The organism is Flavobacterium potami (genome assembly GCF_020026915.1).
Taxonomy (GTDB): domain Bacteria; phylum Bacteroidota; class Bacteroidia; order Flavobacteriales; family Flavobacteriaceae; genus Flavobacterium; species Flavobacterium potami.
Window position 1 is genome coordinate 172,252 of record NZ_JAINUY010000006.1, and the last position, 230,686, is coordinate 402,937.

General features: G+C 35.6%; 205 protein-coding genes, 3 tRNA genes and 1 pseudogene (2 of these 209 running past the window's edge). 108 read left to right on the top strand and 101 right to left on the bottom strand.

The genetic code is table 11. From position 1 onward, the window contains the following. The 10 genes from K6T82_RS17605 to K6T82_RS17650 form a co-directional block, all read left to right on the top strand. Nucleotides 1-327, top strand: partial view of a glycosyltransferase family 4 protein gene (locus K6T82_RS17605; RefSeq protein WP_223708374.1) — the final stretch only. It extends 828 nt beyond the left edge of the window; 327 of the gene's 1,155 nt are visible here — the last part of the coding sequence; its start codon lies off the left edge, out of view; the stop codon is at nucleotides 325-327. Beyond that, nucleotides 327-1,856: a glycosyltransferase family 2 protein gene (locus K6T82_RS17610; RefSeq protein ID WP_223708376.1), complete on the top strand. Its 1,530-nt coding sequence runs from the start codon at nucleotides 327-329 to the stop codon at nucleotides 1,854-1,856. The genes K6T82_RS17605 and K6T82_RS17610 overlap by 1 nt, the downstream gene beginning before the upstream one ends. 21 nt (nucleotides 1,857-1,877) lie before the next feature. Then, nucleotides 1,878-2,888, top strand: coding sequence for an exostosin domain-containing protein (locus K6T82_RS17615; RefSeq protein ID WP_223708379.1), 1,011 nt, complete (start codon nucleotides 1,878-1,880; stop codon nucleotides 2,886-2,888). After that, nucleotides 2,885-3,871, top strand: a complete 987-nt coding sequence (locus K6T82_RS17620; RefSeq protein WP_223708381.1) for a glycosyltransferase family 2 protein — start codon at nucleotides 2,885-2,887, stop codon at nucleotides 3,869-3,871. Before K6T82_RS17615 ends, K6T82_RS17620 begins: the two co-directional genes overlap by 4 nt. A gap of 11 nt (nucleotides 3,872-3,882) precedes the next feature. Further along, nucleotides 3,883-4,812: a methyltransferase domain-containing protein gene (locus K6T82_RS17625; RefSeq protein WP_223708384.1), complete on the top strand. Its 930-nt coding sequence runs from the start codon at nucleotides 3,883-3,885 to the stop codon at nucleotides 4,810-4,812. 38 nt (nucleotides 4,813-4,850) lie between these two features. Beyond that, on the top strand, nucleotides 4,851-5,972 hold the full coding sequence (locus K6T82_RS17630) for a glycosyltransferase (RefSeq protein WP_223708386.1): 1,122 nt from the start codon (nucleotides 4,851-4,853) through the stop codon (nucleotides 5,970-5,972). Nucleotides 5,973-5,979: 7 nt separating this feature from the next. Next, complete coding sequence (locus K6T82_RS17635; protein WP_223708397.1) at nucleotides 5,980-6,972, top strand: glucosamine inositolphosphorylceramide transferase family protein; 993 nt, start codon at nucleotides 5,980-5,982, stop codon at nucleotides 6,970-6,972. After that, nucleotides 6,969-8,042 (top strand): glycosyltransferase family 4 protein, encoded by a 1,074-nt coding sequence (locus K6T82_RS17640; protein WP_223708399.1) that lies wholly within the window; start codon nucleotides 6,969-6,971, stop codon nucleotides 8,040-8,042. Before K6T82_RS17635 ends, K6T82_RS17640 begins: the two co-directional genes overlap by 4 nt. A gap of 1 nt (nucleotide 8,043) precedes the next feature. Continuing rightward, complete coding sequence (locus tag K6T82_RS17645) at nucleotides 8,044-9,384, top strand: O-antigen ligase family protein (protein ID WP_223708402.1); 1,341 nt, start codon at nucleotides 8,044-8,046, stop codon at nucleotides 9,382-9,384. An 80-nt stretch (nucleotides 9,385-9,464) separates the two neighbouring features. Then, nucleotides 9,465-10,859: a sugar transferase gene (locus K6T82_RS17650; protein WP_223708404.1), complete on the top strand. Its 1,395-nt coding sequence runs from the start codon at nucleotides 9,465-9,467 to the stop codon at nucleotides 10,857-10,859. A 3-nt stretch (nucleotides 10,860-10,862) separates the two neighbouring features. On the opposite strand, the gene K6T82_RS17655 is transcribed toward K6T82_RS17650, so the two are convergent. Then, a complete protein-coding gene (locus K6T82_RS17655) occupies nucleotides 10,863-11,996 on the bottom strand; it encodes a lipoprotein N-acyltransferase Lnb domain-containing protein (protein ID WP_223708407.1) in 1,134 nt (377 codons plus the stop codon). Between the two features lie 36 nt (nucleotides 11,997-12,032). After that, nucleotides 12,033-13,100, bottom strand: a complete 1,068-nt coding sequence (locus tag K6T82_RS17660) for a putative type IX sorting system protein PorV2 (RefSeq protein WP_476702584.1) — start codon at nucleotides 13,098-13,100, stop codon at nucleotides 12,033-12,035. Nucleotides 13,101-13,290: 190 nt separating this feature from the next. Between K6T82_RS17660 and K6T82_RS17665 the strand changes: the two genes are divergently transcribed. Together K6T82_RS17665 and K6T82_RS17670 are read left to right on the top strand one after the other, a co-directional pair. Then, nucleotides 13,291-14,004 (top strand): CDP-alcohol phosphatidyltransferase family protein, encoded by a 714-nt coding sequence (locus tag K6T82_RS17665; protein ID WP_223708409.1) that lies wholly within the window; start codon nucleotides 13,291-13,293, stop codon nucleotides 14,002-14,004. Between the two features lie 9 nt (nucleotides 14,005-14,013). Then, nucleotides 14,014-14,868 carry a glycoside hydrolase family 25 protein gene (locus K6T82_RS17670; RefSeq protein ID WP_223708411.1) on the top strand — a complete coding sequence of 285 codons (855 nt, stop codon included), beginning with the start codon at nucleotides 14,014-14,016 and terminating at the stop codon, nucleotides 14,866-14,868. 59 nt (nucleotides 14,869-14,927) lie between these two features. On the opposite strand, the gene lptB is transcribed toward K6T82_RS17670, so the two are convergent. From lptB to K6T82_RS17690, 4 genes are all read right to left on the bottom strand, one after another. Continuing rightward, nucleotides 14,928-15,668, bottom strand: coding sequence for an LPS export ABC transporter ATP-binding protein (gene lptB / locus K6T82_RS17675; protein WP_012022391.1), 741 nt, complete (start codon nucleotides 15,666-15,668; stop codon nucleotides 14,928-14,930). A 204-nt stretch (nucleotides 15,669-15,872) separates the two neighbouring features. Further along, the gene (locus tag K6T82_RS17680) at nucleotides 15,873-16,223 is read right to left on the bottom strand and encodes a carboxymuconolactone decarboxylase family protein (protein ID WP_223708414.1); all 351 of its coding nucleotides are present in this window, start codon (nucleotides 16,221-16,223) and stop codon (nucleotides 15,873-15,875) included. Next, nucleotides 16,216-17,031: a twin-arginine translocase subunit TatC gene (gene tatC, locus K6T82_RS17685; RefSeq protein ID WP_223708427.1), complete on the bottom strand. Its 816-nt coding sequence runs from the start codon at nucleotides 17,029-17,031 to the stop codon at nucleotides 16,216-16,218. Before tatC ends, K6T82_RS17680 begins: the two co-directional genes overlap by 8 nt. Beyond that, nucleotides 17,031-17,996 (bottom strand): KpsF/GutQ family sugar-phosphate isomerase, encoded by a 966-nt coding sequence (locus K6T82_RS17690; RefSeq protein WP_223708429.1) that lies wholly within the window; start codon nucleotides 17,994-17,996, stop codon nucleotides 17,031-17,033. The genes tatC and K6T82_RS17690 overlap by 1 nt, the downstream gene beginning before the upstream one ends. Nucleotides 17,997-18,082: 86 nt before the next feature. On the opposite strand from K6T82_RS17690, the gene recQ reads away from it, so the two are divergent. Continuing rightward, nucleotides 18,083-20,278 carry a DNA helicase RecQ gene (gene recQ / locus K6T82_RS17695; protein ID WP_223708431.1) on the top strand — a complete coding sequence of 732 codons (2,196 nt, stop codon included), beginning with the start codon at nucleotides 18,083-18,085 and terminating at the stop codon, nucleotides 20,276-20,278. 119 nt (nucleotides 20,279-20,397) lie between these two features. Here the strand turns inward: recQ and K6T82_RS17700 are convergent, their stop codons facing one another. Continuing rightward, nucleotides 20,398-20,637, bottom strand: a complete 240-nt coding sequence (locus tag K6T82_RS17700) for a hypothetical protein (RefSeq protein ID WP_223708440.1) — start codon at nucleotides 20,635-20,637, stop codon at nucleotides 20,398-20,400. Nucleotides 20,638-20,958: 321 nt separating this feature from the next. Between K6T82_RS17700 and K6T82_RS17705 the strand changes: the two genes are divergently transcribed. From K6T82_RS17705 to K6T82_RS17715, 3 genes are all read left to right on the top strand, one after another. Then, nucleotides 20,959-22,518, top strand: coding sequence for an NAD(P)/FAD-dependent oxidoreductase (locus K6T82_RS17705; protein WP_223708442.1), 1,560 nt, complete (start codon nucleotides 20,959-20,961; stop codon nucleotides 22,516-22,518). Nucleotides 22,519-22,593: 75 nt separating this feature from the next. Next, the gene (locus tag K6T82_RS17710; RefSeq protein ID WP_223708444.1) at nucleotides 22,594-23,295 is read left to right on the top strand and encodes an SMI1/KNR4 family protein; all 702 of its coding nucleotides are present in this window, start codon (nucleotides 22,594-22,596) and stop codon (nucleotides 23,293-23,295) included. A gap of 19 nt (nucleotides 23,296-23,314) precedes the next feature. Next, complete coding sequence (locus tag K6T82_RS17715; RefSeq protein ID WP_223708447.1) at nucleotides 23,315-24,400, top strand: DUF6630 family protein; 1,086 nt, start codon at nucleotides 23,315-23,317, stop codon at nucleotides 24,398-24,400. 66 nt (nucleotides 24,401-24,466) lie between these two features. On the opposite strand, the gene K6T82_RS17720 is transcribed toward K6T82_RS17715, so the two are convergent. Then, a complete protein-coding gene (locus K6T82_RS17720) occupies nucleotides 24,467-25,882 on the bottom strand; it encodes an aminopeptidase P N-terminal domain-containing protein (protein ID WP_223708461.1) in 1,416 nt (471 codons plus the stop codon). Between the two features lie 262 nt (nucleotides 25,883-26,144). On the opposite strand from K6T82_RS17720, the gene K6T82_RS17725 reads away from it, so the two are divergent. After that, nucleotides 26,145-26,582 (top strand): META domain-containing protein, encoded by a 438-nt coding sequence (locus K6T82_RS17725; protein WP_223708463.1) that lies wholly within the window; start codon nucleotides 26,145-26,147, stop codon nucleotides 26,580-26,582. A 91-nt stretch (nucleotides 26,583-26,673) separates the two neighbouring features. Here the strand turns inward: K6T82_RS17725 and msrA are convergent, their stop codons facing one another. Together msrA and msrB are read right to left on the bottom strand one after the other, a co-directional pair. After that, complete coding sequence (gene msrA / locus K6T82_RS17730; RefSeq protein ID WP_223708465.1) at nucleotides 26,674-27,282, bottom strand: peptide-methionine (S)-S-oxide reductase MsrA; 609 nt, start codon at nucleotides 27,280-27,282, stop codon at nucleotides 26,674-26,676. Nucleotides 27,283-27,288: 6 nt separating this feature from the next. Further along, nucleotides 27,289-27,840, bottom strand: coding sequence for a peptide-methionine (R)-S-oxide reductase MsrB (gene msrB / locus K6T82_RS17735; protein ID WP_223708467.1), 552 nt, complete (start codon nucleotides 27,838-27,840; stop codon nucleotides 27,289-27,291). A 331-nt stretch (nucleotides 27,841-28,171) separates the two neighbouring features. On the opposite strand from msrB, the gene idi reads away from it, so the two are divergent. The 9 genes from idi (at nucleotide 28,172) to K6T82_RS17780 (ending at nucleotide 32,958) form a co-directional block, all read left to right on the top strand. Beyond that, entirely contained in the window at nucleotides 28,172-28,699 is a 528-nt protein-coding gene (idi, locus tag K6T82_RS17740; protein ID WP_223708469.1) for an isopentenyl-diphosphate Delta-isomerase, read from the top strand. A 23-nt stretch (nucleotides 28,700-28,722) separates the two neighbouring features. Continuing rightward, nucleotides 28,723-29,133, top strand: a complete 411-nt coding sequence (locus tag K6T82_RS17745; RefSeq protein ID WP_066033610.1) for a 6-carboxytetrahydropterin synthase — start codon at nucleotides 28,723-28,725, stop codon at nucleotides 29,131-29,133. A gap of 2 nt (nucleotides 29,134-29,135) precedes the next feature. Beyond that, on the top strand, nucleotides 29,136-29,594 hold the full coding sequence (locus K6T82_RS17750; RefSeq protein ID WP_223708471.1) for a peroxiredoxin: 459 nt from the start codon (nucleotides 29,136-29,138) through the stop codon (nucleotides 29,592-29,594). A 55-nt stretch (nucleotides 29,595-29,649) separates the two neighbouring features. After that, nucleotides 29,650-30,618, top strand: a complete 969-nt coding sequence (locus K6T82_RS17755; RefSeq protein WP_223708473.1) for a type I phosphomannose isomerase catalytic subunit — start codon at nucleotides 29,650-29,652, stop codon at nucleotides 30,616-30,618. 57 nt (nucleotides 30,619-30,675) lie between these two features. Continuing rightward, nucleotides 30,676-30,942 carry a hypothetical protein gene (locus tag K6T82_RS17760; RefSeq protein ID WP_012022371.1) on the top strand — a complete coding sequence of 89 codons (267 nt, stop codon included), beginning with the start codon at nucleotides 30,676-30,678 and terminating at the stop codon, nucleotides 30,940-30,942. Nucleotides 30,943-31,018: 76 nt separating this feature from the next. Beyond that, nucleotides 31,019-31,092 (top strand) — tRNA-Thr (locus K6T82_RS17765). Between the two features lie 104 nt (nucleotides 31,093-31,196). Next, nucleotides 31,197-31,270, top strand: a tRNA-Thr gene (locus K6T82_RS17770). Nucleotides 31,271-31,345: 75 nt separating this feature from the next. Continuing rightward, nucleotides 31,346-32,422, top strand: coding sequence for an acyltransferase family protein (locus K6T82_RS17775; RefSeq protein ID WP_223708475.1), 1,077 nt, complete (start codon nucleotides 31,346-31,348; stop codon nucleotides 32,420-32,422). A gap of 77 nt (nucleotides 32,423-32,499) precedes the next feature. Continuing rightward, nucleotides 32,500-32,958, top strand: a complete 459-nt coding sequence (locus K6T82_RS17780) for a DUF5362 family protein (RefSeq protein WP_223708477.1) — start codon at nucleotides 32,500-32,502, stop codon at nucleotides 32,956-32,958. Between the two features lie 68 nt (nucleotides 32,959-33,026). Here the strand turns inward: K6T82_RS17780 and K6T82_RS17785 are convergent, their stop codons facing one another. The 4 genes from K6T82_RS17785 to htpG all read right to left on the bottom strand — a co-directional run bounded on the left by K6T82_RS17785 (nucleotide 33,027) and on the right by htpG (nucleotide 38,179). Continuing rightward, nucleotides 33,027-33,758: a DUF4369 domain-containing protein gene (locus tag K6T82_RS17785; protein ID WP_223708479.1), complete on the bottom strand. Its 732-nt coding sequence runs from the start codon at nucleotides 33,756-33,758 to the stop codon at nucleotides 33,027-33,029. 132 nt (nucleotides 33,759-33,890) lie between these two features. Further along, the gene (locus K6T82_RS17790; RefSeq protein ID WP_223708481.1) at nucleotides 33,891-34,721 is read right to left on the bottom strand and encodes a hypothetical protein; all 831 of its coding nucleotides are present in this window, start codon (nucleotides 34,719-34,721) and stop codon (nucleotides 33,891-33,893) included. Nucleotides 34,722-34,864: 143 nt separating this feature from the next. Then, nucleotides 34,865-36,130 (bottom strand): patatin-like phospholipase family protein, encoded by a 1,266-nt coding sequence (locus K6T82_RS17795; protein ID WP_223708501.1) that lies wholly within the window; start codon nucleotides 36,128-36,130, stop codon nucleotides 34,865-34,867. 165 nt (nucleotides 36,131-36,295) lie between these two features. Further along, nucleotides 36,296-38,179 carry a molecular chaperone HtpG gene (gene htpG / locus K6T82_RS17800; protein WP_223708509.1) on the bottom strand — a complete coding sequence of 628 codons (1,884 nt, stop codon included), beginning with the start codon at nucleotides 38,177-38,179 and terminating at the stop codon, nucleotides 36,296-36,298. 203 nt (nucleotides 38,180-38,382) lie between these two features. On the opposite strand from htpG, the gene K6T82_RS17805 reads away from it, so the two are divergent. The 3 genes from K6T82_RS17805 to K6T82_RS17815 all read left to right on the top strand — a co-directional run bounded on the left by K6T82_RS17805 (nucleotide 38,383) and on the right by K6T82_RS17815 (nucleotide 40,652). Then, complete coding sequence (locus K6T82_RS17805) at nucleotides 38,383-38,880, top strand: lipocalin family protein (RefSeq protein ID WP_223708511.1); 498 nt, start codon at nucleotides 38,383-38,385, stop codon at nucleotides 38,878-38,880. An 18-nt stretch (nucleotides 38,881-38,898) separates the two neighbouring features. After that, nucleotides 38,899-39,594: a YiaD family glycine zipper/OmpA-like lipoprotein gene (locus K6T82_RS17810; RefSeq protein WP_223708513.1), complete on the top strand. Its 696-nt coding sequence runs from the start codon at nucleotides 38,899-38,901 to the stop codon at nucleotides 39,592-39,594. Between the two features lie 107 nt (nucleotides 39,595-39,701). Continuing rightward, nucleotides 39,702-40,652, top strand: coding sequence for an ABC transporter ATP-binding protein (locus K6T82_RS17815; RefSeq protein WP_223708515.1), 951 nt, complete (start codon nucleotides 39,702-39,704; stop codon nucleotides 40,650-40,652). Nucleotides 40,653-40,754: 102 nt separating this feature from the next. Here the strand turns inward: K6T82_RS17815 and K6T82_RS17820 are convergent, their stop codons facing one another. Continuing rightward, nucleotides 40,755-43,166, bottom strand: coding sequence for an alpha/beta hydrolase family protein (locus K6T82_RS17820; protein WP_223708518.1), 2,412 nt, complete (start codon nucleotides 43,164-43,166; stop codon nucleotides 40,755-40,757). A 263-nt stretch (nucleotides 43,167-43,429) separates the two neighbouring features. On the opposite strand from K6T82_RS17820, the gene K6T82_RS17825 reads away from it, so the two are divergent. The 3 genes from K6T82_RS17825 (at nucleotide 43,430) to K6T82_RS17835 (ending at nucleotide 46,029) form a co-directional block, all read left to right on the top strand. Then, complete coding sequence (locus K6T82_RS17825; protein WP_223708520.1) at nucleotides 43,430-44,437, top strand: 3-oxoacyl-ACP synthase III family protein; 1,008 nt, start codon at nucleotides 43,430-43,432, stop codon at nucleotides 44,435-44,437. A 490-nt stretch (nucleotides 44,438-44,927) separates the two neighbouring features. Continuing rightward, nucleotides 44,928-45,251, top strand: coding sequence for a GIY-YIG nuclease family protein (locus K6T82_RS17830; protein WP_223708523.1), 324 nt, complete (start codon nucleotides 44,928-44,930; stop codon nucleotides 45,249-45,251). A 106-nt stretch (nucleotides 45,252-45,357) separates the two neighbouring features. After that, complete coding sequence (locus K6T82_RS17835; protein ID WP_223708525.1) at nucleotides 45,358-46,029, top strand: copper homeostasis protein CutC; 672 nt, start codon at nucleotides 45,358-45,360, stop codon at nucleotides 46,027-46,029. A gap of 100 nt (nucleotides 46,030-46,129) precedes the next feature. Here K6T82_RS17835 and K6T82_RS17840 read toward each other — a convergent pair whose 3' ends face one another. Continuing rightward, entirely contained in the window at nucleotides 46,130-48,550 is a 2,421-nt protein-coding gene (locus tag K6T82_RS17840) for a TonB-dependent receptor (protein WP_223708527.1), read from the bottom strand. 334 nt (nucleotides 48,551-48,884) lie between these two features. Here K6T82_RS17840 and argS point away from each other — a divergent pair, with 334 nt between their 5' ends. The 3 genes from argS (at nucleotide 48,885) to K6T82_RS17855 (ending at nucleotide 55,695) form a co-directional block, all read left to right on the top strand. Next, nucleotides 48,885-50,663, top strand: coding sequence for an arginine--tRNA ligase (gene argS, locus K6T82_RS17845; RefSeq protein WP_223708529.1), 1,779 nt, complete (start codon nucleotides 48,885-48,887; stop codon nucleotides 50,661-50,663). A 391-nt stretch (nucleotides 50,664-51,054) separates the two neighbouring features. Continuing rightward, complete coding sequence (locus tag K6T82_RS17850; RefSeq protein ID WP_223708546.1) at nucleotides 51,055-54,219, top strand: SusC/RagA family TonB-linked outer membrane protein; 3,165 nt, start codon at nucleotides 51,055-51,057, stop codon at nucleotides 54,217-54,219. A gap of 18 nt (nucleotides 54,220-54,237) precedes the next feature. Then, complete coding sequence (locus K6T82_RS17855) at nucleotides 54,238-55,695, top strand: SusD/RagB family nutrient-binding outer membrane lipoprotein (RefSeq protein WP_223708548.1); 1,458 nt, start codon at nucleotides 54,238-54,240, stop codon at nucleotides 55,693-55,695. A gap of 80 nt (nucleotides 55,696-55,775) precedes the next feature. Here K6T82_RS17855 and K6T82_RS17860 read toward each other — a convergent pair whose 3' ends face one another. Then, complete coding sequence (locus tag K6T82_RS17860) at nucleotides 55,776-56,678, bottom strand: DUF6607 family protein (protein ID WP_223708550.1); 903 nt, start codon at nucleotides 56,676-56,678, stop codon at nucleotides 55,776-55,778. Nucleotides 56,679-56,783: 105 nt separating this feature from the next. Between K6T82_RS17860 and K6T82_RS17865 the strand changes: the two genes are divergently transcribed. The 11 genes from K6T82_RS17865 (at nucleotide 56,784) to K6T82_RS17915 (ending at nucleotide 72,070) form a co-directional block, all read left to right on the top strand. Next, complete coding sequence (locus K6T82_RS17865; protein WP_223708552.1) at nucleotides 56,784-58,937, top strand: TonB-dependent receptor plug domain-containing protein; 2,154 nt, start codon at nucleotides 56,784-56,786, stop codon at nucleotides 58,935-58,937. A gap of 12 nt (nucleotides 58,938-58,949) precedes the next feature. Further along, nucleotides 58,950-60,365, top strand: coding sequence for an HmuY family protein (locus tag K6T82_RS17870; RefSeq protein ID WP_223708554.1), 1,416 nt, complete (start codon nucleotides 58,950-58,952; stop codon nucleotides 60,363-60,365). A gap of 278 nt (nucleotides 60,366-60,643) precedes the next feature. Then, entirely contained in the window at nucleotides 60,644-62,122 is a 1,479-nt protein-coding gene (locus K6T82_RS17875; RefSeq protein WP_223708556.1) for an SGNH/GDSL hydrolase family protein, read from the top strand. Then, nucleotides 62,119-63,540 (top strand): GDSL-type esterase/lipase family protein, encoded by a 1,422-nt coding sequence (locus K6T82_RS17880; RefSeq protein WP_223708558.1) that lies wholly within the window; start codon nucleotides 62,119-62,121, stop codon nucleotides 63,538-63,540. The genes K6T82_RS17875 and K6T82_RS17880 overlap by 4 nt, the downstream gene beginning before the upstream one ends. 1 nt (nucleotide 63,541) lies before the next feature. Then, entirely contained in the window at nucleotides 63,542-65,224 is a 1,683-nt protein-coding gene (locus tag K6T82_RS17885) for an MBOAT family O-acyltransferase (RefSeq protein ID WP_223708560.1), read from the top strand. A 367-nt stretch (nucleotides 65,225-65,591) separates the two neighbouring features. Then, nucleotides 65,592-66,944 (top strand): signal recognition particle protein, encoded by a 1,353-nt coding sequence (gene ffh, locus K6T82_RS17890; RefSeq protein WP_223708562.1) that lies wholly within the window; start codon nucleotides 65,592-65,594, stop codon nucleotides 66,942-66,944. Nucleotides 66,945-67,084: 140 nt separating this feature from the next. After that, complete coding sequence (locus K6T82_RS17895; protein ID WP_223708571.1) at nucleotides 67,085-67,972, top strand: bifunctional 5,10-methylenetetrahydrofolate dehydrogenase/5,10-methenyltetrahydrofolate cyclohydrolase; 888 nt, start codon at nucleotides 67,085-67,087, stop codon at nucleotides 67,970-67,972. Nucleotides 67,973-68,385: 413 nt separating this feature from the next. Then, nucleotides 68,386-69,312: a magnesium transporter CorA family protein gene (locus tag K6T82_RS17900; protein ID WP_223708574.1), complete on the top strand. Its 927-nt coding sequence runs from the start codon at nucleotides 68,386-68,388 to the stop codon at nucleotides 69,310-69,312. A gap of 396 nt (nucleotides 69,313-69,708) precedes the next feature. Next, nucleotides 69,709-70,323: a hypothetical protein gene (locus K6T82_RS17905; RefSeq protein WP_223708577.1), complete on the top strand. Its 615-nt coding sequence runs from the start codon at nucleotides 69,709-69,711 to the stop codon at nucleotides 70,321-70,323. A gap of 4 nt (nucleotides 70,324-70,327) precedes the next feature. After that, entirely contained in the window at nucleotides 70,328-70,618 is a 291-nt protein-coding gene (locus K6T82_RS17910) for a winged helix-turn-helix domain-containing protein (RefSeq protein ID WP_223708580.1), read from the top strand. A gap of 60 nt (nucleotides 70,619-70,678) precedes the next feature. Continuing rightward, on the top strand, nucleotides 70,679-72,070 hold the full coding sequence (locus K6T82_RS17915; RefSeq protein ID WP_223708589.1) for a DUF4153 domain-containing protein: 1,392 nt from the start codon (nucleotides 70,679-70,681) through the stop codon (nucleotides 72,068-72,070). Between the two features lie 46 nt (nucleotides 72,071-72,116). Here the strand turns inward: K6T82_RS17915 and rluF are convergent, their stop codons facing one another. The 5 genes from rluF to K6T82_RS17940 form a co-directional block, all read right to left on the bottom strand. Beyond that, nucleotides 72,117-72,950 carry a 23S rRNA pseudouridine(2604) synthase RluF gene (rluF, locus tag K6T82_RS17920; protein WP_223708599.1) on the bottom strand — a complete coding sequence of 278 codons (834 nt, stop codon included), beginning with the start codon at nucleotides 72,948-72,950 and terminating at the stop codon, nucleotides 72,117-72,119. 96 nt (nucleotides 72,951-73,046) lie between these two features. Continuing rightward, complete coding sequence (locus tag K6T82_RS17925; protein WP_223708601.1) at nucleotides 73,047-73,394, bottom strand: antibiotic biosynthesis monooxygenase family protein; 348 nt, start codon at nucleotides 73,392-73,394, stop codon at nucleotides 73,047-73,049. 67 nt (nucleotides 73,395-73,461) lie between these two features. Continuing rightward, nucleotides 73,462-74,325 (bottom strand): alpha/beta fold hydrolase, encoded by an 864-nt coding sequence (locus tag K6T82_RS17930; RefSeq protein ID WP_223708604.1) that lies wholly within the window; start codon nucleotides 74,323-74,325, stop codon nucleotides 73,462-73,464. Between the two features lie 174 nt (nucleotides 74,326-74,499). Next, on the bottom strand, nucleotides 74,500-75,279 hold the full coding sequence (locus tag K6T82_RS17935) for a zinc ribbon domain-containing protein (RefSeq protein WP_223708607.1): 780 nt from the start codon (nucleotides 75,277-75,279) through the stop codon (nucleotides 74,500-74,502). A 3-nt stretch (nucleotides 75,280-75,282) separates the two neighbouring features. Beyond that, nucleotides 75,283-76,377, bottom strand: coding sequence for a Nif3-like dinuclear metal center hexameric protein (locus tag K6T82_RS17940; RefSeq protein ID WP_223708622.1), 1,095 nt, complete (start codon nucleotides 76,375-76,377; stop codon nucleotides 75,283-75,285). Nucleotides 76,378-76,580: 203 nt separating this feature from the next. Between K6T82_RS17940 and K6T82_RS17945 the strand changes: the two genes are divergently transcribed. From K6T82_RS17945 to lpxK, 3 genes are read left to right on the top strand one after another with little or no spacing between them, the layout of a single operon-like run. After that, nucleotides 76,581-76,823 carry a DUF2683 family protein gene (locus tag K6T82_RS17945; protein ID WP_223708625.1) on the top strand — a complete coding sequence of 81 codons (243 nt, stop codon included), beginning with the start codon at nucleotides 76,581-76,583 and terminating at the stop codon, nucleotides 76,821-76,823. Continuing rightward, entirely contained in the window at nucleotides 76,799-77,080 is a 282-nt protein-coding gene (locus tag K6T82_RS17950; protein WP_223708627.1) for a Txe/YoeB family addiction module toxin, read from the top strand. The genes K6T82_RS17945 and K6T82_RS17950 overlap by 25 nt, the downstream gene beginning before the upstream one ends. A gap of 5 nt (nucleotides 77,081-77,085) precedes the next feature. Further along, entirely contained in the window at nucleotides 77,086-78,108 is a 1,023-nt protein-coding gene (gene lpxK / locus K6T82_RS17955; RefSeq protein ID WP_223708629.1) for a tetraacyldisaccharide 4'-kinase, read from the top strand. Between the two features lie 11 nt (nucleotides 78,109-78,119). Here the strand turns inward: lpxK and K6T82_RS17960 are convergent, their stop codons facing one another. The 3 genes from K6T82_RS17960 to lipA all read right to left on the bottom strand — a co-directional run bounded on the left by K6T82_RS17960 (nucleotide 78,120) and on the right by lipA (nucleotide 82,258). Next, the gene (locus tag K6T82_RS17960; RefSeq protein WP_223708631.1) at nucleotides 78,120-80,291 is read right to left on the bottom strand and encodes a tetratricopeptide repeat-containing hybrid sensor histidine kinase/response regulator; all 2,172 of its coding nucleotides are present in this window, start codon (nucleotides 80,289-80,291) and stop codon (nucleotides 78,120-78,122) included. Nucleotides 80,292-80,318: 27 nt separating this feature from the next. Further along, nucleotides 80,319-81,317 carry a type I glyceraldehyde-3-phosphate dehydrogenase gene (gene gap / locus K6T82_RS17965; protein WP_223708633.1) on the bottom strand — a complete coding sequence of 333 codons (999 nt, stop codon included), beginning with the start codon at nucleotides 81,315-81,317 and terminating at the stop codon, nucleotides 80,319-80,321. Between the two features lie 74 nt (nucleotides 81,318-81,391). Continuing rightward, complete coding sequence (lipA, locus tag K6T82_RS17970) at nucleotides 81,392-82,258, bottom strand: lipoyl synthase (RefSeq protein ID WP_223708643.1); 867 nt, start codon at nucleotides 82,256-82,258, stop codon at nucleotides 81,392-81,394. A gap of 325 nt (nucleotides 82,259-82,583) precedes the next feature. Here lipA and K6T82_RS17975 point away from each other — a divergent pair, with 325 nt between their 5' ends. Continuing rightward, complete coding sequence (locus K6T82_RS17975; RefSeq protein WP_223708645.1) at nucleotides 82,584-83,456, top strand: M48 family metalloprotease; 873 nt, start codon at nucleotides 82,584-82,586, stop codon at nucleotides 83,454-83,456. A 58-nt stretch (nucleotides 83,457-83,514) separates the two neighbouring features. Here the strand turns inward: K6T82_RS17975 and K6T82_RS17980 are convergent, their stop codons facing one another. From K6T82_RS17980 to murB, 9 genes are all read right to left on the bottom strand, one after another. Continuing rightward, nucleotides 83,515-83,895, bottom strand: a complete 381-nt coding sequence (locus K6T82_RS17980) for a PH domain-containing protein (protein ID WP_179007952.1) — start codon at nucleotides 83,893-83,895, stop codon at nucleotides 83,515-83,517. 61 nt (nucleotides 83,896-83,956) lie between these two features. Then, nucleotides 83,957-84,694: a DUF4184 family protein gene (locus K6T82_RS17985; protein ID WP_223708647.1), complete on the bottom strand. Its 738-nt coding sequence runs from the start codon at nucleotides 84,692-84,694 to the stop codon at nucleotides 83,957-83,959. 98 nt (nucleotides 84,695-84,792) lie between these two features. Continuing rightward, nucleotides 84,793-85,620 carry an energy transducer TonB gene (locus K6T82_RS17990; protein WP_223708649.1) on the bottom strand — a complete coding sequence of 276 codons (828 nt, stop codon included), beginning with the start codon at nucleotides 85,618-85,620 and terminating at the stop codon, nucleotides 84,793-84,795. A gap of 157 nt (nucleotides 85,621-85,777) precedes the next feature. Next, on the bottom strand, nucleotides 85,778-86,329 hold the full coding sequence (locus K6T82_RS17995) for an RNA polymerase sigma factor (protein ID WP_223708651.1): 552 nt from the start codon (nucleotides 86,327-86,329) through the stop codon (nucleotides 85,778-85,780). Further along, nucleotides 86,320-87,426 carry a glycosyltransferase gene (locus K6T82_RS18000; protein ID WP_223708653.1) on the bottom strand — a complete coding sequence of 369 codons (1,107 nt, stop codon included), beginning with the start codon at nucleotides 87,424-87,426 and terminating at the stop codon, nucleotides 86,320-86,322. Before K6T82_RS18000 ends, K6T82_RS17995 begins: the two co-directional genes overlap by 10 nt. 85 nt (nucleotides 87,427-87,511) lie before the next feature. Next, nucleotides 87,512-88,126 carry an FMN-binding negative transcriptional regulator gene (locus K6T82_RS18005; protein ID WP_223708655.1) on the bottom strand — a complete coding sequence of 205 codons (615 nt, stop codon included), beginning with the start codon at nucleotides 88,124-88,126 and terminating at the stop codon, nucleotides 87,512-87,514. Between the two features lie 11 nt (nucleotides 88,127-88,137). Further along, nucleotides 88,138-88,596 carry a GNAT family N-acetyltransferase gene (locus tag K6T82_RS18010; protein WP_223708657.1) on the bottom strand — a complete coding sequence of 153 codons (459 nt, stop codon included), beginning with the start codon at nucleotides 88,594-88,596 and terminating at the stop codon, nucleotides 88,138-88,140. 6 nt (nucleotides 88,597-88,602) lie between these two features. Further along, complete coding sequence (locus tag K6T82_RS18015) at nucleotides 88,603-89,106, bottom strand: hypothetical protein (protein ID WP_223708659.1); 504 nt, start codon at nucleotides 89,104-89,106, stop codon at nucleotides 88,603-88,605. A gap of 27 nt (nucleotides 89,107-89,133) precedes the next feature. Continuing rightward, entirely contained in the window at nucleotides 89,134-90,147 is a 1,014-nt protein-coding gene (gene murB, locus K6T82_RS18020; protein ID WP_223708661.1) for a UDP-N-acetylmuramate dehydrogenase, read from the bottom strand. Between the two features lie 191 nt (nucleotides 90,148-90,338). Here murB and K6T82_RS18025 point away from each other — a divergent pair, with 191 nt between their 5' ends. Then, a complete protein-coding gene (locus K6T82_RS18025) occupies nucleotides 90,339-91,166 on the top strand; it encodes a hypothetical protein (RefSeq protein ID WP_223708663.1) in 828 nt (275 codons plus the stop codon). Between the two features lie 3 nt (nucleotides 91,167-91,169). Here the strand turns inward: K6T82_RS18025 and K6T82_RS18030 are convergent, their stop codons facing one another. The 3 genes from K6T82_RS18030 to recF all read right to left on the bottom strand — a co-directional run bounded on the left by K6T82_RS18030 (nucleotide 91,170) and on the right by recF (nucleotide 94,235). Next, complete coding sequence (locus K6T82_RS18030) at nucleotides 91,170-92,213, bottom strand: glycosyltransferase (protein WP_223708665.1); 1,044 nt, start codon at nucleotides 92,211-92,213, stop codon at nucleotides 91,170-91,172. Nucleotides 92,214-92,299: 86 nt separating this feature from the next. Next, on the bottom strand, nucleotides 92,300-92,977 hold the full coding sequence (locus K6T82_RS18035) for a DUF2461 domain-containing protein (protein WP_223708667.1): 678 nt from the start codon (nucleotides 92,975-92,977) through the stop codon (nucleotides 92,300-92,302). Nucleotides 92,978-93,155: 178 nt separating this feature from the next. After that, complete coding sequence (gene recF / locus K6T82_RS18040; RefSeq protein ID WP_223708669.1) at nucleotides 93,156-94,235, bottom strand: DNA replication/repair protein RecF; 1,080 nt, start codon at nucleotides 94,233-94,235, stop codon at nucleotides 93,156-93,158. A 242-nt stretch (nucleotides 94,236-94,477) separates the two neighbouring features. Here recF and K6T82_RS18045 point away from each other — a divergent pair, with 242 nt between their 5' ends. From K6T82_RS18045 to K6T82_RS18070, 6 genes are all read left to right on the top strand, one after another. Then, nucleotides 94,478-95,257, top strand: coding sequence for a tetratricopeptide repeat protein (locus K6T82_RS18045; RefSeq protein ID WP_223708678.1), 780 nt, complete (start codon nucleotides 94,478-94,480; stop codon nucleotides 95,255-95,257). Nucleotides 95,258-95,342: 85 nt separating this feature from the next. Beyond that, nucleotides 95,343-95,915: a 6,7-dimethyl-8-ribityllumazine synthase gene (gene ribH / locus K6T82_RS18050; RefSeq protein WP_223708686.1), complete on the top strand. Its 573-nt coding sequence runs from the start codon at nucleotides 95,343-95,345 to the stop codon at nucleotides 95,913-95,915. 165 nt (nucleotides 95,916-96,080) lie between these two features. Further along, a complete protein-coding gene (mutL, locus tag K6T82_RS18055) occupies nucleotides 96,081-98,021 on the top strand; it encodes a DNA mismatch repair endonuclease MutL (protein ID WP_223708695.1) in 1,941 nt (646 codons plus the stop codon). Next, nucleotides 98,018-98,767, top strand: a complete 750-nt coding sequence (locus tag K6T82_RS18060; RefSeq protein WP_223708697.1) for a rhomboid family intramembrane serine protease — start codon at nucleotides 98,018-98,020, stop codon at nucleotides 98,765-98,767. Before mutL ends, K6T82_RS18060 begins: the two co-directional genes overlap by 4 nt. Before the next feature lie 43 nt (nucleotides 98,768-98,810). Further along, nucleotides 98,811-99,674, top strand: a complete 864-nt coding sequence (locus K6T82_RS18065) for a rhomboid family protein (RefSeq protein ID WP_223708700.1) — start codon at nucleotides 98,811-98,813, stop codon at nucleotides 99,672-99,674. A 16-nt stretch (nucleotides 99,675-99,690) separates the two neighbouring features. After that, nucleotides 99,691-100,737, top strand: a complete 1,047-nt coding sequence (locus tag K6T82_RS18070; protein WP_223708703.1) for an endonuclease/exonuclease/phosphatase family protein — start codon at nucleotides 99,691-99,693, stop codon at nucleotides 100,735-100,737. A 69-nt stretch (nucleotides 100,738-100,806) separates the two neighbouring features. Here K6T82_RS18070 and K6T82_RS18075 read toward each other — a convergent pair whose 3' ends face one another. The 7 genes from K6T82_RS18075 to K6T82_RS18105 all read right to left on the bottom strand — a co-directional run bounded on the left by K6T82_RS18075 (nucleotide 100,807) and on the right by K6T82_RS18105 (nucleotide 106,750). Then, nucleotides 100,807-101,421 carry a WbqC family protein gene (locus tag K6T82_RS18075; RefSeq protein ID WP_223708705.1) on the bottom strand — a complete coding sequence of 205 codons (615 nt, stop codon included), beginning with the start codon at nucleotides 101,419-101,421 and terminating at the stop codon, nucleotides 100,807-100,809. Between the two features lie 119 nt (nucleotides 101,422-101,540). After that, nucleotides 101,541-103,091: a signal peptidase I gene (lepB, locus tag K6T82_RS18080; protein WP_223708707.1), complete on the bottom strand. Its 1,551-nt coding sequence runs from the start codon at nucleotides 103,089-103,091 to the stop codon at nucleotides 101,541-101,543. Between the two features lie 58 nt (nucleotides 103,092-103,149). Then, complete coding sequence (dapB, locus tag K6T82_RS18085) at nucleotides 103,150-103,851, bottom strand: 4-hydroxy-tetrahydrodipicolinate reductase (RefSeq protein WP_223708715.1); 702 nt, start codon at nucleotides 103,849-103,851, stop codon at nucleotides 103,150-103,152. Between the two features lie 41 nt (nucleotides 103,852-103,892). Beyond that, nucleotides 103,893-104,453 (bottom strand): DUF5683 domain-containing protein, encoded by a 561-nt coding sequence (locus tag K6T82_RS18090; RefSeq protein WP_223708718.1) that lies wholly within the window; start codon nucleotides 104,451-104,453, stop codon nucleotides 103,893-103,895. Next, complete coding sequence (locus K6T82_RS18095; protein ID WP_223708719.1) at nucleotides 104,453-105,355, bottom strand: ParB/RepB/Spo0J family partition protein; 903 nt, start codon at nucleotides 105,353-105,355, stop codon at nucleotides 104,453-104,455. Before K6T82_RS18095 ends, K6T82_RS18090 begins: the two co-directional genes overlap by 1 nt. A gap of 5 nt (nucleotides 105,356-105,360) precedes the next feature. Further along, nucleotides 105,361-106,128 carry a ParA family protein gene (locus K6T82_RS18100; protein WP_223708721.1) on the bottom strand — a complete coding sequence of 256 codons (768 nt, stop codon included), beginning with the start codon at nucleotides 106,126-106,128 and terminating at the stop codon, nucleotides 105,361-105,363. Between the two features lie 217 nt (nucleotides 106,129-106,345). Next, nucleotides 106,346-106,750: a septal ring lytic transglycosylase RlpA family protein gene (locus K6T82_RS18105; RefSeq protein WP_223708724.1), complete on the bottom strand. Its 405-nt coding sequence runs from the start codon at nucleotides 106,748-106,750 to the stop codon at nucleotides 106,346-106,348. A 217-nt stretch (nucleotides 106,751-106,967) separates the two neighbouring features. Here K6T82_RS18105 and K6T82_RS18110 point away from each other — a divergent pair, with 217 nt between their 5' ends. Next, complete coding sequence (locus K6T82_RS18110) at nucleotides 106,968-109,136, top strand: glycoside hydrolase family 55 protein (protein WP_223708726.1); 2,169 nt, start codon at nucleotides 106,968-106,970, stop codon at nucleotides 109,134-109,136. Nucleotides 109,137-109,943: 807 nt separating this feature from the next. On the opposite strand, the gene K6T82_RS18115 is transcribed toward K6T82_RS18110, so the two are convergent. The 9 genes from K6T82_RS18115 to K6T82_RS18155 all read right to left on the bottom strand — a co-directional run bounded on the left by K6T82_RS18115 (nucleotide 109,944) and on the right by K6T82_RS18155 (nucleotide 117,997). Continuing rightward, nucleotides 109,944-111,455, bottom strand: a complete 1,512-nt coding sequence (locus K6T82_RS18115; protein WP_223708736.1) for a hypothetical protein — start codon at nucleotides 111,453-111,455, stop codon at nucleotides 109,944-109,946. A 15-nt stretch (nucleotides 111,456-111,470) separates the two neighbouring features. Further along, entirely contained in the window at nucleotides 111,471-111,947 is a 477-nt protein-coding gene (locus tag K6T82_RS18120; RefSeq protein WP_223708738.1) for a hypothetical protein, read from the bottom strand. 740 nt (nucleotides 111,948-112,687) lie between these two features. Then, a complete protein-coding gene (locus tag K6T82_RS18125) occupies nucleotides 112,688-113,116 on the bottom strand; it encodes a hypothetical protein (protein ID WP_223708740.1) in 429 nt (142 codons plus the stop codon). Between the two features lie 26 nt (nucleotides 113,117-113,142). After that, nucleotides 113,143-113,544 carry a hypothetical protein gene (locus tag K6T82_RS18130; protein ID WP_223708742.1) on the bottom strand — a complete coding sequence of 134 codons (402 nt, stop codon included), beginning with the start codon at nucleotides 113,542-113,544 and terminating at the stop codon, nucleotides 113,143-113,145. A gap of 46 nt (nucleotides 113,545-113,590) precedes the next feature. Next, nucleotides 113,591-114,010 carry a hypothetical protein gene (locus K6T82_RS18135; RefSeq protein WP_223708744.1) on the bottom strand — a complete coding sequence of 140 codons (420 nt, stop codon included), beginning with the start codon at nucleotides 114,008-114,010 and terminating at the stop codon, nucleotides 113,591-113,593. 52 nt (nucleotides 114,011-114,062) lie between these two features. Continuing rightward, a complete protein-coding gene (locus tag K6T82_RS18140) occupies nucleotides 114,063-114,551 on the bottom strand; it encodes a hypothetical protein (RefSeq protein WP_223708752.1) in 489 nt (162 codons plus the stop codon). 4 nt (nucleotides 114,552-114,555) lie between these two features. Beyond that, a complete protein-coding gene (locus tag K6T82_RS18145) occupies nucleotides 114,556-115,548 on the bottom strand; it encodes an RHS repeat-associated core domain-containing protein (protein ID WP_223708761.1) in 993 nt (330 codons plus the stop codon). A gap of 5 nt (nucleotides 115,549-115,553) precedes the next feature. After that, entirely contained in the window at nucleotides 115,554-116,597 is a 1,044-nt protein-coding gene (locus tag K6T82_RS18150) for a hypothetical protein (protein ID WP_223708764.1), read from the bottom strand. Continuing rightward, nucleotides 116,597-117,997 carry a hypothetical protein gene (locus K6T82_RS18155; protein WP_223708767.1) on the bottom strand — a complete coding sequence of 467 codons (1,401 nt, stop codon included), beginning with the start codon at nucleotides 117,995-117,997 and terminating at the stop codon, nucleotides 116,597-116,599. Before K6T82_RS18155 ends, K6T82_RS18150 begins: the two co-directional genes overlap by 1 nt. Nucleotides 117,998-118,059: 62 nt before the next feature. On the opposite strand from K6T82_RS18155, the gene K6T82_RS18160 reads away from it, so the two are divergent. Continuing rightward, the gene (locus K6T82_RS18160) at nucleotides 118,060-118,287 is read left to right on the top strand and encodes a helix-turn-helix domain-containing protein (protein ID WP_223708769.1); all 228 of its coding nucleotides are present in this window, start codon (nucleotides 118,060-118,062) and stop codon (nucleotides 118,285-118,287) included. A 131-nt stretch (nucleotides 118,288-118,418) separates the two neighbouring features. Here the strand turns inward: K6T82_RS18160 and K6T82_RS18165 are convergent, their stop codons facing one another. Both K6T82_RS18165 and dinB read right to left on the bottom strand, forming a co-directional pair. Then, the gene (locus K6T82_RS18165) at nucleotides 118,419-121,472 is read right to left on the bottom strand and encodes a DNA polymerase III subunit alpha (RefSeq protein WP_223708771.1); all 3,054 of its coding nucleotides are present in this window, start codon (nucleotides 121,470-121,472) and stop codon (nucleotides 118,419-118,421) included. A gap of 3 nt (nucleotides 121,473-121,475) precedes the next feature. Beyond that, the gene (gene dinB / locus K6T82_RS18170) at nucleotides 121,476-122,657 is read right to left on the bottom strand and encodes a DNA polymerase IV (RefSeq protein WP_223708780.1); all 1,182 of its coding nucleotides are present in this window, start codon (nucleotides 122,655-122,657) and stop codon (nucleotides 121,476-121,478) included. Between the two features lie 86 nt (nucleotides 122,658-122,743). Here dinB and K6T82_RS18175 point away from each other — a divergent pair, with 86 nt between their 5' ends. The 3 genes from K6T82_RS18175 (at nucleotide 122,744) to K6T82_RS18185 (ending at nucleotide 125,642) form a co-directional block, all read left to right on the top strand. Beyond that, nucleotides 122,744-123,505 carry an XRE family transcriptional regulator gene (locus tag K6T82_RS18175; protein ID WP_223708789.1) on the top strand — a complete coding sequence of 254 codons (762 nt, stop codon included), beginning with the start codon at nucleotides 122,744-122,746 and terminating at the stop codon, nucleotides 123,503-123,505. A gap of 220 nt (nucleotides 123,506-123,725) precedes the next feature. After that, nucleotides 123,726-125,297 (top strand): MauE/DoxX family redox-associated membrane protein, encoded by a 1,572-nt coding sequence (locus K6T82_RS18180; protein WP_223708791.1) that lies wholly within the window; start codon nucleotides 123,726-123,728, stop codon nucleotides 125,295-125,297. A gap of 87 nt (nucleotides 125,298-125,384) precedes the next feature. After that, nucleotides 125,385-125,642 (top strand): hypothetical protein, encoded by a 258-nt coding sequence (locus K6T82_RS18185; RefSeq protein ID WP_338083352.1) that lies wholly within the window; start codon nucleotides 125,385-125,387, stop codon nucleotides 125,640-125,642. Between the two features lie 52 nt (nucleotides 125,643-125,694). Here the strand turns inward: K6T82_RS18185 and K6T82_RS18190 are convergent, their stop codons facing one another. Genes K6T82_RS18190 through K6T82_RS18200 form a run of 3 tightly spaced genes read right to left on the bottom strand, consistent with a single transcriptional unit; the run spans nucleotide 125,695 to nucleotide 132,723 of the window. Beyond that, nucleotides 125,695-128,277, bottom strand: a complete 2,583-nt coding sequence (locus K6T82_RS18190) for a prolyl oligopeptidase family serine peptidase (RefSeq protein WP_223708795.1) — start codon at nucleotides 128,275-128,277, stop codon at nucleotides 125,695-125,697. Nucleotides 128,278-128,327: 50 nt separating this feature from the next. Continuing rightward, nucleotides 128,328-129,692 (bottom strand): RagB/SusD family nutrient uptake outer membrane protein, encoded by a 1,365-nt coding sequence (locus tag K6T82_RS18195; protein WP_223708797.1) that lies wholly within the window; start codon nucleotides 129,690-129,692, stop codon nucleotides 128,328-128,330. A 10-nt stretch (nucleotides 129,693-129,702) separates the two neighbouring features. Next, entirely contained in the window at nucleotides 129,703-132,723 is a 3,021-nt protein-coding gene (locus K6T82_RS18200; RefSeq protein ID WP_223708820.1) for a SusC/RagA family TonB-linked outer membrane protein, read from the bottom strand. A gap of 668 nt (nucleotides 132,724-133,391) precedes the next feature. Here K6T82_RS18200 and K6T82_RS18205 point away from each other — a divergent pair. The 7 genes from K6T82_RS18205 to K6T82_RS18235 all read left to right on the top strand — a co-directional run bounded on the left by K6T82_RS18205 (nucleotide 133,392) and on the right by K6T82_RS18235 (nucleotide 138,837). After that, the gene (locus K6T82_RS18205; RefSeq protein WP_223708822.1) at nucleotides 133,392-133,871 is read left to right on the top strand and encodes a helix-turn-helix domain-containing protein; all 480 of its coding nucleotides are present in this window, start codon (nucleotides 133,392-133,394) and stop codon (nucleotides 133,869-133,871) included. A 328-nt stretch (nucleotides 133,872-134,199) separates the two neighbouring features. Next, entirely contained in the window at nucleotides 134,200-134,616 is a 417-nt protein-coding gene (locus tag K6T82_RS18210; RefSeq protein ID WP_223708824.1) for an SHOCT domain-containing protein, read from the top strand. 10 nt (nucleotides 134,617-134,626) lie between these two features. After that, nucleotides 134,627-135,649: a hypothetical protein gene (locus K6T82_RS18215; protein ID WP_223708827.1), complete on the top strand. Its 1,023-nt coding sequence runs from the start codon at nucleotides 134,627-134,629 to the stop codon at nucleotides 135,647-135,649. An 87-nt stretch (nucleotides 135,650-135,736) separates the two neighbouring features. Further along, on the top strand, nucleotides 135,737-136,153 hold the full coding sequence (locus K6T82_RS18220) for a hypothetical protein (RefSeq protein WP_223708829.1): 417 nt from the start codon (nucleotides 135,737-135,739) through the stop codon (nucleotides 136,151-136,153). Between the two features lie 38 nt (nucleotides 136,154-136,191). Then, nucleotides 136,192-136,707: a hypothetical protein gene (locus K6T82_RS18225; protein WP_223708831.1), complete on the top strand. Its 516-nt coding sequence runs from the start codon at nucleotides 136,192-136,194 to the stop codon at nucleotides 136,705-136,707. A gap of 41 nt (nucleotides 136,708-136,748) precedes the next feature. Next, the gene (locus K6T82_RS18230; RefSeq protein ID WP_223708833.1) at nucleotides 136,749-137,948 is read left to right on the top strand and encodes a hypothetical protein; all 1,200 of its coding nucleotides are present in this window, start codon (nucleotides 136,749-136,751) and stop codon (nucleotides 137,946-137,948) included. 25 nt (nucleotides 137,949-137,973) lie between these two features. Continuing rightward, nucleotides 137,974-138,837, top strand: a complete 864-nt coding sequence (locus tag K6T82_RS18235; protein WP_223708835.1) for a DUF4238 domain-containing protein — start codon at nucleotides 137,974-137,976, stop codon at nucleotides 138,835-138,837. Nucleotides 138,838-138,878: 41 nt separating this feature from the next. Here the strand turns inward: K6T82_RS18235 and K6T82_RS18240 are convergent, their stop codons facing one another. Further along, nucleotides 138,879-140,555, bottom strand: coding sequence for an AraC family transcriptional regulator (locus tag K6T82_RS18240; RefSeq protein ID WP_223708837.1), 1,677 nt, complete (start codon nucleotides 140,553-140,555; stop codon nucleotides 138,879-138,881). A 350-nt stretch (nucleotides 140,556-140,905) separates the two neighbouring features. Between K6T82_RS18240 and K6T82_RS18245 the strand changes: the two genes are divergently transcribed. The 7 genes from K6T82_RS18245 to K6T82_RS18275 all read left to right on the top strand — a co-directional run bounded on the left by K6T82_RS18245 (nucleotide 140,906) and on the right by K6T82_RS18275 (nucleotide 147,948). Next, nucleotides 140,906-141,616 (top strand): hypothetical protein, encoded by a 711-nt coding sequence (locus K6T82_RS18245; protein ID WP_223708839.1) that lies wholly within the window; start codon nucleotides 140,906-140,908, stop codon nucleotides 141,614-141,616. Continuing rightward, entirely contained in the window at nucleotides 141,613-141,876 is a 264-nt protein-coding gene (locus K6T82_RS18250; RefSeq protein WP_223708842.1) for a hypothetical protein, read from the top strand. Before K6T82_RS18245 ends, K6T82_RS18250 begins: the two co-directional genes overlap by 4 nt. A 62-nt stretch (nucleotides 141,877-141,938) precedes the next feature. Continuing rightward, nucleotides 141,939-142,787 carry an AraC family transcriptional regulator gene (locus tag K6T82_RS18255; RefSeq protein WP_223708844.1) on the top strand — a complete coding sequence of 283 codons (849 nt, stop codon included), beginning with the start codon at nucleotides 141,939-141,941 and terminating at the stop codon, nucleotides 142,785-142,787. Nucleotides 142,788-142,959: 172 nt separating this feature from the next. After that, nucleotides 142,960-143,802 (top strand): RteC domain-containing protein, encoded by an 843-nt coding sequence (locus K6T82_RS18260; protein ID WP_223708846.1) that lies wholly within the window; start codon nucleotides 142,960-142,962, stop codon nucleotides 143,800-143,802. A 243-nt stretch (nucleotides 143,803-144,045) separates the two neighbouring features. Then, nucleotides 144,046-144,342, top strand: a complete 297-nt coding sequence (locus tag K6T82_RS18265; protein WP_223708848.1) for a helix-turn-helix domain-containing protein — start codon at nucleotides 144,046-144,048, stop codon at nucleotides 144,340-144,342. 81 nt (nucleotides 144,343-144,423) lie between these two features. Beyond that, the gene (locus tag K6T82_RS18270; protein ID WP_223708850.1) at nucleotides 144,424-145,860 is read left to right on the top strand and encodes a DUF3945 domain-containing protein; all 1,437 of its coding nucleotides are present in this window, start codon (nucleotides 144,424-144,426) and stop codon (nucleotides 145,858-145,860) included. Nucleotides 145,861-145,863: 3 nt separating this feature from the next. Beyond that, nucleotides 145,864-147,948: a type IA DNA topoisomerase gene (locus K6T82_RS18275; RefSeq protein ID WP_223708852.1), complete on the top strand. Its 2,085-nt coding sequence runs from the start codon at nucleotides 145,864-145,866 to the stop codon at nucleotides 147,946-147,948. A 146-nt stretch (nucleotides 147,949-148,094) separates the two neighbouring features. Here K6T82_RS18275 and K6T82_RS18280 read toward each other — a convergent pair whose 3' ends face one another. The 5 genes from K6T82_RS18280 to K6T82_RS18300 are packed head-to-tail and all read right to left on the bottom strand — an operon-like array spanning nucleotide 148,095 to nucleotide 155,421. Beyond that, on the bottom strand, nucleotides 148,095-149,723 hold the full coding sequence (locus K6T82_RS18280) for a type I restriction-modification system subunit M (protein ID WP_223708854.1): 1,629 nt from the start codon (nucleotides 149,721-149,723) through the stop codon (nucleotides 148,095-148,097). Between the two features lies 1 nt (nucleotide 149,724). After that, entirely contained in the window at nucleotides 149,725-150,942 is a 1,218-nt protein-coding gene (locus K6T82_RS18285) for an AAA family ATPase (RefSeq protein ID WP_223708856.1), read from the bottom strand. Nucleotides 150,943-150,945: 3 nt separating this feature from the next. Then, entirely contained in the window at nucleotides 150,946-152,241 is a 1,296-nt protein-coding gene (locus K6T82_RS18290; RefSeq protein ID WP_223708858.1) for a restriction endonuclease subunit S, read from the bottom strand. Then, on the bottom strand, nucleotides 152,234-155,236 hold the full coding sequence (locus tag K6T82_RS18295; protein WP_223708866.1) for a type I restriction endonuclease subunit R: 3,003 nt from the start codon (nucleotides 155,234-155,236) through the stop codon (nucleotides 152,234-152,236). Before K6T82_RS18295 ends, K6T82_RS18290 begins: the two co-directional genes overlap by 8 nt. After that, entirely contained in the window at nucleotides 155,233-155,421 is a 189-nt protein-coding gene (locus K6T82_RS18300; protein WP_032131829.1) for a helix-turn-helix transcriptional regulator, read from the bottom strand. The genes K6T82_RS18295 and K6T82_RS18300 overlap by 4 nt, the downstream gene beginning before the upstream one ends. A gap of 218 nt (nucleotides 155,422-155,639) precedes the next feature. On the opposite strand from K6T82_RS18300, the gene K6T82_RS18305 reads away from it, so the two are divergent. The 4 genes from K6T82_RS18305 to K6T82_RS18320 all read left to right on the top strand — a co-directional run bounded on the left by K6T82_RS18305 (nucleotide 155,640) and on the right by K6T82_RS18320 (nucleotide 163,301). Continuing rightward, nucleotides 155,640-156,074 (top strand): DUF1896 domain-containing protein, encoded by a 435-nt coding sequence (locus K6T82_RS18305; RefSeq protein ID WP_223708868.1) that lies wholly within the window; start codon nucleotides 155,640-155,642, stop codon nucleotides 156,072-156,074. Further along, nucleotides 156,064-161,475, top strand: coding sequence for an N-6 DNA methylase (locus K6T82_RS18310; protein ID WP_223708883.1), 5,412 nt, complete (start codon nucleotides 156,064-156,066; stop codon nucleotides 161,473-161,475). The genes K6T82_RS18305 and K6T82_RS18310 overlap by 11 nt, the downstream gene beginning before the upstream one ends. A 201-nt stretch (nucleotides 161,476-161,676) precedes the next feature. After that, nucleotides 161,677-162,021 carry a helix-turn-helix domain-containing protein gene (locus K6T82_RS18315; protein WP_223708886.1) on the top strand — a complete coding sequence of 115 codons (345 nt, stop codon included), beginning with the start codon at nucleotides 161,677-161,679 and terminating at the stop codon, nucleotides 162,019-162,021. After that, nucleotides 162,015-163,301, top strand: a complete 1,287-nt coding sequence (locus tag K6T82_RS18320) for a type II toxin-antitoxin system HipA family toxin (RefSeq protein WP_223708889.1) — start codon at nucleotides 162,015-162,017, stop codon at nucleotides 163,299-163,301. Before K6T82_RS18315 ends, K6T82_RS18320 begins: the two co-directional genes overlap by 7 nt. A gap of 16 nt (nucleotides 163,302-163,317) precedes the next feature. Here the strand turns inward: K6T82_RS18320 and mobC are convergent, their stop codons facing one another. From mobC to mobA, 3 genes are all read right to left on the bottom strand, one after another. Then, nucleotides 163,318-165,318 (bottom strand): conjugal transfer protein MobC, encoded by a 2,001-nt coding sequence (gene mobC / locus K6T82_RS18325; protein ID WP_223708892.1) that lies wholly within the window; start codon nucleotides 165,316-165,318, stop codon nucleotides 163,318-163,320. A gap of 102 nt (nucleotides 165,319-165,420) precedes the next feature. Further along, the gene (gene mobB, locus K6T82_RS18330; RefSeq protein ID WP_223708894.1) at nucleotides 165,421-166,707 is read right to left on the bottom strand and encodes a conjugal transfer protein MobB; all 1,287 of its coding nucleotides are present in this window, start codon (nucleotides 166,705-166,707) and stop codon (nucleotides 165,421-165,423) included. Nucleotides 166,708-166,715: 8 nt separating this feature from the next. Beyond that, nucleotides 166,716-167,147 carry a conjugal transfer protein MobA gene (gene mobA, locus K6T82_RS18335; RefSeq protein WP_223708904.1) on the bottom strand — a complete coding sequence of 144 codons (432 nt, stop codon included), beginning with the start codon at nucleotides 167,145-167,147 and terminating at the stop codon, nucleotides 166,716-166,718. A 699-nt stretch (nucleotides 167,148-167,846) separates the two neighbouring features. On the opposite strand from mobA, the gene K6T82_RS18340 reads away from it, so the two are divergent. The 19 genes from K6T82_RS18340 to K6T82_RS18430 all read left to right on the top strand — a co-directional run bounded on the left by K6T82_RS18340 (nucleotide 167,847) and on the right by K6T82_RS18430 (nucleotide 182,594). Further along, complete coding sequence (locus K6T82_RS18340; RefSeq protein WP_223708908.1) at nucleotides 167,847-168,614, top strand: ParA family protein; 768 nt, start codon at nucleotides 167,847-167,849, stop codon at nucleotides 168,612-168,614. A gap of 10 nt (nucleotides 168,615-168,624) precedes the next feature. After that, entirely contained in the window at nucleotides 168,625-169,029 is a 405-nt protein-coding gene (locus K6T82_RS18345) for a DUF3408 domain-containing protein (protein WP_223708910.1), read from the top strand. After that, nucleotides 169,004-169,333 (top strand): DUF3408 domain-containing protein, encoded by a 330-nt coding sequence (locus K6T82_RS18350; protein ID WP_223708913.1) that lies wholly within the window; start codon nucleotides 169,004-169,006, stop codon nucleotides 169,331-169,333. The genes K6T82_RS18345 and K6T82_RS18350 overlap by 26 nt, the downstream gene beginning before the upstream one ends. Before the next feature lie 11 nt (nucleotides 169,334-169,344). Further along, nucleotides 169,345-169,980, top strand: coding sequence for a conjugal transfer protein TraD (locus K6T82_RS18355; protein ID WP_223708915.1), 636 nt, complete (start codon nucleotides 169,345-169,347; stop codon nucleotides 169,978-169,980). Nucleotides 169,981-170,011: 31 nt separating this feature from the next. Continuing rightward, on the top strand, nucleotides 170,012-171,340 hold the full coding sequence (locus tag K6T82_RS18360; protein ID WP_223708917.1) for a hypothetical protein: 1,329 nt from the start codon (nucleotides 170,012-170,014) through the stop codon (nucleotides 171,338-171,340). A gap of 198 nt (nucleotides 171,341-171,538) precedes the next feature. Then, nucleotides 171,539-171,844 (top strand): DUF4134 domain-containing protein, encoded by a 306-nt coding sequence (locus K6T82_RS18365; protein WP_223708927.1) that lies wholly within the window; start codon nucleotides 171,539-171,541, stop codon nucleotides 171,842-171,844. Nucleotides 171,845-171,855: 11 nt separating this feature from the next. Next, nucleotides 171,856-172,185: a DUF4133 domain-containing protein gene (locus K6T82_RS18370; protein WP_223708929.1), complete on the top strand. Its 330-nt coding sequence runs from the start codon at nucleotides 171,856-171,858 to the stop codon at nucleotides 172,183-172,185. Further along, on the top strand, nucleotides 172,182-174,686 hold the full coding sequence (locus tag K6T82_RS18375) for a TraG family conjugative transposon ATPase (protein WP_223708931.1): 2,505 nt from the start codon (nucleotides 172,182-172,184) through the stop codon (nucleotides 174,684-174,686). Before K6T82_RS18370 ends, K6T82_RS18375 begins: the two co-directional genes overlap by 4 nt. A 27-nt stretch (nucleotides 174,687-174,713) precedes the next feature. Continuing rightward, nucleotides 174,714-175,346 (top strand): DUF4141 domain-containing protein, encoded by a 633-nt coding sequence (locus K6T82_RS18380; RefSeq protein WP_199001447.1) that lies wholly within the window; start codon nucleotides 174,714-174,716, stop codon nucleotides 175,344-175,346. Nucleotides 175,347-175,348: 2 nt separating this feature from the next. Further along, nucleotides 175,349-176,344 carry a conjugative transposon protein TraJ gene (gene traJ, locus K6T82_RS18385; protein WP_223708934.1) on the top strand — a complete coding sequence of 332 codons (996 nt, stop codon included), beginning with the start codon at nucleotides 175,349-175,351 and terminating at the stop codon, nucleotides 176,342-176,344. Between the two features lie 18 nt (nucleotides 176,345-176,362). Beyond that, complete coding sequence (traK, locus tag K6T82_RS18390) at nucleotides 176,363-176,986, top strand: conjugative transposon protein TraK (RefSeq protein WP_223708936.1); 624 nt, start codon at nucleotides 176,363-176,365, stop codon at nucleotides 176,984-176,986. Between the two features lie 12 nt (nucleotides 176,987-176,998). After that, nucleotides 176,999-177,430: a hypothetical protein gene (locus tag K6T82_RS18395; protein ID WP_223708939.1), complete on the top strand. Its 432-nt coding sequence runs from the start codon at nucleotides 176,999-177,001 to the stop codon at nucleotides 177,428-177,430. Nucleotides 177,431-177,452: 22 nt separating this feature from the next. Continuing rightward, nucleotides 177,453-177,740, top strand: coding sequence for a nitrogen regulatory IIA protein (locus K6T82_RS18400; protein ID WP_223708941.1), 288 nt, complete (start codon nucleotides 177,453-177,455; stop codon nucleotides 177,738-177,740). Further along, nucleotides 177,727-179,067, top strand: coding sequence for a conjugative transposon protein TraM (gene traM, locus K6T82_RS18405; RefSeq protein ID WP_223708943.1), 1,341 nt, complete (start codon nucleotides 177,727-177,729; stop codon nucleotides 179,065-179,067). The genes K6T82_RS18400 and traM overlap by 14 nt, the downstream gene beginning before the upstream one ends. 25 nt (nucleotides 179,068-179,092) lie before the next feature. Next, nucleotides 179,093-179,986: a conjugative transposon protein TraN gene (traN, locus tag K6T82_RS18410; RefSeq protein WP_223708945.1), complete on the top strand. Its 894-nt coding sequence runs from the start codon at nucleotides 179,093-179,095 to the stop codon at nucleotides 179,984-179,986. 20 nt (nucleotides 179,987-180,006) lie between these two features. Then, entirely contained in the window at nucleotides 180,007-180,567 is a 561-nt protein-coding gene (locus tag K6T82_RS18415) for a conjugal transfer protein TraO (RefSeq protein ID WP_223708947.1), read from the top strand. 12 nt (nucleotides 180,568-180,579) lie between these two features. Next, nucleotides 180,580-181,029, top strand: a complete 450-nt coding sequence (locus tag K6T82_RS18420) for a DUF3872 domain-containing protein (RefSeq protein WP_223708949.1) — start codon at nucleotides 180,580-180,582, stop codon at nucleotides 181,027-181,029. 522 nt (nucleotides 181,030-181,551) lie between these two features. Further along, complete coding sequence (locus K6T82_RS18425; protein WP_223708951.1) at nucleotides 181,552-182,004, top strand: response regulator; 453 nt, start codon at nucleotides 181,552-181,554, stop codon at nucleotides 182,002-182,004. 35 nt (nucleotides 182,005-182,039) lie between these two features. Further along, on the top strand, nucleotides 182,040-182,594 hold the full coding sequence (locus K6T82_RS18430) for a sigma factor-like helix-turn-helix DNA-binding protein (RefSeq protein ID WP_223708953.1): 555 nt from the start codon (nucleotides 182,040-182,042) through the stop codon (nucleotides 182,592-182,594). A gap of 229 nt (nucleotides 182,595-182,823) precedes the next feature. Here the strand turns inward: K6T82_RS18430 and K6T82_RS18435 are convergent, their stop codons facing one another. From K6T82_RS18435 to K6T82_RS18475, 9 genes are read right to left on the bottom strand one after another with little or no spacing between them, the layout of a single operon-like run. Next, nucleotides 182,824-183,630 carry a PRTRC system ThiF family protein gene (locus K6T82_RS18435; RefSeq protein WP_223708956.1) on the bottom strand — a complete coding sequence of 269 codons (807 nt, stop codon included), beginning with the start codon at nucleotides 183,628-183,630 and terminating at the stop codon, nucleotides 182,824-182,826. After that, nucleotides 183,630-184,352, bottom strand: coding sequence for a PRTRC system protein B (locus K6T82_RS18440; protein ID WP_223708958.1), 723 nt, complete (start codon nucleotides 184,350-184,352; stop codon nucleotides 183,630-183,632). The genes K6T82_RS18435 and K6T82_RS18440 overlap by 1 nt, the downstream gene beginning before the upstream one ends. A gap of 12 nt (nucleotides 184,353-184,364) precedes the next feature. Beyond that, nucleotides 184,365-185,516 carry a hypothetical protein gene (locus K6T82_RS18445; protein ID WP_223708961.1) on the bottom strand — a complete coding sequence of 384 codons (1,152 nt, stop codon included), beginning with the start codon at nucleotides 185,514-185,516 and terminating at the stop codon, nucleotides 184,365-184,367. Nucleotides 185,517-185,533: 17 nt separating this feature from the next. Then, entirely contained in the window at nucleotides 185,534-185,752 is a 219-nt protein-coding gene (locus tag K6T82_RS18450; protein WP_223708963.1) for a PRTRC system protein C, read from the bottom strand. A gap of 27 nt (nucleotides 185,753-185,779) precedes the next feature. Continuing rightward, nucleotides 185,780-186,391: a PRTRC system protein E gene (locus K6T82_RS18455; RefSeq protein WP_223708965.1), complete on the bottom strand. Its 612-nt coding sequence runs from the start codon at nucleotides 186,389-186,391 to the stop codon at nucleotides 185,780-185,782. An 11-nt stretch (nucleotides 186,392-186,402) separates the two neighbouring features. Continuing rightward, nucleotides 186,403-186,597 carry a hypothetical protein gene (locus tag K6T82_RS18460; protein WP_223708967.1) on the bottom strand — a complete coding sequence of 65 codons (195 nt, stop codon included), beginning with the start codon at nucleotides 186,595-186,597 and terminating at the stop codon, nucleotides 186,403-186,405. Nucleotides 186,598-186,621: 24 nt separating this feature from the next. Continuing rightward, nucleotides 186,622-186,813, bottom strand: coding sequence for a DNA-binding protein (locus K6T82_RS18465; RefSeq protein WP_223708969.1), 192 nt, complete (start codon nucleotides 186,811-186,813; stop codon nucleotides 186,622-186,624). Nucleotides 186,814-186,867: 54 nt separating this feature from the next. Beyond that, nucleotides 186,868-187,941 (bottom strand): DUF932 domain-containing protein, encoded by a 1,074-nt coding sequence (locus tag K6T82_RS18470; RefSeq protein ID WP_223708971.1) that lies wholly within the window; start codon nucleotides 187,939-187,941, stop codon nucleotides 186,868-186,870. Nucleotides 187,942-187,971: 30 nt separating this feature from the next. Continuing rightward, nucleotides 187,972-188,373: a single-stranded DNA-binding protein gene (locus K6T82_RS18475; protein ID WP_223708979.1), complete on the bottom strand. Its 402-nt coding sequence runs from the start codon at nucleotides 188,371-188,373 to the stop codon at nucleotides 187,972-187,974. A 672-nt stretch (nucleotides 188,374-189,045) separates the two neighbouring features. On the opposite strand from K6T82_RS18475, the gene K6T82_RS18480 reads away from it, so the two are divergent. Continuing rightward, the gene (locus K6T82_RS18480; RefSeq protein WP_223708982.1) at nucleotides 189,046-189,825 is read left to right on the top strand and encodes a hypothetical protein; all 780 of its coding nucleotides are present in this window, start codon (nucleotides 189,046-189,048) and stop codon (nucleotides 189,823-189,825) included. 173 nt (nucleotides 189,826-189,998) lie between these two features. Here K6T82_RS18480 and K6T82_RS18485 read toward each other — a convergent pair whose 3' ends face one another. The 7 genes from K6T82_RS18485 to K6T82_RS18515 all read right to left on the bottom strand — a co-directional run bounded on the left by K6T82_RS18485 (nucleotide 189,999) and on the right by K6T82_RS18515 (nucleotide 199,077). Then, complete coding sequence (locus K6T82_RS18485) at nucleotides 189,999-190,802, bottom strand: TIGR02391 family protein (protein ID WP_223708984.1); 804 nt, start codon at nucleotides 190,800-190,802, stop codon at nucleotides 189,999-190,001. A gap of 48 nt (nucleotides 190,803-190,850) precedes the next feature. Further along, nucleotides 190,851-191,975 (bottom strand): hypothetical protein, encoded by a 1,125-nt coding sequence (locus tag K6T82_RS18490; protein ID WP_223708986.1) that lies wholly within the window; start codon nucleotides 191,973-191,975, stop codon nucleotides 190,851-190,853. Between the two features lie 19 nt (nucleotides 191,976-191,994). After that, the gene (locus K6T82_RS18495; RefSeq protein ID WP_223708996.1) at nucleotides 191,995-195,378 is read right to left on the bottom strand and encodes a DEAD/DEAH box helicase; all 3,384 of its coding nucleotides are present in this window, start codon (nucleotides 195,376-195,378) and stop codon (nucleotides 191,995-191,997) included. Next, entirely contained in the window at nucleotides 195,375-196,214 is an 840-nt protein-coding gene (locus tag K6T82_RS18500) for a Hachiman antiphage defense system protein HamA (protein WP_223709000.1), read from the bottom strand. Before K6T82_RS18500 ends, K6T82_RS18495 begins: the two co-directional genes overlap by 4 nt. Nucleotides 196,215-196,921: 707 nt before the next feature. Further along, a complete protein-coding gene (locus K6T82_RS18505) occupies nucleotides 196,922-197,191 on the bottom strand; it encodes a helix-turn-helix domain-containing protein (protein ID WP_223709008.1) in 270 nt (89 codons plus the stop codon). A gap of 266 nt (nucleotides 197,192-197,457) precedes the next feature. Continuing rightward, entirely contained in the window at nucleotides 197,458-198,702 is a 1,245-nt protein-coding gene (locus K6T82_RS18510; protein WP_223709010.1) for a site-specific integrase, read from the bottom strand. Between the two features lie 300 nt (nucleotides 198,703-199,002). Then, nucleotides 199,003-199,077, bottom strand: a tRNA-Pro gene (locus K6T82_RS18515). A gap of 176 nt (nucleotides 199,078-199,253) precedes the next feature. On the opposite strand from K6T82_RS18515, the gene trxB reads away from it, so the two are divergent. Next, nucleotides 199,254-200,201: a thioredoxin-disulfide reductase gene (gene trxB / locus K6T82_RS18520; protein ID WP_223709013.1), complete on the top strand. Its 948-nt coding sequence runs from the start codon at nucleotides 199,254-199,256 to the stop codon at nucleotides 200,199-200,201. Between the two features lie 142 nt (nucleotides 200,202-200,343). On the opposite strand, the gene K6T82_RS18525 is transcribed toward trxB, so the two are convergent. The 5 genes from K6T82_RS18525 to K6T82_RS18545 form a co-directional block, all read right to left on the bottom strand. Then, a complete protein-coding gene (locus K6T82_RS18525) occupies nucleotides 200,344-201,177 on the bottom strand; it encodes a GIN domain-containing protein (protein ID WP_223709015.1) in 834 nt (277 codons plus the stop codon). An 83-nt stretch (nucleotides 201,178-201,260) separates the two neighbouring features. Next, entirely contained in the window at nucleotides 201,261-201,995 is a 735-nt protein-coding gene (locus K6T82_RS18530) for a head GIN domain-containing protein (protein ID WP_223709018.1), read from the bottom strand. A gap of 3 nt (nucleotides 201,996-201,998) precedes the next feature. Beyond that, nucleotides 201,999-203,762 carry a PspC domain-containing protein gene (locus tag K6T82_RS18535; RefSeq protein WP_223709021.1) on the bottom strand — a complete coding sequence of 588 codons (1,764 nt, stop codon included), beginning with the start codon at nucleotides 203,760-203,762 and terminating at the stop codon, nucleotides 201,999-202,001. Between the two features lie 3 nt (nucleotides 203,763-203,765). After that, the gene (locus tag K6T82_RS18540; RefSeq protein WP_017498072.1) at nucleotides 203,766-204,098 is read right to left on the bottom strand and encodes a PadR family transcriptional regulator; all 333 of its coding nucleotides are present in this window, start codon (nucleotides 204,096-204,098) and stop codon (nucleotides 203,766-203,768) included. Between the two features lie 153 nt (nucleotides 204,099-204,251). Next, entirely contained in the window at nucleotides 204,252-204,707 is a 456-nt protein-coding gene (locus tag K6T82_RS18545; RefSeq protein WP_223709024.1) for a DUF4870 domain-containing protein, read from the bottom strand. A gap of 255 nt (nucleotides 204,708-204,962) precedes the next feature. On the opposite strand from K6T82_RS18545, the gene K6T82_RS18550 reads away from it, so the two are divergent. Next, nucleotides 204,963-205,415 carry a DUF4442 domain-containing protein gene (locus K6T82_RS18550; RefSeq protein ID WP_223709027.1) on the top strand — a complete coding sequence of 151 codons (453 nt, stop codon included), beginning with the start codon at nucleotides 204,963-204,965 and terminating at the stop codon, nucleotides 205,413-205,415. Nucleotides 205,416-205,466: 51 nt separating this feature from the next. Here K6T82_RS18550 and K6T82_RS18555 read toward each other — a convergent pair whose 3' ends face one another. From K6T82_RS18555 to K6T82_RS18595, 9 genes and pseudogenes are all read right to left on the bottom strand, one after another. Next, nucleotides 205,467-207,284: a family 10 glycosylhydrolase gene (locus tag K6T82_RS18555; protein ID WP_223709029.1), complete on the bottom strand. Its 1,818-nt coding sequence runs from the start codon at nucleotides 207,282-207,284 to the stop codon at nucleotides 205,467-205,469. Between the two features lie 210 nt (nucleotides 207,285-207,494). Beyond that, nucleotides 207,495-207,653 (bottom strand): hypothetical protein, encoded by a 159-nt coding sequence (locus tag K6T82_RS18560; protein WP_223709032.1) that lies wholly within the window; start codon nucleotides 207,651-207,653, stop codon nucleotides 207,495-207,497. Between the two features lie 104 nt (nucleotides 207,654-207,757). After that, nucleotides 207,758-208,321, bottom strand: coding sequence for an SMI1/KNR4 family protein (locus tag K6T82_RS18565; RefSeq protein ID WP_223709035.1), 564 nt, complete (start codon nucleotides 208,319-208,321; stop codon nucleotides 207,758-207,760). A 621-nt stretch (nucleotides 208,322-208,942) separates the two neighbouring features. Further along, nucleotides 208,943-211,182, bottom strand: a pseudogene (locus K6T82_RS18570) (multicopper oxidase family protein). 201 nt (nucleotides 211,183-211,383) lie between these two features. Further along, nucleotides 211,384-213,915 carry a heavy metal translocating P-type ATPase gene (locus K6T82_RS18575; RefSeq protein ID WP_223709038.1) on the bottom strand — a complete coding sequence of 844 codons (2,532 nt, stop codon included), beginning with the start codon at nucleotides 213,913-213,915 and terminating at the stop codon, nucleotides 211,384-211,386. A 455-nt stretch (nucleotides 213,916-214,370) separates the two neighbouring features. Beyond that, nucleotides 214,371-214,931 (bottom strand): AraC family transcriptional regulator, encoded by a 561-nt coding sequence (locus tag K6T82_RS18580; RefSeq protein ID WP_223709040.1) that lies wholly within the window; start codon nucleotides 214,929-214,931, stop codon nucleotides 214,371-214,373. Between the two features lie 2 nt (nucleotides 214,932-214,933). Continuing rightward, the gene (locus K6T82_RS18585) at nucleotides 214,934-215,464 is read right to left on the bottom strand and encodes a DUF3347 domain-containing protein (protein WP_223709042.1); all 531 of its coding nucleotides are present in this window, start codon (nucleotides 215,462-215,464) and stop codon (nucleotides 214,934-214,936) included. Between the two features lie 100 nt (nucleotides 215,465-215,564). Next, nucleotides 215,565-215,924: a hypothetical protein gene (locus K6T82_RS18590; RefSeq protein WP_223709044.1), complete on the bottom strand. Its 360-nt coding sequence runs from the start codon at nucleotides 215,922-215,924 to the stop codon at nucleotides 215,565-215,567. A 69-nt stretch (nucleotides 215,925-215,993) separates the two neighbouring features. After that, nucleotides 215,994-216,827, bottom strand: a complete 834-nt coding sequence (locus K6T82_RS18595; RefSeq protein ID WP_223709046.1) for an AraC family transcriptional regulator — start codon at nucleotides 216,825-216,827, stop codon at nucleotides 215,994-215,996. Between the two features lie 103 nt (nucleotides 216,828-216,930). Between K6T82_RS18595 and K6T82_RS18600 the strand changes: the two genes are divergently transcribed. From K6T82_RS18600 to K6T82_RS18615, 4 genes are all read left to right on the top strand, one after another. After that, nucleotides 216,931-218,097, top strand: coding sequence for an MFS transporter (locus K6T82_RS18600; protein WP_223709048.1), 1,167 nt, complete (start codon nucleotides 216,931-216,933; stop codon nucleotides 218,095-218,097). A gap of 618 nt (nucleotides 218,098-218,715) precedes the next feature. After that, nucleotides 218,716-221,961, top strand: coding sequence for a SusC/RagA family TonB-linked outer membrane protein (locus K6T82_RS18605; RefSeq protein WP_223709050.1), 3,246 nt, complete (start codon nucleotides 218,716-218,718; stop codon nucleotides 221,959-221,961). Between the two features lie 17 nt (nucleotides 221,962-221,978). Continuing rightward, nucleotides 221,979-223,793, top strand: a complete 1,815-nt coding sequence (locus tag K6T82_RS18610; protein ID WP_223709061.1) for a RagB/SusD family nutrient uptake outer membrane protein — start codon at nucleotides 221,979-221,981, stop codon at nucleotides 223,791-223,793. Between the two features lie 29 nt (nucleotides 223,794-223,822). Further along, nucleotides 223,823-225,394, top strand: coding sequence for a DUF5123 domain-containing protein (locus K6T82_RS18615; RefSeq protein ID WP_223709063.1), 1,572 nt, complete (start codon nucleotides 223,823-223,825; stop codon nucleotides 225,392-225,394). Between the two features lie 174 nt (nucleotides 225,395-225,568). On the opposite strand, the gene K6T82_RS18620 is transcribed toward K6T82_RS18615, so the two are convergent. The 4 genes from K6T82_RS18620 to K6T82_RS18635 all read right to left on the bottom strand — a co-directional run bounded on the left by K6T82_RS18620 (nucleotide 225,569) and on the right by K6T82_RS18635 (nucleotide 227,926). Further along, the gene (locus K6T82_RS18620) at nucleotides 225,569-226,141 is read right to left on the bottom strand and encodes a pentapeptide repeat-containing protein (RefSeq protein ID WP_223709066.1); all 573 of its coding nucleotides are present in this window, start codon (nucleotides 226,139-226,141) and stop codon (nucleotides 225,569-225,571) included. A gap of 27 nt (nucleotides 226,142-226,168) precedes the next feature. Then, the gene (locus K6T82_RS18625) at nucleotides 226,169-226,369 is read right to left on the bottom strand and encodes a hypothetical protein (protein ID WP_223709068.1); all 201 of its coding nucleotides are present in this window, start codon (nucleotides 226,367-226,369) and stop codon (nucleotides 226,169-226,171) included. A gap of 70 nt (nucleotides 226,370-226,439) precedes the next feature. Further along, nucleotides 226,440-227,360 (bottom strand): helix-turn-helix domain-containing protein, encoded by a 921-nt coding sequence (locus tag K6T82_RS18630; RefSeq protein ID WP_223709071.1) that lies wholly within the window; start codon nucleotides 227,358-227,360, stop codon nucleotides 226,440-226,442. A 2-nt stretch (nucleotides 227,361-227,362) separates the two neighbouring features. Then, the gene (locus tag K6T82_RS18635; RefSeq protein ID WP_223709074.1) at nucleotides 227,363-227,926 is read right to left on the bottom strand and encodes a DUF6642 family protein; all 564 of its coding nucleotides are present in this window, start codon (nucleotides 227,924-227,926) and stop codon (nucleotides 227,363-227,365) included. 174 nt (nucleotides 227,927-228,100) lie between these two features. Between K6T82_RS18635 and K6T82_RS18640 the strand changes: the two genes are divergently transcribed. Together K6T82_RS18640 and K6T82_RS18645 are read left to right on the top strand one after the other, a co-directional pair. Further along, nucleotides 228,101-228,706 (top strand): 5'-methylthioadenosine/S-adenosylhomocysteine nucleosidase family protein, encoded by a 606-nt coding sequence (locus K6T82_RS18640; RefSeq protein WP_223709075.1) that lies wholly within the window; start codon nucleotides 228,101-228,103, stop codon nucleotides 228,704-228,706. 297 nt (nucleotides 228,707-229,003) lie between these two features. After that, nucleotides 229,004-230,686 carry the beginning of a hybrid sensor histidine kinase/response regulator transcription factor gene (locus tag K6T82_RS18645; RefSeq protein WP_223709077.1) on the top strand. Its footprint extends 2,442 nt past the window's final position, so 1,683 of the gene's 4,125 nt are visible here — the first part of the coding sequence; its start codon is at nucleotides 229,004-229,006; its stop codon lies off the right edge, out of view.

Sequence of the window (230,686 nt, forward strand, 5' to 3'; positions counted from 1 at the left end):
AGAAAAGCAAATGTTTGTGTGTTTCCAACTTTTGCAGAAACATTAGGAATGGTAACTATTGAATCGATGGCATTGCAAAAAGCAGTTGTAAATAGTAATATCGGATGGTCTAAAGAACTAATCATAGACGGAGAAAGTGGTTTTTTGGTACATCCGTCAAATCATGATTTGTATGCAGATCGAATTATGGAGTTGTTCGAAGATCAATCACTTTGTATTGAAATAGGAAAAAAAGCCAGAATTAGAACAGAATCTAATTTTGATATCCATAAACTGGTAAAAGAAAATATAGCATTTTATAAAAAAATAATTCATCAGAAAAGCTAATGATAACTGTTTATCATCAAAATAATAAAGTTGTAAAAGTATGCAACGATGAAAAGGTGATTTCATTGGAAAACTCTTTTAGCATTGCCATAACTTTAATGGCATTTGCAAAAGAATTTCCTTTAGAGAGAATAATCTGGTGCCATGCTGATCTGGAAAAGAATGTAAATTGGAATGCTTTTGATAGCATTTTTCATCATAATAAAATTATGGCATCTTTTAACTGTACAACAGATGATTATCTTCTAGATGGTATAGGTTATATTGATGATTCTATTTTTATAAACGTAAATAAAAATGTTAGTTACCCAACCTGGTTGGCAAGTAGTGCTATAGGAGGAATTAGTTCTGAAGTGCTTTTGCAGTTTGAAAATAAAATTAAATTAGATAAGAATTTTGATTATTTCCTGCACAGTTTATCCAAATTAGGACGTTCAAAAGGTTTGTTTTGCTATTCTGAACCTAAACTTTTGGTTGATAGAACAAAATCAGTTCCAACTCAAAAAGCTACGATTTATAAAGTATTTCAGTTTACAAAACAACATTACCGAAAACGTTGGGTATTTCTCTTGTTTCTGAATCTGGCAATTTATGAAAAGCGTTTTCCTTTAATACCTTTTTTACTTTCTCTTCGATTTAAAAATAGAAACAAAATTGATTTCGACTTCACTGATATGCCGATTCAGTCAAATTTGAAAATTATAGGAGAGAAGACTATCGATGTTATTATTCCGACCATAGGAAGAAAAACATATTTATACGATGTTTTAAAAGATTTAGCGCAGCAAACCCATTTACCAGAGAATGTAATAATTATTGAGCAAAATCCGCTGCTGGATAGTAAAAGCGAATTAGATTACCTAACCACAGAAAAATGGCCTTTTCAGATTAAACATATTTTTACCCATCAGTCGGGTGCCTGCAATGCTAGAAATCTAGCCTTACAACAAGTTACGAGAGAGTGGGTTTTTTTAAACGATGACGATAATAGATTTGATCAAAATTTGATTAATGATGTTTTTAATAAAATTGAACAGTTAGGTAATCCGGTTATAACGACATCTTATTTACAAAAAAATGAAAAGTTGGTTTTCAAAACAACACATCAAACCGATATTTTTGGTTCTGGAAATAGTTTTGTTAAAAAAGGTTGCTTAGACGAGATTACTTTTTCTAAAGCTTTAGAATTTGGTTACGGAGAAGATTTCGATTTTGGTATGCAATTAAGAAATAAAGGTTTTGACGTAATTTATGTGGCCAATCCGTCTATTTTGCATCTAAAAGCACCATCTGGAGGTTTCAGAATAAAACATCAATTTGAATGGGAAAAGGAGAAAATACAGCCCAAGCCATCGCCTACAATAATGTATATTAAACAGAAATATTTGAATGAAAAGCAGATTTTAGGTTATAAATTGGTCTTGTTTTTCAAAATATTAAAAAAAGAATCGCCTTTTAAATTGTTTACGGCATACAAATCTCTTGAAGAAAAATGGAATGCGAGTTTAAAATGGAGTAAGAACTTATAAATTCTTAAAACATAAAGTTTAATGTTGAAAGTTTACACGGATCATAATTTTTTAAATAAAGACAATAGAAGGGAAATTTTTCCTTTATTGTTTGATATTGTCTATCTTCCAAATGACAAGACGAAACAAAATTTTGACTTAACCAATTCGCTTTTAGAAGCTGATGTTGCTATTTTTCCCGTAGATATTATTTCATTTTTAAAAAAAGACAAAACTGATTTTTTAAATAAATGGATAGAAAAAGTTTCAAAATTTGATATTCCGATCTGGGTGTATGCTGGTGGCGATTTTGGATTTACTTTTGAACATACAAAGGTGACCACTTTTAGATTAGGAGGTTTTGATTCAAAATTGAGTGTAAGGTCCGAGATAATGCCTTCTTTTGTGAGTGATCCCTATAAGGAGGTTTTAAAAAGTGATTTTTTTACTATTTCAAAAGAAACGAAACCGCATATTGGTTTTGTAGGCAATGCAAACGGAACTTTTACTAAATGGGTAAAAGAGTTTCTTTTATATTTTAAAAGGAACATAATTGATATAAAAAATCCGGAAGATTATCATCCTTTTTATCCTGCAAGTAAAAAGAGATTCAGCTTGCTTAGAAAAATTCAAAAAGACGAAAAAATTCAAGATAATTTCATTTTTAGAAATAAGTACAGAGCAAGAGATTTGAATATTGAAAAAACAACAATGGAGTTTTTTAAAAATATTCAGGAAAGTCTATATGTTTTCTGCCTGCGAGGAAATGGTAATTTTTCTGTTCGATTTTATGAAGCTTTAATAATGGGAAGAATTCCAGTTTTGATTGATACCAATGCGAGACTTCCGCTAGAAGATTTGATTGATTGGAAAAAACACTGTTTAATCGTTTCTGAAAATTCTATAATTGAAGATTTGTTGCGATTTCATTCTTCCAAAACCGAAGCAGAACTAAAAGAAATGCAGGAAAATAATCGAAATTTAGTATTCGAAAAATTAAATAGAATTGATTATTTCATTCAAATGGCTAATATTCATTTAAAAAAGAAATGAAATTCTCTTTAATTATTTGCACTTACATGCGCCCGGATGCATTGCTGAAATTGCTGATTTCTGTTCAGGATCAAATTTTATATCCAAATGAAATTTTGATCATTGATGGATCTTTGGATGAAAGAACGAAAAAGGTTTTAAAAGAGAATAATTTCGAAAATCTGAAATACTTCATGGTTTCAGAACAAGACAGAGGATTAACAAAACAACGAAATGTTGGAATTTCTAAGGTCAATCCTACTAATGATTTTGTTTGTTTTCTGGATGATGATATTGTTTTGGAGCCTTCCTATTTTGAAAATCTATTACATACATACCATTTATTTCCCGAAGCTTTAGGTGTAGGAGGTTATATTGACAATGAAATTAAATGGGAAAAGACGTCGGAAAATTATACCCCAAAAATTAATGAGTTTTATTTTGACGGTTGGAAACGTAAGGATGGAAGCCGTTTTGTTTTAAGAAAAAAGTTGAATTTAGATAGTGACTGTGCACCAGCTTTTTCACCTTTATTTTCTCATGCTAGAAGCGCTGCATTTTTGCCACCTAGTAATAAAATTTATGAGGTTGAACTATTAATGGGAGGTGTTTCATCATTCAGAAAATCAGTTTTTAATGACTTTACCTTTTCAGATTATTTTGAAGGATATGGACTTTATGAAGATGCAGATTTTTCATTAAGGTTGGCTAAAAAAGGTCCATTATATATAAATACATCAGCAAGATTAAATCATTTTCATGTCGCTTCAGGAAGACCCAATCTATATAAATATGGTAAGATGGTAGTAGTAAATGGCTGGTATGTTTGGCGTGTAAAAAATCCGAAGCCAATAATAAAAGACTCACTAAAGTGGCACTGCATAACTTTGCTTTTGATTATCCTTAGATTTAGCAATATCTTTACAACTAGAAAACGAAAGGAAGCTTTTAGCGAATCAGTTGGAAGAATAATCGGATGGTTACAGGTTTTAATAAGAAAATAATAAATTAAGTAATGTTGCAAAATATAATACATCCTGATTCTCACGCAAAATTAAAAGAGATTTCTAAGGACTTTTATGTTTTTGAAGATAATTCGGAACTCCCAATTCACAATGGAATTCCGATATTATTAGGTTCACAATCTATTTTTAATCAAAACGATATTATTAATTCCAAAACAACAACACAAGATCGTTCTCATTTAGACACTTCGAATGTTAAGAATTATATTAGAAGAAAATTACTTCCTTCACTTTGTACAGATTTTAATTTAGATAAAAGATACGAAACGTTCAACAAATTAATTTCTAGAGGTGGTAAAATTTTAATATTAGGGGCTGGAGAAAAAATCGATTATTATAAAAATATCTTTTCTGGTTGTGAAGTGATTACTTCTGATGTACACAATCAATTTAGTCCTGATTTTATTTTCGATGGCCATTTTATACCTTTTGCGGATGAAACTTTTGATGGAGTTTTAGCGGCGCAAGTTATTGAGCATACCATAAATCCTTGGAAATTTTGTACAGAATTACAAAGGGTTGTAAAAGTGGGTGGATTTCTTCAAATTGAGGCTCCTCAAAGTTTTCCATATCATGCGCAACCATACGATTTTTTCAGATTTACTTTCACCGGAATGAGAAGTTTGTTTCCGGAATGTGAAGTTGTAAAAGCAGAATTAACAGAAGGGAATGCTTCAAATGTTGCTGTTACTTTATCCAATTATTTTGTAAATCTTAGTTCACAAAAAATAATTAGAAGCGCTTGGTTATTTGTAACAAGGATACTTTTTGGCTGGATCAAATATTTAGATTCCAGAAATGGAGTGCCAAATAAAAGGAATGTTTCGATGCCAAAAGGATATGCTTTTACATTTAAAAAAGACAACATCAAAAGAAGCTCAAAAGATTTACTAAAAGAGTTTTACCATTTGAAAAAATAAAGGAAAATCTTCTTAAGTAAAGATTTAATACGCAATTAATGAAGTTCGCGATTATAACCCATGTTGTTCACATACAAAAAGATAACCAGTATTTTGGATATTCTCCTTACGTTCGTGAAATGAATATTTGGCTGAAATATGTCGATGAGGTGATTATTGTCGCTCCTTTGTCTTTCAAAGAAAAGGTATCTGAAATTGATAGTTGCTACGATTTTAAAGGTATTGATTTTAGAGCAATTCCGAATTTTAATTTAACCAGTTTAGCGAATGTTTTAAGTTCGATATTCAAGTTGCCTTTAATTTTCTGGAAAATATTTTGGACTATCAAAGCAGCGGATCATGTTCATTTGCGTTGCCCTGGAAATGTGGGGTTAATTGGGTGTTTAGTTCAGATGTTTTTTCCAAAAAAAATAAAAATAGCAAAATATGCAGGAAATTGGGATCCTAAAAGTAAACAGCCATTTACTTATCGTCTTCAAAAATGGATTCTGAACAATACATTTTTAACACGAAATATGCAGGTTTTGGTCTACGGAGAATGGGAAAATACAACGAAAAATATTAAACCATTTTTTACTGCTTCTTATGCGGAAAAGGATAAATTGCCTATCCAAAAATTAGACATAAGAGAGAAAATCAATTTTGTTTTTGTCGGAACTTTATCGCCTGGAAAAAATTCGTTGTATGCCATTCAATTAGTTGAAGATATTCGAAAGCAAGGATATGACAGTTTTTTGGAATTATACGGAGAAGGACCGGAACGTAAAACTTTAGAGGATTACATCATTGCAAATCAACTTGAAAAATACATTTCGCTAATGGGAAATCAAAATCAGCAAAAAGTTACTCAAGCCTATCAAAATAGTCATTTTGTAATTCTGCCATCAAAGAGTGAAGGCTGGCCAAAGGCATTGGCAGAAGGAATGTTTTGGGGATGTATTCCAATTGCAACGGCTATTTCCTGCGTGCCTTTTATGTTGGATTATGGAGAAAGAGGCCTTTTATTGAATAAAGAATTAAAATCTGATAGCCAACAGCTGAAAGATATTTTAAATAGCACAGAACATTTTAATCTCAAAAGAGAAAAAGCATCAGAGTGGTCAAGAAAATATACTTTAGATACTTTTGAAACAGAAATAAAAAAGATGATAAAAGAATAGTATTGGTATGAAGAAATATATAATTGGAGCTTTATTTCTAGGAATTTTAACCTTGATTATAATAAATTACAGAACACCTTTTTTTGATAGAGATGCAGGTGGTTGGTCAGTAGGTTACGGTGAATCGAATGCATATCCTGAAAATATTAATGTAAAAGAAAATCAAATTTATTCTCTTGAGAAATTAAAAACTCAGAATGATAGTACAGGTTTTCTCGCGGATCCTTTTTTTGTAAAAGAGAAAGACACATTTTACTTATTTTTTGAGCAGCAAAAAGCAAAACCAAATGCCGATGTGGGCTTGTTGACTTCTGTAGACGGAAAAAATTATCAATATAGAGGTACAGTATTAACTCAGAAATTCCATTTGTCTTATCCACAGGTTTTCAAATATAAAAATGACTTTTATATGATTCCAGAATCAAAACAGGCCAATGCTGTTTTGCTGTACAAAGCGAATCATTTTCCTTTTGACTGGAAAATCTGCGATACTTTAATAAAAAATGTAAGACTTAAAGATCCGTCGATTTATTTGTCAGATTCCTTAAATGTGATGGTGGCATCAGATGATAAATTGAATATGTATGTCTATCAGGCAGATTCTCTTTTTGGTAAATGGAAATTGCATAAAAAACCAATTGCCTTATTAGGAACCGAGGCAAGAGCAGGTGGACGTTTTTTTGCAGACAAAAAGGGTTTGATACTGCCTGTACAAAACTGTTCTCACGGATATGGTTATGGCTTGTCTTTGTATCGTTTTCGTTTTAAGGCTGGATCGTATACTACCGAAAGGATAGCGCCTTTTTTCTTAAAAGCAGAAACAGGAATTAAAGAATTTAACGCTGGAATGCATCAATTCGATATTCAGAAAATAGATGACAATCGCTATTATTATGTTTATGATGGTAATAGATTAAATAGCGATGCGAAAAAAGTAAATATCTTTGGACCTTTAAAATGGACTTTTCTTGATTTAAAAAATTGGATACTAAACCAATGAGAATTATTCAGATTATAGATTCTTTAGATGCCGGCGGTGCAGAACGAATGGCTGTAAATTATGCCAACGCCTTGGTAGGCGAAATTGATTTTTCAGGATTGGTTGCTACACGTAAAGAAGGCCTTTTGTTGGATCAGATTCATCCATCGGTATCATATTTGTTTTTAAAAAAGAAAAAAAGAATAGATATTAATGCCATTTTAAGATTAAGAACATATGTTCTGAAAAATAAAGTAACCCATATCCATTCGCATAGTACATCATTTTTTCTGGCATTTCTATTGAAATTAACCTTGCCTTCGTTAAAAATCATAAGACATGACCATTATGGAAATAATGAATTTTTAGAAAACAGACCACATACTGTTTTAAGGTTTACAGCATTTTTCTTTGATGGCGTTATCACCGTAAATCAGAAGCTAAAAAACTGGTCTGAAAAAGTATTGAAATCAAAAAACGTAGTTTATTTCCCGAACTTTGCAGCTTTGGACTTAGACGTACAAGAAAATACAATTTTAAAAGGTTCTCAGGAAAGAAGAATTGTTTTATTAGCTAATTTAAGACCTCAAAAAGATCATTTTTTATTGTTGGAAGTGGCCAGGAAATTAAAGCAATCTCACAGAGAATGGAGTTTTCATCTGGTAGGAAAAGATTTTGACGACGATTATTCCAAAGAGATTCAAGCGAATATAAAAAAATACGAATTAGAAAAACAAGTGTTTCTTTATGGTTCTAAGAAAGACGTATCTAATATATTACATCAGGCAGAAATTGCGATTTTAACATCTAAATCAGAAGGATTGCCAGTTGCTCTTTTAGAATATGGACAAAATAAAAAAGCAGTAATTGTTACAAATGTTGGAGAAGTGCCGTTTATTATTCAAAATGGAATTAATGGCTTTATTGTAGAAAGTTCAAATGTAGAAGCGTTTTATCATGCTGTTGTAACATTTATTGAAAACGCAGAACTTCGAATAACCTTGGGAAATAATCTGTTTCAGACCGTTACAGCAAAATTGTCTGAAAAAGCAGTTATTAAAAAATATCTAAATTGGCTGCAAACAAATTAAAATGAAAAAAGAAGAAGTATCCTATATTTATCTAATCCTCATTCATGCTTTTTTTGCATTACTGATGTATGCGTTGCCATTTACTGCAAAGCTATATACTTTGGGTACATTTATTTTTGGTCTTTATTATATAATTAAAACCAAAAATAAAAACAATGAGGTGCTGATTATGTCGGCATATGTTGTCAGTATGGAAGTTTTGGTGAGAATGACCAACGGAATGATTATCAATGAAATTGGTAAATATTCGGTTTTGATCTATTTGTTCATAGGAATGATATATACTGGGTTTTCAAAAAAGGCATTTTTATACTGGATCTTTTTACTTTTGCTTGTTCCCAGTATAGTGCTGTCTACTTTTTCTTTAGATTTTGATACAAATATCAGAAAAGCAATTGCTTTCAATATCTCTGGACCTGTATGTTTGGGAATTTCAGCAGTTTATTGTTACCAGAGAAAAATATCATTTGACAGGATGAAAGATATTATTACTGCATTTTCTTTGCCTCTGGTTACAATGGTTATTTATCTTTTCTTGTATACGCCAAGTGTAAAAGATGTTATTACAGGAACGCAATCCAGTTTCGAAACTTCTGGAGGTTTTGGACCCAATCAGGTTTCAACTTTATTAGGCCTTGGAATCTTTGTTTTCTTTGTAAAACTGCTTTTTGATTCTAAAAGCAGAATCATGCAATTAATAAATTTCGGTTTTGTTTTAACCTTTGCTTTTAGAGGAATCGTAACTTTTTCGAGAGGGGGAGTTATTACGGCCGTAGTAATGGTAATTGTCCTCTTGGCGGTAATGTTTTTTCAAGCTAATTCAAGACTTAGACCGAAAATTGGATTAATTATATTGTTGTCTCTATTGTCTGGTCTGGGAGTTTGGGGTTATAGTTCTCTACAGACCCGTGGTCTTATCAATAAACGTTATGCAAATGAAGATGCTTTGGGGCGAAAGAAAAAAAGTCAGTTGAGTGGAAGGGAAATACTGATAGAAACAGAATTAATGATGTTTGTAGATAATCCAGTTTTTGGAATTGGAGTTGGTAAAAATAAAGAGTTGCGAAGACATGAAACCGGAATTGATTTGCCTACGCATAACGAAATAACTCGAATGTTGGCAGAACACGGTTCTTTAGGAGCTATTGGTTTGCTAATTCTTTTTTTTACACCAATGTTTTTATTTTTAAATAATCGTCAAAATATATTGGGACTTTCTTTCTTGGTATTTTGGCTCTTGACAATTAATCATGCGGCCATGCGAACCGCTGCGCCGGCATTTGTCTACGCATTATCTTTGCTTTATGTGCAGATTAAAATTCCGGATGAAACGGAAGTTTAATAGCCTATTTTATTTTTTTTACAATACATTTGTCCAGAATATGATTTAGCCCCAACAAATCAATTTTAAAAATAGAGTAGATGCCTACAAAGAGAAAAATGCATTTTGAGATTTCAGAGAGGAAAGTTCTTCTTTACCTTTTTGATGCATTATTTGTTTTTGCAGCCTTGCTTTCTCTAAGCCTTATATTTGACTATCATTATTATGTTTTAGATGATGGAAAATATTTAAAATCTTTTTTATTGATTGCTTACGTGTATATTTTTGGAAACATCTTCGAAATATACAATCTACAGACGGCAAGCAGTCAGTTCCAGATTCTACGTGGGGTTGTTTTAACATCGATAACCGCTATTACAGTATATTTACTGACGCCAATTTTATCGCCCGAACTTCCTAAGCAGCGATTAATTATCATCATTTTCTACTTTTCAATTTTAAGTTCGCTGTTATTATGGCGTTTTTTCTATGTTTATTTTTTGGCTTCTTATCGATTTGTGCAAAATGTAGTTTTAATTTGCGATCAGAATCAAGTAGAAGAATTGGTTTTAGGACTTGAAAATGTAGATCCGCATTATAAAATTGTTGGTTTTGTAAACTCCGATTCTGTAACCGATGAAAATTTGGATTTTCATTATGTGAAAGAAATAAAAAAAGAAGATTTAGAGCATTTTGTAATAACACACAATATCTCTGAAATTGTTATTGCATCGCAAAAAACAGACGGAATTACAGCTGATCTGTATCAGCAACTGCTTCATTTATTAGAAAACGGAAATATAATTCGGGAGTATACACAAGTATACGAAAGTAAAACACAACGAATTCCAGTACAGTATATTGGAAGAGATTTTTATAGATTTTTCCCGTTTAGCCGAAGTAATAATAATAGGTTGTATTTGTTGTTAATCCGTATAATGGAGCTTCTGTTTTCGTTATTCGGACTAATCATTTGCTTCATTTTTATTCCGATAATTTCAATCGCAAATACATTTGCTAATAAAGGAAGTCTTTTTTATACGCAGGAAAGAGTAGGTAAAAACGGAGTGGTATTTAAAATTTATAAGTTTAGAACCATGACGGCGAATTCAGAAACAGATGGTGCTGTTTTTGCAAAGCACGATGATAAAAGAGTTACTCCGTTTGGTAAATTTATGCGAAAATCAAGAATTGATGAGCTTCCTCAATTTATCAATGTTTTAAAAGGTGATATGGCTGTTATTGGCCCAAGACCTGAGCGTCCTTTTTTTGTTGAAGAAATCGCTAGTGTTATGCCTTTTTATGAAACTCGTCACGTTATTAAGCCCGGACTAACAGGCTGGGCACAGGTAAATTATTCTTATGGAGAATCGATAGAAGAAAGTTTGATCAAACTACAATACGATCTTTATTACATTAAACACAGAAGCGTATTTCTGGATTTAAGCATTACTTTTAAAACCATTACGACGGTTTTATTTTATCGTGGACAATAATTTTTAGATTATTGGAATTGGTCTTTTATTACGGATTCCGGTTCTTACTAAAAGTACACCAGTGGTAACAATTAATGGAAGCGTAATAAAGAAATGTGCTTTGTTAATCAAAAACAAAAAGTAAATCACTAAAAGAACAAAATTGATTAGTGATAATCTGTACGTCCATAATTTGTTTTTGAAAATCGAGAATAGGACTAAAACCAATAAAAGCGGATTGAAAAGTAATACATTATAATTCATCGCCAATTCATGGTGAAAAGAATAGAATCCCATGATCACGAAAAATATTCCAATTAAGGATAGAATTAAAAAGTAGATTTTATCAACCTTTTTGTCTCTTGCAAATATCACAAAAAGCAAAATGAACAAATAAGTATAAATATTATTCCACCACGATTTTGGAGTTTCTTTGGTGAATTCTAACAGAGTTTTGCTTTTACCCGCTAAAGGCTGGTTTTTAAATGTAGTTTTTTCTAAACTGTTTTTTAATTCAAAAGGAAGGAAAATCCTTGTTCCCATTTGATCGACTTTAGTTCCAAAGATAATGCTGGTTCCCAATTGATCATAAAAATGACCATCAAAATAAGGAAACAAAATAGATCGATACGTCTTATCTGTATCTTCTTTTTTTGTGATAACATTTTGACCTAACGATTTATTGATCACATCTACAACCATCGAAGTACAGTTTTTATCAATAAATTTATAAGTATAATAGCGATCTTCAGATGCTAGAACTGCATTTAGTTCGTCAAAAAGTTTCTGTTTCAAATCTAGAGGAATCAGTAATTCTTGTTCGAAAATACTTCTTTTCTCATACGTGTATTCATTATAAAAATCGGAGTAAGAATGTACAGTAGCAAAATATTGTAAATCTCCCTTAGCAAATTTCATTACGAAATTAGGCGTTCTAAAATCAAAAGTTCCGTAATTGTAAACAACGTCAAAATTGTTTCCCGGATCAGAAACTCTAATTCCGGTATGACCAAAGTAAGAATAGGTTTCATTGCCAAGTCCGCAAGTAAGAACACTTATTTTAGCATCTTTTGATAAAGGTAAACTTTGGCTAAAACCAATAAAACTAAATAAGAAGAATACAGTAAAAAGTGCTTTTTTGAACATGACAGTTTTCATGATTTAATTTTTTTAAAGATTTTATGGTTTTATAATTTACCTAAAGATTCCTAAATCGACTTTTAATGAGAAAATATTAGAATACAATGCTGTACTTTGATTTCCTAAATCGGTCAAGGCATAATCAATCTGAATTCCTTTGTATTTAAAACCCAAACCAATGTTAGGTTGAAAATTTACTTTTTCGGTATTATCTAATTGCATTACATTTTGAAAGTTTCCTGCTCCAGCTCGTACGAAAACCAAATCGGTATAACCAAACTCAAACCCTAGAGCTGGGTCTATACTTACTACTTTTGATGAAATAATATCGTTTGTTTGCTCGAATCGCATGTTTAAATTTGCAGAAGTTACAAGACTACATTCGTTGTGAAAATCAAATCTTTTTGAAACTCCTAATTGTGCTTTAGGTAAAGTAATTTCGGTACTTTCTGGTAATTCATTGTTCTCTCCTGGAATGGCGTTTGCAATTTTTGCATATTCCTCCTCATCAATATTCCAGACATTATAAGTTGTCGTAATGTCTCTAAGCATTAATCCGAACTTCCAGCCGTTTCTTTCAAACTGAAGTCCGACATCAAATCCAAATCCCCAGGAGTTAGCAAATTTTCCAATTACTCTTCGGATCACTTTGGCGTTTACACCATATTGAAATCCGTCAACAGGAAGTTTTCTCGCATAAGAAAATGTAAAACCATAATCGGCTGTAGAGAATAATCGAATTCTGTTATAGTCGATATTTCCTTGGCTGTCGATTAACTGTGTCGTATCCATGATATCATCCACACCAAAACGAATCATTGAGATTCCCCAAGCACTTCTGTCATCAATCGGACTAGCATAACCGATATAATCATATTGTGCAATATTCGCAAAATAACTGGCATGCATCAACGAAATTTGGTGGTCTTCAAGATGCGTTAAACCTGCCGGATTCCAGTAACCAGCATTCACATCACTGGTAGAAGCCGTAACAGCGCTGGACATTCCAAGTGCTGCGGCGTCAACTCCAATATTCATAAATTCATTCGAATATTTTCGAACGCTTTGTGCATACTGAAGTGTACAATTCCAGAATAATATAAACACTAAAAATTTCTTCAACGTATATGTTTTAGCAGATCAAGACCTGTTTTAATTTTTATCAAAAATATAATATTTTAGTCATCTTATAAGTTCCTTTCTTTAAATATTCTAAAAGTAAAGCCTAGAAATAAAAAACTCTTGAAAAAACTCGTTTTGCATCGAGTTATTATGCTAAATTTGTTCTCTGCCATTATCAAAATTTCAAACTATGAATATCAAAAAGCACATTCCAAATCTAATCACATTAATCAATCTTTTTTGTGGTTGTGTCGCAATTGTTTATGTTTCTCAGAATAACTATTTAATGGCGTTTTACATGGTTTGCTTAGGAATCTTCTTTGATTTCTTCGATGGTTTTTTTGCAAGACTATTCAAAGTTTCAAGTCCTTTAGGTTTACAGTTGGATTCTTTGGCAGATATGGTAACAAGTGGCGTAACACCAGGTTACGTAATGTACAGTATGTTTAACAACAGTGCACACGAATTCGGAACACATCCAGCAATTCCTTTCTTAGGTTTTATTATTACTTTGGGATCATGCTATCGTTTGGCTAATTTTAATATTGATACACGTCAGACAGATTATTTCATTGGATTGCCAACTCCGGCAAATGCATTGTTTATTTTGAGTCTTCCCTTGGTTATTTCATTTTCAGATTCTTTAATGATTTTGGAAATTTTGACCAATCAGTGGGTTTTATTGGTAATAACATTATGCAGTGCTTATATTTTGAATGCTGAAATTCCGTTGTTTTCTTTAAAAGTTAAAAAATTCAACTTGAAAGAAAATGCACTTCAAATTGTGTTTTTAACCATTTCAGTAGTAATGGTTTTATTGCTTCATTACATTGCGATTCCTCTAATTATTGCTTTTTATGTCTTATTGTCAATTGTGAATAATCTGTTTTTGAAAAAAAAGTAGTCCTGTTTAATGGCAAAAAAAACAACGTACCGCAAAACATATGCAAGAAAACCAGCTGGGAGATCTTTTCTCGGCAAGCTTTTTCGTGCTTTTATTTTGATTTTTTTTGCACTTCTTTTCATTGGAATAATTTATCATTACAGAAAAGGTTTAGCTTATTATTTAGGATTTAAATCTGAAAAAGTTCTAGATGAAGATGAGGTAGATAAACACCTTTCGGATGTTCGGAATATTCGTGTTCTTGAAAACCATAAAGGAAAAGTAATCGGAATTGACGTTTCTGAATTTCAAGGAAAAGTAGATTGGGAAGAAGTAGAAATTCTGGATGAAAAATATCCAGTTCAGTTTGTTTTTATTCGTGCGACCGCAGGAAATGATCGTGTAGACAGGCAATTTAAAAGAAACTGGGAAGGTGCCAAAGAGAATAAAATCATGCGTGGCGCTTATCATTATTATCGTCCAAATGAAAATTCGATAGAACAAGCCGATCTTTTTATCAAAACAGTAAAATTGAGGAAAGGAGATCTTCCGCCGGTTTTGGATATCGAAAAATTACCCAAAAACCAGCCTTTAGACAGTTTGAAAAAAGGATTGAAACGTTGGTTGAATAAAGTTGAAAAGCATTATCAAGTTCGCCCTATAATTTATTCTGGAGAAAGATATTATTCAGATTTCTTGAAGGAAGAATTCAGCGAATATCTTTTCTGGATTGCCAATTATAATTTCTACAGAGAAAAAATTGAAGATGATTGGTTGTTCTGGCAGTTTACAGAAAAGGCATCTTTACCAGGAATTAAACATCGAGTTGATGTTAATATTTACAACGGAGATATTGAACAGTTGCAGTTTATTACTGTTGAGTAGTTTTCAGTCGCAGTCGCAGTTTTCAGCATTCACTGTGACTGAAAACTGCGACTGAATACTTAAAACTCTAGTTTCTTTTTACGAAGCTCGAAGTTTTGTCCAAGATAAACACGACGAACCATTTCATCTTCTACCAATTCTTCTGGAACTCCTGCTTTTAGGATTCCTCCTTCGAACATTAAGTATGTTTTGTCAGTAATCGCTAATGTTTCCTGAACGTTGTGATCGGTAATTAGGATTCCGATGTTTTTATTTTTTAATTGTGCTACAATTCGCTGAATATCTTCAACCGCAACAGGGTCAACTCCCGCGAAAGGCTCATCCAATAAAATGAATTTAGGATCAGTTGCCAATGCACGTGCAATCTCCGTACGTCGACGCTCACCCCCAGAAAGTAAGTCACCTCGGTTGGTACGAATATGTTCTAAGCTGAATTCTTCAATTAAACTTTCCATTTTTGCGATCTGAGCTTCTTTAGAAAGTTTGGTTAATTGTAAAACACTCAGAATATTATCTTCAATGCTTAATTTTCTAAAAACAGAAGCTTCCTGTGCCAAATAACCAATTCCTTGTTGTGCACGTTTGTACATCGGATAATCAGTAATATTCAAATCATCTAGATAAATATTACCCTGATTTGGTTTTACCAATCCCACGATCATATAAAAAGACGTTGTTTTTCCTGCTCCATTTGGTCCCAAAAGGCCCACGATTTCTCCTTGATTTACTTCAACAGAAATTCCTTTTACAACACTACGTCCCTTATAGGTTTTGATTAAATTATCGGCTCTTAGCTTCATTTTTTTAATTAGATAATTAGATAATTTGAAAATGAGATAATTTACAAACTAGCTCAATTTTTAATTTTAAAATTTATTAGAAGAGGCAAATTAAAAGTAAAATAATCAATCAGATAAATGAATTAACAAATTATTGCATTTTCAAAATCAGATATTTGCGTTTGTGGAGCAATTATCTAATTATCTAATTGGCACATTTTCTAATTACTTTCCCTGTTCTTCTAGGGCTTCCCAGAATTCGTAAGCTCTTCTTAAATGAGGAATTACGATTGTTCCTCCAACAAGAGTTGCAATTCCCATTGCTTCCATCATTTCTTCTTTAGAAACACCTTCTTTGTAGCTCGTTTCTAAATGATATTTTACACAGTCGTCGCATCTTAAAACTGTAGAGGCAACTAAACCTAAAAGTTCTTTTGTTTTTACATCGAGAGCACCTTCCGCATAAGCGTTAGTATCTAGATTAAAAATTCGCTTTACAATTTTGTTATTGTCAGCTAATAATTTTTCGTTCATTTTAGAACGATAGTCATTAAATTCTTGAATGATATCAGACATTTTCTTTTAATTTATTTCTATAAACAACTTTTGAAATTAAAATACTTACTTCGTAAATAATTAACATCGGAATTGCTACAATGGTTTGACTTACTACGTCTGGTGGTGTTACAATAGCTGCAATAACCAAGATTAATACTACGGCATATTTCCAGTACTTTCTAAGAAATTCTGGAGTTACTAATCCTAATTTGGTCAAGAAATAAATTGCAATTGGTAATTCGAAAAAGATGGCACTCCCCAAAATACTTGTTTTTACCATTCCCATATAAGATTCCAGTGTAAACTGGTTTTTTACCACATCACTCACAGAGAAAGTGGCAACGAAATTTACCGACATCGGGATTACTACAAAATAACCGAACAATACTCCTAAAAAGAAAAGCAAAGAAGAAACAAAGATGAATAATTTTGCATTTTTTCTCTCTTTCTCATAAAGCGCCGGACTGATAAATTTCCAGATTTCCCATAAAATATAAGGAAAACTTAGAATGAAACCTGCCAAAAGACACATCCAGACAAAAATATTAACCTGTCCTTCCATTTCCGTATTTTGGATAATGAAATTCAGTTCTGTAATGCAAATGCTGTCTGCAAATCCTAATGAATGTGATAAGTCGCAAAACCAAACATACGTAAAGAATGTTGGTCTAATCGGACCTAAAATAATTTGATCAAATAAATAATCACTGATAAAATAAGTAACAAATGCCATTATGCATGTTGCAATTGTACTTCTAACTAATAACCATCTTAGTTCTTCAAGATGATCCAAAAATGACATCTCGCCAAGGTTTTTCTTTGCCATTATACGATTCCTTCTTTTAAAATGTCATGTAAGTGTAAAACTCCTTTGTATTCTCCTTCGTCGGCAACAATAAGTTGCGTAATAGAGAAATCTTCCAAAATATTCAATGCATCAACCGCCATAGTTTCTGAAGAAACCATTTTAGGATTTTTAGACATAATATCCCTTGCAGTCAAGTCCGCAATAGTATCTACGTCGTTTAGCATTCTTCGGATGTCTCCATCCGTAATAATTCCGATAATTTTATTGTCTTCTATTACTGCAGTTACACCCAATCTTTTTTCAGAAATTTCGAAAATTGCTTTTTTGATAGAGGTTTCTGGAGTAACAGCTGGTTTTAATGAATGCTCGATCATGTCTTTTACACGAAGCAATAATTTTTTGCCTAAAGCACCTCCTGGATGATAAATCGCAAAATCTTCAGGTTTAAAATCACGCATCTCCATTAAGCAAACTGCAAGAGCATCGCCCATAACTAGTTGCGCAGTTGTACTGTTAGTAGGCGCTAGATTAATTGGACAAGCTTCAGTGTTAACGGTTGTGTTCAATATATAATCTGAACCTTTTGCTAAAAAAGAAGTCACATTTCCAGTTATTGCAATCAGGGTGTTGCCAAATCGTTTTAATAACGGAACCAAAACTTTGATTTCTGGACTGTTGCCACTTTTAGAAATGCAAATAATAACATCGTCGTTTTGAATCATTCCTAAATCTCCATGAATCGCTTCTGCTGCGTGTAAAAACATAGAAGGTGTTCCTGTAGAGTTAAAAGTGGCAACCATTTTTTGTGCAATAATGGCACTTTTTCCTATTCCTGTAACGATTAAACGGCCTTTAGATTCGTAGATACGCTGAACTGCTTCGTAGAAATTTTCATCCAGAAAATCAATTAGTTTGGTAATTGCTTCACTTTCAGAGAGTATTGTTTTTTTGGCAATCGCCAATATATTTTCTTTTGAGATCAAATCAGAATATTTAAAATTTGTATGTAAAAAAGAAAGTTGTATCTTTATGTGTTGCAAATTTATACAAAATACCATTAATATAGAGAATGAATTCAAACGAAATTGAAATACATAAAGAATTAAAGAAGTATTTCGGCTTTAGCCAATTTAAGGGCTTGCAGGAGCAAGTCATTACGAGTATCTTGAGTGAAAAGAATACTTTCGTAATTATGCCGACAGGTGGTGGAAAGTCTCTTTGTTATCAGTTACCCGCTTTAATTCAGGACGGAACAGCAATTGTTGTTTCTCCATTGATTGCTTTGATGAAAAATCAAGTTGATGCAATTCGAAGTCTTTCGTCAGAAAACGGAATTGCTCATGTATTAAATTCCTCTCTCACCAAAACAGAAATTGCTCAGGTTAAAAAAGATATTACTTCTGGTTTAACCAAACTATTATATGTTGCTCCCGAATCTTTAACCAAAGAAGAATATGTGACCTTTTTACAAAGCGTTAAAATTTCTTTTGTAGCTATTGACGAAGCGCACTGTATATCTGAATGGGGACATGATTTTAGACCTGAATACAGGAATTTGCGACACATCATAAAGCAATTAGGAAAAGTGCCTATTATTGGACTTACCGCAACTGCAACGCCAAAGGTTCAGGAAGATATTCTGAAGAATCTGGATATGTCTGATGCAAATACTTTTAAAGCGTCATTCAACAGACCGAACTTATATTATGAAGTTCGTACGAAAACTAAAAATATTGAATCGGATATTATTCGATTTATCAAACAGCATAAAGGTAAATCTGGAATTATTTACTGCTTAAGTCGTAAAAAAGTAGAATCTATTGCCGAAGTTCTGCAGGTAAACGGAATTAGTGCGGTTCCTTATCATGCAGGGTTGGATGCCAAAACTCGTGCTAAACATCAGGACATGTTTTTGATGGAAGACGTTGATGTGGTTGTAGCAACAATTGCTTTCGGAATGGGAATTGATAAACCAGACGTTCGTTTTGTAATTCACCATGATATTCCAAAATCTCTTGAAAGTTATTATCAGGAAACGGGTCGTGCAGGACGTGATGGAGGAGAAGGGCATTGTTTAGCTTATTACTCTTATAAAGATGTAGAAAAGCTGGAGAAATTCATGTCGGGAAAACCAGTTGCCGAACAAGAAATTGGTTTTGCACTTTTGCAGGAAGTTGTGGCTTATGCCGAAACTTCGATGTCGCGACGAAAATTTCTTCTACATTATTTTGGTGAAGAATTTGACAGCGAAAACGGAGAAGGTGCCGATATGGACGACAACGTTCGTAATCCTAAAAATAAAATCGAAGCCAAAGATCAGGTCGTTAAGTTGCTTGAAATCGTTCGCGATACCAAACATATTTACAAGTCAAAAGAAATTGTGTTTACATTAATTGGTCGTATCAATGCGGTTATTAAAGCACATAAAACAGATACTCAGCCATTTTTCGGTTCCGGCTCAGACCACGACGAGAAATACTGGATGGCATTATTGAGACAAGTATTGGTTTCTAGTTATTTGTCAAAAGATATTGAGACATACGGAATAATTAAAATTACCGAAAAGGGATTGGATTATATTAAAAATCCAGTTTCGTTTATGATGTCTGAAGATCATGAATATACAGAAGCTGATGACGAAACTGTGGTGACTGGAGGAAAATCTTCTGGAACTGCAGACGAAGTTTTAACCGGAATGCTTCGTGAACTTCGTAAAAAAGTGGCTAAAAAATTGGGAGTTCCACCATTCGTAGTTTTCCAGGATCCTTCTTTAGAAGACATGGCGCTTAAATATCCTGTTTCAATTACCGAATTATACAATATTCATGGTGTTGGTGAAGGAAAAGCAAAAAAATATGGAAGCGAATTCGTAGCTTTAATCAGTCGTTATGTAGAAGATAACGATATTATTCGTCCGGATGATTTAGTTGTAAAATCGACGGGAGTGAATTCTGCGAACAAACTTTACATCATTCAGAATATTGATAGAAAACTGCCATTAAGTGATATCGCTTCCGCGAAAGGACTTTCGATGGATGCACTGATTAAAGAAATGGAGCAGATTGTTTATTCTGGGACAAAACTAAACATCAAATATTGGTTGGATGATATTTTGGATGATGACCAACAAGAAGAAATTCACGATTACTTCATGGAATCAGAATCAGATAAAATTGAAGACGCCTTAAAAGAATTTGACGGCGACTACGATATTGACGAATTGCGTTTAATGCGTATTAAGTTTATTAGCGAAGTAGCAAATTAAAAAGTTTACAGTCTCAGTTTACAGTCTCAGTTAGTAAAGAGGCTGTAAACTGTGACCGAAAACTGTGACTTAAAATTGTCTCATTCAAAACTGTAAACTGAGACTGAAAACTGCGACTATTACCCTTCGTACAATTCCCCTCGATGCGGTTTCAAAGCATCTCTTACTTGAATCATATTTTCATCTGTTACAACCATAAAAGCGGTTGCGTGCATATCGTTTACAATTGAAAAACCTGTAATATTTAAAGGAAGTTTTTCAATTGCAATATATTCTTTTAAATGAATTTCGTGATGTTCGGCAGTTTTTGCTGAAGCAGGTCCGCGGAAATCCCAAATCAGTTTTATTTTTCTAGACATTTTTTTTTAAAGGTGCAAAGTTACAGAGTGACAAAGGTACAAAGTCTTTTTTAAAGGTTCTAAGATTCTTAGTTGCTAAGGTTTTAAGGTTTTTTCTGTAGAGACGCACTGCAGTGCGTCTACACGCTTTAAAAGAAATCATTTTAATCCAATTAATCTGTGGCTGAAAATTAATCACAAAGATTTTAGCATCAAAATTAAATTCTAAATCTTCAGGAATCTGCGTTCAAATTTTACACTAAATATAAAATCTCATTTCAAAATAGTACTTTTGCATGTTCTTTTCATAGAAAGAAAAGCTAATAGAATAAAAAACACAAAATGCCTAAAGAACTTTTACTTCAAGTTACACCGGAAATTGCTGCAAACGAATCATTGCTAAAAGAACATTTGTCTAAGCAGATTAAAGTTTCTGCTCAAGAAATTCAGCATGTTTCTATTTTAAAACGCTCGATTGATGCACGTCAGAAAGCGATTAAAATCAATTTGAAAGTTCTTATTTATTTAAAAGGCGAACCATTTCAAGAAACTAAATTGGAACTTCCTATATATAAAGATGTTTCGAATGCACAAGAAGTTATTGTGGTTGGAGCAGGTCCAGCTGGACTTTTTGCGGCTTTGCAATTAATTGAATTAGGTTTAAAGCCAATTGTTCTTGAAAGAGGAAAAGATGTTCGTGGCCGTCGTCGCGATTTAAAAGCAATCAATCGCGAACATATCGTAAACGAAGATTCTAATTATTGTTTTGGTGAAGGAGGAGCAGGAACGTATTCTGACGGAAAGTTATATACGCGTTCAAAAAAACGTGGCGACGTTACTAGAATTTTGGAACTTTTGGTGGCTTTTGGTGCTTCCGAAGATATTTTGGTAGAAGCGCATCCACATATTGGAACCAATAAATTGCCTAAAATTATTGAAGATATTCGAAATAAAATCCGAGAGTTTGGTGGTCAGGTTTTGTTTGAAACTAGAGTCGATGATATTCTGGTAAAGAATAATGAAGTTGAAGGAATCGTAACACAGAACGGAGATAAAATTCACGCCAACAAATTGATCTTGGCAACTGGACATTCGGCGCGTGATATTTTTGAATTATTAGATAAAAAGAAAATATTAATAGAAGCAAAACCTTTTGCTTTGGGAGTTCGTGCAGAACATGCTCAGGAATTAATTGACAGTATTCAATACAGCTGTGATTTCCGCGGAGAACATTTGCCACCAGCGCCATATTCCATCGTAAAACAAGTTAACGGTCGCGGAATGTATTCGTTCTGTATGTGTCCAGGTGGTGTAATTGCGCCATGTGCGACAAGTCCTGGCGAAGTAGTTACAAATGGTTGGTCGCCATCTAAACGTGATCAATCAACAGCAAATTCTGGAATTGTTGTGGAGTTGAAATTAGAAGATTTCAAACCTTTTGCAAAATTCGGAGCTTTGGCTGGAATGGAATTTCAAAAAAGCATCGAACAAAAAGCTTGGCATTTGGCAGGAGAAACTCAAAAAGCTCCTGCTCAAAGAATGATTGATTTTACAAAAAGTAAAGTTTCATCAGATATTCCGAAAACTTCGTATGTTCCAGGAACTACTTCGGTTGAATTGGGACAGGTTTTTCCAGGATTTTTAACTCAGATTATGCGTCAGGGTTTTCAGGATTTTGGAAAATCAATGAAGGGGTATTTAACTAATGAAGCCATTTTGCACGCGCCGGAAAGCAGAACGTCATCGCCCGTTAGAATTCCGAGAGACCCAATGACTTTAGAGCATTTACAAATCAAAGGTTTATATCCTTGCGGAGAGGGTGCGGGTTATGCGGGCGGAATCATTTCTGCGGCAATTGATGGCGAAAAATGTGCCTTGATGATTGCGGAATCCTTGAAATAATTGGCTTCGCGTTTTTCATGTAGTAAAAAGATTGTTATCTTAGTATTCTGATTTTAATAGAATATTCCCCCAAAGATGACCATACAAGAAATCGAAAAAAAATACGGATTTGAATTTCCGCTCTTATACAAACAGTTAGATGCAGACGGCATGCTAGATGTCGGAGAATACGGCCCAAGTTGGTATACAGAGGTTTATCCTACTTTAAAAGAGAATCCGCCTTTATTGTTGCATTCGTATGATTTTGAATCGCTGAATTTGAAATCTGTAGCTGAAGAAATCGAAGAACTTCAAGATCCAGAAGATTATCGTAACATTAATCCAGAATTTAAGTTTATTCCGTTTGCCAAAAGCGGCGGCGGCGATCATTATTGCTTTTTCTTAAACGAAGAAAATGATGGAGATGTGCCAATTGTTTTTGTTTGGCACGACATGAATGAAGTCAATTATTTGGCAAAAAATCTTCAGGATTTTATCTTCAAAGTTTTGTTGATTGATATGTCGAAGCAAGATACTTACAACGAACTAAGTGACGAGGAATTTAGAGAAGATCTTGAATCTGTTTTTAAATCACATAAAAAATATTTAACCGATCGCCAGAATTCGATTTTAGAGGAAATTTCACAAAGAGAAATTATCGATTATGAAATACATGTTTCTCCCAAAATTGTGGAATCGGCGAGAGGATTATTAACAGATCACGAATTAGAATCGATCGTAAATGAAGAAATTCCTTTCGATAAAATGAATCAAAGCTTTAAATATTCTAACGATTAGTTTAAAAATAAAATTTTTTATGAGCTTTTTCTCCAATTTATTCGGTCGTAATAACGATCCAAAATCCATAATTTCTTTCGATGTTATAAATCCGATTTATTCGTATTTATATAATGAACAGGCAAGTTTAGAATTTAAAGTAAAAGGAATTCAGGAGAATGTAATGGTCAATCTTTTCTACTTTCCGGGTTCATTAGATCATGAAGAAGGAAATGCAGAAATTAAAAAAGCGGGTTTTAATAATTCTTATGAGGTTTTAAATGAGCTTTACAAGAAAATGAATATTGGAACTCTTTCAGACGAAATGATCCAAGAAGGTTTAGAATACGATTTTATACACATTCAGTTTTATTCGGAACCTACTGTAGAAGAAAAAAAGTTCTTTAAACGCTCTATTAAAAATTTCGTAATCTTTTTTTGCAGTACTAATAGTTTAGAAATCAATGATTTTAGGATGCTATATTCGGGAAAACATTTTTACGATTATACCAAAGGGTTATTGGAAAGTGAAGTAATAGATGCCAATAATCCGAAGAATGAAAGTGAGGAAATAGGAATAAAAGATTTTAAGTTGGTTTTGCAGGGAATCTGCCAATATTTAAATATCGAAATTTCAAAAACAGTCGAACTTCCTTCAACTGAAAATTTGGTACAAAGCGAAGAAGTAACCGAAGAAATTTTTCAGGAATTTATAAAATTAGTTTCTAGAGAAAATATTGAAGAAAAAGAATTAAAAAAAGAAGCTAAAAAGCTGTTTAAAAACTTCAATAAACCAGAAGATGATTATGATGAAATTATTGAAGATCATTTCGCTTTTTTTGAAAGTATCGATGCCTGGAACAGCGACTGGAAATTTGATCCCGAAGATGCAGAATATTTTATTTCAGATTTAATTGGTGAAGATTTTACATTCGATTATCCAGAAGAAACCTATAGTCATGATTTGTTTCCGTATATTCAATCGGCTTTAGAAAAACAAAATTTAGAATTGATGAGTTTTGATACAAAGGGAGATAATTATCTGTTTTTTGTAGTCAATAAAGAGGATGTAAATAGGATTTTAGAATTGTCTGAATTGATAAAAATTGAAGTGGATCAATTATAATTTTTTTCCGCCACGAATTCACAAATTTTATATTAACAATTCGTGAATTCGTGGCGGAAAAAAAAACTATATTTTAGGAAATTTCATTTCGTTAAAAGTACTTTTTTGTTTAGCTAACGCTTCAATATCTTGCCATTTTCTTGGAGATTCGGCAGATAGATTTTCATAAGAATCTTTAAGCATTAAAATATCGTCTTCGATACGAACGCCAATATTCCACCATTTTTTATCACATTTACTGTTTGCCGGAATATAAATTCCAGGTTCAACAGTAAGAATCATGTTTTCTTTAATTAGAGTCTGAGGTCCATTATAATTTCCTTTGTCGTGAACATCTAAACCAAGAAAATGCGAGCAGGAGTGCGGATAGTATAATCTCACATCTTTTGGATCTGTAATAATCCCTAATTTAATCAAACCTTTTGCTATGACATCTTTGGCAGTTTCATTCAAAGCAACTAGCGGAGTTCCTGCTTTGCAGATTTTAAAAACTGCTTCTTGTGCATCATAAACAATTTGATAAATTGCTTTTTGTTCCTCAGTAAATTTTCCATTTGCTGGAACTGTTCGCGTTACATCTGCAGAATACCCATGATATTCTGACCCAACATCCATCAATAATAATTGATTGTCAATTTTTGTTGCATTGTTTTCTCCATAATGCAAAATACATCCGTTTGCTCCGGCGCCAACAATCGGCGGATAACCTTCGCCTTCTGCGCCATAATGTCTGTGAATGTAGGCGTGAATTCCGTCTGCTTCGTTTTCGCTCATATCAGGACCAACCGCTTTCATGACTTCATTGTGTGCAATACAGGAAAGTTTTACACTTTTTCGCATTAACTCTAATTCTTCGGGAGTTTTGATTTCTCTCAATGAACTGCTAATGTTGTAGAAAAGTTCATTTGCTGTATCATTTTCTGCTGTAATTGAAGCTTTAGATTTGAATGTTTCGATCAATCCACCCAAATCAGAACCACTTTTATTATTGTCAATATCCGTTGGAATTTTATCATAAATTAATTGACTGAATTTTTTAAAGTCGATGGCAAAAGCATTAAAATCTTTTCCGTTATAAACTGTTTTAAAACCCAATTTAGATTTTGCACCTTCAACGCCCAAGCGTCTTCCTGTCCAGGTTTCTTTGGCTGCATTTCTTTCACGTACAAAAAGTATTTCATTGTAAGTTTCGCTTCCTGTTGTTTGATTTTCTTTAAAAAGCAATAAAACAGCATCAGGTTCTTTGTAGCCCGTCAAATAATACATATCGGGATTTTGATGAAAATTATAATTGATGTCTCTTGAGAAGACTCTTTCAGGATAGGAAAAAACAACTGCGACAGAATTAGCGGGCATCAAAGCTCTGAATGCTTCACGTCTTCCTTGATGAAATTCTTTTGAAAGATAATCGGTAGGCAGATTTTCCTGTGATTGAACTGAAAAAGTAAATGTAAAGACAAACAATAATAACAATTGTTTCATTTTTTTGGTTTTTTGTTGATGATTTTTGGTTTTTTGATCTCTGCAAATTACAAAAAAAATGAAAAGATAGTCTTGAATTTAAAAATTTGATTTATAGAATTTTAAGGAAAATGATGTAACTTAGATATCAGAAAATTAAGATTTATTACAGAATTTAAATTTTAATTGCCTTTAACGGGCACGAATATTGAGAAGTGAATCTTAAGAGGATAATTTTAATCTTCAAAAAACAAATAATAATCAATTTTTAAAAATACATTTTATGAAAAAATACACACTTGCAGTCGTTTCAATTTTAACTTTATTATTTGCGTCATGTTCAGCATCAAAAACAGATAAAAGTGCAGGCGATCTATTTGGTGCAACTTGGGAACTAGAATATATTTCGGGACCAAGAATTGCTTTTGAAGGATTATATCCAAACAAAAAACCACAAATTACTTTTGACCAGAAAGAAACAAAAGTGTTTGGTAATAATGGATGTAACGGTTACAGCGCACCATATACATTAAACGGAAAATCTCTGACTTTTGGAGAGCCGGGGCCAACAACCATGATGTTTTGTGAAGGCGGAGGAGAACAACAGTTTTTACAGCAAATGAAAAAAATTACAAGCTACACTATTGATAAAGATGGAAAACTAATTTTAAATGAAGGCGATGTGGCAATGATGCGATTTAAGAAAGTAGCGAAGCAATAATTTAGTATTGTCAAATTTGTCAAAGTTTCGGCGCATAAAAAAGGGAAATGATTAATTCATTTCCCTTTTCTGTTTTACAAATTGTATAATCTTATTTCTTTTTCAGTTTGTCTTTAAAAACCTTTTCAAACTTCTCTAATTTAGGCTGAATTACCATTTTACAATACGGTTGATTTTTATTATTTGCATAGTAATTCTGATGGTAATCTTCAGCTTTGTAAAAAGCCTTAAAAGGTTCAACTTTAGTCACAATTGGGCTTTTGTAGACTTTTGCTTTGTTCAATTCTGCTATAATGCTTTCTGCTGCTTTCTTTTGCTCAGCATTTTTATAAAAAATTACAGAACGATATTGTGTGCCAACATCTGCCCCTTGTCTGTTTAAAGTTGTCGGATCGTGAACCGTAAAGAAAACTTTAAAGATTTCGTTAATATCTGTCACAGTTTTATCATATGTAATCTGAACTACTTCGGCGTGACCTGTTTCTCCTGTGCAAACTTCCTCGTAAGTCGGGTTGGCAACTTTTCCTCCAGAAAAACCAGAAACAACAGATTTTACTCCGTCCAAATTTTCGTAAACCGCTTCTACGCACCAATAACATCCTCCACCAAGCGTTATGGTTTCTAAGTTTGTTGCTTTTTTATTTTGTGAAATTCCCTTTAGCGAAAGCACTAAAAAGCATATTAAAAGTATCTTTTTCATAGTAAATTATTTAGAATCTGGAATAAAATCAAGGGCTATTGAGTTCATGCAATAGCGTTTTCCGGTCGGCTCAGGACCGTCGTCGAATATGTGTCCTAGATGTCCGCCGCAACGCCCGCAAAGAGTCTCAGTTCGTTCCATTCCAATTGAATTATCTTCTTTGAAAACAATACTTTTTTTATTGTCCTGTTCAAAGAAGCTTGGCCATCCGCAGCTGCTTGAAAATTTAGCTGTCGATCTAAAAAGTTTATTTCCGCAAGAAGCACAATAATATGTTCCTTTTTCATCAGTATTCCAATATTTTCCTGTAAAAGGTCTTTCAGTATCTGCCTCACGCATTACGGCATAAACATCTGCAGGCAAAACCTTTTTCCATTCAGCGTCGGTCACATGTAATTTTGTGGTGTCTGTATTTGAATAGTAAGGATTTCCAGGTTTGCTAATTACATTTTCCATAGCGTTCGGTTTTACATATTTTTTGTTGTTTTGTCCGCAAGCCTGTAAGATAAAAAGCGGCAACAAAAAGCAAAGGCTTATAAATTGAGTTTTGGATTTCATAAACAAATAGTTAAGTTTTAGATGTTATAATGGTATTCTTCAAGGCCTTTTTATATTTGTGTCTCAAAGATACGACTAGATTTAGCCTCGAAATACTGCGTTTTAAACAATTCAGATTTTTTTAAGTGTGTTTTAACTTTTTATTAGTTACGTAAAATAGAACAATGTAGTTTTTATATCTTAATTTTAACAGCTTTTAATTTTTAAACCGAATTTATTGTGTTGTAAATCAGAAAAGTAGAAATTGAAATAAAAGTTCAATTTTTTGCAATTGCAATTAGGATTTTTAAGCCATTTCTTTTTTCGTATTTTTGTTTGCTTAAGAAGACTTATGACAGAAGAAAACGTAATATTAGTTAACGAAAATGATGAGCAGATTGGTTTAATGCCAAAATTAGAAGCACATGAAAAAGCGCTTTTGCACCGTGCATTTTCAGTTTTTGTTTTAAATGAACAAAATGAAATCATGTTGCAGCAGCGAGCACATCAAAAATACCATTCTCCTCTACTTTGGACAAATACTTGTTGCAGTCACCAGCGCGAGGGCGAAACCAACATTGAAGCAGGTAGCAGAAGATTGTTTGAAGAAATGGGATTTAAAACGGAATTGAAAGAGCTGTTTCATTTTATTTATAAAGCACCTTTCGATAACGGATTAACGGAGCATGAGTTAGATCATGTCATGATTGGATATTACAATGAAAATCCAGACATCAACACAGAAGAAGTCGAGGCCTGGAAATGGATGAAAATTGAAGATGTAAAAACAGATATTCAGAAACAGCCCGAAATATATACCGTTTGGTTTAAAATTATTTTTGATGAATTTTATCATTATTTAGAAGATCATAAACTTTAATCCAGACCAACCAAAAACCTAGAATGAGAGTAACCATATCAAGAAAAGCACATTTTAATGCTGCACATCGACTACATCGAAAGGATTGGTCATTTGAAAAAAACGATGCTGTTTTTGGAAAATGCAATAATCCCAACTTTCACGGTCATAATTATGGTTTAACAGTAAGCGTTACAGGAAAAATTGACCCCGAAACTGGTTTTGTTTTAGATGTGAAAGTATTAGCGGATATTATACGTGAAGAAGTAGAAATTCCGTTTGATCACAAAAATCTGAATCTGGATGTTCCAGAATTTGCAGATTTGAATCCGACCGCAGAAAATATTGCTGTTGTGATATGGAATAAAATTAGACAAAGAATTCACGCCGATTTTGATTTAGAAGTCGTTTTGAACGAAACGGAACGCAATTTTGTAACTTATAAAGGAGAATAAAAATGTCATTAAAAATAGGAGATATTGTTCCGAATTTTACTGCGAAAGACAACAATGGAGAACTTTTTGAAAGCCAAAGTGTTTTAGGAAGAAAACCGCTGGTTATTTATTTTTACCCAAAAGATAATACGCCAGGTTGTACAACTGAAGCCTGCAGTTTTCGGGATCAATACGAAGATTTTAAGGATTTGGGAGCAGAGGTAATCGGGATTAGCAGTGATAGTGTAAAATCACATCATAAGTTTGCTGCTAAATACAAGTTGCCTTTTATTTTGCTTTCAGATCAGGATAAAAGATTAAGAAAGCTTTTTGGAGTTCGAAATAATTTGTTCGGATTACTTCCAGGACGCGTTACCTATATTATAGATAAAAATGGTTTGGTAATTTCGATATTTGATAGCGTAAATGCAGCAAAACATATTCCGAAAGCCTTAGAAACCGTAAAAGAATTAGTACTATAGATTAAAGAAATAGTATCGCACATAATTAATTAAACCTAATATATTAGCCTAAAAAATGAGCCAAAATTTATACCCTTTACAATTTGAACCGATTTTGAAAGAAAGAATCTGGGGAGGAGAAAAACTAAAAACAATTCTAAACAAACCAATCGTTTCAAAAATTACAGGAGAAAGCTGGGAATTATCTACTGTAGAAGGAGATGTAAGTGTGGTTGCGAATGGAGATTTAAAAGGAAAATCTTTAATGGATTTGATTAACGAAACACCAGACGCTATTTTAGGAACTAAAGTTTACGAACGTTTCGGGAAACAATTTCCATTACTTTTCAAATACCTTGATGCAAGAGAAGATCTTTCTATTCAGGTTCATCCCAACGATAAATTAGCAAAAGAACGTCACAATTCATTTGGAAAAACAGAAATGTGGTACGTAACGCAGGCAGATGCAGATGCAAGAATCATTGTTGGTTTTAAAGAAGATTCTAATAAAGAAGAATATTTAAAACATTTGCATGATAATACTTTGGTTTCAATCTTAGACGATGTGAAAGCAAAACCTGGAGATGTTTTCTTTTTAGAAACAGGAACAGTTCACGCCATTGGTGCTGGATTAGTTGTTGCCGAGATTCAGCAAACATCTGATATTACTTACAGACTATACGATTTTGACCGTGTAGATGCACAAGGAAACAAAAGAGAATTACATGTTGATTTAGCACTGGATGCAATCAATTATAATAAAGTAGATACTCAGAAAAAATACGAGACAAAAGTAAATACTTCAAATACAGTTGTAAATTGCCCTTATTTTACAGCTAATTTCCTTCCTTTAGAAAACACATTGGAAGTTGCTAAAAATGGAGAAACATTTACAGTATATATGTGTATCGAAGGCCAATTTGAAATTGAATATAATGGTTTTAAGCAAGCCTATAAAAAAGGGGATACTATTTTGGTTCCGGCTGCGATAAATGCATTTAATTTGAACGGAAAGGCTTCAATTTTAGAAATTTACATTTCATAGCATTAAATATAAAGAATATATGTACTTTTGCAGACGCAAATTAAAATTATAATAAAAATGGCAAACGTTAAGAATTTAAAGAAAGACATCAATTTCGTATTGGGAGATATTATTGAAGCAGTTTACTTGTTTGAGATGTCAACAACAGGAAATCCAACTCCAGAAACGAATGCTTTGATCGATGAAGCTATTGCTGCATTCGATACTTTGATTACAAAAGTGAACGCAAAGAACGTTGAAAATAAAAAAGCACACTTTAAACAAATCAATGTTGAATTAGAACAAACTGCTAATCAATTGATTGAAAAAATCAACGCTTTATAAGCAAAAAAAAGTGTAAAAAAGTGCAAATTTATTTTGGGAAATTGAAAAACCGCTTTATATTTGCACCCGTAATGACGCCGATGTAGCTCAGCTGGCTAGAGCAGCTGATTTGTAATCAGCAGGTCGTGGGTTCGAGTCCCTCTATCGGCTCAACGGAAACCATCACAGAAATGTGATGGTTTTTTTGCTTAAAATGAGAGGCAGATTTATTTTGTAATATCAAAAAACAATTTTATATTTGCACCCGAAATAACGCCGATGTAGCTCAGCTGGCTAGAGCAGCTGATTTGTAATCAGCAGGTCGTGGGTTCGAGTCCCTCTATCGGCTCAAAAACCATTCGCCTTGGCGAATGGTTTTTTTTTGTTTGTAATCAATCTTGAATTTCAAATAGTATTGTAACGTATGAGAATAGAGCAATTAACTTTTACAAGATTCTTGGCGGCTGTTTCAATAGTTTTCTTTCATTTCGCAAAAGGCTCATTCATTTTTCATAATCCGTACTTAGATTTTTTAGTTAAGTATTCCAGCGTTTTTGTAAGTTACTTTTTTATCCTGTCTGGTTTTGTAATGATCGTTGCGTATCATACTAAATCGGAAATCAATATTATTGAATACGGAAGGAATAGATTTGCCCGTATTTATCCTCTTTATTTCGCAGGAATTGTAATGATGGCGATAGTGCCGATTTTAAAAAACGAGATCAACTTCCTCGATCTGTTTTTGAATATATTCATGATTCAGTCCTGGATTCCTCAAAAAGCATTGACTTTAAATGTGCCTGGATGGTCAATATCAGTAGAGGCTTTCTTTTATATCTTGTTTCCATTTCTCTTCAATGTGGTGTACAAAAGAATAAGCCTTAAAACAATTTCGATCTCAATTATTGTCTTTTGGATTATTAGTCAAATTGTGTATCAGTTTATGGTTTTGCGTCCGATTGAGAATTTTCCTTTTAGCCCACATGATTTGTTGTATTTTCCATTACTGCATCTGAATGAGTTTTTGATAGGAAATTTAGCGGGAATTTATTTTGTCCATAATTTTCAGAACAATAAAAGAAACTTTGATTTGGCAATTTTAGGTGTATTGATATTGCTGATAATTGCATTAAAATTTCCAACAAGATTGGAGTATAATAATGGAATGCTGGCTGTTTTGTTTGTTCCTTTAATTGTATTGTTGTCACTCAATACTGGTATTATAACAACTCTTTTCAAAAGTAAAATTTGTGTTTTTTTAGGCGAAATAAGTTTTGGAATTTACCTTCTTCAAAATCCGGTTTGGGTTTGGGTGAGTGATTACAGGTTGAAAAAATATTTTAATCTGGATGAGGCAGAACATTATACGATGGCATTTTTAATCAGATTTGTGGTTTTATTAGTGCTTGCTGCTATTTTTTATAAGTTTTTTGAAGTTCCTGTAGGGAATAAAATAAAAAAGACAAGCTTGGTTCCTTTTTTTAGTAAAGAAAGAATATAAATGTGTATTCAGAATTTTAGTTTTTCTTTGGAATATTTTTCCTATGTTTGTTAGATAACCTAAAAACATTAAAACTGATGGAAGAAACTTCAGCATTTGAAAAATTTGAATTGCAGTTAGATAGTACTGCAAAAGACTTTCTGAAAGAAACGGCTAAATGGGCTTATTTCTTATCTATATTAGGATTTATCGGACTTGGATTTTTGGTTTTGATTGCCATTTTTGCCGGTGCTATTTTCTCGACAGTTGGAAACTCTATGCCAGGAATGGGAGCTTACGGTAGTTCTTTTGGAGCGATGATGACTTTTGCTTATTTATTAATGGCGGCTCTTTATTTCTTTCCGATTTATTATTTGTACAAATTTAGTTCAAATGCCAAAAAAGCGTTTAGAGACAATGATTCAGGCGCTTTGACTGACTCATTTGGTTATTTAAAATCACATTATAAATTTATTGGGGTTTTAATGGTTGTTCTGTTAGCTATTTATGCACTTATCTTTGTATTTGCTATACTTGCAGGTTTAATGGGAAGATAGGCCACTAAAAGAATATAAAAAAAAGCCCTGATAATTCAGGGCTTTTTTATTGGTATAATATTGAAAAATTATTCTGCTGTTGTTGGAGTTTGCTGTTGTTTTTTTAGATCACCAACATATTTTGTTAGCTTCTTTCCGTAAAGAGATTTCGCTACTTTCGGAGTCATTGATTTTTGAATAGTATCAAGAAATTTAATGTTGATGTCGTAAATTTCGGCCAAAGCAATATAAGGCGCTACTTCATGATCTTTGTTGTTTAATGCAAAGTTTGTAGCATAAAGATATTTTCTTTTGATATTAGATTCAGCTTTTTTGGTTAAGCTGTCCAATGCCTTTTGATCCTGTCTTTTCATTGCTTTGAAACGAGATTCAACCATTGAAAGGTTTTCGTCTACAAAGCGAGTATTTATTTTTTGATACTCTTCGTATAATTCCTGATTTTTAGATCCTGTAATTTTTGCACCTGCAATAAAATTGTCCAAATTGGTGTCTATGTTAATGTTTCCTGGTTCAGCAAAAAACAAGATGTTGTTATCTAAAGAATTGGTTACACCACGATCTAAAAACAAATATAACATCTCTGGAGAATCTAATTTAATATCTCTTTCAAATGTCGCGTTTCCATCTATTTTAATACTGTCAATAGCAACAAGTGATGTGTCAACAACTCTCTGGATATATAAAGTCCCGTTTTTTAATCCTTTGATGTTTCCTGTAAGATGTAATCCGTCAGTAGATTCTTTTTTGCTGCACGATGCAAGTAATGCAAGAGTAACAAAAGCAATTAGTGTTTTTTTCATTGGTTTCTTAGATTTTGGGTGCAAAATAAAGAAAATAGTTTAAATGTATAGAGACTGAAGTTTTATTTTTCTAAAAAAAATAAATCCCGATTTATTTCTAAATCGGGACTTAAAGTAATGCTTGAGAAAGTTTTACATTGATAAGCTGTAAGACAGACCGTTTTCATGTGTATAGATGTAAGTGGCATCGCACTCATTGTTTCCATAATCTATTACGCCATTAATAATTCCTCCTTGAATTTTTAATCGGCCTTTAGAAATAAACATGCAAGAATATTTTTTAGTTAGTGCTTCAGTTACGGTCAAAGTAAGAGTAGTTCCTCCTGGTGCAGTAATTGTTTGCGTGCCTTCCGGAATTTCATACACATTGTCAGATAAAACTAAAGGAGTATCAACACCAGCTGTTTGTCTTGTAACATAAGTTCCTGAGTTTGTATAAACACCACCTTGTAAATCTGTCAATTTACCGTTGGTTACTTTTCGAGTCCATTGTGGTACAGTTGCTACAGTTGTTGTATTAGTGTATTCAATTGTTCCTTCCAATTTAAGGTTGTTAATGTAATAATCCATTCTTTCAATCGTCATTTTGCTTCCGGTTGTAGTAACTGGTGCGGTAAGAGTAACTCTTAATTTTCCTTTTCGGGTTATAGTTTCGTCTTTACATCCTGCTGTTCCAAAATCCAATAAAAACACTTTTGGATAAGCAGCTCCTTCTGGAGTTGTAACGGTAATTGCAGCGCAAATTCCTGGTTGAGTTTCAGCGGTTTTTGCAGTTGTAGAATTGGCAGAAACTAAAAGACCAGTGTTAAGGTCCATTGCAGTCGCGGCATCAACAGCAAGCGATGCAGCAACATTTGTCAGGTCGGTTGATGGGGCATTGTTACTATCATCATTACTTGAGCAAGAAACATATAAAAATGCTGTAGTGCAAATGGTTGAAAGTAAAATAGCAGTCTTTTTCATGGTATTTGTTTTTGAGTTAGATTAATAAGGCGATCAAATGTAATAAAAAAAAGAATTACAATAAAAAATCCTGTAATGTAGGTTACAGGATGTTATAACGATGTTTTTAGAAAAAAAGTATGAAACGCTTTTGTTTCTGGTTTTCAAACAGATTTGTAATAATCACTTTTAGCTTTTCTGATTTTTTTATAATCTTCCCAATTAAAACGATTCAGAAAGTCGGCGGCATTTTGAGCTCCACGAATGAAAAGGTCAATTTTGGCATCATCAGTTAGATTGAAATTTAGCCAATTGTGTGATCCTGTATCAATATATCCGATTAAGTTTTTGAAATCTGGGTTTTTTCGTAAAAATTCAGAGTCGTAACCATATCGTGCCGTATCAAACATTGAGCTTATTAAATTGGAGAATTTTTCATTTTTATTGATTTCGTTTTTGTCGTAACCTAATTTAATTCCAAAAGTTGGAGAAGCGGGAACATTTGCATTTTCATGAAAAATATCAATAGGGAAATTGGAGATTATGCCACCATCCATAAACAATACTTCGGAAGGAACAGATGTTCGTAAACAAGTGGCTTCGTTCCATTTGTTCCATGCTTCGATACCTCCAGGAATATTTTTAATTTTAAAAGGCACAAAGAACAACGGAATCGACATAGAGGCACGAACAAAATCGGCTGGATTTTGAACATCGGGATTGGAGTAGAATAAATCCATCATTTTTGGAAAGATAATTTTGCTTTCTGTAGTAATGTCTGCGGTAATTATTGCCATTTCGCTCCAGTGATCTGTTCTTTTGTATTCTTCTCTGTCTCCAATATTTGGAGTATTTATTCGAAATAATTGATTGTCATCTGCGACTCCTTTTTCACGTAATGCTTTTAGATCAGCATAATTTTTTATTCCTTTTTGAGAAAGTAAATTGGTCATCCATTGATGAAAATTATTTCCAGGATTCAGTCCTAAATCATCTTTGAAGTTGTCTACAACCTGACAGCCTTTCATTACTAATTTTAAGTTTCCGGCATCACTCAATAACGCATCAATAAATTCACGTGCATCATGATCACCATCCACAAAATCGTATAGGTTTTTATTGCACAAACAATCCAGAATCCATTCCGATTTTTCGACATCGCAGGTTCCTGCAGCGGCCATCAGCATCGTATTAATACTTCCAGCAGAAGTTCCGGCAAGGCTTAAAAAACGAATTCCCATTTTTTCTAAAACATACACATAGCCGATTAAGGCAATTCCAAGTACACCGCCTCCTTCCTGCACAAGATCAACATATTGGTAATTGTTTTTATCTGTAATGTCAGAGAATTTTTTGTCTCTAATCTGGTCTTTTAAATCTTTTATAATTGCCAGAACTGCGCCATTTTCTGTGAATTTTTTTTTGTCCATGATTTCCAGAATTTTGGTTTTCGATTTAGTTTGTTGATTTTCAAAATTATGGAAAGAGGTTTTTGGATAAAAGGGGAGAATTGCCCTTTTTAATAGGGTGTTTTAGGAATAAAAAAATCCCACAAAACTTAATTTGTGGGATTTTGAAATAGTATTTCCAAATGATTATTTGATCATTTCAAAGCTTCTTTTTACGAAAGCTGTTAATGCTTCACCTTTCAATAGGTTTTGAGATAATTTAGCTAAATCTAAAGCTTGTTTTACCAAGTGTTCTTGATGCGTTTTATCTTCAGTATTTAAAATGCTTGAAGCTAAATCTGAATTAGTATTTACAACTAAATTATACATCTCAGGCATATTGCCCATTCCGAACATTCCACCGCCGCCAGTTTGGCTCATTTCTTTCATTCTACGCATAAATTCTGGCTGTGTGATGATAAATGGAGCAGCTTGAGAATCCATAGCTTCCAATTGTACACTGTATGCTTTTGGAATATAAGCTTCTAATGAAGTTTTTAAAGTCGCTTTTTCTTCCTCAGATAATTTAGAAATCGTGTTTTCATCTTTTTTGATCAAGTTTTCGATATGATCAGAATCGACGCGTACAAATGTTAATCCAGTATTGTCATTTTCAATTTTCTGAATTAAATGCGAAATAATCGGAGAATCTAAAAGTAAAACTTCATAACCTTTATCTTTTGCAGCTTCAATGTATGAGTGCTGCGCATCTTTATTTCCGGCATAAAGAACAACTAATTTACCGTCTTTATCCGTTTGGTTTTCTTTTAGTTTTTCTTTTAATTCTTCTAAAGTAAAATAAGTGTTGTCTACAGTCGGGTACAAAACAAATGCACCAGCTTTTTCGTAGAATTTATCCTCAGAAAGCATTCCGTATTCTAAAACGATTTTAATGTCGTTCCATTTTTCTTCAAAATCAGCACGGTTTTCATTAAATAAAGCTTTCAGTTTGTCGGCTACTTTACGAGTAATGTAGTTTGAAATTTTCTTAACTGCACCGTCTGCCTGTAAACCAGAACGAGAAACGTTTAATGGGATGTCTGGAGAATCAATTACACCTTTCAACATTGTTAAAAATTCAGGTACAATTCCTTCTACGTTATCGGTAACGTAAACCTGGTTTTGGTACAATTGAATCTTATCTTTTTGGATTTGCATATCATTACCCAATTTTGGGAAATACAAAATACCAGTTAAGTTGAATGGATAATCTACATTTAAATGAATGTGGAACAAAGGATCTTCGAACTGCATTGGATACAATTCTCTGTAGAAATTTTTATAATCTTCCTCAGAAAGTTCAGACGGTTGTTTTGTCCAAGCTGGATTTGGGTTATTGATGAAATTATCAACTTCAACAGTTTCGTTAACGTAATCTTCAGGAGCATCTTCTGGTTTTGGAAGTGTTTCAGTTCTTGTTCCGAATTTAATTGGAATAGGCATAAACTTGTTATACTTATTCAATAAACCGCTGATTTTAGAATCGTCTAAGAATTCTAAAGAATCTTCAGCAACATGAAGAATGATTTCTGTTCCGCGTGAAGTTTTGTCAGCAGGTTCTAAAGTAAATTCAGGACTTCCGTCGCATGTCCAATGTGCAGCTGGTTCGTCTTTGTATGATTTTGTAATGATTTCCACTTTTTCAGCAACCATAAATGCAGAATAGAAACCAAGACCAAAGTGTCCGATTATTCCAGAATCTTTAGCAGAATCTTTGTATTTGTCCAGAAATTCCTCAGCTCCGGAAAAAGCTACTTGGTTGATGTATTTTTCAACTTCATCAGCAGTCATACCTAAACCTTGATCGATAATGTGGATCTTTTTTGCCTCTTTGTCTACTTTAACCTCAATAATTGGGTTTCCGTATTCTACTTTAGCTTCACCGATGCTAATAAGATGTTTTAATTTTAAAGTAGCATCAGTACCATTAGAAACAAGCTCGCGCAAGAAAATTTCGTGGTCGCTGTATAAGAACTTTTTAATTAAGGGAAAAATGTTTTCTACTGAAACATTAATTTTACCTGTTGCCATATTTTTTAATTTTTTATTTAAAGTGATGATTTTCATTTATTCAAATAGAATACCAATTGTTTTTAGGGTGACAAAATGTCGGAAATGTTAATTTTGAAAGAAAATAAATAGATTCTAAAACAAAAATTATCTTGGTGAATCGTATATTTGTGGTACAATAATTGTTAAAAAAGCAAAATATTAATCTATAAAAAATTGTACAAATGAAGAAGAGTATTTTTATATGTCTGATTGCCGTGATGTTCTTCGCGTGTAAATCAGCTTCGTCAACGGCCTCAACAGAAACTCCGCTTTCTAAAAAATTGGATAGACCTACTCAAGTAGCGCTAAAAGGAAATTGGGTACTTACAAATGTAACTTATCCAGGTTCTGATTATATTAAAGTAAACTCATTTGATATTGCAGATTCAAAATGTTTTATTGGAAGTACATGGAGTTTTATTTCTAATAACAACAAAGGAACAATGGCTTTAACGTCGCCAAGTTGTACTGGATTTTCTTCGCCAATTGTCTGGAGTATCAACAATCAGGGTATGTTTATACTAAAAATTCTGGATGCTGGAGAAAAAGCTAAGAAAGTAAGAGATGGATATTTGCTTAAAGTTGCTGGTGTTACTGAAACTTCATTCCAGTTAATTGACAATATCAATGTTGGTGGTCAGACAAAAGACGTAGTATACCAATTTCAAAGAGCTAATTAATATTTAAAGATATATAAAATGAAAAAGATAACTGTTTTAGGTTTAAGCTGTTTAATGGTTGCAGCTAGTTTTTTTACTAGTTGTGATTCAGTAAAAAATGCAAATAATACACAAAAAGGTGCCGGAATTGGTGTTGTTGCTGGTGGTGTTATTGGAGCTGTATTAGGAAATAATTTAGGAAAAGGCGGAAATGCTGCTTTAGGAGCTGCAATTGGAGCTGCTGTAGGTGGTGGAACTGGAGCTTTAATCGGAAACAAGATGGATAAACAAGCTCGTGAAATTGATCAGGCTTTACCAGGTGCTTCTGTAGAAAGAGTTGGAGAAGGTATTCACTTAACTTTAAATGAAAACTCAGTTCGTTTTGATACTAATAAATCTACTTTGACCGCTCAGGCAAAAGCTAATTTAGATAAATTGGTTCCTGTATTTAATGAATATGGAGATACTGATATTCAAATTTTTGGATATACTGACAGTACCGGGAAACCAGAATATAACTTAACGCTTTCTGGACAAAGAGCTGCTTCAGTACAGGCTTATTTAGTTGCTAAAGGTTTAAAATCTAGCCGTTTCAAAACTTCAGGTTTAGGAATTGCAGATCCAATTGCAACAAATGATACTCCAGAAGGAAGAGCGCAAAACCGTCGTGTTGAATTCTCAATTACAGCAAACGACAAAATGGTTAACGATGCGAAAGCAGAAGCTGGAAAATAATTTCAAAACAAAATAAAAGATAAAAAAAGCTGTTTCATAATTGAAGCAGCTTTTATTTTGACATTAGAAATTAAACATTGTAAATTTGACCTCTCATATTACAACTCATGCTTGACATTCAAAATATATCTTTTTCATATACAGATACTCCTGTTATCAAAAATGTTTCGTTTACCATTAATAAAGGCGAAAATATCGCTATTATTGGAGAAAGCGGCTGCGGTAAAAGTACCCTGCTTAAACTTATTTATGGTTTGTTCGACCTAGATGAAGGAAAGATTTTTTATGGTGATAAACCAGTCTTGGGGCCAAAATTCAATTTGATTCCCGGAATGCCCTACATGAAATACTTGGCGCAGGACTTTGACTTGTCTCCTTACGAAACCGTGGCTGAGAATGTTGGAAAGTTTCTTTCTAATGGTTTTGCCAATATGAAAAAGCTTCGTGTTCAAGAATTGTTAGAAATGGTTGAGATGGAACAGTTTTCTAATGTAAAAACAAAATTTTTAAGTGGAGGACAACAGCAACGCGTGGCTCTGGTTAGGGTTTTAGCATTAGAACCGGAAGTAATTCTGTTAGATGAGCCGTTTAGCCAGATCGATGCTTTTAGGAAAAATGCGTTGCGCCGAAATTTATTCCGCTATTTGAAACAAAAAGGAATTACTTGTATTATCGCTACACACGACAGTACAGATGCCTTGTCATTTGCAGACGAAGCGATTGTAATGCGTCATGGTGAAGTTCTTAAAAAAGATAATCCGACCAAAATTTACGAAGATCCACAAATAAAATATGTTGCTTCTCTTTTTGGTGAAGTAAATGAAGTAGCCACTCATTTATTGCTTCCTTACGAAGATGAAACACATAAAACATTGGTTTATCCACATCAGTTTAAAATGGTTTCAGAATCAAGATTGATGGTGAAAATTAGAAGGACTTATTTTAGAGGAAGTCATTTCTTAATTGAAACGGTTCATAAAAGACAACTGATCTTTTTTGAAAGCGAAATCGATCTGCCGCTGGAGCAAGAAGTATTTTTGGCATTAAATTATTTATAAATTTATTAATGTGTCAATTAGATAATTAGATAATTTTTTCTTTAACTATGATAAAATAAACCCGACAGGTTTTTGAAACTTGTCGGGTTTTGTTTTTGGATATTAATTCTTTAAATATTTCTCTAAGAACTGATCTTGCTCCCAAAGCAAATGAAGAATGTTTTCTTTTGCCACATAACCATGAGATTCTTTAGGTAAAATGACCATTCTTGCAGGTGCTCCTAATCCTTTTAATGCCTGAAAATATCTTTCGGTCTGCAATGTAAAAGTTCCTGGATTGTTGTCTGCTTCTCCGTGAACCAATAAAATTGGTGTTTTCATTTTGTCTGCATTCATAAAAGGAGACATTGTGTTGTAAACCTCTGGAACTTCCCAGTAGTTTCTTTGTTCCGTCTGAAATCCGAATGGGGTCAAAGTTCTGTTGTACGCACCGCTTCTTGCAATTCCACATGCAAAAAGATTAGAATGTGTTAATAAATTGGCAGTCATAAAAGCACCATAAGAATGTCCTCCAACAGCTACTTTTTTACGGTTGATATATCCTAAAGCATCAACAGCGTCAATTGCAGCTGCGGCATTGTCTACCAATTGCGAAATAAAATTATCATTTGGTTCTGTTGTTCCTTCTCCAATAATTGGAAAAGCGGCATCGTCTAAAACAACATATCCTTTGGTTACCCAATATACAAATGATCCATAATAAGGAAATGTAAATTCGTTTGAATTTTGAGTTGATTGCGAAGCACTATTTCTGTCTTTATATTCTGCAGGGTAAGCCCAGATCAACAAAGGAAGTTTTTCTTTTTTGGTTTTGTCATAACCAGCTGGTAAATATAAAGTTCCCGAAAGTTCTAAACCATCTTTTCGTTTGTATTTGATGACTTCTTTGCTTACGTTTTTGATGCTTTCAAACGGATTTTTGAAATCGGTAATAGGCGTTAAGCTATTTTGTTTTTTAATATTTCTGAAAAAATAATTCGGATATTCTGTTTTAGACTGAATCTGAACTAGGATTTTTCCAGACTTGAAATCTTCAATTTCTATAATATCTTCTTTTTTATCCTTGTATGGAGAAGTGTAAATACGTTTTGACTTTAAAGTTTCCAGATTGAATTCATCTACAAAAGGAAATTGTCCGTTTTTAGTATACCCTTCGCCAATTCTGTAAAGATTGTTTTTCTCGATAGCTAAAGTATATTTATTGTAATTGTTTTTTCTTGTTTCAAAAGCCCCAGGGTCTGAGTAAACATCTTGAGAATTTCTATCTGTAATTAATTTTGGCTGCTGACTTGACTTGGATGGATTGATCAAATAAGTTTTAGTATTTCTTGTATCGTACCATTCATCTGAAACAACAGCTATATTGTCGTCTCCCCAAATAATGTTGCTGAAACGTTGTGGTGTTTTTACCAATGATGAAGCCTCTTTGTCAAAAGGTGCATCCCAAAGAAAAACTTCGTCTCTAAAGTCAGTTTTATTCGCAGGATTTCCTTCGTCTAAAGCTACTACATAGGCTAATGTTGCTGGTTTGTCATTTCTCCAGGCCATTTCTCTTTTTCCTTTTCGCACCGCCATAAAACCTTTTGGCATAATTTCGTTTAAAGGAACTTCGTTAACCGTTTTAATTTCTTTTCCGCTTATATTATAAACGATTGTTTTAGATGGAAATCTGTTTAAAGGAACCACGTAAGAAAATGGCTTCTGAATTGTAGTCAGCATAATGTAATTGCCATCTGGTGAAATTCTTTCTCCAGCAAACATGGCAGCTTCTTTAAACAAAACAGCGTCACCGTTTAGTTTTACTTTGTATAATTCAGAAGTTATGCTGTTTTCAAAATTAGCTTCGTCATTTTTGTTTTTCAACATGTCAGGATATGTTCTGTTTTGAGATTTTTCTCCTGAAGTATTCGAAATGATCGGCCCAGTAGGTAGATCTTTTTTAGAATCTAAAAGTGCCGGTCTGTTTTTAGGAAGCATTTTTACTAAAATAGTTTCGTTGTCTGAAAACCAACTAAACGGATTTCCAAGATTTGCGTTTACCCTCGCATCCGTAAGTTTTACAGCTTGAGCTGAAGCCACATCTAAAACCCATAGTTCTACACCCGAATTTGTAGTGTGAGAGAAAAGGATTTTTTTATCGTTTGGCGACCAAAGTAGGTTTGCAATCTTAGCATTTTCAGGAAGACCTTTAACCTGAACCTCTTCTTTGCTGTTAATTTTTCTTAACTTAAGATTGGTTACATAAGTTGCAGTACTCGAAATGTTGGTAACGGGATTGATTCTCAAACCCGCTAAGCGAAGTTCTTCCTGATTTAAATCGTCGAGTGTCTTGTAGGTGTTACGATAGGTTAAGAGCATGTTTTCCTTCTTTGTGTCCATTGATACTGAAGGAGGTCTTTGGTAATCTGCTAAATCTAAAATAGATTTAGAAGGTTTTTGATAAGTAAGATTCTCTTGTGCGTAAGAGAAAAAGCTTATACTTAAAAATAAAAGTAATGTCACCTTTAATTTCATAGTTTGGGTTTTAGTAGTTTATAAAATGGTATTCAAAATGTTTGTCTAAGATAGTTTTGTCTTGTTACATTTTATACCTGTTTTTTAATTTTTTTCAGTTTTTGTAACAGAAAGTTGCCTTTTCAAAAACTAAATGATGGTTGGGAGCTATATAATTAGAATATATTAAATTGCCAATTACGAAAAAAATAGTATTTTGTATACGTATATTTTTAAGTATGCTTAAATTTGCAATCCAATTTTTTAATAAATAATAATAGAATATGTATCATTCAAAAATAGCTGGTTTAGGATATTATGTTCCTTCTAATGTGGTGACTAACGATGATTTGTCTAAGATAATGGATACCAATGATGAATGGATTCAGGAAAGAACCGGAATTCAGGAAAGAAGACACATTATTCGTGGAGAAGACACTACGACTTCAATGGGAGTAAAAGCGGCTAAAATTGCGATCGAGCGTTCTGGTATTGCCAAAGAAGATATCGATTTTGTAGTTTTTGCTACATTAAGTCCAGATTATTATTTTCCAGGACCAGGAGTTTTGGTTCAAAGAGATTTAGGTTTAAGAACTGTAGGGGCTTTGGATATCAGAAATCAATGTTCAGGATTTGTTTATGCCATTTCTGTCGCGGATCAATATATTAAAACCGGAATGTATAAAAATATTTTGGTAATTGGTTCTGAAGTTCATTCTACAGGATTAGATATGACAACACGCGGACGCGGTGTTTCTGTAATTTTTGGAGACGGAGCAGGAGCAGCTGTTTTAAGTCGTGAAGAAGATCTTTCGAAAGGAATTTTGTCTACGCACTTGCATTCTGAAGGAGAACATGCTGAAGAATTGGCTCTGCAAGCACCAGGGATGGGGGCTAGATGGGTAACGGATATTATTGCAGATAATGATCCGAATGATGAAAGTTATTATCCGTATATGAACGGGCAATTTGTATTTAAAAATGCGGTAGTTCGTTTTGCAGAAGTAATTAATGAAGGATTAGAAGCAAATGGTCTTCAGGTTTCAGATATTGATATGTTGATTCCGCATCAAGCTAATTTGAGAATTTCGCAATTTATTCAAAATAAGTTCAAATTAACAGACGATCAAGTTCATAACAATATTCAGAAATACGGAAATACAACGGCAGCGTCTATTCCGATTGCATTGACAGAAGCTTGGGAACAAGGAAAAATCAAATCTGGAGATACTGTAGTTTTAGCAGCTTTCGGAAGTGGATTTACTTGGGCAAGTGCTATTATCAAATGGTAAAATAATCATCTTACATTATATTTTTTGAAACCTGCTTCTTATTTGGAGCAGGTTTTTTTATTTCTGCTATTAAGGAGTTCTTCATTGTCAGGCTGAGCGGAGTCGAAGCCCCATTTCAATAAGAACGCCCTTCGACTCCGCTCAGGGAGACAAAACTTTGCGGATTATAGAGTTGTTGATTTCTATTTGTCAGGCTGAGCGGAGTCGAAGCCCCATTCCAACAAGAACGCCCTTCGACTCCGCTCAGGGAGACAAAACTTTGCTATTATAGAGTTGTTGATTTCTATCTGTCAGGCTGAGCGGAGTCGAAGCCCTATTCCAATAGGAACGCCCTTCGACTCCGCTCAGGGAGACAAAACTTTGCGGATTATAGAGTTGCTGATTTCTATTTGTCAGGCTGAGCGGAGTCGAAGCCACATTTCAATTGACCATTCTTCTATTTAATGGTTTGAATTAAATTTCTTACTTTTATTCTTAAAAATAAAAAATTATGAAAAGATATTACGTCTATATTTTGAAATGTTCTGATGGAAGTTATTATACTGGAATGACAAACGATATCAATAGAAGGCTAAACGAACATAATTACGGTATAAATACGGAAAGTTACACTTTTAATCTGAGGCCATTGCAGCTTGTATTTTGCACAGAATTTAATGATGTAAATCAAGCAATTTTATTTGAAAAACAAGTGAAGGGTTGGAGTAGAAAGAAGAAAGAAGCAATAATAAATGATAAATGGGAAGATTTGAAAAAACTTTCGCAATGTTTGAATAAAACAACTCACAATAATTTTAATAAAAAGAATGTTTAATAGTAAATTAGCCTTCTATTTGCTCAAGGTGACACTTGAGTTAAGATTAAAATAAAATAATTGTTGTAAGGCTAAATAAAATTGAAGCCAATTTTTAAATACTTAAATGAAAAAAAATCAACTCGAAATAGCTTGTTTTAATTATGAATCTGCCATAATCGCACAGGAGAATGGTGCTGACAGAATTGAGTTATGCGATAATATGAAATTGGGAGGTACGACACCAAACTCTATTTTGGTTCTAAAAGTCCGCGAAAGTTTAGATATTAAGATGCATGTCATTATCAGACCTCGTGGTGGCGATTTTGTTTATTCTGATGAGGAGTTAACAGAAATGAAACAAGATATCAAGCAATATAAAAAATTGGGAGTTGATGGTTTTGTTTTCGGAATCTTGAAGGACAATGGTAAAGTAAATAAAAAGCAGAACAAAGAATTGGTGCATTTGGCACATCCGCTTTCATGTACTTTTCATCGCGCTTTTGATGTAGTTAAGAATCCAGAAAAATCTCTTGAAACTATTATTGAATGTGGTTTCAAAACCATTTTGACTTCCGGACAGGGAGTAAATGTGGAAGAGGGAATTTTAGCTTTAGAAAGACTTCAGGAACTAGCTGCAGATCGAATAGAAATTATGCCTGGTGGTGGTTTGAGATCTTCAAATATCAAATTGTTACAAGAAAAATTAGATTTAACATTCTATCATTCGTCGGCTATCACAAACAATTCAGAAACTGCAAATCCGGAAGAAGTAAAAGAGTTGCGTAACTTTTTATAAACTTCTCTAAAATAAAAAAAGTCTGGAGGTGGCAATCTCCAGACTTTTCTCTACAAAAAATTATTCTAATTATTAAAAAAATCTTTTAATAAAAGAGGATTTAGAACATTCCGCCTCCGTCTTTATTAGTATTGTCGTCTCTTTGTTTACGCTGTAGATTTTTGATTTTTCCTCCACCAAAATTATAAGTTAAACCTACATAAACAGTTTGACTTTCCCATTTAAATTGTCCCGCTTGTGGATAAGGATACATCGTGTCGAATGCATATTTCATCGTGTTGAAAACGTCATTAAAACGTACACTTATGTTCATTTTGTTGTCTAATAAGGTATAACGTGAACCAATATCCATTTTATACATTTCGTGGCTGTTGTTCTGAAGCCCGTCTGTTGCACCTCTGTAGAATCCGAAAGCTAAGAAACTCAAACGTTTGTTTACTTTAAAATTAGAATTCATACGTCCGTTGAATGCAGCAACAGTAATTTTTCTGTCAATTGGATTACTTGTATTAGTTGCTGGATCATATTGAAATACAATACCTTGCTGATTAATACTTGAGAAATCAATCGATGGTTGAATATCCCACCATTTTGTAATTTTATAATTGAATGAAACCTCAAATCCATAAGCCGTATTATGATCGTAGTTGGTGTAGCTCATAATTTGCTTTTCCATACTTGGATCTGCCGGATCTGGATATAAGATTCTACTAATCTGATCATTAATGCTTCTTACAAAAACGCCAGTTGTAAAACTTCCTTTTTCCAAAGTTTTAGTATAATTTACTTCCACAGAATTAGTAAACTGAGGTCTTAATTCAGGATTTCCTAATGAAGTTACTAACGGAGTAGCAAATTCACGAATTGGTTTGGTTTGCTCTAAACTAGGACGGTCAACACGACGGCTGTAGCTTAATTGTAAAGTGTTTTTCTCATTTAAATTATAAGTCAAATAAGCAGATGGGTATAAAGTGATATAATCATCATCAAATTTAGTTTTACCATAATTTAAGTTTGCCTGAGCTTTATAGCTTTCAAAACGAGCTCCAAGTTGATAACTGAATTTTTTAAACTTTTGTCCAAATGTTACATAAGCTGAATAAATATCAGTATCATAAGTGTAATGTGATGTTTGATCTGCTCCTGGAATCAAAGGATTTCCAGTTGTATAATCATTTCCAGTTCTTGTAATTCTAGCTTCTGCACCTGCTTCAAGTGTTGTTTTGTCATTCAACGGATTCACATAATCGATGTTTACAGTGCTTAATTTTCTCGTTCCTTTTAAGAAATCATTGTATACGATATCAGAACCAGTATTGTCAATATTAGTTGTTTGAGTATCAAAAGAAGCATTTTGTGTTTCTTTGTTGTCGCTGTAATTTGCTTCAAAATCTAAAGTATGACCTTCTTTTTTGAAAATGTGTTTGTAAGCCAAATTGTAAGTCCCAACCTGATCTGGTCCCCAATATCTTGATTTTTGAAAGATGTTAGAAATGTCAGAACCTGTCACATTATTGTAATCAATATCAGTATCTACAAAACCTTTTCCATTAGATTTGTTTTGGTTGGTATAAATAGATAAAGTATTGTGATCATCGATTAAATAATCCATTCCAATTTTGTACAAATAAGAATCATTGTCATTTAAAACATTGATTTTTTGAGTGATGTCCTGATCAAATCTTCTGATGAATCCATTATTGTGGTAGGTTCCAAAGTTTTGCCCCACATTTCCAAAGAAATTCACTTTTCCGGTTTTGTAGTTCAAATCTAAAGACTGATTGTATTTGGCTGTTTTTCCAAAAGTGATTCCTCCGCTATAACTTCCATTGAAACCAGTATTGGCATTTTTGTGCAAAATAATATTGATAATTCCAGACATCCCTTCCGGATTATACTTTGCACTTGGATTGGTAATCAATTCAATTTTTTTGATTGAAGTTGACGGAATTTGTTTTAGCAATTGCGCCGGATCGATATTAGAAGGACGTCCGTCAATTAATACACGAACATTGTCATTTCCGCGAAGCGAAAGTTTTCCATCCTGATCCACATTTACAGAAGGAATATTGTTCATAATATCCGATGCAGATGCTCCAGCCGTAGTCAAGTCCTTACCAACAGTTACCACTTTTCGATCGATTTTTTGTTCTATTGTAGAACGTTCTGCAACAATATTTACGCCTTTAAGTTGCGTTGCTTCTTCTTCAAGAGCAACATTTACAGTAGCAGATTTTTTGTTTTCGTTTAAAAGAACAGAACCGACAAATTTTCTAAATCCGATATATTGGATTTCGATTGTGTAACTTTTTAAAGCGATGTTTTTAAATGAAAAGTCTCCATTGTCATCTGTATTAACTCCAGATACTACTTTTCCATTTTCTTTAAGAGAAACTGTTGCATAAGAAATTGGTGCACCATTTGACTTCTCTGTAATTTTCCCAGAAACAGTACCTGTATTCTGGGCTTGTGCTGTTGCGATTACCCCCAATAATGCAAACAGAAAGAATTTTAATTTCATGATTTTTTACTGATTATTTTGATTTGATTGATGATGATTGTGTTAGTTACTTTTGTTTTTTTTTCTTTTTTGTTTTGACTTTAAAAATAAATTCGAAGTCTCTATTAAGACTCTTTTACGTTTAATATGTTACAAAAAATTGTGAAAAAAAGTGCTAAAAATTTTCTATCCCTTGTTTTATAGGAGATTAAGCTTTTAGTATTTTGATAATTTTAACAATTGAAAATGCAGTGTTTTTGTCAAATTCCGACTCTTTTCCAGAATTTAATATGTTTTTGATTTTCTGTAATTGATGAATAAGCAGTATATTTGCACACTTTAAAATAAGTTTTACATGTCATTACCACAAATTCTTACACCTTCTATAGAAAAAGCAATACAAGCATTATTTGATGTTACTGTTGATAAAATCGAATTTCAAACCACCAGAAAAGAGTTTGAAGGAGATATTACTATGGTCATTTTTCCATTGTTGAAGGTAATTAAAAGCAATCCTGCAGAATTAGGAAATAAAATTGGAAATTATTTAGTTGAAAATGTTTCTGAGGTGGCTCGCTTTAACGTAGTTTCAGGTTTCTTGAATATTGTAATTTCTGATAGTTATTATTTAAACTTTTTTAATGGAATAAGAAATGGCAAACAATTCGGGTTTGTAGCACCAAATCCAGAAGAGAAGGCGGTTATGGTAGAATATTCTTCACCAAATACCAATAAACCGTTACATTTAGGTCACGTTCGTAATAACTTGCTTGGTTATTCTGTTGCTGAAATTTTAAAAGCTTCTGGTAAAAAAGTATACAAAACTCAAATTATCAACGATCGTGGAATTCATATTTGTAAATCGATGTTGGCCTGGGAAAAATTCGGAAACGGAGAAACTCCTGAAACTTCTGGTCTAAAAGGTGATAAACTAGTTGGTAAATACTATGTAGAGTTTGATAAAGCTTACAAGAATGAAATCAATGGGTTAATCGAAACTGGAAAAACAGAAGAAGAAGCGAAAAAACAAGCGCCAATTATTATTGAAGCGCAAGACATGCTTAAGAAATGGGAAGCTGGTGATGAAAAAGTAATGGCCCTTTGGAAAAAAATGAACGAATGGGTTTATGAAGGTTTCGCAACAACTTACACTAATCTTGGAGTTAATTTTGATAAATATTACTACGAAAGCAACACCTATTTATTAGGAAAAGATGTTGTGCAAGTAGGTTTAGATAAAGGTGTTTTCGAAAAAGATCCAGATGGTTCTGTTTGGATTGATTTGACTGACGAAGGTCTGGATCGTAAGATTGTTTTACGTTCTGACGGAACAGCAGTGTATATGACTCAAGATATCGGAACTGCAATTCAGCGTGTAAAAGATATGCCAGATGTTGGCGGAATGGTTTATACGGTTGGAAATGAACAAGATTATCACTTTAAAGTCTTATTCTTAATCTTGAAAAAATTAGGTTTCGATTGGGCTTCAAGCTTATATCACCTATCTTACGGAATGGTTGATTTGCCTTCGGGAAAAATGAAAAGCCGTGAAGGGACTGTTGTAGATGCAGATGATTTGATGCAAGATATGACAGACACAGCACAAAAAATTTCTGAAGATTTAGGAAAACTAGACAGCTATTCAGACGAAGAAAAGGCAAAACTATATAAGACAATTGGTCTTGGAGCTTTGAAATATTACATTCTAAAAGTAGATCCAAAAAAACGAATCTTATTTAACCCAGAAGAATCTGTTGATTTTGCTGGAAATACAGGTCCGTTTATTCAGTATACTTACGCAAGAATCCAGTCAATCATCCGTAAGGCAGATTTTGATTTTGCAGCACAAGTTGAAATGGAAGAATTGCATGAAAAAGAAAAAGAGTTAATAAAACAAATTGAACTTTTCCCAGAAGTAATTCAGAATGCGGCTCAAAATCACAGTCCGGCTTTAATAGCTAATTACACTTATGATTTGGTAAAAGAATACAATTCATTCTATCAATCGGTTCATATTTTAGGAGAAGTAGATTTGACGAAAAAGATCTTCAGAGTACAGCTTTCTCAAAAAGTTGGAGAAGTAATAAATTCAGCATTACAACTGTTAGGAATTGAAGTTCCGGAAAGAATGTAATATTAAATAAAATATATAAATTTCTAAAAGCCAATAGTTTAAACTATTGGCTTTTTTTGTTATTTTTTTGTCCGTTATAGGCTTTTTAGTATTCGAATGCTATGTAATATTGTAGTAATTATACTGCTAAAAAATAATAGCGGTAGGTATAACTAAAATGATACAAAGGGTTTTTCCTATAATGTAATTTTAATTAATTTGAATTAGTAAGCTTTTAGTCTAAATTATTATAGGAGCATAAGCTATCCAGTTATTCAAACTGGATAGCTTTTTGTTTTAAATATTTTTGTAAGTTAATTATTTCAATTTGTTGTGTTAATTAAGAGTAAAATCTTGTTAAAATTATTTTAATTTTTTAAGTTCGCCCTCTCTAATAAAAAAACAAAAAATAATGAAACAAAAATTAAAAGGATTTATGATGCTTTTTTTTGTGTTTGCTATGCAATTTACTTTCGGGCAGCAAAAAAAAATTACAGGAACGGTTTTAGACAATGCAGGAATGCCTTTACCAGGAGTTAGTGTATTAGTTAAGGGGACAAAATCAGGAGCTCAAACTGATTTTGATGGGAAGTACAGTATTAGTGCATCGTCTGATCAGATTTTAGTATTTAGCTACATTGGAATGAATACTAAAGAGGTTGCAGCAAGTTCTTCTATTATTAATGTTAAAATGACAGATGCAGGAGCGCAAGAGTTGGAGGGTGTTGTAGTCACTGCATTGGGAGTTAAGAGAGAGAAAAAAGCTTTAGGATATGCTACTCAAGAAATTAAAGCTGCCGAGTTAACAAAAGGAAATAATAATAGCTTAGCAGGAGCTCTTCAAGGGAAATTAGCTGGGGTAAATATTACACCTTCAAGTGGTGCTCCTGGAGCTTCTTCCCGAATTGTAATTCGTGGTGCTCGTTCATTTACGGGAGACAATACTCCTCTATATGTAATTGATGGTATGCCTGTAGCTTCGACAGCTGATTTCAGTACTGGAAACAGTGTTTCAGGGGCAGACAGTTCAAACAGGGCAGCTGATATCGACCCAGAAGATATTGAATCTATAAATATTCTAAAGGGACAAGCTGCATCAGCACTTTATGGACTTAGAGCTACAAATGGAGTAGTTGTAATTACCACAAAAAGTGGTAAGGGAAGTTCTAAAAGTGGTAAGGCTGTCATAAATTTCTCCAGCTCAATGTCTGCTGAAAATGTATCAAGAAAGATTGATTTCCAAGATCAATATGCGCAAGGGACAAATGGTGTATATGGGCCAACAAATTCATTGTCTTGGGGACCAAAAATTTCTGATTTGCCAAATGATAAATCATATGGAGGTAATGTTGCCAACACATTGAATGGTGGAGATGTAACATCTCACGCAGGCAAATATTATGTGCCACAAAGGGCAACAGCAGGTTTAGATCCATGGGTAGCGCCTAAGGTATATGATAATTTTGGTGATTATTTTAAGACTGGAACTACTATAAATAATTCTTTTAGCCTGACACAGGCAACAGATAAATCTAATTATGCTTTTGGTTTAGGTTCAACAAACCAAGATGGTTTTGTACCAGGAACTGGTTATACACGATACAATGCAAAAGCTGCGTTTAGCACGAAATTGTCAGAGACATGGAAAACAGGATTTGTGGGCAACTATATTACTAGTAAGACTGAAAAAGCTGCTGGTGCAAATGATTCATCTGTTGCAGGTGCATTTGCAAGTCCAATAAGTTATGATTTAAAAGGAAACGGATATGAAAATCCAGCGGACCCGTACAAACAAATTTATTATAGACCAACTGGATTCAATAATCCATATTGGGCAGCCGCTCACAATATACATGACGAACAAACTGATCGTTTTTACGGAAACAGTTATGTTGAATTTACTCCAAATATCTCAACAGATGGCAAACACAAATTATCATTCCGATACCAGCTTGGTGCGGATGCTTACACTACTAATTATAGAGATATAGATGAATACGGTAACAAGCAGACTACAGCAGGTTATTTAGATATTTATGGAATTACATCCAGAACGGTAAATTCATTGTTTACAGCAAATTATGAATATAAAATCTCAGAAGATTTTAATTTAATGGCTTTGTTAGGTAATGAAATAAATGACAGGTATGAAAAGAAATACGAAATGGAGGGCTATGATCTTAATTTTGGTGGTTGGGCTAATTTAGCTAATACACAGCAAACAGTTGCCGTAGATAACATTTCTAAAAACAGAACTGTTGGTTTATTTGGAAATCTAAATCTTTCATACAAAAACTTTATTTATCTAGGAGGTACTTTAAGAAAGGATGTTGTATCAGCAATGCCAAGAAACAACCGTTCATTTGTATATCCTTCAGTGTCATTAGGGGTTGTATTAACCGAATTGGAAGGTCTAAAAGATAGCTCAACATTATCTTTTGCAAAACTTAGAGGATCATGGGCAGAAGTAGGTCAGGCTGGAACTTATAAGCAAAATTACTATTCAGTGCCGACTTATGGAGGTGGATTTTGGTCAAACGCACCTATAAGTTATCCTCTTAATGGTGTAAATTCCTATACTCCATATAGCATAATGTACGATCCAAACCTAAGACCTCAAAACACAAGATCTTTTGAGCTGGGTGGTGAATTTCGCTTTTTTAAAGATCGTGTAAGTATTGATTATACATTTTCTAGACAGAATGTAGTAGACCAGATTTTTAGTGTTCCTTTAGCAGGTTCAACTGGAGCATCATATTTGATGATGAATGGGGGAAAAGTTCATACGAATAGTCATGAATTGGTGGTTAGTGTTTCTCCAGTTAGAACTAAAGATTTTGATTGGACAATATCAGCAAACTTTACCAAAATAGACAATTATGTAGATGAATTAAAAGAGGGAGTAGAAAATATTATGTTAGGTGGATTTGTAACACCACAAGTGAGAGCAAGTATAGGGGAACGTTATCCAGTTATATACGGAACAGCTTTTGCAAGAGATGATAAAGGAAATATTTTAGTTGATAATAAAGGATTAGCTATTGCAGGAGAAACTAAATCACTGGGAGAGGTAGCTCCAAAATTTAACTTAGGAGGGACAACTTCTTTTAGATACAAAAAAATAACGCTTGCTGCCACTTTTGATTGGAAAAATGGAGGTGTAATGTATAGCGGGACAAATTCATTGTTAGATACTTATGGATTAAGTGCTAAAACAGGAAATCGTGATGAACTAATGGTTCAAAAGGGTGTAACTGCTGATGGACAACCAAACACAATAGGAGCTACTAAGCAAGATACCTATACTGTGTATTCAAATATTGCAGAAACCGCTATATATGGTGCTTCTTTTGTAAAATTAAGAGAATTATCATTAGGTTACATTCTGCCAAAATTTTCAACAAGCCTAGATTTACGTGTTTCTGCATTCGCAAGAAATGTATTATTATGGGCTAAAATGCCAAATCTAGATCCAGAAGCATCACAAGGAAACAACAACATGGCTGGTGGTTTTGAAAGATTATCAGTTCCACAAACTACAAGCATTGGTGTTGGATTGAATTTAACAATTAATTAATATAATTCAAAAACAATTATGAAAAAATATAAAGGCATATTATTTTTAGTGATGGCGTCACTTTCATTAATTTCTTGTTCTGAAGATCGAATGGACGAAATCAACAAAAATGTAAATAATCCAACAAATATGGCAACTCGTTTTGCTATTACTGATGCAATGACGAAGACGGCATTTAGCAATACTGGCTCAGAATTGGCTTTTTATACGGGGGTTTATGTAGAACTAAGCGCTGGAGGTTTTGGTCAAATGTATAGTGCTGAAACAAGAAATGGAGAACCTCAGAGTGCAACAACTTATAATAATTCTTGGAATAGTCAATATTCAACTATGTACAATTTAAAGATTATAATTGATAAATGTACAATTGGTGAAGAAAAAGGAAACTATACTACATTAGGAATAGCACAAATTCTATATGCTTATAACTTAGCTTTGCTAACTGACATGTATGGAGATGTTCCATTCTCTGAGGCTTTTCAACCTGGGGTAATTTATACACCTAAACTGGATCATCAGGAAGATTTGTACAAAACAATTTTTGCAACACTAGAAGATGCTATTGTAAATTTAGAAAAAACATCTTCCTATCCAGCTTTAGGAACTCAGGATTTAATATATGGTGGCAATAATGCTAAGTGGATAAAAGCCGCTAATGGCTTATTGGCTCGTTATACACTACGTCTTTCTTTTAAATCTCCCGATTATGATAAAGTTTTAACCTATGTAAGTAAATCTTTTGCAAGCAGAAACGAGGAATTTAAGATGGTAAACAGCGGTATTCCGAACCCTTTTTATCAATTAGATAATGCTAGAGGATATTTATTTTCAAGTAAAAGTTTGTTTGAGAAGTTAAATGCTAGGCCAAATGATCCACGTGTTACAGGTTACTTTGAAAAAATTAAAAAAACAAGTGGAGCGCCGCTTACCTACGAGTTTTATGAAAATGGTGTTAGCCCACAAAGTCAAAATTATTCGTATTCAGCTTTACTAGACGCAAGTAATCCGATATATATGCTAAGTTATCATGAATTATTGTTTATAAAAGCTGAGGCAGAAGCAAGAAAATCTGCGAGTGTTACAAGTACAGTTAGTTTAGTAGCAGCTGTGACAGCTGCTTTTAACAAAGCTCAATCTATTAATTTTTCAACTACAGATGTAGCTAGCTATGTTGCAGGCTTAAACATCACGACTAACGAAGATTTATTAAAAGAAATTGCTGTTCAAAAGTATTTTTCATTCTATGATGATGAATCTGTTGAAGCTTACAATGACTACAGACGTTTATTAGCGATGTATGGATCAGCAACTGCTCATCCAATTCAATTAGCAAACCCGCTCAATGTAAGTAAGTTCCCGCTTAGATTAACTTATGGGAATTCAGACGTATCTGCTAACAAGAATGTTAAAGAGGCTTTTGGAGATGGTACTTATGTTTATAAAGAAAATGTTTGGTGGGCTGGAGGTACTAGATAATCGTATTCTCTAAATGTTTTATCAAACAAAAAGCCGGAAGTTTCAAAACTTCCGGCTTTTTTAATAACAACTAATTCTAATTACTTGACAAATTTGTCAATAATTTTATCTGTTTCTGCTTTTGCAGTATCTGGTTTCAAATCAAATAATAAAGAGTAAAGTGCTTTTCTGTCTACTTTAGCTTCTAGGTTTAAGTCTTTATGTCTGTCAAAAAGAGTTTGCCATTTATCACGAACATTTTTCCAGATTGCATTATTCTCTTTCCACCATTTTTGAGCTGCGATACATTTAACATCTGGAACTTTAGTGTAAACGTCAAATCCTTTTTCTTGTGCTAATAATACATCTTTACCAGCATCGTCACGAACTAATTTATCGTTATCTTGTTCGTGGTTCCATCCTGCAGAAGTAATTTCGTGGATGTTTCTTCTTTTTAAAACATTGTAATCGTTACGTTTTGTTTGCTCTCTTCTTGGAAGTGGAGCATCAGCAACGTTTGCCCAGTAATCTTGCCCATCAACGTGTACCCAAGTTGAAGAGCCTTCATATCTTGGACTGTCATCTACCTGATATACCTTTTGAGTCCATTGCCCTTTAACGGCTTTTTTGTCTAATTTTTTGTATTTCCACGTATTTCCTTTGTCAAAAGAATATAAGTCTGTGTTTTCGTATAACCAATCTTGTCTCCAGTGTTTGATAATCATGTCGTCACTTACAATTAATAAGTGCTGCATAACAATTTTGTTAGGAGTATCTTCTAATAATTCTACCCATTCTAAGGCAGATTCATGTTTTGTCTCAGATGGTTTATAAGTAAGAGAATCTTTAGGATATGAAAATGTCTCAGTAAAATTAAATTTTACTTCATAACAACCACACATTGACTTAATTGACTTAATGTCTTGTTGTTTTTTGTCCTGACTAAAACCAAGACTGCATGTTAAAGCCACAGCGGCCGACAAAAAAAGGCTTTTTGAAATCATAACTTATTGTTTTGTTTTTAATTTTTGCGCAAATATATAAATTTAATTTAGAACAATTAAAAATAATTATATATTTGCAGCGATTATTAAGATTGAATAAAAATAATGAAAATTAAAATTACCCTTTTTGCTGGACTACTTATTAGTACTTATTCTTTTGCTCAGCAAAAAGATAGTGTTGTTTCTCAGGAAAAACTTTCTGAGGTCGTTGTGACGGGACAGCTAGAACCACAGTCTATTAAAAAATCTGTTTTTAATGTGCGTGTTATATCTAAAGAAAATATAAAACAGCTGGCAGCAAATAATCTAGCAGATGTATTGAATCAGTACTTAAATATTACTGTTACATCAAGCGGACAGGACGGTCGTTCAAAGGCCTCTATGTTTGGGTTAGATTCTCAATATTTTAAGATTTTGGTTGATAATATTCCGTTAGTAAGTGATACAGGAATGGGGACAAATGTTGATTTAACGCAGGTAAATCTTGATGATGTTGAACGAATCGAAATTATCGAGGGTTCAATGGGGGTAACTCATGGTGCAAATGCTGTAAGTGGTATTTTAAATATTATTACTAAAAAGGGAGGCGGATATAAGTGGCAAATTGGTGCAACTATTCAGGAGGAAACAGTTGGTAAAGAGTTTGCCTTTTTTGATAAAGGGCGCCATATTCAATCTGCAAAAATTGCTCATAATTTTAATGAAAATTGGTTTGTAAATATTGGAGGAAACCGAAATGCAATGGCTGGTTATTATGAAAACAGACAAGGTAAAGATTATGATATTAATGATGGATTGAGAGGATATACACAATTGCCAAAAGAACAATTAGTAGGAAACGCCATTGTAGGTTATCAAAAAGATGCTTTTAGAATTTTTTACAAATTTGATTATTACGGAGAAGATGTTCACTACTACAATCCACTTGTGAATATTACGGATAATTATCCTTTTCCAGACACCTATTTTTCAAGAGATAAAAGATATATAACCAATCGTTATTACCACCATTTAAATGCCAGTGGAAATCTTTTCTCAACTTTAAAATACAATGTTTCAGTTTCTCAACAAAAACAAGAGCGTGATTTAGAGAATTTTGTTTATCATCTGGATACGAAACAAGAAACAGATAACACCAGAGACACTTATCAATCAAAGGAGGTGTTTTATTCAACAGGTACGCTTAGCAATTTTTTTGACAATAAAAAAGTTGATTTTCAGCTTGGTTACGAAATTACAAATGAGAATGGTTTTTATGACTCTTCGGTTGGGGCATTCAGAGATGATAGCCAACAAGGTGTAGATATTAGAAAGAGACTTGAGAATTATGATGTTTTTTCGGTAGCAGAAATTGGTGTAAGTGATAGATTTTCGATTCGTCCAGGGCTTCGATTTTCATTTCAAACTGCTTTTGATAATCAATATGCAAGCTCATTGGGTTTAAGGTATCTTTTTGACAAAGGACTCGAGGCTAGAGGGTCTTTTGGTAAAGCGTATCGTACTCCAAATTTTGATGAGTTGTATACTTATTTTGTTGATTCAAACCATAATATGCAAGGTAATCCCGATTTGATTCCTGAAACAAGTAGTTCTTATGAGGTGAGTTTAAAAAGAGCCTGTACTTTAGGTTCTGGAGCGCAGATCTCAAATAACTTGGCCGTTACTTATTTGGATGTTAATGATAGAATTGATTTGGTTACGACACAGGTAACTCCTTTGAGCTACAAGTATCTTAATATCAATAAATATAAGATGTGGAACATTTCAACAGTAGAGCAATTTACTTATAAAAATTGGAATGTAATGTTAGGTGCAGCTGTTGTGGGAATTTCTAGAACACTTGATCTAGCAGCTGAAAACCTAGTGTCTGATGATAAATTTTTCTACTCTTTTAGAATCAATTCAAATGTCTCTTATAACATTACTAAATGGAACACTTTGATAGCAGTTTTCTATAAATATAATGGTCAGCAACAGCAATATGTTGCAGGAACTGGAGCCGATGGAAAAGCTGGTTTCTTTCTAAATACACTGGAACCTTTTAGTTATATGGATGCGTCAATTCGTAAAACATTTTTTAAAAATCAATTTGAAGTTACAGTTGGAGCCAGAAACCTTTTTGATGTAACCAATCTGCAGTCAATGCAAAATGGCGGTGGTGGAGGTGCTCATGGTGATGGGGGAACAACAAGCAATATGCTAATGGGATATGGCCGCTCATACTTCTTAAAACTTACGTATAATCTAAATTTTAATTAATAAATCAATAACATGAAAAAGAACTTTATTTTAATACTATCTTTTGTATTACTTGCCATTGGGGCTTGTAGTAGTGATGATGAAGTAGCGTTGCCAAATGCTGTGGCATTTGCTTCAACGTCTATAAATTTATCGGCAGAAACAACTCCGATTGAAATTAAATTTGCATCTCCAACTGCATCAGCAGGATCTTTAACTTTGACTGTTACTGAAACTGCTGTAGCAAATGGTACAGATTTTAGCACTACTCCAGCAGTAGCAGCAAATACTGTTGTAGTACCGTTTGAAAAAAATGTTTCTTCGGTAAGTTTTTCTTTCAAAAAATTAAAGGAAGCTATTGAAGGTGAAGTTAAAAATGTAGTTTTCACTATTAGCAGTGTAACTATCAATTCTGTAATTTCTGATAACAAATCAGTTCAAGTGAACTTTAATGAAACAGCTTCTTTAGGAAATGCTTTAGCTCCTGGAGTTGGTGGGCCAACACAACCAAATCAAGTTTTTGTTGATTTAAGCAGCGGAAAAATGACTGCCGTTCCTAGAGTTTCATGGGATTTAGGATTTGCTTCTGGAACAGATTTTAGAGTAGTAATTAACAATACTGTAAAAATGTCTGCAAAGCAAACTACTAGTACAAATATTGATGAGGTTCAAGCTGAAGATGCAACAATGCTTATCAATAACGGACAAGGTAGTACAACTCAAATAGATGATCCAGCAGGAGATATTACCAAAACAGCTATTGCTGCAATTTCTGCTACAGATAGTGAAAATAAAGTATACCTAATCAATTTAGGAAGCAACCCTAGCGCTACTAATCCAGCAGTTGGATCTGAAGGAACTGCAGGAGGATCATCTAGAGGATGGAAAAAAGTTAGAATCTTAAGAAGTGGAAACGATTATAAAGTACAATATGCTGATATCGCAGCTACTACACACGATGAAATAACTGTAACTAAAAATGCAGCTTACAACTTTACTTTCTTAAGCTTATTAGATAAAAAGGTAGTTAGTGTAGAGCCACAAAAAGCACAATGGGATATTACTTTTACAAGTTTTACTAATACAACTTCATTTGGAACAGGTTTACTTCCTTATAATTTTGCTGACTTCGTTTTAAATAATGTTAAAGGTGGTGCAAAAGCTTACCAAGTACTTACAACAGCTTTTACTTACGATGCTTTCACATTAGCAAATGTTGACAATACTAAGTTTACAGACGATCAAAGAAATATTGGTTCAAACTGGAGAGGAACTACTGGTGGAACTGATGCAAATGGTAATCCAGTTTCTTTATTTGTAGCAAGATCGGATCGTTTCTTCGTGGTTAAAGATCCAGCAGGAAATGTTTATAAAGTAAGATTTACAGCGGGTGTAAACGCGGCAGGAGAAAGAGGTAATCCTACATTCCAATACGCTATTTTGAAATAATTTTAAAATGAAAAACTAAAGATTATAAAGATTTTCATTCTAAAAATACAATGCAACGCATCAAAAATTTAGTTAATCATTAGCTTTGTTTTTTTTATTTTTTTTTGATTTAGAGGTTAGATTTTTCTAACCTCTTTTTTTTGTTCTAGTTTCTTGTTAAAATGAATTAGAAACAAAATGTTATTCTATCTTTGCAAAAATTTTTTCTGCAATAAGTTAACAATTATTTAATTGGTTTAATTTTTGAATGCAGTCCTTTATACTTTTATAATTATTAAGTGAATACAAAATCTTATTTTTTTCAGTCTTTTGCCATCGTCGCTTTAGCGTTGGTTGCTTTTATTGGGTTCAAACAAATCCTTCCTGACAAAATATTTTCAGACAGTAAATTAGATTCTAAAAACATATTAATAGATAGTCTGCTTTTGGAATCTGTAGCCAAAGATTCGCTTTCTCTGGATGATGATAGTATTGCTGAAAGTGAAAAGAAACTTAATAAACAGAAAATCGTTTTTAATGAAACGGAAGGAATCGAATTTCCAGCAGAAACTTTTGAAAATTATAAAGGATATCAATACCTGATTTCTTTCTATGAAAAATTATATCAGTTAGAGAAAAATCCACAAAATAAAGTTCGAATCGCGTATTATGGAGATTCAATGACCGACGGAGATTTAATTGTTCAGGATGTTCGTGCCAATTACCAAGAACGTTTTGGGGGAAATGGAGTTGGTTTCGTATCAATCTCCTCAGAATCGGCTGCGTCTCGAGGATCTATTATATCTACCTATTCTAAAAACTGGAAAGCGCAATCGTATTTAAATGTAAAAAAACCAACAAGTCCTTTTGGAGTAAACGGACATGTGTTTTTTGCAAATGATAAATCGAACTCAACTTGGGTTCAGTACGAAGCCGGACTTAAAAAACATGCTACTTCTTTAGATAATGCAACCTTATTTTACGGTCGTGCTTCTAAAACCGGAAAAGTGAATTTTATTATAGGAAAAGATACTATCAAGAAAAGCCTTTCGCCAAATAATTTAGTAAATACACTTAGAGTTTCTTCTGGAAGTTTAAAAGCATTCAAAGCTAATTTTGTTCAGGCAGATTCGATTCCGATTTACGGATTTAATTTTGATGACGGAATTGGGGTGCATGTAGATAATTTTTCTCAAAGAGGAAATTCAGGACTTCCGATTTCGATGTTCAATGCCGATGTGATGAGAGCCTTTAATAACAATCTGAAATACGATTTGATAATTCTGCATTACGGAACAAATGTTTTGAACTACGGAACCAAAAATTATTCTTGGTATGAAAAAGGAATGACTAAAACCGTAAATAAAATCAAAGAATCATTTCCGGGCGTTTCGATTTTGATTGTTTCAACAGCAGATAAATCGACCAAATACGACATGGAAATGAAAACCGATTCTGCTGTAGTTCCTTTAATGAAGGCACAAAAACATTATGCATTAGAATCTCAGGCAGGATTTGTGAATTTATATACCTTAATGGGCGGAGACGGATCAATGATCAAATGGGTTGATGAAGTTCCTGCAAAAGCAAATAAAGATTACACCCACTTTAACCAACGTGGAGCAAAAGCCATAGGAAATTTATTGTATGGGCAATTAAATAAAGGATACGAAGAATATAAAGTACTCAGAGGAAAAAGAGATGCTGAAGGGACTAAGCCAAAACCAGTAAGAAGAGCCAGACCCGATTCCGTTTCAATAACAAAAGACAGCGTATGATGAATAAATTAATTGTCTTTTTTTGTTGTCTCTTTTTTACAACAAATGAGAAGGCTCCAAAAAAAGATGTACATCCAACACAAAAGAGTATGATTCAAAAAGTCGATACAGCAACAGTTGAAGTCCTTTCTGATGGTCAGATTTATAATGCGAAAGTTTTACAAGATTTTTTCAAGAAATTAGAAGAAAACGAAAACTATAAAAATCAAAAAATCAATATTGTGCATATTGGTGATTCGCATATTCAAGGTGATTTGATGACAAACGAAATCCGAAAAAATTTGCAACAAAAGTTCGGAAATGCAGGGCGTGGTCTGGTATTTCCATATCAATTGGCAAAAACAAATGGCTCTTACAACGAACGTTTTAAATCAAATCGTGTTTGGGAAAGTTATCGAAATATCCTTCCTTTTAAAAGTAATCCAGTCGGATTATGCGGAATTGGACTTTGGAGAAACACAGGAGGATTTGTAATGGAAATGAATGTTAAAGATCCTTCATATAATTTCAATACCATAAAAATTATTACACCTCAAAATCAGAATATGTTTGATTTGGCTATTTCGTCTAAAATCAATTCGATCCAAACAACAGAGCGAAGAGTTATCACGCATAAGATTAAAAAAGGCGAGGTTCTTGGAAGTATTGCCGATAAATACAATGTCTCAATCGCAGAAATTAAAAGAGACAATCATTTGAAAGGAAATAATATTCGTGCGGGAAGAACTTTAAAAATCGCCACAAATGAAACAAGGGCAAAAACAATTTCTATGTCCGAATTTGTGCCTTTAGCAATAGAATCTGATTCGTATTCGCATTACTACAATTCAGAAAATGCTTTAAGCCGAATTTTTCTGATTCCGAATAAAGAAGCTAAAGATTATGAGTTGAACGGAATTGTGCTAGAAAAAGACAATCCAGGCGTTATTTACAGCGGAATAGGAGTAAATGGGGCTAAATATTCAGATTACAATAAATATCCGTTGTTTTTTGATCAGCTAAAAGCTTTGCATCCGGATTTGCTAGTATTTTCATTAGGAACAAATGAAAGTTACGATCACTTAGATGCAGCAAGTTATATCAAAGAACTGCGTGAGTTTATCAGTAATATAAAAGCTCAGAAAATAGATGCGCCGATTATTGTAATGACGCCGCCGCCATCATTATTGAGAAGAAAACCCAATACGTATATTGATGATTACACGCGACAAATTATCGATACGGCACAAAAAGATGGTTTTGCCGTTTGGGATTTATATGATGAGTTTGGTGGAATGAGCGGAATCAAACAATTAAAAGTACAAGGATTAATTGGGCCAGACTGGGTTCATTATTCTAAAAAAGGATATGAGAAACAAGGCAACTTATTTACTCAGGCATTTTTAAAAGCATACGATAATTTTAAATTAAAGAATTAAGTTGACAACAATAGATAGCATTAACAATTGGTTCATTCAAAATTTTGGTGCAATTACAATAGAACAAGTTGAAAGCTGGTTTGTTTACAATCCTGACGAAAAACTTTTATTTAATACCGGTTTATTTCTAGGTTTATTTTTGGTTTTCTATTTTGTGTATGGTTTTTTACGCAAAACATTTTATTTGAGATTAACGTATGTTATTCTCTTCTCACTATTTTTTTACTATAAATCAAGTGGAATTTATTTTCTGCTGTTATTGCTTTCTTCAGTTGTAGATTATGGACTAAGCCAGATTATTTACAAAGAAAGCCGTGATAGTGTCAAGAAATTATATTTGGTAATAAGTGTAATTTTAAATTTAGCACTTCTTGGTTATTTCAAATACATGAACTTCCTTATTGTTACTTACAATGATATGTTTCATGGTAATTTTGCACTTCATAATGTTTTTCTTCCAGTGGGAATTTCGTTCTACACTTTCCAGTCGATGAGTTATATTATTGAGATTTATCGTGAAGAAATTAAACCAACAAAAAATTACATCGAATATTTATTCTTCGTTTCATTCTTCCCGCAATTAGTTGCAGGGCCTATTGTACGTGCAAAAGATTTCTTGCCTCAGATTTATCAAAAACTAAACCTGACCAAACAAGATGTAAACAATGCTTTGTTTTTGATTATTGGAGGTTTAATTAAGAAAACGGTAATCTCAAATTACATATCAGTAAACTTCGTTGACCGTGTTTTTGATACGCCTTTAAGTTATACTTCTTTCGAAAATTTAATGGCTTCGTACGGATATGCTATTCAAATTTATTGCGATTTCTCAGGATATTCAGATATGGCAATTGGTATTGCATTATTATTAGGATTTAAATTACCTGTCAATTTTAGAACTCCGTACAAATCGACTTCGATTACCGATTTCTGGAGAAGATGGCATATCTCGCTTTCGACTTGGCTAAAAGACTTTTTATACATTTCGATTGGAGGAAACAGAGAGGGGTCTTTCGCAGGATATTTATTCCCAAGTTTGTTCTTCTTCGGATTATTACTTTGGGGAATGTCTTGTTATAACGAAAGTATAATTCCGCTTGTCATTGCCGGGGTAAGTATTTTGATTTTCGCCTTGTCATTTTTGCTTTCAAGCAAAATAAAACAAACCTTAGTAACCAATTTCAACCTGTTTACCACAATGCTTTTAGGAGGTTTGTGGCATGGAGCAGGAGCGCAATTTATAGTTTGGGGAGCACTTCACGGATTAGCTTTGGCAGTTCATAAAATATTCATGGAATTCTTTCCGTCTAAGAAAGACAAGAGTCCGAATTTCTTGTGGAGATTTTTCTCAATTGTAATCACCTTTCACTTTGTAGTTTTCTGTTGGATTTTCTTCCGAGCAAGAGATTTTGAAACAGCATTGCAGGTAATTAATAACATCGGACAATTAACATTCGAACCAGAACTTTGGAAAACAATTGTTCTAGGTTACAAAAATGTCTTCGGATTAATGTTATTTGGTTACGTTTGGCATTTCTTGCCTGAAACTTTCACCAACGGAATGAAATCTGTTTTCGACAAAACACCTTTATTAATAAAAGCCATAATCTTAGGATTCGTTTATTGGATCGTTTACGCAACAGCAGTTGCAGGTTCACAACCGTTTATTTACTTTCAGTTTTAAAAGAGGTTCAAAGGGACATAGTTACAAAGGCGCAGAGGTTTTTTCTCTACGCCTTTTTTGTTTCACGCAGATTCGGCAGATTCTGGCAGATTTAATTTTTATATTTTAAATAATAATCTGCGTGAATCTGCTGAAATCCTTTTAAATCTGCGTGAAGCAAAACTTTGCGCCTTCGCGCCTCTGCGAGCAAAAAAATCAGCGTAATCTGCGAGAGAAAAAACAGCAGTTAAGTAATGTGAGAAATTAGTGTAATTCGTGACAAAAAACCTTTGTCCCTCTGTAGCTTTGTTCCTTTGAACCTTAAAAAATAAATATTGCCTGAAATATCTAATTAGATTATCTTTGCACTTCAAATAAAGAAAATGATATGTTTGATAATTTAAGCGATAAGTTAGATAAAGCGTTCCATATATTAAAAGGACACGGTAAAATTACAGAAGTAAACGTTGCCGATACTTTAAAAGAAGTTCGTCGTGCGTTACTTGATGCCGATGTTAACTTTAAAATTGCTAAAGATTTTACAGCAAGAGTAAAAGACAAAGCAATTGGTCAAGACGTATTGACAACATTACAACCAGGACAATTATTAGTAAAACTGGTAAAAGACGAGTTGACAGAATTAATGGGTGGAGATGTTGCTGGTGTAAACTTATCAGGAAATCCAACTGTTATTTTAATGTCAGGACTTCAAGGTTCTGGTAAAACGACTTTCTCTGGAAAATTAGCAAACTTCTTAAAGACAAAGAAAAACAAGAAACCACTTCTTGTAGCTTGTGATATCTACCGTCCGGCGGCGATCAATCAGTTGCATGTTGTGGGAAACCAAATAGGTGTTGAGGTTTACTCAGAGCCAGAAAATAAAAATCCTGTAGAAATTGCTCAAAACGCAATTAAACATGCCAAAGCAAACGGATTCAATGTTGTGATCGTCGATACAGCAGGACGTTTGGCAGTAGATCAGGAAATGATGGACGAAATTGCTCGTGTACATAAAGCAATTCAGCCACAAGAAACATTGTTCGTTGTAGACTCTATGACAGGACAAGACGCGGTAAACACTGCAAAAGCTTTCAACGATATCTTGAACTTTGATGGAGTTATCTTAACGAAATTAGATGGAGATACTCGTGGTGGAGCTGCACTTTCAATCAAATCGATTGTAAACAAACCAATCAAATTTGTTGGTACAGGAGAGAAAATGGAAGCAATTGATGTTTTCTATCCAGAACGTATGGCAGAGCGTATTTTAGGAATGGGAGACGTTGTGTCTCTTGTTGAAAGAGCTCAAGAACAATTTGACGAAGAAGAAGCAAGAAAACTTCAAAAGAAAATCGCTAAAAACGAATTCGGTTTCGATGATTTCTTAACGCAAATTCAGCAAGTAAAGAAAATGGGTAATATGAAAGACTTGGTTGGAATGATACCAGGTGCTTCAAAAGCCATGAAAGATGTAGAAATCGAAGATGATGCTTTCAAACATATCGAAGCCATCATTCACTCGATGACACCAGGAGAAAGAAGCAAGCCAGCCATTATCGACGTAAAAAGAAAAGCCAGAATCGCAAAAGGTTCAGGAACTAAAGTCGAGCAAGTAAATCAGTTAATGAAGCAATTTGACCAAATGAGCAAAATGATGAAGATGATGCAAGGTCCAGGCGGAAAAAACCTGATGAAAATGATGGGAGGTATGAAAGGAATGCCAGGAGGAATGCCGAGATAAAAAAATAAAAGTTTCAAGTTTCAGGTTTCAAGTTACAAACTGAAATTTGAAACTTTTTCGCTTAATATATACGGAGTTTCGTTTTCAACATGAAGCCTGAAACTTGAAACAAAATTAAAACCTGAAACAAAACAACAACAATGCAAATACTAGACGGTAAAAAAACATCTAACGACATTAAAAACGAAATCGCAGCCGAAGTTCAAGCTATAAAAGATGCTGGAGGAAAAGTGCCTCATTTAGCAGCCGTTTTAGTTGGTAATAACGGAGCAAGTTTAACTTACGTAGGAAGTAAAGTAAAATCATGTCAGGAAATTGGCTTCGATTCGACTTTAGTTGCTTTACCTGAAACTATTACAGAAGACGAACTTTTGGCTAAAATAAAAGAACTAAATGAAGATGATAACCTAGACGGATATATCGTTCAGTTGCCTTTGCCAAAACATATCGATGAAGAAAAAATTCTTTTAGCAATTGATCCAGACAAAGACGTTGACGGTTTTCACCCAACAAACTTTGGTAGAATGGCTTTAGAAATGGAAACATTCATTCCAGCAACGCCATTCGGAATTATGCAGTTGTTAGAGCGTTACAAAGTTGAAACTGCAGGAAAACATACTGTAGTGATTGGAAGAAGCCACATTGTTGGTCGTCCGATGAGTATTTTAATGAGCCGTAAAGGAAATCCTGGAGATTCAACTGTTACCTTAACGCACAGCCGTACTAAAAACTTAGAAGAATTTACTAAAAATGCAGATATCATTATCACAGCTTTAGGTGTTCCAGAATTCTTAAAAGCAGATATGGTAAAAGAAGGAGTAACCATTATAGACGTTGGAATTACACGTGTAGACGATGCATCAAACCCAAAGGGTTATGTGATTAAAGGGGATGTTGATTTTGACGGAGTAAGTAAAAAAGCAGCTTTCATTACGCCTGTTCCAGGTGGAGTAGGACCAATGACAATTGCAATGTTGCTTAAGAATACACTTTTAGCTCGTAAAATGAGAAGCGCAAGAAACAAATAAATTGCTTCAAAAATATAATTAACAAGCCTGTTCAATCGAACAGGCTTTTTTATGTCATAAGTTTAATTTTTTTAAACACATAGAAACATAGATTTAAGTTTTAATAAAAGAATACAAGAGAGAAACAAATTTCTTTCACATAGCAAAAATTTCTCCGGCTATGTTTATTTTAAAAAAGTGAAACGCCTTTTTTAAAGTTTCGAAATCTATGTTTCTATGTGTTTAAAATCTGCGCATAGTGCCATTTTAATATATAATTAATACCCCAAAGGTTTCTGTTTCTATAAATAATAGGTACTTTTGCGCCACATTAAAAAATCACTTCTCCAAATGGACGATTATTATTCGTTAGTATTAAATTAAAAGTGGCATTTTGAATTTCAAAATGCTGCGATAAAACATGTTATTTTGAAATGAAAGCCTTTTACACCAACAACAACGGATTAGTTGAAATCTCAAAATGGACTTCAAATTGCTGGATTCATATCGAATCTCCAACAGAAACAGACAAAAATTATTTACTAGAAGAACTTCAAGTTCCCGAAGCATTCTACAATGATATCGAGGATATAGACGAAAGACCTCGTATAGAAATTGAAGATGGTTGGACGTTGATTATCATGCGCATTCCCGTAAAAAGTGGTGACGTCAAAATTCCATTCCACACCGTTCCGCTCGGAATCATTTTTAAAGACGATATCTGCGTTACAATCAGTTTTTACAAAACAGAAATCATTGCCGATTTTGTATCGTATTCACAACGCAAAAACATTGAAATTCAAGACAATTTTAATCTGGTTTTAAGATTGCTTTTATCTTCCAGCGTTTGGTATTTAAAATATCTAAAACAAATCAATCAGAAAATAAAATTGGCCGAAGATAATTTAGAGAAATCAATCAAAAATGAAGAATTACAAGCCTTGCTTCAAATCGAAAAATGTTTTGTATTCTTCATCACTTCTCTAAAAGCAAACGACGTTTTATTCCAAAGAATTAAAAATTTAAAAGCACACAAAGCCAATTACGATCCGGAATTGTTAGAAGATGTCGAAATCGAATTGAACCAAGCGCAAGACACCGCCAATATTTACAGCAACATCCTGACCGGAATGATGGATGCTTACGCTTCGGTAATTTCCAATAATATGAACAATATTATGAAACAGATGACCTCTATTTCCATCATTTTAATGATCCCGACATTAATCGCCAGTTTATACGGAATGAACGTGCCAAACGGCTTGGAAGAAAGCAAATACGGTATTTGGATTTTACTTTTAATTTCAATTGTTCTTTCCTCTTTCGGCGTATTTTTATTCAAACGCAGAAGATGGTTTTAATATAAAAATCAGAAAGTTATAAAAGCCTGTTCGTTAAGAATAGGCTTTTTCGGTTTTATAATTTGGGCGTGACCTTGTTTTGCAAATGGCGCACCAATCTTAACGCTTATGCGCGCCATTCCCAAAACAAGGTCGGGCTATCCATGCTACTTCGGTAGCTTATTCCTATCCCTCACGCACTCACAAGATCTTCTCGTACCTGCAAGGTTTTCAAAACCTTGTAGGTATATTTGAGGTACACATAAAAATTCAACATGCATTTTGCGCTCAAAAGTTGCTAAATACCTACAAGGTTTTGAAAACCTTGCAGGAATCTAAAGCAATAAAATTTTTTTTTCATTTTTTAGTTGCCAATTCAAAATAAATAATAACTTTGTACTGCAAAGTACTTTAATTATGAATCAAAAGCACCAAGAAGATTTAGCACATATTCGTTCCATGATGGAGCGCTCTTCACGATTTATATCATTAAGCGGACTTTCGGGAGTCTTCGCTGGACTTTCGGCTTTAATTGGCGGTATTTACGTTTATCAGTTAGTCCAAGCAAGCGGAACGGATTATGTAAACGATGATTATAGATCATATTCTGCAGATCTCGTTTCAGAGTTATTTTGGATTGGTATTGTCATTCTAGTTTGCGCATTTGCATTCGGAACTTTTTTTACAGTTAGAAAAAGCCGAAAATACAATTTACCAATTTGGACCTCGGCAACAAAAAAAATGCTATTCAATTTGGCTGTACCGCTTGCTGCCGGTGGAATTTTTTGCCTTGCTTTAATCTATCATGGCTACTTTGGTTTAGTGGCTCCTGCAACATTAATATTTTATGGATTAGCCGTTATAAATGCAGAAAAATATACTTTTTCAGACATTAAATATCTAGGTTTTTCCGAACTAATTTTAGGATGTATTTCGCTTTTTTACATTGGATATGGATTATTATTTTGGATCTTAGGCTTCGGAATCTTGCATATCGCATACGGATTAGTGATGTTCAAAAAATACAAATAACCCAATGGGAATTATTGATAAATTAAATAAAGATTTTGAAAGCCGTGTCAGATTGGGTATTATGTCTATTCTGATGGTCAACGACTGGGTAGATTTTACCGAGATGAAAACGCTTTTAAATATCACTGACGGTAATTTAGCAAGTCATTCCTCTGCGCTTGAAAAAGCCGCGTATATCGAAGTGAAAAAAGAATTTGTAGACAAAAAACCCAAAACTTCTTACCAAGTAACCGATTTAGGACGTGCAGCTTTTAAAGAACACTTATCTTACCTTGAAAAATTAATGAAATCATAAATAACGCTATTTTTTTATCTAAAAACTTTGAATTACAAAGTACTTTTAAATCCATTAATCATGAAAAAACATCAAATTATCTTGGCTTGCAGTTTGGTTTTTACACTGCTATTTTACAACGAATCTGTTGGAATAAATATCTCTATTTTTGGAGTAACACTTACACTTTTAATTAGTTACTTCTTTCAGGAGAAATTCGTTGACCGATCACATTTGGTTCTCGTAATGACTTCTATTTTATCTTGTTTTGCTTTTGCTTGGTATGGAGATGCCGCCTCATTTTTTGCTTTGGCATTGTCTATTTTAATTTTGCAATTCAAAACACAAGACAGGGAACTCAAAACAATACAAGTTTTTCCGCTCATAATTTTAAACGGAATTACTTCTTTAGGACGTGTTTTTATATTTAGCCAATGGCTTCCAGAACGAAAAATTCATAATGATTTTGCAAAGAAATTAGTTGCTTTTGTAATTATTCCGATTGTCTTTCTTGGATTGTTCTTTATTGTTTATTCTTTTGGAAGTGATCATTTTTCTTCCTTGTTTACAGATTATGAATTCGATATCGATCTGCCACAATTAATATTAATCTCTATTTTAGGTTTCTATATTTCATTTAGTTTTTGGAATTATTGGGCTCCAGATGTTTGTTATGAATACAATTCAAAACTAAATAACAATTTTGCCAATGTTTCTGAAATAAAAAATCAAAGTACATTTTCTTTTTTAGATCTCGATTTCGAAAGAAAAAGCGGTGTAATTACATTGTTTTTATTAAACATTATGCTTTTGGTTTTTATTGCAACTTACAATTATGAGCAATTTTTTGAAGTTGTAGAGAAAACAAATCTAAGCGCCGATACGCACGAACGTGTAAATGCCGTAATTTTTTCAATTTTAATGGCTGTTGGTGTGATCATGTTCTATTTTAAAGGTGGTTTTAATTTTGATGAAAAGGCTTCGACTTTAAAGAAACTGGCTAAAGTTTGGCTTGGGTTGAATGTTGTTTTAATTGTAAGCGCCATTATTAAAAACTCAGAATATGTTTCTTTCTTTGGTTTAACTTATAAAAGACTTGGTGTTTATGCTTTTCTGATTCTTGCTATTATTGGATTAGTGGTTTCGTTTCAAAAAATCACAAAACAGAAAACCAATGCTTATTTATTCAATCAAATGATTTGGTATTTCTACGGAACTATTCTTTTGTGTAGTTACATCAATTGGGGAGGTTTGATTACCAATTACAATATTTCGGTAAACAAAGGAGTAGAGCCAGTATTTTTAAGCGGTTTGAATTTTAATGATGATGCTCGTAGAGAATATCTTTCGAAAAATAATCTAGACGGAAAAAATACAGAAATGATTAGAGAAGAATTGATTTCGAATTATCAAAATCAGGGATTTTTATCAAAAGCGCTGTACTATGAATTTTTAAGTAAAGAGAAGAAATAAGCAGTAAAAAAGAAATCCCATTCATCTTAAACGAATGGGATTTTTTTTATTTAGTATCTCCTCTTTTTTTAAAGCGAGGATCATGTTTCGAAATATAGGTTTTTCTTCTTGTTGGAGTTGCACTTGAAGCTGTACTTTCAACTTTAGGAAAACTTGCTTCTTCCGTTTTGCTCGAAGGCTCAATTAACTGGTTTAATTCTTTAATTTCGGCATCGGTTAAATCTCTATATCTTCCAACAGGAACATCTAAAGAAATATTGATAATTCGGATACGTTTTAACGCTGTAACTTCATAGCCTAAATACTCAGACATTCTTCTAATCTGACGGTTTAAACCTTGCGTTAAAATGATTTTAAAAGTGTATTTGCTAATTTGCTCTACTTTACACTTTTTAGTCACCGTATCCAAAATCGGAACGCCATTTCCCATTCTCTGGATAAAACGTTCCGTAATTGGTTTGTTTACCGTAACCGTATATTCTTTTTCGTGGTTGTTTCTCGCCCGAAGAATCTTGTTTACAATATCACCGTCGTTGGTCATAAAAATTAATCCCTCACTGGCTTTATCCAGCCTTCCAATTGGAAAAATACGTTTTGGATAATTAATATAATCTACAATGTTGTTTTTGACTTCTAAGTTGGTTGTACATTCAATTCCAACAGGTTTATTGAATGCCAGATAAACCATTTTTTCGTTTTTTTCAACGATCAATTTTCCGTCAATTCGCACTTCGTCATTTGGCGAAACTTTCGTTCCCATTTCTGGCACAGCACCATTTATTGTAACGCGTCCTTCTTCGATAAGTTTATCGGCTTCACGACGAGAACAATACCCTGTTTCTCCTATAAATTTATTAAGACGTTTTAAATTCTCTTCCATACTGCAAAAGTAGGCAAAAAAATGATTTTAGATTTTAGAATTCAGATTTTAGAAAAAACTTTGTCCCTCTGTCCCTTTGCAACTTTGCAACTTTCTTTAAGAATGATGAAACTCCTTGCTATCCTCTGGCGTTTCTTTTCTTTCAAACATTCCATAATCACGAACTACGGTTGCAATTCGTAAATGATAATCTTTAAATACTTCGTTTCGGCCTTTTTCCTGTGCGTGGCGATGCATTTCCAAATTTCTCCATTGCTGAATACTTTCTTCATCTCTCCAAAAAGACAAAGACAAAATTTTGCCAGGATCAGTCAAGCTTTGAAATCTTTCTATAGAAATAAAACCATCAATATGACTTAATTCTGGTTTTAGACTTGCAGCAATATCCAGATATTCTTCTTTTCTTCCTTCATTCGGAATGACTTCAAAAATTACGGCGATCATTTTTTTGAGTTATGAATTATGGGTTAAATATAAAATGTGAAAAGACCTTTGCAACTTTGTTCCTCTGTTACTTTGTCTCTTCAGAAGAAAAAAGAAACTCAATCACTTTATCATACAATTCGTCATCGTGCATTCCGTGACCTAAACCACTGGTTTCGATAAATTGACTGTTTTTCCAGTTACTGGCTATTTTTTGCCCTTCGGCGAAAGCCACAATTTTATCAGAAGTATCGTGTGCAATCAATCCCGGAATAGTAAATTCTGAAGCAAATTTTTGACCTGAAAAATCTGCCAGTTTAAAGTTGAAACGATTTACGAATTTATTTTCCAAAAGAGGAAGCATTTTTCGATTTAAACTCAGCATCGAAATGTAATTGTCAATCAAAGTTTTTAAATCCGAAGGCGCTCCCAAAACCACCATTTTCTTGATGCTCGTGTTCGGAAATAAATATTGATGATAGACACAGGCTGCACCTCCTATCGAATGACCGATAATAATATCAGGTTGGTATTTTTCGACCGCTTTATTGATAAACTCCGCATAAAGCGGAACATTAAATTCTTTACCGCTACTTTGTCCGTGAGCTGGTGCATCGATGGCAATGATTGTGCTGCCGGATTTTTGAAGATGTGGCAACGTTTTTTTCCAGCGTGAAGCATTGCTTTCCCATCCGTGGACTAATAGAATCTTGGTTTCATTTCCTTTCCAGATATAAGTTTGAAAATGATGTTCGTTATGATGAAAAATTTCTGTTTCTGTATTTTTTAAAACTTTTGGAAGTTCTTCTTTTTTTAATCGACCAACTCGAGGCTGGCTGAAAAGTGCATACGAAAGTTCCATTGCTTTTTGCGGACGAACATAACTCAAAAAGTTTATATAAGTTCCAACCGATTTTAATGTAATAAAACGGATTCCTTTTTTAATTCCCAAAACTTGTAATTTTTTTTCTAAAGGTAGAAAAAGGTCTGCCACGAATTACACAAATTAACACGAATTTTTTATTCGCTTTATGACGGACAGAAAATGTTAATTAGTGATAATTGGTGTAATTAGTGGCAAAAAATAATGCAAAAAAAAAGTCCCGATTAAATCGGGACTTGATATTTAGAATTTTGCGAACAATTGTTCCATTTTTTCTTTTTCTTCTTCAGCTAATTGCGTATCAACTAAGATTCTTCCAGAATGCTCATCAGTAATGATTTTCTTTCTTGAAGCAATTTCAACCTGAGTTTGTGGTGGAATTGTAAAGAAAGATCCAGCAGAAGCTCCTCTTTCGATAGAAACTACAGCTAATCCGTTACGAACACTGCTTCTGATTCTGTTGTAAGCTGCTAATAATCTGTCTTCGATTTGCGCAGCATACTCAGCAGATTTCTCAGTTAAGAAAGCTTCTTCTTTCTGAGTTTCAGCCATAATAGCATCTAATTCAGATTTTTTATGTTTTAAATGAGAGCTTTTAGCATCAAGTTTTTCTTTTAAGTTGGAAATAACTTCTTTTTTGTGCTCGATAGAAGCTTTCATTTCTTTGATTTGCTTTTCAGCCAATTGAATTTCTAATTCTTGAAATTCAACTTCTTTTGTCAAAGAATTAAATTCTCTGTTGTTACGTACTGATTCTTGTTGTTTTGTGTACTTTTTGATAACCTCTTTATGCTCCTCAATAGCAATTTTCTTTGCTTTGATTTGCTCCTCAATAACTTCAAGTTCACCTTTCAGTTTCTCTGAACGAGTGCTCAAACCTGCAACTTCATCTTCTAAATCTTCAACCTCTAAAGGAAGTTCTCCTCTAACGTTTCTGATTTCGTCAATTCTAGAGTCAATAAGCTGTAAATCGTATATTGCTCTTAACTTGTCCTCAACACTTAATTCTTTCGTATTCGTCATATTTTATAAGTACTTAACTGGATTTGTATTTTCTTCCGATAAAATGATTGCAAAATTAAGAATTTTTTTTCGAAGATAATCAACAATATAATTTTTTGTATAGCGTTCGCTCTCAAAATGACCAATATCTGCCAAAAGTAACTTGTTTTCAGCTTCATAAAACTGATGATACTTCAAATCGGCAGTCAAAAAAGCATCGGCTCCAGCCTGAATTGCATTTTTTATGGCAAAACTTCCTGAACCTCCCAAAACGGCAACTTTCTTGATTTTTTTTCCTAAAAAGGCAGAATGACGAATTCCGTCGGCAATCATTTTTTCTTTTACAGAAAGCAGAAAATCTTTTTCGTCCATTTCATTTTCCAGATCGCCAACCATTCCTAAACCAATATTCTGATGTGAATTTTTCAAATCATAGATTTCATAAGCGACTTCTTCGTAAATATGATTCGCAAAAAGTGCTTTTAAAATTCTGGATTGCAGATGTTTTTCAAATACAACTTCAATTTTGATTTCTTCTCCTGTGTGCAGTTTTCCTTTTTCTCCAATTACAGGATTGCTATCTTCATTTCCTTGAAAAGTAAAAAAACCTTGTGTGTTGAAACTGCAATTGTCATAATTTCCAATTGTTCCTGCACCGGCTTCAAACATGGCATTTCGAACTTTATCAGCATTATCTTGAACAGTAAAAGTGACTAATTTTTGAATGAAATTTTGTTTCGGAACTAAAACCTTAGTATTTATTAAACCCAAGGCATCACAGAAAATTTTATTTACGCCTTGCGAATGATTGTCAAGTGCGGTATGAACTGCATAAATGGCAATGTCATTTTTGATAGCCTTTAAAATGGCACGTTCTACATAATTTTTGCCTGTAATTTTTTTAATTCCAGAAAACAATATTGGGTGAAAGCAAACCACGAGATTGCAGTTTTTAGAAATAGCTTCGTCAATTACACTTTCTAAAGCATCGTGACAGACTAAAACTCCAGTGCTTTCGGTCTCTGTATCTCCAACTAAAAGTCCGACATTGTCAAAATCTTCAGCATAAGCCAAAGGTGCCATTTCTTCGAGGACTGAGATTATGTTTTTGATTTTCATTTTAAATTTTGTTTCAAGTTTCATGTTTCAAGTTCTAAGACTTGCGTCTAAACCTTAAACAAATTAACGAAAAAAAATATACTTTGATAAATTGAAATTTACTTTCGGATCAATCCATTTACATTTTGTTTGTAAAGGGGTGATTTATATTTTGTAAATCAAATTGCGACTTTTCGTATATTTGTAGTTCTAAATTAAAAGTCATGACTACAATAAAAATTAATGAACAAACAAAAGAAGGCAAAGCATTCATGGCTATGTTCGATGCCTTTTTTAAAAATGTTAGGGGTATTGAAATTGTTGAATCGGATACTTATGGACAGGTTAACGAAGAAGAAAGTCCATATAATCCTGAGTTTGTAGATATGGTTTTGAAATCTGCAAAAGATAATAATAGTACTGAAATTAATCCTAATGATGTATGGGGAAGTTTAGGATTAAAATAAAGGAATTAGCAAAAAAGCAAATTATTCAACATTATAAATCTGGAGATAAAAAGAGTATTAAAAATATTGAAAAAATTCTTTTAGAACTTTCAGAAACTCCTTTTGAAGGAATTGGAAATCCAGAACCTTTAAAATATGAACTTACTGGATTTTGGTCTAGAAGAATAAATCCAAAAGACAGAATGATATATTATTTGGAGGATGATACTGTGACAATCTTTATCGTTTCAGCAAAAGGTCATTACTCAGATAAATAACTTCTATGAACTTACTTCGAAAATTACTTTTCCCTTTCGCCATTTTATACGGATTCATAACTTCAATTCGTAATTTTCTTTTTGATAAAGGTGTTTTAAAATCGACTTCGTTTGATATTCCGGTTATTGCAGTTGGAAACCTGAGTGTTGGCGGAACGGGTAAAACACCGCAAATAGAATATTTGATTAGATTGCTGTTGGATAAATATCAGATTGCAACATTAAGCCGTGGTTACAAAAGAAAGTCGGAAGGTTTTGTTTTGGCCAATGAAAATTCGAATGCAGAAATTTTGGGCGACGAACCTTTCCAATTTTATCAAAAATTTCCATTTGTAATGGTTGCCGTAGATGCCGACAGAACAAATGGGATAAAACAATTGCTTTCTGAGCAAGTTACACCCGAGGTTATTTTACTCGATGATGCCTACCAGCACAGAAAGGTAAAAGCAGGGTTTTATATTTTATTGACTTCATACGATGATTTGTACGCAGACGATTTCATGCTTCCAACAGGAAATTTACGAGAGAGCAGAAGCGGAGCAGAAAGGGCCAATATAGTAGTAGTTACAAAATGTCCTAAAATTTTGTCTAACGAAGAACAAGCCAAAATTCGCTTAAAACTAAAGTTGGGCTCTTCACAGCAAGTCTTTTTTACTTTTATAGATTATGACGAAGTAATTTATGGTAAAGAAGCAGAAATTGCTGTAAATGAAATTAAATCGGAACCGAAATTACTTTTGGCCGGAATTGCAAAACCGAAACCATTTTTTGATTATTTGAAAAATGAAACTGATGAATGTTTGACTTTTCCAGATCACCATCATTTTTCTGATGCAGATTTAGATTCCATTCAAGAAAAAGCAAAAGGAAAAAAAATAATTACAACCGAAAAAGATTACGTAAGATTAAAAGATTCTAAGCTGGTTTCACAATTGTATTATTTGCCTATAAAAAGCAGTTTCATAAATGATCAACAAACCTTTGATGCAACAATCTTGGAGTACGTTAAGAAAAATTTAGAACCTTAGTGTGTTGAAAATTAATCAAAAAATTTAGCGATTGTACAGTAGAACTCGTCTGGAACAAAAGGTTTTGTAATCACATCATTCATTCCAAAAGAAAGCAGCATATCGCGATTTTCATCAAGCGAAATTGCGGTTAAAGCAATAACCGGAGTGGTTTTGTCAAATTCTCGAATTAATTTCGTAGCCGTTGTTCCATTAATTCCAGGAAGATGCACATCCATTAAAATCATATCAAAACGTTTGATTTTTAAAAGCTCGACAGCATCTTCTCCATTATCTACAATTTCGCAGGTAATGTTTTTGTTTTCAAGCATTTTTCTAGTTATCATTTGATTGATTTTATTGTCTTCAATCAATAAAATAGACTTGTTCATCAATTGTTTATCGTTGTATGGTTTTACTTCCTCGATTACTTCCAATGGTTCTTTGTTAATTTTGAAATTTAATTTGAAGGTAAAAGTAGACCCTTTACCAACTTCACTTTTTAATTTTATTTCGCCTCCTAATAGTTCAATTAATTTTTTTACGATTGTTAGGCCAAGACCCGTTCCGCCATATTTTCTGTTTACTTCGATAGAACCTTGAGAGAAACTTTCAAAAACACTTTGAAGCTTGTCTTCCGGAATTCCGATTCCAGTATCTACAATTTCAAAGTAAACCGTAGCAGTTTCGTCTTCTTGCGAATACAATTTTGCAATAACATTTACGTGTCCATTTTGTGTAAATTTTAATGCGTTGTTGATTAGGTTTAGTATAATTTGAGATAATTTGGTTGGATCCCCCATCAAGTTATCTGGAATTGAACTGTCTATTTCTAAATTGAAATAATTTCTATTGGCCGTTGCTAACTCTTTTAAAGAACTTTGAATATTAAAAAGTAACTCTTTAAGGTTGAAACTTATATTTTCTACTTCAACTTTAGTGGAGTCAATTTTGTTTACCTCAAGGATTTCATTAATAAAAGTCGTCAAATAATTTCCTGAAAACTTTAAAGATTCCAAGTATTGTAACTGCTTTTTCTTCGGATTATCTTCTAATAAGATATGTGTAATACCGTTGATCGCATTCAATGGTGTTCGCAACTCATGACTTACAGTAGATAAGAATTCAGATCTTGCTTTTGAAGCTTTTTCTGCTTTGTTTTTAGCTAAGATCAATTCTTTGTTTTTTTCGCGAAGCAGTAAATTATTCTGATTTCTAATGATATTGTTTTTATACAAAGCCAAACTCAAAAGAGACAAAATAGAAATTAAGGCAATTGCCAGAATACTCACCAATTTAGAATAGCGATAGGTTTTTAACTGAAATTTTTCTTCGCTTTCTTTTTTTATCGAATTGTTTAAAGATTGATTTTTCTTGAATTTTTCGAATTCATTTAAATCAACTTTAGCATTTTTTAGTTTTATAAGATAATTTTCCAGCTGATAATGTTCATCCAAATAGGAATAAGCCAAATCATAATTTTTGGTTTGTTTATAATATTGGCTGATTGCTAAAACAATTTTTGATTTTTTTGTAAAATCATTGTTTTTGGCATTGTATTCTAAGGCATTGTCAAGGAAAATTATGGCAGAATCATTTCTTTTGAGCTGTGTTTCAATTAGTCCTAATTGATAATAAGAATCTGCTTTGGTTCTTAAAATGGCACTATTATCTGGTTTTTTTGTGATTTTTTGAAATGCTTTGGCTGCTAAAGGAAGATTTTCATTAGTCTTTAAAGCCATTGCTATTTGGTAATTCAAAACATCAGCATGATCTTCAATTCCGAGATCTTTTAATAATTGCTGCGCTTTTACATAATAAACGGCAGCCGTTTTATAATCGCCTTTTGCAGTATTTGTCAATCCAATATAATGCAGCGCTAAAACTTTTGTACAGCTTGGTTTTAGTGTATCAAATAATGCAACAGTTTTATGGAAGTTTTTTAAAGCATCTTCAAACTTTTTTTGATTGTAGTAAATTTTACCAAGTTTAAAAGTTTGGAGTGCCAAATTTTCCTTTTTACCATTGACCTCGCAAAAATTAATTGATTTTTGAGTGTAAAAAACAGCCTGACTGAACTTTTTATTGTTAAGATTGAAATTGGCAAGCTTGTTATAATAGATAACGCTATCCGTATTCTTTTGGTTTTGAGAATACAAAAACGAGTTAAAAAAACAAACCACAATAAAAAGATAGTATTTCATGTATGGGCAATGCTTTTACAATGAATCTTATTTTTTCCTTATTAGTAAAATTAAATCAATCAATCTGGATGAATAGCCAATTTCGTTATCGTACCAGCCTACTACTTTTACCATTTTATCGATAACAGAAGTCAGCTGTGCATCAAATAAACAAGAATGTCTGTTGCCAATTACATCAACCGAAACAATAGGATCTTCTGTGTAATCTAATATTCCTTTTAAATTTGTTTTGGAAGCTTCTTTAAACGCTTTATTTATTTCTTCAATAGTTACTGCACGTTTTACATTGAAGGTAATGTCTGTTAATGAACCATCTGGAACCGGAACACGAATACCGCATCCGCCCATTTTGTTGTGCAATTTAGGAAAAATTTTTGTTAATGCCTTAGCTGCACCTGTAGTTGTTGGAACAATTGATTGACTTGCACCTCTAGCACGTCGCAAGTCCTTATGTGGCTGGTCGTGAAGACTTTGGTCTGTTGTAAAAGAATGTATAGTAGTGATGTAAGCCTGCTCGATTCCACACAATTCTTCAATGATTTTTATCATCGGTGCGGCATTGTTTGTCGTACAACTTGCATTAGAAACTATATTTTCGTTTCCATCTAGAATATTTTCATTTACTCCAAGAACAACAGTTTTGATAGTGTCTACTTCTGAAGGTGCCGAAAGGATAACTTTTTTAGCTCCAGCCTCAATATGTCCGTTTAATTCTTCGTGAATTTTGTATTTTCCTGTACATTCAATTACAATATCAATCGAATGCGATTTCCAGTCAAGATTTGAAATGTTCTTTTCATGAAAAAAGAAAAAATGCCTTCCATCTACAATGATGCTGTTTTCATCATGACTTACTTCAAAAGGTAAGACGCCATGAATACTGTCATATTTAATTAAATGTGACATAGTTTTATTGTCAGCAATGTCGTTTATAGCTACAACTTCGATTTCAGGATGATTTAAAAGAAGGCGGAACAAATTTCTTCCAATTCTTCCAAATCCATTAATGGCAATTCTTGTTTTCAACTTTTAGGTTATTCGTTTAACTGTTTAATCGTTTAATCGGTTTTACAATTAAACGATTAAACGATTAAGCTTTTTTATAAAATATGTTTTTGTGCTTTGTATGAAGAACGAACAAGTGGTCCGCTTTCAACATGTCTGAAGCCTAATTCAAGACCGAATTTTTCATAACGGGCAAATTGTTCAGGCGTAATAAATTCTTTTACAGGAAGGTGTTTTTTACTTGGCTGTAAATATTGTCCAATTGTTACGACGTCTACATTTGCATTTCTTAAATCTGTCATGGTTTGAAAAACCTCTTCTTCTGTTTCACCAAGACCTAACATGATTCCAGATTTTGTTCTGTTGATGCCTTTCTCTTTTAGATAACGAAGCACCTCTAAACTTCTGTCGTATTTAGCTTGGATACGAACTTCGCGAGTTAAACGACGTACCGTTTCCATGTTATGAGAAACCACTTCAGGATTTGCTTCTACAATTCGGTCCAGATTTCTTTCTATTCCTTGAAAATCAGGAATTAAAGTTTCAAGAGTGGTACTCGGGTTCATTCTACGAATAGCTCTAACAGTTTCCATCCAGATAATAGAACCTCCATCTTTTAAATCATCTCTGTCCACACTTGTAACTACAGCGTGTTTGATATTCATGATTTTGATAGAACGTGCTACTTTCTCAGGTTCGTCCCAATCTACTGTTTCAGGTCTGCCGGTTTTAACGCCGCAGAATCCGCATGAACGAGTACAAACATTTCCTAAAATCATGAAAGTCGCTGTTCCTTCACCCCAGCATTCACCCATGTTTGGGCAGCTTCCTGAAGTACAAATAGTATTTAAACTATATTTATCAACTAAACCTCTAAGTTCAGTATATTTTTGTCCGATGGGTAATTTTACTTTTAACCACTTAGGTTTTGTGGTTTGTATATTTTCAGCGACTGTTTCCATATATCAATATTCAAAGCACAAAGATACGGAATGTTGTTTATTTGGAGATTTGTTTAAGATTTAATTTAGTAATTCAATAGTTAATCAAGTATAAATACGGTTTAATTATGTGTAATAAAAAAGTTAAATATGTGTAGTTAAAGTATTGTTTGGCTTTTAAAAGCGAATTTATTGTGACGAAAATCAAAATGGTGAATAATTATAGCAATGTTTTGACTTTTAATACTTTAAAATTTATATCTTTAAATGTTAAAAAAAATGAATTTTTATAATATTGGCACGATTCTTTTGTAATACATTTGTTGTTAAATTAATAAGAGTAAAAATGAAAAAGAAATTTATTGTATTAGGAGTTTTAGTAGCATCTTTTGGAGTTTCTAAAATGAATGCACAGATTAATTTTGGGGATAAAGCAATTGGAGCAGTTCAAAAAGGGGTTACGGGTTTTACTTTTAGTAATGCCGATGCAGCAAAATTATCAAAAGAAGCTGTAGATAAATTAGATGCTGAACACGAAATTGCTGGACCTACTGATGGTTATGCTGTTAGGTTGAACAGAGTTTTTGGAAAACATGCGGCAGGCGATGGTTTTACACTAAACTATAAAGTTTATAAATTGAAAGAAGTAAATGCTTTTGCAACAGCAGACGGAAGTGTTCGTGTATATTCTGGTTTAATGGATATTATGGATGATAATGAGTTAATTGCAGTAATCGGACATGAGATTGGACACGTGGCAAATAATGATTCAAGAGATGCTATTCGCGCAGCTTATCAAAAAGAAGCATTAATGGATGGGGCAGCATCACAATCTGCAACTTTGGCGACAGTAACAGACAGCCAGCTTGGAAAAATAGGAAGTGCTATTATTGATAGTAAATACAGCCGTAAACAAGAATCTGAAGCCGATTTATTTGCTTATAACTTCATGAAAAAAAATGGTTACGATGTAAATGCTGAAGAATCTGCTTTTAGAATTTTAGCTAAAATGAGTGAAGGATCTCAAGCTTCATTTATTGATCAAATGATGAGTTCGCATCCTGATTCTAAGAAAAGAGCTGACGATGCTAAAAAAAGAGCAGAAAAAGACGGATTGTATAAGGCTTATGTGCAACAAAAGATTGTAAATACTGTTCCTGCAGCAACTACAACTAAAAAGACGACCACTACCAAAAAAACAACAACGAAAAAGAAATAACAATGGTTTCTTTAAAATAATAAAACCCGGCAAAATCTTAGTTTGCCGGGTTTGTTTTTTATCCTAATACGTGGAAAGCGAGAATTTTTTGCACTTCGTAAACATTAACCGATTTGTTGAATTGTTTTACTATGCTTGGTTGCTGTTCGCTCGAAATCCAGATTTTTAATTCGGCATCTAGGTCAAAAGTTCCTGCCGTTTCTACACTGAATCTCGTGATATTCTTGTAAGCAATCGATTTGTATTCTGTTTTGCTTCCGGTGATTCCTTGCACATCAACAAGAATTAGTCTTTTGTTGGTGAAAATGAAAGTATCTCGAATAAGTTTAAAACCCATTTCGATTTCTTCATTTGTAGTTAAAAGTTGTCCGTATTTTTTAATTAAATCTTCCTGACTTACAGCGCCTGCATTGCCAAGAATAGCTGAAAATATTCCCATTATTTTGTTTTTAGTTTGTTAAATCAATTGTGTTTTGAAGCAGTAAAAGTAATAGATTTTGCTAATTTTTATTGCCTAATTGAAATTTAATTAGAAATGGAATTATCGTCATTGAAATTAAAAGAGCAGCAATGAAGCTTACTACGAAATTCCCAATATTTGAAGCTTTTGGATTTGCTATAAAACGAATAAATAAAATAGCGGAAGTGAATAAAAGTACTGTGATCCAATATGATTTTTCAATATCAACATTAAAGTTGAAGTTTTGAGGAAGTTTTAGAAAAGCAATAATTATAATGATGGCACCAATAATTGTGCTTCCGTGTTGTAGGAATTTCCACAAGGGAATTTCTTTTCCAAAAATAGTAAACGTGTTTCGGAAAAATTCAATTTGATTTACAAAATAACCGTGTTCATGTGTAAAACCGTCCCAAAGAATATGTGAAATAATTCCAACAAATAAAGATATTAAAACGATAAGCCAATTTTTTTGAAAATAAATATTCCAATTAAAAGTACTAAAAACCAGAATTCTCTTTTTTATAGCAGATGGAAGATTTTGAAACAAACAGTTTCGTATTAAATTATGAAACACAAAAGTTAGTAAAAGAGCAAAAGGTAGGTCGAACCAAAAAATGCCGCCTAAAGTATGACTGTAATTGCTTTTGACTTTCATCCGTAAAAAATATTCAAAATCGGGAGTTAAACTTCCGATAATGAGTCCAGTCAATGAAAACCATGATTTTGGCAAATATCTTAAAGGGAGAATTATTGCTGGATGCGAAAAAGTAAAAGGCATTAAATTTAATTGTTAGTTTAAGAATGATTTTCAAAATAAAAGTAAACAAAAAAGCAGAACCGAAGTCCTGCTTTATTTTTGTTGTAAAAAAATATTTTTTAATCTACTTGAGTTTTTATTGTAATAGGAAGATTGTAAGCAGTTCTAACTGGTTTTCCATCTAGAATTCCTGGATTCCATTTGGTTTTTAATGATTTTAAAACTCTAACAGCTTCTTTTGCCATTCCGTAACCAGGATCATTTTTTACCGTAATATCAGTAAGTGAACCATCTTTTTCAACAATGAAAAATACATACACTTTTAATGTTCTTTCCACATCTAGATCTGGACTGCGGAAATTGTTAGATACATACTTGTAAAATTGAGCAATTCCGCCAGGAAATTCAGGAAGCTTGTCTAAAACAGCTGAAGGTAGCGGGTCATTTGTAGGTGGTGTTACTGAGGCTACATCTCCATTTCCGCCGCCGCCTGTTGTAGGCAGTACGTTAGTCGCAGTTCCTGTTCCGGTAGTATTTTCTACAACTGGTACATTTTCTGTATTTGGAGCAATTTTTTCAACAGCATCTTCTGTTTTGGCTACAACCGGATGAGATAACTGAGCTGCATCTGTTGCCTTTGCAGTGCTTGTTTCAACTACAGGAGCTGGCGGTGCAGGCGGTGGTGGCACAACAGTCGGATCAATGTTGACGGGTGTAATCGGGTCGTAAGGAATTGGTTCGCTCTCAGTTTCAACTGCTGTTGTAGTAATTTTGCTAATCAGCATCGATGCACTTCCTAAAGCCGTTAATAACAATAAACCCATAAAGAGAGCTGTTACAGAATTTTTAGAATTCTCTTGGCGTAATTGATATGCGCCGTACTCTTTGTTTTTGTTCTCGAAAACAAGATCGGTCCACTTGTTTTCATAAATACTTAATTTAGACATAATTTTTGGGTTTTAAGGTTAAGTAGCTTTAAATCATACGCAGAAAAAGTTTTGGGTTTGAGCTAACAACGTAAAAGTTGTAGTTTTAGTATTGTGGAAATATATTTTTTTAAGAATAAAAATACGAATAGTTTATTCTTTACCTAAAGATAATAAATTATCTATTACGCTCGATGATTTCTGCTAATAATTTTTTAGCACGTAAAAGTTTAACTTTTACACTGCTTAAAGGTTCATTAATCTTAATGGCAATCTCCTGATAAGACATTTCCTGAAAATAGCGAAGCTGAATTACTTCCTGATAGTGTGGTTTAAGTTCTTTGATGCATAAGAGCAGACGGGAAAGATTCTGTTCTTTAATTAAAGCATCTTCTGCAGATGGAGTTGGGTCGGCAATATTATACGCCTGTTGGTCTTCATTGTCTGTGATTTCGATAAAAAGACTAGTTTTCTTTTTTCGCAATAAATCAATGTAGACATTTTTTGCAATGGCGATAAGCCAGGTGTTGAATTTAAATTCAGAATTATAAGAAGTTATTTTGTCAAAAGCTTTAGAAAAAGTTTCGATGGTAATATCTTCTGCAATCGTTTCATTTTCGGTACGTTTGAGCATAAAACCATATACCTCATTCCAATAATGGTCTAATAAAAAAGTAAAGGCGATTTGATCGCCTTTTTTTGCTTTTTCTATTTTAGAATTTATTTCCAATATACTGGTTTTGAAAAGATATTAGTTATAAAGATATTAATTTGCGTTAATATAAGCGCTATCTCGACAACCGGAAACCAAAATTTAAGATCGTTTTCCTTCAGTTTTCCCGCCGAGCATCCAATTACGGTCCATACTACGGTATAACGCGTTGCTAAAATCGCTAGTACGGCAATCCATTGAAATTGGAAAGCCAATAGTACTATAACTAATAAAAAGAAAAATAATTGTGAAAGGAAAAACAGTCCCAACTGCATTTTGTCAAAAAACTTATAATGTTCTGCGGTAGAAATGTGTCTTCTTTTCTGTGTAAACCATTCTTTATATGTTTTCTTAGGTTTTGAATAAGTAAAACTTTCTGTAGTATAAGAAATGGTTGTATTTGTTTTGTTTGCTGCTTGATTGATGAATAAATCGTCATCACCAGAACGAATCTGAATATGGTCGATAAAACCATTTACATTAAAGAACTCCTCTTTTTTGTAAGCTAGATTTCGTCCTACACCCATATAAGGAGAACCTAATTTTGCCCACGAAAAATATTGAATGGCAGTCAAAACTGTTTCAAAACGAATGATTTTATTTAAGAAAGAGCGTTCCACTTTTTCGTAACCTCCATATCCTAAAACAATTGTTTTGTTCATGGTGAATTGCGAAGTCATAGACGTAATCCAATCTTTGGAAGAAGGGAAACAATCTGCATCTGTAAATAATAGATATTCTTTTTTGGCAGCTTTAATTCCGAGAGTTAAAGCGTATTTTTTGTTTCCCCAAAAAGCTTCATTATTTTCAACTTTTACTAGACGAATGTTTGGGAATTCTTTTTCGAATTCTTCAAAAACCTCAAGAGTTTCGTCGCTTGATGCATCGTCGATTAAAACGATTTCAAAATCATTATAATCCTGTTGTGCCAAAAGAGGAATGTATTTTTTTACATTCTCTTCTTCATTTTTTGCGCAGACAATTACAGAAACAGGAAGGTTTTTAGGTGTTACATGCTGAGGTTTGGCAAAAGCAAATTTCCCGAAAACTCCTAAATAATAAAATAATTGAACTACAACAATAGCAATAAAAAAGTAAAATATGTATATAAGCATCTGATTTATTTGGTTCTATTAAAATTCACGTTCTGCGACTGCAAATGTACTTATGAATTCGCTAAATTCAATAGCCAAAACCGATTTACTTTCGGCATTTTGACATTTCTTTCGCAACAGCTATAGACTGAGGGTTTTCGGTCTTTTCTAATTCCGAAATTATGTTCTTATAATTGTGGTCATCACGGTTTTGAGAAAGTTTTTTTGTGGCCTGAATCTCGTCAATTTCGATTTCAAAACCAAAGATTCCTCGAGCTTCACGCATTGTTTTTGCTGATAAATCTTCAACACGTACAGGGTTTTTAGAATGAACCTCGTATTTGTCAACGAGTTTTTTCAACTGGTCTACTGAAGTTTCATAATCAACAATCTTAATTCTTCCGTAAACATGTACGGCTATGTAATTCCAAGTCGGAACATTTTCGTGATCGTACCACGAAGAAGAAATGTAACTATGAGGACCGCTAAATACAGCTAAAACCTGATCATTTTCTTTAAAACCTTCTGTCTGCGGATTTAGTTTTGAAATATGTCCCTGCAAAATTTCTTTTCCTTCGGTCTTGATTTCTAGTTCGATCGGAATGTGAGTTGCACATAATTTTCCGTTTGTTTGATTGATTAGGATGCCAAAACTGTTTTCTTTCAAAAAAGTTCTGATTTCTTCTGGATTTTCGTTTTTATATAAATCTGGTGTGTACATTATTTCTGGTTTTAAGTCAGAGATTTTCCTAAGCAAATTGCTTCTGGGCGATCAATATATTTTCCGTAATTTGGAATCACTTCGTATCCTTTATTTTTATAAAATTGAATAGCTTCATTGTTTTTTACTCTGGTTTCCAAGATTAAATTTGAATATCCAATATCTTTAGCTTTGCTTTCTAAAAAGTTCAGAATAGTTTGCCCGATTCCCTTTCGCGGAAGCGTTGCATACATCCGTTTTATTTCTCCTGTATTTTCGTCAATTGGTCTAATTGCACCGCAGCCTACAATTTTATTGTTTATTTTAGCCACTACAAATACAAATTTTAAATCATCATTTTTCCAATCTGTAAACGAATTTTTTCCATCGCTTCCGAATCGTGAAAATAAGTTTATAGATAATTGCTCTATAATTTCTAATGCTTCTTTTTCGTTTGGATTACAGATTTTTATGGAAATATTTTTATTCATTTAATTTTAGATTACTTCTTTGTTTAAATTAAATATTTTAGAATATACACTAAAATAAATAATAGAAAGTCCTATAAGCGTAAAAACAATTCCTTCTATTAAACATTGCGTTGCAAGGTCGTTAGAAAGCAATTCTCGGAGTGGTCTAAAAAGATGTGAAAATATTTCTTCTCTAAAAAACTTCAATCTTAAAAGAACATACATAGCAATTGCCAGTAAAATGGTATTTACAGACGAAAGTTTGTTTTTCCAATTTAAGAATGCGACATAGAAAATTCCGATAAGTAATGCGAAAAAGATCCAAATATAGACACTTGGCCAAAAATTTATGACGTCTTCATTTGTAGGGAATAAACTATCCCAGTTTTCGGATTTCTGAAATTGAAATTGGTTTTTTATGCAAATAACTTTCTCGGCAACAGAGTATAGTCTTAATTGAAAAACACCATTGATTAGGAAAATCATTCCTAAGAATTGAATCAAGAGAATTCCGATGTTTAATTTTTTCATTAAGAATTTAAATACTAAGGTTTATTTTCAAATCACATTTACCTCTGCTTCAATATTAATGCCGAAAGTTTCAAAAACAGTTTTTTGGACTTCCTTAGAAACAGCTAAAATTTCTTGTCCGGTTGCATTTCCGTAATTTACCAGAACCAGAGCTTGATTTTTATGAACTCCCGCATCACCAAAACGTTTTCCCTTAAAGCCGGCTTGTTCAATAAGCCACCCTGCGGGTACTTTTACCTCAGTTGCCGAAACTTCGTAAAATTTCATTTCTGGGAATTTTTGGTGGATTTTCTCAAAATCAGATTTAGATATAATCGGATTTTTGAAGAAGCTTCCGCTATTTCCTAATTCTTTTGGATCTGGCAATTTGCTTTGTCTGATCGCAATTACGGCATTGCTAACATCTTTTAATGTTGGTTCCGAAATGTTGTTTTTAGCCAATTCTGCCAGAATATCTCCGTAAGAAGTGTTGATTTTATGATTGCGTTTGGTCAATTTAAAAATAACCGAAGTAATAATATATTGGTCTTTAACTTCGTGTTTAAAAATACTTTCGCGGTAGCCAAAATTGCATTCGGCATTTTCAAAAGTTTTCATTTCTTGCGTGGCAATATTCATGGCTTCGCAGGAAACAAATGTGTCTTTTATTTCAGTTCCATAAGCACCGATATTCTGAACTGGAGTTGTTCCTACATTTCCAGGAATAAGCGACATGTTTTCTAAACCTCCAAAATTGTTGGCGATTGTCCAAAGCACGAAATCATGCCAAGTTTCTCCCGCCTGGCTTTCAACCCAGACAAAATCGTCGTCTTCTTTGGTGATTTTTTTTCCTTTTAAATCAATATGAATAACCAAAGCGTCTATGTCTTTAGTTAAAAGCATATTGCTTCCTCCTCCCAAAATGAACTTTTTCTCTTTTTTGTTTTCTTGTAAAATTGTTTTTAGTTCAGTAATAGAATGAACAGCAACAAATTGTTTAGCACTGGCTTCAATGCCAAAAGTATTGTATTTTTTTAAAGAAAAATTGGATTGGATTTCCATAAATAAAAGGCTTTTTAATATAGTTCAAAAGTATGAATTATAAGTTTTGGTTTAGCCGTAAAGCTGTAAAGTTTTACACGGATAAAAATTGAAAGTTTTTAAGGTTAAATAATCTTTATTTGTAGCTTTTGAATTTAAGCAATGCTATTTAACTTTTGTAAGTTTGATCTTGAAATTTTAATATTCAATAGATGAAAATTATTCGCCTCAAATTGCTTTTTCTGATATTAGTCTTTTCATTTGGCTGTAAGAAACCCAAAACGGAGGAAAAAAGCATCATAAAACCCAATGGAAAATTTTCTAAAGAGATAACAGCGGAAACAATAAATACTGAAAAGGATAATTACACCTATCCAGTTGATAGTCTTTTAAAGGTGGATGTTCTCTGGACGGAAGTTTTTCATAGTGATGAGGTTAATCCAGATTTAGAAAAGAAAACTTGGTTTGGTCTTTTTAAGAAGGGGAATGGTTACTCGCTTTCTGAAACAGATATTTCAATAAAACATGCTTATGATGTAATTGTAGACGAAGATGAAAGTGAGCAAACAGGATGGGAAGTTAGTACTGCTATTAAAGATACTTGTGTAATTTTGGTAGAAAAACTTCCAGGTTTTGTAAATAAGAATGTTGAATTTGTGAAAGTGCCCGAACGTATTTATCCAGAAGAAAATGTTGACTTTAAATTTTTAGGAAATCAATACAAATTGTTTGCAACTGGAAAAAAGAGAAAAGAAAGTCCAGAATCAGATTGGTGGTTTGTTTCTGATTATAAATTGTATTTGACAACTTTTGTTAATGGTAAAGAAACTACTGAACTTTTAACGGCAAAGAAAAGTTTTGATGAGCAAATGATTAAAATAATTTTTGCTGGAGATCTTGACGGCGACGGTAAGTTGGATTTGATAATCGATACTGCGAGTCATTATAATGTTTCAAGTCTAACCTTGTATTTGTCAAAAACAGGAGAAACGAATAGTATTATAAAACCGGTTGGTGTTTTTTCTTTTGTTGGCTGTTAAAGCTTATTTAGAATCTAACAACTCATGATATTTCTCTGAAATGATTTTCATATTAATATCATAATTTGCATTTTCCTCGACAAATTTTCTGTTTCGAATAATCGCTTCGTTTCTTAATTGAGGATTTTCAAAACACCAAATTAATTCATTGGCTAACATTTCTGTATCATCAATTGTAATTAATTGACCGTTTTCACGATGCTTAATCCAGCTTTGATTGCCAGGAATATCAGAAACTACAGGAAAACAATTGCAAGCCATTGCTTCGAATAAAGATGCCGAAACGCCTTCGGTAATGGGCATGCTGATGTAAATATTAGATTGCTGTAATAATTTAGGAAGTTCTGTATTCGGAATTCTTCCTGTAAAAATCACTTTGCTTTCAATTTGAAGTGTTATAGCTAAATCTTTCAAAAACTGCAATCTGTTTCCGTCGCCAACAATGGTCAATGAAAAATCAATGCCTTTTTGATTTAAGATTCCGAAAGCTTTTAAAATAGAATCGTGTCGATATTCCGGTTGAAGAGATCGTGTTACAATCGCTTCAATTTTGTTTGAATTATTGATTGAAGGAGTAAAAAGCGATAAGTCAATTCCTTTTGGAAGTATTAAAACTTTATTCATGTCAACGCCAGTTGCTTTCATGTGAACCGCCATTACAGGTCCCCAAGCGTGAATTAAATGTGCTTTCTTGAAAGCGTATTTCTGAATGAATTTTTTGAAAGGATATAAAACAGAACCTTCGGGCCATAAATCGGTTCGGCCTTGTTGTGCGATTGCAATGGTTTTGGATCCAGATAATGCGGCAAGAAAACCGTAACTGGTTGTTCTTTCGGCAATCACCATGTCTGGTTTTTCTTTTTTAATGATTTTTCGAATAGAAATAGGAGCGAAGAAATACTCTAAAATACGTTTGAATCTCTGATTATTTGAAGTTTGAAGTTCCCAAGTGATGATTTCAAAATCGCCAAATTCCTTTAGACCTTTCATCCAAGTAATGGCATCGGCGCGGTAAGATTCTCCAAGAAAAAGTATTTTCCTTTTCATAATAAAAGTTTTTCCGCCGCGAATTTCACAAATTTTCGCAAATTAATTCGTGTGAATTAGTGAAATTCGTGGCAACTTTTTTTGTTCTAAAATTCCTCAGTTTCTAAAGCACGATTGATAAAATCATTCAAAGGTTTAAGCGCAATTAGTTTTTGGCTCATTTTCTTTACAAAATCTTTTTCCAACACTTCAGAAACATTGTAAACCTGAGTTGCCGTGAAACTTTTCAATTTTAAAAATTCAATTGCTGGATGATCTTTTTCGTAACCACGAGGCATGCTTTTAAGAGAATTGTTTTCGTTGATGTCTAAGTTTTCAAACTCTTTTTTGAAGTTTTTATCGTTTAAGATTTCCTGTAAATCATCATAAAAAAAGGCAATTTCTTTACGAACTTTCTTTAGATCTTCCGCTTCAGGCGAATAAAATCCGCCAGCGATAAAACTGGCGCCTTTTTCAATATGTACATAATATCCTGCACGATTTGCACCTTTTGCACCTGTAGACATCCAAACGCCTAAATGGGCTTTGTATGGAGATTTGTCTTTAGAAAAACGAATGTCTCTGTTAATTCTAAAAGTACAGTTTTTGACTTCTAATAATTCTAATGAAGGATCAAGAGGTTTCATTTCATCTAAAAAATCACTTACCAATTGATGGTAGTCTTTTTTGAAAACTTCGTATCTCTTTTTATTTTCCTGAAACCATTCACGATTGTTGTTTTTTCTTAAATCGTCTAAAAATTGCAATGATTCTTTCGTTAGCATATTCTTTTTTATTGCAGTTGTTTTTAAGGTTTATTGTGGAAGACTGATTTTGGTCTGCCACGAATTACACGAATTTACACTAATTTTTAATTATTTATCGCATAGCTTTGACAAAGTTTCAAACTTTGTCAAAGCTTTAATTTGTGAAAATTCGTGTAATTTGTTGCAAAAAAATAAATCACAAATTAAATATTTTATAACTCTGATGCGTTGATTTTACAATCGCTTCGGTTCTTTCAGGATGTGTGTCAGAAATAAAAAGCTGTCCAAACGTTTCGCTGTTGACCATTTCTACAATCTTGGCAACACGTGTTTCGTCCAGTTTGTCAAAAATATCATCAAACAGGAGAATTGGTTTAACCCCGCTTTGTTTTTTTAAAAACTCAAATTGAGCCAATTTTAAAGCGATCAAAAAAGATTTCTGTTGTCCTTGCGATCCGAATTTTTTTATCGGATGTGAATCAATTTCAAAAGACAAATCATCTTTGTGAACACCGACCGTTGTATAATGCAAAGCACGATCTTTATTGATGTTTTCTTGTAAAAGTGTCAGTAGGTCTTTTTCAAACAAATGACTTTCGTATACCAATTGCACACTTTCTTCAGATCCAGTTATGGCTTGATGGTGTTTATTAAATATAGGTATAAATTCTTCTAGAAAATCTTTTCTTTTCTCAAAAATAGATTTTCCGTATTCATTCAATTGTTCGTTATATATAGATAAGGTGTCATTGTCAAAAGTATGGTTGAGTGCAAAATATTTCAAAAGTGCATTTCGCTGTACAATCACTTTTTGATATTGAATAAGCTGATGTAAATAAGCAGAATCCAATTGAGAAATCACGCTGTCCATAAATTTACGACGGGTTTCGCTTCCTTCCACAATCAAATCTCTATCAGCTGGCGAAATAATTACAAGTGGAATAAAACCGATATGATCCGAGAATTTATCATACGCTTTTCCATTTCGTTTCAGAACCTTCTTTTGTCCTTTTTTTAAACTGCAGACAATTTGCTCTGTTCTTTCGTTTTTATCGAGTTCGGCATCAATCACAAAAAACTCTTCTCCGTGTTTGATGTTTTGCACAGCAAGCGGATTAAAATAACTTTTTCCGTAGGCTAAATGATAAATAGCATCCAGGACATTGGTTTTTCCAATGCCGTTTTTACCCACAAAACAGTTGATCTTGACGTCGAAATCAAAGCTTGCTTCGGAAAAGTTTTTATAATTGAATAATGAGATCTTGTTTAAATGCATTTTTTAGGGACTCCAGGTATGAAAATTACTGTTTTGAAGCAGTAAAAATTTGAGGGTGCAAATTACCGAAAATTATCGATATAATTGGCTTAAGAGCGATTCTAAGCCGATTTATTTTGTTCCTTGAAAGAAAGAAGATGCGAATAAGAAAAATATTTCTTTTAAAATAGTGATAAAATTGAAATTTTTTACGTCATTTTCAATAAAAATTTTATTTTTGCCGTTCACTAAATAATTTTTAAATGGCAACTTACAATAAAAGAGGATATAAGACACCAAAAGAGAAGGAAGTTAAAGAAGTTACAGAAGAACAACAAGTAATTATTGACGAAAAAGACAGTACAACAGCTGCGGTTTTTTCAAAATTAGATGAGACAGCTTCTAAAACTGAGGATTGGGTGGCTAAAAATCAAAAAATCATTATTGGTTTAGTTGCTGGTATTGCAGTTGCTGCAATCGGTTATTTAAGTTACCAGAAATTTATTGTAAATCCAAAACAAGAAGAAGCTGCAAGCGAAATGTTTGTTGCTCAGCAAAACTTTGAAAAAGCGGTAAACGGTGTTTCTAGTGACTCATTGTTCAAATTGTCATTAAACGGTTCAGAAGGTAAATTTGGATTTATCAAAATTGCTAACGAATATTCTGGAACAGATGCTGGAAATCTTGCAAATTACTATGCTGGTATTGCTTACTTAAATACTGGTAAATTTGATGAGGCAATTAAATATTTAGGTGAATTCAAATCTGAAGATGTAATCTTAAGTGCTTTAGCAAAAGGTGCTACAGGAGATGCTTATTCTCAAAAAAACAACCAAAAAGAAGCTCTAAGTTTTTATGTAAAAGCTGCTGAAACTAACAAAAACGACTTTACAACGCCTCGTTTCTTGTTGAAAGCAGGGAAAACAGCGTTGGCTTTAGGCCAAAAAGAAGATGCATTGAAATATTTGAATGACATTAAAGAGAATTATGACAGTGCTCCAGAAGCAGCATCAGTTGATGCTTTGATTGGATTAGCGCAATAAATATTATTGTAGAGTTAAGATTTTAGATTTTAGATTCGTAATTTAGCAATCTAAAATTTATAAATCTAATATCTAAAATATACAGATGGCTACTGAAAATAAAAATCTATCAGAATACGATAAAAACACAATCCCAAATGCGAAAGACTTTCGATTTGGGATTGTTGTTTCTGAATGGAATGATACTATAACAGAAGGGCTTTATAATGGTGCTTTTGATGCATTAATTGATTGTGAGGTTCCTGCTCAACAAATTATCCGTTGGAATGTTCCAGGAAGTTTTGAGTTGATTTACGGAGCAAAAAAAATGCTTCAAACTCAAAATGTTGACGCAGTTATCGTAATTGGATGCGTTATTCAGGGACAAACAAAACATTTTGATTTTGTTTGCGAAGGAGTAACACAAGGAATAAAAGACTTGAATGTTCAAACTGATATTCCAGTTATTTTCTGTGTTTTGACAGATAATAATATGCAGCAATCGATTGACAGAAGTGGCGGTGTTCACGGAAACAAAGGAACTGAAGCGGCAATAGCGGCAATAAAAATGGCATATATTCGTCAACAGGCCTCAATTGCTCACGCTTACAATCAGCCTCTATTGGCTTCTGGTGCAATCCAAATTGAAGAAACACCTAGAAAAATCGAAAACGAATAAAGCACATTTGTTTTAAAATATTAAAACCTATACTGTGTAATAACGGTATAGGTTTTTTTGTTTTATTTATGATTATTCTTATTCCGAAAGCCGATCAAAATTTACTAAATTTGTACTTCTTGGTTTATAAAAACCGAAACTAATCTTTAAAACTTTTTTTGCTTAATGTCGAGTATTATTCAATTGCTTCCTGATCACGTTGCTAACCAAATTGCTGCTGGAGAGGTGGTTCAAAGACCAGCTTCAGTCGTGAAAGAATTGTTAGAAAACGCTGTAGATGCAAAAGCAACTGATATTAAATTGATTATCAAAGATGCCGGTAAATCATTGGTACAGGTAATTGATAATGGAGTCGGAATGACTGTAACAGATGCACGTTTGTGTTTTGCACGTCATGCCACTTCAAAAATCCGCCAGGCAGAAGATTTATTTTCTCTGGGAACAAAAGGTTTTCGTGGAGAAGCTTTGGCTTCCATAGCCGCAATTGCGCACATGGAAATGAAAACCAAGCAAGATCAGGACGAACTTGGAACGCATATTGTAATCGAAGGAAGTAAATTTGTTTCGCAAGAAGTGGCGGTTTTGCCAAAAGGAACTTCGTTTGCGGTTAAAAACTTGTTTTTTAATATTCCTGCTCGTCGTAATTTCTTAAAATCAGATACAGTAGAATTTCGTCATGTTATGGATGAATTTCAACGTGTGGCTTTGGCACATCCAAATATTCATTTTAGTTTTTATCATAACGGAAGTGAAATGTACAATCTTCCCGCTGCAGGTTATCGCCAAAGAATTGTGGGAATTATGTCTGGTAAAACCAATGAGAAATTGGTACCTGTAAATGAAGAAACCGATATCATAAGTATTCAAGGATTTGTTTGTAAACCTGAGTTTGCAAAGAAAAATAGGGGAGAACAATTCTTTTTTGTAAACGATCGTTTTATTAAAAGCGGTTATCTGCATCATGCAGTAATGTCGGCTTATGATGGATTGTTGAAAGACGGTTCACAGCCAAGTTATTTTTTATTTTTAAAAGTTCCGCCAAACACAATTGATATCAATATTCATCCGACTAAAACAGAAATTAAGTTCGATGATGAATCAGCATTATATGCTATCCTAAGAGCTTCAATTAAACATAGTTTGGGACAGTTTAATGTTGCTCCAGTTTTAGATTTTGATCGAGATTCCAATTTAGATACGCCATATCATTATAAAGATGTAGAGGCAGAAACACCAACGATTCAGGTAGATGGAACTTTTAATCCGTTTACGGATGATAAAACCAATCAGCATTATAGTAAGACAAGTTCTGGCTCAAGTTATAGTTCTGGTTCAAATGGTTCTTCTTCATCTTCGGGATCGTCTTATTCAGGTTCTTCGTATTCAGGATATTCAAAACGGGTAGAGCCAACGGCTAGCTGGGAAAGTTTGTATGTTGGTTTGAATACTGAAAATCCTGAGGCCATAGAAAGTTCTCCTTTTACATTCGAAAACGAAGAAGTAACCTCTTCTTTGTTTAATGATGACGAGATAGAACAATCTACTCAAAAAACATATCAAATTCATAAAAAATATATCGTTTCGCCAATTAAATCAGGAATGGTTATTGTCGATCAACATCGTGCACATCAGCGAATTTTGTATGAACAATTTTTACTGAATATGACCGTAAATCAGGCTTCAAGTCAGCAATTGCTTTTTCCGTTAGATTTGTTTTATTCGGCAACAGAAATGAAACTTATTGAAGAATTGAAACCTTCACTAGAAACAACAGGATTTGTTTTTGATGAAAGCAAAACGGATCATATTGTAGTTTCTGGAATTCCTGTAAATATTACAGAGAGCGAGGTTTCTCTTGTAATTGAACAATTATTAAGCGATTTGCAAGACGGAATTCCGGCAAGCAGTTATAGTCAGAACGATACCATTGCCAAATCAATGGCGAAGAGCTTAGCGGTTAAAACGGGATCTTATTTAACCGAAAAAGAACAAGATAACTTAGTAAACGGTTTGTTTGCTTGTAAAGATCCCAATATTTCACCTTTTCAAAAACCAACTTTCATTACGATGCGTGTGGAAGATATAGATAAAAAGTTTGCCTTATGATGAAAATAACGCCTGTAGTAAAACAATTGTTGATAATCAATATTATATTTTTTATTGGATCGCAATTAGTGCCAGCTTCTGAGCATTTCTTAGCATTGTTTTTTCCTGAAAACCCTGAATTTAGAGTTTGGCAGCCCATAACACATATGTTCATGCATGGCGGATTCGCGCATATAGCATTTAATATGTTTGCGTTGTATTCTTTTGGCTCAACTTTAGAGCATTTTTGGGGTGGAAAGAAATTTTTATTCTTTTATATTTCCTGTGGATTGGGAGCGGCTTTGATCAATTTTGCAGTCAATTATTATTTTTACCAGGATGCAATGAATGTTTTGATATCTAATGGATTTAATAAAACTCAAATTTTGCAGTTAATTAGTCAAGCAAAAATAGATCCAAGATGGAATGATCTTTTGAGTATATCACAACTTCAACATTTATATGATGCTTATACTGGTGCAGTTATAGGGGCATCTGGCGCTATATATGGTTTATTGGTAGCTTTTGCCTTTATGTTTCCAAATGCTGAATTGGGTATTATGTTTATTCCAATTCCTGTAAAAGCCAAATATTTTGTGCCAATCTATATGCTTTTATTTGATGGTTTTTTTGGAATTTTTGGAAGTTCATTAATGGGAATAGATTCTGGAATTGCACATTATGCGCATATTGGTGGTGCTTTTTTTGGATTTATGATTATGTGGTACTGGAAAAAAAATCAGTTTAACAATAATCGTTGGAATTAATTTTTAACTTTAATAATTAATTTAAAATACAAAAGAAGACTTTATGAATATTCTTGATGATTTGAAGCTGCAGTACAAAATGGGCGGTATAGCAATGCGTGTTATTTATTGGAATGTTGCTTGTTTTATTGTTTCCTTAATTTTTTTCTGGCCGAATTTTGTTGGGGCATTTGATTACCCAAATTGGCTGGCTCTATCTGCAAATCCTCAAGTTTTTTTATTCAAGCCGTGGACTTTCTTGACTTATGCTTTTTTTCATTTCGATTTTTGGCATTTGCTATTTAACATGATGGTTTTAAATTTTGCAAGCAATTTATTTTTAACCTTTTTTACTCAGAAACAATATTTGGGACTCTATGTTTTAAGTGCTATTTTCTCTGGAGTTGTTTTTGCTTTGAGTTTTTATATTTTAGGAAATACATCTTTAATAGTTGGTGCTTCGGCAGCTATTATGGCAATTTTGGTAGCCGCTACGACTTATTCGCCGTTAATGAATGTTCGTTTGTTTCTTTTTGGAAATGTAAAATTATGGCATATTACTGGTGTAATTTTGATTTTAGATTTGGTTCAATTACGTTCAGGTAATATGGGAGGACACATCTCGCACTTGGCTGGCGCCTTTTTTGGGTTTGCTTATATAAAATTGCTTCAAAACGGAACAGATTTAAGTGTTATTGTTTCTAGAACATTAGATTTCTTTGCTAATCTCTTTAGAAAATCTCCTACGACCCCATTTACAAAAGTGCATAAGAATTACAAAAAACCTACAGAAAAAACAACATCTAAGATTGTAACGAAAGACAAAACACAGCAACAGATTGATGAGATTTTGGATAAAATCAGCCAATCAGGATATGATTGTCTGACAAAAGAAGAAAAAGAGTTTTTATTTAAGGCTGGAAAATAAATTTGTAGGAGAAAATATGAAAAACCTTTCCTGGTTTAATAAAATAATGTTCTTTCTGAATATAGTGCTGACTGTTCTTACATTTAGTATTTATATTCTGCCGTTTTTAGCACCTAAGAGTTTTCCGCTCTTATCGGTGCTTACGTTGTTTATGCCAGCTTTTTTTGTGGCAAACGGTCTTTTCTTTGTCTATTGGGCAATTCAGTTCAAGAAACGTCTTATTTTATCTGGATTGGTTTTGCTTATCGGAATTACTTTTATCAACAAGTTTTATAAATTTTCAGCAAAACAATATGTAGAGGACGAGAAAGATTTCTCTGTAATGAGTTATAATGTTCGTCTTTTTAATGTTTTTAAATGGTTGGATCGTGATGATATCCCAGAGAATATAAAAGGATTTATAGACGAAAAAGATCCAGATATTCTTTGTATTCAAGAATACTCAAATTCAGCACATCTCGATTTAAAAGTTTATCCACATCGTTATATTTTTATTGATGGAAAAAAGGTCAAAACCGGACAAGCTATTTTTTCAAAATTTCCCATTATTGATCAAGGAAAGATTATTTTTCCTAAATCGGACAACAATGTAGTGTATGCTGATATTAAGCGCGGAAAAGATGTTATTCGTGTTTATAATATGCACTTGCAATCCATTAAAATTTCTCCAGATGTTAGTGAAATTTCAGATGATATTGATAATGTGAATCAGAAGAAATCACAGCGTATCTATTCGCGAATTAGTAAAGGTTTTACACAACAGCAAGAGCAAGCGGAAATATTCAAAGAGCATATAAAAAAATGCAAAACTCCGATGATTATTTGTGGAGATATGAATAATAGCCCTTTTTCTTATGTATATAGAAACATAAAAGGAAAACTTAAAGATGCATTTGAAGAAGCTGGTGGAGGTTTTGGAGCTACTTACAAATTCAAATATTATCCTGCTAGAATTGATTATATTTTTACTGACAGTAAAATGAAAGTAAAACAATTCGAAAGTTTTCCTGATTTCGAAAATTCAGATCATTACCCGATTATGACCAGACTTTCAATGGAATAGAATTTTTAAGAAATTCCAAAGTTTTAAAATTCCAAAACCTAAATTCTAAATTTTTAAAAAGAGAATTTTTTATACGATTTTCTGTGTTTTTAGGTAATCAATAGCAAATTTTCCTTCGTTAAAAAGCAAGTCTAGAACACTTAAATTGTTGATGAAGCCATGCTTGTCATCAAAAACCTGCGTGTATTTTTCGAAAGAATTAGCGTCTTTTTTTCCATTTGCCAAATATCTAAAATCAACAAAATCTGATGTTTCATGAAAGTATTCGGTAGTTTTTCCGAATTCTAATTTCATTCTAAGGCATTTTGTTACAGTATCAAAAACTTCAAAGTTTAAATCCATTAAAAAATGGTGTTTTTTTTCGAAAATAGGCACGATGTCGTCTTCAAAGTACTCGAAGAACGGTGAACTTCTATATGCCGCTTCAAGCGACTTAAAATGCTGTTTCTGCCAATCAAATTCATTCTCGATCAAAATGTCTTTTGTTTTTTGATGAGCTTCTTTGGAGTGTTTTACAGGGATATTTAATAATTGAATTCCGTTTGGACTATAAATATAAGTTCTGTTTCTATTAGTCTGTTTCTGAAAATTATCCTCCATTTCAAAAGTGATACTGTCAGATTGCGCAATTACTGCAAAATGACTAATCGATGGAAAGTAAGTTGGAAGTATTAAGGAATTCATTTCTATGTTTTGTTTAAAAGTTTCAGGTTTCAAGTTTCAAGTTTTTTAAACCTGAAACTTGAAACCTGACTCAAGAGCTTGCTCGAACAGGCGAAGCAAACAAAAATAACTTATTTTTATTATGCTTTATTCTCTCTTCGTTTTTTCCAAATAAAATCTCCTACGAAATAAATGGCAAGAAGAATTAGGAAGTATTTGAAGTATGATTGTGGCTGGCCTTCACCGTCAACAGTTGTAAATACTCTGCTCCAACGAATTTTATTGATTCCTTTTCCGTTTGTATCCCAACTCATCCAGATGAAAACAGGTTTTCCAACAATGTGATTCTCTGGAACATAACCCCAATAACGGCTATCTTCAGAGTTGTGACGATTGTCTCCCATCATCCAGTAATAATTTTGTTTGAAGGTGTAAGTTGTAGTTGGTTTTCCGTTGATTAAAAATTTAGAACCTTGTAACTCCAACGTGTTTCCTTCGTAATTGGTGATGATTTCTTTGTAGAAAGGCAATGATTCATTTGTTAATGTAACCGTTTTTCCAGCTTCTGGAATGTAAATAGGTCCCATATTATCTTGGCTCCATTTGTTGATATGAGGGAAGATTGCATTGTCATTTCCTTTGTCAATGATTCTTTCAACACTCGTAATTCCAGGTGTGTTTTTAAATCTTTCTGCTCCAGCTTCGGTTAATGCTCTAAAATAGATAGTGTCTTGTGCTTTATTTGACATAAAACCATCAGTAATATCTAGCTCTTTGAAAATTCTTTCAAAGTCAACAGGTGTTTTGAGATCGTATCCTATTTTATAAGAATATTGAGGTTTAGCTCTTTCTGGTAACACTAATTTTTTTCCATTGATAAAAACAAAACCATCCTTTATAGATAAACTGTCTCCAGGAATACCAACACACCTTTTTACATAATTTGATTTTTTATCAATTGGCTTGATAACACCAGGTCTTCCTTTTGGTTCAAAGAAATAATGTACGGTATCTACTGGCCAGTTGAAAACGACGATATCACATCGTTTTATTTTTTCAATTGCGGGTAACCTTAAGTAAGGTAATTGTGGCCAGCTTAAGTATGATTTTTTCTTTGTTAAAGGAATTGAGTCATGAACCATTGGTAAAGCAACGGTAGTCATCGGAACTCTTGGGCCATAGTTTATTTTGCTTACAAATAGGAAATCACCAATTAATAAAGATTTCTCTAGTGATGATGTCGGAATCGTATAAGGTTGTACAACATAGGTGTGAACTAAAGTGGCTACAATAATTGCAAAAAGCAATGAGCTCACGGTGTCGGCTGTTTTATTTTCAGGAGTTAGACTACGATCTTTACGGTACTCTAATTTTTGCGTGTAGTTTACGTAATAGATGTAAAAGCCCAAAGTAAAAAGACCTAAAAAGGTATCTAAAGTCGATCTTTTGTTAAATGTTCTTAAAGTTTCTACCCAAATAACAGGAAACATAATCAAGTTGATGATCGGGATAAAAAGTAACAAGGTCCACCAAGTCGGACGTCCGATCATTTTCATCAAAACGATAGAATTGTATACCGGAATTGCTGCTTCCCAACTTTTTCTTCCTGCTGCCTGATATAATTTCCATGTTCCAAGAAAATGGATAATCTGAACAGCTAAGAAAAATACGAACCAAGAGTAAAGTGTCATAATATTGTATTTTAAGTTTCAAATTCAAGAATCTTAATAATTCTGAATTTTAGTCAATTTATTGTAAGTTTAATACATCTTTCATTGAGAAGATTCCTTGTTTTCCTGCTAGCCATTCAGCGGCGATAACAGCACCAAGAGCAAAACCTTCACGATTGTGAGCGGTGTGTTTGATTTCTATACTATCAATTGCAGAATCGTAGTTTACTGTGTGAGTACCAGGAACTTCTCCAATTCTTTTTGCTTCAATACGTATTTCGTTTGTTTTCGCATCTTCTAAAGTCCAATTAGCATAGTTGCTGTTTTCAATTACGCCTTGAGCCAAGGAAATCGCTGTTCCACTTGGAGCATCCAATTTGTGAATGTGGTGGATTTCTTCCATTGAAACTTTATAAGAATCAAATTGACTCATGATTTTAGCTAAATATTCATTTAAGCCGAAGAAAATATTAACTCCTAAACTGAAATTTGAACTAGAGATAAAACCTCCTTTTTTCTCATTGCAAAGTGCAATCATTTCGTCATAATGCTCAAGCCATCCTGTTGTTCCTGAAACTACAGGTACATTGTTGTTGAAACAAGCAGAAATGTTGCTTACAGCAGCTGAAGGTACGCTGAAGTCAATGGCAACATCTGCTGTTGAAAGTCCGTCATAAGTGTTAAACTCATCTTTTCTTAAAACTATTTCATGACCTCTTTCTAAAGCAATTCTTTCGATTACTTTACCCATTTTTCCGTATCCTAAAAGCGCAATTTTCATTATGATTATTTTTTTTGATTTTTTAAATAGAATTTAATCTATTAAAACTTGTAATTAAAAGTTAGTCCGACGTTTGGTTTTAATGTTACATCGGCAGGATAAATTTCTGGACGCATTGATAGTCTTTCGTTCACATTAAACTGAATTAAAGCGGCGTCAACATTGGCGTCGATAATATTTAAGACATAAAAACCAACGACAAATAAAGCAGATAAGTCTCTGTTTCTTTGGTAAAATTTCTGTCCGGCAATAAGTCTGCTGTCGTCCAAAAATTGATAGTTATCATCATTATAGCCTTCTAATCTACGTTTGTAGGCATCTCGATAATCGTGGTATTTTTTATTGTTGTCTATATAAAAATATAAACTGGTTCCGATTGCTCCGTAAACCAGTGGAATTTTCCAGTATTTTTTATTGTATGCTTGGCCTAAACCGGGTAAAATGGCAGAATAAAAAGCTGCTTTTGCTGGTGTAAGCGGGTCTATTTCTTGATATACAGTAGTGTCTTTTACGACCAAAACCGTGTCTTCTTTTACCTGGGCAAAAAGAGAAACGGTTCCTGTTAGAAAGAACAATAGACCGATGGGGACAATTTTATTCACTATCCGTTTATTAATTTTATAATTCTGTTAAAGTCGGCTTCAGAATTAAATGGAATTGTGATTTTTCCTTTTCCGTTACCAGCGACTTTTATATCAACTTTCGAACCAAAATAATCGTTGAAAGTGTTTTTTTGAGTTTCTCTAACCACAAATGAAGATTCTGCTTTTGGTTTTCCTTCCGCTTTTGGTTGTTGCCCTTCGTGGTAATTTTTAACCAAAGCTTCCGTTTCACGAACAGATAAATTCTGACTAACAATTTTTTGATAAATATCAGTCTGAACGTCTAAATCTTCAATATTAATAATTGCTCTACCATGTCCCATGCTAATAAAGCCATCACGAATACCAGTTTGAATAATCGGATCTAGTTTTAAAAGACGTAAATAATTGGCAATTGTAGAACGTTTTTTTCCAACTCTTTCACTCATTTGCTCTTGAGTTAATTGAATTTCGTCAATTAAACGTTGGTATGATAACGCAATCTCGATTGGGTCTAAATCATGACGTTGAATGTTTTCAACCAAAGCCATAACCAGAGATTCGTTGTCGTTTGCAATACGAATATAAGCAGGAACATGTGTAAGTCCTACTAATTTTGAAGCACGAAGACGACGTTCTCCTGAGATTAATTGGTATTTATTGAAATCTAATTTACGAACAGTAATAGGTTGAATTACACCAAGTTCTTTAATAGAAGTGGCTAATTCGCGTAACGATTCTTCATTAAAATTGCTTCTAGGCTGAAACGGATTTATTTCAATCGCACTTATTTCAAGCTCAATGATGTTTCCAACAACTTTGTCAGCATTTTTATCGTCTACTGATTTAATGTCGTTTTCCGGATCTTTTAATAATGCTGATAATCCTCTTCCTAAGGCTTGTTTTTTAATTGCTTTTGTCATAAAAACTATTTGCTGTTTTTCTTTATAATTTCTTGAGCTAAATGAATATAGTTTACCGCACCTTTGCTGGTTGCATCATAATTAATGATACTTTCACCAAAACTTGGCGCTTCACTTAATTTTACATTTCGCTGAATTACAGTATCAAAAACCATGTCGTTAAAGTGTTTTTGAACCTCTTCTACAACTTGATTTGATAAACGTAATCTTGAATCGTACATCGTTAATAATAAACCTTCGATGTCAAGATCTGGGTTGTGTATTTTTTGAATACTCTTAATAGTGTTCAATAATTTTCCTAATCCTTCAAGTGCAAAATACTCGCATTGAATAGGGATAACTACAGAATCTGCTGCTGTTAAAGCATTCAAGGTTAACAAGCCTAGAGAAGGTGCACAGTCGATAATGATAAAATCATATTCTTCTTTTGCAGCTTCCAATGCTTTTTTAAGCATATACTCGCGGTTTTCTTTGTCAACCAATTCAATTTCGATAGCAACAAGGTCAATGTGAGCAGGTATCACGTCGACATTTGGAGCTGTACATTTTAAAACGGCTTCTGTTGGTGTTGCAGTATGCTCAAGAATTTGGTAAGTTCCAAGTTCAACTGTTTCTACATCAATTCCAAGGCCAGATGTAGCATTGGCTTGAGGATCAGCATCGATTAACAATACTTTTTTTTCTAAAACACCTAATGAGGCAGCAAGATTTACTGATGTAGTAGTCTTTCCAACGCCTCCTTTTTGATTAGCAATAGCAATGATTTTGCCCATTTATTTTCTGAATTTTGAACCGTAAAAATACAATTATTTATGGTTTTTGAAAATCTATTTTGTTAACATTTGTGAAAGTTTGTTTATTCGTTGTATGATGGGTGTTCGGCAGAAAATAATTTCGGTTATGAATAAAATCGGTAATAGTATTCTAGTAAATTTTGCTGGTATTTCGGCAATAAAAAGGCAGATGAGGGATATTGCTTGAAGAAATTGATCATTTTAGAATTTCAATGGTGACATAAACTAGTCCGCTTTTTTTATTATTGGCAATGTTCATAAATGCTCTTTTGCTGAGATCAATTTCTCTTCCTTTAATAAAAGGACCTCTATCTGTAATTTCTACAATTACAAAATTCTTGTTTATTTCATTTGTTACTTTTAATATGGTTCCAAAAGGAAATTTTTTATGTGCTGCGGTTAATTCATCGTTGTTGAATTTTCTTCCACTAGCTGTTTTCCTTCCATTAAATTTATCATGATAATAAGAAGCGTGAGCATTTTTCTTGTAAAATATGCTTTTTCTAGTTGATAAACATGAATCAATAGGGGTGTCGTTTTTTTGCTGTGCGATTGTGATTGTAGAAAAAATTATGGCTATAAATAATGCTATCTTTTTCATTTTTATTTCATTTTTATTGGGCCGGCAAAAGAACAATATTGTGTGAAAATGAATGCCTCCAAGAAGGTTTATAAGTGTTATTAAAAGACAAAGTTGGGCATTTGTATAGTTTTTGATAAGAAATAAGTGAAGATACTGGTTGAAGATTATTGCTATTTTGGGCTTTTAAAAAAGTACCATTATTACAAACTATCAAACCACAAAAACGAACATTTTTATGATTAAAAAAGTATCCTCAATTTTTCTACTATTGGTGTCAGTACTTTTTTTCTTCAGCTTTGTTTCTCCAGATTCATCTGTGGAAATAAAACAAGAAAATAAGATCGAGCGAAAAATTATTTATAATAAGAAAAAACACAGCATAACGCTTTCATGGTCAGCTTTTGGTTCTTCAGGAAATTATATAGTTACTAGGGGAGGAAGTCGTCTTGCATCAGACTTTGTATTGATTGGATCAACTTCTAAAATGACATTTACCGATAATCGGCCTAATACAGACAAATATGAAAACTATTATAAAGTTACCCGAAACGATTTTACTATAATTATTTCTTTAGAAAATCAGATTTTTGGAGAACATATGTATTTCTACGATAGAAAATATGAACAAGTAGAAACGGCCAAAAATGATATTAATTCCCAATTTAGCAGTATTGGTTTAGGAGGCGCAAATGGTGAATGGACAACAAAACGTCAGGCCTATTATTTCAAACCAAATGTGAATGGTCAGACTTATGATGTCGGTGGTTCAGGTTCGGCATCTTCGGCGGAGGCTAATTCAATCGAATTAGGGTTTTACTCTCATATCGGAGGTTTGGGGAAATTGCCATCAGATGTTAAATTGGGAGCGATATTTACACGGCCTCATCTTTCAGGTGGTGCAAATGCCACTTGTACTTTTTGGCGTTCTGTAGAAAATGTTGCCATAATGCGAGATTTTTCCTGGACGGTTTCTCAATCTACAAGCGCAAGGAGGTTGTTGATTGAAAGCACTTCAAAATACATTTCAGATATTGGAGATACAAATTTCTGGGGAAGCGGAGGTTTTATTGCCGATTCGCATTACACAACCGATCGACCAAATTGGAAAGGACAGCAACAATGGTATACTAGAAATGCTGTATTTCCTACGGGTTCTGGTGCTATGGGTGGATCGTACAATATGGTTTGGCAGGGTTGCGTAAATCCTCCACAAGCAGATGAAAAAAATTCTCCAGTTTCTAACACTCCTATTATAAGAGAAAAACCTTTCTTGTTTATTGATGCTGACGGAGAATATAAAGTTTTTGTTCCAGCTTGGCAAAAGGAGAGAGTGGGGGTTTCTTGGTCTGCAACAGATATGGGAAAAGGAAAAGTTCAAGATTTGATTACTAGTTGGTATGTTGCCAAAGAAGGCGATACTGATGTAGAAATTAATGCTGCCCTGAAAGCGGGTAAAAATATATTTTTCACTCCAGGACATTATCAATTAAATGCGCCTATCCAAGTAAACAGAAAAGACGCTATTCTTTTGGGTGCAGGAATTGCTTCGGTAACTTTAGAACCAACTGAAAAAAATACTTGGGGCTGTATTTATGCTGATGATAAAGACGGAATTATTATGGCTGGACTTTTAATGGACTCATTAAATAGTACAACTTATCAGGTTAGAATTGGTAATGAAGGTGCAAATTCAGATCATGCAGCTGATCCTATTTTGCTTAGCGATATAACATGCAGAGTTGGCGGTGTTCAGTCGAAGAATGTTCAAATTCAAGTTTCGATGCAAATAAATAGTAGTAATGTCGTTGGCGATCATTTCTGGTTATGGCGTGCCGATCACGGTTCGCAAAAAGGTGGCGATTTGCGATGGACGAGAGACAGATGCAAAAATGGACTCATTGTTGCCGGTAAAGATGTTACACTTTATGGATTGTTTGTTGAGCATTATCAAGAATATGAAGTTTTATGGCTTGGAGAGCGTGGTAGAGTTTTCTTTTTTCAAAATGAACCTCCGTACGATGCGCCAAATCAAGCAAGTTGGAGCAGTCAAGGAGGCAGGGTTGACGGGTACGCGGCTTTTAAAGTGGCCAATTCTGTAAAAGAGCATCATACAATAGGAATGGGATCTTACGCTGTTTTTACAGGAACAGATGGAAATGTAAACAAGAAAAATGGTTTTGAAATCCCGAATAGGCCGAATGTGAAATTGGAAAAAATGTGTATTACTCGTTTTGCAGGGCCGGGAAATATTCAAAATGTTATTAATAGCACGGGTGGAAGCACTGCGACTGGTGCAAAGCGAGTTGCGTTATATAATAACGGAGAAGGTGTTCAGCCTTTTGATGAAGAGTTTACTTTACCAAATAGTGAATCTTATCCTTCTTATGTAAGTATGGAGAAATAATAAGAACGATTTTTTTTCGCCACGAATTCACGAATTTTATTTTTCAAATCTTTGCGATTATTTATTCGAATTAATTCGGATAATACTAAATAAAGTATTTAGCAAGAAAATTTGTGAATTTGTGGCTAATGCTATTTATTTCGTGTCTACTTCGTTTAGGAAATAGTTAGCAAAGACGTAAAGTTTTGTTTTTTTAAACAAAAAAAATCTTTTCAAAACTGAAAAGACTTTTGTCGGGGTGGCAGTCCCGAAAGTCTTCGGGAGAACCTGCTGTTTTCCCGATCGCAATCGGGACGTGATAGCCGTTTAGTTTTACAATTAAGTTTAAAGCAAAAAAAAAGTCTTTTCAATTTTGAAAAGACTTTTGTCGGGGTGGCAGGACGAGCTGCCTATTCCTTAATCCGTTGATTTTACTGGTGTTCTCAAGTACTCTTCCAAAAAGGGTAGCCGAATAGGTCTCATTTAAAATGACTTACTTTGTAGCCCTTCGTTTCCTCAGATCAGTTTAATTTCATTCAGTCAATGTACATAATAGATGTAAATGTATTAAAAATGGCATTAAGGCGCAAGTGAAATGCAAGATTTTTAATCTTTTTTATTTGTATTTTCCTGTTAAATTAAAAGCGATTTGATACTGATGTAATTTTGTCATTTTTATGCAGTAGGCACAAGTGCAATATGATAAACAGCTTTTGGACCTTTTAAAGATGGTATGGAGAAAAAAGTAAATATGTCTGACAAACATACGGATTTAAAAAAAATAGAAAAGAACCGTCTCGCTTTTTGAGACAGTTCTTCAGGTTGAAATTATATTTCTTCAAGTTCGAATGTCATGTCCTTCATGAAATTCTTCAACGCTTTGAAATCGGCATCAGAAATATTCCCGGCAACTTTGACTTTGGCTGATCCATTATCGAGGTAGAAATCATATTTACTGGTAAGCAGCGGATTCTTTTTGTCGGACTGTACTATTTTACTGAGCCAAAACAGGAATTCTGGATAATTATCATCCTCAAAATAGGCCACAGGTTTGGGTAGAGTGGCTGCCGATGCAACATACAAATAGTATTTTGATCCTCTGCTGTCTTTTATGCAGACTCTGTACACCCTTTTTGCATATTGGTTAAGATTCAGTTTTATATTATTGATGGTGTCACTGAATGAGTAAAAGGTAACTAGGTCGTCATATTCAAGTGAGTTTGTTTTACGGCGGTCATTTCCTGCCACACGCAGCATTCCTTCGCTAGAGCCTGAAAGAACGATTTCATTTCCGGAAGCGAGTTTTTTAATGTAGGTTATGTTTTTTTGCGTTATTGCGATGTCGTTTACTTTTGAAGGGTTGCCCTGTGAATCCCACATACCGCCAAAAACGGTGACAGCTGCATCGGCCACCCTGTTTGCTCCGGTATTGTCAATTGCCAGGGTTGCAGTTATAACGGTATTATCGACAATATCATTCAGGGGAAATCCTCTCTGGCTGATAGTAAGGTTTTTGTCGTTAAATGAAAATCCCGTTTTCAGTCTCTTGAAAGCCAGCTTCATGGACTCATTTATTTCCTCTTCATTATTATAGTTTAATTTCGCTGTTGCTTTAGCACCATTCTCGACTGATCTCTCTTTTTTTGTTCCAGAGATATTCTGATTTTTTGAGGAACTGGCCAGCTTATCCCCATCATAGCTGTTAGTGGTATCTTCTTTCGTGTTTGTATCATCTGACGTAGTTTTGGCAGTTGTACTCATAACATTAAATTCTGGCGATACTTCCGCATCAAATTTTACATTTTGCTTGCGGCTCAAAGTTCCCATATCTACGGCCTCCAGCTCATTTGCCAGCCTGTCGATTGAATATATGTGTACAGGATCTGCATTTTTTATTGATAAAGTTGTATTCAATATCTCCATCCGTGTATTAGGGTGCACATAGAGACTGTCCAAATAGTATTTTTTATAGTTGGAAAAATAAAGTCTGATAGTGATTTTTGAGAAATCGGTTTGAGAGTTCTTTGGGGCAGCAGGAGGCGCAGCCATCATCTGCATGCGCAGAAGGTCTAAAATTCCCTGCCCCGTTTTGGTGTTCTTTGCGTAAGATTCAATCAGCTTGCTCTGAACATCTTTATCAAGATCAAAAAATGTCTTTGCGGTTATACGGACTTCCGCTTCAGCCGTTTTTTCAGCAGGAACTACGCCTATACTGCTTTTGATAGGGCTAACTTTCGCTTCTTTATAATGATATTTTCCGCAATGTGAATTACTAAGCAAAGGTTTTGCACAATTCGTCAAGAGAAAGCTGGCAGCAACTAAAAGGAATATTTTTCTCATATGATTGTTTTTAGGTTAATTGAGTTTTACTACATAATAGTTAGTCAAAGTAGACCCTCCGTCACATATATCTTTTTTTGCATCAATAAAAGTAGCGTTATAATCCCTTCCCAGAGTTCCAAGGCCTTCATTGCACCTAAGGGGACCATTGTTGAGACGGTAATACCAAGTGCCCGCCGGTAAGTGCATAACTCCGGTATTGCCATTTGGATATATCCAAATAATATCGCCTGAATGCAAACTGAGATTTATAATATAATTGCTTATGCCTAGCTTATCAAATTGGTTTTTTACTGCCTTTTTCACGTAAGCTTCGCTGTAGTTATGATCATTAACAAAAAGAAGATAGGAATCGCCATCGAAGCCAAGCGATGCGTTTACATACTTATCTTTATTTTTCATGGAAAATTTCCCCGAATCTGATAATTCGATATTTGTGTTGCCTGACATCTCTCTGATGATCGAGGATATTTTTTTAATATGATCTGACATAGTTTTTATTTTAGGTTATTTTCAAATTAGCTTAGATAATCAGAGAGCTTTCTTGGAAAAAGCGTCTTTTAATATTGTCCTGTATTGCTGTAGCACAGTGCTGATCAGCGGGAGTGCCATGCCAAAAGCATCTCAATGTAATGATCAATAATAACGTCAATGGTAATTTTGTTTTCATAGTTTATATAATTTATGTGATTAACAGATTAAAATTAATCGAAATATTTCGTTTTAAATTGAGTAAAATTACCTGTTTTTCAATGAGTTAAAATTACCAGGGAAGTTTATCACTGAAAGGGAATAATGATCTTTAGTACTGCTGTACTAAAAACACGTTTTATGGGTCTGCCAGTCTTGATTATAATAGAAAATTAAAATAATCGATTCTGCCATTGTAGGAAAAGCCGTCTTACAAATAGTCTTGGCGGATATGCAAATTAAATCAGCGCACGTCCGGCAGAACAAAATATTTTTATGGAAGCGTGGTTAATTCTTATGTTAAGATAAAAAATGAGTGTATAATAATTTAAAAACAAAATGTAGATTAGCTTAGGTAGAAAATGAAATTTTCTTGAATTTTTAAAATGTATAGTTAGAGAATTGCTGCTATTTTTTTTGCTAACCAATATTAAATGATTGATTCGATTTTTCTCAACTCACAAAAAAAAACCAGTCTGTTAAGACTGGTCAGGGACAAATTGTAGTATTTGGAAATAAACTAACTCTTTCTTTTTAGGTTTCTACTTTGGAAGATAATAAATACCTTTTAAATTAATTGTTTCATACACAAAGTAAGGACTGGTCTGCTTATCGTAGATTATTTTATCATCAATAATAATTTGATCATTAGGAGAGCCGACTATTGCAAAATTGTAAAACCAATTTTCTAAATTAAAATAATAAGATTTACCTACGACAAGTTTATCAAATTGGGATTCTTTATTTAGATTTCTATATTCTTTTCTCTTTAATTTTTTTTGCAAAATTAATATTCGCATACTGCTTTCATTGAGTGCATTAATCGTATAAAAGTGTTTAGAAGAATCAATACGTGTAATTTTAAAATCCCCTTTTATACTTCTTAAAGTAAATTCCAATTCTTCCTTGGTCTGCGCAAAAATGAAAACCGGATACATAATTAAAAAGAGAGGAATCAAAGATTTCTTCATAAATTTATTTTTCAATATTTTTCCAATCAAAAATGATAATAGAGGCCTTTTAGAGATTTGGTTTCAAAAACATAGTATCTACTTTTATCTCGCTCCCAAACAATTTTCCCGTCGATATTAATATTACTGGTTGGTAAGTATCCGATGCTCGTAGTCATACTTATCAAATTCAACTTATAAATTCCGCCAACCTTTATTTTGTAGCTAGAATAATGTTTATTTAATTTTCTCACTTCCTTTTTTTTTAATTTTTTTGCTAGAATCATCACATCAGTATTACTGGTATCAACTGCTCTATATAAAAAATAATATTCAGTAGAATCAATACTCGTAATTTTAAAATCACCGTACATCTGTTCTAATTCTTTACTCTGCGAATAAAAAAAGCTGGTTACTAGCATTGTTGATATTAAAATGAACTTTCTCATTGTTAGCTTAATTTGAGGCAGTGAAAAATGTAAATCCTGAAACTTTTTATCTTTTGTTCAGATACAATTCTTCATTAATATATAATCCATTAATATTATTGGCACGGTATAAAATTAATGGTAGGCTATCTTTGCGGCTCCAAATAACTTTTTCATTTCCTTTTGAAGAAGCTATGATATATTCACTTGTGGTTCCTCTGTAGTTTCTGTCGATTCGTGTGAGTGAAATAAGATATTTTTTTCCGACTCCAATTTTTACATCCTTTTTTGTTTCCAACATTTTACTGTACTCAATTATGATCCCTTCTAGGGTATCTTTCTTTATATAAATGATTGGCTTACCATCATCTAAAAATTCGATTTTGGTTACTTCAGATAGAGGTTCTTGTTGAACATCTTTAACTTTAGTAAGAGAACAGGATGCAAAAAAAATAAAAAAGATCAGAGCTAAGTTTTTCCTTGGCATAATTAGTTATTTACTCTAATAAGAAATTTGCGAAAAAACATTTTTGTTAATTCTATTCACATTTGAGCCAATCACTATTGTTTATTTTATTGCCGGCTTTTATCGTTTTTTCAGAGTATTTTAAATAGACCTGAATTGCATCTAGATATTTTAACAATTCATCATTACTGGTTTTTGAATCATCCAAAAATGAAATCAGTTCTATCAGTGATTCTCCAACATTATTAAAGGTTAATAGCTTAATTTGGTTTTCTTTCTTTAATACAATTAATTTACGCCTGTGAGCATTAAATGTCGATATTAGAAAAACACCATTTGATTCTTTTTCAAAGTCGGTCCCTTTTAACAATTCAGAAGATCTCAATAAAAGATCTTTTTTTGGCACTTGATCTATCGTACCCATTTTAACCATGTACTCCTTAGCTAATTTTGTAGCACAATTATCACTAGTAATTTTAAGAGAGTCTGAAGCTACTTGAGCATTTGCTGAATGTATTCCTATCAAACATAGAAATCCTACAGTGAAAATTAAGTTTTTCATCTTTTTACTTTTTTAACTCATCAATAATTTTATCGGAAATTTTAGTAGCAGGCCCTTCTTCATTGCTAGGGTTTTTGTATCCATTTAGCAAGTCTTGGGGCGTGGCATGTTCTATTTCATGTCCAAAAATAACCCCCATTAGCTGAGTGAAAGTTGTACCCTTCGGCAGCTCTTTGCCGTAAACACCAGCCCCCCCTTTAGCATTGCCATCAATTAACGCACCAGCATTTTTTGAGTATAGAGTAATTTCAAATCCCGCGGGTTTTAAACCGACTACCTTACCTGTTTCGTCTTTCATTTGTGCAACATTTCCATTTTTTGAAAGTACTGGACCTGTTTCACCCGCAATCATTACTCCATTTTCGTCCTTTGGAGTATTTTGTGTATCTATTATGACAGTCGTAGGAATATCCGAGTTTACAAGTTTGTTAAACTGCTCTCGTCCTGTGGCGGTTTCTTGTAAAGCATTTCCCAAATTCCTTTCATTTTTAGTGGCATGTTCTGTATAATCCCCTTTTCCTCCATTTGCTTTAGGATCATAAACTAATTGCCCAGCTTTATTCCTCCAGTCGTCAGCAGCTCTTCCGTCCGGATCAATATTAGATATAGGATTGTTTTTCCCATAATTATATGGCGACCAACTCGAAAATTCTTCACTTAATGGATCCATAGACATCCATCTCCCTGCAGTATCTCCAATTGGCTGTGCATCAATATTTAATGTATCAACACTAATTCTGCCAACAATTTCTTTTTTATCAACATGCCAGCGCATTGTACCAATTGTCACAATACTATCAAGGTCTTGAACCTCTAAGTATTTCCCTTTGCTTAAGGTAGCAACTGGCGCTTTACTGCCATATTTTATAAAAGGATTTCCTGCTTGAATATTTTTTTCTCTCCTTGCTTTTTCTTCTTTAGAAAGTTTTTCTTTTTTTTGAGCAGATAATGTTCCAACTGTGAACAAAATTAAAATTAAAAAGTAGTACTTCTTCATACGAATTAATTTTTGTTAAAGGTATTTAATTTTTTGTTTTCATATTTACTTCTTTCTTCTTTCAAAGAAACTAACCAATTGAAGTACATATCTTCCGGCATATTTCTATATCCAATTTGATGAATATGTTCGTATTCTTTTTGCAAATCTTTAAAGAGTAAATCGCGTTTTGTTTTATCCTCATTTTTTTCTATTTGCTTATACCGAGTTTCAGCTCGTAAGATCAAGGCAGTTGCAAAATTTGGATAGTTTTTAATTGCAGTTTCCGTACACTTTAAAATAAAACTTCCATCATTATCTGGAAATTTAGAATTGTAATTATTTGCTAAATCAACCAGCACTAAGGCAATAGTCTCCTTATTATTTAATGCTTTCATATAAACGCCGTTCGTTATTGCATCGACGTGAACAAACCCTGAGGCCATTATCCAAGCATCTATTGGAAACATTCTGCTTGTCAACTCTGTATTGTACCAGCCATCCTTTATACTTCGATGTTTGATGTAAATATGATTTGGTGCTAATGCTAAATTGGCTTCAATACCAATTTCTTCACAGAGAATTTTATAAAGATATGGCAGTGAATGACAATTACCTTTGTGTGTCTTTATTAGTTTTGAAACAAAAAGATTCTCCGTAGTCTTGTGACCGAAAACGTCATTAAAGTCATAGCCGAATGGCTGGTATGTATAAATCTTACCATCAATACTTAGAGGCAATGTATCACATAAGATTGAAAATATTGAAGCACGTTTGTTGACTATATCTTTATCTCTTTCACTATATTCAAGTTTTTTACTTTTTATGATTGAGTTACTTAATACATGCATTAAGTTAATTTGCGAATTAACAAAAGTAGTATCTAAACTCCCATCTAAATAGGCATTTTCAACAGAAAAGACAGCCTTTTTAAAATTATAATTATGCTCATTTTCAATCATGCTGTTAAGCAAAGCATAACTGTCTTCAAATAAACTTTCTTTATTTTGGGCAATAGCACAAAACTTCGAAAACAATATTAGAAGAATGAGCGAAGCGGTTTTGGTCATCAGGTTTTATTTTTATTTATCTTATTATTTGAGTTTTTTAGAGCTTTGGATAGACGTTTTAATTGCTCTTTTTCTCTTTCACTATCTTGTTTGTTTTTTTCATTTTTAAGTGACCCTAACCATCTTTCATAGGCATCTGCCGGCATATACTGAAAACCTAATTCATCAATTACCTTATATTGTATCTGCATTTGTTTTAGTATTTCTACTGCATGCGGATAGTTAAGTATCTTTTCTCTTCCCTGCTGAGTCGTTGTGTCAATTCCTAGTGTCTTAACAACATATTGTAAACGCTCAGTATTAAGATTGGCTTTAACCATATTAGCATTTATACTGGTCGGATATAATTCAAGAGCTTTATTGATTACGTTTTCAACAAATTCATCATAACCGAATTTATGCACATATCCACTAGCTAGATCAGTATAAAATTGCGAGAGCAATTGCTGTTTGGTTAGGTTTTGCATGTAGATTTTGTTCTGTATTGCTTCTGCTGTAATATACCCGTTGTTTAAAATAAAAGATGGGACGGTAAGCATTCCATTTGTCAGTTCTAAGTTGTACCACTTCCCTTTTTCATCCTGAAACTTTATATAGGAGTGATTTGGGGATATTGCTAAATAAGCTTCAGCATTAATAGCTTCAGCGAGTATCAGATAAAGCAGAGGCATGGAATGGCATTGGCCAGTATTTGTCTTTAATAGTTTTGTTACAAACATTTTAGCCCAATTCTCTCTACCCCAATAATCCTCAAAATCATATTTGATAGGAAAGTGTTTTTCTTTAAATCCTTTAACCTCCATTGGTTGAGTAAAGAATTCGAAAAGCATGAAGTTTTTAGCTGTATTACTATTTTTATCAAGGTTTCTATCCTTCATTTTTGCTAAGATAAAATCCGCAGTCTGCTTAATATTTCTGTCAAACTCTTCTTTACTTAGCTGGTTTTTAAAATATGCATTTTCAATTTGGAAGTTTATATCTTTAATAGAATAATTGTCCACATTAACTGCAAGCATCTTGTCAAATACACTCCTGTAATGCTCAGCTCCTGGGGCAGTGGACCATGAAGGCAGATCATAAAGAGGTGTGCCGCCGAACTGGGCGATATCAGCTTGAATACCCTGCATTGTCTGTTCCCGCAGTTTTTCATTTTGATTGACCTCATCCATAATCCGCTGGTTCTGCTGGTTTTGGTAATTACTGCCTGATGATGGGGGAGTATTGGATGGAGTAAGGAAATTATCCATACCCTGAGGTTTCAGGGTAGGAACGGCAGGCACTATTATGGGCAGGCTTGGTGTCGGTAAAGACTGGCCATTCATATGCGTTGCAAAAGAAAGAACAATAAAGATTACTTTAAAAGAGTTCTGCAAAACAGAAAAATTGTTATTATTTTTCATTTTATATTTAACTTGGACGTACGTCCTACAATATTTTTTTTCATAAATCTGATTTTTGTCCCGTGAGGGACAAAGACAAAGAATATTTACAAAATTTTGGAGCCAACCTTAAGAAAATTCGCGAAGACAAAGGCTTTACTCAAGCCCAGCTTGCTATCGACAGCGATTTGGACATCTCCTATATCAGCCGTATTGAAAACGGCAGGATCAGCCCGTCCCTAATCTATATCACTCATATCGCCGACGCACTTGGCGTGGATATGAAGCAGTTAATCTCTTTTAATAAGTAAGTTTTTTCCACGGCTAACATACAAAATATTTTTACACTATAGTTACGGAAAAACCGTAAAAAGTAAAATTACGTATTTTTACGTAGTACTTTTTTGGCTTTCGTAATAAATTTTAGCACTTAATACTCAACTCATTGCATTTTATGCCGTGGCAGACCTATCTCATGCTCTTGTGGATATGGAGCCCTATGGGTCATACTTACATCTTCTTGAATATTCTGATGAACGTCATACTGCTTCTCACTGCTTTGGGAATAGCGTGGATCCGGGATAAAAGGCATTTTGGCCATTTTGGTTACTGTAATTGTAGGGAAATGATAATCGACCTCAACGGTTCCCAAGAGCAGATAACAGCCTCCGCCCTGAAAAGGATACTCTTTAAGGCTTCCTGTAAAGTGAGCAGTATCGAACAATTCTCCTTCGGCATCAATCCACGTACCGAAGTACATAGCACCCATCTTAGTTGGAACATGTTTTCTGGAAATCAGATAGGCAAGCATTTTCACCGTTTTTTTGTGGTATTTCAATAAGTCTTTTGCCATGACATCGCCTCGGAATCTGGTTTGTAGCAGATCAAACGGGGAACAGGAAACCGGAAAGCTGAGCAGTTCAATCTCATCGAAAGCATCCTCGAATCCTGAACGTTCCAGAACAGGCAGGCTATATTCCTTTACTGGTTCCTGCAGCAGTGTCAGCCCGCGGTTCTCAGGTTTAAAATTAACCAGTATAAGCCTTGCAATGACTAAAAGCTGGTTCTTTGTTTTTCCAGTGAAACGGAATGCTCCGATAAAGATCAGTATCTGAATGCCTTCTATGCCAATTGGAATCCGGTTTATAAAATCTTCAAGCGATTTGTATGCTCCCTGTGACTGACGTTCTATAACTATGTGCTCTGCTGTTTTAGTTTCAAGTCCTTCAAGATGCATGAGTCCGAGGTAAACGTCAATGCCATAAAGAGTAGATTCATATTCGCTTTTGTTTACGCAGGGATTATGTATAATCGCACCAGACATACGTGCCTCATGAACATATACTTCAGTTCTGTAAAAGCCTCCCTGATTATTGATAACAGCAACCATGAACTCAATTGGGTAATGTACTTTAAGATACAAACTTTGATAACTCTCTACCGCATAAGATGCTGAATGGGCCTTGCAGAAAGAATATCCGGCAAATGATTCAATCTGCCGATAGATTTCCTGACTGAGCTCCATAGGATGCCCCTGTTTCCTGCAGCATTCAAAAAAATTATCTTTAACTTTTTGAAGGGCTGCTTTTGACCTGCCTTTGCCACTCATTGCACGGCGCAATATATCACCGTCAGCTGCCGGAAGCCCGCCATAGTGCAGCGCTATCTTTATAACATCTTCCTGATATACCATTATGCCATAAGTCTCCCCGAGCTGCTGCTCAAATACTTCATGGAAATATTCAAATTGGTTTGGATTGTTATGCCTGAAAATATACTCTTTCATCATACCTGACTGCGCAACACCTGGTCGGATAATAGACGATGCGGCTACCAGCGTTTTGTAATTATTGCATTTGAGCCTTCTCAAAAGACCGCGCATTGCAGGGCTTTCAATATAAAAACATCCAATCGTTTTTCCTTGACCTAAATATTTATTCGAATTCATTTCATCCTTGGAAAGTGCAGTGTCCCTTATATCAATGTTGATCCCACGATTCCTGCGTATCAATTTAACACTGTCATCAATATGACCGATCCCTCGCTGGCTGAGAATATCAAATTTTTCGAATCCGATATCTTCGGCAATATGCATATCAAAAAGGGCGATAGGGAATCCTTTCGGTGGCATTTCCAAAACCGTATAATTGGTAATAGGTTCCTCAGAAATCAATATCCCGCATGAATGCATACTTCTCTGATTAGGATATTTTTCGAGCATCATACCATATTCCTGTACTTGTTTCACAACCTTGTTAGTATCGTGAAGCTCCATTGGGTTTTTAGCCAGGGCATCAAGTTCTTCTTTTGGCAGTCCGAATACTTTTCCAACTTCCCTGAATATTGACCGGTATTTAAACTCGACATTTGTTCCGCAGAAGGCGACGTGATCTGCTCCGTAACGGCTGAAAATATAATCCAATATGATGTCGCGTTCTTTCCATGACCAGTCAATATCAAAATCCGGAGGACTTTTACGGTTTACATTTAAGAAACGTTCAAAGTATAAATCCAGTTCAATAGGACATATATCTGTAATACCAAGACAGTATGCAATTATACTGTTGGCACCGCTGCCACGACCAATATGCATGAATCCCATGCTGTTGCTGTATCTTATTATATCCCATGTTATAAGAAAATAACCGCTGAACTCCAATTCTTCAATGACTTTCAATTCTTTTTCCACGCGCTGCTTTGCGGTAATATTATCAGCCCCGTATTTTTTGACCATGCCCTGCTGAGCCAGTTGCCGGAGGAGATTCATATCTTCATTCCGGCTTTTGGTATAATATTTCCTATTGCGAGGTATTCCGAATTCATATTCGAAATTAAAGCGGTCAATAATTATTTGAGTATTTTGGATGATGGCCGGATGTAACTTGTATTTTTCGAGTAATTCTGCAAGTGGCTGCATCGATTCGGAATCTTTGCAATAATCCTCTTTGGTTAATTTTGAGCCTAAAATATTCAGATCGACGGCACGTAATATCTTATGCAGATTATGTTCTTTTTTACTGCTTATTGTGACCGGATAAAGTATTATCATTTTGTTTAACCTGTTCTGCCATTTTTCTTTATATAGCAGAAGGAGCTCATCGGGTTTTATTCCAATATACTCGTTTTCCTGTAGACTGTCTGGGGCATTACAGGCAGGATAAATTATGATAACATTCTTAAAAACAGGAGCACGATCTGGAAGCGGAGAGCTCTCAAAATTATGCTTTGTCAGAAAACGGTTCATCTCTCCTAATCCCTCCCGGTTCATGGCTAATCCAATATAACGAAGCGTGTGATTGCATCGGAATTCAATTCCAACCAATGGTTTTATAGACACATTCTTGCATAATTTAATAAAATCATAAATACCTGTAACTGTATTAATATCAGTGAGCGCCATCACTTGGGTTTTACACTTAGCACCCTGCAGAACCAGTTCTTCTACTGAGATGGTCCCGTAACGGAGACTGTGAAATGAATGGCAGTTAAGATACATGGCTTATTTTTTTCTTTTTAATATTTCATCCTTATTGTTGGGCTTTAATGTCGCCCCGCCTCCCCGCATTACTGCATCAAAACCGTAGCGGGTCTTCATTCTGTCCATTGCTTGATATAGGGAAAGCATTTCTTCCGTGTCTTCAAACATATTGATTTGGTATGTTCCCCTTACAAGGCTACTGAACCGGATTCCTATAAGTCTTAGCCTCATTCTGCGCTGGTAGAGTTTATTGAACAAATCTGTCACATTTTTTATCAGGATATGATCGGCAGAAGTATATTGTACGCGGCATTGTTTGGTTTCGGTATCAAAATTGGCGTAGCGAATCTTGATTACTACCGTTGAAGTAAGCCAGCCTTCTGAACGGAGCTGAAAAGCCAATTTCTCCACCATACCTTGAAGTAGCCTTTTGAGTTTTTCAATATCTATAGTATCCTGTGAAAAGGTATGTTCTGTAGAAATTGATTTGCGTTCAGTGTATGGCTCGACAGGCGCATTATCTATACCATTCGCTTTTTTCCATAATTCGATACCGTTCTTGCCAATCATCTGCTGAAGAACCTCCGCAGGCATTTCTGAAAGTGTCTTGATATTTCTGACACCGATTCGGGATAATAACTGAAAAGTTGCATCGCCTACCATCGGTATTTTTTTTATGGATAGTGGATTCAGAAAAGGCTTCACCATATGTTCAGGGATCTCAAGGTTCCCCTTGGGTTTACCTTCACCTGTAGCAATTTTAGATACTGTCTTGTTAACCGATAAAGAGAAACTGATAGGCAATCCCGTCTCCTTTGTAACGGATTGGGCAAGTTCATTGGTCCAGGTATAGGAACCGTAGAATTTATCCATGCCGGTAATGTCCAAATAAAATTCATCGATGCTGGCCTTCTCCATGACGGGTGCTTTTTCTTCGATAACTTCGGTTACAGCATGGGATAATTTGGAGTATAATTCCATATCACCTTTCATTACTTTTGCCTGTGGGCAAAGCCGCAATGCCATCTTAATTGGCATTGCCGAACGCACGCCGAAGGTTCGCGCTTCATAGGAACATGATGCAACAACACCTCTTTCACCACCCCCGATAATTAGTGGTATGCCATTCAAACCAGAATTAGTCAGCCTTTCGCAGGACACAAAGAATGTGTCCAGATCCATGTGCACAATTGCTCTTCCCATATCCTTCATTTTTGTACCTGACAAAATTAGCACAGATTGTAACAAAATTATTTATATTTGCTGTTACAAATCATAACAAAAGCACTATGTCTTTATTTTCCGATAACATTAGGAGTCTAAGGTTAAAAAAGAAAATTTCCCAAGAAAAGCTCGCTGAAACCCTTCTAATAACGCGAGGGCGGTATGTGAAGTACGAAGATGGAACTTCTGAAGCTCCATATGAAATATTAAAGAGGATATCACAGTATTACGAGGTCAGTATCGACATCCTGCTCTGCGCAGATGTTCGGAAAATTAAAATGGATGATCTGGTCAAACTTGAAAATAACAGGCTGCTGCTTCCCGTTATGGTCGGCAATGATGGGGAAAATTTTATTGAAATTGTCACTCAGAAAGCAAAGGCCGGTTATATGAATGGATATTCAGATTCTGAATATATCGAAAGCCTGCCGCGAATATCACTCCCTTTTTTGGGACCCGGTCTTCACAGGGGATTTACAGTTGAAGGAGATTCTATGCCTCCGCATGAGGACGGGGATGTTATTGTTGGCAGATATGTTGAAAGTCTGAATGAGTTAAAAGCCGGCAGAACATATATAATCATTACAAATAGCGAGGGTATAGTCTACAAAAGATTGGGTAAGGATAAAAATAATGTCCTTCTATTGGAATCTGATGAGTCCTTTTACTCAGCTTATGAAGTCGAGACATCTGAAATTGAACAGATATGGGAATTCAAATGTAACTTGGGAAAAAAGGACACTAAGCGGCAAAACGTTATTCCAGGTAGCGTGGAAGAAATGTTTATAGAATTAAAGAATGGCATTCGCAGGTTAGAACGAAAATGACATTACAATATTTAGAAAAAGGCTGACATATGTCGGCCTTTTTTTTATGAAATAAGTAAAATGGATCGTTTTTTACAAATTTTGGATCGTTTTTTACATCAATCCTTTCCGATAATACAAATAATTTAGCACTGTTAAAATATTAAATAACAGCATGTTGAATTCTGGATTGCGATAAACTTATTTAATCCAAAATTGCCATTAACTAAAATGGAAGAATATGAGACTATCTATATCATTAAAAAAAATAATTGTTGAAATAATTTGCTTCCTATTGATTGCACTATTTATATATGCAGCAGTAAGCAAACTTTTAGATTTCAAAAATTTTCAAGCACAATTAGGGCAATCTCCGTTATTGAGTGCCTATACAGGATTTATTTCTTTCGCAGTAATAATACTTGAGATAATAATCGCATTATTACTTTCAATACCTAAGACTAGGTTAATAGGACTATTTGGGGCATTCAGTTTAATGGTTATGTTTACGGCATATATTTTAATTATTACAAATTATAGCTATTATGTTCCTTGTTCTTGCGGTGGTATTTTGCAAAACATGGAGTGGAAGGGGCACCTAGTGTTTAATATTTGTTTTACTATCTTTTCAATAATAGCTGTTTTTTTTCAAATAGACTCACAACGCACACATACAGAATTTCCTCAATATTCTTTTAATAAAATGCGTGGATATTTGCGATTACAATCGCCGGTATTTATTTTAGGTTTAATTGCGCTCATAAGTGTTGCAACTATCTGTGTCTTGTATATTTATTCTGAACATGCAATGCATAATGAGAATCCATTCATTAGAAGATATGTTCAAGGAACAGCTATTAAAGAAGAAGAACAAGACATAAAAAGCAATCATTTATATTTTGCCGGATATTCTGGAAGCGATATTTTACTAGGAGATAATAAAGCCCCTTTGCATATACTCGCTTATGATTCTGTGCTAAAACCTATTAATCATTTTAAAATAAAACTTTCGCGTGATGATTTTCCTTTTCGCTCTGTTCAGGTAAGGATTATGGAACCAAATTTTTATTTGACCGATGGAACTGTCCCCGTAATATACAAAGGTAATATTTCTGATTGGAAAGCATCCATAGTCTCAAATACACCACAAATACCGTATTTCTCAAAAATCGAAATTATAGATTCTTTATCATTGGTATACCGAAAACGTAATCCAACGGACCTTGATAATATTTTAGGAACTTTTCATATAAATTCTGACCGTTTTGACAATCCAGCTCCAAATTTATTACAAAAGCAAATTGATGGCTTTTTTGATACTGATGGAACTATGCATTACGATAATGAGACTAAAAAGTTTGTCTATACTTATTTCTATAGAAATCAATTTATTGTAACCGATCAGTACTTAAATCTATTATATCGTGGTAAGACTATTGATACAACTTCCCATGCAAATATTAAGGTTGCATTTATAAAAGAAACAGGAGAAAGGAAACTCGCTTCAACTCCAAATATAGTTAACAATTTAAGTGCAATCTCGGGGAATCTTCTATTTGTTAATTCAAGACTAATGGGACGTTACGAAGCAGTCGACATGTGGGAAACTGCTTCAATTGTCGATATATATGACCTGAATAATGGGAAATACTTGTCAAGCATCTACCTCTATAATGTTGAAAAATCAAAAGTAAACGATATTATTATTGTGGGATCAAATCTTTACACCATTGTAGGACATTATATGCACCGTTATAAATTAAATAAACAATTAATTAACGGCGAGAAAAAAAACAAATATAAACAGGAGTGAGATCGAAAACCTGTAAAAGAGTAGATCATTTTTTTTAATTTAAATTTTTTTATTATGAAAACATCAGTAAAAATTCTGTTGCCAGTAATGGCATTTGCACTTGCAAGTGCAGGAGCAGTTAGTAGTAATTCTGCTAAAGTAAACAAGGTCAAATCGACAAGCGGAGTTATCATTCCTGCGTTTATTCAAAATCCATCATCAACTTCCTGTTTGGACGTAACCGCGGATTGTTCTACAACAAACACTCACGTTAATTGTATGTCAATCGAACAGCCGGCAAAACGCGCCTATTTGAAAAACAGCTTGGACAGATGTGCTACCGAGCTATGGCAAAATCCACAGTAGTAAAAAAAGAGACATGCTGTTTTCCGACGAAAACAGCATGTCTTTAACAGTCTTAAAGATTGACATTCATCCAAGGTTTTGGACATTCATCCTTAAGATAGTATCCAAACCAATCCTCAATTTTTCTTGTCAAATCTTCTTGATTATCACTTTTGGAAAGAATGTGTCCGTCATCTGGATAAACAAGCATAACATTTTTTTTTCCTAATCTTCTGAGTGCCAAAAAAAATTCTTTTCCCTGAGTTGGCTGGACATTTTCATCTAGTGCGCCCTGCCATGTTAATATTGGCGTTCCAATATTGTCCGCATGAAATATTGGGCTGTTTTTGAAATAAGCCTCTTTATCATGATAAAAGGATTTGCCCATTCTGTATTGTTGATTTTCGTATCGCCAAGATTCTCCCATATTGTTATTGGTATTTATAGTAAAATAATGACTTATATTGTCAGACACGGCTGAGCCACTAACGGCTGTTGCAAATATTCCCGTTTGAGTAATTATAAAGTTGACCTCATAGCCGCCAAACGAATGTCCAATTAACCCGACTCTTTTTTTATCAACTAATCCTATAGATAACACCTTTTCGACCGCAGAGGACACGCATTCATATGCTGAAATTCCCGTATTTCCAATCTCATATGCAATATCTGGCAACAAGACAAAATAACCTTTGGAAGTTAAGTTGCTAATATTAAATCCCATTACATTGTGTAATGACGGATTTACATATTCATTTTTAGCTTCGGATACAGTGGAATAAATATAAACAATCATTGGGTATTTTTTTTCAGGACTATAGCCTGCTGGATAGAATAATGAAGCATTTAAAGTTTTCTTTTTTTTATTTTCAAAATGAATCATTTTAGATTGTCCCCACTGAAAGTTTTTTTGATGTACATTACTCAGTGCAAGAATAGTATTTTTTGAATTTTGTTTGTCTCTAAAAATCAATGCGGGAGAATTATTAAACGTTTGTTGCAGATAGACAACGGTTTTGTTATTCTTTGATGAAAGTAAATTTTTTATTGCACAATCATTTGAAGTAAATTTTTCAATACCTTTTTTTAATTTAAGAATGTAATATCCTGAATTTGCGGTAGCTGTTTCAATGCCTTTTACAATTAAGGACTTGGTTAGATCGAAGCTGGCGGCAGTTATGCTTGAGTAATTAGAGCTAATATTATTTGTGGCACAAGCACTATCTAACCTGTACTTTATCCCTTCCTCTTTTCCATAAGTCAATCTGTGACATTGTAAGCTGTTAATAGAAGCAATCCAGATATCGTAACTATCATAGAGCAAAAGTGATTTTCCATCAGTGCTCCATCCTGCTATACCCCAGACTTGTACCTCATTACCAGGATCAGCCGATTGACTATCCCATTGAGTTTCAACGAGAGAAGTGAGTTTGTATCTAGTTTCATTTAATATATTATAAATCCACCAATCATTATTTCGATAATAAGCTATATATCTCCCATCGGGAGAATAACTTAGATTATTAGCATAGCCACTATGCTTATCCAGAAACAGCTTTCTATTTCCTGATTTTAGATCGACTAAATAATAGTCCATATCAGCTATCCATTTATATTGTGGCTCATATTGTAAACGATCTGCTATCAAAGCATATTGCTGATCGCCAGTGAGGGCAATCCATGATACATCTTGTGAATTAATTGGGAAAGTAAAATTATTCTCAGGCCACCAGATGCCTACTGATTGAAAATAATCTTGTGGACTTTCCGTTCTCGGAGTATATAGACTTTTATCATTAGTATTCCAGATTTCAACCTTTCCATTAATTGTCTTCTTTACCATAGTTGTCGACATTCCGAAAAAAACTCTCTTTCCGTCATCAGAAATGGATAACCTTACATTGCTACTAGCATTAACTTTAGATAAATTAGCTTCTTTGCAATTACCTATAAAATGAAGCTCCTTAGATTTTAAATGATAGTAATAAAGCATGTCCTCATCTCTTTCAGAATCATTCCGCCTAACGTAAAACGCTAGTGCAAGAGCTGTAGCATTCCATGTAAGAGTTGTAACAGATCCTGTCAAATCCTTTGCAATAACGTAAGAATTCAAATTGTTTTTAAAATCAATTCTCAATACAGCATTGAGCCCCATTTGCCTTGTAACATAGACTATACTTTTTTTATTGGGATCAAATTTATATGTTATCACGTCTTTTACAATTCGTGAAATTTTACCGTCTTTATCATAAATGGTTAAATTAGAACCGTCTCCATTGTTTTTCTGCGAAATAATTAAATATTCTGCATCCCATGAAAAATCAAACTGATTTACAAAATTTATGAATCTTCTATTTCCCTTTACTAAATCAAGTACGACAAGTGTATCACTTCTGAGGTACGCAAATGAATGTTCACTTCCAAAAATGCCTGATTTTGCATTTGGGCAGACATAATTAATATCTTTATGTGTATGTTTAACAAATAATGTGTCTGTTTCGGATTCATAGGTTTTACTGAAACTAACCCACTTACCTTCGTCAGATATTTTCTCTGGACGCAAGGTACTCCAAAGGTGATAATCACTTTCGGTTACCATTCTTTTTGACAATACCTGAGCCATGGCGGGACAAGGTAATAATCCAAGAATAGACATAGTAATCACACTATAAAGGTATATCGAATAGTGTTTATAAGCATTTACCATTAGTACCCTGGATTTTGAGGTTGAAGATTCGGGTTCAGTAGAAGCTCACCATCTGGTAGTGGCCATAACATATCGTTATGATCCCACCCTGGCTTAGTTAATGACAAGACATCATCAAGATGTCCTGTTCTTTTTAAATCAAAAAAACGATGCCCAAATTCAGTAAATAATTCATGTTTTCGTTCTTCTAACAAGGCGCTGATAATTTCAACCTGTGTTGTTGCTTGGGTATCGGCTAGTCCCGCTCTGTTACGTATTCTGTTCAGGTCATCCTTTGCTCCCGGAATTTCACCTTGCATTGCTCTTGCTTCAGCTCTAATTAAGTACTGTTCAGCAAGTCTCAATACTATAGAGTATTCTTGTGAAGTCCCTGTGTTAGATCGTTGTTTATATTTGTACGTATGATACCATATATTAGCTCCATTAGTAACTTCCTTAATCCAGTGTGTTCTTCTATTATCACCATTTTCAAAGGACTGAACAAAAGAAGGGGATAAACCAACAGAAGGAGGTGGTCCCGTTAAAAAAATAAAGATTGATCCTTCATTAGTGTTTAAGCCTTCTAGTTTAGGTTTAAATTGCCAAATAGTCGTTGAGCTTTCTCTCAGAAAGATATTATCAAGATTAGTATCCCAGCTATATTCAGGGTTGTCTATTACTATAGAAGCTTCATTTGCAGCTTGCTGCCAATTACCATGATACAAATAGACCCTTGCAAGTAATGCATGTGCGGCAGCTTTATTTGGACGTACTCTTTCATCAGTAATATAAGCTTCTGGCAAAAGTATTGCGGCCTCATCGAGATCACTAATAATGTTTTCATAGACAGATTCAACAGACATTCTTGACACCATTCTGTTGACTGTGTAATCTGTGGTCGTTACGTAGGGAATGTTGCCATATAGATTTACAAGATAAAAATGAATAATAGCTCGAACGAATAACGCCTCGCCCCTAAATTGATTGCGTACTTCTGATGGTAATGAAGCGGAATTGCCTATCCCTTCTAATACGGCATTGGCTCCATAAACTTGTCTATAACTATTAGTCCAAATAGAAGCTGATGTTGGGCTAGTTCCCAACATTGTATTGTTAAATTCCGAATTTGGTGTTGTGGCATAATAAGTAAGCTCATCGGCATATAATCCAAGTGTGTAGGATAGACCTAGCCCTTGTCCATTCAGTATACCGCTGTCTCTAAGCTTGGCGTACACGTCAGCCATCGCAGCATTAACAGTATTCACATCCGAATATACTATATTACCGGGTAATTGCGATGCAGGCGAATCGACTTCGACAAAACTGTCGCATCCTATTAAAGAAAGGAATATTGCACTGTACAGTATGATTTTTAACTTTTTCATATATCGGAATTTAAAATGTTAATTGTATACCGGCGGTATAAAGTTTTAAAGGTGGTAGATATGCTGCATAAGCTAATTCTGGATCTCCGTTATTATAAGAGGTAAAAGTCAGCAGATTTTGCCCCTGTATAAATAGTTTGCACTTTAACTTATTTAAGGTTGGCAGTGGTAGATCGTACATTAGTGAAATGTTCTTCAATCTTATATATGAAGCATCAATAATTGCTGCATCACTATTACTATATTTAAAATATGCTCCTACAACATCACTATTGTCTCCACTTGTATAAGGTTGGTAAGGAGCTTGATCCCCTGGTTGTTGCCAATGTTGTGTTACATTGCTTAGTTGATTTCCAAAATCTCCTGGGCTGCTAGGATAATATCCGAAATTCTTCTGTTTGACAAATTGGAAAAGGAAATCCAACTGAAGCCCTTTATATGTAATTTGATTTTGAAAACCACCAAAATACTTTGGGGTCAAATCTGCTATCTCTGTTAAATCATTTGAGGCTGTAACAACACCATCACCGTTAGCATCTGCGAATTCGTAGATGCCGGTATTAGTATTCATACCCAAATAATTGTAGACTTTTCTAATATTTATTGATTGTCCGATAACATATCTGTTTCTATAAGTGGAGGTAGCTAGACCTGGAAAAGCAATCAATTTATTTCTGTTAGCAGATATATTTATATTGGTGATCCATGAAAAATCTTTGCCTTGAAAATTTATAGTTCGGAGGGTGACTTCAAGTCCACTGTTTTGTACGGTTGCCCCAAGATTGGCGGTTAACGAAGGGAATCCCGTAGTTGCTGGCAAGGGTATTCCTACCAACTGATCTGATGAACGATTTAAATAATAGCTACTGGTTAGATATAAACGATCATTTAAGAAACCAGTTTCTAAGGCAATTTCAAATTTTTTGTTAGATTCCCAACCAAATGCAGGATTATATAATCTTGATGGCTGTAACCCATTTACACCCTGATAGTTTCCGCCACTGGACGTATAGGTATCTAAAAATTGATAATCGCCAATCTGATCGTTTCCAGTAACTCCATAGCTTGCCCGTAGTTTACCAAAACTTAGTATTTTATTGTTTGTCAAGAAAGATGCCGAAGAAAAAATCCAAGCAGCTCCGATAGCTCCAAAGTTTGCAAATTGCCTCCCTGGTCCAAACCTACTTGAGCCATCTCGTCTACCAGTTACGTTAATTATATATCTTTTATTCAAATTATAATTTATGCGGGCAAAAAAAGCCTGATATCTATATACAGTTTCATCACTTAAAGCAACACTAGTCAAAGCAGCTGATGTCATGTCGTGTATTAAAGCATTGCTTGAAAAGTCAGAACCTAGCTGATACATTCTACTTGTAATCTGATTCTGAAAAGTACCGCCCACCAACGCATCAAATTGACTATTACCTAAAGTCAATCTATAATTTAATTGCGGTTCAATGATCCACGATTGACGATCGGTTAAACTGTTGTAAAGCGCAGAATCATGACTTGTTAATCCGTAAGCCGGATCATACATAGTTGAAGGTTCTGTCTTACTTTCATTATTTGAAAGATCTGTAAACCCAAGATTTGTTTTAAATTGAAGTTCTGGCAGAAAATTATACGACAAAACAGCATTCGCATTGAGAGTATTTATTTTAGCAATAAATTCGCCTTTTAGTACACCTAGTGGATTAGTCCAAGTACTATTTTCCCAATTTAATTCTCCATCAGAGGTATACAAAGCTGGGGCATTCGGAGCGAGTGTTCGTGAGATTGATGCTAAGTCAACAGTCGGTTGCTTATTTTTTTGTGACGTATACCCAGAAGAAAATTGTAACTTAAATTTTTGGTCTTCACTCCTATGATTCATACTAAAATGAACAGAACCTTTCCCATAATTAAAATCACCTGGCATTACCGTAGTTTCGGTACGGTAAGTTCCACTTAGTAAGTACTGTGTTGCTGAACCACCCCCTGAAACTGATGCCTGCAAATTATGAATTTCTGATGTTCCTCCAATCAGTTCTTTCTGCCAATCCGTATAGCGGTTTTGATCCCACGTGCCGTTCACATCATAAGCATATTCGGGGAACTCTGTATAGCCATCATTAGCAAATGCTTCTCTACGCATAGCCAAATATTGTTGAGTGTTCATTAGATCTAGCATACGTGTTACAGTTCCATAAGAGGTAAATGTATTAACAGCAAAAGTTGTTTTCTCACCACGTCCTTTTTTCGTGGTAATGAGCACAACCCCATTGGCTCCTCGCGATCCATATATTGCGGTTGCATCTGCATCTTTTAGAACTTCAATACTCTCTATATCGCCGGGATTGATTGAATTTAAAGGACTCGTTAGAGACGGATTACCATTATATGTTTGATTTGATCCGATGGTTTCACTTGAAAAAGGCACACCATCAATTATATATAAGGGTTCGTTACCATCTGCACGCAGACTATTGATCCCCCTAATCTTTATTTGAAAAGCTCCTCCTGGTGCTCCGCTGTCCTGAATAATTTCCACACCAGCCATTCTTCCCTGCATTGTGGCAAGCACATTTGTCACTGGCTGCGTTTCTATATCTTTTGCGGTTATTCTGGCAATACTTCCTGTTCGCTCTTTCTCTTTTACCGAATAATATCCCGCATTAATAGTCACCTCCTTAAGTTGAGTGCTGTCTTCGACTAATACTATGTTAAATGATATTTTATTTCCGATTAGGATTTCCTTTGTGGCATATCCGATAAATGAAAAGACAAGTATGTCCGTAGAGTTAGCCGTAATTGAAAAATTTCCTTTTTCGTCTGCTACGGTTGAAATGGTAGTACCTTTGATCATGACCGTTACACTTGGGAGCGGTCCCAGAGCATCAGAAACGGTACCTGTAATTTGCTGCTGTGATTGCTTTGTGTAGCTTCGAAACGTTAGTTCGTTTGCAATAATTTGGTTTGAAAGCAACAGCACAAAAATAAAAATGCAAAGACAGGAAGGCCTGCCTTTGTTTAATGAAAGATTTTTCATAATTTTAGATAGGATTAAAATTGAACGAAAGTTTGGTTTTCTCTCGCCTTCTATGCAAGTTTCCACGCGCGCATTAGAAGGCTTTTCTTGTTAATTAATTCACCATAGGCATAATTTGGTTTTTTGGTTATTTTAATAAGTCAATAGATTGTTGTATGGATTGAAAACCTGCGGCTTTGCAGGGAAAATTATATCGCTGCTGATAGTAAAATTACCCAGCCCTTCCATCGACTAACTCAATTGGAATACCAGTACGGGCCAGGCATCTTAAAAATGAAAATAAAGAAACTACAACATACGCAAACCGGTTAAAGGTTAGACAGAAACTGTTGCGATCTTTTTAAATATCGAGAAGTAGCTTTGAGAAGTTGAGTTGTAGCCAAAAAAAAGAGGCGCGGGTACTCAGCTTATCGCTCACGAGGTACTGGTATACCCACACGCAAATAAGTGAGCCCACGCCCTTTAAGGCGTGAGCATTGGCACTTATCGTCTCGCGTGTTTAAAAATTACCAGTTTTCGTGAACGAGATTCAAAGCGAATGCTTCAAATATTTTCAAATGAAGTATCGCAAATTTAACTATTAAAATCAAATATAAAAAAAAAATATATGACTACAAAATTTCATTTGAAGATATTTTTTGTCGTCTAATGAATTTGTCAATTTGGATATGGCTAGATATAAAAATGAAAAGCTATTAAAAGCTTTAGGTGAAAGGATAAAAGCTCGCAGAATCCAAGCGGAGCTTGAGATTGAAGATTTGGCTGCAATGACGGGATTTACATATAATACAATTTCAAATATCGAGAATGGACTTGAAACATATATTTCATACTTCATCCAAATATGTTTTGCAATAGGGATTCACCCAAAAGAAATTTTGGATATTGAACTAGAAATAAAGCCAAGATATGCGCTAACTCCTGATAGACAAGAAAAGTCAAGATTAACAAAAAGAATCAAAACTTATATACAAAAGGATTACTTTAAAGAGGAAAGGTCAACTCGAGAAGTGACTGAAAAATTGAACGCAGATTACAAATTAAATTTTCTTTCTAAAAATGTTTCTGTTATATTAAACAGACTTACCAAGGAGAATACTTTAAAGGTAATAAAGAAAGAAGGTAAAAATTTTTACACTAAGAAATAGTAGAGAATACCCAAACTACTATTTTTAAATTAGTTAAGTTTTTGTATCTTTCAGACTACAAATCAACATAGTGGGTATTCTCTTTAGCTCAATCTTCTAGCCATTTTTTAATTGCAGCATGATTTGCATACCCACTTATGCTAAATTCATGCCTATGACTGGACTTGACCTTACCATTAAAAAACATTGGACTGTATATATAATACCCGGAATTATAATTCTCGTGGCTTTATTTTTTGTTTATCTGTCTTTCGGAGTTACGACTAAGTGGATTTCTATCAGCCTTCTGGTGTTTGCTTCCATTGTCGCCTTATCAAAAATATTAACCGTGCTCAATCTCGCAAGTGTCCGCTGGTCATTTAATGGAGGTGAACTTCGTGTGACCAAAGGATTTCTGCCGTGGAATAAGACGCACATCCAAATTCCAATTTTCGACATCTATGATTCGAGCGTTTCCAGCGGTTTTATGGGACATTATCTCAATTTTGCACATATCAGCATCCGTAGAACTGAAGGTATGACCTCACAGCTGAGCGAATCGTATCTTGCAAAGGCTGCAGGCTTTTCATCTGTCCTGAACAAATTTGTACAGGATTATAAAAAAGATCAAAGTTTTGTCAATAAAAATCCAGCACAAACAAGTGATGTGGGATTGGAACTGCAAAGACTTGTAGATCTTAAAAATACAGGCGTGCTTAACGAAGAGGAGTTTGAAAGACTGAAAAGAAAACTGATCGATTCCTAAATCTGCGGCAGTGACCGCAGTGGCATCCTTTGCAAAAGATACAGCGGAGTGCGGGGGAGCCGCACCTGTAAAAATAAATTTCCATACTAATAAAAGATATACAACAAAATCCCATATGGACAAATATGAAGCATTTGAAAAATTAAAGGAATATGCAAAGGACTTATCATCGGTATCGTATGAGCAGGTTTATGATCTGCTGAAAAACGGAATCCAGTATATACCAATTCCTTTGGCAAAAGTTAGGAAACACGCGCATATTGACCGCGTAAGACCGAATAAAGGGGGCGCTCTTTATGAACACATCGACCATCTGGGATATATTAAAGACAAGGAAGTCATAGACAAATACCTTACTTCTTTCGGGCGTGCCAACTGTCCGCATCAGGTTATGTTTTACGGCGCATTGGAAACTTCGCTGATCGATAAACAAAGACTTACCGCCATCGCTGAAACATCTGACATATTCCGGGAGAATAAGGATTGTCCAGAAGGCAAATACTACACAGTGAGCAGATGGGAAACCCAAGAGGAATTTCTGATCGTTGAAGTAGTTTTTTCTGAATTTGCCTTGAATAATAATCCCGATATAAGAAGGTCTTTTGATAAGCAGAAAGAAATGCTTAAAAGCCACGGACTGGAAGAAAAGGAGCTAATTTTTCATTTGGACTTCCTGAAGTTTATCAGTGAAGAATTTTCCAAAAAAGTAACTAGTCAAGAAGATTACAAAATAAGTGCAGCCTATACAAATATTGCCCTGCTACATCCCGAAGTAAACGGTATTTCCTACCCAAGCGTCCAGACGGAATATTTCGGCGTGAATATAGTGCTGACCCCTGAGGCAGTTGATAAATATCTGGTTCCAAAAATCTGCAGCACCCAGATTGTGTACAGAAATGGACTAAAAACCCTTATTGTCAACGGCGAGAATTATTGTGATGCAATTGATGTAACCACAAATATTTTTTGGAAAGAACATGACAAATCAATTTTGACTGACAAAGGAGAAGTTGCCAAACATCTAAATTCCTAAGAGCCGAGTTTAATATTGCTTTTTGTGCATTTAGCTGCCAAACGTTAGACAATTCCTTAGTATATCAAAATTAAATAATAAAAATTCATGCTCCTACAAAAACCAATATGGCACAAGCGCCTTTCAAATATAGATCTGAAGCAACAGCCGAACCAACTAGACGACAAATATGTAAACAATGGCTTTCATATTTATAAATCTTCATGGGGCGATCTAAGAAAAGTACTAAATCCTCACTTTGCCACAATTTTTTCAGGAAACAGTCTCTACTCGAAACATCAGGATAAAGATAAACTTGACAAGATAGTTGAAAATTGGAATTCCGGTATCGCTCTAATACCCCCCATGTTAATCCATTTGCCCGATAATACACTTTTTCCTGCCGATGGCAAGCATCGAATGAAAGCTGCCTTTATTGGTGATCGATCAGAAATATATTTTATACTGTTTGACATAGATTTGCTATCTATTAATAAGTATTTCAAACCTGAACTGGTAGAATAAACCTTAACTGGTAGAATAAACCTTAACCATTTTAATTTATGAGCAGTCAAATTAACCAATTTATCAAAGAAGTTGAAAAAGCAATGTTGTTGCTTAACAAAAAATTTTCACATGAATTTAAGTTCCTGGACATCCAACTGGCACTGGCAGAACATTATGGGTATAGTCCCGAAGACAGTACCAAAACCGCATCACACAATCTTACAGCTGATAAGATTTTCGAAATACTGAAGGATCATGATTTTAAATTACCAGACGAATCTGAAACGGTAGAACTGGACGAATCAATCCTGCCTGAAGGTGCGCTTCAAAGGCTTGACGAACAGACAATCAAGAGCAAAGGGGAAATATGGGTTATCCACAAATATGACAAGGATCCGTTTCCTTCAAATCCTCATGCGCACAATGAACAAACGGGCCAGAAACTGGACTTAAGCAATGGTGATCTTTATGATGGCAAGAATAATTATCAGGGAAAAAATATTTCAAAAAAAGATCTTTTACTATTGAGAAGCAAAGTTAAAAAGATCGCACTGCCAACATTATCAGTTTAATTGCGAGCTGTTAACGCGGACTACAACAACATTGCCAGAACATGGAAAAAACTCAAAAAACTTTTGATTACTTATTAAGAGATTTCGAACCAAATTTACAATACCAAGATACTTGGATTCCATACGAAAACACAGGAAGCAAGATGCTGGAACGATATCATGTGGAATTACCCCAAGAACTAAAAGTCAGATATCCTTTTATCGTCTTTTTAATGTTCAAGGTGATTAAGGGATATCCTAATCTTGGGATGTTTGAAAAGATATTATGGGAAATCCCGATATTCTATAAGGGCGTCCAGCTTGTGCTTGCACACAAGAAATTCGGCTTCACTATATCTGCTAACCAGAAAAATGAAAACTACGAAAGCATCGCACTTGAAGCTATGGCTGCAATCCATAAAGCGATTCCCTTTACAGAAGCTCTAGTCAATCCAATTATCCATGAAAAGGTAAATCAGGGCGATGTTACAATTGAGAGTAAATATACCAAGATGAGGAACCGCTACTTGTTCTTTAGGGAAAAAGCACTTCATGGCAATACAAATGACACAGAGAAGCTGAGTGAACTTAAGGCTGACTCCGGGATAGCCAATTTTAAAGACGGAGAATCTTTTCAGGCACATTTTGATCTAATGTCCCGCTATTCGTCAGCGAAGACTTATTATCTCCTGGCAATGATTGATGCGTATTTCAGTCTGCTGGAACATATATCCATATTATTACTGCCATTTGTGAAAGAGATAAAGATCAAAGAAATAAAACTGGATCATTTTATGGGCTTGACCTGGAAGGCGAAGCTAAGGACGGTGCTGCAGTATAAGACCAACAAGAGTGCATTAAAATATTTGGAAATCCTTGATGAGATAAAAGAGCAGATTAGAAATCCTGCGTCTCACGGGGACTATTATAAGAACGGGAGTTCCTTTTATGTCCATATTAGAGGGACGGGTGCTATACCATTTACCTTGACTCAGGCAAAACAAAATTTTAAATTCAGCGAATCCGGCAAGACCTTTATATCAATTGAGAATATCGTTAAACATTTTGATGATTTTGATGAATATTTGGAAACTTCAAATACTTGTTTTGGCATGATGTATATAAAAAAGAATTTACCTGTAGCATTTGATAGCAAATCTGTTGCTACATGCAGACGAAGAATAAGAACTGAAAAATCAACAAAGAGATATATTGCCGACTCAATCCGTGAGATAGAAAATGCAATGAATATGGATTGGTAAAGTATGTTAGAGAAAAAATTAAACGATGGAAAAATCAAAGAGGCATCACTATGTACCGAAGTTCTTCATAAAAAAATTTACGGATAAGGATGGGTTATTATATGTATATAATAAGAATGAGAATAGAATTCTGCGGATCAAGCAAAGCCCAAAAGCAATATTCTTCGAACTAAATAGAAATACGTTGAATTTAGGAGGTGAAGAGTTTGATAACTTGGAAAATCTTTATGCAGAACTGGACAGTGCAATTGCAAAGAATTTAGAAAATATCCTCAAACTCGACAATATAACACCTGAAGATATTGCTGGGATCGGAATGCTCGCCTCAATGCTGAAATGGAGAACTCTGGGAAAAGACGAAGAGTTTAACGAGATAAAAAATGTTTTAACGGCTGAGGATTTATCCATTAACATTAGTATAAAAGGTGACGGAAATACTAATGACAAAAAAGCTTTGGAACATATATATAATTCTGAAATTTTTCGTGAAACCAAGAGAGTTCTCTTGCCCATACTGCCATTATTGGACGGAAGTAAGCTGGCAGATATTCATAATAACAGTTTTATTAATACAAATGGAACATTTCCTGCTTTATTGGGTGATTCGCCCCTTATTGAAAGATCAAATAAGGACTTTAGGGTCCTGGAAAATTTTATACTTCCATTAAGTTCCGACAGCACATTCATTTATAAAACTAATTGCAGGAAACAAATAACTAATCCTATGTTTTGGATTCAAAGAGATTTAGCAGTATTACATCTAGCCGAGAAGTTTGTTGCTTGCAGCGATAGAGACCATCTCGAAAGAATCATTGAAATATATAGGATCTGCAAAGAAAATAATACAGAACAACAGATAATGAAATTCATTTTTGACATGATCGATTAATCAATCCATTTAATAACTTTATCAGATATAATGTATTGCTTTTATTCGCCCGCTGCCTCTTTCTGCAGTTCTTCGATGAAGTATTTGGGCGTTATCTTGGCTGAATTTAAAAATGCGTTTACAAATCTTCTGGTGCTACTGAAGCCCGCTTCCTCGGCAAGCGCTTCATTCGTATAATTCCTCAGGTGTTTTTCATTTCGAATTCTCTGGGCAATATTTTGTATTTTAAGATCATTGATGTATTCATTGAATTTTTTGTTTCGGTGCCGGGCTATAATCTGGGACAAGTATTTTGTATTAGTGCCACAATAAACCGCCAGCTTTGCCAGCTTCAGATCTTTCTCCAAGAACTTTCTGCTCTTTTCAAATTTTTGAAGGCTCTGCATTACGGCAGCTTCGGAATCCCTGCTGATTGGAAAATCAGTTTCCTCCGTTTTATTTTCCTTAGCCTTTTCTGAATCTTTTATCTTCTGCAGGAGTTCTTCGTACTTTAATCTTGCTTCTTTCTTATTCTTAAAGAATCTTACTATTACAAATGTTACAAAGATGAACATGGTGCCTGTTAAGGAGAAGGCGATCAGGTCATTGTATTTTCGGAGATCGAGCGATCTTTTTAGCTTTTTCTGATCCTGCACAAGTTCCTGCGTGTCGTATTCCTTGCGGATTTTTCCCTGAAGATAGGCGTAAGTGAGGTGCAGCTTCTTGTCCACCTCCAATAGTCTTTCCACATAAAAAAGATGGGTGCTGGCCATCTTTTTTTCTTTATAATAAGAAATCAGGAATTCATATGCCTCCCTTATATCGGGCCGGCAGTAATCCCTTTCCGTATAGGCCCTGTCAACTTTCTTAAAGAAGGCCACCGCCTTTCCTTTTTCTCCCAGTTCCCAATAACTTTTTCCAATATAAAAATACCCGACTGTCTCGTTGGCAAAATCTTTGTTTTTGCGGATGCCCGACAGTGAAGACTGTATTTTTTTGATGGCTATCGGATAGTTGTGGATCATGAACTGGTTAACACCTTCAGAGTGTGTGAAATAGGGTTCCATGTCAAAATTTCCCGTTCTTATCCCCTCTGCTATCCCAGTTTCGTTGACAGAGGTGCACAATCCATGATTGCCTACCATGTTATAGCACACGCCAAGAGAATGGAGGGAATTTAAGTAAGCTCTAACGTTACCCCGCTTAAAGTAGTTTAAGCAGTCCTTAAAAATTTCGATTGCTTCCTCATAAAAACCCAGATAATATTTGATCTGCGCGATATGATATCTGGTTTTATAGATAAGGTAATTATCGCCGGTCTTTTTCACATACTGGTCAGCAATAAGGTAGATATCCATCGCTTCTTTGAGGCGTTTCTGTCCATAGTAGGCAATCCCTTTGGAAAGGTAAGCCGAACCGATAATTTCATCATCATTTGATTTTTTGGCCGCCAGCACCATACTGTCCGCATAAACAAGCTTCAGCCTGTCAGGGGCATAGTGGACATAATTTTTGTAAGCGTTGGAAAGTTCCTCCCAGTTTTTCTCTGATTTTGCTTTAATCAGAAATGTCAAAAGGTAAATGGTTCTCTGTCCCTCGGAGATACTATCCTCTATACGATCAAACAGATAGTCAAAGTCCCTGCCCTTTAGTGTATCGGGAATCTGGGTTATATGCTTCTGCGCACCTGCACAATGAATGAAGCATAAAGATATTAGAAGTAAATATCTTACAATCATAGGTTAAGTATAAGCAGTTTCCATTGTCAGGAAACCCGATTTAATACAGCTAGTATTAATACAAGATCAAGGGGCTGCCCAGAAAGTTGTGAATCTATCAAAGATACTTAAAAATAACGAAAACTTAACATTGGAAAGCCGAAATAAGCATTGTCGATTTTCTGAAAAACGCTAGTAGAAAAACTGTAAATGTCCAGATAACCATTTGCCAGCGGGGTTTATAGCTGATAGTTTTGTCTGCGAATTCAAAAGCAAAGTCTGGCAAAAACCAGCAATCGTTCTGCTTTCTCCGCGGTGAAAAATGAACTGACGAAAAAAAAGTAATCAGTCACATTTAACACGAAGTACAAATGAAAAATTTAAAAGCATGGCTGCTAATCCTGCCATTTTTCACTATGGCATGTTCAGATGAATATGCAGAGGAAACTATAGAAACTTCATACCAAAACAAGAGTATGAAAAAAGCGGGCATGTCACCCGCGAATACTGCAAATCCATATGATTCAGCAGGAATGATACATAATGAAATCTTAGAGATTTTAGCCGATACTGATTTTAACTCAACCTCTGTTGAAGAGATTACGGTCCTGATCGATTCCGTATCGGCCGCACATCCGGAACTGATGCTGTCAACAGTTGATTCAACGCTTTCTTCGAGGGTCTTGGAAATCACAGGTATCATAAACAGCAGTGATCCGGTCAGTAACATACTTGGGGTATCAAGTCTGGGAACCTTGGCAAAGACAAGTTTTACAGCATTTTTAAATTCGCTCCTCCTAGCTTCAGACAGTCCTTATTCGGACATACATCCCATAATTGTCTCCTATGAGGCATCTGTTCTGAGCAGTCTTGCTTTCTCAGCGGATGAAAAACGAATAATCCTTACCGCGTCGTCGGTAGCACGATATTCGGTCGCTGAAAAAAAACGTAAGGATAAGGATTGGGAAACCTCGGTAACCAATATTGTCGCCGCTGTTTCGGGAGCCCAGAGCAACACTGCACTGGGCCTGAAAATGGCAGCGGCAGTTGGAATATGCCAGAACAATAACCTTGCACCTTGAGCTGGATAATCCAATTCCTGCAGCGCAATGAGCGGACCTCGGCTGTGATCATCAGTCTTCTGCTCATTGTGCTGAATGCAGGCGGCCTCTATTTCATCATAGATCTTATGAGCTATGATGAAATGGTGGGCTACCTCGAAGATGGGGGGATGAAAATCTCCAATCCCCGCAATTTTGTCTTTGGCCTGCTGATCACTGTGCTGCTAAATATACTGTTTGTGTTTGGCTCGCTGTGTTCGTGCCTTGCAAAATCTAAATAAGCAGGCTTTACAAAATCTGAAAACTTTCCTCACACAATAATCATCAAAAAAAAAAATGAATCTTGGAAACCTCAAATAATAAGCAATGGCTGACCGATTTAAAAGTCCTGTACCTTGCAGGTTATAAAAAACTCAGGATATATGATGTTTTTTCAAGCCCAGGGTGGTTTACTGTTATCATAGTGGTATCAGGTTCGGCAGCTTTCACGTGCGGCGGGTCAAGTATTGTTCTTTCAACGGGTGATATGTGCGTTGTTCCCCAAGGTTCTGAACTCACCAGTTTGAGCGGGCCTCTGCGGATATGCCTTCTGTCCTGCACTGTGGATTTCGCAGTTTCCAGCAGGGCTGTAAGATTTGGAAGCCCGTGTATTGAAGCACTGGTAAGCCAAGCGGTTGTAGTTCTGCCGCTCACCCCATCAGAAATGAGGCACATGATACAGCTCATTAAACTGCTGAAGAAAAAAATTTTCGCAAGGGACACACTTTTTCAAGATGAAATGGTGCTTTTATGTCTGCACCTTATATTTTATGAATTCTGCGGCTTGTACTATAAGAACGGACAGGATACTGCGCTGCTTTACAGCAGAAACGATAAAACCGCTTCAAATTTTATTATGCTGGTCCACCAGCATTGCAAAGTGCATCATGAAATTAAATTTTACGCCGATTCTCTATTTGTCAGCCAGGGACACCTTCGAAAAACAGTCCGCGGGGTTTTAGGAACTTCTGCCAAACACTTTATAGAAATGGCAGTGATAGCCGAAGCGTATCTGCTGCTTGCAGATGAAAATCTATCCATCGCCCAAATAGCCGAAAATTTAAATTTTAAAGACTCTTCATCCTTCAGCCACTTTTTTAAGAGGCATACCAGACTATCCCCATCCCAATACCGCCTTAACCTCAAATTTTAATTGATTCTTATCTGAATATATGTTTTAATCCGTTAAACCGTACTATCTTTTACTAATTGGTTTATTTGTGATAGCCCCGATTTGAAATTAAAGGCCTGTATGCTGATGCAGGGGCGGAATTTTTTATAGCCCAGAAATTTTTGTAAAAGATACTACATTAAATCCATGTGCTATGAAATCACTGAATTCAATTGTTTCCGAAATCCGCCTTATGGAGGACAAAGTCTCACGGGAGACTTCCGGCCTCATTGACGAAGCCTATCAAATGACGCTTTACCTAAAAGAACTCCTGCATACTGCAAGGGAATATATTTTAAGAGAAGGATTTAAAGACCAGACAGAGGAAATCGAATTCTTTCGTGATATTAAACCTCAGATTTTAGGAAAACTAATCTACTACAATAAGGTTTTTCGAATAGAAACGGTATGTCCTGTCAAGGACGGTAAGATGTACCAGAAATTTTTTACTTCACAGCTTCAGGTGCTAAAACAGGAATTTAAGGAACAGATCTGCGGCTCACATTTTTACAGGTATTACAGGTCAGGGAGAACTGACCGTGATCAGGAATATTTTATGCGCGGGAAGATAAATTACAGGGACGGGCTTAAAAGCTATGTTTTTGAAATAGACCACAGGTTCTCTACGTACTATGATTCCAAAGCAGCCCGGATTATGGCCAACGACCTTATCTATACCTATCTAATATCGAAGATCAATCCTGAGGAATCCCGAACTTCGTTACTGGGTGATGCGGAGTCTACGAAAGATATATTCTGGACAGATTCCAAAAATGCACTTATTGAACTTATTTACGCCCTGTATGCTTCAGGGGTCATCTCGCATGGGAAGATCGGAATCCGAAAAATAACATTAGTATTCCAGGTGATTTTTAGAATTCCTTTGGGAGACATTCATCATTCCTTTCATCGGATGAAGGAACGTGCCGGTACAAGGACCGCATTCCTGGATCATCTGAGGAATTCTTTGGAGCAGTATATGGATAAAGGACTGTAGGTCAGCTTGGTTTCCCTTCAGTTTTAAGCAGTGCATTGGCACTGCTTTTTTTATGCCCATGTCTGCCAATGGGCGGAAGATAAAAGCGCCGGTTTACAGCTGTGATTAACCTGCCAAACACGTCCTTTTTAAAACTTTTTTTCAATTAATGTATAGAAAAAATGCCCGTGCCAATGGGCAGGACTTGGCAGAGAATGATTTTCTCATGTGCCAATTTTGTGCTGTAAACTAAAAAAATTAGCCATGAATATCGACAGAATTGAATTTACCGCCTGGATGGAGCGAATCATGGAGAGGTTCGACCTTTTGGCTGATGCTGTCAACTTAACAAGGAGCCAGCATACAGCAGTTGACGGAGAAGAGCTGCTGGACAATCAGGATGTCCTGCAGATGCTAAAGATAAGTGCACGATCCCTGCAAAGGTATCGTTCCTCGGGCAGGCTGCCGTATTATACGATCAGCGGAAAAATATACTACAAGCTTTCTGATATACAGCAGTTTGTCAGGGAGAGCTTCAGCACGACAAAAGCCATCGGATGACAAATCATGCCTGCCGACGCAGATTAACATTCGGTAATACAGTCTGCATTTAATTTCGGATTAAACTTAAAATTTCAGATAATGAACGAAGAACAAAACGCAGAAAATCAACATCCTGACGAGCAGCTGTCAGAGATATTACTTGTACTGGATAAGGAAAAAAAGAAAATACAGGCAGTGAAAGGTATTGACGAGAATGGAAACCTCGAAACAGTTGATGCGAGTAAAAAGAACCAAAGCCAGTTCATGCGGGTGGACAAAACAGGAGATCTATTCTCCAACTTCTTCTCGAACTTCTGGAGGCAGCTCAATGATCCTACGAAATTCAATTTTTTTAAGGTTTCATCAGTCGATGCCGTCCCTCTGGCCAAGGAGCTGCAAAAACAGGTTGATGCACCCACCAAAGAAGGACAAGCACTTATGGCAAAGCACGAAGTTGCCCAGGGGCAGGAACAACAGAAATTAAATAAAAATGATATGGAAACAACACCAACAAAAGAGTACCGCTACCAGCCGGAACAGATCGACTGGGAAACTATGAACAATCTGGGACTTACCAGAGAGAAGCTCGAAAAGAGAAACCTGCTCGAACCGCTGCTTAAAGGATACAAGACCAATGAGCTTGTACATATCAGCATCAATCTTGGCACCGCCATAAGCCATATGGATGCCAGGCTTTCACTTCAGACCGATAAAGACGGCAATGTTGTAACGGCGATCCATGGAATCCGTGAAAAGCCGAATCTGGATTTCCCTTTTTTCGGGCATGAATTCACAAAGCAGGACAAAGAGAACTTATTGAATACGGGTAACATGGGACGCGTAGTGGATCTGATCAATACAAAAAGCGAGGGAGAAAAAAAGGAAACTATTCCATCCATCATCAGTGTGGACAGGCTTACCAACGAACTGGTGGCACTGAAAACAGAGTTTATTAAAATCCCAGATGAAATTAAAGGGGTAAAATTAAATGATGAGCAGAAGCAGACGCTTATGGAAGGCAAACCTCTTTATTTGGAGGGGATGATTTCCAATAAGGGAACAGAGTTCGATGCAAATGTTCAATTCAATGCAGACAAGCGTTTTGTGGAATTCCTTTTTGACAGGGGCACTTCTAATAAACAGGAACAGAGCACACAGCAGGGCCAAACGCAGGAAGTTCCGAGAGCCTTTCGAGGTAAAGAACTTGACAACGAACAGTATGAGAAGTTTAAAGATGGGCAGACGGTTTATATCAGCGGGCTTGAAGATAAAAAAGGGAAAGCATACACCGGTTACATTACTTTAAATAAAGAAACCAATAAAATAGATTTTTCCTTCCAGAATCCCGATAAACTCAAAACGCAGGCAAAAGCTGTTGAGAATCACAAAACACAGACAGCGGTCAATTCGGAAGGAAAGACTAGCGAAGCGACAAAGAATTTAAAAGAGCCTTTAAAATCCGGCCAGACAAATCCTGACAGCCATCAGCAGGAACAGCAGGACACGCCAGCCAAATCAAAAGGCAGAAAAATGTAGTGTATGAAAACAATAATTGCAGAAAAACCAAGTGTAGCAAGGGAAATAGCCGTCCTGCTGGGTGCGTCCGATAAAAAGGACGGCTACCTGACAGGTAACGGCTATTTTGTTACATGGGCATTCGGCCACCTGATAGGATTGGGAATGCCTGAAGACTACAGCATTTCGGGGTTTGACAAAGCCGTTTTGCCAATATTGCCGAATCCATTCTTACTGACTGTGCGAAAAGTCAAAAAAGACAAGGGGTATATCGCCGATGCTGGTGCATCAAAACAGCTGAAAATAATCAAGGAGCTGTTTAATAAATGCGACAGTATTATCGTGGCAACCGATGCAGGACGCGAGGGCGAACTGATCTTCCGGTATATTTATGAGTTCCTGAAATGTAACAAGCCCTTTGAACGGCTTTGGATCAGCTCGCTTACCGAAAAAGCCATTAAGCAGGGATTTGACAATCTTAAAGACGGAAAAGAATTCGACGGATTGTATCAGGCTGCGCAAGGCAGGAGCCGTGCCGACTGGCTTGTGGGTATCAATGGAACACAAGCACTCTCCATCGCGGCAGGAAGCGGAGTCTATTCACTCGGGCGAGTGCAGACACCTACGCTCGCCCTGATCTGCAGACGCTATTTGGAAAACAAAAACTTCACGGTTAAAAGCTACTGGCAGATTGAATTATTGCACAGCAGAGAAATGGTAGATTTTAAAAGTATGTCCAAAACAAAATGGGATGATAAAAAAACCGCCGATGATATGCTGAAAGCAATCCAGCGAAGCGGCACAGTATCAGTAACATCGATAGAAACCAAAACCATTACAGAACAGCCTCCTTTATTGTTTGATCTTACCGGACTGCAAAAGGAAGCCAACAAAAAGCTGAACCTTTCTGCTGAGGAAACTCTCAACATTGCACAGAGCCTTTATGAAAAGAAGTTTATCACATACCCGCGTACGGGTAGTAAGTATATCCCTGAAGACATGTGGACTGAAATACCCAGCCTGGTTCGGGCTCTGCAGGACCGTGATTCCTGCAGGCAGGCCATAAGCAAAATGAAATTGGGGCGCCTGGGCAGGCGCATAGTAAATGATCTTCGTGTTACCGACCATCATGGTCTTTTGATTACCGATAAGATACCTTCGGTCCTCAGCGCTAAGGAAAATTCAATTTATGATATGATTGCACTGAGGCTGCTCGAATCCATTTCTGAGACCTGCGTCAAGGAAATAACCGATGTAGATTTACAGGCATTGCATTCCAATTTTTCGGCAAAGGGCTGTAAGGTTATCGAAGCCGGCTGGCGCAGTATTAAAGGAAGTTTCTCTGAAGATGATACCGAACCTTTACAGGATCTTCCCGAACTAAAAAAGGGCGATGAACTGAAAATAAGGGAGGCTGCCGTTTTGGAAAAGAAGACCAAACCGCCGGTTCTTTACACAGAAGCTGGACTTTTATCGGCAATGGAAACCGCCGGAAGAGAAATTGAAAACGAGGAAGAACGAAAAGCCTTAAAAAATATTGGTATCGGCACGCCCGCTACAAGAGCTGCCATTATCGAAACCCTGTTTACCCGAAGCTACATAATAAGGGAAAAGAAATCCCTAGTGCCAACTGAAAAGGGGCTGCAGGTGTACGGGCTGGTCAAAGAAAGGAAAATTGCGGATGTGGCAATGACCGCCGAATGGGAACTGGCTTTACAGAAAATCGAAAACAACGAAGCAGATGCAAAGACGTTCCAAAAGGAAATGGAAACATATGCCAAATCCATCACCGAAGAACTGCTGCAAACTTCCATCGCAAATATCAATCAGCCTAAGCTTATCTGTCCTAAATGTAAAGGCCATCTGCTAAACGTGCGCGACAAGATCGTGAAATGTCCCGATGAGGTGTGCGGCTGGGTGCAGTTTCGGAATGTCTGCGGTGTACAGCTAAGTGTCAATGATATTGAAAGCCTGATTACCAAAAGAAAAACCGGTCTTATAAAAGGAATGAAAAGCAGGGCAGGAAAAAAATTCAATGCCTATATCGTGTTAGATGCCGAGTGCAAGACCTCTTTTGAATTTGAGAAAAACAAAACCCACAAAGATTGATGGAGAATATACTAACCATCACTTCAATGAAAGCAACTTGATTTAAACCACCTGACAAACAAGTGACGTTGATCAGTGATTTTGTTTTCGATATTGAGTAAATTATAAACCCTCCAGCTTGGAGGGTTTAAATCGTTTTTTTAAAATTAAATTTTTTTCAAACCAAGTTCTTTCAAGAATTCATTGTGCTTGTTTGTACTCGTTAAAATTTTTTTATTTATATCTTCAAGTTTGTTATTGATTTCGTTCAAATCAATTTGAATATCATCCTCTGCGGGGCTTACATATCTTGAAATATTGAGATTAAAATTATTCTTTTCAATTTCATCCATATAAACCCTACGAGCATACCTTTCAATATGATCAGGTCTAAATTGATAAGTCTCGACAATTCTTCGAATATGTGCTGGTTCTAGAGAGTTTTGTCTTTTTCCTGGTTTATAATGTTCGGAAGCATTAATAAATAACACATCATCGTACTTTTTACATTTCTTCAAAATTAAAATACAAACAGGAATACCAGTTGAATAGAATAGATTAGAGGGTAATCCAATAACTGTATCTATATGATTATCTTTTAATAATTTAGTTCTGATCCGTTCTTCCGCTCCTCCACGAAACAAAACACCATGGGGCAATATGATAGCCATAGTACCCTCAGCACTTAGGAAATGAAAACCATGCAGCAAAAATGCAAAGTCAGCAGCAGATTTAGGAGCTAACCCATGACTTTTAAAGCGAAAATCTTCAGCCATAGTATCATTTGGCTCCCAACGTAAGCTAAAAGGTGGATTAGCAACAATTGCATCAAATTCAACTTTCTTACTCGGATTCATTTCATTTAAAATATCCCAATGATTGAGTAAGGTGTCTCCGTGGAAAATCTCAAACTCGGTATCTTTCATACCGTGTAATAGCATATTCATCCGGGCAAGGTTATATGTTGTTATATTCTTCTCTTGTCCGTATATTTTATTGACAGCTCCCTTTGCATTTCTAATTTGGTTTCTCACATTCAACAATAGAGAGCCAGAACCGCAAGCAAAATCAAGTACTTTGTCTAGTTTATCTTTTCTCCCCGACGAAGGGTCTTGACTATCAAGCGTTACAATTTCCGATAGAATGGTTGAAATTTCCTGTGGCGTGTAAAATTCACCAGCTTTTTTACCTGAACCTGCTGCAAACTGCCCAATTAAATACTCATAAGCATCCCCTAAAGTATCTGTATCAGTAGTAAAATCGGCTATTCCTTCAGAAATTTTCTGAATGATATTGCAAAGCGTTTTGTTTCTATCTGTATTAGTTTTTCCTAATTTATCTGAGTTTAAGTTAATTTCGGAGAATAGTCCTTGAAAAGCACTGTCAAAAGATTCATCTTGAATGTATTTAAAACCTTTATTTAAAGTTGGTAATAATTCATCGTCCTGAGTTCTAGCCATCTCAGTGATATTACTCCACAAATATTGCGGTTTTATCACATAATGAACCTTTCTTCTCATTTGTTTTTCAAACTCATCAATGTCATCATTATTACTCTCATACCATAGTTGAAGTGGTGTTGTAACTCCAAATTCTGAAATGATATTTAAATCAGTTTTCGGATAATCTGAGCCTAATTCTTTTTTAGCTGCTTCTTCATAATTACTTGATAGATATCTTAAAAATAAGAACGATAACATATAATCACGGAAATCATCCGCATTCATTGCACCTCGTAATTCGTTTGCTATATCCCAAAGGGCTTTGCCCAATTTTTGTTGATCTTTTTGTGTCATTTTAACTGTTTAATTGGTCAGGTTCCACAATTGGAACTACTTCACTTAATGCTGCTGCCACAGCTTGTGCTACTTCTGGTTGTTGGACTTCTGCTGCCGCTACTTCTTCAAAGATTAATGGGAAATAAAATTCATACTTATTTAGAAATCCAGTCAAGATTCTTTTAAAAAGATCTTTATTATCATCTCCCATTTCTACTGGATCAAATATTGAGTATTTTCCGTGACTAAATAGTTGTAAAGCCCTTTCAAACAGGACTTCATCTTCTAAGCCATCAATACATTTATCTATTTTATCGTAACCAAAAAATGTAGCTGTTTTTTCTAAAACACTTCGTAATGAATTAAAATGATAAGTATATATTTTATTAGATTCGGTAATTTTCTTTAGTTCACTAAGTGTTGCAATGTGGTGGAAAAATGGAGTGTCATTAGTGTCCTGTAAAGCATATCCACTAGGTTTTTTGCAATGCAAAAAGTAACGTTTATTTTTCACCTTTCTTCCAAATTCATTGTATAATACGTTGAAAAATAAACTATGGTGCGTAGAAATTACCGTTTTAAGTTCGTTACCCTCAGTTGTTAGTAAATTGCATAAATCGCAGGCCACTGCTATAGCATTATTCTCATCAAGGGAAGAGATAGGATCGTCGATGTAAATGTATTTTACCCAACTGTATGCTGGGTCTTTATCAATGGCAAGTTGACAAATTGCCAGAAAGAAACACCAAATAAATAGTGTTTCTTCTCCTCTTGAAATCTTTATGTTTTCTACTGTTTGTTCATTTCCTTCGACTATTATGCTTCTGGAAAATTTTACCGTTGAGGTATCATAATCAATATCAAACTTTAGATCAACGTAGTTATTAAAAAAAGATTCAATTTTTGCATCAAGTTCTAACTCGTGTAATCCATCAAAAAATGCAGAATCTGAATTCAGGTTCAATTCCCTATTAGTATCATGTTCTAAATCGTTATTCCAGGAAAATAAATCTTCTGTAAAAGCATTGAAATACAAAGTATCTCTGTTTGTTACATTTCCTTCTGCATCAAATTCTTTACCTGCTTGTTTAAAATCCATTGAAAGTCTGGTTTTTCCTGTACCATTATGGGCAAAAAAGAGAACCAAATCTTTCATTGGGCGATGATCGCCAGTTAAATCCTTTCGGAAATGTTGAGCAACTTCTTCCAAAGTTGCAAAATTCACTATATTACTCATGCTCTAATCATTCATTTGTGGAAATAGACTTTGCATCAATCCCTTTTTATGTAGTTTCAGGTAATCTATTCTTTTATTTAGCTCATTAATAACTTCATCCAGTCCTGACAAGAATTTGGCTATCTTCTCCTGTTCGCCTTTTGGTGGAAATGTAATTTCTAAATTTTTCAACTGGTTTGAATAAAGATGAACAACGGAAATGCCTTGTGCCATCTCTGAAATTTCTCTTTTTTTTACATTATTTAAATAGTACGAAAGAAAAACACCGTTGACTTTTGAACGAATTATATTTAAATCACCTCCTAAGGCAATACCTGCAAGCATTACGCATGAAGATGTTGCAATATCTTCGTGTGTTTCTCCAGATGAAGGTATAATAACGTCATTAGCTTGGCTTAAAACCAAATCTTTTTCAGGAATATCTGTATATGATATTACATCATAAATTGTCTCTTTATAATAAGTATAAAGTTCTCCGTACCTTATACAAGGTAGTGCCCCATTTTCAGTAATATCAGCTTTTGAAATTCCTTTACCTTTTGAAAATTCTGCAATTTTATCTAATGTTTTCGTAATCCATTCTTTATCGTTTATAAACTCTGGAAATCGAAGTTTTGGTTTCTTTTCTCCTTTTTGAGGAAATAAGTTTTGTATCAATCCCTTTTTATGATCTCTCAGCAAATCCAATTTATAGTTATAGGCTTCAATAGTTTCATCTAATGATAGAAGACAGTCTGCAATTTTTTGTTGTTCTTTAAATTTTTTAGGAACTATTAGGTTAATATTTTTAAGAGTATCTAGCCCAATTCTTTTTCGGGTTGAGCCTGTTGATTTTTTTTCAATTAGTTTTCTTATTGATTTTAAATTTATTAAAGAATAAATAAAATATTTTGAAAATTTTTTTTGATCAATAACCAATCTAATTCCGTCAGATGCCATAATACACCGCTCTAAATAATCGGGAATAATACATGCTCTGCCTACAGGATCCCCCATTTTTGACAATATGATATCCCCTGCATAAATATTGCAACTCAAAAGCTCATCTGCTTTTTCTTCAGAAGTATAAATCTGATAATTGTCTTTAAATTCTCCATCTCCAATGTTTTGTAATTGAATGATTCGAATTCCTTCAGGAGTATAATCACTGGCTTTAAGATTTGATCCAAAAGGACCACCTGTAAAACTCCATTTAACTTCTTTATCAGCTGTGTCAATTAATAATATTTTTTTCCATTCTTTATCGTTGGTAAATTCAGGAAAACGCAATTCTGGTATCAACGTATTTTCTTTATTCATAAGCTGCTAATCCTGCTATTTCACGCCCTTGGGCTAATTTTTTTAATTGTGGTACAAGGTCTGCCATTAATGCTAACTCTTTGATCCTGCGTTCTTTCCAGCTCAATTCTAGGGGTGCTAATAAATCCGTTAGTTTTTCTCCATCGAAAATCATTCGGCTAACAATTTTCTCTACAAACATTTTTAAATCTGCGGTTTGAAGTCCATATTTCACAGCTATAGTTGCTAGTTCCTGATTGTATTTTTCGTCCTTAAATATATCATACATTTTCTTAAGCTCTTCGGCAGTATGACCAGTAGTCCAATCCAAAGCACCGATAAATTCGGTCAAATCGAGTTGTTCTTCCATTAGGTTAGAGTTAGCACTTAACAGACTAATGACCTGTGCTTTTGTCATTTTCTGCTTTGAGGACCTCTTCTGGGTGCTATCAGCAATCAAATTCATAATGTAGTCATAATCAATCACCGCAGAAGCAAACAAGACGAACTCAAAATCCAATTGCTGAATTTCTTCCGGTGCATTATCTCCCTCTTTTTCCTGTCTTTTTTGAAATTGTTTGGCAGTTTCTATATAAGAGCTACGGAAATGCTGAAAAGTTTCTTTTGGCAAAAGAGATTCAATTTCTTCTCTTTGCCCATCATTCAAATCCGTAAATTGCTCTAACTGTAATTTGAAACGTTGCACTTCTTTAAAGCTTTCGATAAAAGCTATTTTTGCAGCATCACCTTTTAGATTGTAAACTTCATCAGGTTCCAATGAAAGACCATTCGCTAACATGAACTTGCTTAATTTTTCTAATGCCCCTTTAAATTTATCCATTACAACCGGGGCGGGATCTACCAGCCATATTTCCCTTGGATTATTTACTTTCTCACCAGAAAATAAAGCAATTGCTTGATTTACTTCATCCTGTTGTGACCGAAAATCAAGAATATTACCGTAAGGTTTGGTATCATTCAAAACTCGATTTGTTCTTGAAAAAGCTTGGATAAGTCCGTGATATTTTAAGTTTTTATCTACATACAATGTATTTAGATATTTAGAATCAAACCCCGTAAGCAGCATATCGACCACGATGGTAATATCAATCTTATTTTTATGAGCGTATTCTTTATTACTGTATTTCTGATCTTTGATTCGCCTTTGAACATCCTGATAGTATATATCAAAATCATTGATGGTATGGTTTGTTCCAAATTGCTTATTATAATCGGATATGATATCTGTTAACGCTTTTTTCTTTTCTTCAGGATTATGCTTATTGTCTTCTTTTTCCTGTGTCAGATCGTCCTGTAACTGTTTGATGTCAGCTGCATTTTTTTGACTTTGTTGGTCGCCTTCTTTGGCAATCAGTTGTGCAGGAGGAGAAAATACACAAGCTATATTTAAAGATGAATAATTAGGATTGTTTGAATTTATCTTTTCCTGAATTTCTTTAAATAAGCGATGGTACTCAATAGCACTATTAATAGACGATGTAGCTAATACAGCATTGAATTTTCTGTTATTAGTTGCGGCCTCATGTTTTTCTAAAATTGCTTCTACCACTGCCTGTTGTGCTATAGCTTCTCCTGGTTTTGAATTTTGAATGCCTTGTCCTTTGAAATAATCTATATGAAAACGAAGAACATTTTTGTCTTCTATGGCATGGGTAATAGTGTAGGCATGCAATTCCTTCTCAAAAATATCTTTGGTAGTTTTGTATGATCCATATTCACCTTCCCTAATATTATATGTTGCATTGTCGTCAAAAATTGGTGTACCAGTGAAGCCGAATAACTGAGCATTAGGAAAAAATTCCTTTATCGCTTTATGGTTATCTCCAAATTGAGAACGGTGGCATTCGTCAAAAATAAACACCATGCGTTGGTTGCGCAATGGTTCTAAACGTTCTTTGTAATTCTTCTTATTTGTTCCATCAAGAGCTAATCCTAGTTTCTGAATGGTAGTGACGATTACTTTATCTGCATAGTCAGAAGATAGTAATCTCTTTACTAATGTTTCTGTATTTGTATTCTCTTCGACACTTCCTTCTTGAAACTTATTAAATTCTTCACGTGTTTGTCGATCAAGGTCTTTACGGTCAACTACAAACAAGCACTTTTCAACGTCAGGATTACTCTTTAATAGAGTAGATGCTTTAAAGGAAGTAAGGGTTTTCCCACTGCCAGTTGTATGCCATATATAGCCATTTCCTCTGTTGTCTTTTATGCAATCAACGATTGCTTTCACGGCGTAAATTTGGTAAGGTCGCATTACTAACAATTTTTGCTCGCTTTCAACCAGGACCATATATTTACTAATCATTTCACCTAGTGTACATTTTGACAAAAACTTTTCAGTGAATTCAAATAAATTATTAATCTTCTTATTGTTGATGTCCGCCAACTCATACACGGGGAGAAATTGTTCATCCGCGTTAAAAGCAAAATGTTGATTTTTATTATTTGCAAAATAAAGTGTCCGACCTCCATTACTAACAATAAATAATTGCATATAACAGAGTAGCGAATTACTATATCCATTGCCGGGTTCGTTTTTATAATCAACTATTTGTTGCATGGCTTTCCTATGAGAGATGTCTCCTTTTTTAAGTTCAATCTGCACCACAGGCAAACCATTTACAAGCAAAATAATATCATATCGCTGATGACTGTTTTCAGTATTAACTCGTAATTGATTGATGACTTCAAAATCATTTTTACACCATTGCTTATTATTCACCAAAGTATAATGTAATGGCGTTCCATCTTCACGTTGAAAATATTGCTTTTCACGCAAAAGTTTTGAGGCCTCAAAAACATCTTGATTTATTATTTCTTCACGTAAACGTAAAAATTCATTATCAGTCAGTTTTACACGATTTAATGTCTCGAATTTCTGCCGAAAATTTGATTCTAATAATTTCCTGTCAACAATTTCAGGGCGATAGGTATATTTAAGGCCTTTGAGTTGCTCAATTAAGCTAAGTTCAATTTGGTTTTCTTTGCTCATTGTTCTATTAATAAATCTTTGGCACTAACTCCAAGAATGTTTGCGATTTTATACAAGTCTTCAATACTAGGCTGTCTTACATTGCGGGCATACTCATTTATCGTATTGTAGCTTTTATCCAATTTCTTTGCAAGCCAGGCTTGTGAAATCCCCTTTTCTTTTAATACCTCTTTAATTCGGTTCATTTAATGCCTAATTAAATTTACAGTGTCAAATATAGTAAAAATGCAATACAGCGAAGTGAAAAAACTCACTATATGATAGTGTATTCGTCAAGTTGGTAGAAGCAGTGCTATATTCCGCCAAACTTTTCCTTTTAAAACCAAACAATACCACTTCAATAGATAAGCTTATCTGCTAGTTTAATTTTAAGCTTTACGCAAAATTCTAAACAAAATTTATTATGAGTACAGATCAAAAAGACTTGTCGTATTACAGATTACGACTGAAGGAATTACTAAACAACAGCTTCCCTGAAAAGGCAAATGACCAAAAATTTATCGAGCAGCGTTCCTTGTGGGCTGCCAATGCCTATGAGGGTGCTTTCGGTTCGGGAAACAGTATTGAGCAATGCAATGAAATAGCCAATTACATTCTCTTCGAGGGCCTGAATTTCTCCCGTTTCGACACAGTTTTTCAAGTCGTGTGCAATGAGTTCGACACCATTATGGCTGACGAAGAACTACGTCCGTTCGCCCAGAAAATGTTCCCTGTCTGTGAGCCTGTTTTCACAAGATATGAGCTAACCGATGATTTCGCTTATAACACAGAGTTTAACCTGCTCTATACCGAACTGACCGGAACCATCGCAATATGGATAGAGGAAAATGGGCTTTAGTAAAAAGCAGCATCTCCAACAGAACATTGATGCCCTGCGAATCGTTTTTAAACTGGAAAAGGAGAATCGGCAAGCCACCGCAGGCGAAAGACTGCTAATGAAGCAATACAGCGGATTTGGCGGTCTTAAGTTCGTTCTGAGCCCCATAGAGAACGAAATAGACATCAACAATTGGAGAAAAACCGAACATGACCTGTTCCCGATGACCCAGGAACTCCACCAGCTGCTCAAAGAAAATTCTGGGGACGATAAGCAATACCGCAGGTATGTGGACAGCATGAAAAGCTCCGTATTGACGGCTTTTTACACACCGCCACAGGTTATTGATGCGGTTTCCGCAGCACTGCGTGAAAGCGGTCTGAATATTCAGAAGTTCCTCGAACCTTCCGCAGGTATCGGCTCATTCATAGAGTCCTTTTCAGAAAATCAGAAAGCCACTATTACCGCTTATGAAAAGGATCTGCTGACAGGCAAAATACTAAAACAGCTTTACCCAGAGAGCAATATCCGTATAAGGGGTTTTGAGGAAATCCCCGAAAAGGAGCTAAACAGCTATGATGTTATTGCCAGCAATATCCCTTTTGGTGACACTTCCGTATTCGATCTTTCTTATTCCCGTGGAAAAGACCCTGCAAAAGTTCAGGCAGCCCGAAGCATCCATAATTATTTCTTTTTGAAGGGAAGCGATACGCTCCGCAATGGCGGCGTATTGGCATTTATTACTTCGCAGGGTGTTTTGAACAGTCCTGCCAATCTTGCCATTCGTGAGGCATTGATGAAAGAACATAAACTCGTTTCGGCAATCCGCCTCCCCAATAACCTGTTTACTGACTATGCAGGAACAGAGGTCGGGAGCGATTTGATTATCCTGCAAAAGAACATCGGGAAAAAATCTTTGTCAAGACGGGAAATGATTTTCTGTGATACCCGCACAATTTCGGATGGAATATCAACTAACGCATTACTCGACAATCCGGCTCTCATCGTTTATACAAAATCCTATCAGGGAACAAATCTATACGGAAAACCCACAATGATTTTTGAACATGAAAAAGGTGTAGATGGTATCGCTGCGGATTTGAAACGTATGCTAGCCGAAGATTTTTCAGTACATCTTGATATAGGACTTTATAAAGGCGAACGGAACGATGAGCCTGTAATACAAATTGCGATTGAGCCAAAGGTTACACCTCCGGCTATCGAATATGAAAGCATCCAGCAGGAAATGCAGTCTTTATCTGTTCCGGTAATTAACAGGGACAGCCCGCAGGAAAGACAGTTAAGCATTTTCGATCTTTTTGAAAATATAGACCAGCCGGCGGTAATTCCTGTCTCATCCAAAAAAAGCACACAACCAAAAAAGCAAAACACCAATAAGAGAAATGCTCAAAAAAGCCGCCAGACCGACTTGTTCAGTGCGATGCAGCAGCCTTATACGCCGCCTGTTAACAATAGGGCTGCTAATGGAAGTACGCCACCGAACGACAGAAAACAGGAAGCCATCGGCGACCTGTTTTCAAACAATAACGGGAATAGCCAGGCAGATAAGCCAGCCATTCCCAAACCTGCTCCATATGCCGGCGAACTCCATTCGTTCTACCGTAACGATTCCCTCGTGGCAGATAAAGGCTGGGTCGGTCATCTGCAGGACGTAGATAATTCAGAGGGTACTGCTGTATTCCATGCATTGCAATTACCATCGTTACAAAAAGCAAGAGCTGAAGCGTATATCGGAGTAAGGGATATCTACCAACAGCTTTACACCAAAGAAGCAGAACTTCAGAAGGAACACAAAGAAGAACGGGAAACGCTGAACCGTCTTTATGATGCCTTTGTCAAAAGATATGGCAGCCTGAACAGCGCCGATAACATAAAGCTCATTAAAACGGACAGTTCCGGTAAGGAAATCCCTTATCTGGAACGTGTGGTCGGCGGCGTGGTCCGTAAAGCGGATATCTTCAGCCATCCCGTAAGTTTTTCTACCGTAACCATAGCAACGGACAATCCCGAAGAAGCACTGGCGGCATCGCTGAACAAATACGGCAGCGTGGATTTGGGCTATATGTCCGAAATAAGCGGTATGTCTGAGGATGCTTTGAAAGAAGCCTTACACGGCCGTATTTTCTACAATCCTTTGCAAAAGGAATATGAGATATCCGAACGCTGGCTTGCGGGCAACGTGGTGGAGAAAGCGCAGGACGTAAGAACCTACATTGAGAACAATCCCAATGATGCTCAGGCTGAAGCAAGCCTTACGGTATTGGAGGAAGCCCGGCCAGCCCGTATCGAGTTTGAAGAACTGGACTTCAACCTCGGCGAACGATGGATGCCTACAGGTGTTTATGCCCGCTTTGCTTCGCACCTGTTCGATGCGGAAGTGCTTATACATTACTCCGAAAGCTCTGACGACTTTTCGGTAAAGTGTCATCAGGGCAATATGAATATTTGGGAAAAATATGCTGTCAAAGCTGAAAGCCGGACGTTTGACGGTGTTGCCCTTCTTAAACACGCACTGGTTAATACCACACCCGACATTACCAAAAAAATCATGGTCGGAGACCAGGAAGTGAAAGTGCGGGATATGGAAGCCGTGCAAATGGCAAACACCAAGATCGACGAAATCCGAACCGCCTTTAGCGAATGGCTTCACGCCCAGAATGATGAGTTCAAAACAAGGCTGACCGACCAATATAACAATACATTTAACTGCTTCGTCCGCCCGAACTATGACGGGACACATCAGGACTTTCCTGGACTGGACCGCAAGGCACTGGGCATTGACGACCTGTACTCCAGCCAAAAGGACACTGTTTGGATGATAAAGCTTAACAATGGTGCTATCTGCGACCACGAAGTAGGTGCAGGAAAAACGCTGGTAATGTGTACCGCGGCACAGGAAATGAAACGACTGGGACTGGCACACAAACCTATGATAATCGGGCTCAAGAGCAATGTCCATGAAATTGCCGAAGCCTACCGCACCGCTTACCCGCATGCCAAGATATTGTTTCCGGGCAAAGAAGATTTTACGCCGCAAAAACGACTGCGCATTTTTGGCGATATCAAAAACAACGATTGGGACTGCGTGATACTCACCCACGACCAGTTCGGGATGATACCCCAGTCACCCGAAATTCAAAAAGAAATCCTCGAAACAGAACTGGACAGCGTCGAGCGTAACCTCGATGCCCTGCAGTCCCAAGGCAAAGAAGTTACAAGGGGTATGCTTGCCGGAGTAATCAAGCGAAAAGAGAACCTTGAAGTAAAACTCAAAACCCTGCAGCACGATATTGAGAACCGCAAGGATGATGTGGTGGACTTTAAGATGATGGGCATAGATCATCTTTTTGTAGATGAAAGCCACCAATTCAAAAACCTGATGTTCAATACAAGGCACTCGCGCGTTGCCGGACTGGGCAACGTGGACGGCAGCCAAAAGGCAATGAACCTGCTGTTTGCCATCCGCACCATTCAGGAGCGAATTAATGCGGATATGGGTGCAACTTTTCTTTCGGGAACCACCATCAGCAATTCCTTAACGGAATTGTACCTGCTGTTCAAATACCTGCGCCCAAGGGCAATGGAAAAACAGGGCATTAATTCATTTGATGCCTGGGCAGCAATCTACGCAAGAAAAACGACCGATTACGAGTTTTCGGTTGCTAACAACATCGTGGCAAAAGAGCGTTTCCGTTATTTTATCAAAGTTCCGGAACTGGCGCAATTTTATTCCGAAATCACCGACTACCGAACGGCAAAAGATATAGGCATTGACCGCCCTGTTAAGAATGAGGTATTGTACAACATACCGCCGACACCCGATCAGGAGATATTTATTAAAAAGCTGATGGAGTTTGCCAAAACCGGAAATGCGGAACTGCTCGGCAGGGCTCCTTTGTCGCAGAGCGAAGAAAAGGCAAAAATGCTCATCGCTACCGACTATGCCCGTAAAATGTCGCTCGATATGCGTATGGTAAGCGACAGGTATGACGACCATCCCGACAACAAGGCTTCTCATTGTGCGGCGAACATTGCCAGGTATTATAACCAATATAACGCACAGAAGGGAACACAGTTCGTTTTCTCCGATTTGGGAACCTACAAGCCGGGCGAATGGAATGCATACTCCGAAATCAAACGCAAGCTCGTGCAAGATCATGGGATCCCTGCACACGAAATCCGCTTTATACAGGAAGCCAAAAGCGATAAGCAGCGTAAGGAGTTAATTAAAGGAATGAACGAGGGAAAAATTCGTGTGCTGTTCGGTTCTACAAGTATGCTGGGTACAGGAGTCAATGCACAAAAGAGAGCCGTTGCCGTCCATCATTTAGATACGCCGTGGCGGCCAAGCGACCTTGCCCAAAGGGACGGCCGTGCTATCCGTAAGGGTAACGAAATTGCTAAATTTTTTGCTGATAATAAAGTAGATGTGATTATCTACGCCGTAGAAAAATCGCTGGACAGCTATAAGTTCAACCTGCTGTACAATAAGCAGCTGTTTATAGACCAATTAAAAAACAACAGCCTCGGTAAACGAACTATTGATGAGGTCAGTATGGATGAAAAATCGGGAATGAACTTTTCAGAATACGTGGCGATCCTCTCGGGTAATACAGATCTTTTGGATAAAGCTAAACTGGAAAAGCAGATTGCCGGGCTGGAAAGCGAAAAGCAGGCTTTCAACCGTTCTAAATTCAGTGCCAGGTACAAGCTGCAAGACTGTATTGAAATGCTCGAAAGTGCGCAGTCCCGTCTGGGTAAATTTAGTCTTGATTGGAATAATTTACAACAACGCATACAAAAGCATTCTGATGGCAGTATTGCTAACCCTGTGCAATTGGACGGCATACCGCCCAACGCGGATGTACAGCAAATCGGTGCAAAGCTCAACCAGCTTGCAGACAAAGCCCGAACCGGAGGTCAGTATGAAGAAATCGGAAGCCTGTACGGATTTTCTTTATTGGTGAAAACCGAAGTGTCGGAAAAAGAGGGTTTGGATATTCGGGTGAACCGTTTTTTGGTACAGGGAGAAGGGAACATCAAATATACCTACAACAACGGTATCATTGCCAAAGATGAAAAGCTGGCTGCTATGAATTTCCTTAACGCATTGGAGAAACTGCCGGGCTATATCGAGCAGGAACAAAGAAAGATTGCTGAAATACAGAAAGATCTGCCTGTGCTTCAGGATGTGGTGGGCGGATACTGGGCTAAAGAAAACAGGTTAGGCGAACTTAAAACGGAACTGGCTTCCGTGGAGCGCAAGATACAGCTGTCCATTACGCCCGAAGCTAAAGAAGAGTCTAAAGAAGCACCAGCCGAAAAACTGAAAGAGATCCCGCAAGCTGCGCAAAGCATTGTTATGACGAAAGGGATCCATCTGCCGAGAGGGGTATTGTAATATCCTTTATCCAAGTTGTGGTTAAATGTAGGCTTATGCTATCAGCTATAATAAAATGGTATTTTGAATGAAATTTGATGCGTTATGTAGGTAATTTGTATTTAATGAATGATATATCATTCAAAATGTAGTTTTGCGTTTTGAAAAAATAATTTGTATATTTGAATGATATTTTACGCATTAACCGAAAAATCATTTATTATGAATGATATATCATACGATCCGTCATACAGCGATAAAGCCATTCTGCATAAGATTGGTGAATTTATAAAATCCAAACGGGTAGACCAGAACATTACCCAGGATGAATTGTCGCAAAAAGCAGCAATCAGCCGTTCAACGCTCAGTCTGGCGGAGCGTGGGGAAAACATAGCGCTGATTAATCTTCTTAAAATACTCAGGGTATTGGATGCCCTTTATGTTCTCGAGCAATTCAGGACACAGCCTCAGATCAGCCCCCTGCAATTAGCAAAGGAGGAAGAAAAGAAAAGAAAAAGAGCTTCAAAGAAGCATTCTCAAACAGATAAAGAAGATCCGGGATGGTAAATACTGCTTTTGTAAAATTATGGGGTAAGAGGATCGGAGCCATAGCATGGGATGAAAGCCAGCAGCTTGGTTTTTTCGAATATGACCGGCAGTTCGCTTCAGGTCCTCTTGAAGCTGCACCAATCAGGATGCCGTTGTCGACCCGTGTTTACTCGTTTCCGGAATTAAGAGGTACAGTGACCTTTAAAGGGCTGCCCGGACTTTTGGCAGATTCCCTGCCCGACAAGTACGGTAATGAACTTATAAATATATGGCTGGCAAGAAACGGACGTCCTGAAAATTCACTTAATCCTGTGGAACTGCTCTGCTTTATAGGCAGCCGCGGAATGGGAGCCTTAGAGTTTGAACCTACAACCCTGCCGGCAAAAGGTACTTCGCGCTCCATTGAGCTTTCCAGCCTGATCGATACAACGATGAAATTATTGGAAAGCAGGGAAAATTTTGAGGCCCACACGGATAGCGACATGCAGGATGTCCTGCTTGATGTCCTGAAAATGGGAACCTCGGCCGGAGGGGCCCGTCCAAAAGCAATTATTGCATACAATGAATCTAGCGGGATGATCCGCTCCGGACAGACACTGCAAGAGGAAGGCTATGAACACTGGCTTATAAAATTTGACGGTGTTAATGATTCTCAGTTCGGAGTGAGCTATGGCTATGGACGTGTGGAGATGGCTTATTATAAAATGGCATCCGACGCAGGGGTCGAGATGATGGAAAGCCGTTTGATTGAAGAGGAAGGGCGGGCTCATTTTATGACCAAGCGCTTTGACAGGATAAGCGGCAACCAGAAACTTCACGTTCAGACATTCTGTGCTATGCAGCATTATGATTTTAACCAGATATTCAGTTACAGCTACGAACAGCTCTTTCAGACAATGAGACAGCTTAAACTTTCCTACTCTGAAGCGGAACAGATGTACCGCAGAATGGTGTTTAATGTCTTTGCTCGTAACTGTGACGACCATACCAAAAATTTCGCTTTCTTAATGGGGCCGGACGGTAAATGGAAACTTGCACCTGCCTACGACGTTTGCCATGCATACAGACCAGACAGCGACTGGGTAAGCCAGCATAATCTGAGCATAAACGGTAAAAGAAAAGATTTCACGAAAGATGACCTGCTGACAATAGGCAGGCAGAATTCTATCCGGAATCCGGAGGGTGTAATTAATGAAGTTTTGGAAACGGTAAACAGATGGCCGGAGTATGCGGAAAAATATAAGGTAGATCAAAAACTCTCTCAAGCAATAGACCTGACCCTCATCAGGGCGATATAAGTAAGAAACACAAACTTTATTTTTTTTGTACCAGATGCTGTAAGTCAGGATCGTTTTTGATGCGTTCCAGTTCTTCTTCTATAATCAGCAGGACATCAGTTTTCACCTTACGGTAGTTTGCCTCAATCTGGTGTTTCATTTCGTCCTTTCCATTCTCATCTATAAAAGAAAGTATCTGGGGGATTTTCTGATAGTGCTTTGTCTCCTCGGCTACTTTCGCATTATCCACAACAATTTCAGCATGAAATATTTTCTGTTCAATTCTTTCTTCAAAGTTATCGGATACCGCCCCAACAAACATTCCCTGCGTGAGGGTAGAAATTTTGGAAGCAGGAATAAGGCTGTCTAACTGTGTGGAGATAGAAGTAGATTTATCATTGCGGTTGATGCTCATGCTCTGGCGTTTCTGCAGTACTTTCCCGAAGCGCTCCGATAGGTTTTTTGCGGTTTCACCGACAACCTGTCCGCTGAAAATATTCCCCACCGTGTTCTGGATCACTTTGGCTTCCTTATCACCATAATCACGGATCAATTGGGAATAATCCTGGAAGCTCAGGCAGACAGCAACCTTATTGCTTCTGGCCGTTGCGATCAGGTTATCCAATCCACGGAAGTATATTGTTGGAAGCTCATCTATGATAACGGAACTTTTTAACTGTCCTTTTTTGTTGATAAGCTTTACAATTCTTGAATTGTATAAACCTAATGCGGCGGAATAAATATTCTGTCTGTCTGGATTGTTCCCCACACATAAAATCTTTGGCTCTTTTGGATTATTAATGTCGAGCGTAAAATCGTCTCCTGTCATTACCCAGTAAAGCTGAGGACTAATCATTCTTGACAAAGGAATTTTGGCCGATGCAATCTGCCCCTGCAGCTGGTCCTGCGCTCCACCCTGCCATGCATCCATAAAGGGCGACAAATAGTTTTCTAATTCGGGATAGGAGGTTAAAATCGTGAATACATCGGAATACTTTTTATTCAGTAACTCGATGGCATGGGGGAACGTGCAGTACTTGCCATTATCATAGATTTTCAGATACCAGATAATAGCAGCGAGTAGGATTATTGGCGACTCTACGAAAAAATCGCCCTGCTTCTGAATCCAGCTTCTGTTGAGATTCAGCATTATGGTATAAGCCGCTTCATATGCGTCGGAAATATCAGTCATAAAATCAGGATTCATAGGGTTGCATCGGTGGCTTCTGCGCGGGTCATCAAAATTTATCACGTAGAATTTCGGCTGGATGGAGTATTTGTCACGATGTTTCAGCAGATGGTTATACGCGATGGTGGAAAGGTCATCAAATTTAAAATCATAGATGTACATACTGAAACCTTTCTCTATCTGCTGCTTGATGTAATTGTTTACGATAGCATAAGATTTTCCTGAACCCGGAGTACCCAGCACGATGGATGCCCTGAAAGGATTTACTATGTTTATCCAGCCATTGTTCCACCTGCCTTTATAGTAAAATTTGGTAGGCAGGTTGACAGAGTACTCATTTTGCATGAGTTTAGTTTCCTGCCTGAAGCTCTCGTTTTCATTATTGAAAACGTCGTCCATCAGATTGGTGCGGAGCAGACGGCTCATCCAAACGCCCGCCACCATTAAGGCAATATAGCCTGAACCTGTGGTCAGGATATACAGAATTGTGGCTATGAATAACGGTAGTTTTAACAAAGGGAAATTCAAAAAAAACAGGATAATGCCAATCGCTAAAGCCAAATAGATTTTGGACCAGGTTATCTTCTCGTTCTTGACACCCTTAGAACCCAGACAGCTTAAGGCCAGCAATACTAAGGCAAACAGCTTTGTAAAGATGGTATGCGAAAACAGCCCTGCGGTTCGCTGAAAATTACCTAATATTTTATTGATGATTTCTAACGTCCAGCCGCGTTCTATAAAGAAACCGTAGCAGAACCAATACAGGTGCATCAGTACCAAGATGATACTTACTGCCCGCATAAAAGCCATTATTTTGGCCAATCCTCTTAAATCGTCTTCTCCCTGCATTATTTTAAGTTTTGATGTTCGGTCGTGAATTTAACATCTGTCCCGAGTGACTGTAAGAATGTAGTAGTCGATGGCGCTGTGCGGCACAATTTGGCGGAATTACTAGTTCTGACCTCTTTGGCGTTTGCGTTTCTTCTTCATCTTGTTTGCAAAATCCTGTTCTTCGTAATTATCTCCCTGCGATTCAGGCAGCAAACCGCCCAAGGCTTCAATTAAACCGTTTTCGTGTCTGTCAGTAGTTAGGAAGTCAAACAGATGGTGTGGCTCTTCCACAGGAAGATCAGCATCATTTGATGTGGATATTTTGGGCTGCTGTAATGCAGGTTCTTTAATCTCCGGTTTGACTTTATTGTTCCAATAATCATTAAAGACGTTCGCCGAAAGCTCCTTTCCTAAACGTGAACCATTCCACACCGTTTTGGAATTATGGTCTATAAAAGTTATTCCGTAAATGCGGCCTGCCTCATTCCGGCGCACCACTACGTTAATGCCCTGTTCAGACAATTTCTTTTTAAAACCCGTTTCAATATTCATCGCTTTCAGGGCAGCGGTAACCGTACCTTTTAGAGTCTGCCTGCCTGGCTGGTCTTTTAAAGCATTTCTGCATTTTTCAAAATGCAGTTCCAACGCGGGCAATCCTGCACTCTTACCGAACAGGGAAGCCTTGAACGGATGCCCGGCTCTTTCGCCTTTATCATTTAAGGGAATGTACAATAAACCCTGCTGTAGCTGCCCCTGTAACTCGCCCTCGATTTTCCCGGCGGTAATATTGAAAAGAGACAGAAGAGCATTGTATTCGCCCAAACTTTGGTACTTGTAATAGCTTGGCAGGTGCCGGACTACAGAAGCAATCTGGCTTTTTACATCGCCCGCCCGATAGTCTACCGGACGGAAAACCTTGTCATTCTGATTGCGCTCTTTGTCCGTTGCGGGTATCAGCCCGTGTTTTCTTTCCAGCTCCCGGCACAGGTTCATGGACCGCATTTTCTCGAACTTGTCCGAAATTTTCTTGCCCTGCTCATCTACGCAAACCGATACGATATGAATGTGGCTGCGGTCAATATCGGTATGTTTGAATACCACAAAAGGCTGCTGCCCGTAACCCATTTCCCGCATATATTCTTCTGCCATTTCCCGAAATTTATCATCGCTTATTTTGTCTTTCGGGTCGGGATTGATCGAAATATGCAAGGTATGTTTCTCGGTATTGCGGTTGGCAATAAGATAAGGAGCGAAAGACTGGGCTAATTGTGTAACGGAATAATGACCGCTTGCGGTTTCAATCATCTTATTGGCGAACAAAATCTGCCCGTTTTCATTGTCCACTTTAAGCTGATTGTATGCCAGTGCACCGTATAAATTTCCGCTTCTTCCAATTTTTGCTATCATTTCTACCGCTATTTTTTGAAATAATTTGCATCAAATTCCTCGCTTAACTGAATGATTTTTTGGCAGAGCACCGCCATTTCAGCCGTTTGTTTTTCCAGTTTGTACAAGAATGCTCCCGCTTTTTTCTCCGAAAAATTCTTATACAGCAGCTTTACGATCTGGTTATAGTTCACGCCTATGGAACGGAACTGGCTGTGAAAAGAGGTCAGACGCATATAAAAATCAACCGTTCCCTTATCAATCTGAATGGTCTTTATGGTCTTGTCAAAGATGCAGGATGTAATAAAATGTGCCTTTACCTGCATACCTGATTTGTCAAAAAGGGCAAGAAAACGGGTATGTTCGTGTTCGTTAAAGGAAATTGTGTACCGGATATTTGCCGGATCCTTCTTAAGGGGACGTCCGGTCTTTTTTAATTGTTTTTTTCTATTCTCACTCATCATCCATCCATTTATAATCTATGCAGAAACCCTGACTTCGGAAGGCGTTTTCCAGCCCCCGGCAGGGCAAGTTGTTTTAAGCATCGGAATTCGTTTCCAGATGCTCAAAACACAACTTGCCGTGTTCAGGTGAACACAAAAATCCGCCCTGCGGGACGGATCAGATGTAACAGGGAAAAGCGGTCTGAAGCCGCTGCTGTTAGATCCCATTTTGTCCGTTCGTTTCTGCATAAATCCATTAATAAAATTCAAAATGTAAAGTAAAAACTTGTTTTCCAAAGTGTTGCGGTTTCAAGGACGGCCAAGCAATGCCAATTGATGTCAAAGGGTGCCGAACTTGACAGACCAGATAAATCAATCGCTTTATTTGCCTTAGAGTTTTAGGGCGGGCTTTAAAAAAGCCCTATAAAAAGGCAGTAGGGCAAAGAATAAATAAAGGCTTTTTGAAATAAAAACATAAGGTTTTAAAAGCATAAAACTATAAAAGCGTAAAAGCATGCAGGCTGGTGGGCATTTTACCATTTGCAGATTTTACACCCTGTCTTTAAATGCAGAAAATAAGATATGAAAGAAGGCAGAAAGCTATGCTGAAAAGAAACCTGCAGGACTAGCGGAAATATGGAAATGAAATAATGTTCAGATAAACAAATATTCAAATCTGTAAAGCAGATAAAATGTGTAACAATAAATTTTTAAATAATGGAAACAACAAAGAAAACTTTAAAGATCAGTTTCTCCACCCAAAAGGGAGGAGTCGGAAAATCTACAATGACCACGCTTATGGCCAGTATTCTGCATTACCGTTTAGGGTATAATGTCCTTGTGGTGGACTGCGACTTTCCACAGCACAGTCTTACCAATATGCGCGAGCGGGATAAATCTGCCATTATGCAGAATGAGTACCATAAAAAAGCTGCTATGAAGCAGTTCCAGTCGATCAATAAAAAAGCATATCCAATTATCAGATGCAAGGCTGAAAATGCTTTGGCCCTGGCTTTGGACTATACAAACCAATCATCAGTAGTGCCTGACGTGGTGTTTTTTGATTTGCCCGGAACCGCCAATACCAAAGGGGTGCTGAGTACCTTAAAAAAAATGAACTTCATTTTTTCGCCCATTACAGCTGACCGTCTGGTGCTGGAAAGCACATTAGGATTTACCAAAGCCTTTATTGGACTGCCTCAGACAGATGACAGCAATGCCGAACAGCAGATGTGGCTCTTCTGGAACCAGGTCGACGGCAGGGAAAAAACGGGTTTGTATGATGCCTTTCAGAGTGTCATCAAGGAACTCAACCTGTCAATAATGAATACGAGGATTATGGACAGCAAACGCTTTCGAAAAGAAACCGATGATACTGGCAGTTATATATTCAGATCAAGCCTCCTGCCTGCCGAACCGCAGCTGCTTAAAGCAGTAAAAATGGATCTGTTTATCGAAGAATTTCTAAAAATTGTTCATCTATAAAACCCTCATTATGATAACTGACGACAGAAGCAGGGATTTTGAAAAGCCTGATGTTGACGAGGACTATCTTATGAATGTCATAAGCGGGGATGAACCAGCATTACCGCCGGCAGGCAGTTCAAATCAGCAAACTTCAAAACCAGCAAAGCTGAAGGACAAAGCTAAGGCAGGCTCAGCGAAGAACGTGGGTTATGAGGAACTATTTCTGGTAAACCGCTTTCCTTCCGGACGTAACGGCAAAGTGGTTTATATACGGCCGGAATACCACGAAAGGCTCCTTAGGATCGTCCAGCTGACAAAGGAAGAAAGAACTACGCTTTACTCTTACATAGACAATATCCTTGAACAGCATTTTAAAGAGTTTGGAAACGATATTACCCAGTATTTCAATGAACATTTTAAACCGATTTTATGATGAAGAAACATCTGAAAAACAAGAAGGCTTTGCAAAACACGGACATATCCGGCGTAAAGCAAAAATGAATGAACGCATATACGAGAAAGCATTTCTGCGAATGAATGAAATGCAGAAAAGGGGCAGTAAAAGCATTTATCTCAGTGCTGAGAATCACGAGCGGCTAACCCGTATTGTACAAATTGTCGGGGAAGATAAGATACCCTTGTTCGCATATCTAAACAACATACTTGAGCATCACTTCAAGGTATTTGAACAGACCATTACAAAGGAATTCAAGGAAAAATATAAACGACTATTTTAAAGAGCAATGTTATGGAAATAATAATAGTGATATGTCTGCTGATAGTCATTTTCCTGCTGGCGCAGGACAAGATTGTCATCAAGAGAAAGCAGGAGCCGGCATCAGCAGATGAGAAGGTTAATCCGGCTCTGCCTGATATAATAGGACAGCCACGAAAGGTCGAGCGTCTTTCGGTGTCAAATACTGTCTCCGAGCGTCAGATAAAAGAACCAGAGATTAATCCTGGTAATTTAGACATTGAATACGACGAAAATGAAAGCGCCGCTATTCAGGTTCCGCAGGAAGAACTGGATGAAGTATTCAGCAATATGCCTGATTTTGATGAGGAAGAAGAAGAATGGAACGGGTATGGAATATCCGGCAGTGAGTACGGTTTTGCCCAAGGGGTTACCTTTGAAGAACTCAACGCTGTGGGGATGATGCTGCAAAAGGATAAATTGGAGCCATCTCAAAAGCAATCAGCAGCAGCAATAGTTCAAAAAATACAGGGAACCGAATTATTCAGCCTGCTGGAAAATTCAATTGAAAGTGCTTCGAGTAAAATAGCAGAGCTTCTTGACCAAAGCCTTTCTTCTGATTATGACACCGGTTCTTCCAACCTGCGGAAAAATGACTTGTCTAATTTTGACATAGGGGAGTTTTTATAAGCTTCCCTATTGTTTTTTAATGCTGTAAAGTATGGAAAGTAACCTGCCCTCTATAACTATTGAAGGAACGGCGTTCCTTGTAGATGTCATTAAACAAGAACTGCGTGAGAATGCCTCTCAGCAAAACATTATAAAGATTAAGGATATGCTTTATGTGGGGCATGGCTACAAATTTCAATATGACACCAGCACCAAAAACGCAGCTACTTTTGAAGCTATATCCGATTTTGGGGATACAAGTCATATCAAAGATGTCACGATTCCGAACCTTGCCGATATTGATCCTTTAAGGACAGCAGAAAAATATAATTTAAAGATTGAGGATATCAAAGGGAAATCAGATTTTGAATTATCGCTTAAGAAAGGAAGCAGTCTTCATCTGAGGGTTACTGACAAAGTCCTGCCAGTATTAAAAATTGACGGGCATGATTTTTATGTTGATATGGAATCGGATAAACTGCGTCCAAAAGACGACAGTAATTCTAAAGGTATAGATTTTTCAACAATCAGCGAATATTACGACCGTACAGTCCAGGCCTATATAATACCTTACAATCCAAAAACACGTGAATTTCAGGAAGTAGATCACGATGCTATCACCGAAATACCCAAGGAAATCATCATGGTCCAGTTTCCCCACCAGATTGAACTTGACCGGGTCGGCTGGAATATGAAACACGGTTTCGGACCTGGGTACGCAGTTGACGAAAACAGGCTTCAGCTGCATTTTACGGCTGAAACACTGCCATGGAACAAGACCAATATTCCCGAGAGTATTGCGCGAAACATTGAAGAACTGAAGACCGAGAAAAATGCAAAAACCAACGATCCTCAAAATCCGATTGATTTAACAGCCTACGAAATGCGTGTCAACAAAGGGATATTGCCCACTATCAATATCGCAGGCCATACCTTTTATGTCGATATAAGAATGGATAAATTAAGGCCCAAAGATGATTTCCTCTCTAAGGGTATTGTGTTCTCGGAAATAGAAAACTATTATGACCTTGATAAAAGATGTTATACCATTCCTTATAATCCCAAGACGCACGAATTCCAGGAACCTGATTATCGTGATATCAAAGAATTCCCTAAAGATTTAATTGCCGTTCAGTTTCCATCTGAAAGACTGCTGGACAGGATCGGCTGGAACAGACATTACGGATTCGAATTAACACACGGGCTTGCTGGCAACGGTTTAAAATTACAGTTTACTGCAAAGCGGATACCATGGGAAAAAACTATTCTTGCCGATGTGATAAAAAGCAATCTTAAAACCGGGAAGTCCGCGAATGAAAATGACAGAAAACAGCAGAGCAATCAGCAGGAAAAATCCAGTTCCAAAGGACGAAAAATGTAAAATACAATGCTGACAGCCCAACGCCTGATGATAAAAAACCAGGCGTTTTTTTATGCTTAAATGTTTCCTGAAAAGCCTTTTAATGCCAAAGAATTCCAGCGGATGCCGCTTTGCGGGGGCGCTTTGATTTTCGAAACACCTTTGTCCTGAAAGCCCGCAGAGTGCGGGAAAACAATAACAAATTAATGTGTTTCAATTATGAAAAAGCAAAGAAAAAAAATCCTGATGGCAGCTGTGGTCATACTTTCAGGACTGGGTGCATCCGCACAGGGAAATGGCTCGGCGGGCATCAACGAGGCTACCCAGATGGTAACCTCATATTTCGATCCTGCAACCCAATTGATTTATGCCATCGGCGCGGTGGTAGGCCTTATCGGCGGGGTTAAAGTGTACAATAAATTCAGTTCCGGCGATCCGGACACCTCCAAGACTGCAGCTTCGTGGTTTGGGGCGTGTATCTTCCTTATTGTCGCAGCTACAATCCTGCGTTCATTCTTCCTTTAATCTGCTGTCTCATGAATTACAATATCAACAAAGGTATTGGCAGGACTGTAGAGTTTAAAGGGCTGAAAGCCCAGTACCTGTTCATCTTCGCGGGCGGTCTGCTCGGCACACTAATCCTGGTGATGATTCTCTACATAGCAGGCGTAAACTCGTACATCTGTCTTTTCCTCGGTGCAGGAGGTGCTTCAGTGATCGTATGGCAGACTTTTTCCCTTAACAGGAAGTACGGCGAACACGGGCTTATGAAAATTGCAGCTAATAAGAGGCATCCGCGCTACATCATCTGCCGTAAGCCCGTAAAACGCTATTTAAAATTCACGCCTAAATCAACTACCTTATGAGAAATGATGCAAAAACAACGACACTGGAAAACAAATTTCCTCTGCTGGCTGTGGAGAACAACTGCATATTGTCTAAAGATGCGGATATTACTGCCTGCTTTGAAGTGCGTCTGCCTGAACTGTTCACAGTAGCCTCTGCGGAATATGAAGCCATTCATTCTGCCTGGCATAAGGCAATTAAGACCCTGCCTGATTTTACGGTTATCCACAAACAGGACTGGTACATTAAGGAGAACTATGCACCCGATTTGACAATTGAAGACCAGAGCTTCCTATCAAAGTCTTACCAGTGCCATTTCAACGAACGTCCCTTCATGAACCATTACTGCTACCTGTTCCTTACCAAGACTTCTAAGGAAAGAATGCGCATGCAGAGCAATTTCAGTTCGCTCTGCAAAGGTTCGCTAATACCAAAAGAAATCAGGAACAAGGAAATAATACATCGTTTTATGGAAGCGGTGGCGCAGTTTGAGCGTATCATGAACGATAGCGGTTTTGTGAGCCTGAAACGTCTGACCGAAGATGAAATTATCGGAAACGAAGACACGCATGGATTACTGGAGCAATACCTCACGCTGTCAAGAGAAGCCGGAACACCGATGCAGGACATCGCACTCGGAACGGAAGAAGTGCGTATCGGCAACAAAAGGTTAAGTCTGCATACTTTATCAGACACAGACGACCTGCCGGGAACAGTATCGGCAGATACCCGTTTTGAAAAGCTATCTACCGACCGGAGCGATTGCCGTTTATCATTCGCCGCACCAGTGGGCTTGTTGTTAAGCTGCAACCACATCTACAATCAGTATTTGTTTTTGGATAACAGCGAAGACAACCTGCAAAAGTTTGAGAAATCCGCAAGGAATATGCACTCACTGGCCCGTTACAGCCGTGCCAATCAAATCAACAAAGAATGGATAGAGAAATATTTGAACGAAGCCCACAGCTTCGGGCTGTCATCCATCCGTGCGCACTTCAACGTTATGGCATGGTCGGAAGACCCTACGGAACTCAAACAGCTAAAGAATGACTGCGGTAGTGCATTGGCTTTAATGGAGTGCAAGCCAAGGCATAACACTACTGACACAGCCACTTTGTATTGGGCAGGTATGCCCGGCAATGCAGGCGACTTTCCCAGTGAAGAGAGTTTTTACACTTTCATTGAGCCTGCACTGTGCTTCTTCACGGAAGAAACTAACTACCACAATTCGGCCTCGCCGTTTGGTATCAAGATGGCAGACCGACTGACTGGAAAGCCAATCCATTTGGATATTTCCGATCTGCCGATGAAGCGGGGTATCATTACGAACCGGAACAAGTTCATACTTGGTCCGTCAGGTTCGGGTAAATCGTTCTTCACAAACCATATGGTAAGACAGTATTATGAACAGGGTGCACATGTACTGCTGGTTGATACAGGTAATTCGTATCAGGGTTTATGCGAGCTTATTAAAGGTAAAACCAAAGGTGAGGATGGTGTTTATTTCACTTATACTGAAGACAACCCAATTGCATTTAACCCATTCTACACCGATGACGGCGTATTCGACATTGAAAAACGTGAAAGTATCAAAACCTTGATTCTCACACTCTGGAAGCGTGATGATGAACCGCCTACGCGCTCGGAAGAGGTTGCCCTTTCTAATGCGGTAAGCGGCTATATCGAACGTATCAAGGCTAATGATATTTACCCGTCATTTAATGGTTTCTATGAGTACGTCAAGGGCGACTACCGCAAAGTGTTGGAAGATAAACAGGTAAGGGAAAAAGACTTTGACATTGCCAACTTCCTGAATGTACTTGAACCCTATTACAAAGGCGGCGAATATGACTATCTGCTCAACTCCGATAAGCAGCTGGACCTGCTTTCCAAACGTTTTATCGTGTTTGAAATTGATGCGATCAAGGACCACAAAATCCTTTTCCCCATTGTGACAATCATCATTATGGAGGTGTTTATTAATAAAATGCGCCGATTAAAAGGTATTCGTAAACTTATCCTCATAGAAGAGGCCTGGAAAGCGATTGCAAAGGAAGGGATGGCGGAATATATTAAGTATTTATTTAAAACTGTAAGAAAATTCTTTGGAGAAGCAATTGTCGTAACCCAGGAGGTAGACGACATCATCCAGTCACCCATCGTAAAAGAGAGCATCATCAATAATTCTGACTGCAAGATCCTTCTGGACCAGCGTAAGTATATGAACAAATTCGATGATATACAGGCGATGCTTGGGCTTACCGATAAAGAGAAAGGACAGGTTCTTTCCATCAATATGAACAATGATGCTTCAAGGTTGTATAAGGAAGTCTGGATAGGTTTGGGCGGCACCGAATCGGCGGTGTATGCTACCGAGGTGAGTTTGGCTGAATATCTCGCCTACACGACTGAAGAAACAGAAAAAATGGAAGTAATGCAGCTTGCTGCGGAACTCGACGGAAATGTAGAACTCGCCATTAAGCATATCGCCATGCAGAGGCGGGACAAAGCAAATCAATAATCATTAACATTTTAAAATTCAGAAACAATGAAAAAAGTATTGTATCTGGTGTGCACGGCACTTATGCTTGCCGCCGCACCGACAGCAAAAGCCCAATGGGTTGTAACCGATCCATCGAACCTGGCTTCAGGGATTATTAATTCTGCCAACGAAATCGTGCAGACTTCTTCCACGGTATCGAATGTCTACAAAAATTTTCAGGAAGTGCAGAAAGTGTACAATCAGGGCAAAGAGTATTATGACAAGCTCAAAGCAGTGAGCAATCTGGTAAAGGATGCCCGCAAGGTACAGCAGACTGTCCTGCTTGTCGGTGATGTATCAGAAATGTACGTGCAGAATTTCGGCAAGATGATGAACGATCCCAATTTCACACCGCAGGAACTGGCCGCGATCGGCAACGGGTATTCGGCGCTTCTCAATGAAAGCACCGAACTGCTGAAAGAACTCAAGCAGATCGTAACGGCTACAAACCTCTCGCTGAATGATAAGGAGCGTATGGATGTAATTGACCGTGTGTATAAGGAGGTCAAAGATTACCACAGTCTTGTGCGCTACTACACCAACAAGAACATTTCTGTAAGCTATTTGAGAGCGAAAAAGAAAAACGATGCCAAGAGAGTTCTTGAACTCTACGGAACAGCTAATCAAAAATACTGGTAAAAATGGAATGGGATAACCTTCACGAACTCCTTCGGTCGCTGTACGATGATATGATGCCGCTTGCCGGTGATATGGCAGCTGTGGCTAAGGGACTGGCCGGACTGGGAGCGCTGTTCTATGTGGCATTAAAGGTGTGGCAGTCTTTAAGCCGTGCTGAACCAATAGATATGTTTCCCCTGCTGCGCCCGTTTGCTCTGGGACTGTGCATCATGTTTTTTCCGACCATGGTACTGGGAACCATCAATGCGGTACTAAGCCCCGTGGTTACAGGAACGCACGCCATACTGGAAGACCAGGTGCTTGACCTGAACAAGCTGCAGCAGCAGAAAGACCAGCTGGAATATGAGGCAATGGTCAGAAATCCTGAAACTGCCTACATGGTATCAGACGAAGAGTTTGACAAAAAACTCGATGAATTGGGCTGGTCGCCATCTGACATTGGCACAATGGCGGGAATGTATATGGACCGCGGGGCTTACAAAATGGAGAAGGCCTTAAAGGATTGGTTTCGCAATCTATTGGAAATACTCTTTCAGGCGGCGGCATTGGTTATTGATACCATACGTACGTTTTTCCTTATTGTCCTTTCCATACTGGGACCGATAGCCTTCGCTATTTCTGTATGGGACGGCTTTCAGTCCACGCTCAGCCAGTGGTTCACAAGGTATATCAGTGTGTATTTATGGCTGCCTGTATCGGATCTTTTCAGTTCCATGCTGGCCAGAATACAATCACTTATACTCGAACGTGATATAGCAATGCTCTCTGACCCGACATTTATTCCGGATACATCAAATACTGTGTACATCATCTTTATGATTATTGGTATTGTCGGATACTTCACCATACCGACTGTAACGGGTTGGATAATCCAGGCGGGAGGCGCAGGAAACTTTACCCGAAACGTTAACCAGACCGCAATGAAAGCAGGAAATATAGCTGGTGCGGGTGCTGGTTCCACAGTTGGAAACATCGGCGGCAAACTGATGAACAGGTAAACAATTAATTATTAAAAAATGGAATTTAAAACCTTAAGAAATATCGAAAACAGTTTCAGGCAGATACGTTTATATGCCATCGTATTTGCAGTACTCTGTATTGGCGTGGCAGGATTTGCAGTGTGGAAATCGTACAGTTTTGCCAATGAACAGCGCCAGAAGATCTACGTACTGGATAATGGCAAATCCCTGATGCTTGCCTTGTCGCAGGATGCCAGCATCAACCGCCCGGTTGAGGCACGGGAACATGTCAGAAGGTTTCACGAGCTTTTCTTTACGCTGGCTCCTGATAAGAACGCAATCGAAAGCAATATGAGCAGGGCATTTAACCTTGCGGACAAAAGTGCTTTTGACTACTACAAGGACTTATCGGAAAAGGGCTATTACAGCAGGATCATCTCGGGGAATGTACAGCAGCGCATAGAAGTTGACAGTGTCGTGTGCAACTTCGACAAACATCCTTACTCGGTGCGAACCTATGCAAGACAATTTATCATCCGTTCGAGCAATGTGACCAGACGCAGCCTGATTACCTCGTGTTATCTGGTGAATTCCGTACGCTCTGACAACAATCCGCAGGGATTCAATATCGAAAAATTTGCAGTACTGGAAAATAAAGATGTGGAAGTTATCGAACGTTAAAAATCTTTGGATATGAAGCAATCATTTGATTTAAACATGTTCGCCAAAACGATGACCGATAAAGGATACAACGGCTTTTTTCTCACGCAGGCTGGTTACCCAGGCAAAGTGAAAGACAGCATCAGCAGTTTCTTGGAGGCCTGCAGCAACGGCGCGGACAAACCATTATTCCCAGGCTTTGTGACTTTAAATACCTATCTGGAATGGAATGGCGAAGATAAGCCAAAAGTAAGCTGTCATTTATGGGTGCAATATAGGAATGGCAATTTCGAAGTTCAGAAAATGAATATTGAAAAGACTGACCGGTACGGGCATTCACTGAAAAAACTGGAACTGACAGACCTGACAACGGAGTCGGTCCCGACTGTAAAGGAGGCACTTGCCAAGATATCTGATACGCCGAAGGAGCAGCTTTCTGCTCGAAGAAAAGGTCTGGGAATGTAATAAGCACTAAAATAATTTAAGTATGAAAAAGATACGAGCAGATATGGACAGCTACTTTGATAAGCTCGATAAGCGCTGGCGCGAACTGCCGGTTGACAGGCAGCACAAATATACACTCTGCCTGTTTGCGGGTTACCTGCTGCTTACTGCAGGGGTTATCGGCAAAGTTTGGTACGATGTATCGCAGTCCCACAACGATATGATCATTGAGCATATTGAGAACCCTGTCCTTAAAAAAAGTGAAATCCCTGCAAGATTGCAGGACTCAACAACAACAATTCTAAAAAATCAGATTTATGAAAGAAAATGAGAACAAAAAGCCGGTTGTGCGGGTAACCGAAGGAAGCCCGCAGCAAACCGCTGATGTGCTGCATGACGGCACACAGACCAAAGCCGAAAAGCTTAAAAAGCCGCTTATATTCCTTTTAATGGGTGTGGTATTTCTCGGCTGTATGTACCTGATATTTAAACCGTCTGAGGATAAAAAGACTATTGAGAATATTGGGCTGAATGATGCGGTGCCGCAGGCCACCGAACCGGTTATGCCGTCGGATAAAGGCAAGGCTTATGAGCAGGAAATGCTTGAACGCAAAGAGCAGGAAAAACGCAATGCGCTGACAACGCTCTCCGACTATTGGAATTCCGAAGAAACCGACAAGCCTGCTGAAGTACAGCTTGCTGAAGATGAGCAAAACAATGATGGTTATCCGAACAATGGAAAAAGTTCGGGAAGGAATGGCAATTCAGCTTTGCACAGCTACCGAAATGCTCAGAGTACATTGGGTTCATTTTATCAGGATAACAATTCTGAAACAATGGAACTGCGCAGGCAGGTGGAGGAAATGAAAACAAAGCTGGCAGAGAAAGACGTGCCTCCTTTAGCTACGGTTGATGATCAATTGAAGCTCATGGAGAAATCCTATGAAATGGCGGCCAAATATCTTCCGCAAAATTCCAATACGGGTAATGCGTCTGCCGGCGGTAAGGCTCCAGGTACGGCAGGCACTAACCAGAAAGAATATTTTGTGTCATTCACTCCTGTTGGGAAAAGTGCTGTTTCAGCCTTGTACCGTGAGCCTTCAGACAGCGCTTTTTTAGCCAATTATAGTGGAGAAAGGAACCGTAGTTTTTATACCGCAGGTTCTGCTAAGCAGGAAATGCAGCCTAAAAACAGCATCAAAGCCTGCGTGCACGAAACCCAGACCGTTATTGGCGAAACAGGCGTAAGGCTGCGCTTATTGGAGCCGGCCCAAACGCCGCAGCGTACCATCCCCAAAGGAACCATCGTAACGGCTAACGCCAAATTTCAAAATGGCAGGTTACAGCTGAAAGTTACCTCCATAGAGTTGGAGGGAAACATCATCCCAGTGGATATCACTATCTACGATCTGGACGGTCAGCAGGGCTTATACGTCCCGTATTCGCCTGAAATGAATGCCCTTACTGAAATGGCGGGCAATATGAGCCAGACAGGGGGAACGAGTGTAATGCTCACGCAGAATGCAGGACAGCAGGCCGCCGCGGATCTCAGCCGGGGCGTGGTGCAGGGCATTTCGGGCTATTTCGCTAAAAAAGTACGGACGCCTAAGGTTACCCTTAAGGCCGGGCATCAGGTCTTCCTTCTATCTAAAAAATAATGTTCAACTCAAATAAATTAAAACAATGAAAAATCATTTAAAAAACTATTGGGCAGCCACCCTTTTGCTTGTCTCTGCTGTAACATCTTATGCGCAGGAAAATAGGAAAACATCTCTTTCACTGGGCAGTATAGAACCCTATAAGATGGAAGTCACTTATGACAAAACTTCTCACCTGATATTTCCGACCGCGGTGCGTTATGTGGACTTGGGAAGCGAATACCTGATTGCCGGAAAGGCTGAGGATGCAGAAAACGTACTTCGCGTTAAAGCAACCGTAAAGGATTTTGAGCCTGAAACGAACTTTTCGGTCATTACCAATGATGGACGTTTTTACAATTTTAGTGTGTGTTACAGTTCCTGTCCGCAGTCAATGTGCTATAACCTGATCCTGATGCAGAAAGAAGCAGACAGAGCCAAAGGAAACGATGTGCTTTTTGAGGAATTGGGGAATAATTTGCCCTCACTGGCAGGCTTGCTATTGGAAACAATTTACAAGAAAGATAAGCGCATTGTAAAACATATCGGGGCAAGGAGTTTCGGTATTCAGTTTATTCTCAAAGGCATTTACATCCACAACGGGAAATATTATTTCCATACGGAATTAAGGAATAAAACCAATGTGCCTTTCGAGATTGATTTTATCAATTTTAAAGTAGTGGATAAAAAGGTTGCCAAGCGTACCGTAGTCCAGGAACATCCTTTAACGCCGTTGAGAACTTACAAGCCATTGGACGGTATTGCCGGAAAATCGACCGAACAAAATGTGTTCCTTTTAGACCAGTTTACCATTGCCGATGACAAGGTACTGCTGATTGAGATTTTCGAGAAGAACGGCGGCAGGCACCAGACACTACAGGTGGAAAATTCCGATTTAATCAAAGCCCGTTTGATTGACGATATGCACCTGAAATTTTAGTAACCTTTTAAAGCAATAATATGAAAAAGTATATTTATACCGTGATGCTCGTCCTGATAGGCATTACAGCTGCACAGGCACAAAGAATGCTGCCAAAACAGAAAGGAGTGGAAATAAGTACGGGTGTATTATCCGATGATAAAATCGGTAACGATTATTACATCAGCGCAGCAATGACCGTAAACGGCAAAAATGGCAATTATCAGCTTTGGGCGTTGGAATATACTCACCAGTACCAAGACTACAAAGATCTCCGCATCCCGCAGGAAACCTATTCCGCAGAGGGCGGTTACAGCTTCTTTTTACTGGGCGATGCCCGAAAAAATATCACGCTTAATTTTGGGATAACTGGCGTGGTCGGTTACGAAACCATCAACCGGGGCGAAGCAATGTTGTTTGACGGAGCGAAGATACTGAGCGAGGATAATTTCATTTACGGAGCAGGCGGCCGCCTCACTTTTGAAACCTATCTGTCAGACCGTTTTGTAATCGTCCTGCAAGGGCGTACAAAAGTCCTTTGGGGTACAGACCTGGAGGTGTTCCGACCGTCGGCAGGTGTGGGATTAAGGTTTAACTTTTAAAACGTAAAATCGATGACAGCAATATTCAATAAATTCAGAACGGGATTACTGCCATTTTATGTATTCCTGACAATCTTCACAGCTTTGGTTACTTTGGTATCTTGCAGCAAAGATGATCAACTCGAAATACAGAATGATTTTCCTTTTGAGGTCAACGTAATGCCGGTGCCCAAAGACATTGGCATCGGGCAGACCGCGGAAATACGCATAACCATACAGCGCAGAGGTAATTACGAAGGCACGCAGTATTATCTGCGTTATTTCCAGTTCGACGGGCAGGGTACGTTAAGGTATTTCAATGATCCGCCGTACCTGCCCAATGATCTTTATCAATTACCACAGGAGCAGTTTCGTTTGTACTATACTTCCGCATCTGCCGTTTCACAGTCGTTTGATGTTTGGATTTCTGATAATTTCGGTAATGAAAAGCAGTTGACTTTTGATTTTAACAGCAGTGATTAGTGTTTGTACGTACTTAATAACGGCATAAAAATTTCGCATTTTAAACTACAGCCCGATAAGATCTTCGGGCTGTTTTATTTGCAATTTTTCAGAGTATTCTCTAATGTAAACATTGGAATACTGCATAAACGTTACTATATTTGCCGAAATATAGAAAAACTCACATAGTGTTTTTGCTTAAGACTCGGTAACTGAAAAACTGGTAATTTTATAGACCTCGAGACAAATAAGTAAGGACGCTCATGCCATTGGCGTGGGCGCTCGCTTATTCGTGGTCGGGTATACCAGTGCCTCAGTTCCCATAAGTGCAGTGGTCTGCGCCATCTTTTTTATATTACACAGGCGCATAATGACACTCTTGTAAGAACACCTTTTGCAGTTATCGGTAAATAATCTTTAAAAACAGTTTATTTTACTTACCGTAAAATATAGTTTTTAATTATTAACTATAGGACGTTAGTCCTATAAAGATTTATTGCCGTTTTTATTTCTATAATTTGTTGAATGTTTAAACTATGGTAAATGGAAAAGGAAAAGCAGATTACGATTTCTTTAATTGACGACCATGAGGGGCTTCGGGTATCCCTTAAAAATTTTTTGGAATACAGTAATTTTAAAGTAGTGCTTCAGGCATCCAATGGCAGGGAAGCTATTGAAAGCCTTAAGGAAGTGGAATTATTGCCAGACGTCTGTATATTGGATATTAATATGCCGGTTATGGACGGATTTCAGACCGCAGGTGCCCTGGCAGAAAAATATCCTGCAATGAAAATTTTAGTATTCAGCAGTCTTGATAACAGGAAAAGTATTGAGGAAATGCTGAGGCTGGGTGTCAGGGGTTATGTACTGAAAGGTTCTTCGACTGAAAAATTAAAAGAAGCAGTAATCAAGCTTCATCAGGGCGGATACTATTTCAGTGAGACTGTAAGCAGGAACGCATTAAGCTATATAGCAGAAAAACGCAATTTACTATGAGCGGAAGACTGCACGTAATTACAATTTAATCAAGCATGCTTACAAACACATTGATAGACCGTACCAACAGATTTTATATCGAAATGTCACGAAAGGTGCTTTCTGATAAGGAATATGATATTCTTCAGAAAATCCTGATTGAGAAAATGCCTATTAAGGAAGTAGGTGATCACTACAATGTCACAGGTGAGAGCATACGCAGAATCTATGAAAGGACATATGACAAGGTCAGGTGCGTCACTGATCTGCTCGCAGAAATAGACCATTATAAGAAAAAGCTTCAGCAGTTAAAAGATGAGTTTCAAATCGAAACCGGGCAGTTGAAAAAAAGAAAAATCAATCGCACAGTTGATCTGAATAAAATATTACACGACAGCCATTTTCCATTGAGCTTAAGGATGTACAATATGTTCGAAAAATTGGATATCCGCACAGTTGGGGAACTTACTGCAATACCTTTAAAGGATTTCCAGTGTTTTAGGGGGTTTAAGGAAAAATGCAAAATTGAGCTGATAAAATTTATAGAGTTTGAAAATATAGAACATCTTTTTCCAGGTTTCTCGGATTGGAAAAGAGCCCCAATCAAATAATGGGGTAACTAGGTTTTCTTTTGCTTCTTTTCTTTGGCCGTCGATTCGGAAAGAAAAGAAGTCTCCAAAAACAAAAAGAGGGATAATGAATATCCCTTAAAAAAAACGCGCAGCCTCTTTGATAAAATGGCGCGTAGTGTCTTTTTATTAAAGTGGCTGCACCGAATACATGCAAAAAGACTGCCCCGACCTTTCGGGAGGGAGTGTCTTTTTGCCGCCCGATTTCGGGTCAGGCGACTTTTATAGGATGGGTTCGGAAGTCTTTCAAATTGTGAAAAAATCCTTTATACTCGGTCATTCCCCTGCGAAATAAGTTCCACAATAGGGAGCAACCCATCTGAACGAGCGATGAGTTGATAAACAAATCCTGTTTTTCCAGAGCTTCGGCAAGTGAACAACTTGGCGTATTATCGTCCTGTTCCGACTGCAAGAGCAGTTCCCCATATTCATCGGTCACAAATGGCAGGCTTGCCACAGTCTGGTACTTTTCTGAATTGGGCTGTTTTATCTCACCGATTGTGGATAAAAGTACCTGCCCTGTATCTTGGCTGTTGCCGAAATCAAGCCAGTATTTCGGCTCTTCTTGGTAATTTCTGCGGTAGCTTGCTTCTTTCAGAATCTCAGCCACGCCAAATCTCGCCTGTACATTATCTACACATGAAATAGTAATGACTGCCCTTGCTTTTTCGGGCAGTCTGCCAAACCTGTCCTTTTCAAATTTTACCGTTTCGGCTTTCCAGTTTGAACCGATACAACGGTTGATACGGTTTATTAAGGCTACGGATTTGTATAATCCTGTTTCACATTCAAAAAATCGCTGTCTGCCCAAATTGGCATTTGTTATAACATCATCATCCCACAAACGCACCTGCAACCCTGCGTGTCCTAGAGCTATCAGGCTCTCGTTTATTTCCATTAAAGCGGTCAATACTTTTGAACCTGTACCGCCTGCTCCGATTAGGTTTACCGAAATCGGGTTTGCAGGACTTATCAAATCGTTGTCCGTAAAATGGACTGCTGTTTTTTCAGTATTCATCACAATAGATTTTTAAGTGTCTTATTATTCCTTTTCAATACTTCTTTAGGAAAGGGTTTAACTGTTCCGATAAGGTCTTTCCAAACGTTTACGCAGTTCCCTTTTATGGGGCTGTGGCTTCCCAATAGGTGGCTGAAGTAGCTGTTAAAAAAGTAGCTTTCCCACGCTTGTATAAATTCCTCAACCGAAGCCGATTTTTTAATTTCAATAGTTACAGTACCCATACACACTTTACCGTCTTCATAGATATTGAAAAAGGGAGCGTAATGCAATGGTGTTTTTTCTGTGGGTCTTCTGTCTGTTGCAAGGGCAAAGACTGCAAGACCGCTTTTATTGGCAAACCAAAGCATTGGCGGTACTTGTGCCAATCCGTTGGGTATGCCCAAGCTATTTACAAAATACAGCTGTCGTTCTTGTGCTTTAGTGTACCATAGCACAGTGCCTTTTTCGCTCGGATTGATATGAAGGATACTTGTCGGCAAAATACCCTTTGACTTTAAAAAGGCTTTGCCTTTTTCTTCATCGGTCTGTAAAGACTTTGCCAGTATTTTGGCTTCTTTTACGGTCAATGGGTGGGCATTGATTGGGTTGCCGTTGCTGTCCATATCAAAATGCTCCACATACATATCGGTGTCTGTTCCTGCGGTTTCATAAAAAACCAATGCGGATTTTGGGTGGTACAAAATGCCGAAATTCTCGGCTATGTTATTTATGGTGTCCATCTTTGTAATTTTTTAATAGTTGTACAATAGTGTACATAATTCATCCAATAAGGCAAAAAGGCGGTTTTCAAAATCAAGGTCAGCCTTCGCTATTCTCCCATCGCCAAATGACTTAGTGATTGTTGGCTCATCTATTCTGCCATACTCGTTAAACTCGTTATTGATGCTGTCTGAAAGGCTTTCATAAAGCCAGCCTTTAGTATCTGCAATAAAAGAGATGTATTTTTCCATCCCGATAGTTTCGTTTTCGTAATCGTCATTGTACAGGTCTTCTTCGTGCGTTGGAGCGTTTCTGAAGATACTTGCTTTGGGATATTCGGTATATAGGTCAAGCGCATTGCAAGCCACCTTGTAGCATTCACTGTCGAATGTATTACGGCTTCTGAATTGGTGTAGGCGTTGTTCAAACATTACTAAATTTTTACGATTGAATATCCGCTGTTCTATACGGTCGCCAATATCCTCAGCTACCTTAAATTCACGTTTATAGATTTGGGTGTCTTCTGTATCATCGTCCTGTTCTACCCACTCTTTGTGCATTTCATACATCCAGTACAGATAACTGTTTTCCTGTCTGTAATACGGTATATCAGCAATATGGTAGAGGTAACAGCATACGGATATAAGCAAATGTGCATTTTCTTTATCTTTAGGGGCTTTAAGCATCCTAAAAAGCGGTACAATAGGAATGTAATACAGGGTTGTACCTGTATTATATTTTTCCTCGCTTACCAAAAAGGTTTTCTGACTGTCCTGTACCAATTTGAAACCATCCCAATTTGTATTAGTGCGTTGTACTTTGCTTTCCATGTCCCACAATGACAAGGCAACGTTGTAGGGAAAGCCAAAATCTTTGGTCTGCATCGGCTCAATACTGTAATGCTCGGCAAGTTTGGAAAGGGACTTGTAAAAATCCCTCTCCGTTTTCTGACAAGCCTGTATAGAATCTGCTGTTTTCAATTTGGGCAGGAACGTACATTTTAGAATACCATTGGAAGCATTGCTACTGGTACTGCTTTGTGTTTGTCTTTCTGCACCTGGCTCGCATCCTTTGGCTTTTTCATCCATTTTGCGAACTCGCCCAACTGTCGGTGCAGTTTCTGCTGTCGTTTCTCTTCGGGCGGGCTGATAATTCCCGATATGATGTTGCGTTGCATAATTCATCGTTTTTGATTTTTGATTTAACCTTTCGTACCCATTACGCTCTCAAATTTGTACTCTACTGCATCATCCTTAATCTGCGGTGCAGATACTTTTGCGGTTGTTAAAATGGGGTACAGATTGGCGTAAAAATTCAGCACGGCTTCCACGCTCCAGCGTGGTTCGGGGTCAGTCAGTCTGATGTCCTGCCCTTTGTCTTTGAGTATAAATACCCGTTCTAATTGTGTTGCTAATAACATGATTGTTCGATTTTCGGATTAACACTTTTATTCTTCTTCGCCTGTTTCACGGGCAGGATAATCAGCAGTAACTTCTTCCGATTGTTGTGGCTCTTGCGGTTCGGGTGTTGCTTCTTCCATTGCTCCGAATAGGCTCGGTGCTGAAAACTTGTCAGACAATGCTGTTTTGCGTCTGCGTATCTCGTCCGCTTTTTCGGGAAACTCTGCGATTTCGGGAACTTTCATCCATGCTTCACGGAATTTGCCCTCTTTCTCAAGTTCGTCCGCCTTTGCCATACCGTCCTTAAACTTCTTGTCTTTGGCTTCTTTTTCCTTTTTCTCTCTCTCGGTTTTCTCTTTCTCGATTGCAGACTGCTTTTTTGCTTCCTCCAACTGCTTTAAGAATTTTTCCATATCCACCATTAAGCCTGATACCTTTTTTACAGGTGTGGTTATCTGCTCAAAAAATCCCTCGTCAAACTCCTGCGGTGTGGCGTTGAATGTCAAAGGCGGAATTAGGTTTTTGGCATTATCTCCGCATTGGTCATTGTTGAGCAATACAGTTACAATTAGGTTGCTTTCCATCCCTTTTGAAATGTTCAGTTGCAAAACTCCTGTAAAGTCCAACTGCTGTATCTGATTAAAAAAATTGGTGTTCATCGTTCTAAAATTTAATGTGTTGTCGCTTTCTCTTTAATGGCTGTCAGTTTTTCGTACATATCCGTCCAATAGGCTTTCTGCCTTTTATCGAACTCTGAAAAACTCTTGTCCTTGTACCCGTATTCTTTGTATTCTGCTGTGATTTGCATTGCCTTTGCGAGGTCAGTCACTTCAATCAGACAGCCGTTTAAATCTGTTATATACATTGTGCTGTGTTTAAGAATTTAATTTTATGGGGTATAAACCCCATTTACATAGTAGCCGTATGGCTTTTCCCAATTGCGTACTAAACCGTCAGTATCTGCATAGAACTTTTCAGTCCTGTTGCAGTAAATAATATATATGGTGTGGTCTTTGTACTTCTTTTCAAGGCTCTGCGCCTTAGCTATTGTTTTTGCTTGCTCTATTGTTTTTGCTTCCATAACACTAGTTTTATATCAGGCTACCACCGTTTAAGGCGATAGCCGTGTTGTTATCTAATTAAGGTTTAGGATTTCAGCACCGTCCAAAGCAAATGCGGAACACAATTCAAATGCTTTCTGTGATTTAAGCTGTGCAGTACCTCCCAATACTATGCTCTGCAATTTGGCTTCGTCGTTCTTGTAATTCCTTACGTTCTGATAGTATCCCGTAACTGCGTTGTAGGCTCCGAACAAAGTTCCTTTTGTGGTATCCATCTGCTGAGTGTCACTCACCATTGCGTAGGCAAATGCGTCCTCAACTGTGTTTTTGAACACGGTGGAAATTTCATCGTCTGCACCTTTTCGGATTAGTTCAAGGGTTTCCTTGTTAGGACAAAGTGCCAACTGGATTAGCTTTCTTACTTCTCGGTCATTCACTTTTACTTTTGTCCAATCGTTGAAAATGCTCTCTAATTGACTGCTGAGTGTATTGGCAAGCCCCATAATCTTGTGGGCGCTCTCGATACGTTGTTTTGCTCCTGAAGTATGTTTTATACGCACTACGTTGGTCATACTGCGAAGTGAGGCATTCAGCGTGTTTTGGCATACAATCCTAATCGGTGTAAATGCAGCTGTAATACTGCCGCTGCCATCGTGCGAAGTGGTTAGGAAAATGTATTTTTCCGTTACATCATCGCCGTTGCCTACTCGGATATAGTCGGGCAATTTAGCTGTGATAAAAATGCGTTCGCCATTTCCTAACGCACCTGCTGTTTCATACAGGATGCCATCGCCACCGCCTACAATACTGTCAAAGAAATTAAAGGCTTCGCGGTTCTGCACGATGTGGTAATCCTTACCCACTACGCCCAATACTGCATTGTTGTCTGTGCGAATGTTGGCAAAATAATTGGGTACTTCCAATTCGGTATTGCCAATCTCAATATTATCTGCATTTTGGATGATACCCGAACTTTTGATAAACAGCGGGGATTTTGCCACTTCGTAATCTAGTCCTGCATATTTGATTGCTTCTTCGCTTGTAGGATAGTCAGAAACAATCTGCCCTAAATTATGCCATGCTTTCTGCTGTACGCTGAAAAAGCTGTACTTTCCTGTTTTCTCGTTGAAATTGATATTATGTGCCATGATATTAAAATTTTAAAGTTTTTAATTGATTTAGAAGGGCAGGTCATCTTTGGGACTTACATTTTCATGTGAATTGACCTCGATATTTTCTGTTTTAGTCTGCGCCTGTGCGGTTTCGGCTTTTCTTGCACCGCCATGAAGTTTTATCTGCGAGGTATTGAAATTCAGTCCTGCATGCGGTTGTCCGTCACTGCCTGTCCACGCCCTTGCGCTTACCCTGCCTGTAAGCTCCACAAGTGTACCTTTAGTGAGTATCTGCACTACTTTCGGGCTTAGCCAGTAGGCACAGTCAAGGAACGTTGTCTGCTCTATGCGCTCGCCTGCTTTGTTTTTGTAGCTGTCGTTGATGGCTACTGAAAAGTTTACTACTGTTTTGCTGTTTGACACGTTACGCACCTGCGCATCTGCTGTCACTCTTCCAATAATGTTCATGATTTCTGAAATTTTTAGTAAATAATTTTTTTTGAAATTTTATTCGGCAATGAGAGGAGGAGCTGTTTTGTTTCATCAAATCCTTTTTCAATATTTTATTTCTCATTGCTGACATTTTTTTTATTCGTCTAAAGAGCCGGAGTATGCTATGTTTCGTTTCGAGAGCATAAAAAGGTTAGTGTCTAGCAGTGGCAAGGCTTTTATAAAAAATACGACCCACATGGGTGGAGATTTTTTATAAAACCTTTTGGGCATGGCCTTGCCGGTGCGTTAAGGACACGGAGTTACCTTTGCTCTTGGAATGGGACAAAAGCATACTGGTTATTTGATTAAAAATCATGAGGAAGTAGTGAGAACCCAAAAATGATGTAGGATCACAACATTGTCTTCTGCGGGAAGAAATGGTGTTTATAATATCGAAGCATACGCTTACCATATCATATTAGTAAAACGCATTTTGAAAGCCAAACACTTAAAAATCAAAAAAATAAATTTGGCATATTAAAATTTTATTCTTAAGATTGCATATGCTTATTGGCACGCTAGCTCGTTCGTGCAAAGATTTCATCAGCCAATAGTTTAATAATGCTAACCTGCCTGCTTATTATCCAAATTAAAGATTACGAACGCATATAAATTCAGGATATTAAGTCGGTACAAAAGGAATGTATTATGAAAACTATTGAGTACTTCAAACTCCAGTCAAAAAATCTTCACAAAGATTTTAAAACACAAAAACCTTATTATGATTCTTCATTAGGCGGCAACTTCTTTGAGTATACCCCAAAATTTTTCGATGTTGATGCTCTGGTCACTGACTTCGAGATCGATGAAAACCATTTCACACTTATGAATGCCCAGCATATTATTGCCAAATTGGTGGGATTTGAAAAATGGACAGAAATACTTAAGGCTTCTCCGGCGGCATTGGAACTAGCCAGACTCCTTTTCGACAACATGCACAAAATCAGAAATGAAGAGTGGGGATATTATATCAGAGATGTGGAAAATGATAATGATATAACATTAGATGACGAGGATAAACTGGATATTTTTAAAACAGTTTTTGCTGAGGTAGATGGTCATCAAAGTGACGGATACGACTACCGTCTGGCTAAATCGAATAAAACATCAATTAACAATCAAAAAATTAAAACAATGGAAAACAAATCTAAAATTCAAATAACAAGCCTGCCATTAACAGGAAAAGATCACGCGGAATTCATCAATGTAGCAAACGAAGTATTCGAAAATGCACTGCAGAGGATTGAGCATGAACATCCTGAATCAGTACGAAAATTGTGGAATCCTGACCAGTACCTCGAAGAAGTGCTAAAACCAGATATGCTGCCAATAGATCGTGATTATGCGCTGTCTTTGATTGAGGCCTTTGTAGTTCATAAAGTAATTGATCTGGCCACTTTAGCTGATGATGAGGTCTTAGAAGCTTAATTTTTCCGACCTGTTTTTAGAATAAAAAAAATCAATTCAATTTTAGTTGAATTGATTTTTTTTTTACGGTTTAAATAATGAAAAAATAAAACTCATCTATCATAATTTGACTATTAGGTACAAAGAATAGAGGTTTTGTTTTTGGCAAAATAGAACAGACTTTTAACACAATCCTATTTGAAACCTGTCTTAAAGGTCTGATCCAATTTGTTTTGAATTATTGTTGCTACAACAAGTACCTCGGTCATCTCGGTTAACTGAGTATCTTCCAAAAGCTTTGGATCGTGCGCTTTTGGATTTCTATACATACTGAAAAAACCTTTTATAAAGTTGGCGAATCCTGTATGCTCGCTTACATGACTGTCGGTCTGCAGTACATTAAACGCAAGCATGGGATTTCTGGCAGTTCCCAGACCAAAACAATTGTCTACCAATACAGCTCCATCAGTAGTATATCCGCTTTTTTGCCTCAACTTCTCAGCCACACTTTTTGTTATTTCCAGGATGGCATGAAAGTAATTTTCATTGAGCCATTCTGATTCGCAGTACTGCAGGATGTCGGGATGGATTCCTATTCCATGTACTTTTTCCTTTATCTTTAAAGAGCGTAATTTAGCTTCCGAAATTGTCTTTGCCTTTTCAACAGTCTTGGCGTTTCCTGTTTTGTCAATTTCTATTCCTTCGTAGACCAGCTTCTCATTTATGGCTGTCCTGTGTTTTTCAAATATACTTTCTTCGGTATATCTTTTAGGGCTTATAACCCTGAGAACAAAATTTAATACATTGTTTGCACAGCTGTCTTGTGATTGTTTTGCTTTTAGGGAATAGTAGATTCGGTCAGGTTTGTTAGCACCTTCTGTATTATCGCTAATACCTGAATTATTTAATTGTTCAGTTATCTGTTTATGAGTTAATATTTCTTCTCCAATTATTATAGAGATACTGCGCAATGTATCAGGGTCGAAGCTTTTTATCATAGTGTTGGCAATGTTTGTTTATTGAGGATCTTTTTTATTTTTTAAGGTCTACCAGTCCATGTTCCTATGGTTCTCTATATTCCTAATAGTTTCTTTGATATAGCGGTCAGTAGATTGCTGGCTTACCATTCTTCTTCGGTATGTGGAAACAGATTTTTTATCATAAAAGACGGGAATTCCACGCAGTATATATTGCATTGCGAATAGAGTCCTCGGATCTGTCTGTAAATAGTTATCAAATGCACCAAACTCATCAATTATATTTTTAAATGCTATTTCTGAATTGTCATCAAAACTGTACTTTACATCAGTTTTTGATCTGGTAAGAGTAAATGGAATTGCACCTAGATTATCCATATGGATATAAAACGAACTTCCTTTCTTTAGGAAATTTCCATGTGATGCAGGATTTCGAATCTGTTCTTTTATCTCGTTCAGTTTAGCCAAATGTTTTAAAGCAGTGCTGTCATTCTTAGTATCGAATACTATATTGAATTTTACTTTCCAGTTTGCACCAATAAAGTTTTCAAGATCGGTCGATTTCATGTCCACATGTTTCATAAAAGGTAGAAGCAGGACCATGAGATGTTCAAGCAAACTGAAGTACGCATCTATCATCGATAGCATGTAATAAAACCCTGCTTTGCTCTTGTTGTTTAATTTGATTTCCTGGGATGTCTTGCCTCTGAAAAAAAAATACCTTCCCGAAATACCGGCAAAGTCATTTTCAATTGTAATTAGTCCGGCACCTATCTTTTGACTCATAAGTTGCTGTACAAATCCTTCTGTCAGCGTTTTAGCTTTATTGAGTACGGTAATCACTTCAGCTGCGAGATCTGCGTCATCCTCCTTTTCAAGATAGGTTGAAATTGTAAATCCAAATTTTCTATGGGCTAATACAAAACTCCGATCCTTATAGAAAATTGGTATCTCCCATTTAACCTTTTCAAATAAGGGCAAAATTGGATATTTTTTAATCTCTACAAGCAAAAGATATATGATAAAAGGATACTTTACCTTTAGCTCTTCAGGCAGTTCAATATCATATCTTTTAAGTGATCTGGTCCCATTGCCGCTGTCTTGCCACGGCTCATGATAATTTTCGTCAGGTAAAATGTCCTTTAATAAAAAATTGAGGTTTTTTAATCCTTTCTCCTCGCTGTTATTTTTCATTTTGCTGCTTTAATGATTGTTAGTCGACTATGTGGACATAGGGATTGTGAATTTGCATTTCCCAACGTTCTTCAAAATCATCATATATAAATTCAATTCCTGGTATATCGTTTACCGAACTGAAATCAATTGTTTCGTTGGAAACTTCTTCAATAACCTGAAGATCTGCGCTCATAAGGTACTGGATGCCATTTATCTGCCTGGCTATTAGAGTGGATGTCGTCATATGTATTTCGCCAAAGGTGAAGTTTGGTACTTTTTTAACCATAATATCTCTTCGGGTAGTAACCCTTACCAGCAATTCAAGCCACTCCACTGTATTTGAAGTAGCAAACAATTTATAGTCTTCCTCATTGGCAATAAGATCCCTTTTATAGCTATAGACACTTTTGTCCCAGTCATCGTCTTCAAACTCTTCCCCCAGTTCATTGGCTGCAGAACGTGACCTTATTCCCGCCTGATAGATTTTTACTTTCTTAAGTGACGGAAGTCCGGCCTCGACAAGTATCGAAAGCTCTTCTATGGTTTCAGCCTCGACATCAAGTTCGAGTATACGCATTTTCTTTGCAATACCGTTTAAAACCCACGGAAGGTTAAAGGTATAAAGCTTAGTAATAATTATGGCAGCATTTTCCAACGGGAATATTTCAGACAATGGTGAACCATTAAGCCATTTACTTCTTATCTCATCTTTTGAGGCGCTTTCAACGGTGCTACCATTTTCTACTAGTACCGGCAGATCCTCAAGAATGTTTTCCAGGGCTGAAAGTAGCGCAATTTTAGTTTCAATAATTGAACTGTCATTTTCAAAACTGTTCTGGACAAGATCAATAATGGCATCGAGCCTTTCCTCTATAACAAGATCGGTATTCAGGGGTAGTCCTGATCTAACAATAGAGTTCCATTTTTCTCGGTCGTCACCAACTCTTTGTACTATGCCCCTTATGCGTGCCTGAAGAAATTCTGATACTTCTTCACCAGAGATTGAAGTTTCATTTTCAGCCTGTATGAAGGCAAGGGATCTGGCAAAGAAAGACTCGGTCCATGCAAGGTCAATTTCACCTTCTTTGTTATTGAGCGTCTGTAGAGTAAGAAGGGTATCGTCAATAGAGCCCAGCTTATCTTCAATAGCTTGAGCTTCCTGGCCGATTTCATCCATTCTGTTCTCTGTTATAAGTTCAAGCAGCAGTTCGAAATCAATATGCTGGTCTTCAGCAAGTTCCTTTAATTCAATAATGCTTGATAAAATTCCGCTTTTGGCATGATCAATTCTTTCTTTATCAAAGTATTTTCTTTTGATAGATCTTGTTGTCGCTAAAACATCCTTTTGTGATTTTCCAGTAGTTTCTAATACTACTAATATTTTTCCCTCATGGTCCACAAAAGCCCTTCCGGCCCTTCCGGCGATATTCCAAAAATCCCGTGGTGACAAGGCAGAACCGGCTTGGTGTAACGTAGAAAAAATTACGGTAGATACCCCTAGATTTACTCCCTGTCCTAAGGTCGAAGTAGCAATTATCACAAGGGGCTTGTCGGCTCTCATAAGTCTTTCCAGAGGAAGTCTTACATCAGAATGCAGATCAGCATTATGGCACAGTATTCCCTTGCGGGCAAAATGGAGCCATGGATTGTCAATATCACCATATGTTTCCACGCAAGCCAATTCAAAAGCCCGCCAGTCTGCTGCATTTTTCCACGGATGGTCTTCCGGATCCATGCCAAGGCAGCTGTAATAGGATCGAGCCATCACAAATACAGAAGCTTTCAATCCAACGAATATTAAAACAGATCCAAAGGTTCTGAATTTGTAAGCCGTAGCTGCAATTGCATCATTCTTCGAATCGGGGATAAATCTTACCCTGGTCTGCCGGCCAATCAGGGGCTGGGCTTCTGCAACAATAAAGCGATTATTAAATGAGGATCTTTCTACGTCTTTGCTTACCCAATTCAAATTGACATGACGTCCATTCCATTCCAGAATACCCAGTCTTTCATCTGAAGGCCGCCACTTATCTTTATAAACAGTCTGATCTGATTTCGTGAGCCATAAGGCAAGATCTTCAGAATTTGGAAGAACTGCGGAGAGTAGAAGAAATTTACCGCCGTTCTGATCCATATAGAAGCGGAGCTCCTCGTAAAACATTTCGTTTATAATGTTTCTTTTTTCGGGTCCAAGCAGATGCCCCTCATCAATAATGACGAGCCTGATCTGTTCTATGAGTTCTTCATTCCCTCTTAATATAGCTTTTGCCTTTTCAGGGGTCGCAATAATGACATTGGAATCCTCAATTATTTTTTCGTCAAGTTTGCTGTACAAGCTGCCTCCATAAAGGTGCGACACAGTAATATTTGCATTGTCAAGAATTGGACCAAGCGAGTTTTCAACTTCGAAAGCAAGAGAACGAAAAGGAGCAACATAAAGAACCTTGTTATTTGGATCCTTCAACATGCAGTCCAGAATTGACAATTCTGCGATTCTTGTCTTGCCACTGCTGGTGGGTATGCTAACGATACAGCCATCTGTATTATGGAGAACTTTGTCGAGTGATTTCCGCTGTGTTGTAAAAAGCTCATAAATTCCCCGAGGCTGCATGTACACTAAAGATTCAATATAGCCTATAACCTGAGGGTTATCCATATCGAAATGAGGTCTCAATGAATTCCATAATGATGCCTGGTCGAAGCCATCCGCGATCAATATCAATAATCTCAGCACCCACCAAATCCCCGGATCCGACTCCAGCTCCGCAATTTCCTTAAGATTGCGCAGTTGTGATTTTGCATTGTAAAGCAATTCGGTATTTCCGCTATAAAAATACTTAATAAAGGCGTCTAAAGCGCGTGCTATGACTATTTCATAAATTTTCTTCTGTCCGTCAATATCATTTTCTTCCTGATTCTGAGCAATATTGCCATCATGATAAGTCTCATCGACTAAAATAAGGCTAATTTGTTGGGTAAGGTTTTTAAAATCCCTTAGAAGGAACAAATGTATAAGCCCTGCGATTATCGAATCTGACCTGAATTTTTTAATATTGATAAATGACTTGGAATACTGAAAGCTAACATAATAGGAAAGAGAAGCAATCAGCCCGTAATAATCACTGGTATTGGCTTTATTGGCATCGGCGCTGTGTATAAACTCAAGTAGAGAGGCTCCTTTTTCAAGCGGTTCCACTGCCTCAGAAAAATTTTCGTTTTCTGCAAATGAGCAGCCAAAATTAAGATAGTAAAAAGCAAGGATATTAAGGCTGTCATCATTAATAGTATATGGGGGAAAGTTATCTTTATTTTCTGCCGTATTGAACAGTATATAACGTGCATTTGCCTGCGCCATTAGATTTTGTATGGTATTATCCCTTTCAATCTTGGATAATTTTTCCCGAATTATTTCATTTGTCATAGTGTTTCTGGATTAGCAATCATGGATTCCGCCATTATAAAAGCTTGATCAATGAGAGTTTGGGGATTGTCAATCCCCGCCGATATAAAAATAAGTTCGGGATTATCCGTTGTAAGATGCCTTTCCACGACAGTAGAAGTCTGGGTATTGCTCAATAATAGCCCTGTATAAGTGATATCACCTTTCGATTTTATTTCACTGATTAAAAAACTGTCAAGCAGATCTGCGACAGATTTTGTGGCAGGATCCCGGCTAAGTTCACTGATTAGGAAGGAAAAAGATAATGGCAATTTGTCCTTTCCAAGAGACTCAGTAATATCATCTACTACTTTTTTAACGGGTGTTGTCCTAAATTTTGATTCACCAAGGAATATCTTGAGACTGTCGTTTCCCTTATCATCGGCTATTATATCTACCATAAGGGTATCGTCTCCCTTAATTGCCTGATCAACATTAGGATTGTAGCGTAGTTTGAAGGCTTTAACCAATGATTTTCCTTGGCAGCTTTCAATATATTCAATCAATAATATTTCGGTTGCATTTCCTTTTTTGGTCTTATCTGCCCTTGGAAGATTTCTGTTTTGCTCAGCATATTGTGGAAATCCGGCGTCCCTATATCGCTGCTTTAATCTCTCTATCTTTGTCTGGTCATAGTGATGATGGATCAGTTTTTCTGCAAGCCACTGAATCAAGGCAGGTTCATCGGCCGCTAATTTGCTGGTCAATGCTCGGTGGCATCTGGCATCTGTTGGTTCAAAGTCAGAGCAGTCCATCCATCTTGCAAATTCATGTGGATTGGAAGGGTGGGCTCCTATTAAATCTTCGTGTAGCGACATAGTTTTGTGGTGATTGAATTATCGTATTTACTTTTGACGGTAAATAATGGCTTTTTTTATGCTTTTCAACATTCGTGATGTGCAGTATAAGCTAAATTTTTTGAGGAGCTAACATAGTAAATTTTGGGAATATTTTATAATACTTTTTTAACAATTTTTCTTAGTTAAAATATTGAGAAGCAATGCCTTTGTATCTGTAAAAAAGTTCGGTATCTCAACTAAAGTAAGGGATAAGTCGCATGTAAGAAAGCATACCTTTTTTGAAACTGCATTAAAATATACTACAAAGATAAATTCTCGACGACTTGAAAAATGATGAGGGCACAAATAGAACTAGCAATAACTTCAATTTATACCAATTTTCTAGTCATTTATTGAAGCAAAGTTGTAAAAAAAGGTTTTTATGTGCAGCCTTATCAGCCTAACTTATTTACATCAAAGTTGCTTTGTGTAAATTGGTAAGCATAAGCGAATATGATAAAATATGTTTATGTTAAATATAAGATTACTTCGGAATCGTATTACCTAATAAAAAGTAGCACTAGATAGCTATTTAAACAATCATTATTTCACTCATAAGTCATAAATCTTCAAGCAGATGATTCGAATTTTGCACTTTAAAGTGCAGAAGAAAGATATTTGTTCTGGAAGGGATAAATATAGATTTTTATATGTATAAAATTTTATAGGGATACTGCTTATTTTTTTCAGCGTTTGCCGTCCATAAGTTTTTGAATATCCTCATAATGATAGAACATTAGCCCGCCAATCTTATTATAAGGAAGAGTTCCATTTACTCGAAGGTTTTGCAGTGTTCCGGGTGAGATATTAAGCAGTTTTCTAACTTCGTAGCTTTTGAGCCAGACGCGCGGTTCCTGACCATGCTTGCGGTTGTATTGCTGATACTTGCGTATTTCTTCCAACAGTTCTTTTTTTAATATTTCAAGGTCATCTCGGGTAATCAGATCTACATTCATAATTCTCACATTTACATTAACTGCATCCCTAAGCTGTCACATGAAGCTTTATCCTGCCTAGAGAGATCAAAAATATGGAAGATTAGCGCTTTAACTTAAAACTGCGGAGGATTGGCAGGCATTGGCTTCATTTTACCTTAAGGCTATAATTTTCTTTTGGGATGAGTTTAATTTAGTGGTAGTGTTTTCACTTAATTTTATGCAGAAGAAATGTATCGTATTACAAATGCGGTTGCTAGGACCGCATTTGTATATTTAAGCTTTCGCTAAATCTCTGACTTATTTGCCGAGAGCCGCACTTCTAGATTTCTCATATCCTCACCAAGTTTGCGTTCAACAACCTTTGCATAAACCTGAGTAGTGCGTATGCTGGTATGTCCCAGCATTTTAGAGACGCTTTCTATCGGTACTCCGTTACTAAGTGTTATAGTGGTCGCAAAAGTGTGACGAGCGATGTGAAAGGTCAGCGGTTTGGTTATTCCGCAGATGTCAGCAATCTCTTTGAGATAACCATTCATCCGCTGGTTTGAAATTACAGGAAAAATTGTGCCGTTATTTCGAGCTCTTGGATCATCTCTGTAAATGTCAATTAACTCTGCTGCATGTGGCAAAAGGGGTACGCGGACACCTATATCGGTTTTTGCTCTGCTTGTAGCGATCCAAAGTCCTCCGTCTATTCCTGTAACAATTTTATTTGGAGACAATTCAGCCAGGTCAATATAGGCAAGTCCTGTATAGCAGCTGAAAAGGAACATGTCCCGTACATGCCTTAGCCTTTCGATGCTGATTTTTTTTTCTGCCAAAGCAGAAAGTTCTCTGCTCGTAAGGCACTCGCGTTCTACCTTATCGAAATGCTTTTTAAAACTGGCAAAAGGATCTTTGGCAAGCCAGTCTAATTTAACGGCCATGTTAATCATTTTTCGAAGCCGTTCAATATGTTTCATGATCCCGTTGTTGTTCAGGGGCTTCTGATGATCTTTTGGGACATGATTGAAAAGGTAACGTTCAAAATCTAAAATAAACTTGTAAGAGAGCTGTGAAAGGACAATATCATTTCTGTACATTTTCTCCAGAAGGAATTTTTTGACATAGCGCTGTGTGGTATGGTAGTTTTTCATGGTCCCGGGGGCAAGTTTGTGCAATTGCTGCTCATTATGGTATTCCATCAGTGAAATCAATGTCGGGCTCCTATGGTCCAAGCCTAATACTCTGTCCCGGATTGCAGGGCCGTCAATCGGTAGATCGGTCAGAAGCATCTGCTGGTAGGCATTTATAATCTTCGCCTTAAATTGGTTAAGGAACAGGTTAAGCTCAACTGTTTCTTTCCGGTTTCCTTTTGGCAGGCCTTTTCTCACATCCCATTCATTGGCATTGATAGAACGCTTTACCGAAATCTCAGTTCGTTTTCCATTAACCGTTATCCTGGCACAGATAGGAGCCGAACCTTGCGCCGAGATTTTCTGTGTCTTTAGGTAAAAGAGCACTCCAAATGTTGTAATAGCTGTCTTCATATCTCAAAAATTTAATGTTTCAGATCATCTGTACATTAAATGGATCCCAATAGTGCTAGCTTTTTTAAATGAAACCGTACACTTTTTAGGAGCCATCAAATGTTAAAATTTGAGTACAATAGACTGATAGTTAAATTATTAAATTCATTTCTGGGACCTAAAGGTAAAAAAAGAAAAGGGGTAGCCGAATAGGTCCCATTTTCTTTGATATAACTTGAATATTTTGGAGTTGAATAAAAAGAAAAACCCCTTAAATCATTGGATTTAAGGGGTTTTGACTGCCTTTGAAAGGCTCTTTAGTCGGGGTGGCAGGATTCGAACCTGCGGCCTCCTGCTCCCAAAGCAGGCGCGATAACCGGGCTACGCTACACCCCGAAGATGTATTTTTGTTGTAGTGCCCGAAAGCGGATGCAAAGATATAAATAAATTTGATTTGTAAAAGGAAAAAATGAAAATAAATAAAACTTATTTGAACATAGCTATTTCAGATTTATTTTCGACGTTATTTTTTATAATAAAGATTACATTTGCAACTCAAAAAAACTATTACTATGTCAAATACAATCGAAAAAATTAAATGCCTTATTATAGGTTCTGGTCCTGCGGGTTATACTGCAGCTATTTATGCGGCTAGAGCTAACATGAATCCAGTATTATATCAAGGAATGCAACCTGGTGGTCAATTGACTACAACTAATGAGGTTGAAAACTTTCCTGGTTATGTTGATGGAGTAACAGGACCAGAAATGATGATTCAGTTACAAGAACAAGCAAAACGTTTTGGTGCTGATATTCGTGATGGTTGGGCTACTAAAGTTGATTTTTCTGGCGATATTCATAAAGTTTGGATTAATGATTCTATTGAATTACACTGTGAAACAGTTATTATTTCTACAGGTGCTTCGGCTAAATATTTAGGATTGCCATCAGAGCAACATTACTTAAATATGGGTGGAGGAGTTTCTGCTTGTGCAGTTTGCGACGGATTCTTCTACAGAAATCAAGAAGTTGTAATTGTTGGAGCAGGAGATTCTGCTTGTGAAGAAGCGCACTACTTATCTAAGCTTTGCAAAAAAGTAACGATGTTGGTTAGAAGTGAGAAATTCAGAGCTTCTAAAATTATGGAAGAGCGTGTTCGTAAAACAGAAAACATCGAGATTTTAATGAACCATGATACTGTTGAAGTAGAGGGAGATGGTAATGTAGTGCATGCTATTAAAGCTTTAAACAAAACTACAGGAGAAACGATTGTGATTCCAGCAACTGGTTTCTTCGTGGCAATTGGACACAAACCAAACACAGATATCTTTAAAGATTATATCACACTAGACGAGACAGGTTACATCGTGAATACTCCAGGAACTTCTAATACGAACGTTGCGGGTGTATTTGTAGCAGGAGATGCAGCAGACCACGTGTACCGTCAGGCCATTACTGCCGCAGGTACAGGATGTATGGCTGCATTGGATGCTGAAAGATATTTGGCTTCTAAAGAGTAATTTTTTAGTCACAGTATTCAGTCGCAGTCACAGTTTTCAGTCGCAATCTGAAAATTATATAAAAAAATCCCAATCGTATGATTGGGATTTTTTTTAGCCTGTAAACTGCGACTGCGACTGCGACTGCGACTGAAAACTCTGACTACTTAATCTTCTTCAACAACTTCGCTTCTTCAGAAAAACGAGTCAGTTGTATTGTTGGATTTCCTAAAAGAGAAATTTCTGCTTTATCTCCAACTGCTAAAGAAAGTGATGTTTCGACCAAAATGCTTCCAACACCAAAATTTTCTGCAGTAACATTAGCGTCTTTTAATGTGAATTTTGTTCCTGTAAAAACAGAATTATTATCTAAACGAATAGTGGCTTTTTCGGCAATACCTTCAATAGCAGCAGTTGCTTTTTGGTACAAATCACATTTGAATTTAATGGCAGATACTAGTGTTTTAATAGACGAATATTTGCTCAATTGTAAACTTCCGTCATCTGCTTTTAAGTTTAATTCTGTTTTGGTTTTATCATCTGCAATTAAACTGAATTTTTTTGCATTTACGTTTAGGAATAATTTAGAAAAATCTAAACAATTCATCGTAATGTCGTCCAACTGCAATTCCTGAATTGCATAAACAACTGCCTCATTTTTAGTAATTACTTTATTTAATGATTTGGTGTAAGTTACTTTAACTGCTAATTTTTTGAAAATAGTAGATTCTTTATTGGTATATAATCGAAGGGTTTTTTCTCTTAGATCCATTCCAATGATATCATGAAGATTATCATCGGCTTCAATTTTAATTTCGTTTTTTTCTCCTTGTTCTAAATAAACTTCCAGATTGTCATCGACTTCAAGGGCATCAAAACTGCCAACTTCTTTTACTGAAGTCGTTACAACTTTAGAGCCTTTAATTTTTTCTCTCTTTTGAGCAAAAGTTAATGTTGTAACAAATAATAATAGGAGTAGCGCTGTACTTTTTTTCATTAATTCTAGATTTGATTTTGACAAATATAAAAAAATCATCCACTTGGGGTGAATGATTTCTTTTATATTTAACAGTTGCCTGTTTAGTTTTTGTTTACGTTTCCTCCAGACGATGCAGATTTTTCTACCTTTTTAGGATCACCGCTGTAGTCTATATTTCCTCCGCTCGAAGCATCTGCTTTTAAACTTAAAATTGGGCGTACAGCAAGCGTTCCTCCGCTCGAAGCATCCGCATGAACATCGTTTGCCATTAATCCTTCGGCATCAATACTTCCGCCGCTTGCAGCCGAAACACTAAGGCTTAATGCTTTACCTTCAATTCCTACAGAACTACCACTTTCAGCATCTATTGAAATTCTATCCGATTCCATTTTCATATCCATCGATGCAGCGCTCGAAGCCTCCAATGTAATATCTTCGCCTAAGAAAAGTCCGTTTGTTTCTACTGTTGATGCGCTCGAAGCTTCTATTTTATGAATAGCCGGCAGTTTTACCGTAACCGTTTTGGATGTAATGTTGCGGAAAGAGCTGTATTTGCACTCTATAATAAGTGTTCCGTTTTCTACTTTGGTCACAATTTCTTTTTGTAGATTGTCATCGGCTTCTACTGTAATTTCTGTTTTGTCAGATTGCTCAATAACCAAATCGATTGCATTGCTTACAGAGATATTTTTAAATTCTCCGTTAACGGTTCTTTTTTCTGTTGTAACATTCCCGCTTCCTTCAATTGCATTCATGTTAAAGTTGCATGAAGCAAACAGTAAAGCAGTAATCGTTGCAATTATAAATTTCGTAATATGAATGATTATTTTTATCATGGTTTAGTTAATTTTGATTATCACTCCGTTTTTATCAGTGGTTAGCCTTCCTTTAGTTTTCTTTCCGTTTATAACTTCTTTTCCATTAATTTTAACTGAAACTTCTTTTATAGTGTCAGTTGCATCAATGTTAGCATCATTAATTGCTTCGTTAACTTCGGCATCTATATTCTCATATTCAGTTTCATAGTTGTCATTGTCCTCATCATTAGGACAGTTTAGACATTTTACTTTAGACCCGATAACTTTATAATTGTAATCTCCGTGGTAATTTAATTCGAAGAAATTGTCATCTGAATTATAATAATCCCTAACTGAAGAATCTGGTTTTACTAACTGTCCTTCAGGAAGATAAAGATAGATGTCAACTTCTTGGCCTCTAAATTTGTTCTTTACATCTGTCAGAAAATAGTTATCCAAAATTAAATGATTTCCGTCAACTTGAAACTTGTAATTAATTTTTTCTGCTCTTTTTTTAGCATTTGTAAAAGAATTTCCTCTTGCACTTTTTTCAATCTGCATAAACGGAGCCAATTCGTCTGTGCGTAATACGTGTAAACGAACATCGTTAGAATAAATCAAGTCGTTGTTTGCAGAATCTTGTACAAATTCAAACTCTCTGTAGTGGTTCAAACTTTTTGTATAATAATTGTTGTATTTGAACTTAATGTACAAAGTATCAGAAGGTTTGATTGCTAATATTTTTTTTTCTACTACTTTGTTATCGTGCGAAATTTCAGTTGCCTGTTTAATTCCGATACTTGCCAAAATTGCAATGGAAATAATCCAAAGAGCCAAAAGCGTATATTTTGTAATGTTTCCGATCGATTTTAAGTTTGGAGACAACAGTTTAAATCCTAAAAGTGTTAAGAAGAAAAACGGAATCCCAACTGCAAAGAACATTAGCAAACCAAAAGACCAAAGCGGATATTCGGTAAAGTTTCCAGCTTCGATAAAATTTTGCCAAGGAAAATCAACAAAAAGATTTGTGCCTAAAGTAAAAACACCGATCAATAACATGATTAAAGTTGAAATTCCGCATATGATTAGAATCACGCCTAAAAACTTTGCAAAAACTTTAAAAACCGTCATAACAAAGTCGCCTAATGAACTACTTATTCTCCCAGCTCCCGACTTTACCTGGTTTCCCATTTTATCATAATCTGCATTTTTAAATTTATCAGATAACGAATCAATTTCTTCTCGAACTTTTTTTTCGATGTTTGAAATGGTTACCGGTTCTCCTGTCATTTCCAATTTTTCTGAAGTGGTAACCGCTTCTGGCGTTACAATCCAAAGAACGAAATAAGCTAAAATTCCAGTTCCAAAACCTGCGAAAACGAAGATTAAGAATATGATTTTGATCCAAACAGCGTCGATTCCAAAATAATGTCCTAAACCTGTAGCAACCCCACCAATCATACCTTTTTCTTTGTCACGGTATAATTTTTTGTGTTTTCTTGCACCGTAATTATCAAACGCTTGATTTGGATTTTCTTCGTCTTCAATTCTGTAATCTTCTGGTTGTCCCATTACCGCAATCACTTCGTCAACATCTTTCAGTCCAACAACATGTTTGTCGCTTTTTTGTTTTTCTGTCAATAGTTCAGAAACACGCATTTCGATGTCTTTAATAATTTCATCTTGTCCAGATGAGTTGTTAAGCGATCGTTTGATAGCGTCAAAATAGCGTGTTAATTTTAAGTATGCATCTTCATCTATGTGAAAAAACATTCCGCCTAAGTTAATATTTACTGTTTTGTTCATGACTTATTGATTTTGATTGGTGATTAGTTTTACGGCGTCAGATAATTCTGTCCAAGTTCCGCTAAGTTCGTTTAAAAAAGTTTGTCCTATCTCGGTTAATCCATAATACTTTCGTGGCGGCCCTGAGGTCGATTCTTCCCAGCGATAATTAAGTAAACCGTCATTTTTCAATCTAGTTAACAACGGGTAAACAGTTCCTTCGACAACTAGTAATTTTGCGTTCTTTAAAGTGTCTAATATTTCAGATGTATATGCGTCTTTTTCTTTTAATACTGATAAGATGCAAAACTCAAGAACACCTTTGCGCATCTGTGCTTTTGTGTTTTCAATGTTCATAATTTCATTTTGTTTTTTTTAGATTGAACAATTCGTTTTTTGATTGATGATGATTGCTTCGCCAATTCGAGCAAAGCTCTCGGGTGATTGATGATTGATTGTCGTGTCTATAACTTTTAACCTTTTAATGTCAGACTGAGCGAAGTCGAAGTTCTACTTTATAAAAGGAATCGTAAGAGGATATTTGTATAATTCTCCGTTTGAAGCTTTGATAGAAGCATAAATCACTAAAAAGAATTCAACAAATTTTAAAACTCCAAAAAGTACTACTGCAGTAATTCCAATGCTTAACATTCCGATGTTTGCTTGAAAGTTAAAGTTTCTGATTACAAAATCATGATCGTTAAAAACGGCTTCTATTGGAATATTCTGTAAAAAGACCGTAATAAAAATCGGAATTGCAATAAGTGCTAAAATCAAAGTATAAAGCAATAAGCTCAACTGAAAGTTCAAAGTCTGTTTTCCGTGATGATCTACAAATTCAGATTTATCTCTGTAGTTAGTCCAAATTAGCAGCGGAAAAATATAGTTTCCAAATGGAATTAAATATTGACTTAATGTACTCAAATGAGTAAAGGTTGCTGTATTCTTTTCTGATGTTTTTTCCATGATGAGTGGTGTTGTTGTTTCCATGATTAAAAGTATATAGTAATTTCTTATGCAAATATATGTCTAAAAACAGGTATCTTGTTTTACATAGTACCAAATATTAACAAAATATTAACATTGTAAAAAGTGTAAAATAAACTTTAAATCATTGAAAATCATCTTTAAGTATTGGTTTTGTTGGCTTTTATGTGATATTGTAATATTATATTGTGCGTGCATAGTTTTTTTGTATTTTTACATAAAAAAATAAATCACATGGCACTTTCTGTATCAAAACTTAATAAATTCGTCTTATTCAAATTGCCTTCTGCATACTTTTGTGGAGTTCGTGTAAAAGATATAAATGAAAGCAACTGTACTGTTACAGTAAAGCATAGATGGATTAATCAGAATCCGTTTAATTCGATGTATTTTGCAGTCCAGGCTATGGCGGCGGAGCTGACGACAGGAGCTTTGGTAATTTCTCAAATTCAGCAGAGCGGAAAAAAAATCTCAATGTTAGTAGCCAATAACAAAGGAAATTTCACCAAAAAAGCTACAGGTAGAATTACATTTGTTTGCAACGACGGACATTTAATTGCCAATGCAATCAAGAAAACTATAGAAACGGGAGAAGGGCAAACGTTCTGGATGAAATCGATAGGAACAAACGAAGAAGGTGTTCAGGTTTCTGAAATGGATTTTGAATGGAGTGTTCGTTTGAAATAAAATAAAAAACAGCCTCAGAGATGAGGCTGTTTTTATAGAAAACGTCTGAGTTTATTTTTTGATTATTTTAAAACTTTCACTGCTTCCGTTTTCAAAACTAACTTTAACAAAATAAAAACCACTGGTCAAATTTGAGGGTGATACTATTATTTGTGAATCAGAATTTTTAATATCTTGATTCCAAACTTGTTTTCCACTTCCTTCATAAATTGTAATTTGTACAGGATTTACAGACTTGGAGAACTCCATTGTAAATACTTCACTAAAAGGATTAGGATAAACATTAAATGATTTGCTTGTTTCAAGTTCAAAATCCTCATTTCCTAAACTCGGATCATAAGTTCCGGCTTCATTATTATTTTTATCTAATGAAGTTACAACAATGAATTTGGTATCAACCTGATCCTGAGTCAGCGTAAACTGATTTCCTGCTGTAATTTCGATAATTTTAGAACCGTCATCTTTGTTGGTAACTGCTTCGGCAGCATTATTAAAAGCATAAATTACATATTTTACTGGTAAATCACCATCAGAAGCAGGAGCAGGAGTATCCCAGGTTAAGCTGGTTCCCGTAATTGTAATATTTGCTGGTTTGTTTGGGCAAATCGCATCTTTCCCTGCAATAGGAGGAGCAAAAGACTTATACTTGTATTGTGCCGCGCTCAAATTTGTATTTATTGATTTTGAATTCGTTTTTATAGAAGCATAACTATAAGCAATTTGACCAAATGTAGCATCCATGGATGCTGTTCTATTGTGAATTGTCTGATTTTGTAATTCTTCCGACGCCCAATTGTTGGTATCGTCCATTTTGTAAAAAGCCTGACTTACATATAATTGTTTGTTTCGGGCTTTTATTTCATCATTCCACCATTGTGAAAGTTTTACATAATCTTGTGCTCCTGTGATTTTCCAGTATAATTGTGGAGCAAGATAATCTACTTTTCCCGCGTCTAACCATGCAATCGGATCGTAAAATAAGTCATTGTAAGATGATCCGCCTGTAATTCCTGTCGGTACACCACTTTTCCATATTCCGGAAGGACTTACTCCAAAAACGATATTTTTATTCAAATTGGTATTAATAATCTGAATAGCATCATAAACCATTGAAATCAGCATGTTTCCGTTTTCTCTTCTCCAGTTTGCTAATGTTAAACCGTTCGGGTTATGGTCAATAAATGTCTGATTATCTTGATTGGCAGGAGCTGCTGCCATGGCACCACTTGGATAAAAATAATCATCAAAATGAATTCCATCAACATCATACCTTGTGGCAATATCTTGAATAATGGAAACAATATAGTCTCGAACTTCGGGTAAGCCAGGATTTAATATTTTCAAATTGGCATTATTGGCGGCAGTAATTACCCATGACGGATTTTTGCTTATTGGATGACTTGACGCATTTGCATAAGTACCATTCTTTGCTCTGTACGGATTTATCCAAGCATGAAGATCCAATCCTCTTTTATGCGATTCGGTTATGGCAAAAGTCAAAGGATCCCATAAAGGGGTAGGAGCAAGCCCTTCCGTTCCTGTTAAATAGTTTGACCAAGGTTCTATTGCAGATACATAAAGTGCATCACTTGCAGGACGAACTTGTAGAAATACCGTATTGTACCCATTGTTTCGCAGATTGTCTAGAATTGTAATTAATTCGGCCTGTTGCACAGCGGGAGAAGCTGTTTTGTTTGTAGGCCAGGTAAGATTGAAAACAGAGGGTAGAAAAACACCTCTCAAATCTCTTTTAGGTGTTGTTTTGCTAAATTCTGGTCCCTGTATGCATTGTGCATCTAATAGCAAAAAACTAAAAAGCAGACACGTTGTAATTACAGTTTTAAAAACAGTAAGAGTAGTTTTTTTCATAGTAAATTGGTTTTTAGTGTAGTTATCTGAGGATAAATATATTAAAAAACGCAATTACATTCGCTTTTTTTGCGTTTTATTTCGTTTTTATTTGTTTTTTGAATATAAATAACGCAAAAAAACGCAAATATAGATATGAAAGTTTAAAAGAACAGACATAAAAAAAGACCTCATTTTTGGTGAGGTCTTTTTATCGAAACAGAGTTTCGTTTATTTTTTAACACAACAAGATTTTTTATCTTTTTTGTCAGTTGCTTTTTTACAGCAAGATTCTTTTTTGGCTTTGTCCTTTTTTACAGGTTTTGTTTCCTGAGCGTTTAAGCCAATTGTAAATAAAGCGACGGTAACGATTGTAATTACTTTTGTCATTTTGTATAGAATGTTTTTTGTTAGAAAGATTATAATTGGTGATCCAAATATAAAAACATTCCGTTGAGTTGATTCTTACAAAAAGTTAATGTTTTGATAAAGATTTATTCCTCAGAATAATATTGAGAAACCCATTTATCAAAGTCCGCTTTATATTCATTTTGCGCTTCTTCGAGTATTGAAGTTGCTTCGTCATCGTTTACTGGCTCAAGGTCAAAATTCTCTTTAATCCAGTTTTTGTATTCTTGTAAACCTTCACTTTCTTCGTAATCTTCTTCGTCTTTATAGAAATAAACTTCTTCGTGATCTACAGAGATTTCAGTGTCGAAAGTAAGCAATCGCATGAATTCGAAAATATTTTTAGCTACAACATGATAACCACCTTCGTCTCCAAAAACTATAACAGGGAGTTCGTTTAGCGAATTTCCAGATTCATTATTCCACAAAACATACATCGAACCAGAACCATTTGCTTGTGCGAAAGGCATTAGTTTTTCTAAAAAGCCCTCATCTTCAGACCAGCTTGCAATTCCTGATTTATCATCTTTATATAATCCGAAACCCTGAGAATAATTTTCGAAACCGAGTTCATCGTTTATTTCAAAAAATGAAGTTAGTTCTGGAGTAATTTGATTGTCGAAATTCTTTTTGAAATCTTCTAAAGTCATGATTTTTTTATTTGAATTAATAGCTGATTTAGTCTTATTTCAAATATATAATTTTAATGAATTTAAATGACTTCAATAATTTTAATAAATCGATAATTTCATATAACAATCAAACTAGGTTTGTTATTCGATTTTAGATCTGTAATGTCTTCTTACTAAATATTGAATTAATATTATGATCAATAAAACAGCTAAAAGGAGTAATTCCATAAAAATTAGTCCTACCAATGGCATGCCGCATTTTAATGGTCCATTAGCAGTTAGTCTATTTTCAATGATATTAAATACTAAACAAGAAAAGATGATTTGTAAGATAAAATTGACAAAACTTACTTTTGCAAAATTTAGCTTGATACTTTCGGCAAGATCTTTTGTCCCAAATATAAGTTGAAAAATTGGCGGAAGAATTAGTAATAACAATGGATTCATTTTGTAATATTTGATTTAATTTAAATTGGCTTTTGATGCTTTTTGTCTTTTCAAAATCAATGCCATTTATTTCATCGATCCTTTTTCTATTTTGTCAATTATCCAGTTCTTTTACTTTTTCAAGGAAGACCTCATAGTGAAATGCGCACAGTAAAATGAGCTTATATCACTTATATGGTTTAAAGAAAAAAATCAATAATTCAAATTAACCCCAAATCCAATTCCCATATCGCTGTCATAATGCGTCGTGATTCCGAAGTTTCTGGCAACGATATATTTCAATCCAGCCATATATTCTTTATCGGTGTTCCACATTAAATTCATTCGCAAACGTTTGGCAAGCGGAATATCTTTACGCTCAAACTGAAAACGAACATTTCCATCGGTATACACTTCAACTTGTGCTTTTATAAGCATTGGTAAAGTATATTCCAAACCGGCGCTAAAAACCGAACGATTGTCTTTGGTGTTTTTTTGTCCAAAAAGATTTTGTTCCTGTTCGTCCATTCCCATTCTTCGGTATCTCCAGTCAAAACCAATAAAAGGCATTAACCATTGATTTTTGCCAATATATCTTCCAATATGCGTTTCTGTTTCGTAACCGTGTTCGTCATTATAACCCAATCTCCATTCCGTTCCGATGCTCCATCTGGTGTTACTGAACATCGCTTCACCATCATTTCCATTAGATGCAAAATCATTCTCCGCCATAAAATGAAACATTCTGTCATCCATTTTTAGCATTTTAAAAGCCATTTCAGGATGATGAATCAACGGATTTGGAGCTGAATTTTCATAAGTAAAAATTCGTCCCATTCCCGCCATCATGTGATACAAAATATGACAATGGAAAAACCAATCGCCGTCTGCATTTGCCTGAAATTCGATGGTATCGGTTTCCATTGGCATAATGTCAATCACGTTTTTTAATGGAGCATAATCGCCATGTTCATTCAAAATTCTAAAATCATGTCCATGTAAATGCATTGGGTGACGCATCATCGAGCCATTGTACATTACAATTCGAACGTTTTCTCCTTTTTTAATTAAAATTTTATCCGTTTCAGAAACTACTTTATTGTCTAAACTCCAAACGTAACGATTCATATTTCCTGATAAAGTGAAACGCAATTCCTTTACAGGCGCATCTTTTGGAAGATTAGTTTTGAAGGGAGATTTTAGCATTCCGTAATTTAAGGTTACAATTCAGAAGTTTCCGTGCTATCACTTTCCATTTTCATTCCTTCCATATTATGATTCGAATGATCCATTGCTGGTTTTGCATTTTCATCTTCACCTGAAATTTCGGGATACATTACGGCATTCATGTCCATTTTATTCAAAGACATATTCATGCCCATATCGTTCATTTCGCCGTTCATTTTCATCATATCGTTCATCATTTTCATCCCTTCAAAATATTTTAATTTAGAAAGATGATGAACGGGTTGTTTCTCGCCATTTCCTAAAAACAAAGATGCAGATCCCGTTCTATCTTCGGCTGTAGCCAAAAAAGCAAACGATTTATTGTTTTCTGGAATCGTAACCACAACATCATAAGTTTCAGAAACGGCAATTATCAAGCGATCGACTTCTACGGGTTCTACATCATTTCCGTCGCTGGCAACAACAGTGATTTTTCCTCCGCCATAAGTTAGCCAGAAATAACTCGAAGCGCCTCCGTTTGCAATTCTTAAACGGACTTTTGAACCAGGTTTAAAATCGGAAAGCTGTTGTTCATTTTTTCCGTTAAGCAGAAACTTTTCATAATAAACATCGCTGACATCCATTGCATTCATTCGTTTCCATTCGTTGGTGACTTTGGTCGAAAAATGACCTTGTTTTATAGCTTCAGCATAACTTTGTGTTGTTCCTTTTTTAATCGCAAACCAATCGTTGGCATTGTGCAACATTCGCTGAATATTCTCAGGTTTCAAATCTGACCATTCGCTTAGAATAACAGGAATCGTTGGCAAATCGTCAATTCCTTTTCTGATAGTAGAATCGTCTTTTTTCTTATTGATGATAAAAAGGCCATACAAACCAATTTGTTCCTGTAAACCAGAATGGCTGTGATACCAATAGGTTCCGTTTTGAATAATTGGAAAAGTATATTTATGAGTTGTTCCTGGTTCAATCGGCATTTGAGTCAAATATGGAACTCCATCTTCTTTATTAGGAAGAAACAATCCGTGCCAGTGCATTGAAGTCGTTTCTTTTTTCAATTCGTTATGCACATAAATTTCTGCAATATCGCCTTCGGTAAAAGTTAAAGTAGGCATCGGAATTTGTCCGTTTACGGCAATCGCACGTTTTTCTTTACCTGAAAAATTGACAATCGTATCGCGAACGTGCAGATCGTAACGCACTCCTTTTTGGGCTTTCAGCTGAAAAGCGATTAAGAAAAGTATAAAGAGGTATTTGATTTTCATGATAAATTATAATTTTAAATCGTTGGTCTACATTGAACACAATTTATTTTTAACACATAGAAACATAGATTTTTTTGTCTAAAAAGAGAGAATAAAAGAAACTAGTTTCCACACATAGCGCTATGTGTATTGCAATAAGTGAAACGCCTTTACGCACAATACAAAGCTATGTTTCTATGTGTTGAAATAATTACGTCCAACCTATAATTTTAGATTTCTCAATCGCAAAGCATTTACGATTACCGAAACAGAACTCAAACTCATTGCAACCGCAGCCAACATCGGCGAAAGCAAAATTCCTAAAAACGGAAATAAAATTCCTGCTGCGATTGGCACTCCCAAAGTATTATAAATAAAAGCAAAGAATAAGTTTTGTTTGATGTTTGACATTACCGCGTGGCTCAAGTTTTTGGCTTTTACAATTCCGTTTAAATCACCTTTTACCAAAGTGATTTTAGCACTTTCAATCGCAACATCAGTTCCAGTTCCCATCGCAATTCCTATATTCGATTGAGCCAAAGCAGGCGCATCGTTGATTCCGTCTCCAGCCATTGCGACCACTTTTCCTTGCGCTTGAACACGTTCGATTTCTTTCAATTTATCTTCAGGAAGACAATCAGCTTTAAAAGAACTCAAATGCAATTGCTCAGCAACAGCTTTTGCTGTGTTGTGATTATCTCCTGTCAGCATAATTACTTCAACACCTTGATCGATTAATTCCTTGATCGCTTTTGCGCTGTTTTCTTTGATGGCATCTGTAATGGCAACAAAACCTAAAACCTCTTTTTCAATAGAAATATACGAAATAGTTTTTCCAAGATTTTGTTCGGCAGTTACTTTATTTTCTAAATCTGAAGAAACAGAAACTCCGATTTCATCCATTAACTTTTTATTTCCTAAAGCGACTTTTTTGCCTTCGATATTTCCAAAAACGCCTTTTCCAGCAATGGTTTCAAAACCTTCCACATCTTTTAACGAAGTATTTTTTTCTTTTGCAAAATAGACTACAGCTTGCGCTAAAGGATGTTCGCTATGCTGATTTAGAGAAGCAATGTTCTGAAGCAGAAAATCTTCATCATTATTTATGGCATATATTTTTTCTACAGATGGTTTTCCTTCGGTAATTGTTCCTGTTTTATCGGTAATTAAAACATCAATTTTATTCATGTTTTCTAGGGCTTCGGCATTTTTTATCAAAATTCCGTTTTGAGCACCTTTTCCAACACCAACCATTACTGACATTGGAGTTGCTAGTCCAAGTGCGCAAGGACAAGCAATAATTAGAACCGCAATTGCATTAATTAATCCATAAACATAAGCAGGTTCTGGACCGAATTTCGCCCAAGCAAAAAAGGTTAAAACTGAAATAATCACGACAGTCGGCACAAAATATTTAGAAACGCGATCGGCTAATTTTTGAATTGGCGCTCTCGAACGGCTCGCATTATTTACCATTTCAATAATTTGTGAAAGCATGGTTTCTGAACCTACTTTTTCAGCAATCATTACAAACGATTTTGTTCCGTTTATTGTTCCAGAAATTACAGCATCGCCCGTTTTTTTGTCAACAGGAATTGGTTCTCCCGTAATCATAGATTCGTCTATACTGCTTTCACCATTCGTTATTTTTCCGTCAACAGGAATTTTTTCTCCTGGTTTTACACGTAATAAATCGTCTTTTTTGATATTATGAATAGATATTACTTTGTCAATTCCGTTTTCTACTAAAGTCGCTTCGGTTGGCGCTAATTTTAATAATTCTTTGATTGCTCCATTCGTTTGCCCGTGCGCTTTGGCTTCTAATAATTGTCCTAATAAAACCAAAGTGATAATTACAGTCGCAGCTTCAAAATACAAATGAATGGTTCCGTGATGCGATTTGAATTCTGATGGGAAAATATCTGGAAAAAACATTCCAACGATACTGAATAAGAAAGCAACACTTGTTCCAATTCCGATTAGCGTAAACATATTCAGATTCCAAGTCACAATTGATTTGTAAGCGCGAATGAAAAACATCCAACCTGCATAAAATAAAACAGGAAGTGAAAAGAGAAACTGAACCCAATTCCATTTTTCGATTGACATTATATTATAAAGCGGATTATTCGGAATCATTTCTGACATTGAAATAATGAAAATTGGAAGCGTAAACAAAATCGCGATTTTCATTTTTTTCAATAAATCAGAATAAGTTTTGTTTTCTTCGCTTTCAGAAGCTTGCATCGGAACCAAATCCATTCCGCAAATCGGGCAATCACCTGGTTCGTTTGAAACAATTTCTGGATGCATTGGACAAGTAAATTGTGTTGCTGTTATCGCTACTTGTGGCACTAAATCCATTCCGCAAACTGGGCAATCTCCTGGTTTGTTATACGTTTTGTCGCCTTCACAATGCATTGGGCAGTAATAAACGCCATTTGCACTGAGTTGTGTTTTTTTAGGTTTTGATTTATGATGACTGTGATCGTGATTCTCTTTTTTATGACCTGAGCAGCAAGATTTAGCTTCGCCATGATTTTTAGGAGAATCCATTTCAATCGTATAATTTCCTGCAGCAGCTAAAATTTCTTGGAATTTTTCTGTCGGAACATGTTTCTCCATTGTAATCGTAGCCGTTGGCGGATTCAAAGTTACTTCTGCCTGAACGCCTTCAACTTCGTTCAACGTTTTTTCGACTTTGGTTCGGCATCCATTGCACGACATTCCTGAAATTATATATTGATGAGTCATTGTATTGGTTTTTAAGTATTACAATGCAAATTTCCTAAGTAAGTCCGAGTTCGGTTTGTATAATTTTGTGAATGATTTGTAAGATTTACAAAATGCTGTTTTTTTAACCGCAAAGGGCGCAAAGATTTACGCAAAGCACGCTAAGTTTTCTTTATTTCAGAAGTTTTTAAAGTTCGCAAAGCTTTGTCTTAGAATATCTTTGCGTATTCTATATAAAACATAGCCCAAGGTTTCAACCTTGGGTACGTATCGTGTTCCAATCTTTGTGTACCCAAGGTTAAAACCATGGGCTATGTTCTGAATAAATTGCGAAATAGCTTTATAAAAAGTTAGCCACAGATTAAAAAGATTAAAAGGATTTTTAAATCTGTATTAATCTGTGTAATCTGTGGCTAAATAAAACCTTTGCGAACTTTGCGTAACTCTTAGCGTTCTTAGCGGTTAAGCAAAAAAAACTATATATTCTCAATCTGAATACGCTTTTTATCTTTTGATTGTTTGAAAGAAGTAGGAGTAAAGCCTGTGATTTTCTTGAATTGATTGCTCAAATGCGCTACATTGCTGTAGTTAAGAATATCGGCAATTTCGCTTAACGAAAGCTCATTGTAGATCAATAACTCTTTTACTTTTTCAATTTTTTGGCTGATGAAATACTTTTCAATTGTGGTGTTTTCAATTTCCGAAAACAAATTGCTTAGTGAATTATAATCTTGATTCAGGTTTTCAGCCAAATAATCAGACAAGTTGATTTTGAGATCGTTGTTTTTATGATGTACCAAATCGACAATTAGATTTTTTATTCTTTCAACCGTTTTTGTTTTTTTATCATCAATTAAATCAAAACCTAAAGCTTGAAGGTTTTCTAAAAGAACTTCTTTTTGTTCGTCGCTGATTTCTTGTTCCAATTCTACTTCACCCAATTCCACAGCAATAGTTTGAAGTCCGAGTTTTTCCAACTCAGACTCCACAACCATTTTGCATCTCGCGCACACCATATTTTTGATGTAGAGCTTCATATTTATTTGATCGTTTCTACCACGTTTCCGCAAGTCAACATCGAAGAACCGTAGTACGGATTCTTAACTGCTTTTTCTTTGCTTAGCCAATCAGCGTCTGCCATTGGGCAATATTGTTTGTAGATTGGCTGATCTGGACTTGAAACTTTTATTAAATCGTAAGTGCTTTTCGATAAAGATTTAAAAGTCTCACGTTGTTTTTTAAGATCTGTTGTAGACGAAATACTTTTAGCATCGGCAGTTAATTTTTTAACCACTTTCATCCAAACTGTATGTTCGTTGCTTTTTAGTTTGTCCATTTTTACTGCAGAAATTGCTGTCAATAAAGTTGCAGCTTTCGCTGAAGTCAATTTGCTGTCACTTTTAATAAGCGCATCTTTTACATTAAAATAAGCATCATAAACAGATTGAAGCTGACTTGCATCAACGATTTCTGTCGTTCCTGATTCTGATTTTACTGTATTTGCTTGAATATTATTTGCACTAAAAACTACTGTTAGTACTGTTGCTAAAGCTATAATTGATTTTTTCATTGTGTATAATATTTTAGGTAAAGGATTTAATTTCCTTTAAAATTAATTAAAAAAAGTTGATTTCGAAAAGGCCCAATATGGGCTGTCATAAATACGATAATTATATTTTCGGCTTCAGCCAAATAGAAGTAAATCCAGAAGAAATGGTAGAATTACTGTAAGATGCAATCGTGTTTTTTAAAGAAAAATTGAAAACATCATTTTGTAAATCAAATTCGTTTGAAGTCAAAATAATGAATTGCAATGCAGAAGTTGTACAGCCAGAATGACGGCATTTTCCATCACAATTGTGTTTTTCGTGTTTTGACGTTTTCTTTTCACAGCATTTTTTAGAACAGCTGTTTTCTTCTTTAGGGGCAATTTCTTTATGATTTCCCATATTGCATGCGTAAGTATAACCTGGATTCAAAAAGAAACTAAGTGTTATAAAAAGCAGTATGATGTGGATTTTCTTTTTCAAAGAAATTGTTTTTGAAGTACAAATTTAGTTAAAAATGTTCGAGGAAATTACTTTTTAAGATTTCGATAACTACAGTTTCTTAAAATCGGTTGGTTTCATGTTTTTACGTTTTTTGAAATAATTCGTCAAATGACTTTCATCCGTAAAACCAAATTCGTACGCAATTTGTTTAATCGGCAATTGATTGTTGTGGAATCTTTTTTCGATTAAAGTCGTTCTCAAATTATGAATATATTCCCGATAACTGATGCTGAATGTTCTCTTAAAATAAGCACTAAAATACGTTTGAGCAATATTGAAATGTTCAGCAATCACTTTTACTTGAACCAATTTCGGCTGATAAATATTCTGATGAATGTAATTGGCAATTTGTTCATTATCCAAATGATTTGATTGCATCTGTAGATTCATACCGCGAATAGTTTCTTTAATCAAACCAAAAATCGAAAGAATTTGATAGAAAACAATAGGTGAAGAAGTCACATCAATATATTTATCGTAAGTAACAATGTTTTCGACTGTGTTTTTTAGAATCGTTTTGCAAGGTTCATCAAATTTCAAAACGGTTTCTTTCAAGATTTTGTCCCGCATGAAACTTTCTGGAGTATTGACTAAGAATTCGTCGCAAGTCAGATTTTGTTTGGAGTTGAAATAATTATCTGTGAATTTGATGAAAATGAATCGCGTACTTTTCTTTATATCAAAATAATGTTCGTCATCTGGCGAAATAACAAATAGATCTCCCGCTTTATAAGGGAGCAGATTGTTATTCAAATGATGAATACCGCTTCCTTTCTTGATATAAATGATTTCATAATAGGTGTGAGTATGCGGAGGAAGATGAAATTTCTCTTCTTCAAATTCATCAAGAACAAGCGTTTTAAACTGATTTAATTTCGGCATGACTTAAATATACAATTTTATGTCGCAAATTTACAATTTTTTTGAAGGTTAACGGTGTTAATTTTGCGTCGTAGAAATCTATTCCTTTCTATAATAAATCAAAATGAAAAAAAGTCTTATTGCACTCTCTTTAGGAGGGTTAACCATTGGTATTACAGAGTTTGTAATGATGGGATTACTCCCAGATATTGCTTCAGATATGAAAGTTTCCATTCCGGTTGCTGGATATTTAATTTCGTCTTATGCACTTGGAGTTGTTATTGGAGCGCCACTATTAGTAATCGCAGGAAGAAATTATGCGCCTAAAAAAATGCTTTTAATTTTAGCTTTAATGTTGGCTGTTTTTAACGCATTGTCAATTATTGCTCCTGATTATAATGTTTTATTTGCTTCTCGATTTTTATCTGGATTACCACACGGAGCATTCTTTGGAGTGGGAGCGGTAGTCGCAAGCCGTTTGGCAGACAAAGGAAAAGAAGCACAGGCCATTTCTATAATGTTTGCAGGTTTAACGATTGCTAACTTAATTGGTGTGCCAATCGGAACTTATATAGGTCACCATTTTATTTGGCGTTATACTTTTATATTAATTGCGATTGTTGGCCTGTTGACTTTTTTGGCTATTTATTTTTGGATGCCAAATCTTGAAAAAGGTGAAAGTGTAAACATGAAAACACAACTTCAGTTCTTTAAGAAAACAGAAGCTTGGTTAATTATAGGAATCACGGCAATTGGTTTTGGAGGATTATTTGCTTGGATAAGTTACATTGCTCCACTTTTAATTAATGTATCTAAGTTTTTGCCAGAAGATGTTTCTTCTATTTTGATCTTAGCTGGATTAGGAATGGTTGTAGGGAATTTTGTGGGAGGAAAATTGGCAGATAAATATTCACCAGCACCAACCGTATTGGCGCTATTATTTGTGATGGTGCTTGATTTGTTGATGGTTTACTTTTTCTCTTTCAATCAATACATCTCATTGTTTTTGACTTTCTTAACAGGAGCAATATCTTTTTCAGTTATTGCACCAATCCAAATGCTAATGATCAAAACGGCTAAAGATGCAGAGATGATTGCATCAGCTGCACTTCAAGGGAGTTTTAATATTGGAAATGCTTTGGGAGCTTTCTTAGGTGGATTGCCTTTAGCAGCGGGTTATAATTTTGCGTCACCGAATCTTATTGGTATTGCAATGGCTATGACCGGAATGATTATTACTTTCATACTGATGAGGTTACATCGAAAGCAAGTACAGTTGCAGCGTATTTAAAGATTTAGAATTTAATTTTCTGAGCCCTTAACGTTTGTTTAAGGGCTTTTTTGTGCTTGTATTTATAGAAACTTATAGTCAAAATTACCTTTTCTTTTATTTGTAGTTATCTATTTATAGGTAAAATCAGTATAAAATTGGAATTGTAAAGTAATTATTTTCTAATTTTTTTAGTTTTATTTTAACTTTTTAAGTGTAAAAACAACACCTAATAATTTCGCAATGAATATTCATGTAATCGATTGTTTTTTTTGCAAAAAGCAAATCAAATCGAGGATTAATAATAATATATTTAATATTTTATATTCATTAAAATTGTATATCTCACATAAAAAAGTGTTTATTTTTTTGATATGTAATTTTTTTTAGGACTTTTTTATGAAAAATTATTTTTCATTTAAAAAAAATATCTATGTTTGTGTAATCGATTACAACTTTTTTTTCACATCTTCGAAATCGATTAAGTTATAAGAATTGAACAAGAGTGAAAAAACAATCTATTTGTTAATATTTATAAAAAATAATAAACCTGTAATAATTAAAAGAATGAATTGAAAACAGACACAAAAAACCACTTAAACCACAACTAAAAACTATTAATAACTTAAACAATCAACCATGAACTTTAAAGAACTATTAAACAAAGGAGCAGATTTTTGCTTTAAACTTGTTTTCTTACTGTGCTTATTGATCGGAAGTCAAGTACAAGCACAGACTACCACCATAGAGGGAACCGTGAAAGATGCTGCGGGACTTTCTCTGCCGGGTGTAAATGTCTTGGAGAAAGGAACCAAAAACGGTACCTCGACGGACTTTGACGGTCACTACAAAATTAAATTAACCAATCCGAAAGCGGTATTGAGTTTTTCATTCATCGGATTTAAAAGTGTTGATGCTTCTGCAGATGGAAAATCTAAAGTAAATGTAACTATGTCTGAAGATTCGAACAGCTTAAATGAAGTTGTTGTTATCGGATATGGAACTTCAAAAAAATCTGATTTGACGGGAGCGGTTTCGACTATCTCAGGAAACGATTTGAAGAAAGTTCCAGTGGCAAATGTCGCTGAAGCTTTAACAGGTCGTATTGCCGGTGTGCAGGTTACAGCTTCTGAGGGATCTCCAGATGCAGATATAAAAATTAGAGTACGTGGAGGTGGTTCTCTTACTCAAGATGCTTCGCCTTTGATTATCGTGGATGGATTTCCAATCAATAATATGAATGATATTTCTTCATCTGATATAGAAACAATGACTGTTTTAAAAGATGCGGCTTCAACTGCAATCTACGGATCTCGTGGTGCGAATGGAGTTATTCTTATTACAACAAAAAGTGGTAAAGATGGGAAAATGGCAGTAAACTTCAATATGTTCTATGGTATGAAAACTATGGCGAAAGGAATTGATGTTTTATCTCCAGAAGATTATACAAAATGGCAATATGAGTATGCTTTGCTTTCTCAAACAGGTACAAAAGTGGCTTCTGATCCAACTTCATATACTCGATATTTTGGAAACTGGCAAGATCATGATATGTACAATGGTTTAAAAGGAGATAATTGGCAAAAACAAATTTTTGGTCGTAGAGGTGAGGTGCAAAGCCGTGATTTAGGAATTAGAGGTGGGACAGATAAACTTAATTATAATTTTAACTACGCTCATTATGATGAAAAAGCAATCATGATTGGTTCAAATTATAAAAGAAACAACCTTGCGTTGGCTTTAAAAAGTAAAGTGAGTGATAAAATTGATGTTGGTTTTACTGTGCGTTATTCTGATACAGAAATCGATGGTGGAGGTGTAAACGAGCAAAATGAAAAATCTTCAGCAGATTCACGTATGCGTACAATTGTTGGTTATGCACCACTTCCTGTATCAGGTTTAACTTCAGAAGACGTGGCAGGAGATGGTTCAGATCAATTGATAAATCCTTTCTCATCTGTTTCTGATAATGATCGTCAACAGTTTCGTAAAAACTTTAATATGTTAGGAAGTTTTGGATGGGAAATTATAGATAATTTAAAATTGAAAGTTGATTTAGGTCTTGACAATTTCAACACTTTGGACTATCGTTTTTATGGGCTTACTACTTACTACGTAGCTAACTCTCCAATTGCAACTTTACAAGATATGCCTGCAATGATTATGGGAGATAGTAAAGAAAGACGTTTTAGAAACGCTAATACATTGAATTACGATTTCAAAAAAATAATGGGTGAAAACCATCATTTGAATGTTCTTTTAGGGCAAGAAAGTATTACTTATAATTCAAATAATGTAACTACTACAATTCACGGTTATCCTACATTTTTTGATTTCGAAAAAGCAAAAACACTAACAAGTCAAGGAACACCACAAGCGGTAGATAATTACTATAATCCAGATGACAAACTGTTGTCATTCTTTGGTCGTGCTAATTATGATTATAAAAACCGCTATATTTTATCGGCTACTTTTCGTGCAGATGGATCTAGTAAATTTTTAGAACAAAACCGTTGGGGGTATTTTCCAGCTTTTGCAGCAGGATGGAAAATTTCTGAAGAGAGTTTCCTTAAAGGTAAATCATGGTTAGATCTTTTAAAATTGAGAGCTAGTTATGGTGAAGCAGGTAATAATAATATTCCGGTTGGACAGCAAATTCAAATTTTCCAATCTACTCCAACAACTTGGATTAATGGAGTTACAAGTGTTTGGGCGCCTTCAAAAACAATGCCTAATCCAGACTTGAAATGGGAAACTACAGTAACGCAAAACGTTGGTTTGGATTTCGGTTTTTTCAAAAACCGCTTGAGTGGTAATTTCGATGTTTACAAAAATGTTACTAGCGATTTATTAATCAATTTCCCGGTTCCAGGATCTGGATATGATTTTCAATATCGTAACATGGGAGAAACACAAAATACAGGTTTTGAAGCTACGATAAATGTTGTTGCTATTGAAAAAGCGAAGTACGGTTTGAACTTTTCATTCAATATGTCAGTAAACAAAAACCGTATTAACTCATTAGGGGTTATGAATAATTTTGGAGCTGCTACAGGTTGGGCTTCTTCACAAATTGGGGATGATTATCTAATATCAGTTGGTTCTTCATTAGGTACTATGTATGGTTACAAGAATGATGGAAGATATGAAGTTTCTGATTTTGATTATGTTGGAGGAAAATATGTTCTGAAAACTGGAGTAATTCCTACGGCAACAACTTTAGTAGGAGATGGAAGTTCTATTAAACCGGGAGACATGAAATTAAAAGATGTTAACGGAGATGGTAAAGTAGACATAAACGATAAAACTATTATTGGAAACGTAAATCCTAAAAGTTCAGGAGGTTTTGTTATTAATGGAAATGCTTACGGATTTGACTTAATGGCGGCTTTTAACTGGAGTATTGGTAATGATATTTATAATGCTGATAAAATTGAATTTTCTACAGCAAATGCTTCAGGAAGATACAAAAATTTAAATTCGACTATGGCAGATGGAAAAAGATGGACCAATTTAGATCCTGTTTCAGGTCAATTGGTAACAGATAATCCTGACGCATTAGCAGCACTTAATGCTAATACAACAATGTGGTCTCCATATATGAGAACTGCTATATTTACAGATTGGGCAGTTGAAGACGCATCATTTTTAAGATTGAATACTTTAACATTAGGGTATACAACTCCAGAGATGTTTACATCTAAACTTGGAATTTCTAAATTAAGATTCTACTTAACAGCAAGCAATGTTTTTGTTTGGACTAACTACTCAGGATCTGATCCTGAAGTTTCAACGAGAAGAAAAAATCCACTGACACCAGGGGTTGATTCAAGTCCTTATCCAAGAAGCAGACAAATGATTTTTGGAATGAATCTTAATTTCTAATTTTAAATTATTACAAAATGAAACATAAAATAATAATAGCGGGATTGATTATTTCGGCTTTATTTAGTTCTTGCCAGCAATTTGAAGACGATTATTTAGATACAGATGCACCATCAACATTAGATCCAGCCTTGATCTTTTCTGAACCAGCACTTGCAAAAGGTGCGGTTGATGGAATAAAAGTACCATTTGCAGAGACTAACTCTTACAGAGGAAGATTCTTGCCATATTATGGATTAAATACGGATACAGAATGGTATAACACTTCGCAGACAGCGGGAGACAAAGCAGATCTATGTGTGTACGATGCTAAGCCAAGTAATACGGAGATGAATACAACGAATAATGCTTATTCAATGATGTTTTCAGGTATTGAACGTGCCAATGTTTGTATTAAGGGGATGCGTCAATATGGTGATCCTAAACCAGGAAACGAAATGGGACAGCTTTTAGGAGAAGCTCTAACATTAAGAGCAATTTACTACGCTGACTTGCTTAAAGCATGGGGAGATGTTCCTGCTCGTTTTGAGCCTATTACAACGGCAACTTTATATTTGCCTAAATCAAGTAGAGATGTTATTTACAAGCAATTAATCGCGGATTTAGGAGAGGCTTCAACATTGGTTGCATGGCCTAATGCAACTTCTTATACAAGTACTGTAGAGCATGTGAACAAGGCTTTTGTAAAAGCATTTAGAGCACGTTTGGCTTTAGTAGCAAGTGGATTTCAACAATATCCTGACGGAATAAGAAGAAGTACAGATCCAGAACTTTCTGTTGCTAATATGTATGCATTAGCATTACAAGAATCTCGTGAAGTGATTGCAAGTGGTTCTGCTCGTTTAGAATCTACTTTTGAAGGATTATGGAGAAAATACAATCAAGAAATTACTACTGCTGGTGGAGAATCTCTTTGGGAACTTCCATTTGCAGACGGTCGTGGACGTATGTTGTTTACGTTTGCAGTAAAACATACTTCTGCAAGTGATCAATTCCAGCAAAATGGGGCAAATCGTGGAGGAGTAGCAGGTCCGTTGCCGTTTGTTTTCTATGATTATGACCAAACAGATTTACGTAGAGATGTTACTTGTGTACCTTACAAATGGGGGACTGCAGTAGCGGGTACTCCTTATCCTATTGCTAAACAGGAATTAGCATCATTGGATACTTGGTGTTTTGGTAAGTACCGTTATGAGTGGATGACACGTAGAGTTACTTCAGATAATGATGATGGTGTGAATAAAATGTATATGCGTTATGCAGAAGTACTTCTTATTGCTGCTGAAACGGCAAATGAACTAGAAGGTCCTGGTGCAGCAATGCCTTATTTGAAAGAAATTAGAAGAAGATCATTTTCTTCAGCAGATCAGGCTGTAAAAGTTGAAAACTATGTAAACTCTAAAAGCAGTAAAGAAGCAATGTTTAATGCGATCGTTGATGAAAATAAATTTGAGTTTACTGGAGAAATGGAGCGTAAACAAGCGCTTATTCGTTGGAATTTGCTTAAAACAAATCTGGATCTAGCTAAACAAAAAATGGCAAACTTATCTGCTCGTACTGGCGAATATGCAGATGTACCTTCAATTTTATACTATAAATATAAATCGGATAATGTAAGCTTGGATATTTATGGATTAAATAGAGGAGAAACTACAAATCCTGGAGCAACGTATACTTCTTTTGCATGGACTTGGACTGGTACCGCAGCAGATACAAAGGTGAATTCATTATATAAAACGGGAGTTAACCCTGATAACAGACAATACTGGCCAATATGGCAAGTGTTTCTTGATGGAAGTAATGGTCAGTTAAAAAATGATTTTGGTTATTAAAATCCTTAATAAATTAATAAGTTATTACGATGAAAACAAAATATATATTTAGAGGACTAATAACCCTATTATTACTTGCAATTTCATTTTCAAGCTGCGAAAGTTATAATGAAGAGTTATTAGACGGTATTGGTAATACAAGAGAATTTTCTCCAATTGGACTTAAAGCTACAATTAGAAATTCAACTACAGTTGAATTAACTTGGACTGCTAAAAGTGATGAAAATGCAGACCATTATGTGGTAGAGTTTAGTCCAGATGATCCAGAATTTAAGACTATTTTTAAAACGTTAAATGTGTCACTTTCGCAACTTCCGATACAAGTACCTTTGGAAGGAGAAACTACCTATTCTATTAGAGTAAAAGCTGTAAGTGCTGCGGGTATTGCCGATTCAAATTGGTCGGTTACTACGGCGACAACATTATCGGAACAGATTTTTTCGCCAATCAGACCAGAAGAGATCGAAGCAAATTATTTGACTTTGAGATGGACACCTAATAGTAATGTAACTCAAATTTTAGTTCAACCAGGAAACATAACGCACACTATAACAGCAGATGAAAAAACAGCTGGAGTTGCAATTGTCAATGGATTAACAGGAGAAACAGATTATACTGCTACTTTGAAGAATGGAACCAAAACGAGAGGAATACTAAATTTTACAAGTGGTGTTGATCTAACAAGAGGTATTGTGGTAAATCCTGGAGATGACTTAAATGCCAAGATAGCTCAGGCAACAGCGGGATCTAGATTGTTACTTATGCCAGGTCTTTATCAGACAACTGGAGAGATCATTTTAAATAAAACACTTATTATTAGAGGTGTAAGACCAGAAAACAAACCAAAACTGAATGTAAAATTCACTATAAATGCTGGTCTTGTTAATCTTTCTCTAGTAGATTTAGAATTGGACGGAACCGGACTAACCAATGGTGCAGTGATAACTGTTTCCGGAGCTTCTAATTATGGGGATATTTTAATCAGTAAATCTACAATTCATGATTACACAAGAGCTTTAATTGCAGCAAGTGTTTCCAATTCAAAAGTAAATTCGTTTACTGTTGATAACAGTATTGTTAGGTCGGTAAATACAAATGCTGGGGCTGATTTTATCGATTTTAGAAATACATATGTAGCTAGTATTGTACTTAAAAACAGTACGTTTGATACCTGTTCTACAAGCCGAGATTTTGTTAGGGTAGATGCTGTTCTTCCTGCATCAGGAGGTTTCTCGGGTACTGGTTTAAAAACTACCACTTTAATACAAAACTGTACGCTGTATAATGTTTCAAACTTAGCAGCACCAAAAAGAATCTTGTATGTGAGGTTTTTAGATAACAGTTCGACTGTAATGAATACTTTGATTGTATCAACATCAGCTATTTATACGAATCAACCAGCTACAGAAACGCCTATATTTAGTAAAAATTACTACTATCAGGCAGCAAGTTTTATGGATGCTAGTATTGCTTCAAATAAACCTGATGCGTCTGGAATCACTGCAAATCCGCAATTTGTGAATGCTGCGACAGGAAATTTCAAAGTTCAAAACCAAACAATGATTGATAATAATATTGGAGATCCACGTTGGTTAAAATAGAATTCATGGTTAATAAATAGAAAAAGCGGTATACATTAGTTTGTGTACCGCTTTTTTGTTAGTCTCGGTTTTCAGTCTCAGTCTCAGTCACAGTCTCAGTCACAGTCTCAGTTTTCAGTCACAGTCTCAACAAACTGAAAACTGTGACTGTGACTGCGACTGAAAACTTACATCTCATTCAATAACGAAATCAAATTTTTGCAATAAACCTGCAAGTGCCGTGTGAGAAACTTTCGTTCCTTTAATTTTATTTTCAGATGGATCAAAAGCGTAATTTCTTGAACTTCTGAAATCTGTTTTTTCTAGAATACTTTCCACGAAAGTGGCACTAGAAAGATCACAGTTTTTAAAAATCGCCAGAGATAAATCGGTATTCGAGAAATCGGTTTCTTTTAAAGAACAATCTGTAAAATTGGTTTTCTTTAATTTTTTATAAATGAATGTCGAATAATCTAAAATACAATCTTCAAAATTCATTGAAAATAAAAAACTGTTGCAGGCGCTGAAATCAAGGCCCATTAATTTACAACTGATGAACTTGATGTTTTTCAATCCTGTATTTCGTAAAGTGGCCAAAGAAAGATTGCAGTTTTTAAAAGTACAGTCGAGAAAGTCGTTATGACTCAAATCGCTTTTAGAAAAATTACAATTGATGAATTCGCAGTTTACGAATTCGGTATTGGCTAAACTTTGTTCTGAATAATCAATTGTTTCAAAAGTTCGGTTTTGGTATAATTTTGATTCCATTGCAATTTTAAAAAGGCGTGTAAAGTTTTATTCTAATTCGATACAATCGAAAAGGGTATTGTTTTGAAGTAATGCAGCAACATTCAATTCGCTGTCTACTCTTAAAATATTATCGCAGTCTTCAAGATCAAAATTCCACTGAGATTCTGGTAATAACTGATCTAAAAGTGCAGAAGCCGACTCAAATTTGGCCTGGCTGTCAACGGAAGTTTTAAAAACATAAATCATAATTTGCATTTTTGAGCAAGCAAATTTCTGAAAAACAATAATGTATTTGTTAGGATTCTGTAATCAATAATTAGGACTTATCAATCAATTTCCTGTATCTGATAGGAGAAATTCCTTCCAGTTTTTTGAAAAAGCGACTAAAGTAAGATTGATCGTCAAAGCCTACTTGAGTTGCTATTTCGCCTACCGAAAGTGTGGTTTGAAAGAGTAAATATTTGGCTTCTAACAATATGCTGTCATCAATCCATTTTACGGCAGATTTCCCAGTAACCGTCTTTACACATTTGTTCAAATGGTTCGGAGTGACATTGAGTAAAGAAGAATAATAATTGACTTGATGCTGTGTTTTAATTTGGTCATGAATCAGTTCTTTGAATTTTCCTGTAATCACTTCTGCAGCCGAAATGCTTTTAGCCGTTTTTACCGCATTTTTGTTCATCTCAAAAAACAAAGTTATCAAGTACGATTGCACAATATTCAAATCGGTAAAGGCCGTTTCTGAATATTCCTTTTTCAATCGTTCTAAAATATTGGTAATTGCGCCAATATCTTCTGGAGCCAGTTTGATTTTAGGACTTCCTGAAATTTTCAAAAAATCAAATTCATTAAGCAATTCACGGCTTCCGTATTTCCGAATTAAAACATCAGGATGAAACTGACAAATGTAACCGCTGTGGATATTGTTAACATTATCAAGCGAAAAAATCTGACCTGCAGGAACCATTATGATTTCATTATCGGTCGTTGTATATTCCTGATAACCTAATTTCATTGTATGCTGACCAGAAGTAATAAAAATCAACGTATGACAAGAATGTTTCGAAGGCGGAACAGGATGCTGCATGTGCATGATTTCCTCAATTTCCAGACAGAAAAAATGATCCGAATTCGATTTGAAAAGTAAATGAATTGGATTGTCTTCTCCAAGAAATTTTTCTCGAAAACCTTTCGCTTCGTACGTTTTTATTTTTTCAGCCGGCTTTGTTTTCATCCTTAATAATATAATCTGAAATCAAGTAATTTGCATAGATTGTAATGTTTCGTATAAAGATCTTCAACCACTTCAATCAAATTATCATTTTCTTGATACAGACTAAAAAAAGCTTTATCAATTGTACTGCAGCTGGCAATTTTATTGTAAGTTGAACCATAACCAGAAATGGCTCTTGCTCCAGTTATGTCTAGAAAATATTGTGCTTCTTCTTCGTTTAAATCTAAAACCTTTAGATTGGCAAAATGAATGATTTTACCTTTCATTTTTCCCTCGAACAACTCGGCAATTTCTTCGATGCTATAATAATAATCATGAAGACAAATATTGTTTTCCTGTCCAGGCATGGCCAGATAAATGATTTCATAATCCTTGAAATTATGATCTTCATAAAGTAGAATATTCAGGCTTTCTTCTAAACCTTCGATCGTGTCGCAGGTTTTATGAATGCTCGAAATACCTTGGTCAATTGCCAATTCTTCCAAACATTTTACCACATTAGTCGGGTTATGATCGTCTATATCTCGAACGCCTTCAAGGCAGAAAATAAATTTTTCATTGTCCATGCAGTTTTCCTTTCTGGGTTTTAAGGATTAAAATTCTGATTCTAACAAAAGTATTTTTTCTGAATTAAAATCCACCATATATAGCAGACTTTAACGTGTTTTTTTGATTTTAAATTTAGGTTAGAGCCAAGTAAATTTTAAAGCGTATTTTTGTAAACCGAAAATAAATTACGCATGATACAAATTAACCCAACGGCATCTTTTGCCATTGAAGATATATTATTCTGTTTTGCTTTGGAATCTGAAGCAGCAGAAGTTTTTAAAGGACATAATGTTTTATTCACTGGAATTGGAAAAGTAAACGCTGCTTACGAATTGTCAAAAGCGATTCAAAAGAAAAAGCCAGCAGTAATTGTAAATCTGGGATCAGCAGGAAGCAGCTGTTTTCAAAAAGGCGATGTAATTTGCTGTACAAAATTTGTGCAAAGAGACATGGATGTTCGGGGTTTAGGATTTGCACATTATGAAACACCACTTTCGGGTTTGCCTCCAGTTTTAGAATATGGTTTATTGATGGACAACCTCCAAGAAGGAATCTGCGGAACAGGCGATAATTTCGAAATGGGACATTGCTCGGATGCGTACAACGTGGTTGACATGGAAGCCTACGCTTTGGCAATGATTGCAATGAAAGAAAATATTCCGTTTTTAAGTTTAAAATATATTTCAGACGGAGCCGATGATAATGCTGCAGAAGATTGGACGGTCCAAGTTCATAAAGCGGCAATTGCTTACGGTAAAATCTTAGGATTGATTGAAGAGACAGAAGCCATTTCTTAATTGAAGTGGCTTTTTTTATTTTTAAAATATTGTTCATGATTCAAATAAAAGTCACTTTGCGGGCACGAGCGGGACGCTCGCGCTAGCGTTGAGATACAGTTTCTGCTAGCGCGAGCGTCCCGCTCGTGCCCGCAAAGAATATAAAAGAAATCGATTTAAAAAGTACATCTACACCCCCTAAAAAGAAAAAACTCCCACCTTTTTGTTTCGTATAAACAGTATTTTGCAACACATTCGATTGATTTTTTTCATAGGTTTATTGCAATTAAATTATTCGAATTTTATTAAATTTCGTTTATGCAGCACATCAGAAACTACTTTTTCAGTTTTATCTTATTTCTTCTTATTCCTTTTGGCTCGAAGGCACAGGAATCCGATTTATATTTTGACCATATCAATTACGATACGAGTTTTTCGCAGAGTATGATTTCGAGTATTCATCAGACTCAAAAAGGGTTCATTTGGATTGGAACTGCAAACGGCTTGATTAGTTACGATGGTTATGATTTCTTGCGATATGTGTACAACAAAGACATTCTCAACAGTATCAGCAACAATCATGTCAATGTAATTTTAGAAGACAATCAGAGACAAATTTGGATTGGAACCAATAACGGACTGAATCTTTTCAATAAAAATGAAAGAAGCTTTTTAAGAGTTGATGTTCAAAAAATAAAAGGCGGACGAAACTATATTTCTTCCATCATTCAAGACGACCAAAACCAAATCTGGATTGGAACTTTTGGCGGAATTAAAAAATTAAACAAACAGAAATTTTTATTAGAAGAAATCTCCAACGACCACAATTCTCCTTTCAGAAAAAGCAGGGTTTTGTCTTTGTTTTATGATAAAAATTACGGCGTTTTGGTAGGAACTTCTAAAGGTTTGGAATGTTTTGATCCTAAAAATGGTTCGAAAAAAATATTACCAAAAGCTTTAATAGAAAACGAATCTTTATTAAAATCGAAAATCTGGAAAATCATTAAAGAAAAAAACGGCGATTTGTGGTTTGCGACTGAAGCAAACGGCGTTTTTCGTTTTGATGTGGATAAAAATTCAGTCACTAATTTTCTGCTGAATACAAGTAACAGAAAAAGTTTATCTTCTAATTGGGTAAACGATATTGTTGAAGTTGACAATAATACGATTTGGTTTGCAACCAAAAATGGTTTGTGTGTTTATAAAAAAGACAGAAATGAATTTACTAAATATGGACATAATCCATTACAGAGTTACAGCCTTTCTGATGACGATGTAAAATGTTTTTTAAAAGACCGTCATAACGATATTTGGATAGGAACAAATGGGGGTGGTGTCAATTTTTTCCAAAAAACAAACACCAATTTCACCAACATAAGAGAAGTTGTAAAACCCAATTTCGGATTAAATAATGCTACAGTAAATGCAGTCGCAAGAGAAAACGATGGCTCGATTTGGGTTGGAACAAACGGCGGCGGGCTGAATTATCTTGATTTTAAAAACAATAAAAGCGCTTCGTATTTTATTGAAGGTTACGATTTTGACAAAAGCATCAATATGATTACAGCTTTGGTCAATCAGAATGAGCAGAATTTGTTTTGTGGAACTTTCAACGGTTTGTTCAAATTCAATAAAAACAGTAAATCGTTTCAATTTATCTCGCTTTCGCGGAAGGATTCCAAAGAACGCGAACGCCCGATTACGTCTTTATTAATGGATAATGATGATTTGTGGGTAGGAACAAACGGAAACGGTTTAAAGAAAGTAATGCCAGACGGAACTGTAGAAATTTACATGGCAGACGGATCTTCAAATTCCCTTAGCGATAATTTTATAACCGATATCATAAATCGAAAAGACGGACTTTGGATCGCGACACAATACGGTTTGAATTATTTCGATAAAAAACTAAAACAAGTTACCAGAGTTTTTAAAGCTGGACCCAAAAGCGGTTTATCTAACAATAGTTTGACAGTCTTGTTTACCGATTCGAAAAACCGA

Excerpts from the sequence above, each read along its gene's own strand:
- K6T82_RS17610 (WP_223708376.1), top strand. The coding sequence starts at position 327 with ATGATAACTGTTTATCATCAAAATAATAAAGTTGTAAAAGTATGCAAC.
- K6T82_RS17615 (WP_223708379.1), top strand. The coding sequence starts at position 1,878 with ATGTTGAAAGTTTACACGGATCATAATTTTTTAAATAAAGACAATAGA.
- K6T82_RS17620 (WP_223708381.1), top strand. The coding sequence starts at position 2,885 with ATGAAATTCTCTTTAATTATTTGCACTTACATGCGCCCGGATGCATTG.
- K6T82_RS17625 (WP_223708384.1), top strand. The coding sequence starts at position 3,883 with ATGTTGCAAAATATAATACATCCTGATTCTCACGCAAAATTAAAAGAG.
- K6T82_RS17630 (WP_223708386.1), top strand. The coding sequence starts at position 4,851 with ATGAAGTTCGCGATTATAACCCATGTTGTTCACATACAAAAAGATAAC.
- K6T82_RS17635 (WP_223708397.1), top strand. The coding sequence starts at position 5,980 with ATGAAGAAATATATAATTGGAGCTTTATTTCTAGGAATTTTAACCTTG.
- K6T82_RS17640 (WP_223708399.1), top strand. The coding sequence starts at position 6,969 with ATGAGAATTATTCAGATTATAGATTCTTTAGATGCCGGCGGTGCAGAA.
- K6T82_RS17645 (WP_223708402.1), top strand. The coding sequence starts at position 8,044 with ATGAAAAAAGAAGAAGTATCCTATATTTATCTAATCCTCATTCATGCT.
- K6T82_RS17650 (WP_223708404.1), top strand. The coding sequence starts at position 9,465 with ATGCCTACAAAGAGAAAAATGCATTTTGAGATTTCAGAGAGGAAAGTT.
- K6T82_RS17655 (WP_223708407.1), bottom strand. The coding sequence starts at position 11,996 with ATGAAAACTGTCATGTTCAAAAAAGCACTTTTTACTGTATTCTTCTTA.
- K6T82_RS17665 (WP_223708409.1), top strand. The coding sequence starts at position 13,291 with ATGAATATCAAAAAGCACATTCCAAATCTAATCACATTAATCAATCTT.
- K6T82_RS17670 (WP_223708411.1), top strand. The coding sequence starts at position 14,014 with ATGGCAAAAAAAACAACGTACCGCAAAACATATGCAAGAAAACCAGCT.
- lptB (WP_012022391.1), bottom strand. The coding sequence starts at position 15,668 with ATGAAGCTAAGAGCCGATAATTTAATCAAAACCTATAAGGGACGTAGT.
- K6T82_RS17680 (WP_223708414.1), bottom strand. The coding sequence starts at position 16,223 with ATGTCTGATATCATTCAAGAATTTAATGACTATCGTTCTAAAATGAAC.
- tatC (WP_223708427.1), bottom strand. The coding sequence starts at position 17,031 with ATGGCAAAGAAAAACCTTGGCGAGATGTCATTTTTGGATCATCTTGAA.
- recQ (WP_223708431.1), top strand. The coding sequence starts at position 18,083 with ATGAATTCAAACGAAATTGAAATACATAAAGAATTAAAGAAGTATTTC.
- K6T82_RS17700 (WP_223708440.1), bottom strand. The coding sequence starts at position 20,637 with ATGTCTAGAAAAATAAAACTGATTTGGGATTTCCGCGGACCTGCTTCA.
- K6T82_RS17705 (WP_223708442.1), top strand. The coding sequence starts at position 20,959 with ATGCCTAAAGAACTTTTACTTCAAGTTACACCGGAAATTGCTGCAAAC.
- K6T82_RS17710 (WP_223708444.1), top strand. The coding sequence starts at position 22,594 with ATGACCATACAAGAAATCGAAAAAAAATACGGATTTGAATTTCCGCTC.
- K6T82_RS17715 (WP_223708447.1), top strand. The coding sequence starts at position 23,315 with ATGAGCTTTTTCTCCAATTTATTCGGTCGTAATAACGATCCAAAATCC.
- K6T82_RS17720 (WP_223708461.1), bottom strand. The coding sequence starts at position 25,882 with ATGAAACAATTGTTATTATTGTTTGTCTTTACATTTACTTTTTCAGTT.
- K6T82_RS17725 (WP_223708463.1), top strand. The coding sequence starts at position 26,145 with ATGAAAAAATACACACTTGCAGTCGTTTCAATTTTAACTTTATTATTT.
- msrA (WP_223708465.1), bottom strand. The coding sequence starts at position 27,282 with ATGAAAAAGATACTTTTAATATGCTTTTTAGTGCTTTCGCTAAAGGGA.
- msrB (WP_223708467.1), bottom strand. The coding sequence starts at position 27,840 with ATGAAATCCAAAACTCAATTTATAAGCCTTTGCTTTTTGTTGCCGCTT.
- idi (WP_223708469.1), top strand. The coding sequence starts at position 28,172 with ATGACAGAAGAAAACGTAATATTAGTTAACGAAAATGATGAGCAGATT.
- K6T82_RS17745 (WP_066033610.1), top strand. The coding sequence starts at position 28,723 with ATGAGAGTAACCATATCAAGAAAAGCACATTTTAATGCTGCACATCGA.
- K6T82_RS17750 (WP_223708471.1), top strand. The coding sequence starts at position 29,136 with ATGTCATTAAAAATAGGAGATATTGTTCCGAATTTTACTGCGAAAGAC.
- K6T82_RS17755 (WP_223708473.1), top strand. The coding sequence starts at position 29,650 with ATGAGCCAAAATTTATACCCTTTACAATTTGAACCGATTTTGAAAGAA.
- K6T82_RS17760 (WP_012022371.1), top strand. The coding sequence starts at position 30,676 with ATGGCAAACGTTAAGAATTTAAAGAAAGACATCAATTTCGTATTGGGA.
- K6T82_RS17775 (WP_223708475.1), top strand. The coding sequence starts at position 31,346 with ATGAGAATAGAGCAATTAACTTTTACAAGATTCTTGGCGGCTGTTTCA.
- K6T82_RS17780 (WP_223708477.1), top strand. The coding sequence starts at position 32,500 with ATGGAAGAAACTTCAGCATTTGAAAAATTTGAATTGCAGTTAGATAGT.
- K6T82_RS17785 (WP_223708479.1), bottom strand. The coding sequence starts at position 33,758 with ATGAAAAAAACACTAATTGCTTTTGTTACTCTTGCATTACTTGCATCG.
- K6T82_RS17790 (WP_223708481.1), bottom strand. The coding sequence starts at position 34,721 with ATGAAAAAGACTGCTATTTTACTTTCAACCATTTGCACTACAGCATTT.
- K6T82_RS17795 (WP_223708501.1), bottom strand. The coding sequence starts at position 36,130 with ATGGACAAAAAAAAATTCACAGAAAATGGCGCAGTTCTGGCAATTATA.
- htpG (WP_223708509.1), bottom strand. The coding sequence starts at position 38,179 with ATGGCAACAGGTAAAATTAATGTTTCAGTAGAAAACATTTTTCCCTTA.
- K6T82_RS17805 (WP_223708511.1), top strand. The coding sequence starts at position 38,383 with ATGAAGAAGAGTATTTTTATATGTCTGATTGCCGTGATGTTCTTCGCG.
- K6T82_RS17810 (WP_223708513.1), top strand. The coding sequence starts at position 38,899 with ATGAAAAAGATAACTGTTTTAGGTTTAAGCTGTTTAATGGTTGCAGCT.
- K6T82_RS17815 (WP_223708515.1), top strand. The coding sequence starts at position 39,702 with ATGCTTGACATTCAAAATATATCTTTTTCATATACAGATACTCCTGTT.
- K6T82_RS17820 (WP_223708518.1), bottom strand. The coding sequence starts at position 43,166 with ATGAAATTAAAGGTGACATTACTTTTATTTTTAAGTATAAGCTTTTTC.
- K6T82_RS17825 (WP_223708520.1), top strand. The coding sequence starts at position 43,430 with ATGTATCATTCAAAAATAGCTGGTTTAGGATATTATGTTCCTTCTAAT.
- K6T82_RS17830 (WP_223708523.1), top strand. The coding sequence starts at position 44,928 with ATGAAAAGATATTACGTCTATATTTTGAAATGTTCTGATGGAAGTTAT.
- K6T82_RS17835 (WP_223708525.1), top strand. The coding sequence starts at position 45,358 with ATGAAAAAAAATCAACTCGAAATAGCTTGTTTTAATTATGAATCTGCC.
- K6T82_RS17840 (WP_223708527.1), bottom strand. The coding sequence starts at position 48,550 with ATGAAATTAAAATTCTTTCTGTTTGCATTATTGGGGGTAATCGCAACA.
- argS (WP_223708529.1), top strand. The coding sequence starts at position 48,885 with ATGTCATTACCACAAATTCTTACACCTTCTATAGAAAAAGCAATACAA.
- K6T82_RS17850 (WP_223708546.1), top strand. The coding sequence starts at position 51,055 with ATGAAACAAAAATTAAAAGGATTTATGATGCTTTTTTTTGTGTTTGCT.
- K6T82_RS17855 (WP_223708548.1), top strand. The coding sequence starts at position 54,238 with ATGAAAAAATATAAAGGCATATTATTTTTAGTGATGGCGTCACTTTCA.
- K6T82_RS17860 (WP_223708550.1), bottom strand. The coding sequence starts at position 56,678 with ATGATTTCAAAAAGCCTTTTTTTGTCGGCCGCTGTGGCTTTAACATGC.
- K6T82_RS17865 (WP_223708552.1), top strand. The coding sequence starts at position 56,784 with ATGAAAATTAAAATTACCCTTTTTGCTGGACTACTTATTAGTACTTAT.
- K6T82_RS17870 (WP_223708554.1), top strand. The coding sequence starts at position 58,950 with ATGAAAAAGAACTTTATTTTAATACTATCTTTTGTATTACTTGCCATT.
- K6T82_RS17880 (WP_223708558.1), top strand. The coding sequence starts at position 62,119 with ATGATGAATAAATTAATTGTCTTTTTTTGTTGTCTCTTTTTTACAACA.
- ffh (WP_223708562.1), top strand. The coding sequence starts at position 65,592 with ATGTTTGATAATTTAAGCGATAAGTTAGATAAAGCGTTCCATATATTA.
- K6T82_RS17895 (WP_223708571.1), top strand. The coding sequence starts at position 67,085 with ATGCAAATACTAGACGGTAAAAAAACATCTAACGACATTAAAAACGAA.
- K6T82_RS17900 (WP_223708574.1), top strand. The coding sequence starts at position 68,386 with ATGAAAGCCTTTTACACCAACAACAACGGATTAGTTGAAATCTCAAAA.
- K6T82_RS17905 (WP_223708577.1), top strand. The coding sequence starts at position 69,709 with ATGAATCAAAAGCACCAAGAAGATTTAGCACATATTCGTTCCATGATG.
- K6T82_RS17910 (WP_223708580.1), top strand. The coding sequence starts at position 70,328 with ATGGGAATTATTGATAAATTAAATAAAGATTTTGAAAGCCGTGTCAGA.
- K6T82_RS17915 (WP_223708589.1), top strand. The coding sequence starts at position 70,679 with ATGAAAAAACATCAAATTATCTTGGCTTGCAGTTTGGTTTTTACACTG.
- rluF (WP_223708599.1), bottom strand. The coding sequence starts at position 72,950 with ATGGAAGAGAATTTAAAACGTCTTAATAAATTTATAGGAGAAACAGGG.
- K6T82_RS17925 (WP_223708601.1), bottom strand. The coding sequence starts at position 73,394 with ATGATCGCCGTAATTTTTGAAGTCATTCCGAATGAAGGAAGAAAAGAA.
- K6T82_RS17935 (WP_223708607.1), bottom strand. The coding sequence starts at position 75,279 with ATGACGAATACGAAAGAATTAAGTGTTGAGGACAAGTTAAGAGCAATA.
- K6T82_RS17940 (WP_223708622.1), bottom strand. The coding sequence starts at position 76,377 with ATGAAAATCAAAAACATAATCTCAGTCCTCGAAGAAATGGCACCTTTG.
- K6T82_RS17945 (WP_223708625.1), top strand. The coding sequence starts at position 76,581 with ATGACTACAATAAAAATTAATGAACAAACAAAAGAAGGCAAAGCATTC.
- K6T82_RS17950 (WP_223708627.1), top strand. The coding sequence starts at position 76,799 with ATGGGGAAGTTTAGGATTAAAATAAAGGAATTAGCAAAAAAGCAAATT.
- lpxK (WP_223708629.1), top strand. The coding sequence starts at position 77,086 with ATGAACTTACTTCGAAAATTACTTTTCCCTTTCGCCATTTTATACGGA.
- K6T82_RS17960 (WP_223708631.1), bottom strand. The coding sequence starts at position 80,291 with ATGAAATACTATCTTTTTATTGTGGTTTGTTTTTTTAACTCGTTTTTG.
- lipA (WP_223708643.1), bottom strand. The coding sequence starts at position 82,258 with ATGGAAACAGTCGCTGAAAATATACAAACCACAAAACCTAAGTGGTTA.
- K6T82_RS17975 (WP_223708645.1), top strand. The coding sequence starts at position 82,584 with ATGAAAAAGAAATTTATTGTATTAGGAGTTTTAGTAGCATCTTTTGGA.
- K6T82_RS17980 (WP_179007952.1), bottom strand. The coding sequence starts at position 83,895 with ATGGGAATATTTTCAGCTATTCTTGGCAATGCAGGCGCTGTAAGTCAG.
- K6T82_RS17985 (WP_223708647.1), bottom strand. The coding sequence starts at position 84,694 with ATGCCTTTTACTTTTTCGCATCCAGCAATAATTCTCCCTTTAAGATAT.
- K6T82_RS17990 (WP_223708649.1), bottom strand. The coding sequence starts at position 85,620 with ATGTCTAAATTAAGTATTTATGAAAACAAGTGGACCGATCTTGTTTTC.
- K6T82_RS18000 (WP_223708653.1), bottom strand. The coding sequence starts at position 87,426 with ATGCTTATATACATATTTTACTTTTTTATTGCTATTGTTGTAGTTCAA.
- K6T82_RS18005 (WP_223708655.1), bottom strand. The coding sequence starts at position 88,126 with ATGTACACACCAGATTTATATAAAAACGAAAATCCAGAAGAAATCAGA.
- K6T82_RS18010 (WP_223708657.1), bottom strand. The coding sequence starts at position 88,596 with ATGAATAAAAATATTTCCATAAAAATCTGTAATCCAAACGAAAAAGAA.
- K6T82_RS18015 (WP_223708659.1), bottom strand. The coding sequence starts at position 89,106 with ATGAAAAAATTAAACATCGGAATTCTCTTGATTCAATTCTTAGGAATG.
- murB (WP_223708661.1), bottom strand. The coding sequence starts at position 90,147 with ATGGAAATCCAATCCAATTTTTCTTTAAAAAAATACAATACTTTTGGC.
- K6T82_RS18025 (WP_223708663.1), top strand. The coding sequence starts at position 90,339 with ATGAAAATTATTCGCCTCAAATTGCTTTTTCTGATATTAGTCTTTTCA.
- K6T82_RS18030 (WP_223708665.1), bottom strand. The coding sequence starts at position 92,213 with ATGAAAAGGAAAATACTTTTTCTTGGAGAATCTTACCGCGCCGATGCC.
- K6T82_RS18035 (WP_223708667.1), bottom strand. The coding sequence starts at position 92,977 with ATGCTAACGAAAGAATCATTGCAATTTTTAGACGATTTAAGAAAAAAC.
- recF (WP_223708669.1), bottom strand. The coding sequence starts at position 94,235 with ATGCATTTAAACAAGATCTCATTATTCAATTATAAAAACTTTTCCGAA.
- K6T82_RS18045 (WP_223708678.1), top strand. The coding sequence starts at position 94,478 with ATGGCAACTTACAATAAAAGAGGATATAAGACACCAAAAGAGAAGGAA.
- ribH (WP_223708686.1), top strand. The coding sequence starts at position 95,343 with ATGGCTACTGAAAATAAAAATCTATCAGAATACGATAAAAACACAATC.
- mutL (WP_223708695.1), top strand. The coding sequence starts at position 96,081 with ATGTCGAGTATTATTCAATTGCTTCCTGATCACGTTGCTAACCAAATT.
- K6T82_RS18060 (WP_223708697.1), top strand. The coding sequence starts at position 98,018 with ATGATGAAAATAACGCCTGTAGTAAAACAATTGTTGATAATCAATATT.
- K6T82_RS18065 (WP_223708700.1), top strand. The coding sequence starts at position 98,811 with ATGAATATTCTTGATGATTTGAAGCTGCAGTACAAAATGGGCGGTATA.
- K6T82_RS18070 (WP_223708703.1), top strand. The coding sequence starts at position 99,691 with ATGAAAAACCTTTCCTGGTTTAATAAAATAATGTTCTTTCTGAATATA.
- K6T82_RS18075 (WP_223708705.1), bottom strand. The coding sequence starts at position 101,421 with ATGAATTCCTTAATACTTCCAACTTACTTTCCATCGATTAGTCATTTT.
- lepB (WP_223708707.1), bottom strand. The coding sequence starts at position 103,091 with ATGACACTTTACTCTTGGTTCGTATTTTTCTTAGCTGTTCAGATTATC.
- dapB (WP_223708715.1), bottom strand. The coding sequence starts at position 103,851 with ATGAAAATTGCGCTTTTAGGATACGGAAAAATGGGTAAAGTAATCGAA.
- K6T82_RS18095 (WP_223708719.1), bottom strand. The coding sequence starts at position 105,355 with ATGACAAAAGCAATTAAAAAACAAGCCTTAGGAAGAGGATTATCAGCA.
- K6T82_RS18100 (WP_223708721.1), bottom strand. The coding sequence starts at position 106,128 with ATGGGCAAAATCATTGCTATTGCTAATCAAAAAGGAGGCGTTGGAAAG.
- K6T82_RS18105 (WP_223708724.1), bottom strand. The coding sequence starts at position 106,750 with ATGAAAAAGATAGCATTATTTATAGCCATAATTTTTTCTACAATCACA.
- K6T82_RS18110 (WP_223708726.1), top strand. The coding sequence starts at position 106,968 with ATGATTAAAAAAGTATCCTCAATTTTTCTACTATTGGTGTCAGTACTT.
- K6T82_RS18115 (WP_223708736.1), bottom strand. The coding sequence starts at position 111,455 with ATGAGAAAAATATTCCTTTTAGTTGCTGCCAGCTTTCTCTTGACGAAT.
- K6T82_RS18120 (WP_223708738.1), bottom strand. The coding sequence starts at position 111,947 with ATGTCAGATCATATTAAAAAAATATCCTCGATCATCAGAGAGATGTCA.
- K6T82_RS18125 (WP_223708740.1), bottom strand. The coding sequence starts at position 113,116 with ATGAAGAAATCTTTGATTCCTCTCTTTTTAATTATGTATCCGGTTTTC.
- K6T82_RS18130 (WP_223708742.1), bottom strand. The coding sequence starts at position 113,544 with ATGAGAAAGTTCATTTTAATATCAACAATGCTAGTAACCAGCTTTTTT.
- K6T82_RS18135 (WP_223708744.1), bottom strand. The coding sequence starts at position 114,010 with ATGCCAAGGAAAAACTTAGCTCTGATCTTTTTTATTTTTTTTGCATCC.
- K6T82_RS18140 (WP_223708752.1), bottom strand. The coding sequence starts at position 114,551 with ATGAAAAACTTAATTTTCACTGTAGGATTTCTATGTTTGATAGGAATA.
- K6T82_RS18145 (WP_223708761.1), bottom strand. The coding sequence starts at position 115,548 with ATGAAGAAGTACTACTTTTTAATTTTAATTTTGTTCACAGTTGGAACA.
- K6T82_RS18150 (WP_223708764.1), bottom strand. The coding sequence starts at position 116,597 with ATGACCAAAACCGCTTCGCTCATTCTTCTAATATTGTTTTCGAAGTTT.
- K6T82_RS18155 (WP_223708767.1), bottom strand. The coding sequence starts at position 117,997 with ATGAAAAATAATAACAATTTTTCTGTTTTGCAGAACTCTTTTAAAGTA.
- K6T82_RS18165 (WP_223708771.1), bottom strand. The coding sequence starts at position 121,472 with ATGTATCTTAACTGCCATTCATTTCACAGTCTCCGTTACGGGACCATC.
- dinB (WP_223708780.1), bottom strand. The coding sequence starts at position 122,657 with ATGGGAAGAGCAATTGTGCACATGGATCTGGACACATTCTTTGTGTCC.
- K6T82_RS18175 (WP_223708789.1), top strand. The coding sequence starts at position 122,744 with ATGTCTTTATTTTCCGATAACATTAGGAGTCTAAGGTTAAAAAAGAAA.
- K6T82_RS18180 (WP_223708791.1), top strand. The coding sequence starts at position 123,726 with ATGAGACTATCTATATCATTAAAAAAAATAATTGTTGAAATAATTTGC.
- K6T82_RS18185 (WP_338083352.1), top strand. The coding sequence starts at position 125,385 with ATGGCATTTGCACTTGCAAGTGCAGGAGCAGTTAGTAGTAATTCTGCT.
- K6T82_RS18190 (WP_223708795.1), bottom strand. The coding sequence starts at position 128,277 with ATGTCTATTCTTGGATTATTACCTTGTCCCGCCATGGCTCAGGTATTG.
- K6T82_RS18195 (WP_223708797.1), bottom strand. The coding sequence starts at position 129,692 with ATGAAAAAGTTAAAAATCATACTGTACAGTGCAATATTCCTTTCTTTA.
- K6T82_RS18200 (WP_223708820.1), bottom strand. The coding sequence starts at position 132,723 with ATGAAAAATCTTTCATTAAACAAAGGCAGGCCTTCCTGTCTTTGCATT.
- K6T82_RS18205 (WP_223708822.1), top strand. The coding sequence starts at position 133,392 with ATGGCTAGATATAAAAATGAAAAGCTATTAAAAGCTTTAGGTGAAAGG.
- K6T82_RS18220 (WP_223708829.1), top strand. The coding sequence starts at position 135,737 with ATGCTCCTACAAAAACCAATATGGCACAAGCGCCTTTCAAATATAGAT.
- K6T82_RS18225 (WP_223708831.1), top strand. The coding sequence starts at position 136,192 with ATGAGCAGTCAAATTAACCAATTTATCAAAGAAGTTGAAAAAGCAATG.
- K6T82_RS18230 (WP_223708833.1), top strand. The coding sequence starts at position 136,749 with ATGGAAAAAACTCAAAAAACTTTTGATTACTTATTAAGAGATTTCGAA.
- K6T82_RS18235 (WP_223708835.1), top strand. The coding sequence starts at position 137,974 with ATGGAAAAATCAAAGAGGCATCACTATGTACCGAAGTTCTTCATAAAA.
- K6T82_RS18240 (WP_223708837.1), bottom strand. The coding sequence starts at position 140,555 with ATGATTGTAAGATATTTACTTCTAATATCTTTATGCTTCATTCATTGT.
- K6T82_RS18245 (WP_223708839.1), top strand. The coding sequence starts at position 140,906 with ATGAAAAATTTAAAAGCATGGCTGCTAATCCTGCCATTTTTCACTATG.
- K6T82_RS18260 (WP_223708846.1), top strand. The coding sequence starts at position 142,960 with ATGAAATCACTGAATTCAATTGTTTCCGAAATCCGCCTTATGGAGGAC.
- K6T82_RS18265 (WP_223708848.1), top strand. The coding sequence starts at position 144,046 with ATGAATATCGACAGAATTGAATTTACCGCCTGGATGGAGCGAATCATG.
- K6T82_RS18270 (WP_223708850.1), top strand. The coding sequence starts at position 144,424 with ATGAACGAAGAACAAAACGCAGAAAATCAACATCCTGACGAGCAGCTG.
- K6T82_RS18275 (WP_223708852.1), top strand. The coding sequence starts at position 145,864 with ATGAAAACAATAATTGCAGAAAAACCAAGTGTAGCAAGGGAAATAGCC.
- K6T82_RS18280 (WP_223708854.1), bottom strand. The coding sequence starts at position 149,723 with ATGACACAAAAAGATCAACAAAAATTGGGCAAAGCCCTTTGGGATATA.
- K6T82_RS18285 (WP_223708856.1), bottom strand. The coding sequence starts at position 150,942 with ATGAGTAATATAGTGAATTTTGCAACTTTGGAAGAAGTTGCTCAACAT.
- K6T82_RS18290 (WP_223708858.1), bottom strand. The coding sequence starts at position 152,241 with ATGAATAAAGAAAATACGTTGATACCAGAATTGCGTTTTCCTGAATTT.
- K6T82_RS18295 (WP_223708866.1), bottom strand. The coding sequence starts at position 155,236 with ATGAGCAAAGAAAACCAAATTGAACTTAGCTTAATTGAGCAACTCAAA.
- K6T82_RS18300 (WP_032131829.1), bottom strand. The coding sequence starts at position 155,421 with ATGAACCGAATTAAAGAGGTATTAAAAGAAAAGGGGATTTCACAAGCC.
- K6T82_RS18305 (WP_223708868.1), top strand. The coding sequence starts at position 155,640 with ATGAGTACAGATCAAAAAGACTTGTCGTATTACAGATTACGACTGAAG.
- K6T82_RS18310 (WP_223708883.1), top strand. The coding sequence starts at position 156,064 with ATGGGCTTTAGTAAAAAGCAGCATCTCCAACAGAACATTGATGCCCTG.
- K6T82_RS18315 (WP_223708886.1), top strand. The coding sequence starts at position 161,677 with ATGAATGATATATCATACGATCCGTCATACAGCGATAAAGCCATTCTG.
- K6T82_RS18320 (WP_223708889.1), top strand. The coding sequence starts at position 162,015 with ATGGTAAATACTGCTTTTGTAAAATTATGGGGTAAGAGGATCGGAGCC.
- mobC (WP_223708892.1), bottom strand. The coding sequence starts at position 165,318 with ATGCAGGGAGAAGACGATTTAAGAGGATTGGCCAAAATAATGGCTTTT.
- mobB (WP_223708894.1), bottom strand. The coding sequence starts at position 166,707 with ATGATAGCAAAAATTGGAAGAAGCGGAAATTTATACGGTGCACTGGCA.
- mobA (WP_223708904.1), bottom strand. The coding sequence starts at position 167,147 with ATGAGTGAGAATAGAAAAAAACAATTAAAAAAGACCGGACGTCCCCTT.
- K6T82_RS18340 (WP_223708908.1), top strand. The coding sequence starts at position 167,847 with ATGGAAACAACAAAGAAAACTTTAAAGATCAGTTTCTCCACCCAAAAG.
- K6T82_RS18345 (WP_223708910.1), top strand. The coding sequence starts at position 168,625 with ATGATAACTGACGACAGAAGCAGGGATTTTGAAAAGCCTGATGTTGAC.
- K6T82_RS18350 (WP_223708913.1), top strand. The coding sequence starts at position 169,004 with ATGAACATTTTAAACCGATTTTATGATGAAGAAACATCTGAAAAACAA.
- K6T82_RS18355 (WP_223708915.1), top strand. The coding sequence starts at position 169,345 with ATGGAAATAATAATAGTGATATGTCTGCTGATAGTCATTTTCCTGCTG.
- K6T82_RS18360 (WP_223708917.1), top strand. The coding sequence starts at position 170,012 with ATGGAAAGTAACCTGCCCTCTATAACTATTGAAGGAACGGCGTTCCTT.
- K6T82_RS18365 (WP_223708927.1), top strand. The coding sequence starts at position 171,539 with ATGAAAAAGCAAAGAAAAAAAATCCTGATGGCAGCTGTGGTCATACTT.
- K6T82_RS18370 (WP_223708929.1), top strand. The coding sequence starts at position 171,856 with ATGAATTACAATATCAACAAAGGTATTGGCAGGACTGTAGAGTTTAAA.
- K6T82_RS18375 (WP_223708931.1), top strand. The coding sequence starts at position 172,182 with ATGAGAAATGATGCAAAAACAACGACACTGGAAAACAAATTTCCTCTG.
- K6T82_RS18380 (WP_199001447.1), top strand. The coding sequence starts at position 174,714 with ATGAAAAAAGTATTGTATCTGGTGTGCACGGCACTTATGCTTGCCGCC.
- traJ (WP_223708934.1), top strand. The coding sequence starts at position 175,349 with ATGGAATGGGATAACCTTCACGAACTCCTTCGGTCGCTGTACGATGAT.
- traK (WP_223708936.1), top strand. The coding sequence starts at position 176,363 with ATGGAATTTAAAACCTTAAGAAATATCGAAAACAGTTTCAGGCAGATA.
- K6T82_RS18395 (WP_223708939.1), top strand. The coding sequence starts at position 176,999 with ATGAAGCAATCATTTGATTTAAACATGTTCGCCAAAACGATGACCGAT.
- K6T82_RS18400 (WP_223708941.1), top strand. The coding sequence starts at position 177,453 with ATGAAAAAGATACGAGCAGATATGGACAGCTACTTTGATAAGCTCGAT.
- traM (WP_223708943.1), top strand. The coding sequence starts at position 177,727 with ATGAAAGAAAATGAGAACAAAAAGCCGGTTGTGCGGGTAACCGAAGGA.
- traN (WP_223708945.1), top strand. The coding sequence starts at position 179,093 with ATGAAAAATCATTTAAAAAACTATTGGGCAGCCACCCTTTTGCTTGTC.
- K6T82_RS18415 (WP_223708947.1), top strand. The coding sequence starts at position 180,007 with ATGAAAAAGTATATTTATACCGTGATGCTCGTCCTGATAGGCATTACA.
- K6T82_RS18420 (WP_223708949.1), top strand. The coding sequence starts at position 180,580 with ATGACAGCAATATTCAATAAATTCAGAACGGGATTACTGCCATTTTAT.
- K6T82_RS18425 (WP_223708951.1), top strand. The coding sequence starts at position 181,552 with ATGGAAAAGGAAAAGCAGATTACGATTTCTTTAATTGACGACCATGAG.
- K6T82_RS18430 (WP_223708953.1), top strand. The coding sequence starts at position 182,040 with ATGCTTACAAACACATTGATAGACCGTACCAACAGATTTTATATCGAA.
- K6T82_RS18435 (WP_223708956.1), bottom strand. The coding sequence starts at position 183,630 with ATGAATACTGAAAAAACAGCAGTCCATTTTACGGACAACGATTTGATA.
- K6T82_RS18440 (WP_223708958.1), bottom strand. The coding sequence starts at position 184,352 with ATGGACACCATAAATAACATAGCCGAGAATTTCGGCATTTTGTACCAC.
- K6T82_RS18445 (WP_223708961.1), bottom strand. The coding sequence starts at position 185,516 with ATGAATTATGCAACGCAACATCATATCGGGAATTATCAGCCCGCCCGA.
- K6T82_RS18450 (WP_223708963.1), bottom strand. The coding sequence starts at position 185,752 with ATGTTATTAGCAACACAATTAGAACGGGTATTTATACTCAAAGACAAA.
- K6T82_RS18455 (WP_223708965.1), bottom strand. The coding sequence starts at position 186,391 with ATGAACACCAATTTTTTTAATCAGATACAGCAGTTGGACTTTACAGGA.
- K6T82_RS18460 (WP_223708967.1), bottom strand. The coding sequence starts at position 186,597 with ATGTATATAACAGATTTAAACGGCTGTCTGATTGAAGTGACTGACCTC.
- K6T82_RS18465 (WP_223708969.1), bottom strand. The coding sequence starts at position 186,813 with ATGGAAGCAAAAACAATAGAGCAAGCAAAAACAATAGCTAAGGCGCAG.
- K6T82_RS18470 (WP_223708971.1), bottom strand. The coding sequence starts at position 187,941 with ATGGCACATAATATCAATTTCAACGAGAAAACAGGAAAGTACAGCTTT.
- K6T82_RS18475 (WP_223708979.1), bottom strand. The coding sequence starts at position 188,373 with ATGAACATTATTGGAAGAGTGACAGCAGATGCGCAGGTGCGTAACGTG.
- K6T82_RS18480 (WP_223708982.1), top strand. The coding sequence starts at position 189,046 with ATGAAAACTATTGAGTACTTCAAACTCCAGTCAAAAAATCTTCACAAA.
- K6T82_RS18485 (WP_223708984.1), bottom strand. The coding sequence starts at position 190,802 with ATGATAAAAAGCTTCGACCCTGATACATTGCGCAGTATCTCTATAATA.
- K6T82_RS18490 (WP_223708986.1), bottom strand. The coding sequence starts at position 191,975 with ATGAAAAATAACAGCGAGGAGAAAGGATTAAAAAACCTCAATTTTTTA.
- K6T82_RS18495 (WP_223708996.1), bottom strand. The coding sequence starts at position 195,378 with ATGACAAATGAAATAATTCGGGAAAAATTATCCAAGATTGAAAGGGAT.
- K6T82_RS18500 (WP_223709000.1), bottom strand. The coding sequence starts at position 196,214 with ATGTCGCTACACGAAGATTTAATAGGAGCCCACCCTTCCAATCCACAT.
- K6T82_RS18505 (WP_223709008.1), bottom strand. The coding sequence starts at position 197,191 with ATGAATGTAGATCTGATTACCCGAGATGACCTTGAAATATTAAAAAAA.
- K6T82_RS18510 (WP_223709010.1), bottom strand. The coding sequence starts at position 198,702 with ATGAAGACAGCTATTACAACATTTGGAGTGCTCTTTTACCTAAAGACA.
- trxB (WP_223709013.1), top strand. The coding sequence starts at position 199,254 with ATGTCAAATACAATCGAAAAAATTAAATGCCTTATTATAGGTTCTGGT.
- K6T82_RS18525 (WP_223709015.1), bottom strand. The coding sequence starts at position 201,177 with ATGAAAAAAAGTACAGCGCTACTCCTATTATTATTTGTTACAACATTA.
- K6T82_RS18530 (WP_223709018.1), bottom strand. The coding sequence starts at position 201,995 with ATGATAAAAATAATCATTCATATTACGAAATTTATAATTGCAACGATT.
- K6T82_RS18535 (WP_223709021.1), bottom strand. The coding sequence starts at position 203,762 with ATGAACAAAACAGTAAATATTAACTTAGGCGGAATGTTTTTTCACATA.
- K6T82_RS18540 (WP_017498072.1), bottom strand. The coding sequence starts at position 204,098 with ATGAACATTGAAAACACAAAAGCACAGATGCGCAAAGGTGTTCTTGAG.
- K6T82_RS18545 (WP_223709024.1), bottom strand. The coding sequence starts at position 204,707 with ATGGAAAAAACATCAGAAAAGAATACAGCAACCTTTACTCATTTGAGT.
- K6T82_RS18550 (WP_223709027.1), top strand. The coding sequence starts at position 204,963 with ATGGCACTTTCTGTATCAAAACTTAATAAATTCGTCTTATTCAAATTG.
- K6T82_RS18555 (WP_223709029.1), bottom strand. The coding sequence starts at position 207,284 with ATGAAAAAAACTACTCTTACTGTTTTTAAAACTGTAATTACAACGTGT.
- K6T82_RS18560 (WP_223709032.1), bottom strand. The coding sequence starts at position 207,653 with ATGACAAAAGTAATTACAATCGTTACCGTCGCTTTATTTACAATTGGC.
- K6T82_RS18565 (WP_223709035.1), bottom strand. The coding sequence starts at position 208,321 with ATGACTTTAGAAGATTTCAAAAAGAATTTCGACAATCAAATTACTCCA.
- K6T82_RS18575 (WP_223709038.1), bottom strand. The coding sequence starts at position 213,915 with ATGACTCATCAATATATAATTTCAGGAATGTCGTGCAATGGATGCCGA.
- K6T82_RS18580 (WP_223709040.1), bottom strand. The coding sequence starts at position 214,931 with ATGAAGCTCTACATCAAAAATATGGTGTGCGCGAGATGCAAAATGGTT.
- K6T82_RS18585 (WP_223709042.1), bottom strand. The coding sequence starts at position 215,464 with ATGAAAAAATCAATTATAGCTTTAGCAACAGTACTAACAGTAGTTTTT.
- K6T82_RS18595 (WP_223709046.1), bottom strand. The coding sequence starts at position 216,827 with ATGCCGAAATTAAATCAGTTTAAAACGCTTGTTCTTGATGAATTTGAA.
- K6T82_RS18600 (WP_223709048.1), top strand. The coding sequence starts at position 216,931 with ATGAAAAAAAGTCTTATTGCACTCTCTTTAGGAGGGTTAACCATTGGT.
- K6T82_RS18605 (WP_223709050.1), top strand. The coding sequence starts at position 218,716 with ATGAACTTTAAAGAACTATTAAACAAAGGAGCAGATTTTTGCTTTAAA.
- K6T82_RS18610 (WP_223709061.1), top strand. The coding sequence starts at position 221,979 with ATGAAACATAAAATAATAATAGCGGGATTGATTATTTCGGCTTTATTT.
- K6T82_RS18615 (WP_223709063.1), top strand. The coding sequence starts at position 223,823 with ATGAAAACAAAATATATATTTAGAGGACTAATAACCCTATTATTACTT.
- K6T82_RS18620 (WP_223709066.1), bottom strand. The coding sequence starts at position 226,141 with ATGGAATCAAAATTATACCAAAACCGAACTTTTGAAACAATTGATTAT.
- K6T82_RS18625 (WP_223709068.1), bottom strand. The coding sequence starts at position 226,369 with ATGATTTATGTTTTTAAAACTTCCGTTGACAGCCAGGCCAAATTTGAG.
- K6T82_RS18630 (WP_223709071.1), bottom strand. The coding sequence starts at position 227,360 with ATGAAAACAAAGCCGGCTGAAAAAATAAAAACGTACGAAGCGAAAGGT.
- K6T82_RS18635 (WP_223709074.1), bottom strand. The coding sequence starts at position 227,926 with ATGGACAATGAAAAATTTATTTTCTGCCTTGAAGGCGTTCGAGATATA.
- K6T82_RS18640 (WP_223709075.1), top strand. The coding sequence starts at position 228,101 with ATGATACAAATTAACCCAACGGCATCTTTTGCCATTGAAGATATATTA.